This window comes from Pseudomonas sp. S31, from assembly GCF_016648105.1.
Lineage (GTDB): Bacteria > Pseudomonadota > Gammaproteobacteria > Pseudomonadales > Pseudomonadaceae > Aquipseudomonas.
The window spans coordinates 1-162001 of the sequence record NZ_JACVVE010000008.1 but is presented as its reverse complement, the minus strand read 5'-3'; the positions used below and the strand labels follow the sequence as shown (position 1 = coordinate 162001).

Below are 162001 nucleotides of genomic sequence, written 5' to 3'. Positions count from 1 at the left end.
AACGATCACCTGCGGCTCATGGACTGGCCAGCTCGGCAAGGCGCTGGCTCCCCGTGAGCTCGAAGCACTGCTGTGGGTGGCTCAAGGCCTCACCACCAAAGAAATCGCCCGCCAGATGGCGGTCAGCCCGGGCACCGTGGCCAACCGCATCGAGAATGCCCTCTTCAAGCTGGAAGCCGGCCGCCGCATCGAGGCGGTCACCAAGGCCATGCGCCAACAGATCATCAGCCCCCTCTGCATCGTGCTCGCCGGCCTCATCGCCATGCACGCAGCCATCAACGACGGCGACCCAATGCGCCGTGATCGCAGGGCGCCCGAGCGGCGCACCGCCCAGATTCGAATCGTTCGCCGGGCTGAGGCCCTGGAACTTCATGCCTGACCCTACCGAGGATCAACCCATGCAGACAGCAATGCACCCTGCTTTCGAGCAGAAGATTGCCGTGCTCGCGGCTTTGCTCGAGCGCAGCAAGTCAGTGAGGGCCGAGGCGCACGCCAAGGTCGGCCAGCCAGCTCCGCGCTACCAGGCTTCCGGCAAGGGTGGCACGTGGGATGTGGTTGAGATCGCCACGGGCGCGGTTCAGGGCTTCGCCTACAGCTACCGTGCGGCCCTACGCTTTGTGGATGTGATGGAGGCCGGCGCTGCCAGCAAGCGAGGCATGCAGTGAACAGCGTTCCAGATCATCGAGCCGAAGTACTCGCCCAGCTCAATGCGAGCATCGACAGCTTCTTTCGCAGCGGAGGAGTTGCCCAAGTATTGCCCGGATCCGGCTACGTGCCGCCGAGGGCGCGCCGCGAAGTGGTGAAGGTTGAAGTCAGCGAACCTGCCCAAAAGCAATTGTCAGCACGCCAGCAAAGACTGGATGAGATACGCGAGCTGGCAAAGACCATGACCTACAAGGAAGCCATGGCCCACACGGGCCTTAGCCAGTCCGCACTGGTCAGGGCCGCATCGCGAGGCGGCTTCAAGTTCAAGCGCGATCCGAATTACGGCATGAGCAATTACGGCAAGAAGCTCAGCGACCCAGTCGAAGACAGGGAAAAGGCTGAGCGAATCATTGCCTATCGCAATGTGGGCATGACCAGGGCGGACGTTGTTCGGGCCTTGGAGATCTCTTACAAGCAGCTCGGCCGGATTATTCGAGAGTTCGAGATCGATTTCCCCACTACGGCCGACAAGCGAGCGAAACGCAGAGCATGAGGCGCATCTCGGCGCGCGTTCGGCATGGCCGGCGCCAGCAGCACATCACTTTGCCGCCAAGAGGCATCCATCCCAAGGAGTCGAAGCAATGTCCACCCCAACCAATACTGCCGAGTTCCTCGAAGAGCTGAACGGTGGAGCCTTCGCCAGCCAAGTTGGCCACGCGCTGTCCGAGGTCGCCGCGGGTGTAGTCGATCACGGCAAGGCCGGCAAAGTAACCATCACGCTGGACTTCAGCCGTGTTGGTGAATCCAGCCAGGTGAAGATCAAGCACAAGCTTGAGTACAAGGCCCCCACTAAACGCGGCACTCGCAGCGAAAACACCAGCCTCGATACGCCGATGCACGTCGGCTCCGGCGGCAAGCTGTCCCTGTTCCCAGAGAAGCACGACCAGCTCTTCACCCGTGACGAAGCACCCGTACACCCACGCTCGTAACTCACAGCACCTACAAGGAAAAGCGCATGTCCCTCAGCAAAGAAGCTCTCGAACTGATCCAAGAAAACGCCGTCGCCGCAGCTGGGATTCAGCTGCCGGCCCTGGGCCCGGTTGCTGTTGTCCCGCAGAACTTCAACGTGGTTGATCTGGAACGCTACCAGGCTGGCCGCAACCGCTTCCGTGGCACGTACTCCACCCACTCGCTGGCTGACTACAGCGCCTACGTTGTCGAGCGCGCCGCGCCGGCAGCCCGTGGCTTCATCGATCAGGACAACATGAGCTGCACCGTGCTGTTCAACATCGGGACCGCCGACCTGCCGGGCCATGCCGACGACCGCGCAGTGCTGCGCCTGAAGGCTTCCGCTGCTTTCGCAGCCGTTCAGGCGGTGTGCGGCCAGAGCTTGGTGCAGAAGGCCATGAGCGACTGGATCGAAGATTGGAACCAGCACTTGTCGGCCACCGATGAGAATGGCCAGACCATGACCATCGCCAAAGCGATCGCTGCGGTTCGCACCATCACCGTGAAAGCCTCGTCGGAGAGCGATCACGCCGTCGGCGAGACCCGAGCCAGCCGCAGCACCATGGACCAGATCGAGGCCAGCAGCAAAGAAACCCTGCCAGCCTGGCTGGACTTCAAGGTCATCCCGTTCGAAGGCCTGGGCGAGCAAGTGATTCGCCTGCGCGTTTCGGTAATCACCGGCGGCTCTCAACCGGTGCTGAAACTGCGCTGGATCGGAGAAGACGCGCAGCGCGAGGCCATCGCTCAAGAGTTCAAGGCCGTACTCGACGACAAGGTCGGGACTTCCGCGAAGCTGTCCCTGGGTACATTCGACGCCAAGTAACCCATCAGGCGGCCCCGAGGCCTGGGGCCGCCGCAACGGCATGGAGACAGCAATGATCGAAGCCACCGAGAAGCAGCTCGGCCTGCTCTGGCACACCCTGGGCCTGTGCGCTGAGCGATCGGATCGCCGCAGCATCAGCCGCAACCACTTCCTCACCAGTCCAGGCTACGACGATTCGAACAACCTGGATGTGCTGGTGGCCGCCGGCCTGATGACTCGCGGTAAGGCCCCGGCCTTCTGCGCCGAGGACGAGGTGGTGTATCGAGCCACGGACGAGGGAAAGCAGTTCGCCCTGGACAAGCTGCCACCGCCCACTCCTCCGGCCAAGCGCACCAAGTTCGATGCCTACCTCGACGAATGCGAGTGCTACGACGGCTTCGCTCACTTCCTCGGCATCAACATGCCGCAGTACCAGCAGCGCGGCGAGTGGGGAGCACGGGAGTACCGAATGGTTCGCTACCCCCGCGGTAGCGCGTACCGGCAATACCGACGCCACTACGACTTTGCGCGGTGGTCACCCTACGAGACGCTTGAGGTCGTGGGCGAGTGGGCGCCGACCATGAAGGAAGCCAAGGCAAGCTACAAGGCAGCACTCAAGGAGTTCCGCGCAAAACCCAAGATGCCGGCCAACGACTTCGATCGTCTCTACTCCGCCTGACCCTCCGGCGCTGCCCGCCAGCGCCTCTCGTTACTCATAGTGGAGCGAGTTGATCTACTCACCCGACTTAGCTTTCTCCCATTCTTGCTTAAGAATGTGCTGACACCACTCAACCACCGTCTGCGCGAGATCTTTGGCCGGACCACCCGCACGATCACATTGAAGGTGGAGATCGTTAATCGCCTTCATCAGCTCTTTAGAGTCAACTTCTTCTGGATTTAGCAGTAGCTCAATTTTTGCTCTTAGGCTAACAAGGTTCTTCATCGCAAGAACGTGCGAATTAGTCCAGTCAGAGTGCATTTGATACGCGATTTCTGGTTTCGCTTCGAGATATTCGGCGTAACGAACCCGAGCTGACTCCCAGTAAACATTGAGGCGATTTACGTTGAGCGCCTCTGCAATGTAACCGGCGCAAGTGTCGCGAAGGTCATTTATCCAGTTTTGCCTACTTGCCTTGAGGGAATTTTGCTTTGCAATTAGCTCCTGACTAGCAATGTTGTCACGCTGTACCTCTTGCTGATCCTGAGCAACTCTCTCTTGACTTTCTATGGTGCGCTTGAAGTTGCGGATTGTTAAATGCGTACCAAGGAGAAACAGCAGGGCTGTCGCCGAGAAACTCCAAAAAGTCGGCCAGTCAAATCCTGTCTCAAGAACAACCTTGGGTAGTTGTTCCAGATAAACCACAGATGTTTCGAAATTCATAAAGGCCCTGCAACTCCCTGATAGCGGTTCAGCATCATACTTCAAGGAAACCCCATGCCCACAGAAAACCGATCCAGCAACACCGAACTGAGCAAAATCGTCACCGAAGCCTTAGTCGGCATGGTCTCCGGCGTGACAGGCATGAAGCCGCCAGCAGATGAGCCGCTGCCTGGCTTCATTCAGGCTCCAATTGATCGCGCCGTGGAGCGAATCGCCGGCCTTGTTTCCCGGCCAGCCGAGCAACCCCAGGTCGAGCCGATAGGTGAAGTCGTGGCGTTCGGCAAGGGGTTGCATGAGATCGCATGGTCGCAAGGCAAGATGCCGAGCCTTGGGGCCAAGCTCTACACCCACGCTGATCCTGGCGAGGTTGAGCGGCTGCGCGAAGAGCTCGCAGCCCAGCAGCGTATTCATCAGCGCTATAGCGATGCCATGTGCGAGCTGGGCGAGCTGCTGGGCATACCTGAAGATGATCAGTGCACCCCTGAGGTCATTGAGGCCGCCAGGTCTATGCTCGCCCAACTGGCCGAGCGGGATGCGCTGCTGCGCGAAAGCAGCGTGTTCTTCCAGTCCATTGCCCACAAGCTGAAGGGCTTTCACAAAGATAATCCCGGCAAGTGGTGCGGCTACCTGGATGACGCCTTGGGGTCTGCGGCCTGGCAGCAAGACAAGATCGACACCGCCCTATCCGCCAGCGCAGAGCCGCAGGTGAAGCCGTGAAGACCCACTTCGCGCCATTCACCGACTTGGAAGACCTTGAGCAAGCGCCCTGCGGCACCTGGCTCGGGGAATCCTCCGAGCTGTCAGGCGACTGGACAATGGTCGATTGCCGGCTGTGCAAGAAGCGCAAAGAGCGTATCGCCTCAGCTGCAGCCGCCGAGGATCGCGCCATCGTCGAGCAGATGGGCAACATGGCGACCTTCATGCGCGCACAAGGCTAGATCCATCAGGAGCACATTTGTACTCCACCCCACTGTAACCCCTCTCCCCTCTATTCACTGCCGCGATATGGCGGCCAAGGCGAAGCTATGTCTCAAGCAAAGGAACGCCCGATCCTATTCAGTGCGCCGATGGTGCGCGCGATCCTCGAGGGCCGGAAGACGGTCACCCGCCGGGCGGCGAAGGTTCAGCCCCGGTCGAAGGGTGATATCGGCAGCTACGGCCTTGGCCAGCCATTCATCCGTCACCCGGAATCGACCAAGCGCAACCCTGAATGCCCTTATGGCCGGCCAGGCGATCGCCTCTGGGTGCGCGAAACACATAAGATCGCCACGGGCAAGGTAGGAGATATTCAGGCATCCGTGCGCTACGAAGCCGACGGTGATTACCAGGCGAAGGTCATGCCGCAGCCCGAAGCGATCGGAGCTCGCACGTTCGAACGAACTAGGCCGAGCATCCATATGCCTCGCTGGGCCAGCCGCATCCTGCTGGAGATCACCGACGTGCGCGTCGAGCGCCTGCAGGATGGCGAGGGCGAAACCGATTTCGAAAGCCGCTACGTCGCCGAGGGCATACACCGCATTCACCACGGCGACGGTGAGCACTACTACCACCCATTCAAGAGCGAGCCAGGGCCTGGAAACTGGGCCGACCCGTTCGACGCCTGGCGTGAGCTCTGGGTATCCATCAACGGAGCCGACTCCTGGAACGCCAACCCCTGGGTCTGGGTCGTCGAGTTCAAGCAGGTGGCGGCATGACCCGCCTCGCCCTCTGCCTCCTACTGCTGGCCACCGGCGCCAGCGCCACCGAACTACCGTCAGGCGTCACATCCTTCGAGGACAAGCCCCGCGGCGTCGTCTGCTACGTCATGAACTCGCTGGGGAACAACGCCATCAGCTGCGTGAAGGTCTGGCTCCCGAAGTTATCCGGCAACCAGCGCCAGCTCTCCCCGCACGAAACACAACCAGAACCTACACCCGCACTGGCGCCTGGGCGCTGGATTGATGAGAGGTATTCGATGTGAGCGATAAATTTGAGCGCGAAGAGCGCTACATCGTCTTTAAGGTGAAAGACCTGAGCGAGCACAAGCTCGGCTGGGTACGCGACGTGATCCGGCTGAACGACATCCCAACCGTGGACGCTGTGGTCGTTGAAGCCGACTGGCCCGAGTACGAAACCACCTGGGCGGCGATCGAGCGCCGCGTAGCCGGTACGCAGTGGAACGGCGAAGGTCTGCCGCCAGTTGGCCAGAAGATCGAGATGAAGCACAAGCGCTCCACGGAAGAATGGGCCCGGCCTGGATTCAATGAGGTGACCATCACCGCCATGGGCACGCAATTGTTCCTAGTCACGCACAGCGATGGCGGTGATGAGAGCTGCGGACACCTCAGCGAGTACGATTTTCGCCCGCTCAGCTCCCCAGAGCAGAGGGCAGCCGAGGAGCGCCAGCGAGCTGCGCGACAAATGTGCCTGGATGCCGGGCATGAATCACCAACGCCTGGGCAGATAAATATGGGCGTCAAGCTCTACGACGCGGGCTACCGGAAGCAGGTGGCACCATGATCGCCCTCGCCTACATGGCCTACCTGATCTACAGGGGGCCGCGATGAGTGATGCGCCCATCGAGCCGCAAGACTGGGCATTCGGCGTCAAGGTCGTGCAGATCGAAGACATTCGGGTCGCCCGCGGCCTCACCCGCCGACCGAGATCCTCATGCCGGCACCGGAAGATGGTCTACGACGAGAAGGAACGGCGAGTCTGGTGCAGCGATTGCGAGACCGAGGTTGAGGCATTCGATGCATTTACCTTCCTGGTCGAGCATTACGGCGCCGCGGTAAGCAGGCTCAACCGCAGAGCGGAGGAACTGACCCAGGCCGAGAAATTTCAGCTCCGGAGTCGTGCAGCCAAGGCGATGGACGATGCATGGCGAAGTACGACGATGACCCCGCTATGCCCTCACTGCAACAACGCGCTCTTGCCCGAGGACGTGGTTGGCGGGCTAGCCAGCATGTCCAAAGAGATCGCTCGGGCCGAGCGCAAGCGCAAAGCCAGCCTCAAGTCGAAGTAACCCACTCCCCTACTACTCAAGCCCGCCGACATGCGCGGGCGAGGACTCCTCATGCCCGAAATCAAATGCGAGCACGGCCACACCATGCGCGTCGGCACCGACCAATGGGTAGAGACCCTTACCCTGGACCAGTTGCGCTACGCCCGCGACCAGATGGCCCTGAAGATTCAGGCGGCCGAGGCCCAGCCGAAACGCTGCGTGTGGCGGGTCTGCCGCGGCGGCCTTGCCGAAGGCAACTACCGCGAGGAGGAATTCGAGAAGGCAGCCGACCACCTGGTTCGCGTCTTCAAGGAGCACTTCGTCGAAGAGGCCCAGGCATTCGTCAAGCGACATTACGGGACGCTGCGCTTCGAGCGCGAGATCCCCCACATCGCCGTCGAGCTGGTAACCCAGTTCGAATACGACAACGAGTGGTTCCCGGCCAAGGCCTGACCACCAACCTGCCGCCACCGGCGGCGTGGAGAGAAACCATGTTCATGACACCGGATGAGGTAGCCGACATGACTGGCTACCTCCGCCCGAAAGACCAGGTCCGCTGGCTGCAGGCAGAGAAATTTGGGTATGTGATAGGCGCCGACGGAAAACCGAAGGTGTTGAGGCAGGTCGTGCTCGCCCGGCTGGGCGGGCACGCCGAGAAGAAAGGACCGGAACTCCGGCTTTGATAGAAGGGACGACCGATGAGGCCGCGCAAGAAGGACAGGCATCTGCCGCCGTGCATGTATATGAAGCACGGCGCTTATTACCTGGTGAGGAAGGGAAAGTGGGAGCGCCTGGATAGCGATTACCAGGGCGCCCTGCTCGCCTACGCCAAGATGATGGGAGGCAAAGGGCTGGGCGGGATGCCCAAGCTGATCGATGAGGCGCTGGATTCGATGCGCGATCGCCTGGCAGAAAATACCGTCAAGCAATACGAGGCGGCGGCAGAGCGGCTCAAGAAGAACTTGGCCGAGTTCGAGCCGCGCCAGGTGCTGCCCCGGCACGTAGCGGCCCTCAAGCTGCACATGTCGGACACTCCGAACATGGCAAACCGGGTTATCTCGTTCCTGCGGATGGTGTTCGCCTACGCGCTGGAGCAGCAGATCGTCGACTCCAACCCCTGCACTGGCATCAAGCGGCACAGCGAGAAGAAGCGCGACAGGTACATCACCGATGAAGAGTTCGCCGCCATCTGTGCAGCCGCATCCCCCTACATCCGGTCGATCCTCGAAATGTGCTACCTCACGGGGCAGCGGATCGGCGACGTGCTCGCCATCAAGCTGTCGGACATCAGCGACAGGGGCATAGCATTTGACCAGCAGAAGACCGGAGCGAAGCTCATCGTCAGCATGACGCCAGATCTCGAAGCCCTGATTGCACGGACCAAGGCTTTACCTCGGAAAGTTAGAGGCCTGACCCTGTTCTGCACCCGCGGCGGCGGCAAGCCGGTGTCCTATGACACGGTGAAGGATGCGTACCGGAAAGCGTGCGAGAAGGCCGGGGTAACCGGCGCCACCATCCACGACCTGCGCGCCAAGTCCCTGACCGACACCGACAAGCAGGGCAACGACGCGCAGAAGCTTGGCGGTCACACCGACGCGCGCATGACAAAGCGCTATCTGCGCCTGCGGGAAATCGACGTAGCACAGCCTCCAGCAATGCCGAAAAAAAGCCTGTAGTATTAGACACTTTGCGATTGTCTAATAGACGCACAGCTTCAAGGCCTTGAATGTCCAGTCTTTCCGACCACACTCCAATGATGCAACAGTACTGGAAGCTGAAGAACCAGCATCCAGACCAGCTGATGTTCTACCGCATGGGCGATTTCTACGAGATCTTCTACGAAGATGCGAAGAAAGCCGCAAAACTGCTGGACATCACCCTGACCGCCCGTGGGCAGTCCGCGGGCCAGTCCATCCCCATGTGCGGGATTCCTTTCCATTCGGTCGAAGGCTACCTGGCCAAGCTGGTCAAGCTCGGCGAATCGGTGGTCATCTGCGAACAGATCGGCGACCCAGCCACCAGCAAGGGCCCGGTCGAGCGCCAAGTGGTGCGGATCATCACCCCCGGCACCGTCAGCGACGAGGCCTTGCTCGACGAGCGCCGCGACAACCTGATCGCCGCCCTGCTGGGTGACGAGCGCCTGTTCGGCCTGGCCGTGCTGGACATCACCAGCGGCAACTTCAGCGTTCAGGAAATCAAGGGCTGGGAAAACCTCCTCGCCGAGCTCGAGCGCCTCAACCCGGTCGAGCTGCTGATCCCCGACGACTGGCCCCAGGGGCTGCCGGCAGAGAAGCGCCCCGGTGCGCGCCGCCGTGCACCGTGGGACTTCGACCGCGACTCGGCGCGCAAGAGCCTGTGCCAACAGTTCGCCACCCAGGACCTCAAAGGTTTCGGCTGCGACAAGCTGACCCTGGCCATCGGCGCCGCCGGCTGCCTGCTGACCTACGCCAAGGAAACCCAGCGTACCGCCCTGCCGCACCTGCGCAGCCTGCGCCACGAGCGCATGGACGACACGGTCATCCTCGACGGCGCCAGCCGCCGCAACCTGGAACTGGACATCAACCTGGCCGGGGGCCGTGACAACACCCTGCAGTCGGTGATCGACCGCTGCCAGACCGCCATGGCCAGCCGCTTGCTGACCCGTTGGCTGAACCGCCCGCTGCGCGATCTCAAGGTACTGCAGGCGCGCCAGCAGTCGATCCGCTGCCTGCTCGACGGCTACCGCTTCGAGAAACTGCAACCGCAGCTCAAGGAAATCGGCGACATCGAGCGGATTCTCGCCCGAATCGGCCTGCGCAATGCCCGCCCACGTGACTTGGCGCGCCTGCGCGATGCCCTTGGCGCGCTGCCTGAGCTGCAGAACGCCATGGCCGAACTGGAGGCGCCGCACCTGGCACGTCTGGCCGCCATTACCGGCATCTATCCGGAGCTGGCCAGCCTGCTGGAGCGGGCGATCATCGACAACCCTCCGGCGGTGATCCGCGATGGTGGAGTGCTCAAGCAGGGTTACGACAACGAGCTCGACGAGCTGCTGGCCATGAGCGAAAACGCCGGTCAGTTCCTCATCGACCTGGAAGCCCGTGAGAAGGCTCGCACGGGCCTTGCCAACCTGAAGGTCGGCTACAACCGCGTGCATGGCTACTATATCGAGCTGCCGACCAAGCAGGCCGAGCAGGCACCGGGCGACTACATCCGGCGTCAGACCCTCAAGGGTGCCGAGCGCTTCATCACCCCGGAGCTCAAGGCCTTCGAGGACAAGGCGCTGTCGGCCAAGAGCCGCGCCCTGGCGCGCGAGAAGATGCTCTACGACGCGCTGCTGGAAAACCTCATCGGCCACCTGGCGCCGCTGCAGGACAGCGCCGCCGCCCTGGCCGAGCTGGACGTGCTCAGCAACCTGGCCGAACGCGCGCTGAACCTCGACCTGAACTGCCCAAGCTTCGTCGACGAGCCGTGCCTGCGCATCGACCAAGGCCGCCACCCGGTGGTCGAGCAGGTGCTGACCACGCCGTTCGTGGCCAACGACCTGAGCCTGGATGACAGCACCCGCATGCTGATCATCACCGGCCCGAACATGGGCGGTAAGTCGACCTACATGCGCCAGACCGCACTGATCGTGCTGATGGCGCATATCGGCAGCTTCGTGCCAGCGGCGCGCTGCGAGCTGTCGCTGGTCGACCGCATCTTCACCCGTATCGGCTCCAGTGACGACCTGGCCGGTGGCCGCTCGACCTTCATGGTGGAGATGAGCGAAACCGCCAATATCCTGCACAACGCCACCGACCGCAGCCTGGTGCTGATGGACGAGGTCGGCCGTGGCACCAGCACCTTCGATGGCCTTTCGCTGGCCTGGGCCGCCGCCGAGCGCCTGGCCCAGCTGCGCGCCTACACGCTGTTCGCCACCCACTATTTCGAACTGACCGTGTTGCCGGAAAGCGAACCGCTGGTGGCCAACGTGCACCTGAACGCCACCGAGCACAACGAACGTATCGTCTTCCTGCACCATGTGCTGCCTGGCCCCGCCAGCCAGAGCTACGGCCTGGCCGTGGCGCAACTGGCCGGCGTGCCCGCGCCGGTCATCCAGCGCGCCCGCGAGCACCTGGGCCGCCTGGAAACCAGCAGCCTGCCGCACGAGGCCCCCGTGGCCAAGAAAGCACCCGACGCACCGGCCGTGCCGCACCAGAGCGACCTGTTCGCCAGCCTGCCACATCCAGCCATCGAGAAGCTGGGCAAGCTGGCGCTGGACGACATGACCCCGCGTCAAGCTATCGAAACGCTATATCAACTAAAGAACCTGTTATAACGGCGCCCACTACAAGCTGGTAGAATCCGCCGCGGTTTGCTGGTGCTGCAGGTTATTAGCCTGGCCTGCAGCCACTTGCCAGTAAACCGCGCGGCCCTGAGAGGAAGGGCCGCCGCCGTCGCCTGAGGAGAGAACTAGAAATGACCTTCGTCGTCACCGACAACTGCATCAAATGCAAATACACCGACTGCGTGGAAGTCTGTCCGGTGGACTGCTTCTACGAAGGCCCGAACTTCCTGGTCATTCACCCGGACGAGTGCATCGATTGTGCACTGTGCGAGCCTGAGTGCCCGGCCCAGGCGATCTTCTCGGAAGACGAGATCCCGGCAGGCATGGAAAACTTCATCGAGCTCAACGCCGAGCTGGCGGAAGTCTGGCCGAACATCACCGAGAAGAAAGACGCACTGCCCGACGCCGAAGAGTGGGATGGCAAGACCGGCAAGATCGCCGATCTGGAGCGCTGATAGCGCCGGATACGAAAAAGGCCCGCAAGGGCCTTTTTCATTTTCAGCGGACAAAAAAAAGGGGCGGTTTGACCCGCCCACATTTTTTTCCGTAGTCCCTGCTTGTCCTGAACATCATCCTGATGAAATCGCTTCTTGCGATGTCCCTGGCCCTCATCCGTTGAAAGCCTGTGCATGTCCGTGTGCACAGTTCGAATACTAGCGACTTGAGCGGGAGTCGCAAACCGCGAAACCTCACAAGACATTACCGGCGACACACTTCAACACATCCAAAAAATCTTTTAATTTCAATTGGTTATAGATAATCAAGATTTGGAAACGACAATGATTTACTGATCATTGCATAAAAGGCTTACGCAACGAGTAAGCAAAGGCTTACACGCAACGCTACGAGGGTAGCGGGTGACACAGTTTCCAGGTGCCATTTTCAATGGTTGTGCGCAGGCCAGAAGGGGCGCGTGTGAGATCACGCGCCGCCCGCGCGGCGCTCGATATCCGGCGAGCTGTAACCAGCAAGACGAGTCCATAAAAAAACCCCGCCATGGGCGGGGCTTTTAGTCAGGGTTCGTGTTACTGGAACAGCGACTCGCTGGACAGGCCATTCTTCTCGAGGATCTCGCGCAAGCGCTTGAGCCCCTCGACCTGAATCTGCCGCACGCGTTCGCGGGTCAGGCCGATTTCCAGGCCGACGTCTTCCAGGGTACTGCTTTCATGCCCACGCAGACCAAAGCGGCGTACCACCACTTCCCGCTGCTTGTCGGTCAACTCGCCCAGCCACTGATCGATGCTCTGCGACAGGTCATCGTCCTGCAGCAGTTCGCACGGGTCGGTCGGGCGATCGTCAGTGAGGGTGTCGAGCAGGGTCTTGTCGGAGTCCGGCCCCAGCGACACATCCACCGAAGAGACTCGTTCGTTGAGACCGAGCATGCGCTTGACCTCGGCGACCGGTTTCTCCAGCAGGGTGGCGATTTCTTCAGGGGATGGCTCGTGGTCGAGCTTCTGGGTCAGTTCCCTCGCGGCCCGCAGGTAGACGTTGAGTTCCTTGACCACATGGATCGGCAGGCGAATGGTGCGGGTCTGGTTCATGATCGCCCGCTCGATGGTCTGGCGAATCCACCAGGTCGCATAAGTCGAGAAGCGAAAACCACGCTCGGGGTCGAACTTCTCGACCGCGCGGATCAGGCCCAGGTTGCCCTCCTCGATCAAATCGAGCAGCGACAGACCGCGGTTGACGTAGCGACGGGCAATTTTCACCACCAGGCGCAGGTTGCTCTCGATCATGCGCTTGCGCCCGGCAGGGTCGCCTTTTTGCGACAGGCGCGCGAAGTGCACTTCCTCCTCCGGGGAAAGCAGAGGCGAGAAGCCGATCTCGTTGAGATACAACTGGGTGGCATCGAGCGCCCGGCTGTAATCGATATACTTGTGTTGCTTGAGCGAAGGGCCTGACTTGGCCCTGGTCCGAACCGAAGTTACAGCAGGTTCGTCTGACACCACATCCGTTTCCAAAACGATACCCGTCTCCATGAGGAGTACGTCATCGTCGATGTCAAACTCCGGCGCTTCTTTACTGAGAGCCATTGTTATAGTCCTTTGCTGAGTTCGAACTCAGACTCGAGCGGCGCCTGCTTCCCTGGCATCGCTAGAGCCCGTCCCCTCTACATCATCAAAGGAACAGGCCAGGCACAACGGTCAACGACGTGGCAGGAACTGGAGTGGATCGACGGGTTTGCCCTGGCGGCGAATCTCGAAATGCAGCTTCACCCGATCAGTGCCCGTGGACCCCATTTCAGCAATCGACTGCCCTGCCTTGACCTGCTGCCCCTCCCGAACCAAAAGCCTGCGGTTGTGGCCGTAGGCACTGACGTAGGTATCGCTGTGCTTGATGATGATCAGCTCGCCGTAGCCCCTCAAGCCACTCCCGGCGTAGACCACCGAACCATCAGACGCAGCAAAAACAGGCTGTCCCAAATCACCGGCGATATCAATGCCTTTATTCAAACTACCGTTTGAAGCAAATTTTCCAATCAGTACACCGTTGGCCGGCCAGGTCCAGCCGCCTACCGCGCGCTCCGCGGCCGGCACGGTGGGGACCACCGTGGTGCCGCTCGGTGTCGTGGTGGTGGCCGGCTTGCTGGTGCTGACAGTGGTCGTCGTGGTGGTCTCAGCAGGGCGCCGGATGACCGTGGTGCGGCTCGAGGAGGATGGGCTGGACACCACCGTGGTACTGCCGGCAGAACCGCTGCTGAAACGAATCGCTTGGCCCGGGCGGATGGTGTAGGGCGCCGCGATGCCATTGCGCGCGGCCAGTTCCTTGTAGTCCCAGCCGTAGCGGAAGGCGATGGAGAACAGCGTGTCTCCAGGCTTGACCACGTATTGCCCCGAGGTCACGGTCGGCCGCTTGGGTGCCGAGCTCGCCTTGCTGCGGTCGACCACGCGCGCGCCACTGGAGCCGGTGCTCGAACAGCCAACCAACAGGGTGCCCATGGCCAGGGCAATCGCCAGAAGCTTGAAACCCGCTCGATCCCTGCGCTGCCGCATGCCTGTGTGACCCACCCGCGCTCCCCTCATGGTGCCAAAACCGTAAATACGAAATGAAATGCAATATTGTTGCAATTATAACCAAGCCCACTCGCAATGGGAGGGGCGCTGACCTGGTAATGCATGAATACCCAGGAGCCCCGCCAGATAGACAGACGGCTTGCGCAAGAATTCGCGGCGGCTGCGAAAAAGCCGCGCGCTTCAGGCCACCGGGCCGTTGAGCAACGGCACGAAACGCACCGCACCGAGCACGCGCCGCGAGAAGCCGTGCTCCTCGCGCACGATCAGCATTAGTTGCTGCACTTCGCCCGCCGGGCCGACCGGGATCACCATGCGCCCGCCCGGGGCCATCTGGTCGAGCAGCGCCTGCGGCACCTCCGGCGCCACCGCGGTGACGATGATGCCATTGTAGGGTGCCAGAGCCGGCCAGCCCTCGCAGCCATCCCCCCAGCGAAACACCACGTTGCGCAGGTTGAGTTCGACCAGGCGCTCCTTGGCGCGGTCCTGCAGGACCTTGATCCGTTCCACCGAAAACACGCGCTCGACCAGCTGGGCGAGGATCGCGGTCTGGTAGCCCGAGCCGGTGCCGATCTCCAGCACCTTGTCCAGCGGGCCGGCCTCGAGCAACAGCTCGCTCATGTGCGCGACCATGAACGGCTGGGAGATGGTCTGGTTGTGGCCGATCGGCAGCGCGGTATCTTCGTAGGCGCGGTGCGCCAGGGCCTCGTCGACGAACAGGTGGCGCGGGGTACGGCGGATCGCCTCGAGCACCTTGGGGTTCGACACGCCCTCCTCGCACAGGCGTTGGATCAGCCGCTCACGCGTGCGCTGCGAGGTCATGCCGATACCGTGGCGCATATCGTCCTTTTCACGCATCAGAGCACACCCTCCAGCCAGCCATCGAGCTGTTCGAAGGCATCGTTGAAGGTTCGGTCCAACTGCAACGGCGTGATCGACACATAACCTTGCATCACCGCATGGAAGTCGGTGCCCGGGCCGCCATCCTCGGCGTCGCCGGCTACGGCGATCCAGTAGCCTTCCTTGCCGCGTGGGTTGACCACCTTGGTCGGTGCCGCGGCGCGGGCGCGATGGCCCAGGCGGGTCAGCTGGATGCCGCGGATATGCTCCAGCGGCAGGTTGGGTATGTTGATGTTGAGTACGGTACGCGGTGGCAGTTGCAGGCGCGACTGCGCCTCGACCATGCGTCGGGCGATGTAGGCGGCCGTGGGCAGGTTGTCCGGCTGGCGCGAGAGCAACGAGAAGGCCAGCGAGGTCCCCCCCAGGAAGCGCCCCTCCAGCGCCGCGGCGACGGTGCCGGAATACAGCACATCGTCACCGAGGTTGGCCCCCAGGTTGATGCCCGACACCACCATATCCGGCGTCTCGGGCAACAACCCGTTCAAGCCCAGGTGCACGCAGTCGGTCGGCGTTCCGTTGAGGCTGATGAAGCCGTTGGCCAGTGTCTGCGGGTGCAGTGGCCGGTCCAGCGTCAGCGAGCTGCTGGCACCGCTTTTGTCTTGATCCGGGGCAATTACCGCGCACTCGGCGTAGTCCGCCAGCGCAGCGTGAAGCGCGGCGAGGCCGGGTGCGGTAACACCGTCGTCATTCGAAATCAGAATACGCATGGGCTGTCCGTCTGCCCTGCCGGCACCAGATCGACGAGTTCGCGCACCACCACGGTGGCGAAGCATCCGGCCGGAAGGACGAATTCCAGTTGCAGGATATCAGGCTCTGGATAATGCCACGTCAGGCCGCCAATAGGGAGTCGCAGGATGCGTCGTTCGTGATCCATGCCCGCCTGGGCCAGCCAATGGCACAGCTGGGGGTGACTTTCAGCGACCGCCGATTCCAGTGCGCCTGGGGCGCCAGAAGTCGGTACGGCGCCCTCGCCCCACAGTGGACCGGTCGGGTGCAGGTCTAGAATCGCCAGGCGTGGATCGCTGCATTCCTGCTCGCCTGCCGGAAAGAAGCTACGACTGGTGGTGAATGCCAGGAGGTCGCCGACCTGGGCCTGCTGCCAACTGCCATCGGCCACGCGCGCCGCCAGCACCTGGTTGAACAGGTAGCTGCGGGCTGCCGAAAGCAGTCGCGAACGTACGTTTCGTTGCTCAGGCAAGGCCTGGCGCGTGGCCCAGTCGAGCGCGTCATGGACATTACCGCCGCCATGACCGAAGCGCTGGCTGCCGAAGTAGTTCGGCACGCCCTGCGCCTTGAGCGTTTGCAGGCGCGCATCCAATGCCGCGTGATCGGCGGCGAGCGCCGTCAGGCGCAGAGTGAAGCCGTTGGCCGAATGGGCACCGCGCTGCAGCTTGCGCAGGTGGCGCACCTGCTTGAGCACACGCAGGCTGGCATCCTCGGCCCGCGACAGGTCGGGGTCGGCCTTGCCTGGCAGGTGCAGGCTGAACCACTGGCGGGTCAGCGCCTGGCGATCCTTGAGCCCGGCGTAGCTGATGGCCCGTACCGGTACGCCTGCGGCGCGCGCCAGGCGGCGGGCGGCCTCCTCGGTATTGAGGTCGCGCTTCTCGACCCACAGCCACAGGTGCTCGCCCTGGCCCGACAGCGGGATGTCCAGCACCTCGTCGACCTGGAAGTCCTCGGCTACCGCCTTGAGCACGGCAGTGCCCAGGGCCTCGCCCGATGCGCGCGGGCCCAGCAGTTCCAGTTCGGTCATGCTGGCAGCAGCAGGGCGACCGCATGCACGGCGATGCCCTCCTCGCGGCCGGTGAAGCCGAGTTTCTCGGTGGTGGTGGCCTTGACGTTGACCTGGTCGAGTTCGACCTGCAGGTCTTCGGCAATCACCTGGCGCATGGTTTCGATGTGCGGGGCCATCTTCGGTGCCTGGGCGACGATGGTGGCGTCGACGTTGCCGACCTTCCAGCCCTTGGCCGCGACGATACCCACCACATGGCGCAGCAGCACACGGCTGTCGGCGCCCTTGAACTGTGGATCGGTGTCGGGGAAATGCTTGCCGATATCACCCAATGCGGCGGCGCCGAGCAAGGCATCGCTCAGGGCATGCAGCAGCACGTCACCGTCGGAATGGGCCAGCAGGCCGTATTTGTGGGGGATACGCACCCCACCCAGGGTAATGAAATCACCGTCGCAGAAACGGTGCACATCGTAGCCGTGGCCAATACGCATAGAAAAACGCCCTGATTGAGTCAGGGCGTGATTCTACCTGCTTTGGGCGGGGATTGGGCTGCTTGCGCAGCCCTTCGCCTGCAACAGCGGCTGTCGCTATACCCGCCCGAGCGCCACCGCATGGTGCCGCAGGTGCTCATCGATGAAGCTGGCGATGAAGTAATAGCTATGGTCGTAGCCAGGTTGCAGGCGCAGGGTCAGTTCATGCCCCCCTTTGCGTGCAGCCTGCTCCAGCGCCTCGGGCTTGAGCTGCTTCTCGAGGAAGTCGTCGCGGTCGCCCTGGTCCACCAGCAATGGCGGGCACTGCCCCGCCGGCGTCTCGGCCAGCAGCACGCTGGCATCCCACTCGCGCCAGCGTGCCCGGTCTTCGCCCAGGTAGCGGCTGAAGGCCTTCTCGCCCCACGGGCAATCCATCGGGTTGCTGATCGGCGAAAACGCCGACACCGAGCGATAGCGCCCTGGGTTGCGCAGGGCGCAGACCAGCGCGCCATGCCCACCCATGGAATGGCCGCTGATGCTGCGCTGGTCGGAGGCCGGGAAATGCGCCTCGATCAGTGCCGGCAGCTCCTGCACCACGTAGTCGTGCATGCGGTAGTGCTGGGCCCAGGGCTGCTGGGTGGCGTTGAGGTAGAAGCCAGCACCGAGGCCGAAGTCATAAGCGCCGTCCGGGTCGCCGGGCACCTGTTCGCCCCGTGGGCTGGTGTCCGGTGCCACGATGATCAACCCCAGCTCCGCGGCCAGGCGCTGGGCGCCGGCCTTCTGCATGAAGTTCTCGTCGGTGCAGGTGAGGCCGCTGAGCCAGTACAGCACCGGCAGCTTCTCGCCCTGCTCGGCCTGCGGTGGCAGGTAGACCGCGAACACCATGTCGCAGCCCAGCACCTTGGAGTGATGCCGGTAACGCTTGTGCCAGCCGCCGAAGCTCTTCTGGCAGGAGATGTTATCCAGGCTCATGGCACACCTCAGAAGTGGATCACGCTACGGATGCTCTTGCCTTCATGCATCAGGTCGAATGCTTTGTTGATGTCCTCCAGGCCCATGGTGTGGGTGATGAAGGTATCCAGCGGGATTTCGCCCTTCTCGGACATTTCCACGTAGCTTGGCAGCTCGGAACGGCCACGCACGCCGCCGAATGCCGAGCCGCGCCAGACCCGGCCGGTGACCAGTTGGAACGGACGGGTGGCGATCTCCTGGCCGGCACCGGCAACACCGATGATCACCGACTCGCCCCAGCCCTTGTGGCAGCATTCCAACGCCGCACGCATCAGTTGCACGTTGCCGATGCACTCGAAGGAGAAGTCGACGCCGCCATCGGTGAGATCGACGATGACTTCCTGGATCGGACGGTCGTAGTCCTTGGGGTTGATGCAGTCGGTGGCGCCCAGCTGGCGAGCGATCTCGAACTTGGCCGGGTTGATGTCGATGGCGATGATGCGCGAGGCCTTGGCCTTGACCGCACCGATCACCGCCGACAGGCCGATGCCGCCCAGGCCGAAGATGGCCACGGTGTCACCCGGCTTGACCTTGGCAGTGTTGAGTACCGCGCCGATACCGGTGGTGACGCCGCAACCCAGCAGGCAGACCTTCTCCAGCGGTGCTTCCTTCTGGATCTTGGCCACGGAGATTTCCGGCAGCACGGTGTACTCGGAGAAGGTCGAGGTTCCCATGTAGTGGAACAGCTGCTGGCCCTTGTACGAGAAACGGGTGGTGCCGTCTGGCATCAGGCCCTTGCCCTGGGTAGCGCGGATCGCCTGGCACAGGTTGGTCTTGCCCGAACGGCAGAACTTGCACTGGCCGCATTCCGGGGTGTACAGCGGGATGACATGGTCGCCCACGGCCACCGAGGTCACGCCCTCGCCCACCGCCTCGACGATCGCGCCACCTTCATGGCCGAGGATCGACGGGAAGATGCCTTCCGGGTCGGCGCCCGACAGGGTGTAGGCGTCGGTGTGGCAGACACCGCTGGCGACCACGCGCAGCAGCACTTCGCCGGCCTTGGGCATGGCCACGTCGACTTCGACGATTTCCAGGGGTTTCTTGGCCTCGAAGGCTACGGCAGCACGGGACTTGATCATCGACGGTCTCCAGTCGGTTAGGTGAACTCAGGCAAGCAGTGTAATTCAGTGTCTTTTGATGAATAATCCAGGCGAAGACAAAACATTATTGCCATGCAGGGATAATCAATGAGCAGCCGCTGGGAAGGCATCGACGAATTCGTGGCTGTGGCCGAATCGGGCCAGTTCACCGCTGCTGCCGAGCGCCTCGGGGTTTCGTCCTCGCATGTGAGCCGGCAAATCGCCCGCCTGGAAGAGCGCCTGCAAACCCGCCTGCTGTACCGCAGTACCCGGCGAGTGACCTTGAGCGAGGCCGGGCAGACCTTCCTGCAGCATTGCCAGCGCCTGCAGGACGGCCGCGACGAAGCCCTGCGTGCCGTTGGCGATCTGGCCAGCGAACCGAAGGGCCTGCTGCGCATGACCTGTGCGGTGGCCTATGGCGAACGCTTCATCGTGCCGCTGGTGACGCGCTTCATGGCCTTGTACCCGCAACTGCGCGTCGACGTGGAACTGAGCAACCGCACCCTCGACCTGGTGCACGAAGGCATGGACCTGGCCATCCGCCTCGGTCGCCTGCAGGACTCACGCTTGGTCGCCACGCGCCTGGCACCGCGGCGCATGTACCTGTGCGCCTCGCCCGATTACCTGGAACGCTACGGCCGGCCGCACAGCCTGTCGGAACTGGCGCGACACAATTGCCTGGTGGGCAGCACGGACTTGTGGGCCTTGCAGCAGGATGGCCGGGAAATCAGCCAGCGGGTGCAGGGCAACTGGCGCTGCAACAGCGGCCAGGCGGTACTGGACGCGGCGTTGCTGGGGATGGGCTTGTGCCAGTTGCCGGACTACTACGTGCTCGAGCATTTGCACAGCGGGGCGCTGGTGTCGTTGCTCGAGGCCCATCAGCCTCCCAATACCGCGGTGTGGGCGTTGTATCCGCAGCAGCGGCACCTGTCGCCCAAGGTCAGGCGCTTGGTGGATCATTTAAAGGCAGGGTTGGCGGGGTTGCCGGAGTATCGGCAGGGATCGCACAGATTTCAGACTGAGTGAAATCTTGTAGGAGCGGGTTTACCCGCGAAGAGGCCGGTACAGGAATACGACTATCAGCTTCGTCCAGCCCAGCGCTGACGCAACCACTCCAAGTCTTCCGGCCGGGTCACCTTGATGTTGTCGCTACGCCCTTCGACCAATCGCGGCGCTTGCCCTGTCCACTCGATGGCAGACGCCTCGTCGGTCACCGCCACATCGGATACCAGGCACTCGGCCAAGGCCCGATGCAAGGTCCCCAGGCGGAACATCTGCGGGGTGTAGGCCTGCCAGATGGTGCTACGGTCCACCGTGGCGCTGACCCGTCCATCGGTATCGGCGCGCTTGAGGGTATCCCGCGCCGGCACTGCCAGGAGCCCCCCCACCGGGTCGTCCGCCAACTCCGACAACAGCCGGTCGAGATCGCTACGCGCCAGGTTCGGCCGCGCGGCATCGTGCACCAGCACCCAGTCGCTGTCCGCAGCGCCCTGGGCATGCAGCACCAGCAAGGCGTTGAGTACCGAGTCGGCCCGCTCGCGCCCACCCGGCGCGCGCCGGATCCGCGGATCGCGCGCGCATGACAGGTTGGGCCAGTAAGGGTCATCGGTAGCGATGCTGACCACCACACCCTTGAGCGAGGGGTGGCCAAGAAAACAGTCGAGGCTATGCTCGAGAATGGTCTGCCCGGCCAGCTCCAGGTATTGCTTGGGACGGTCGGCAGCCATGCGGGCACCTACGCCCGCAGCAGGAATCACGGCCCAGAAGGCCGGTAGCGTATCAGTCATTTTTGCGGCAGCTGGAAGAGGGTCTCGCCCTCTTTGACCATTCCCAATTCGTGACGAGCCCGTTCTTCGACGGTCTCCATGCCTTTCTTCAGCTCCAGCACCTCGGCATCGAGCACGCGGTTACGCTCCAGCAGCCGCTCGTTCTCGGCGTGCTGTTCGTCGATCTGCTGCTTGAGCTCGGCCACTTGCGCCAGGCTGCCGTTACCGACCCATAGGCGGTATTGCAGGCCACCGAGCAGCAGAAGCAGGACAAGAAACAACCAATAGGGACTGCGCATCAAGGTATCCAGGTTAAAGACCGCCGCACACGGGCGTCATATAGCACGAAGCCTGGCCGAGGCCAGGCTTCGTTGACAGAAACCCGCATGAAGCGTCGGACATTTCATTACGAAACGTCCGCCAGCCTCGGCTGCTGTCTTTTTACCATCTCTTGCTTAGCCGCGAAACTCGGCGCGACCACGGTACACCGCCTTGGCACCCAGTTGCTCTTCGATGCGCAGCAGCTGGTTGTACTTGGAAACGCGGTCGGAACGGCACAGCGAACCGGTCTTGATCTGGCCGGCAGCGGTACCCACGGCCAGGTCGGCGATGGTGGAGTCTTCGGTTTCGCCGGAACGGTGCGAGATGACCGCGGTGTAGCCAGCGGCCTTGGCCATCTGGATGGCTTCCAGGGTCTCGGTCAGCGAGCCGATCTGGTTGAACTTGATCAGGATCGAGTTACCGATGCCCTTCTCGATGCCTTCCTTGAGGATCTTGGTATTGGTCACGAACAGGTCGTCACCGACCAGTTGCACCTTGGCACCGATCTTGTCGGTCAGGATCTTCCAGCCAGCCCAATCGGACTCGTCCAGGCCGTCTTCGATCGAGATGATCGGGAAGCGCTCGGTCAGGCCTTTCAGGTAGTCGGCGAAGCCTTCGGCGTCGAACGACTTGCCTTCACCGGACAGGTTGTACTTGCCGTCTTCGTAGAATTCGGAAGCCGCGCAGTCCAGCGCCAGGGTCACGTCGGTGCCCAGCTTGTAGCCGGCTTTTTCCACGGCTTCGGCGATGGCGGCCAGGGCATCTTCGTTGGACGCCAGGTTCGGCGCGAAGCCACCTTCGTCACCCACGGCGGTGTTCAGGCCACGGGCCTTCAGCACGGCCTTGAGGTGGTGGAAGATCTCGGTGCCCATGCGCAGGCCGTCGGAGAAGGTCTTGGCGCCAACCGGCTGGACCATGAACTCCTGGATGTCGACGTTGTTGTCGGCGTGCTCGCCGCCGTTGATGATGTTCATCATCGGCACCGGCATCGAGTACTGGCCCGGGGTGCCGTTGAGGTTGGCGATGTGCGCGTACAGCGGCAGGTCCTGGTCCTGGGCAGCGGCCTTGGCGGCAGCCAGCGACACGGCGAGGATGGCGTTGGCGCCCAGCTTGGCCTTGTTCTCGGTACCGTCCAGCTCGATCATGGCGCGGTCCAGGGCCTTCTGCTCGGAAGGATCCTTGCCCAGCAGCAGGTCACGGATCGGGCCGTTGATGTTGGCCACGGCCTTCAGCACGCCCTTGCCCAGGTAACGGCTCTTGTCGCCATCACGCAGCTCCAGCGCTTCGCGCGAGCCGGTGGAAGCACCGGACGGCGCGCAGGCGCTGCCGATGATGCCGTTGTCGAGCAGTACATCGGCTTCCACGGTGGGGTTGCCACGCGAATCGAGAACTTCACGACCTTTGATGTCGACGATCTTTGCCATTGTTGTAAGCACTCCAGAATTGACGAAAACAACGCAGCTTGAGGAATTCTTGCGTCACCAGGCGATTTCACACAGCAAGGCAGGCCTGATGAACAGGCCCCCTGACCGGAAGGTCAGGGGGAAACGGGCGGTACTTTACCCGAGAAATGAGCTTTACGCGGTTTCTACCGTCGGAAAACTCTTGACCAGGTCGTCCAGTTGCTTGAGCTGGGCCAGGAATGGCTCCAGTTTGTCCAGGCGCAGGGCGCATGGACCATCGCACTTGGCGTTGTCCGGATCGGGGTGGGCTTCGAGGAACAAGCCAGCCAGGCCCTGGCTCATGCCAGCCTTGGCCAGGTCGGTGACCTGGGCACGGCGGCCACCCGCGGAGTCGGCACGACCACCCGGGGTTTGCAGGGCATGGGTCACGTCGAAGAACACCGGGTACTCGAACTGCTTCATGATGCCGAAGCCGAGCATGTCGACTACCAGGTTGTTGTAGCCGAAGCTGGAACCACGCTCGCAGAGGATCAACTGGTCGTTGCCCGCCTCCACGCACTTGGCCAGGATGTGTTTCATCTCCTGGGGCGCGAGGAACTGGGCCTTCTTGATGTTGATCACCGCGCCGGTCTTGGCCATGGCGACCACCAGGTCGGTCTGGCGCGACAGGAAGGCCGGCAGTTGGATGATGTCGCAAACCTTGGCCACCGGTTCGCACTGGTAGGGCTCGTGGACGTCGGTGATCACCGGCACGTTGAAGGTCTGCTTGATCTCCTCGAAGATCTTCAGGCCCTCTTCCATGCCCGGGCCGCGGTACGAGGTGACCGACGAACGGTTGGCCTTGTCGAAGCTGGCCTTGAACACGTAGGGGATACCGAGCTTCTCGGTCACCCGCACGTACTCCTCGCAGACCTTCATGGCCAGGTCACGGGACTCCAGCACGTTCATGCCGCCGAACAGGACGAACGGCTTGTCGTTGGCGATCTCGATGTTACCGACGCGAATGATCTTCTGGGTCATGGATCAGGCCTTGTTCTTCTGTGCCAGGGCTGCCTTGACGAAGCCGCTGAACAGCGGGTGGCCGTCACGCGGGGTCGAGGTGAACTCGGGGTGGAACTGGCAGGCGACGAACCATGGGTGATCCTTGGACTCGACCACCTCGACCAGCGCGCCATCCTCGGAACGACCGGATACCACCAGGCCAGCCTCGACCAGCTGCGGCAGCAGGTTGTTGTTGACTTCGTAGCGGTGGCGGTGACGCTCGGTGATGACGTCCTTGCCGTAGCAGTCGTGCACCTTGGAACCGGCTGCCAGCTGGCAGTCCTGTGCGCCCAGGCGCATGGTGCCGCCCAGGTCGGAAGCTTCGGTACGGGTCTCGACCGCGCCGGTGGCATCGGCCCACTCGGTGATCAGGCCGACCACTGGGTGGCCGCTGTTGCGGTCGAACTCGGTGGAGTTGGCGTCTTTCCAGCCCATGACGTTACGGGCGAACTCGATCACGGCGACCTGCATGCCCAGGCAGATACCCAGGTACGGCACCTTGTTCTCACGGGCGTATTGCACCGCGGTGATCTTGCCTTCGACGCCGCGCAGGCCGAAACCGCCCGGCACGAGGATGGCATCGGCGCCCTCGAGCAGGCTGGTGCCCTGGTTCTCGATGTCTTCGGAGTCGATGTAGCGCAGGTTGACCTTGGTACGGTTGGTGATGCCGGCGTGGCTCATCGCTTCGATCAGCGACTTGTACGCGTCCAGCAGTTCCATGTACTTGCCGACCATGGCGATGGTCACTTCCTGCTCGGGGTTGAGCTTGGCATCGACGACCTGGTCCCACTCGGACAGGTCGGCGCTGTTGCACTGCAGTCCGAAGCGCTCGACGACGAAGTCGTCCAGGCCCTGGGCGTGCAGTACGCCAGGAATCTTGTAGATGGTGTCGACGTCTTCCAGGGAGATCACCGCACGCTCTTCGACGTTGGTGAACAGCGCGATCTTGCGGCGCGAGGAAGCATCGACCGGGTGGTCGGAACGGCAGATCAGCACGTCAGGCTGCAGGCCGATGGAGCGCAGTTCCTTGACCGAGTGCTGGGTCGGCTTGGTCTTGGTCTCGCCGGCGGTGGCGATGTACGGGACCAGGGTCAGGTGCATCAGCATGGCGCGCTTGGAGCCCACTTCGACGCGCAGCTGGCGGATCGCCTCGAGGAACGGCTGCGACTCGATGTCACCCACGGTACCGCCGATCTCCACCAGGGCCACGTCGGCATCGCCGGCACCCTTGATGATGCGACGCTTGATTTCGTCGGTGATGTGCGGGATGACCTGGATGGTCGCGCCCAGGTAATCACCACGGCGCTCCTTGCGCAGCACGTGCTCGTAGATACGGCCAGTGGTGAAGTTGTTGTTCTGGGTCATGGTCGTGCGGATGAACCGCTCGTAGTGGCCCAGGTCGAGGTCGGTCTCGGCGCCGTCGTGGGTGACGAACACTTCACCATGCTGGAACGGGCTCATGGTGCCCGGGTCGACGTTGATGTACGGATCCAGCTTGAGCATGGTGACCTTCAGGCCCCGCGCTTCCAGGATGGCCGCCAGGGAAGCCGAGGCAATGCCTTTCCCCAATGAAGAAACAACACCGCCCGTGACGAATATGTAGCGCGTCATGAAAAACCCTAGAAGTCTGCGTTAAGGCGGCCAGCGCCGCCGGAGAAAGCGAAGGAAGGCCGAAGCCCCCGATCACCTGCGTCAATCACAGTGCATCTCGAAAAACTGCCGCGTCTGTACAGACCAGGGGTATCCCCGGCATGGAGCTCGCTCGTCATTTCCAGAATCAGCCCAGCAAAAAACTGCTTGGTAATCGGCAACTCCTGTGTTTTCGCGGAACCCACAGAAGCTGTATCAAGAAGGGAGGGTAGTCTACCCGAATGTACCCTTCAGCTCAAACCTTGCGCGTTCGTCGGCAACTGCCAGTGAAGCTGGCAATCCGCCTGCGCCAGGCCCGGCAGGTTGGCCACCGCCAGCAGGCGCTCGCCCTGGTACAGCAGCGGCAGGCGCGCACGCAGGAAATGCGGCACCTGCAGCTCGTTGAGCAAGCGCTTGAGGTCGCGCCGGCCACGCCCAGGCAGCTCGAGCACTTCGCCACCCTGACGGTAGGCGACGTGCAGGTTGGCCAGGGGCTGGCCCGCTTGCAGGCGCACGCTGCCGTTGCCGGGCAAGGCCAGCGCGCTGCCTGGGTCCGCCCAGGCGTGGCGGCCTGCGGGCAGATGCAGCCAGTCGCCGCTCAACCACCAGATCCGGCCATGACTGCGCACCAGCTGGCCATCGGCCAGGCACCACTGTGGGCAGGCATCGACGGCGGCGTCGCGCAGGTCGGCCCAGCCGGCCCAGTGGCGCGTGTCGGGCAACCGGGTGCGACGGCTGAGCCAGTATTGCAGGGCGTTGCGCTGGCGCGCTGGCGACAGCGCGGTGAGCGTGGCGAGATCCAGCGAATCCAGGCGCGTCCAAGGCAACGGGGCGCCCTGCCCGGCAACGGCCAGGTCAGCCTCTGCCACCTCATCGAGCAGGCCCAGCGCCTCGCCCAGGTGCTCGGCCGAGCGCGCCATGTTCTGCGCAGCCTGCGGCCAGCGGCGCTGCAACACCGGCATCACCTCGCCGCGCAGGTAGTTGCGGGCAAAGCGTGTGTCGCTGTTGGAGGGGTCTTCGATCCAGTTCAGGCCGTGGGCCTGGGCAAAGCTCTGCAACTGCTGGCGGCTCTGCGAGAGGAGCGGTCGGGCCAGGCTGCCCTGCCCCAGCGGTCGCCGCTGAGGCACGCCTGCCAAGCCACGCACTCCAGCACCGCGTAACAGACGAAAGAGCAAGGTCTCGGCCTGATCGTCGCGGTGCTGGGCGGTAAACAGCACATCACCTGGGCCCAACAGTTTTTCGAAGGCTGCGTAGCGGGCCTCGCGGGCGGCCTGTTCGAGGCTCGCGCCAGGGGCGACCTGGACGTGGATGACCTGGAGGTCGATACCGAGGGTGTCGCAGATGGACTGGCAGTGGGCGGGCCAGGCGTCAGCGGCGGGTTGCAGGCCGTGGTGGACGTGCAGGGCGCGCAGTGGCGGGGATGCGTGGTTACGGGCGTGGCTGGCCAACAGGTGCAGGAGGACGGTGGAGTCGAGGCCGCCGGAGAAGGCGATGTACCAGGTGGAGGCGCTGAGCCAGGGGGTGAGGTTGATCATCAGGACCTCGAACAGTTCGGTACCGCATTCGCGGGTAAACCCGCTCCTACAGGGACGGCGCCGTCCCTGTAGGAGCGGGTTTACCCGCGAACACCGGCTACGCCGGTGCCAGTCACCGCGTTATCAGAGGCCGTAGCTCATCAGGCGCTCGTAACGACGGGCCAGCAGTGCGTCGTTGTCGAACTTACCGAGCATGTCCAACTGCTCGACCAGGTCGGCGCGGATGCTTTCGGACATCTGCGCCGGATCACGGTGAGCGCCGCCCAGCGGCTCCGAGATGACCTTGTCGACGATGTTCAGGCTTTTCAGCCGCTCGGCAGTGATGCCCATGGCTTCAGCAGCATCGGCAGCCTTGTCGGCGGTCTTCCACAGGATCGAGGCGCAGCCTTCCGGCGAGATCACCGAGTAGGTGGAGTACTGCAGCATGTTCAGCTGGTCGCACACGCCGATGGCCAGTGCACCGCCGGAACCACCCTCGCCGATAACGGTGGCGATGATCGGGGTTTTCAGGCGCGCCATGACCCGCAGGTTCCAGGCGATGGCTTCGCTCTGGTTGCGCTCTTCCGCATCGATGCCCGGATAGGCGCCCGGGGTGTCGATGAAGGTGAGGATCGGCATCTTGAAGCGCTCGGCCATTTCCATCAGGCGGCAAGCCTTGCGGTAGCCTTCAGGGCGCGGCATGCCGAAGTTGCGGCGTACTTTCTCGCGCACTTCACGGCCCTTCTGGTGGCCGATGACCATGACCGGCTTGCCGTCCAGGCGTGCGGTACCACCGACGATGGCGGCGTCGTCGGAGAAGTGACGGTCACCGTGCAGTTCTTCGAACTCGCTGAAGATGTGCTCGAGGTAGTCCAGGGTGTAGGGACGACGCGGGTGACGGGCCAGGCGGGCGATCTGCCAGCTGGTCAGGTTGCCGAAGATGCTTTCGGTCAGGGTATTGCTCTTGTCTTGCAGACGGGCAATCTCATCGCTGATGTTCAGCGAGTTGTCGTTGCCCACCAGGCGCAGCCCTTCGATCTTGGCTTGCAGGTCGGCAATCGGCTGTTCGAAATCGAGGAAATTCGGGTTCATAGGCATCCGTCTTGGGTCTACGGCCAGGCGGCCGGCCGGTTGATCCGTTTGGCGCCCTACCTTAAGGGATCAGGCGCATTCAGGTCGAGATTAAAATTCGTCGGTTCAACGATATTGCAGGAAGACGTTCTCACGCCCGAACTGGTCACGCAGAGCCTGAATCAGGCCATCGGCGGGGTCGATCGACCATTCATCGGAGAACTGCAGCATGGCCTTGGCATCGTTGCCGGTGTATTCGAGCGTGATCGGGCACCCCCCGCGGTGGCGGGTGATCAATTCCCCCAGCCAGTTCAGGCGGTCGCCCTTGAGGGCATCGTGCGCCACCTTCAGGCGCAGGCTCTCGGCGAGCTTGGTGCGGGCATCCTCCATGGTCATCACCTGCTTGACCCGCAGGCGCAGGCCGCCGGAGAAGTCGTCGTTGCTGACCTCGCCTTCGACCACCACCATGGCGTCGGTCTGCAGCAGCGCCTGGGCCGCCATGTAGGCATCGGCGAACAGCGAGGCCTCGATGCGCCCGGAGCGGTCGTCGAGGGTGACGAAGCCCATCTTGTCGCCTTTCTTGTTCTTCATCACCCGCAGGGCAATGATCATGCCGGCCACCGTCTGGGTCTCACGCGATGGCTTGAGGTCGATGATGCGCTGGCGGGCGAAGCGGCGGATCTCGGTCTCGTACTCATCGATCGGGTGCCCGGTCAGGTACAGGCCAAGGGTGTCCTTCTCGCCCTTGAGGCGCTCCTTGAGGGTCAGCTCGCGGACCTTGCGGTGGTTGGCGTAGACGTCGACATCCGCCTCATCGAACATGCCACCGAACAGGTCGACGTGGCCACTGTCAGCGGTATGCGCCGCCTGCTCGGCAGCCTTGATGGCCTCGCCCAGCGCCGAAAGCAAGGTCGCGCGGTTGATATCGATGTGGGCGTGGTAGGCCTTGATCTCGTCATGGAAGTGCGGACCCAGGCGGTCCAGCGCGCCACTGCGGATCAGCGCATCGAGGGTGCGCTTGTTGACCCGCTTGAGGTCGATGCGCTCGCAGAAGTCGAACAGGTCCTTGAACGGCCCGCCCTGGGCGCGCGCCTCGACGATCGCCTCGACCGGACCTTCACCGACGCCCTTGATCGCACCCAGGCCGTAGACGATGCGGCCATCGTCGTTGACGGTGAACTTGAAGTCGGAGAAGTTCACGTCGGGCGAGTCGAGGCGCAGCTTCATGCTGCGCACTTCCTCGACCAGCACCACCACCTTGTCGGTGTTGTGCATATCCGCCGAGAGCACCGCCGCCATGAATGGCGCTGGGTGGTGGGTCTTCAGCCAGGCGGTCTGGTACGACACCAGGCCATAGGCGGCGGAGTGCGACTTGTTGAAGCCGTAGCCGGCGAACTTTTCCACCAGGTCGAAGATGTTACCGGCCAGGTCCGCATCGATATTGTTGGCAACGCAACCCTCGATGAAACCACCGCGCTGCTTGGCCATTTCCTCGGGCTTTTTCTTACCCATCGCCCGGCGCAGCATGTCGGCACCACCGAGGGTGTAGCCGGCCATGACCTGGGCGATCTGCATCACCTGTTCCTGGTACAGGATGATGCCGTAGGTCGGCGCCAGCACCGGCTTGAGGCCTTCGTACTGGTAGTCCGAGTGCGGGTAGGCCAGCTCGGCGCGGCCGTGCTTGCGGTTGATGAAGTCGTCCACCATGCCCGACTGCAGCGGGCCGGGACGGAACAGCGCCACCAGTGCGATAAGGTCTTCCAGGCAGTCGGGCTTGAGCTTCTTGATCAGCTCCTTCATGCCCCGCGATTCGAGCTGGAACACCGCCGTGGTCTCGGCCTTCTGCAGCAGCTCGTAGGTCTTGCGATCATCCAGCGGAATGAAGTCGATGTTGACGTCGGGCAGGTTCTTCTTGGCCTGCTCGCGGTTGATGATCTCCATCGCCCACTTGATGATGGTCAGCGTACGCAGGCCGAGGAAGTCGAACTTCACCAGGCCCGCAGCCTCGACGTCGTCCTTGTCGAACTGGGTCACCAGGCCGCCGCCCTCTTCGTCACAGGCGATCGGCGAGAAATCGGTGAGCTTGGTCGGCGCGATGACCACGCCACCGGCGTGCTTGCCGGTACCCCGGGTCACGCCCTCGAGCTTGAGGGCCATGTCCCAGATCTCGCGGGCGTCTTCGTCACCCTTGAGGAAGTCGCGGAGGATTTCTTCCTGCTCGTAGGCCTTCTCCAGGGTCATGCCCACTTCGAACGGAATCATCTTCGACAGACGGTCGGCCAGGCCGTAGGACTTGCCCTGCACCCGCGCCACGTCACGCACCACCGCCTTGGCGGCCATGGTGCCGAAGGTGATGATCTGGCTCACCGCGTTGCGCCCGTATGCCTCGGCCACGTAGTCGATGACCCGGTCACGGCCGTCCATGCAGAAGTCGACGTCGAAGTCGGGCATGGAAATACGTTCGGGGTTGAGGAAGCGCTCGAACAGCAGGTCGTAGGCCAGCGGGTCGAGGTCGGTGATCTTCAGTACGTAGGCCACCAGCGAGCCCGCACCCGAACCCCGCCCGGGGCCGACCGGCACGTCGTTGTTCTTGGCCCACTTGATGAAGTCCATGACGATCAGGAAGTAACCGGGGAAGCCCATCTGGATGATGATGTCCAGCTCGAACTTCAGGCGGTCCAGGTAGACCTGGCGCTTCTCTTCGTAATTGGGCGTGGTCTCCTTGGGCCAGAGCACCGCCAGGCGCTCTTCCAGGCCTTCGTGGGAAACGTGGCGCAGGTAATCGTCGATGCCCATGCCGTTGGGCGTGGGGAAATCGGGCAGGAAGTACTTGCCCAGCTGGACCTGGATGTTGCAACGCTTGGCGATCTCGACGGTGTTGGCTATCGCGTCGGGCAGGTCGCTGAACAGTTCGGCCATTTCCTCGGCCGACTTGAGGTACTGCTGGTCGCTGTAGTTGCGTGGACGGCGCGGGTCGTCGAGGGTCCAGCCTTCGCCGATGCAGACGCGGGTTTCGTGGGCATCGAAGTCCGACTGCTTGATGAAGCGCACGTCGTTGGTCGCCACCAGTGGCGCGCCGAGCTTGTCGGCCAGGGCCACGGCAGCGTGCACGTACTCTTCGTCACCTGCGCGGTTGGTGCGCTGCACTTCGACGTAGAAACGCTCGGGGAACATGCCCATCCAGTCGCCCAGCAGCGCTTCGGCCTCGTCGGTACGACCGCTCATCAGGGCCATGCCGATATCGCCCTCGCGGGCCGCGGACAGGGCGATCAGCCCCTCGCTGGCCGGCGCGATCCACTCGCGCTGGAGGATCACCAGGCCATTGCGCTGGCCATCGGTCCAGCCGCGGGAAATCAACTCGGTGAGGTTGCGGTAGCCCTTCGGGTCCATGGCCAGGAAGCAGATACGCGACAGTGGCGCTTCCGGGTCGGCCCCGGCCAGCCACAGGTCGGCACCACAGATCGGCTTGATGCCCGCGCCCATGGCGGTCTTGTAGAACTTCACCAGCGAGCACATGTTGCTCTGGTCGGTGATCGCCACCGCCGGCATGTTCATCCCGGCCAGTGCCTTGGCCAGCGGCTTGATCCGCACCAGGCCGTCGACCAGCGAGAATTCGGAGTGTACGCGCAGGTGAACGAAGGGAACCGACATGGGAGATCCTGTAGCAGTGGCGAACGACAAGGGCGGGATTGTAGCGTAAATGGGCGGGGGATTTGCGGGCGGCTTTGCAACCGGATCCCTGTAGGAGCGGCTTTAGCCGCGAAGCAGACACCGCGGTGGCTGGCACCGGCCATGCCGGTGTTCGCGGCTGAAGCCGCTCCTACAAAGGCGCAAAGCCGCGACGCACTAGATCAGGGAATCGCTGATCCCTGCACGCGCTTCCCAAGCCACCCGCACCGGGGCGAAGGAACGCCGATGAATGGGCGTCGGCCCAAGCCGCGCAAGGGCTTCGAGATGCACCGGGGTCGGATAGCCCTTGTGCCCACCGATCCCGTAACCCGGATAGATCAGCTCGAAAGCGCTCATCTCCCGGTCCCGGGTGACCTTGGCCAGGATCGAGGCGGCCGCGATGGCCGGCACCTGGCTGTCGCCCTTGACCACCGGCGCCGCCGGCACCGCCAGTTTCGGGCAGCGGTTGCCGTCGATCAGGGCCAGCTTGGGCGTGATGTGCAGGCCTTCCACCGCACGCTGCATGGCCAGCATGGTGGCATGGAGGATGTTCAGCCGGTCGATTTCCTCGACCTCGGCGCGCGCGATGCAGAAGCTCAGGGCCTTCTCCCGGATCTCGTCGAACAGCGCTTCGCGCTTGGCCTCGGTGAGTTTCTTCGAATCGTTGAGGCCAAGGATCGGCCGCGCCGGATCGAGGATCACCGCGGCGGTGACCACCGCGCCGCACAACGGGCCACGGCCCACTTCGTCGACACCGGCGACCAGCTCCTCGACCAGGTTGAAATCCAGTCCAATCTGCATCTCAGCGCTCCTCGAGCAGGGCGAGCACCGCGTCGGCCGCCTGGTTGGAGGCGTCGCGGCGCAAGGTGCGGTGAATCTCGTCGAAGCGTTCGGTCTGCTGGCTGCCGTCGGCGACCAGCGGCGCCAGGGTCTGGGCCAGGGCTTCGCTGGTGGCGTCGTCCTGCAGCAGTTCCGGCACCAGCTCGCGCTGGGCGAGCAGGTTGGGCAACGACACGTAGGGGCTTTTGACCAGACGCTTGAGAATCCAGTAGGTCAGTGGCGCCAAGCGATAGGCCACGACCATCGGCCGCTTGTACAGCAAGGCTTCAAGCGTGGCCGTGCCCGAAGCGATCAAGACCGCATCGCAGGCCGCCAGGGCCTGGTGCGACTCGCCATCGAGCAAGGTCAGCGGCAGGTCGCGCCCTGCCAGCATCTGTTCGATCTGGGCGCGGCGCGTGGCATTGGCACAGGGCAGCACGAAACGCACACCTGGCACCAGTTGTTGCAGGCGCTGCGCAGCGTCGAGGAACAACGCCCCCAGGCGCCCTACCTCGCCGCCCCGACTGCCGGGCATCAACGCCACCAGCGGCCCCTCGCCCAGGCCCAGCGCCTGGCGCGCAGCCTGGCGATCGGCATCCAGGGGGATGGTGTCGGCCAGTGGATGGCCGACGAAGCGCACCGGCACGCCCTGCTCTTCATAGAAGCGCGCCTCGAACGGCAGCAGCGTCAGCATCAGGTCGCAGCCTTCACGGATCTTCAGCACGCGCTTCTGCCGCCACGCCCACACCGACGGGCTGACGTAGTGCACGGTCTTGATCCCGGCCTGGCGCAGTTTCAGTTCGATGTTGAGGGTGAAGTCGGGAGCATCGATACCGATGAACACATCGGGCTTCTCGGCGATCAAGGTCTGGATCAACGCCTTGCGCCGCTTCAGCAGCTCGCGCAGGCGGCCCAGCACTTCGACCAGGCCCATGACCGCCAAGCGCTCCATGGGAAAGTACGATTGCAGGCCCTCGGCCTCCATCAACGGACCGCCGACCCCGATGAAACGCACATCGGGATGGCGCACCTTGAGGGCGCGCATCAGCCCGGAACCGAGAATATCGCCGCTGGCCTCACCCGCGACCAAGGCTACACAGAGCTGTGCCATGTCAGCGGGTGATGCCGCGCGCGGAGGTCAGGATCGACTGGCGGAACAGCTCGACTTCGGGGAATTGGCCCGCCAGCTCATCCAGTTCCTTGACCGCGTCTTCCACGGTGAGGCCCTGGCGATAGACGGTCTTGTAGGAACGGCGCAAGGCGTGGATCACCTCATCGCTGAAGCCCCGGCGGCGCATGCCCTCGAAGTTCATGCTGCGGGCTTCGGCAGGGCTGCCGAACACCGTGACGAACGCTGGCACGTCCTTGCCGATGGCCGTGCCCATGCCGGAGAACGCATGGGCGCCAATGTGGCAGTACTGATGCACGAGGGTGTAGCCGGACAGGATAGCCCAGTCGCCGACGTGGACGTGCCCGGCCAACGCCGTGTTGTTGACCAGGATGCAATGGTTGCCGATCACGCTGTCATGGCCGATGTGGGCATAGGCCATGACCAGGTTGTGATCGCCCAGGGTGGTCTCGGCGCGGTCCTGGACAGTGCCGCGGTGAATGGTCACGCCTTCGCGGATCACATTGTGATCGCCGATCACCAGGCGAGTCGGCTCACCCTTGTACTTCAGGTCAGGGGTGTCTTCGCCGATCGACGAAAACTGGTAAATGCGGTTGTGCTTGCCGATACGGGTCGGACCCTTGAGCACCACGTGCGGGCCGATGACCGTACCTTCGCCGATCTCGACGTCGGGACCGACGATGGACCAAGGGCCGACTTCGACGCCGTCGGCCAGCTTCGCCGACGGGTCGATGATCGCCCGAGGGTCGATCGAACTCATAGGGAGCGTTCCGCGCAGGTGATCTCAGCCGAGCAGACCGGCTTGCCGTCGACCAGCGCACGGCACTCGAACTTCCAGATCATGCTCTTGCGGCTGAGGAACTTGGCCTCCAGGACCAACTGGTCACCCGGCAGCACCGGCTGGCGGAAACGCAGCTTGTCGGAGCCGACGAAGTAGTACAGGGTGCCATCGGCCGGTTTGGCGTCGAGCATCTTGAAACCGAGGATGCCGGCGGCCTGGGCCATGGCTTCGATGATCAGAACGCCCGGCATGATCGGGTGTGCCGGGAAATGGCCGTTGAAGAACGGCTCGTTGATGCTGACATTCTTGTAGGCACGAATGCTCTGGGCCTCGAAGTCCAGATCCGTCACACGGTCTACCAGCAGGAACGGGTAGCGGTGAGGCAGGTATTCGCGAATCTCGTTGATGTCCATCATTTCGGGGGGAAGCCTGTAATAAGAATAGGGAGCGCAGGGGCTGACCGCACGCTCCTTTTGCAATCCAAAGAGGAGCCAGCTAGCGACTGTTCACTCTTGCTCAGCAAATGGTATCAGCCTTCTGATGCCGGCTGGCCACCTGAGGTCACGGTATCGACGCGTTTTTCCAGCTGCTGCAGACGCTTGGCCATGTCATCCAGCTGGCGAATACGCGCAGCGCTCTTGCGCCAGTCAGCCAGGGGCTGCATGGCAGTACCGGAAGAATAGGAACCCGGCTCGGTGATCGAACGGGTCACCATGGTCATCCCGGAAACGAATACGTTATCGCAGATATCGATATGCCCCACCAGGCCGACGCCGCCGGCCAGCATGCAGTGCTTGCCGATGCGCGCGCTGCCGGAAATACCGACACAGGCGGCCATGGCCGTGTGGTCGCCGATCTGCACGTTGTGCGCGATCTGGATCTGGTTGTCGAGCTTGACGCCGTCGCCAATGCGGGTGTCGGACAACGCACCGCGGTCCACGGCGGTATTGACGCCGATTTCCACGTCATCGCCGATGGTCACGCCACCGATCTGGGCGATCTTCTGCCAGACGCCCTTCTCGTTGGCGAAGCCGAAGCCCTCGCCGCCGATGACGGCGCCGGACTGGATCACCACTCGCTTGCCGATGATCACATCGTGGTACAACGTGACCCGCGGTGCCAACCAGCCACCTTCGCCGATCACGCTGCGGGCACCGACCACGCAGTGCGCGCCGAGGGTGACATTGGCAGCGATGCGCGCACCGCTTTCGATGACCACGAACGGCCCGACGCAGGCACTGGCGTCGACCTGGGCGTCTTCCGCCACCACGGCGCTGGGATGAATACCCGCCACAGCCTTGGGTTTGGGGTCGAACAGGTGCGAAATGCGCGCGTAGGCCAGGTACGGGTCAGGGACGATCAGGGCATTGCCGGCAAAGCCTTCGGCATCCGCCGCCTTCAACAGCACCGCTGCGGCCTGGCTGTGCTCCAGGTACTTGCGGTACTGCGGATTGGCGAGGAAGCTCAATTGACCGGGGCCAGCCTCCTGCAAGGTAGCCAGCCCGGTAATCTGCACGGCCTCGGCGCCCTGGAGGGTGGCGCCGAGGGCCTCGGCCAACTGGCCGAGTGTCATGGTCACGGTCATATCAACGCGCTTGGTTCATGCGCTCGATGACTTGGCGGGTGATGTCGTACTGAGGTTTGACATCGATGACCGCACCGCGCTCGAGAACCAGGTCGAAACCGCCCTTCTTGATGACTTCCTCGACAGCGCCATCGAGCTTAGGCTTGAGCTGCTTGAGCATGTCACGGTCGGCAACGGCCTTGGCTTCGTTCAGTTCCTTGGACTGGAACTGGAAGTCGCGGGCCTTTTGCTTGAATTCCAGCTCCAGGCGCTCACGCTCCTGCTGCTGCATCTTGTCGCCACCTTTGAGCAGGCGGTCCTGGATGCCTTTGGCGCTGCTTTCCAGGGTCTTGAGCTTGGTCAACTGCGGGCCGAACTTCTTCTCGGCATCGACAGCGTACTTCTTCGCCGCGTCCGATTCGAGCAGGGCCATCTGATAGTTCAGCACGGCTACCTTCATTTCAGCGAAAGCCGGGGTGGCGACCAGCGCCGCGGCCACGAAGGCCAGTTTGGTCAACTTACGCACGATGCACTCCTGGATAAACCGTTGTTTGAGCGAGGGCCGACCTTAGAAGGTCTGGCCCAGAGAGAATTGGAACACCTGGGTATCGGCGTCGTCCGGCTTCTTGATCGGCATCGCCAGGCTGAAGCTCAGCGGGCCGAGTGCGGTGATCCAGGTGACGCCCAGGCCGACCGAGCTGGCCATGTCCGAGAAACCGACCTTCGCGCAGTCCGGCTTGCTGCCGCAATTGGTGTCGAAGACGTTACCCACGTCCCAGAACACGGAGGTGCGCAGCGAACGCTGGTCCTTGACGAACGGCAGTGGGAACAGCAGCTCGACACCGCCTTGTACCAGCACGTTGCCACCGAACGGCAATGGATCCTGATCCGGGTCACGAACGGTTCCGTTACGAGTGCCGTCGCTCGGCGTACTGCGCGGACCCAGGCTGCTGTCCTTGAAGCCACGTACGGAGTTGAAGCCACCCGCGTAGTAGTTCTCGTAGAACGGCAGGCCGGAAGTACCACCGAAGCCATCACCATAGCCCAGCTCGGTGTGCAGGCGCAGGGTGTAGTCGTTGTTGATCGGCTGGAACAGCTGACCGCGGTAGTCGAGCTTGTAGAACGACAGGTCGCTGCCTGGAATGGTCGATTCCAGGGTCAAGCTCTGGGAGTGACCACGGGTCGCCAGTACGCCTTTGTTCAAGGTGGATTCGGACCAGCCGATCGATGCCTTGAAGTTCAGGAAGTTGTCACCTTCTTCTTCGAGGAAGTCGAAGATCTCGTCGACGGTGTACTTACCGGTCTTGATCTTGTCCTGCTGCACGCTCAGGCCGTAGGTCAGGCGCGAGGTTTCGCTGATCGGGTAACCCAGGCTGACGCCGGCACCGAGGCTGTCCACCGCATAGCTGGCCACGTCGACGTCGAGGTCGTCGTAGTCGGTGCTGCGGTAGAAGGCGTTGTAGCCCAGGCTCACGCCGTCGGCGGTGAAGTAGGGGTCAACGAAGCCGAAGTTGTAGCGGGTCTGGTATTCCGAACGGGTCAGGCCGATGGATACCTTGTTACCGGTACCGAGGAAGTTGCTCTGGCTGATCGAGCCACCGAGGATCAGGCCGGCGCTCTGGGCGAAACCGACGCTGGCGGTGATCGAACCGGAAGCCTGCTCTTCGACGGCGTAGTTGACGTCGACCTGGTCGTCGGTGCCTGGCACCGGCGGCGTCTCGACGTTGGCTTCCTTGAAGAAGCCCAGGCGCTCGAGGCGGGTCTTGGACTGGTCGATCAGGTAGGTCGAAGCCCAGCCGCCTTCCATCTGGCGCATTTCGCGACGCAGCACTTCGTCTTCGGTCTTGGTGTTGCCGCGGTAGTTGATGCGGTTGACGTAGGCACGCTTGCCCGGATCGACCACGAACATGATGTCCACGGTGTGGTCTTCGTCGTTGGCCTGCGGCACGCCGTTTACGTTGGCGAAGGTATAGCCTTCGTTACCCAGGCGGCGGGTGATCAGGTCGGAAGTCGAGGTCATCACCTTGCGCGAGAATACCTGGCCCGGCTGCACCAGCAGCAGCGACTTGACCTGGTCTTCCGGCACCTTGAGGTCACCGGACAGCTTCACGTCGCGGACGGTGTACTTCTCGCCCTCGTTGATGTTGACGGTGATGTAGACGTGCTTCTTGTCCGGGGTGATGGACACCTGGGTGGAGGTGATGTCCATGTTGATGTAGCCGCGGTCCAGGTAGTAGGAACGCAGGCGCTCCAGGTCACCGGAAAGTTTCTCGCGGGCATACTTGTCGTCGTTCTTGAAGAACGACAGCCAGTTGGTGGTGTGCAGTTCGAACAGCTGGCCCAGGGTATCGTCGTCGAACACGTTGTTGCCGACGATGTTGATGTGCTGGATGGCAGCGACGGTGCCTTCGTTGATCTTGATCTTCAACGCGACGCGGTTGCGCGGCTGCGGCACGACCTCGGCGTCGACCTCGGCCGAGTAGCGGCCCTGGGCCACGTACTGGCGCTGCAGTTCGTTACGCACGCCTTCGAGGGTGGCACGCTGGAAGATCTCGCCTTCGGCCAGGCCCGATTGCTTCAGGCCTTTCATCAGGTCTTCGGTGCTGATCGCCTTGTTGCCTTCGATCTCGATGCTCGACACCGAGGGGCGCTCGACCACGTTGATGATCAGGACGTCGCCGTCACGGTCCAGCTGGATGTCCTGGAAGAACCCGGTCTTGAACAGCGAGCGGGTCGAATCCACCAGGCGCCGATCGTCAGCCTGGTCGCCCACGTTCAGGGGCAAGGCGCCGAACACGCTGCCGGCGGACACCCGCTGCAGGCCGTTGACTCGGATATCGGAGATGGTGAAGGACTCGGCGTGAACTTCAGCGATCATCAGTGCGGACATGACCGCAGTTAGCAGCAGACGTTTCATGAAGTCCTTTTATTCCAACTGGCAATAAACAACCTGCCGCATAAAGGCGGCAGGTTCGCAATTGAGCGAAGCTTTTATAGTCGACCCAGATCGTTGATCAGGGCGAGCAACATCACCCCTACGACCAAACTGATACCGATCTGGACCCCCCAACCTTGCACCCGATCCGACAGCGGACGACCGCGCGCCCACTCGACCAGGTAAAACAGCAAATGCCCCCCATCCAGTACGGGGATGGGCAGCAGGTTAAGAACCCCCAGGCTTATGCTCAGGTAGGCCAGGAAATTCAGGAAATCCCCCACGCCGGACTGGGCTGAAGCGCCCGCCACTTTAGCAATGGTTATCGGTCCGCTCAAGTTTTTTACCGAGAGCTCCCCGAACAGCATTTTCTTCAGCGACTCCAGGGTAAGCACGCTCATGTTCCAGGTTCGCGACAGGCCCTCACCTACCGCATCCAGCGGACCATAGCTGACCTCGCGAAGCATGTTCGCCGGCCATTGCCCGGGTTTCACCCCTGCCCCCAGGTAGCCGCCAGAGGCCTTGCCCTCACCGTGACGCGCCAGGGTGACCGGCACATCCAGCTGCGCACCGTCACGTTCGACACGCAATGTCACTTTTGTTTCCGGACGGGCGCGCACGGCGTCCACCAGTTGCTGCCAGTCACTCATCGCCACGCCGTCGAGGGCCAGCAACTTGTCGCCGGTTTGCAGCCCGGCGGCGGCAGCCGGGCTCTTTGGCGCGATCTCGGCGAGCACCGGGGCGATCGCCGGGCGCCATGGACGCAGGCCCAGGGATTGGATCGGGTCCGGCTCGTCGGCACCCTTGAGCCAGGCGTCGAGTTTGATCTGCAATTTTCGTTCAGCACTGGCGCTGTCATCGCGCACGCCCACTTGCAGAGTGCCACTCTCGCCCAGGCGGCGGACCAGTTGCAGATTCACCGCTGACCAACCGCTGGTCGGTTCGCCATCAATGGAAACGATTTCCTGGCCCGCCGTCAGACCGGCCGAGGCAGCCAGGCTGCCTGGCTCGACCGCGCCGATCACTGGGCGGACCTGCTGGGTGCCGAGCATGGCCAGGATCCAGAAGAACACAATCGCCAGGAGGAAGTTGGCGATCGGGCCGGCCGCCACGATGGCGATGCGCTGGCGTACCGATTTGCGGTTGAACGACTGCTCGACCAGGGCTGGCGGCACTTCACCCTCGCGTTCATCGAGCATTTTCACGTAGCCGCCCAGCGGGATCGCCGCCACGACGAACTCGGTGCCCTGCTTGTCGTGCCAGCGCAGCAGCGGCGTGCCGAAGCCGACCGAGAAGCGCAGCACCTTGACGCCACAGCGACGCGCCACCCAGAAGTGGCCGAATTCGTGGAAAGTGACCAGAACACCCAGGGCCACCAGGGTGCCGATAATCATGTAGAGCGCAGTCATGTCTATCTCCGAATGACGTTCAGCGGAACCTGGAGGCTGGCGGCATCAGCGGCCGTGGCGCCTCAGCCATTCCCGGGACAGCTCCCGGGCACGCTGGTCTGCGGCGAATACCGCATCGAGCGAAGGCAGTGTCACCACCGGTTCCTGGTCGAGCACCTGTTCGATCATACCCGCGATTTCCGGGAAGCGGATACGCCGCTGGAGAAACGCCTCCACGGCGATCTCGTTGGCCGCATTGAGCACGGCCGGGGCACTGTTGCCAGCCTCGGCAGCCTGCCGTGCCAGGCGCAGACAAGGAAAGCGCTGCTCGTCGGGTGCCTGGAAATCCAGGCGGGCAATGGCGAACAGGTCGAGCGGGGCCACCCCCGAGTCGATGCGTTCGGGCCAGGCCAGGGCATTGGCGATCGGCGTGCGCATGTCCGGGTTGCCCAACTGGGCCAGCACGGAACCGTCCACGTAGTCGACCAGCGAGTGGATGACGCTCTGCGGGTGCACCACCACCTCGACCTTGGCCGGCGCGGTATCGAACAACCAGCACGCCTCGATCAGTTCGAGGCCCTTGTTCATCATGCTCGCCGAGTCCACCGAGATCTTCCGGCCCATGGACCAGTTGGGGTGGGCGCAAGCCTGCTCAGGCGTTACATCGGCTAGCGCGGCCTGCGGCGTCTCGCGGAACGGGCCGCCCGAAGCGGTCAGCAGGATACGGCGCACGCCCACCTGCCCCAGGCCACGGGCGTAGTCGCCAGGCAGGCACTGGAAGATCGCGTTGTGCTCGCTGTCGATGGGCAACAGCACGGCGCCGCTGCGCCGCACCGCATCCATGAACAGCGCGCCGGACATCACCAGGGATTCCTTGTTGGCCAGCAATACCTTCTTGCCGGCCTCCACCGCCGCCAGGGTCGGACGCAGGCCAGCGGCGCCGACGATGGCAGCCATCACCGCGTCCACCTCGGCCGCCGCCGACACCTGGCACAGCCCGGCCTCGCCAACCAGCACCTCGGTGGCGCAGTTGGCGGTGGCCAGGCCGTCACGCAGACGCGCGGCCTGTTCGGCGGCCGGCACCACGGCGTAGGCCGGGCGATGGCGCAAGCACAGGGCGAGCAACTCGTCGATGCGCGAGTAGCCGCTCAGGGCGAACACTTCATAGCGATCGGGGTGCCGGGCGATCACGTCCAGCGTGCTGAGACCGATCGAACCGGTGGCACCGAGCACGGTGATGCGCTGAACCGCACTCACATCACACCCCATTCGGCGGCCCACAGCAGCACCGCAAACACCGGAATGGCTGCAGTCAGGCTGTCGATGCGATCGAGGACGCCACCATGCCCAGGCAGCAGGTTGCTGCTGTCCTTGATGCCGGAGCGGCGCTTGAACATGCTTTCGGTGAGATCCCCCACCACCGAGGACGCCACCACGATCGCGGCGCCCAGCAGGCCCAGCAGGATCTGGCCGAAGCCCCAGTCACGGTTCAGGCCGACCACCAGGGTGATCACCATGCTCAGTGCCAGGCCGCCATATACGCCCTCCCAGCTCTTGCCCGGGCTGACCTGCGGCGCCAGCTTGCGCTTGCCGAACTTGCGACCGGAGAAGTAGGCACCGATATCGGCGGACCAGACCAGGACCATGACCGACAGGATCAACCAGTTGCCCAGCGGCCAGTGCTTGAGCAGCACCAGGCCCTGCCAGGCCGGCAGCAGCACCAGCAAGCCGATCAGCAAGCGGCAGGCAGCACTGGCCCAGAGCTCGCTGGTACGCGGGAAGGTCAGCACCAGCCAGGTCGCCAGCGCCCACCAGATCACCGATGCCCCCAGCACCCAGGGCGCCAGTTCCGGAAGGATATACAGCAGCATCAGCGCCCCGGCGACGACGGCGGCGTAGACAATGCGCAGCGGCTGGGCCATCAGCCCGGCCAGACGCGCCCATTCCCAGCCCCCCAGGGTCACCACGAAACCGATGAAGAGGGCAAAATCCCCACCGTTGAGCAGGAAGAAGCCACCTATCGCGATCGGCAGCAGGATCAGCGCGGTAATGATGCGTTGTTTAAGCATTAAGCACGAGCTCCAGCCTCGACCTGCTCGCTGGTCTTACCGAAGCGGCGCTGGCGCGAAGCGAAATCGGCCAGGGCGTTGCGCATGGCCTCGTGTTTGAAGTCCGGCCAGAAGAGGTCGGAGAAATACAGCTCGGCATAGGCCAGTTGCCACAGCAGGAAATTGCTGATGCGATGCTCGCCGCCCGTACGGATGCACAGGTCCGGCAACGGCAGTTCGCCGGTGGCCAGGCAGGTCTGCAACAAATCCGGGGTGATGTCATCCGGGCGCAGGTGCCCCGCCTGGACCTCACGCGCCAGGCGCTGGGCGGCCTGGGCGATATCCCACTGGCCACCGTAGTTGGCGGCGATCTGCAGGATGAAGCGGTTGTTGCCTGCGGTCAGTGCCTCGGCTTCGCGCATGGCGGCCTGCAGCTCAGGGTGGAAGCGCGAACGGTCACCAATGATGCGCAGGCTGATCCTGTTCTCGTTGAGGCGCCTGGCCTCGCGACGCAGGGCCGAGAAGAACAGCTCCATCAAGGCACCGACCTCCTCGGCCGGGCGCTGCCAGTTCTCGCTGGAGAAGGCGAACAGGGTCAGGACCTCGACCCCCGCCTCGGCGCACACCTCGATGACCGCACGCACTGCATCGACGCCGGCCTTGTGCCCGGCAACGCCGGGCAAAAGGCGCTTCTTCGCCCAGCGATTATTGCCATCCATGATGATCGCGACGTGACGCGGCACCGAGGACGGTGCCGCCAACTTGGACTTTTCCATTAAAAAACCTCGGCCTTAGACGGCCATCAGGTCCTTTTCCTTGGCTTTGTAGGCAGCATCGACTTCAGCAATGAACTTGTCGGTCAGCTTCTGGATCTCGTCCGCGGCACGACGCTCTTCGTCTTCGCTGATTTCCTTGTCCTTGGTCAGCTTCTTCAGGTCGCCCAGGGCATCGCGGCGCACGTTGCGCACGGCTACCTTGGCGTCTTCGGCAACACCGCTGGCCTGCTTGGTGTAGCCCTTGCGGGTCTCTTCGGTCAGGGCCGGCATCGGCACGCGAATGGTGGTACCGGCGCTCGATGGGTTAAGGCCCAGGTCGGAGGTCAGGATGGCCTTCTCGATGGCGGCGCTGAGGTTCTTGTCGTGGGCGACGATCTTCAGGGTACGGGCGTCCTCGACGGTGATCGCGGCAACCTGGTTCAGCGGCATTTCGCTGCCCCAGGCAGTAACCTTGACGGTATCCAGGATGCTTGGGTGAGCGCGACCGGTGCGGATCGCCGCCAGGTTGCGGCCCAGGGCTTCGAGGGACTTGGTCATGCGCTCCTGCGCGTCTTTCTTGATGTCGTTGATCATGCTTGGACTTCCTCGATCAAAGTACCTTCACCGCCACCGACCACGATGTTCAGCAGGGCGCCAGGCTTGTTCATGTTGAATACCCGCAATGGCATCTTGTGGTCACGGCACAGGCAGATTGCGGTCAGGTCCATCACACCCAGCTTGCGATCCAGGACCTCGTCATAGGTCAGGTGATCGAACTTCTCGGCATGCGGATCCTTGAATGGATCGGCAGTGTACACACCATCAACCTTGGTCGCCTTCAATACCACGTCGGCATCGATTTCGATGCCGCGCAGGCAGGCCGCGGAGTCGGTAGTGAAGAACGGGTTGCCGGTACCGGCGGAGAAAATTACCACATCCCCGGAGTTGAGGTGGCGAATAGCTTTGCGACGATCATAATGGTCGGTCACGCCCACCATGGAAATGGCCGACATCACCAGAGCCGGGATGTTCGAGCGCTCCAGCGCATCGCGCATGGCCAGGCCGTTCATCACGGTGGCGAGCATGCCCATGTGGTCACCGGTGACGCGATCCATGCCAGCTGCGCTCAGCGCGGCACCGCGGAACAGGTTGCCACCACCGATCACCAGGCCGACCTGGACACCGATACCTACCAGCTGGCCGACTTCAAGGGCCATGCGGTCCAGCACCTTCGGGTCGATCCCGAAGTCTTCCGAGCCCATCAGGGCCTCGCCGCTAAGTTTGAGCAAAATGCGTTTATAGCGAGGTTGGCGACCACTCACCTGCTGAGCCATTGCGAGTCTCTCCTGCGGCGTACTTTTAGAAAATTCGTGCGGGCTGTTTACAGCCTGCTAACTGTAGCGTGGCACCGCTTCGGTGCCAGCGGAGCCGGGCCGGATAAACCCTTCTCCGTTTTGACAAAGAGGCTGCGCGCGTGAGCGGGCAGCCTCTTCGGGGCGACAGACGGGGCTGTCTTACTGCTTGGCAGCAGCTACCTGAGCGGCAACTTCGGCAGCGAAGTCGTCGACTGGCTTCTCGATGCCTTCGCCAACCTTGAAGTAGGTGAAGGAAACGATTTCAGCACCGGCTTTCTTGGCCAGCTCGCCAACTTTGACTTCTGGGTTCATGACGAAGGCTTGCTCTTTCAGCGAGGCTTCGGCCTTGAACTTGGCGATACGACCGTTGACCATGTTTTCAACGATGTTTTCCGGCTTGCCGGCGATCTTGTCAGCGTTCAGCTGCAGGAAGACGCCCTTCTCGCGCTCGATGGCCTCGGCGGAGATTTCCGACGAATCCAGGAACTCTGGGTTCGAAGCTGCAACGTGCATGGCGATGTTCTTGGCCAGCTCGACGTCGCCGCCTTTCAGGACGACAGCGGCACCGATCTTGTTGCCGTGCAGGTAGGCACCGACAACGTCACCCTCGACGCGCACCAGGCGACGGATGTTGACGTTCTCGCCGCACTTGGCGACCAGGGCTTCACGAGCAGCTTCACGCGAGGCGATCAGCGGAGCAGCGTCGGTCAGCTTCTGGGCGAAGGCTTCTTCCAGGCTTTCGGCCACGAAGTTCTTGAAGTCGTCTTGCAGGGCCAGGAAGTCGGTCTGCGAGTTCACTTCCAGCAGAACGGCGACCTTGCCGTCGGTCTTGACGGCGATGGCGCCTTCAGCAGCGACGTTGCCAGCCTTCTTGGCGGCCTTGATGGCGCCCGAGGCACGCATGTCGTCAATGGCTTTCTCGATGTCGCCGCCGGCCTTTTCCAGGGCCTTTTTGCAATCCATCATGCCTTCGCCGGTACGCTCGCGCAGTTCTTTGACCAGCGCTGCAGTAATTGCTGCCATTTCAAAATCCTCTTGGAAAGTTTTTCAACCATTCCACCCGCTCGTCACGGGCGTTAAATTCTGCAAATCGCTGCTGTTATATCAGCTTGCCCATGATGCGGGGCCGTTGCTGACAGCAGGATTTCAAGGTGGCAAAAAGGGGGCAGAGCCCCCTTTTCGCGTGCCAAGCAGACGCTAGCGTCTATTACTCGGCAGCAGGTGCAGCCGCTTCTTCAGCGTAGACTTCGGTGCCGCCGGCAACGTTGTTGCGGCCGCGGATGATGGCGTCGGCCATCGAAGTCATGTACAGCTCGATGGCGCGGATGGCGTCATCGTTACCTGGGATCACGTAGTCAACGCCTTCTGGGCTGCTGTTGGTATCGACAACGCCGATAACCGGGATGCCCAGCTTGTTGGCTTCGGTGATGGCGATGCGCTCGTGATCAACGTCGATCACGAACAGGGCATCAGGCAGGCCGCCCATGTCCTTGATACCACCCAGGCTGCGGTCCAGCTTTTCCAGATCGCGCGAACGCATCAGGGCTTCTTTCTTGGTCAGCTTGGCAAAGGTGCCATCTTCGGCCTGGGTTTCCAGGTCGCGCAGACGCTTGATCGAGGCGCGGATGGTTTTGTAGTTGGTCAGCATGCCGCCCAACCAGCGGTGATCAACGTATGGCGAACCTGCGCGAGCTGCTTGCTCGGCGACGATCTTGCCGGCGGAACGCTTGGTGCCGACGAACAGGATCTTGTTCTTGCCCTGGGCCAGGCGCTCTACGAACGACAGAGCGTCGTTGAACATCGGCAGGGTTTTTTCCAGGTTGATGATGTGGATCTTGTTACGCGCGCCGAAAATGTACTTGCCCATTTTCGGGTTCCAGTAACGGGTCTGGTGGCCGAAGTGCACACCGGCCTTCAGCATATCGCGCATGTTGACTTGGGACATGATAGTTCCTTGAGTAAGTCGGGTTGGGCCTCCACGTATCCCAATGACCAACCCGCGATCCACGAGGAATCGGGGCACCCAGGCCATCGTGTCGACACGTGTGTGGGTTTGAGCTTCCAGGGACGTCCCTGAAAGCGGCGCATGTTATACCACACACCGCAGGCAAACGGAACCCGGCAAAGCGGTGGCAAGCGACAAGCTGTAAAGCATCATAAAAAGCAGATCAGCCGTTGCTTGAAGCTTGAAGCTGCAAGCCCGCTCCCCATGGTAGAATGCGGCCTTTCCCGTTTGTTCGCGCCCCAGATGGCGCCGTAGAGAGCCTGCAATGACCGTTACCATCAAGACCGCAGAAGACATCGAAAAGATGCGCATCGCCGGCCGCCTGGCCGCCGAGGTGCTGGAAATGATCGAGGAACACGTCAAGCCCGGCGTTACCACCGAAGAGCTCGACCGCCTGTGCCACGACTACATCGTCAACGTCCAGCAAGCGATCCCGGCGCCGCTCAACTACAAGGGCTTTCCCAAGTCGATCTGCACCTCGGTCAACCATGTGGTGTGCCACGGCATTCCCGGTGAAAAGCCGCTCAAGGACGGCGACACGCTGAACATCGACGTCACCGTGATCAAGGATGGCTACCACGGCGACACCAGCCGCATGTTCCACGTCGGCACCGTGCCGGCCTGGGCCGAGCGCCTGTCCAAGGTCACCCAGGAATGCATGTACAAGGCCATCGAGCTGGTCAAGCCGGGCTGCCGCCTGGGCGACATCGGCGAAGTGATCCAGAAGCATGCGGAGAAGAACGGTTTCTCCGTGGTCCGCGAATTCTGCGGGCACGGCATCGGCAAGGTGTTCCACGAAGAACCGCAGATCCTCCACTACGGCAAGGCCGGCACCGGCATGGAGCTCAAGGAAGGCATGACCTTCACCATCGAGCCGATGATCAACCAGGGCAAGGCGGACACCAAGGTGCTGGGCGACGGCTGGACCGCCATCACCAAGGACCGCAAGCTCTCGGCCCAGTGGGAACACACCCTGGTGGTGACCGCCAGCGGCTACGAGATCTTCACCCTGCGCAAGGACGATACCATCCCGCGCACTTCGGCCTGACCCTATTCGGCCTCTCTACGACAGGAACGCGACAGCATGCCCCAGGTGGACCCCGAGCTGTTCGACCGCGGCCAGTTCCAGGCGGAACTGGCCCTCAAGGCAAGCCCGATCGCCGCTTTCAAGAAAGCCATCCGCCAGGCTGGCGAAATACTCGACCGGCGCTTTCGCGAGGGTCGCGAGATCCGCGGGCTGATCGAGGATCGCGCCTGGCTCGTCGACAATATCCTGCAGCAAGCCTGGAACCAGTTCGACTGGGGCGACCCCAGCGGCATCGCCCTGGTCGCGGTTGGCGGCTACGGCCGCGGCGAACTGCACCCGCATTCGGACATCGACCTGCTGATCCTGCTCGGCGCCGCGCAACATGAGCAGTACCGCGAGGCCATCGAGCGTTTCCTGACCCTGCTCTGGGACATCGGCCTGGAAGTCGGCCAGAGCGTGCGTACCGTCGACGAATGCGCCGAGCAGGCCCGTGCCGACCTGACGGTGATCACCAACCTGATGGAAAGCCGCACCGTTGCCGGCCCGGAAGCCTTGCGTCAGCGCATGCTGGAGGTGACCAGCACCGCCAGCATGTGGCCCAGCAAGGCGTTCTTCCTGGCCAAGCGTGCCGAGCTCAAGGCCCGCCACCACAAGTACAACGACACCGAGTACAACCTCGAACCCAACGTCAAGGGCTCGCCCGGTGGCCTGCGCGACATCCAGACGGTGCTCTGGGTAGCCCGCCGCCAGTACGGCACCCTGAACCTGCACGCCCTGGCCGGTGAAGGTTTCCTGCTGGAAAGCGAGAACGAGCTGCTGGCCTCCTCCCAGGACTTCCTGTGGAAGGTGCGCTATGCCCTGCACATGCTCGCCGGGCGCGCCGAGGACCGCCTGCTGTTCGACCACCAGCGCAGCATCGCCGCGCTGCTGGGCTACAGCGACGAGAACCCCAAGCGCGCCATCGAGCAGTTCATGCAGCAGTACTACCGGGTGGTGATGAGCATCAGCCAGCTGTGCGACCTGATCATCCAGCACTTCGAGGAAGTCATCCTCGCCGACGACGACAGCGGCAGCACCCAGCCGCTGAACGCCCGCTTCCGCCTCCACGACGGTTACATCGAGGCGGCCAACGCCAACGTGTTCAAGCGCACCCCGTTCGCCATGCTGGAGATCTTCGTGCTGATGGCCCAGCACCCAGAGATCAAGGGCGTGCGCGCCGACACCGTGCGCCTGCTGCGCGAGCACCGGCATCTGATCGACGACACCTTCCGCACCGATATCCGCAACACCAGCCTGTTCATCGAGCTGTTCAAGTGCGAAATCGGTATCCACCGCAACCTGCGGCGGATGAACCGCTACGGCATCCTCGGCCGCTACCTGCCGGAGTTCGGCCTGATCGTCGGACAGATGCAGCACGACCTGTTCCACATCTATACCGTGGACGCGCACACCCTCAACCTCATCAAGCATCTGCGCAAGCTGCAGTACACGCCGGTGTCCGAGAAATTCCCGCTGGCCAGCAAGCTCATGGGGCGCCTGCCCAAGCCTGAGCTGATCTACCTGGCCGGCCTGTACCACGACATCGGCAAGGGCCGCCAGGGCGACCACTCCGAGCTCGGCGCGGTGGATGCGCAGAAGTTCTGCGAACGCCACCAGTTGCCGGCCTGGGACTCGCGCCTGATCGTCTGGCTGGTGCAGAACCACCTGGTGATGTCCACCACCGCCCAGCGCAAGGACCTGTCCGACCCGCAGGTGATCAACGACTTCGCCCTGCACGTCGGTGACGAGACCCGCCTGGACTACCTCTACGTGCTCACCGTGGCCGATATCAATGCCACCAACCCCAGTCTGTGGAACTCCTGGCGGGCCAGCCTGCTGCGCCAGCTCTACACCGAGACCAAGCGCGCCCTGCGCCGAGGCCTGGAAAACCCGCTGGACCGCGAAGAGCAGATCCGCCAGACGCAGAGTGCGGCACTGGACATCCTGATCCGCGAAGGCACCGACCCGGACGACGTCGAGCAGCTCTGGTCGCAGCTGGGCGACGACTATTTCCTCAAGCACACCGCCGCCGACGTGGCCTGGCACAGCGATGCGATCCTCCAGCAGCCAGCCGACGGCGGGCCGCTGGTGCTGATCAAGGAAACCACCCAGCGCGAGTTCGAGGGCGGCACGCAGATCTTCATCTACGCCCCCGACCAGCACGACTTCTTCGCCGTGACCGTGGCCGCGATGTCGCAGCTGAACCTGAACATTCACGATGCCCGGATCATCACCTCGAGCAGCCAGTTCACCCTCGACACCTACATCGTGCTCGACAACGACGGCGGCTCGATCGGCGACAATCCGCAGCGGGTCAAGCAGATCCGCGATGGCCTGACCGAAGCGCTGCGCAACCCCGAGGACTACCCGACCATCATCCAGCGCCGGGTACCGCGTCAGCTCAAGCACTTCAACTTCCCGCCGCAGGTGACCATCCTCAACGATGCCCAGCGCCCGGTGACCATCCTCGAGATCACCGCCCCGGACCGCCCCGGTCTGTTGGCCCGGCTCGGGCGGATCTTCCTGGAGTTCGACCTGTCGCTGCAGAACGCCAAGATCGCCACCCTCGGCGAGCGCGTGGAAGACGTGTTCTTCATCACCGATGCCGACAACCAACCGCTGTCCGACCCGCAATTGTGCAGCCGCCTGCAGGAGGCCATCGTGCAGCAACTGCAGGCGGGCCAGGCCAGCGACGCCAGCCCCGGCCGCGTGAACATTTAACGATTAGACAGACGATTGACGAGACCTTGCGCCGATGAACCATGCCTTGACCCAGCTGCAGCCCTACCCGTTCGAGAAACTCCGCGCCCTGCTGGGTAACGTGAAGCCGGCCGCGGACAAACGTGCCATCGCCCTGTCGATCGGCGAGCCGAAGCACGAATCGCCCGCGTTCGTCGCCCAGGCCATGGCCGACAACCTCGACAAGCTGGCCGTCTACCCCAGCACCATTGGCCTGCCAGCCCTGCGCCAGGCCATCGGCCAATGGTGCGAGCGTCGTTTCGGCGTGCCGGCCGGCTGGCTGGACGCCGACCGCCACGTACTGCCGGTCAACGGCACCCGCGAGGCACTGTTCGCCTTCACCCAGGCCGTGGTCAACCGCGCCGATGATGGGCTGGTGATCAGCCCCAACCCGTTCTACCAGATCTACGAAGGCGCCGCGTTGCTGGCCGGGGCCACCCCGCACTACCTGCCGTGCCTGGAGAACAATGGCTTCAACCCCGACTTCGACGCCGTGCCGGCCGACATCTGGAAACGCTGCCAGATCCTGTTCCTGTGCTCGCCGGGCAACCCGACCGGCGCCCTGGTGCCGATGGACACCCTGAAGAAGCTGATCGCCCTGGCCGACGAGCACGACTTCGTGATCGCCGCCGACGAGTGCTACAGCGAGCTGTACTTCGACGAGGACGCACCGCCACCGGGCCTGCTGAGCGCCTGCGCCGAACTCGGCCGCAGCGACTTCAAGCGCTGCGTGGTGTTCCACAGCCTGTCCAAGCGCTCCAACCTGCCAGGCCTGCGTTCGGGCTTCGTCGCCGGTGACGCCGAGATCATCAAGCCGTTCCTGCTGTACCGCACCTACCACGGCTGCGCCATGCCGGTGCAGACCCAACTGGCCAGCATCGCCGCCTGGCAGGACGAAGCCCATGTACGCGAGAACCGCGACCAGTACCGGGCCAAGTACGATGCCGTGCTGGATATCCTGCAGCCGGTCATGGACGTGCAGCGCCCGGATGGCAGCTTCTACCTGTGGGCCAAGGTGCCGGGCAGCGATGCCGACTTCACCCGCGACCTGTTCGAGGCCGAGCACGTGACCGTGGTGCCCGGCTCGTACCTGTCGCGCGAAGTGGATGGGGTCAACCCGGGCGCAGGCCGGGTGCGCATGGCGCTGGTCGCGCCGCTGGCCGAGTGCATCGAGGCGGCGGAGCGGATTCGCGCCTTCCTGCAGAATCGCTGATAAAGCTGGGGGCGCTTTGCGCCCCATTCGCGGGGCAAGCCCGCTCCCACAGGCCAATGGCCATAAGCAGGCCTATTTGACCGGCCCCAGATTCGCTTCTTTCATATCCAGCTCCCCCAGCACCTGCCGCACCACTTCATCGCCCACCTGATGCTGGCGATGCAGGTTGTACAACTCCAGTCGCTGCGCCCTTAGCGCACGCACCCGCAGACGGCGCTCGAGCAAGTCCATCTGCTCGGCCAAGGCCCGCGCTTCGGCGGTGTCGTTGTAGCTGTCCAGCTCGTCCCGGTACTCGGCCATCAATCGCGCCTTGAGCTCTGTGGCCATGGTCGCCTGCGCGGCATCCTGGGGGGCATGGGTGTCGATCACTTCCTCGGCCTCCAGCGCGTGGATCGCCGCCTCGGCCGTACGCCGCCAGGCCTCTTGCACCTCTTGGTGCAGGCGCTCGTCAGGGCTCTTGACCACACCACGCAACAGCAACGGCAGGGCGATACAGGCACTGATCAGCGACAGCAGGATCACCCCGGCAGCGATGAAAATCAGCAGGTCACGCTCGGGGAATGCCTTGCCCGCGCCCATCAGCAGCGGTACCGACATCACACCAGCGAGAGTCACCGCACCGCGCACGCCACCCAGGGTGATCAACCAGCAGGAACGCGCGGTAGGCACCGACACCAGCGCCGGCTTGCCGCGCCAACGGCGTACCGCACCGACCGCTCGCCAGATGCTCTGCACCCAGATGAAGCGCAGCAGCACCAATGCCGCGAAGATCGCCACCACGTCCAGGCACCGCCAGGCCAGGGTTGGCCACACCGTGGCCTCGTGGCTGACCACGGCCTTGATGATGTCGGGCAACTGCAGGCCCAGCAGCAGGAATATCAGCCCGTTGAAGGCGAACTCCAGCAACGACCAGACACTGCGGTTGAGCAATCGGGTGCTGGTCTGGCGCGGTAGCAGGTCGAGCCAGCTCTGCATCATGCCGGCCGCCACCGCTGAGAGAATGCCCGAGACGCCCAGGCGCTCGGCCAGTACGTAGGCGGCGAACGGCAACAGCAACATGAACACAACATGGGTCGCCGGGTCGTCCCAGCCACGGGCGATCATCCAGGCGCGCAGGCGACCGATCAGCCAACTCAAGGCCACCCCCACTGCCAGGCCACCGAGAGCGACCAGAACGAAACTGAGGCTGGCATCGGTCAGCGAGAACACGCCGGTGATCGCCGCAGCCAGGGCGAACTTGAAGGTCACCAGGCCAGACGCGTCGTTCATCAGCGCCTCGCCTTGCAGGATGCGCATCAGCGGGGTAGGCAGGCGGTCCTGGGCGATGGCTGAAACCGCCACGGCATCGGTAGGCGACAGCACCGCCGCCAGGGCGAACGCGACCGGCAGCGGGATCGACGGCAGCAACCAATGGATGAAATACCCTGCCCCCACCACGGTGAACAGCACCAGCCCTACTGCCAAGGCCACCACCGGGCCACGGATGTGCCACAGCTCGCGTTTGGGGATACGCCAGCCATCGGCGAACAGCAGCGGCGGCAGGAACAGGAACAGGAACAGTTCGGGGTTGAGGGCGACGTGCAAGCCGAGCGTCGGCCAGGCCAGCAGCGCCCCGGCGGCGATCTGCAACAACGGCAACGGCAGCGGGATGACCCGCGCCACCAGTTTCGACACACTTACCAGCGTCAGCAGGATGAGGACGGTATAGGCGGACTGCATCCGTGAAAGCTTCCTTTGTGAACCTAGAACTACAGCGGGGCGAAACATCGCCATTGAAACAACATGTTAGCGGGGTCGGGCGCGACGGATCCGCTGCACGATAGTCGCAAGGGGTGGGCAAATATGTAACATGATAATACTCAACAGGGTGTGGCGACTTCGGGTAAGTGCATGTCACGCAGACTTGCAAAGAGGGCGCATCCTCGTATAATCGACCTTAACGAATAACGTTAAGCGTTCCGAGCATGATTCGAAGCTTCAGCTGTACCGATACCCAGACGCTCTTTACTACTGGAAAGACGCGGCGGTGGTCGGACATCAAGTCAGTCGCGGAACGCAAGCTGGCCATGCTCGATGCTGCCTCAGAATTGCGCGACCTCAGGTCCCCACCGGGCAACCGTCTCGAGGCTTTGCACGGCAACCGAGCAGGCCAGCACAGTATCCGTATAAACGACCAGTGGCGCCTGTGTTTCACTTGGACCGACAACGGTCCAGCCCACGTCGAAATTGTCGATTACCATTGAGGTGCACCATGCTCAAGAACGGTATGCGTCCCATCCACCCCGGAGAGGTCCTGCGTGAGGACTTCCAGAAGGAACTTGGTTTCAGCGCAGCCGCGCTGGCCAGGGCATTGGGTGTCGCCACGCCCACTGTGAACAATATCCTGCGCGAACGAGGCGGTATTTCCGCGGACATGGCGCTGCGCCTGTCCATCTGCCTGGATACCTCCCCCGAATTCTGGCTCAACCTGCAAAGCGCCTTCGACCTGCGCACGGCAGAACAACAACATGGCGCTCAGATCCTCGGTTCGGTACAGCGCCTGGTTGCCTGAAACCCCTCCCAATCAACAAACAGCCACACCATGGACGTGGCGCCGCAAGGATCGTTCCCGCATAATCCCGCGACTGACATTCGGCAACGGAGAGATTGGGGCGGCGCCTCCCCAATGAAGACGATGACCTACACGCTCTACGGCATCAAAGCCTGCGACACCATGAAAAAAGCCCGCACCTGGCTCGAAGACAAGGCCATCGGCTACGAATTCCACGACTACAAGACCCAGGGCATCGACCGCGACAGCCTGAACCGCTGGTGCGACGAACATGGTTGGGAAGTCATCCTCAACCGTGCCGGCACCACCTTCCGCAAGCTCGACGACGCCAGCAAGGCCGACCTCGATCAGGCCAAGGCCGTCGAGCTGATGCTGGCCCAGCCGTCGATGATCAAGCGCCCGGTGCTCGACCTTGGCGAGCGCACCCTGGTCGGCTTCAAGCCCGACCTGTACGCCGCGGCACTGGCCTGAGTCCGTCCACGCTCCACCCCCTATTTCGTACGAGGTAACGCTATGTCCACCACTCTGTTCAGCCTGGCCTTCGGTGTCGGCTCGCAAAACCGCCAGGGCACCTGGCTGGAAGTCTTCTACGCCCAACCGCTGCTCAACCCGAGCGCCGAGCTGGTCGCGGCCATCGCCCCGATCCTCGGCTACGAAGGCGGCAACCAGGCCATCACCTTCAGCACCGCCCAGGCCGCACAGCTGGCCGAAGCCGTCAAAGGCATCGACGCCGCCCAGGCCGCCCTGCTGACCCGCCTGGCCGAAAGCCACAAGCCGCTGGTCGCCACCGTGCTGGCCGAAGACGCCGCGCTGAGCTCGACCCCAGAGGCCTACCTCAAGCTGCACCTGCTTTCGCACCGCCTGGTCAAGCCGCACGGCGTGAGCCTGGCCGGCATCTTCCCGCTGCTGCCGAACGTGGCCTGGACCAACCAGGGCGCCGTCGACCTGAGCGAACTGGCCGAACTGCAACTGGAAGCACGCCTGAAGGGCGAGCTGCTGGAAGTGTTCTCGGTGGACAAGTTCCCGAAGATGACCGACTACGTGGTCCCGGCCGGCGTGCGCATCGCCGACACCGCCCGCGTGCGCCTGGGCGCCTACATCGGCGAAGGCACCACCATCATGCACGAAGGCTTCGTCAACTTTAATGCCGGCACCGAAGGCCCGGGCATGATCGAAGGCCGCGTGTCCGCTGGCGTGTTCGTCGGCAAGGGTTCGGACCTGGGCGGCGGCTGCTCGACCATGGGTACCCTGTCCGGTGGTGGCAACATCGTCATCAAGGTCGGCGAAGGCTGCCTGATCGGTGCCAACGCCGGTATCGGCATTCCGCTGGGCGACCGCAACACCGTAGAAGCAGGCCTGTACATCACCGCCGGCACCAAGGTGAACCTGCTGGACGAGAACAACGTCCTGGTCAAGGTAGTCAAGGCCCGCGACCTGGCCGGCCAGACCGACCTGCTGTTCCGCCGCAACTCGCTGAACGGGGCCGTGGAATGCAAGACCCACAAGTCGGCCATCGAGCTGAACGAGGCGCTGCACGCCCACAACTGAGAACCCTGCGCGGTTTGAAGTGATAAGATCGGGTCTGATGTCGTGTCAGACCCGATTTTTCATTCCAGGCCCCGCTCACATGTTCCAGCCCTCCCCCTGGCGAGCCGATTTCCCCGCCATTGCCGCTCTGCAACGGCAGCACCAGACCTACCTGGACAGCGCCGCCACTACCCAAAAGCCGCAAGCCTTGCTCGACGCCCTCGGCCACTATTACGGCCATGGCGCGGCCAACGTGCACCGTGCCCAGCATTTGCCTGGCGCCCTGGCGACCCAAGCCTTCGAAGCCTGCCGCGACAAGCTGGCGGCTTGGCTCAATGCCGGTGACTCGCGGCAGATCGTCTTCACCCACGGAGCCACCTCGGCGCTGAACCTGCTGGCCTACGGCCTGGAGTATCGTTTCGAGCCTGGCGACGAGATCGCCATCAGCGCCCTCGAGCACCACGCCAACCTGCTGCCTTGGCAGCAGCTGGCGCAGCGGCGCAACCTGCGTCTGGTGGTGTTGCCGCTGGATGCACGCGGCTGCATCGACCTGGACCAGGCCCTGCAATTGATCGGCCCGCGCACGCGGGTACTGGCGGTCAGCCAGCTGTCCAACGTGCTCGGCACCTGGCAACCGTTGCCCGCCCTGCTCGCCCATGCCCGCGCCCAGGGCGCGCTGACCGTGGTGGACGGGGCCCAGGGCGTTGTTCACGGGCGTACCGACGTGAGCGAGCTGGGTTGCGACTTCCATGTGTTTTCCAGCCACAAGCTGTACGGGCCGGAAGGTGTGGGCGTGCTGTATGGCCGGCCCGAAGCGCTGGGGCTGCTGCGCCACTGGCAATTCGGCGGCGAAATGGTGCAACTGGCCGACTACCAGGGCGCCAGCTTCCGCCCTGCGCCGCTGGGCTTCGAGGCCGGCACGCCGCCGATCGCCGGGGTGATCGGCCTGGGCGCGACCCTGGACTACCTGGCCAGCCTCGACCTGCAGGCCGTCCAGGCCCATGAGGCGAGCCTGCACCAGCACCTGCTGCGCGGCCTGAACGACCGCGAGGGTGTGCGAGTGCTCGGCGCCCCCCAGGCGGCACTGGCCAGTTTCGTCATCGACGGCGTGCACAATGCCGACATCGCCCATGTGCTGACCGAGCAAGGTATCGCCGTACGTGCCGGCCACCACTGTGCTATGCCACTGCTCAAGGGGCTGGGGCTGGAAGGCGCGATCCGGGTATCGCTGGGGCTGTACAACGACAGCGACGACCTGCAGCGCTTCTTCGAGGCGCTCGACCAGGGCCTGGAGCTGCTGCGATGAGCCTGCCGGCAGCAGCCCGGGAGGCACTGGAGCACTTCGAGCAGGCCCGAGGCTGGGAGCAGCGCGCGCGACTGTTGATGCAATGGGGTGACCGGCTCGATCCATTGAATGATGCAGACAAGGTCGAAGCCAACCGCGTGCACGGCTGCGAGAGCCTGGTGTGGCTGGTGGCAGAGAAGGTTGAAGATCGATGGCACTTCAAGGCTGCCAGCGATGCGCGGCTGCTACGCGGGTTGCTTGGGTTATTGCTGGTAAGAGTGCAGGGCTTGCCGAGCGATGAGCTGGCCGGGCTGGACCTGCGAGCCTGGTTCAGCCAACTGGGATTGGAGCGGCAGCTGTCGCCTTCGCGCAGCAACGGCCTGCATGCTGTGCTGCTGCGGATGGCCGAGTTGGCGGGCAATCGCTGAATCGGCGGCGCCGACCCAGCCGTTGCACGTACCTGTAGGAGCGGGCTTGCCCCGCGAAGCAGGCAACGCGGTTATTCGGGTTTGACTCGCTCCGAAGGCCGACGCGCCCCTGCCACCAGTTTCTCCACGGCCTTGCTCGCCGCCACCATGCCGAAGGTCGCGGTGACCATCATCACCGCACCAAAGCCCCCGGCGCAGTCCAGGCGTACACCTTCACCGACGAAGCTCTTCTGCAGGCACACGCTGCCATCGCCCTTGGGGTAGCGCAGTTGCTCGCTGGAGAACACGCACGGCACGCCATAGTTGCGACTGACGTTGCGCGAGAAGTTGTAGTCGCGGCGCAGGGTCGAGCGTACCCGCGAAGCCAACGGGTCGTTGAAGGTCTTGTTGAGGTCGCCGATCTGGATCTGCGTAGGATCGATCTGCCCGCCGGCGCCACCGGTGGTGACCACGGCGATCTTGCGCCGCCGACACCAGGCGATCAATGCCGCCTTGGCCATCACGCTGTCGATGCAGTCGATGACGCAATCGAGGTTTTCGGTGATGTACTCGACCATGGTGTCGCGGGTCACGAAGTCGGCCACGGCATGCACCGTGCAAGCCGGGTTGATCGCCCGCAGGCGCTCGGCCATGACCTCGACCTTGGGCCGCCCGACCTGCCCCTCCAGAGCATGGGCCTGGCGGTTGGTATTGCTGACGCAGACGTCATCCAGGTCGAACAGGGTGATCTCGCCCACGCCACTGCGCGCCAGCGCCTCAGCCGCCCACGATCCGACCCCGCCGATCCCCACCACCGCCACATGGGCCTGGTGCAGGCGTTGCAGGCCGTCGTCGCCATACAGGCGGGCAACGCCGGCAAAACGTGGATCTTCTGTGCTCATGTCGATACCCCGTGACTCATACCTCGAAAACCGGCGCGCATTATAGGCCAGCTGCCCCATGACCTCCACGGTTAGGAAAGAGCCTACTAACCCTGCTTTAATGTCCTATCTCTTCGACAGATTTGGACGACGATGTCTTCACGTAAATTGGGCATGAACCTGGTGGTGGTCCTGGCCATTGCCGCGCTGTTCACCGGTTTCTGGGCGCTGGTCAACCGCCCCGTCTCCGCCCCGGCCTGGCCTGAGCAGATCTCCGGTTTCTCGTACTCGCCGTTCCGCCTGGGCGAAAGCCCGCAAAAAGGCCAATACCCCACAGACGACGAGATGCGCCAGGACCTGGAGCAGATGAGCAAGCTCACCGACAGCATCCGCATCTATACCGTTGAGGGCACCCAGGCCGAGATCCCGCGCCTGGCCGAAGAGCTGGGCCTGCGCGTGACCCTGGGCATCTGGATCAGCCCCGACCTCGAGCGCAACGAGCGTGAAATCAGCAAGGCCATCGAGCTGGCCAACACCTCGCGCAGCGTAGTGCGAGTGGTGGTCGGCAACGAAGCGCTGTTCCGCGAAGAGGTGACCCCCGAGGCACTGATCCAGTACCTGGACCGGGTACGTGCCGCGGTCAAGGTGCCGGTCACCACCTCCGAGCAATGGCACATCTGGAAGGAGCACCCGGAGCTGGCTCGCCATGTCGACCTGATCGCCGCGCACATCCTGCCCTACTGGGAATTCGTGCCGATGAAAGACTCGGTGGAATTCGTGCTCGATCGCGCCCGCGATCTCAAGCGCCAGTTCCCGCGCAAGCCATTGCTGCTGTCGGAGGTCGGCTGGCCGAGCAACGGCCGCATGCGCGGTGGTGCCGACGCCACGCAGGCCGACCAGGCGATCTATCTGCGAACCCTGGTCAATACCCTCAACCGCCGTGGCTACAACTACTTCGTGATCGAGGCCTACGACCAGCCCTGGAAAGCCAGCGACGAGGGATCGGTGGGCGCCTACTGGGGCGTGTTCAATGCCGAGCGCCAGCAGAAATTCAACTTCGAGGGCCCGGTGGTGGCGATTCCGCAATGGCGGGCGCTGGCAGTGGCCTCGGTGGTGCTGGCAATGATCGCCCTCACCGTGCTGCTGATCGACGGTTCGGCCCTGCGCCAGCGCGGCAGGACCTTCCTCACCTTCATCACCTTCCTCTGTGGTTCGGTGCTGGTATGGATCGCCTATGACTACAGCCAGCAGTACAGCACCTGGTTCAGCCTGACCGTCGGCGTGTTGCTGGCCCTTGGCGCGCTGGGAGTGTTCATCGTGCTGCTGACCGAGGCCCACGAACTGGCCGAGGCGGTGTGGATCCACAAGCGCCGCCGGGAATTCCTGCCGGTGCAGGCCGACAGCGCCTACCGGCCCAAGGTCTCGGTGCATGTGCCGTGCTACAACGAGCCGCCGGAGATGGTCAAGCAGACCCTGGACGCGCTGGCGGCCCTGGACTACCCCGACTACGAAGTACTGGTGATCGACAACAACACCAAGGACCCGGCCGTGTGGGAACCGCTCAAGGCCCATTGCGAGAAACTCGGCGCGCGCTTCAGGTTTTTCCATGTGGCGCCCCTGGCCGGCTTCAAGGGCGGCGCGCTCAATTACCTGATCCCGCACACCGCCAAGGATGCCGAAGTGATCGCGGTGATCGACTCGGACTACTGTGTCGACCGCAATTGGCTGAAGCACATGGTGCCGCATTTCGCCGACCCGAAGATCGCCGTGGTGCAGTCGCCACAGGACTACCGCGACCAGCACGAAAGCGCTTTCAAGAAGCTGTGCTACAGCGAGTACAAGGGGTTCTTCCATATCGGCATGGTCACCCGTAACGACCGCGACGCGATCATCCAGCATGGCACCATGACCATGACCCGGCGCACCGTGCTCGAGGAACTCGGCTGGGCCGAGTGGTGCATCTGCGAAGACGCCGAGCTCGGCCTGCGCGTATTCGAGAAAGGCCTGTCGGCCGCCTACGCCCACAACAGCTATGGCAAGGGCCTGATGCCCGACACCTTCATCGATTTCAAGAAGCAGCGCTTCCGCTGGGCCTACGGCGCCATCCAGATCATCAAGCATCATGCCGGCGCCCTGCTGCGCGGCAAGGGCAGCGAACTGACCCGCGGCCAGCGCTACCACTTCCTGGCTGGCTGGCTGCCGTGGATCGCCGATGGCATGAACATCTTCTTTACCGTGGGTGCGCTGTTGTGGTCGGCGGCGATGATCATCGTCCCGCACCGGGTCGACCCGCCGCTGATGATCTTCGCCATCCCGCCGCTGGCGCTGTTCTTCTTCAAGGTCGGCAAGATCATCTTCCTCTATCGCCGCGCAGTGGGGGTCAATCTCAAGGACGCCTTCGCCGCCGCGCTGGCCGGGCTGGCGTTGTCGCACACCATCGCCAAGGCAGTGCTGTACGGCTTCTTCACCAGCAGCATGCCGTTCTTCCGCACACCGAAAAACGCCGACAGCCATGGCGTACTGGTGGCAATTTCCGAGGCCCGGGAAGAACTGTTCATCATGTTGCTGCTATGGGGCGCGGCGGGTGGCATCTACCTGGTGCAGGGACTGCCGAGCTCGGACATGCGCTTCTGGGTGGCAATGCTGCTGGTGCAGTCGTTGCCATACCTGGCGGCGCTGATCATGGCCTTGCTCTCGTCGCTGCCCAAGCCGTTGTCGCAGGAAGACCCCGTGCAGGCCTAGCAGGCATGCACCTCACGCTGCCTGGCAGGTGGCAGGCAGCGTTTCGTAGTACAGGTCGTGATCTGCCTGCTCGGCGGGCTGGAACTCCAAGGTACAGGTGCCCCGCTCGGGCAGATCGACGATCAGGCGGCGGCCTTGGCGAAAGTCATGCACGAAGATCAGGCCACCGTTTTGCACCAGGGTCACGAAACCGTCAACCTCATCACTGACCGACGCCCCCGCGGGCAAGGGTTGCCCATCGAACGAGGCATGCAGCAGCAAACGCCGCCGCTCGTAGGCATCGAACACTACCTGCGACACCGCGCCTCGCCGCGCCTGTACCGTGGCGATGGCGTTGTCCAGCTCGACATTGCGCGGCAAGCTGCGTGCCTCTACCTGCACCGGGCTTTCGCCATAGGGCTCGACCCGCGCTGCCAGGGCCCGCCCCTGGCCGTCGGTCCACACCGGCCCGCTTGGGGTGTTGACCCGGACATCGCTCAGCTCGCCGACGTTGAGCAGCGCAAAGGTATCCTGCACCGTGTAGGGCGACAGCGTCAGCCCTGCGTCATGGGCGACGGCACCGCCGCGCACGCTGGCAAACAGGCTGCGCCGGCCTTGACCGTTATCGGCATGATCGAAACGCATGTGGTTGTACCTGGACATCAACGACATGCCGATGCGGCTTTGCAAGGCGTCCTGGTGGCCTTGCCGCTCCAGGCCAAGGTCGTAGGCCATCTGATCGTTGATACGCTCGTTGATGGAGACGCCGGTACGCCTGCTCTCGCCACTGTCAGAAAACGACGCGCGCAGCCGTCGACTGCCGCCCAGCGGTGCACTCGCACTGAGATGGACTGATTTCTGGGACCCTGCGCTGGAACCGCGCCCCCAATCGACATTGCCGTTGATCGTCAGCTGGGCGAAACGCTTCGACCACCCCAGGTTGGTCATCACGAAACGCTTGCCATCGCTTGAGCGCGACTGCGTATTGCCCAGGCTCAAGCTGCCCAACCTCGTATGTTGCCAGGACACCCCGAGGCTCAACCGGTCACGTTCGGCCACGCGTCGTTGGCGGCTGTCACTGCCGGGCAAGGCGTCGTGGAACTCTCGGTAGCCTGAAGTTTGACGCTGATAAACGACGCTCGATTGCCAGTTATCCGCCAGCCGTTGTGTCAGTTGCACCTGGCCTTGCCCGCCATCGCCCGCCTGCGGCAGCCAGGCCTGACGCACGTTGCTCGACAACTCGGCACCGGTCCAGGGTTGTACCCCCAGGCCGAACCCTGCCGATTGGTAATGGGAACTGGAAAGCACGCCCACCTGCGAAGCCAGGCCTGGGCCGAAGGAGCCAGTCCAACCAACACTCAACACGCCCGGAGACTGAGGATGATCGCGTAAAGTGCCCAGGCCGAAGGTAAACCCTGCAGCGGAATCCAATGCAGAGGTCAACACAGCCGGCTGCCTCAGCTCACGCCGCTGCCCGTCGGCCTCGACGATCGTCACCTGCAATGCCCGGTTCGCATCCACCTGCGACGGCGGTTCCACGGCGAATGGCCCGGCGGGCACCAACAGCGTGTCGATCAACCGCCCGCCCTGGCGCAGTTCCAGACGGGCCTGAGTCTGCGCCACGCCCTCGATCGTTCGAGCCGCCCTGAAATGGATCAACGCCTGCTCGGGGAACACCTGCGCACCGTTCACCGCGAGGCCACCGAGCACCGGGTTGGTCAGGTAAATCTGGCCCAGTTGAAGGGTCGTGGCATGGCTGGCGAAGGTACGCTGAGCGTAGGCATCGAGCAGCTCTGAACGCTGCCGATCACCGAGGCGGCTGACGATCTGGTTACTGCGCAGCACCCAGTCATTCGCATTGAGCCCAAGCTCGGTCCTGGCCGTCCAATTGCTCTGGGCACCGCCACTGAGGCGATGTTCGGCCCACGACAGGTCGTAATTGAGGATGCCGGCCACCCCACCGGAAGTGAACTGCGTCAACGACGCGATACGTTCTTTGGCACGCATCGCCTCGGTGGGCACCACCACGTCCACCCTTGCATTCTGCGGGTCCAACTGGACCTCGGTCTGTGGGTAGAGACGCTGAAACCGTTCGCACGCCAAACCCGGCTCCCCGGCCGGTAACGCCTTCAACTGCGCGGCCTCGAGCAAAGGCGGGTCGAAACACAGCTCGCCGGCATCGGTAAAGCGTGCCTCGATGCTGCCCAATGCACGACCGTTGAGCCGGAACGTTACCCTGTGCTCGCCGGGAGTGAAGCGCGGCGACTGGGCAAGATAGTCTGCAAGCGCAGGGTCTATGCCAAGTTCACGTAGGGTCGTGGGGTCGAAGACAATATCCTGCGCCCGCGCAGACATCGCCCCGAGCCATACGCAGAACCCGCACAGCAAAGATGCCAACCACCGCGAACAGAACATTCAAGGCAGCTTGTACAACGGCGCCTCGAAGGCTTCGACCGCATTGCCATAAACCGTCGCCGGCAACAGGCGAACCCGCTCCAGGGTAGGGCCGTTCGGCACGTTACGCGCGACCACCAGCGACTCACCAGGCAGAATGTAGCTGCGCGCCAATGTCGCTGGATGTTTCGATGGCAACAACGACAATTCCTGCGCCAAGCGTACGACGTAAGCGCTGGGGTTGTTCACCCGCAACTCGCCGTCATGCAGGCTCCAACGCAACCAGGTCCAGGGCGTGCGATCGAGCGCTAGGCCTTTGGGGTGAATCAGCACTGGCAGGTTTTGCTGCAAACCTACGCCCACCTCCGAGTCCCCATTACCCTTGCTCTGCGCAACGCTGCGAAAAACCACGCGCTTGAGACGCTGGGTGGTCAGGGTGACATCGGTTCGCAGGATGAACCTCACCACCTGCTCTTTGCCTGCCTCCACCCGCCAGGCCGGCTGGGTCAGAAACAGCAACGTTTCGTTGTCTTCGGGAATGTTTTGGATCTCTACCAGCAGCAACGCGACTCCAGGGTCGTCATTGCGTATGCGAATGGAGGCCTCGCCTTCGGCCTGCTTGACGACGACCACGGAGGTCTCCGGAAGCATGCCATCGGCCAAGGCCTCGGTTCGCACTCCCAAGGCCAGCGTTGCAACGCAGAGCCAGCCCAGCAGTGTCTGTTTCATCCTCGCCGCAGCTCCGAGCTTAGAGGTAATACACTTCGAGCGTCGAAGCGCCGTCCAGCTGGATGCCATCGCCGACATCGAGATCCTTGAGCGGGGCGATGAGGATGCTGACCCGCAGGTCACCACTCATCCGCTGTATCGCCACCGGTTGGGTCTGCCCCGCCGGTACGAAGCTGTGCAGCGTGTTGGTCATTTGGTTGGTGAGCAAGGTGTGGGCCAGACCGTTTTCCAGCCTCCACGATGCGCCGCCATCAACGCTAAAGAGACGATTGACCGACGTGCTGCCATCGACCTCGATGCTCGGCCCGCGCAGTGCCAGCCTGTAGTTTCCGATGGGCTTGCCGCCACTCATGCCCAAGCCAAACGAGTAGATTTCGCCGGGCAGAGCGCTGGAAGCCCGCGCATCCTGCGCACGCAGGCCAAACCGGGTAGGTGCATCGCACACGATCGAGAGCGCTTGGTAATCAGAGTTGAAGCGGGTATTGAGGTCATACCGCAGGTCCCGCGTGCTGATGGTGCCAAAATCGTAAGTGCCGCCACCGCTGAGGGTCGGTAGGCAAGCACCGGGTTTGATCTCACCGGTCACTCGGATTTCCGCGGTGTTGGCCAGTACCAGGGAGCTGGCGGCCAGGGTTGTGACGAAGACGAAGCTTTGTAGCCGTTTCATGTGAGTCTCCTTGTTTCTGGGAAAGGTTGCTGGCAAAAGCGGAAAGGAGCTTATTTCCCCACCCATCCCACAGACAGGGGGCAACGATTCCACTGGAACTCAGAAACAGCCCACCAGGCCGTTTTGCTTTAGACTATCGGCCCCTTGCCCCGCCTTGCCCGCTTCTGGAGTACCACGATGACGGCCCCAGCCGACCTCTCCCCCACCCTGCGACTGGCCTGCGACCTGATCCGTCGCCCGTCGGTCACCCCCGTCGATGCCGACTGCCAGGCGCAGATGATGAACCGCCTGGGCGCCGTGGGCTTCCAGCTCGAGCCGATGCGTATCGAGGACGTCGACAACTTCTGGGCCACGCACGGTACCCAGGACGGCCCGGTGCTGTGCTTCGCTGGCCACACCGACGTGGTCCCCACCGGCCCGGTGCAGCTGTGGCAGCATGAGCCGTTCGAGGCCTTGATCGACGCCCAAGGCATGCTCTGCGGCCGTGGCGCCGCCGACATGAAAGGCAGCCTGGCCTCGATGGTGGTGGCCTGCGAGCGGTTCGTGCACGACTACCCGAACCACCGCGGCAAGGTGGCCTTCTTGATCACCAGCGACGAGGAAGGCCCGGCGCACCACGGCACCAAGGCCGTGGTCGAACGCCTGAAGGCACGCAACGAGCGCCTGGACTGGTGCATCGTCGGCGAACCGTCGAGCACCACCCTGCTCGGCGACGTGGTCAAGAACGGCCGTCGTGGCTCGCTGGGCGCCCAACTCACCGTGCGCGGCAAGCAGGGCCACGTGGCCTACCCGCACCTGGCGCGCAACCCGATCCACCTGGCCGCGCCAGCCCTGGCAGAACTGGCCGCCGAGCACTGGGACGAAGGCAACGCGTTCTTCCCGCCGACCAGCTTCCAGATCTCCAACCTCAACTCCGGTACCGGTGCCACCAACGTCGTGCCCGGAGAGCTGACCGCGCTGTTCAACTTCCGCTTCTCCACCGAGTCGACCGTCGAAGGCCTGCAGGCGCGAGTCTCGGCGATCCTCGACAAGCACCAGCTGGACTGGTCGATCGACTGGGCGCTGTCGGGGCTGCCGTTCCTCACCGAGCCGGGCGAACTGCTCGATGCGGTGTCGGCCAGCATCAAGGGCGTGACCGGCCGCGATACTCAACCCTCCACCAGCGGCGGCACTTCCGATGGTCGCTTCATCGCCACCATGGGTACCCAGGTGGTCGAGCTCGGCCCGGTCAACGCCACCATCCACCAGGTGGATGAGCGCATCCTGGCCAGCGACCTCGACCTGCTGACCGAAATCTACTACCAGACCCTGGTGCGGTTGCTCGCCTGATGCTCACCTGTCCTCTTTGCCAGGCCCCCCTGACACGGCTCGACAACGGCGTGGTGTGCCCCGCCGGGCACCGCTTCGACCGCGCCCGCCAGGGTTATCTGAACCTGCTGCCCGTGCAGCACAAGAACAGCCGTGATCCAGGCGACAACCAAGCCATGGTCGAAGCCCGCCGCGACTTCCTCGAGGCCGGTCACTACGCCCCGGTGGCCCGGCGCCTGGCCGAGCTTGCCGCCGAGCGCAAGCCCGGCGCCTGGCTCGACATCGGCTGTGGCGAAGGCTACTACACCGCGCAGATCGCCCAGGCAGTGCCCGATGCCGACGGCTACGCCCTGGACATCTCCCGCGAAGCGGTCAAACGCGCTTGCCGCCGTGCCCCGGCAGTGACCTGGATGGTGGCAAGCATGGCCCGTGTGCCCCTGGCCAATGCCAGCTGCCAGTTCATCGCCAGCGTGTTCAGCCCGCTGGACTGGACCGAGGCCCTGCGCGTGCTCGGCCCCGGTGGCGGCCTGATGCGCGTCGGCCCGACCAGCGGCCACCTGATGGAACTGCGTGAAGTGCTCTACGATGAAGTACGCCCTTACGCCGACGACAAGCACCTGGCCCTGGTGCCACCCGGCATGGTCCATGGCCACAGCGAAACCCTGGAGTTTCGCCTGAGCCTGGCCGAGCCCAAGGCCCGTGCCGACCTGCTGGCCATGACCCCGCATGGCTGGCGCGCCAGCGCCGAGAAACGCGCCCGGGTGATCGACCAGCCCGAGCCATTCGAGGTCACGGTTTCCATGCGTTATGACTATTTCGTGCGCCAAGACTGAGCACAGCGGAGCCCCTATGCGCCAACCTGATATCGAGATCTATCTGAAAGACGCCGACGTCGACCACAAGCAGATTGCCCAGTGGCTCGCCCAGGCGATCGGCCCGTGCAGCGAATGGCAGCAGAAAGGCCAGACCTTCAAATGCCAGGCCGGTAACATTCCGGTCACCTGGCTACCCAAGGCTGTGGGGAAATGGAACAGTCTTTACCTGGAAAGCGACCAGACTCCATGGGACGACGATGTCGCTTGCGCCCGTGCCGCGTTCGCCGCGCTGAACGTGGAAGTCCGCTGCGCGCCAGGTGGCTGGGTCGAGGAAGACGGTGAAGAAGATGCCGATCGCTGGATCCGCATCAGTGCCGACGGTGAAGAGGAAATCACCTGGCGTACTAGCTGAGCCTGTTTTTCTGTAGGAGCGGCGCCGCACCGCCGCTCCCACACAGCCAGAGGCTCAGAGCCCTACAACGTCCTCGGCCTGCAGGCCTTTCTGGCCCTGCACGCAGGCGTATTCCACCCGCTGCCCTTCGACCAGGGTACGATGCCCCTCACCGCGGATCGCCCGATAGTGGACGAAGACATCCGCACCACCTTCGCGCTGAATGAAGCCATAACCCTTGGCATCGTTGAACCACTTTACATTCCCAGTCTCACGAGACGACATCTGAACTACTCCGGTTTTTTATTGTGAAGATCGCCTTGCAGGCACAAGGTCCCCCCCTGCGCCAACGCCGCTTGCCTGAATATCTTGCAAGTGGCAGGCCGAGTATATGACACAGAACAAAAAATATTGATGAGGCGCGTACTAATTACCGTTTTTTGCTGAACTTGCGCGGATACGGCAGACTAACTGGCTGCATACTCACTGAAAATCATCCCAGGGCACTCACCCCATGACCCGTTCCCCCCTGCGCCGCCTGATCTTCGGCGGCCTGCGTCGCCTGTTGTACCTGTGGGTGCGCTCCGAAACCATCAACCAATCGTCGCTGACCCTGCAGCTCGATCGCAGCCGCCCGGTGTTCTACGCCCTGCCCTCGCCGTCGCTGACCGACCTGGCGGTGATCGACCGCGAATGCACCAAGGCCGGATTGCCACGCCCGGTACTGCCGGTGAACGTCGGCGGCAAGCAGGAGCCGGCGGCCTTCTTCTACCTGACGCCCGAACCCGACTGGCTCGGCCGCCAGGACAAACGCGGCGCCCCGCCCACTCTGCAACGCCTGGTCACGACGGTGAGCGAGCACCCCGAGGAAGATGCGCAGATCATTCCAGTGAGCGTGTTCTGGGGCCAGACGCCAGCCAGCGAGTCGAGCCCGTGGAAGCTGCTGTTCGCCGATAGCTGGGCGGTCACCGGCCGCCTGCGCCGGCTGCTGACCATCCTCATTCTCGGCCGCAAGACCCGCGTGCAGTTCTCGGCCCCCATCCACCTGCGCGAACTGGTGGCGCACAACAAGGGCCACGAGCGCACCGTGCGCATGGCCCAGCGCCTGATGCGCGTGCATTTTCGCAACCTCAAGACCGCCGTCATCGGCCCGGACCTCTCGCACCGTCGCAACCTGGTCAAGGGCCTGGTGCACGCGCCGCTGGTGCGCCAGGCCATCGGCGAGGAAGCCTCCCGCGAGAACATCCCGGTGGCCAAGGCCGAGGCCCAGGCCCTGCGCTATGGCAACGAGATCGCCTCGGATTACACCTACACCGCCATCCGCTTCCTGGAAGTGGTGCTGAGCTGGTTCTGGAACAAGATCTACGATGGCATCAAGGTCAACCACATCGAGCAGGTGCAAGGCATCGCTCCTGGCCACGAAGTGATCTACGTCCCCTGCCACCGCAGCCACATCGACTACCTGCTGCTGTCGTACCTGCTGTTTCGCAACGGCCTGACGCCGCCGCACATCGCCGCCGGGATCAACCTCAACATGCCGGTGATCGGCGGGCTGCTGCGCCGTGGCGGGGCCTTCTTCATGCGCCGCACCTTCAAGGGCAACCCGCTGTACACGGCGGTGTTCAACGAGTACCTGCACACCCTGTTCACCAAGGGCTTCCCGGTGGAGTACTTCGTCGAGGGCGGGCGTTCGCGCACCGGGCGCATGCTGCAGCCACGCACCGGCATGCTGGCGATCACCTTGCGCAGCTTCCTGCGCTCTTCGCGCACGCCTATCGTTTTCGTACCGGTGTACATCGGCTATGAACGGGTGCTTGAAGGCCGGACCTACCTGGGCGAGTTGCGCGGTGCGAGCAAGAAGAAGGAATCGATCTTCGACATCTTCAAGGTGATCGGCGCGCTGAAACAGCGTTTTGGCCAGGTCTACGTCAATTTCGGCGAGCCGATCCGCCTGGCCGGCTTCCTCGACCAGCAGCAACCCGGCTGGCGCGAGCAAGCGCTTGGCCCGCAGTTCCGCCCGGCCTGGCTCAACGAGACCACCACCCGCCTGGGTGAAACGGTGGCGCGCCACCTCAACGAGGCGGCCGCGATCAACCCGGTCAATCTGGTCGCCCTGGCGCTGCTGTCCACCAGCCGCCTGGCCCTCGACGAACGCGCCCTGGTCCGTGTGCTCGACCTGTACCTGACGCTGCTGCGCCAAGTGCCCTACTCCGCGCACACCACCTTGCCCGAGGGCGACGGCCAGGCGCTGATCGAGCATGTCCGCGGCATGGACCTGCTGGCCGAGCAGAAGGACGCCCTGGGTCGCATCCTCTACCTGGATGAAGCCAACGCGGTACTGATGACCTACTACCGCAACAACGTCTTGCATATCCTCGCCCTGCCTGCGCTGCTGGCGAGCTTCTTCCTCAGCAGCTCGCGGATGAGCCGCGAATTGCTTGGCCAGTACGTGCATGCGCTGTATCCCTACCTGCAGGCCGAACTGTTCCTGCGCTGGACGCCGGAGCAACTGGACGAGGTGATCGACCAGTGGCTGGCGGCCCTGGTCGATCAGGGCCTGCTGCGCCGCGACGGCGACGTGTTCATGCGCCCAGCCCCCAGCTCGCGTCAGTTCGTCCTGCTGACCCTGCTGGCCCGGGCCATCACCCAGACCCTGCAGCGCTTCTACATGGCCACCTCGTTGCTGCTCAACAGCGGCCAGCACACCCTCAGCGCCGAAGCACTCGAAGACTTGTGCGTGATGATGGCCCAGCGCCTATCGATCCTGCATGGCCTGAACGCACCCGAGTTCTTCGACAAGACCTTGTTCCGCCACTTCATCCAGACCCTGCTCCAGCAGGGCGTACTGCGCGCCGACGGGAACGGCAAGCTGGGCTACCATGACCAGCTCGGCGAACTCACCGAAGGTGTGGCCAAGCGCGTGCTGTCTGCCGAACTGCGCCTGTCGATCCGTCAGGTCGCGCTGCATCACGATGCCCCTGCTCCCAGCTCACCGGAGGCCCCATGAAAAAACACCTGATGCTGTTCTGCGCCGCCCTGCTCGCGGCCTGCTCAAGCCATGAACCGGCGCGCCAAGCGCAACTCGAAGGCGAAGTCTTCTACCTGCAGCGCATCGCCCTACCACCGGCCGCGACCCTCAGTGTGAGCCTGCAGGACGTGTCGCTGATGGACGCCCCGGCCGTGACCCTGGCCAGCCAGGTCGGCCCGATCAAGGGCAACGTGCCGCTGCCGTTCCGTCTCAGCTACGATCCGGCCCAGGTCAAGCCCGGGCACCGCTATGCGCTGAGTGCGCGCATCAAGCTGGACGGCAAGCTGCTGTTCGTCAACACCGAACACCACGGCGTGCTGCTCGATGGCAGCGACCCGCAACCGATACGGGTCAAGGTCGACCCGGTTCGCTGAACCCCCGTATCCATTCGTCGATAAGGAAGTACACATGATCCGCTCCACCCTGCGCTTCACCTCCCTGTGCGCCGGCCTGATGCTCTCGGCCAGCGCCATGGCCCTGTCGCTGGGCGACCTCTCCCAGTCCGACGCCAGCGCCGGCCTCAAGGATGCCCTGACCCAGGGCGCGCAGCTGGCCGTCAAGCAACTGAGCACCCCCGGTGGCTTCAGCGACAACCCGGATGTGCGCATCGAGCTGCCCGGCAAGCTCGGCAAGGCAGCCAAGGCGATGAAGATGTTCGGCCAGGGCGACAAGGTCGATGCCCTGGAAAACAGCATGAACGCCGCCGCCGAAGCGGCGGTGCCGCAGGCCCAGGCGATCCTCGTCGACGCGGTCAAGAAAATGAGCGTGGCCGACGCCAAGGGCATCCTCGGCGGCGGTGACGACTCGGCCACCCAGTACCTGGACAAGAGCAGCCGCGAGCAGATCCGCGCCAAGTTCCTGCCGATCGTCAAGCAGGCCACCGACAAGGTCGGCGTAGCCCAGCAGTACAACGCCTTCGCCGGCCAGGCCAAGGGCCTGGGCCTGATCAAGGAAGACGCCAACATCGAGAACTACGTGACCGAGAAGGCCCTGGACGGCCTGTTCGAGATGATCGCCAAGGAAGAACAGAGCATTCGCCAGAACCCGGCGCAGGCGGCTACCAGCTTGGCCAAGAAGGTCTTCGGAGCTATCTGAGGCGCCTGAGCCTATGGGGGCCGCTAGGCGCCCCATCCGGCCGGTCCGGCGCCCCGGCAAGGCCGCTCCTACATGCATCGTGTGTAGGAGCGGCCTCGTGCCGCGAAAGGAGGGCAACGCCCTTCCAGCAAACCGTCAACCCTTCCTGACCCTGAACCACGCCGCATACAACGCCGGCAGGAACAGCAGCGTCAGCGCCGTGGCCACGATCAACCCACCCATGATCGCCACCGCCATCGGCCCATAGAACACACTGCGCGACAACGGGATCATCGCCAGCACCGCCGCCAACGCGGTCAGTACGATGGGTCGGAAGCGTCGCACGGTGGCCTCGATGATCGCCTGCCAGCGGTCCAGCCCGGCGGCGATGTCCTGCTCGATCTGGTCCACCAGGATCACCGAGTTGCGCATGATCATGCCCGCCAGGGCAATAGTCCCGAGCATCGCGACGAAGCCGAACGGCTGGCGGAACACCAGCAGGAACAGGGTCACGCCGATCAGCCCCAGGGGCGCGGTGAGGAACACCATCACCGTGCGCGAGAAGCTGCGCAACTGGATCATCAGCAAGCTCAGCACCACCACCACGAACAACGGCATGCCGGCATTCACCGACTTCTGCCCACGCGTCGAATCCTCGACCGTGCCGCCCACCTCCAGCAAGTAGCCATCGGGCAGCTTGGCCTTGATCGTCGCCAGGCTCGGCTCGATCTGCGTGACCAGCGTGGCGGGCTGCTCCTGGCCGTAGATGTCGGCGCGCACGGTCACCGTCGGCAAGCGGTTGCGGTGCCAGATGATGCCTTCTTCGAAGCCGTATTCCAGCGTCGCCACCTGTGACAGCGCCACGCTCCGGCCATTGTCGGTAGGCAGCGCCAGGCTGCCGAGGTTGGCCAGCTCGGTGCGCTCGCGTGGCGTGCCGCGAAGAAGGATCTCGATCAGCTCGTTATCTTCGCGGTACTGGCTCACCGAGCTGCCGGTGAGCGAGCTCTGCAGGAAACTCGACAGGTGCGCGGTGCTCACGCCCAGCGCCCGTGCGCGGTCCTGATCGATGTTCAGGTACACCGCCTTGCTCGGCTCTTCCCAGTCCAGGTGCACGTTGACCACATGGGAGTTCTCGCGCACCTTTTCCGCCACCTGGCGGGCCAGGGCACGCACCTCTTCGATATGTTCCCCCGTGACCCGGAACTGCACCGGGTAGCCTACCGGTGGGCCGTTCTCCAGGCGCGTGACGCGCCCGCGCAGGTCGGGGAAGCGCTGGTCCAGCGTCTCGATCAGCCAACTGCGCAGGTGTTCGCGGTCTTCCATCGACTTGGCCAACACCACGAACTGAGCGAAGCTCGCCGCAGGCAACTGCTGGTCCAGCGGCAAGTAGAAGCGCGGCGAACCGGTGCCGACATAGGCCACATAGTTGTCGATACCCTGCTGTTGCTTGAGCATGGCTTCGAGCTGCTTGACCCGCTCGGTCGTGTTGGCCAGCGAGGCCCCTTCGGCCAACTTCAGGTCGACCATCAGTTCAGGGCGCCCTGAGGCGGGGAAGAACTGTTGGGGGACGAAGCGGAACAGCAGCAAGCTGCCGACGAACGCTGCCAGGGTCAGCAGGATCACCGTCTTGCGCCGGCGCACGCACCACTCCACCAGGCGCCGCACGCGTTGGTAGAACGGCGTTGCATAGGGGTCTGGCGCTTGCCCGTCGCGGCCATGGCGCTGCGCATGCAGCTTGGCCAGGTCCGGCAGCAGCCGCTCGCCCAGGTAAGGCACGAACATCACCGCCGCTACCCAGGATGCCAGCAGGGCAATGGTCACCACCTGGAACAGCGAGCGCGTGTATTCGCCGGTGCTCGACGCCGCCGTGGCGATCGGCAGGAAGCCCGCAGCGGTAATCAACGTACCGGTCAGCATCGGGAAAGCCGTGCTGCTCCAGGCGAAGCTTGCCGCCTTGAGGCGGTCGTAGCCTTGCTCCATCTTGATCGCCATCATCTCCACGGCGATGATCGCATCGTCCACCAGCAGCCCCAGGGCCAGCACCAGCGCGCCAAGCGAGATCTTGTGCAGGCCGATGCCGAAGTAGTGCATGGCAGCGAAGGTCATGGCCAGTACCAGCGGAATGGCCAGGGCCACCACCAGGCCGGTACGCAAGCCCAGCGAGAAGAAGCTCACCAGCAACACGATGACCAGTGCCTCGGCCAACACCTGGACGAACTCGCCGACCCCGGCCTTGACCGCCGCCGGCTGGTCCGACACCTTGCGCAGTTCCATGCCCGCCGGCAGATTGCGCGCCAGGCGTTCGAACTCGACCTCCAGGGCCTTGCCCAGCACCAGGATGTCGCCGCCATCCTTCATCGCCACCGCCAGGCCGATGGCGTCCTCGCCCATGAAGCGCATGCGCGGGGCCGGTGGGTCATTGAAGCCCCGGTGCACCTCGGCTACATCACCGATGCGCAGGGTGCGGTCGCCCACCCGGATGGGGAACTGGCGAATCTGCTCGACGCTGTCGAAACGCCCGCTCACACGCAATTGCAAGCGCTCGCTCGGGGTTTCGAAGAAGCCTGCAGTGCTCACTGCGTTCTGCTCGCGCAATGCCTGCTGCACCGCCTCCAGCGGCACGCCGAGGGTGGCGAGCTTGAGATTGGAGAGTTCGATCCAGACTTTCTCGTCCTGCAGGCCGATCAGTTCGACCTTGCCCACATCCTTGACCCGTTGCAGCTGGATCTGGATACGGTCGGCATAGTCCTTGAGCACCGCGTAATCGAAACCCTCACCGGTCAGCGCATAGATATTGCCGAAAGTAGTGCCGAACTCGTCGTTGAAGAATGGCCCCTGGATCTCCGGCGGCAGGGTGTGGCGGATGTCCGCGACCTTCTTGCGAATCTGGTACCACAGCTCGGGAATGTCCTTGGATGGCATCGAGTCACGCGCCATGAACGTGACCTGGGACTCGCCCGGGCGCGAGAACGAGACGATCTTCTCGTACTCGCCGGTTTCCATCAGTTTTTTCTCGATGCGCTCGGTGACTTGGCGCGACACCTCCTCGGCCGTTGCACCTGGCCACAAGGTCTGGATGACCATGGCCTTGAAGGTGAACGGCGGGTCTTCGCTCTGGCCCAGCTTGGTGTACGACATCACGCCCACGGCGGCCAGCAGGATCATCAGGAACAACACGATCTGGCGATTGCGCAGCGCCCACGCGGAAAGGTTGAAACCCATCGCGACTTACTCCTTGGCCTTCAGGTTCACCACCCGGTTGCTGCGATCCACCGGCCGCACCTCTTGCCCCTCACGCAACACATGGCCGCCCGCTGCGACGATCCAGTCGTCGGCTTGCAGCCCGGCAAGCACCGGCACCCGCTCGCTGCCATACGGCCCCAGGCGCACCGGGGCCCGTTCCAGGCGGTGCTGCGGGTCGACCCGCCAGACGTAGGCCTGGCCGTTCTCCGCGTTGACCGCCGACAACGGCACCGCCAGCGGCACCCCCATGGCATGAGCGATGTACACCCGGGCGCTCTGGCCGATATCGGCCGGCACCTTGGCCGACGTAAAGGCGATACGCGCAGCGAAGGTGCGCGAGCGTGGGTCCGCGGCCGGCGACAGTTCACGAATGCGCCCTTCGAAGCGCTCGTTGGGGTGGGACCACAGCTCTACGCTGACGGCCTGGCCCACGGCAAAGTGGGCGAACTGCTGCTCGGGCAGGCTGATGACCACTTCGCGTTCGCCATCGGCGGCCAGGGTGAACACCGTCTGCCCAGCGGCGACCACCTGGCCGACCTCGACCTGACGCTTGGCGATCACCCCGGCCTGCGGTGCACGCAGCACGGCGTAGCCCGCCTGGTTGCCCGCCACGTCGAATTCGGCCTTGGCCTGCTTCACCCTGGCGAGCCCGGCGCGGTAGAGGTTCTCGGCATTGTCGTACTGCGAATGGCTGACCATCTGCCGTTCCAGCAGCTTCTGGTAGCGATCCCGCTCGGCGCGCGCCAGCGACAGGTTGGCCTCGGCGGCTGCCAGCTGGGCGCGGTTGGCCTCCAGTTGCAGGCGTACATCCTGCGGATCGAGCTCGGCCAGCGGCTGTTCTGCCTTGACCCGTTGCCCTTCCTCGACCAGGCGCCGGCTGACCTTGCCGGCAATGCGGAAGGCCAGCTCCGGCTCGAAGCGCGCCCGCACTTCGCCGGGGTAGCTATCGGCACCGGCCTCCAACGGCTGCGGCTGCACCACCAGGGCCGGGCGTGGCGCCGCCGGTGCCGCAGCTTCCTGGCCGCAGGCGGCGAGCAACAGGCCGGCGAGCGCCGGTACAGTGAAGAACAAGGCTTGACGCAGCATGATGCATCCTTTCGCGAAGAGCACGTCGAATATTTATACTGGCGAGTATATTAAATCAGCCAAACAACGCCGGGAAGCCGGCCAGCACAAGAAAAACCCCATTAACGCCGGGCATCGATTGCAGCCGGATCGCCCCCGAGCCGGTAAGATGGTCGCCTACTTCCCCACACTCGGATTCCAATGTCCCACGACGCACCCAACGGCCCAGGCCGGCCCAAGGACCTGGCCAAGCGCGAAGCCATCCTCGAGGCGGCCAAATCGCTGTTCCTCAGCCTCGGCTACGCCAACACCAGCATGGATGCGGTCGCTGCGGCGGCAGGTGTTTCGAAGCTCACGGTCTATAGCCACTTCACCGACAAACAGACGCTGTTCTGCTCGGCGGTCATGGCGACCTGTCAGATCCAGTTGCCCGACCTGCTGTTCGAGTACCCCGAAGGGGTGCCGGTAGAAGAGGTATTGCTCAATATTGCCCGAGGCTTCCAGGCATTGATCAGCAGTGACGAGGCGGTGAAGCTCAGCCGGCTGATCATGGCCCAGGGCAGCCTCGACCCGAGCTTTGGCGAGTATTTCTACGAGGCTGGGCCCAAGCGTGTGCTGGCGGGGATGGAGGGGCTGTTGCGCCAGATGGACGCGCACGGCTTGCTACGTATCGACAACCCGCTGAGCGCGGCCGAGCACTTCTTCTGCCTGGTCAAAGGCGCGCCGGATTATCGCCTGCTCTTGGGGTGCGCGGGGCCGCTGGAAGGGCCAGAAGCCGAGGCGCATGTACGTGAAGTGGTCGGGGTGTTTCTGAGGGCGTTCAGGCCTTGAGGGCCTTTTTGGGATAGATGTCATACCGGCTCGACTTGCCCTCCAGGCTATGGCTCGGCTTGGGCCCGTCGATGATCGGCGCCTTGCGCGGGCGCTTGACCACCACCCGGTGGCTGGCCAGGGCCAATGCCGCCTCCAGCAACGCCGGGGCGTCGAGGTCATCACCCACCAAGGGCCGGAACACACGCATTTCCTTCTTCACCAGCGCGCTCTTGTCGCGGTGCGGGAACATCGGGTCGAGATAGACCACCTGCGGCGGCTCGCCCTCCCAGGCACGCATGCGCTCGATGGCGTTGCCGGTCAGCAGGCGCATGCGCCCGATAATGGGAGCCACTTCTTCGTCCAGGCGCCCACGTGCCAGGCCATCCTCCAGCAGCGCGGCGATCAGCGGCTGGCGTTCGATCAAGGTCATCTGGCAGCCCAGGCTGGCCAGCACGAACGCATCCTTGCCCAAGCCTGCGGTGGCATCGAGCACCTGTGGCCGCACCCCTTGGGAAATGCCCACGGCCTTGGCGATCATCTGCCCGTTACCCCCACCGAACTGGCGCCGATGCGCCGCCTGGCCTTCGACGAAGTCCACCCGCACCGGCCCCGGTGCCTGCGGGCCGAGCTGCTGGATCTGCAGCCCCTCAGCGCCCACCTGCACGGCGAACCCGGCGGCGTCATCCTGCAGCGGCAACGCGAGACGCCCTGCCCATGCGGCAGCCTGCGCCTCGAATTCAGCCGACAGTGCCTCGACCCGGATACCTGTGCCCTGCTCTTCCATCATTCACACCTGAAAATTGAACCCAGCCATTAATGTATCGGCCACGGCGGCCGATACAGGCAGTATCCCGCTATTCTGCCAGAGCACAACGCGCCCGACTGCCATGTCAGAAACTCTTTCCATCGGCCTGACCTACCTGTCGACTGTCGGCAACTACAGCCAGCAGAATACCCAGGCACTCGGGGGCGTCAGCCACCTGTGGCAGGATTTCTTTGCCCGCGCCATGGCCGAGCAACCGGTGCAGGAGCCCGACACCTTCAGCCAGGCACTGGAGCAGTACGACACGCAAAGTGGCGAACCCATCGGCGGCGCCCGCGCGCTGGCGTTGATCGACGCGCAGCGCGCCTGCAACGTCCAGGACAGCGAAGTCGCCCCACCCGAGCCGTTGTTCCTGCCCAAGGCGGAACTGGAAGCCCACCTACTCGAACCCGCCGCCGAACCCTACAGCACCGCCGAGCTGATCGAGCAGCAACGCCAGCTCGACGTCAACAACAGCTGGTTGCGCCCGGTGGTCATGAGCCAGGGCCAGGATCAGCCGGAACCCGGCCCGGCACCGGCCACGCGTCCGCTGTTCCTGCCGATCGCCGAATTCGAGACGGACCTGCTGCCGCCTGCCGCCGAACCCTTCGATGACGCCACCCTGGCGCGCCAGCAACAGGACCTGGAGTTCGACACCCATTGGGCGCGCCCGGTGGTGCTGAACAATGTCCGCGCCTACGCCTGAAGTCAGCGGCAGACCTGCCAGCGCCCCATGTCCAGGTGAAAGTGATTGTGGTGCGCGGCGTTGTAGTCCGGGCCCAGCACGGTGCCGAACACCTCGCACGCCGCTTGCCGCACCTCGCGCAGGAAGTTCGCCTTGCGCCCCTCGCCCTGCCAGTCCCGCGCCAATACCACGCGCTGGCCATCCTTCAGGCGAAAGCCACTGATATCCAGGGCGTTGGCCGTGGCGTGCTGGCTGAGACGGCCCTGGGCACGGTGGTACACATTGCGACAGGCAAAGCTGCCAAGGTGATCGACCTGCACCACCGACTGGCCAAACGCCCGCTGAGCCGCTGGCTGCAGGCCATGCACCTCGAACAGCGCATAGGCCACCGCCAACGGGCAACTGGCCAGAAAGCTGCTGGACAGGCGCGCTTCGCCACCCTCGATGCGCCACACATTGCGCAGCGGGCAGGTGGCGGAAGCCGGGCTATCAGCCTGGGCCCGGTAGCGCAGGTTGGAACTGTGCAAGGCTTGCTCGCACAGCTGCGGGTCATCGGCAAGGCGTGACAGCTTGTAGGAGGTCAGCAGGTTGGGCGGCTGGCGTACATCCAGTGGCGCCCAGGGGTTCCAGGCCGAAGGCGGCCGCCAGCCCTGCTGCCAGGCAAGGCCCGCGGCCAGTCCCAGGCCGAGCAGCAGCGCCAGCCAGCGCATGGTTCAGCGGCGGAACAGGTCGTTGAGCTGCGCGAACGGCAGCGCCTGTTCGCCGTAGCCGAAGGTGCCCTGGTCGCGAATCTCCAATGCTGCGCGCTGCAAGGCGCCCAGCGCGGCGCGCGCCATCGACGATCCGACGCTGATGCGCCGCACGCCGAGGTCTTGCAGCTGGTTGACGCTCAAGGGTACGCCAGCCAGGCCCATCAGCACGTTGACCGGTTTCGGTGCCACCGCCTGGACCACCGCGCGCACCTCGTCGACGCTGCGCAGGCCCGGGGCATAGAGCACGTCGGCCCCGGCCTCGGCGAAGGCCTGCAAGCGCAGGATGGTGTCATCCAGGTCCATGCGCCCGTGCAGCAGGTTTTCCGCACGGGCGCACAGGGTGAAGGGGAATGGCAGGCTGCGTGCGGCCTGCACGGCAGCGCGCACCCGCGACACGGCCAGCTCGAAGTCGTAGATCGGGGCGTCGCTGCGACCACTGGCGTCTTCGATCGATCCGCCGACCAACCCCGTTTCGGCGGCCCGCAGGATGGTCTGGGCGCAGTCCTCGGGCAGATCGCCAAAGCCATTTTCCAGGTCGGCGGCCACCGGCAACGGCGTGGCATCGACGATCACTGCGGCATTGTCCAGGGTCTCGTCCAGGCTCAGGGCGCCTTCGGCATCCGGGCGCCCCAGGCTGAAGGCCAGGCCTGCACTGGTGCTGGCCAGCGCCTCGAAGCCCAGGCTGGCCAGCAACTTGGCGGAGCCCGCATCCCAGGGGTTGGGGATGACGAAAGCGCCATCACGTTCGTGCAATGCCTTGAAGGCCTCGGCTCGCAGGGTCTGTACATCCATGGTCGCAACCTCCGGGGGGCAGGGAATGGTCAGAGTAGCCCCAGTTGTTCGACCTCGGGCGCGCGCGGCAATTCCGGCAGCGCAGGCAGGCCCGGCAGGCGCGCCATCAACCGCTGGTGAAAACGCTGGGCCAGCGCGGCAGCCAGCCGGTTGTCGGCGGTATGCAGGAATACATAGGGGCTGCGCCCCTCTTCGATCCAGGCCGCGACTTTCTCGACCCAGGGCGTGAGGAAGGTTTCGTTGGACGCAAGCTCCGGGTGGCCGATGAAGCGCACCTGCGGGTGCAGGGTGAATGCTGCCGGGCGGGGCGGCACCTTGGGCTTCTTCGACTGCGCATGCAGCACCGCAGGGTCGCGCGAGGTACAGCTGAACAGCGCGCGCGGGTCGAGGCAGATGCGTTCCACGCCGCGCTCGTGCAACAGCCGGTTGAGCAGGCGCTCTTCCTCGCCCTTGGCGAAGAACGCCTGATTGCGTACCTCCACCGCCACCGGCACGCCGATCTCGTCGAGAAAATGGCACAGCTCGCCCAGCCGTGCGGGGCTGAACTGCGCCGGCAGCTGTAGCCAGTAGGGCGACACACGCTGGCCCAGAGGGGCCATCAGGCGGGTGAAGTCGAAGGCAGGCTCCAGTTGGTCACGCAAGTCACCCTCGTGGCTGATATCGCGGGGAAACTTGGCAGTGAAGCGGAAATGCGCCGGCATGGCCTGCGCCCAACGCGCCAGGATGGTGGGCGCAGGGCGAGCATAGAACGTGGTGTTGCCCTCGACGGCATTGAACACCTGGCTGTACAAACCGAGCATCTCATTGCTGTTGGCGTCGGCGGGATACAGGTAATCACGCCAGGCGTTTTCGCTCCAGGACGGACAACCCAGGAAATAAGGCAGAGGTGATGAATTCATCCATCAAATGTACAGGTCGAGCCCCAGTACTTCCATGTCCCAGTCATTGAAGCCGGCGGTGCTCAGGTAACTGGCCAGCGCACGGGCAGTGCGTCGGTCACATGCGCGCGGGAAGACCATGTCTTGCTGGCGGGCGGGCAGCGCAGCGCCACGTGGCCGTACAGGCGCAGCCTGGGCGACTTCGGCCTCTTCGACCAGCTCGGCGTCATCGATGCTTTCGTCGCGCACCGCTGCCTTGCGCGGTGGGCGCTTGATCGGATAGGACTGCGATGAGAAGCCATCGATACGCATGAAGGAGCACTCAGGACCAATAGTGGCAATTTAGCAGCACCAGGAATCCTTCGCTAATGCCCGCGTGATAACTGGACCACAGTTCGGGAAAAAGGTTTTATCGTGACCGGCAATAACCGACGGGCAACCCTCAACGCGCCTTCGGAGTAGCTACATTATCGCGCAGATACACCGGCTGCGCCTGCTCGGCGGCAATCGCCTCGCCGCGTGCCCAGGCAAAGCTGGCCAGGCTCAGCACATCCTGGGCATGGGGCAAGGCACCGACATTCGTGGCACAGGCCTTGACCGCGAGGCGTTCGCCATACCCCCAACCGGTACCGGCACCGTACCAGTCGCCGCTGCAGCCTTCGGGCAGGGCCACTCGCTCTGGCGGTAGCACCGCCTCGTTGCCGAGCAAACGCATCTCCCCTGCCACCGCCTGGTAGCAACCCCAGTACACCTCGTCCATGCGCGCATCGATGGCCGCTGCCACCTGCTGCACCCCGTGCTCACGCAGCGCGCCCTGGGCCAGCGCCGCCAGGTTGGACACCGGCAGTACCGGGCGTTCCAGGGCAAAGGCCAGACCTTGGACCACGCCAATGGCGATGCGCACGCCAGTGAACGCCCCCGGGCCACGGCCAAAGGCGATGGCGTCCAGGGCAGTGAGCGCCACGCCGGAATCGGCAAGCAGTTGCTTGATCATCGGCAGCAGCTTCTGCGCATGCATGCGCGGGATCACCTCGTAATGGCTGGTTACCTTGCCGTCATGCAGCAATGCGACGGAACAGGCTTCGGTGGCGGTATCCAGGGCCAGCAGGGTGGTCATCGAACGGGTTTCCAGAGGGCGAGGGAAAAGAGCGGCAGTATAAACGACAACGGCCCGCAAGCGGGCCGTCGTGACGCACGGTGCTGGATCAGCTCAGGGCTGCCAGTACCTTGGCGGTGATGGCTTCGACCGAACCGACGCCTTCGATGTGGCTGTACTTCGGCTTGCCGGCATTGGCAGCCGACAGCTTCTGGTAGAAGTCGACCAGCGGTTTGGTCTGGCTGTGGTAGACCGACAGGCGATGACGCACGGTCTCTTCCTTGTCGTCGTCACGCTGGATCAGGTCTTCGCCGGTCTCGTCATCCTTGCCTTCCACTTTCGGCGGGTTGTACTGAATGTGGTAGGTGCGGCCCGAGGCCAGGTGCACACGGCGGCCCGCCATGCGGCCGACGATCTCTTCGTCGTCGACGGCGATCTCGACCACGGCGTCGATATCGACACCTGCGGCGACCATGGCTTCAGCCTGAGGGATGGTACGTGGGAAGCCGTCGAACAGGCAGCCGTTGGCGCAGTCCGGCTGGGCGATGCGCTCCTTGACCAGGCTGATGATCAGCTCGTCCGAGACCAGTTGGCCGGCGTCCATGACCTTCTTCAGTTCCAGGCCCAGCGGGGTGCCGGCCTTGACCGCGGCACGCAGCATGTCACCGGTGGAAATCTGTGGAATACCGAATTTCTCGGTGATGAATTTTGCCTGAGTACCTTTACCGGCCCCGGGAGCTCCCAGCAGAATTACGCGCATCTTGTGCTCCTCAAATTTTTTTATGAAATTCAATGGATTCGGCAACCAGGGCCAAGTCCGGAAAATCGGGTAAGACCATAAATCGGTCGAAAGGCTGCTCAAGATACACAGCGCTCGGCAGCCAGACAAGCGCCACAAAGTTGCAGGAATGTGCCATTCGCGCCCTCGCCGGCAAGTGGTTGCGCCTGGCGCAACCACCCTCCTGCCCTCCTCGTCACCCCCCACTCAGCGCCGCATGAAGCGATGCCTCGGCTGCCTCAACCGGTGTTGCGCAGGCCTGCGGCGATACCGGCCACGGTCACCAGCAAGGCCTGCTCCAATGGGCTGTCCAGAGCGGCTTCACGGCTGCGCGAACGTGCCAGCAGCTCGGCCTGCAGGCGGTGCAGCGGGTCCAGGTAGGTATTGCGCAGGCTGATGAATTCCCGCGTCTCTGGGCTATGCGCCAGTAGCACCGGCTGGCCAGTGAGGCCCAGCACCACCTGGCACGACTGCGACAATAGGTCGCGCAGATGCGCGCCCAGCGCACGCAACCCCGGTTGCACCAGACGTTCGTCGTAGGCTTCGGCAATTTGCGCGTCGGCCTTGGCCAGGACCATCTCGAGCATATCGATGCGGGTGCGGAAGAACGGCCACTGCTCGCGCATCTGTGCCAGCAGATCGCCCTGGCCACGCGCCAGGGCGTTGCTCAAGGCCGTCTCCCAGCCCAGCCAGGCCGGCAGCATCAGGCGCGTCTGGGTCCAGCCGAAGATCCACGGGATGGCCCGCAGGCTCTCGATACCACCTGCGCGACGCTTGGCCGGGCGGCTGCCCAGCGGCAGGCGGCCAAGCTCCTGCTCAGGGGTCGATTGGCGGAAGTACTCGACGAAGTCCGGGTTTTCGCGCACCACGCCGCGATAGGCCTTCAGACCGTCCGCAGCCAGCTCGTCCATCAGTGCACGCCAGGCCGGCTCCGGCGGTGGCGGCGGCAACAGGGTGGCTTCGAGCACCGCCGCCAGGTAGAGGTTGAGATTCTGCTCGGCGATACCGGGCAAGCCGAACTTGAAGCGGATCATCTCGCCCTGCTCGGTGGTCCGGAAACGCCCCGCCACCGAACCCGGTGGCTGCGACAGGATCGCGGCATGGGCCGGGCCGCCGCCGCGACCGACGGTGCCACCTCGGCCATGGAACAGCAGCAGCTCGACCTGCTGCTCGCCACAGATGCGCACCAGGTTCTCCTGGGCACGGTACTGGGCCCAGGCGGCGGCGGTGGTGCCGGCGTCCTTGGCCGAGTCGGAGTAACCGATCATCACTTCCTGCGGGCCGCGCAGCCCGGCCCGGTAGCCCGGCAGGCCGAGCAGGCGCTCCATCACCGGGCCGGCGTTGTCCAGATCGGCCAGGGTTTCGAACAGCGGCACCACGCGCATCGGCCGGGTCAGGCCGGCTTCCTTGAGCAGCAGTTGCACGGCGAGCACATCAGAAGCCGCCCCCGCCATCGAAATCACATAGGACCCCAGCGAGGCCGCCGGGGCCGCAGCGATCTCGCGGCAGGTGGCGAGCACTTCGGCGGTGTCGGCCTGGGGCTTGAAGTGCCCCGGCAGCAGCGGGCGGCGGTTTTTCAGCTCGGCCTGGAGGAAATCGATGCGCTGCTCCTCGTCCCAGTCCGCGTAGCGGCCAAGACCGAGGTAATCGGTGATTTCCGACAGCGCGTCACGGTGCCGGGCGGCATCCTGGCGCACGTCCAGACGCCCGAGGAACAGGCCGAAGGTCACCGCGCGGCGCAGGGTATCGAGCAACGGCCCATCGGCGATCACGCCCATGCCGCATTCATGCAGCGACTGGTAGCACAACTCGAGCGGGGCTATCAGGTCGCGGTTATCGGTCAACACTTCGCTGCTGGCCGCCTGGCGGCCGGCCAACGAGGCGTGGGCCCAGGCGCGGGTCGCCCGCAGACGGTCACGCAACTGCTTGAGCAGTGCACGATAGGGTTCGGCGCTGTCGCCCACACGCTCGCGCACGGCGCTGCTGGCCTGTTGCATGGACAGCTCCGCGGCCAGTGCATCGATGTCACGCAGGAACAGGTCGGCGGCCATCCAGCGCGCCAGCAGCAGGACTTCCCGGGTCACCGCCGCCGTGACGTTGGGGTTGCCGTCCCGGTCGCCGCCCATCCACGAGGCGAAGCGGATGGGCGCGGCCTCCAGCGGCAGGCGCAGGCCGGTGGCCTCGAACAACGCCGCGTCGACCTTGCGCAGGTGGCTAGGTACCGCCTGCCACAGCGAGTGCTCGATGACCGCGAAGCCCCACTTGGCTTCGTCCACCGGGGTCGGTCGGGTACGACGGATCTCTTCGGTATGCCAGGCCTCGGCGATCAGCCGGCGCAGGCGCTCGCGCACCTGCTGGCGCTCGGCCTCGGTCAGGTCGCGGTGGTCCTGGGCAGCCAATTGCCCGGCGATGGCGTCGTACTTCTGGATCAACGTGCGCCGTGCGACTTCGGTGGGATGCGCGGTGAGCACCAGCTGGATGTCCAGCTTGGCCAGTTGCCGGGCCAGCGTGTCATTGCCGTGGCCAGCCTGCTTCAGGCGCGCCAGCAGCTCCGGCAGTACCCGCGCCTCGAACGGCTCCGGCTGGTCGGCATCGCGCCGGCGGATCAACTGGTACTGCTCGGCCATGTTGGCCAGGTTGAGGAACTGGTTGAAGGCCCGGGCCACCGGCAACAGGTCGTCTTCGCCAAGGTTGGCCAAGGTCGAGCTCAACTGCTCGGCGGCGCCGCGTCGGTCGGCCTTGGCGCTGTGGCGGATGTCCTCGATCTTGCCAAGGAACGCGTCGCCGTGCTGCTGGCGAATGGTCTCGCCGAGCAAATCCCCCAACAGATGGACATCTTCACGCAATCGCACATCGATATCGGTCATTGGCCCTCTCTTCGGCGCGGCTTGCCCGCACGCTTGTTGTCATCAGCACTGGCCCAAGAGTGCCCACAGCCGGGGCACCGTGGCAAGCCGCGATCAGCCAAAGCAAACTAAAGTGAATGCAGAGCACTCCCATGCAATGCAGCCTTTCGAGGCGTAGACAGAGGTCATCATGAAAATCCGTGAACTCGCGCAACATTGGGACCAGAACGCCGCCGGGCGCATGAGCCCGACCAGCCACGTGCTGCACCTGGACCTTGAGTCCGAGGCGCGCCTGGCCGCGCTGATCGAGATGTACCCCAAGCGCAAAGCCGAGGAACTGCTCGGCGAGCTGGTCGCCGCCGCGCTCGAGGAGCTGGAAGCCAGCTTCCCCTATGTGCAGGGCACGCACGTGATCGCCACCGACGAGGAAGGCGACCCGATGTATGAGGACGTCGGTTCCACCCCGCGTTTCCTGACGCTCTCCCGGCGCCACCTGCATGCGCTCAGCAACACCCCCGACAACAGCGAAAAATGACTAAAATCCAAGGGTTTGCCTGCCTGGAACGGCTCGCAAACCCGCATCCGGGCCCGCACTCGCTGGGCCTGATCACTGACTGATCAGTCAGAAATAATTGACACTCGATGTGTAATTTTTCGGAACCATTGGAAAAACCACCCAGTCCGAGCCAATAGCCATCACGCTAAAACCCTGCACACTGCCGTTGTGCACCGTTCGGCTGAAGCGCACGGAATGTCAGGGATTGAGCGATGGACTGCTACGGACATCGTCGTTATCAGGAGTGATCCAATGGAGCTGACCACCATGAAGACCCGCACTTTGCAATCCCCATCCACTCACGTGCGCGGGTTCAAGCTGGCCGCGCTGGCCCTGGGCAGTAGCCTGGTCCTGGCCGGCTGTGCCGGTAACCCGCCGACCGAGCAGTACGCCGTGACCCAGTCCGCCGTGAACTCTGCCGTCAGCGCGGGCGGCACCGAGTTCGCCGCCGTCGAGATGAAGTCGGCGCAGGACAAGTTCAAGCAAGCCGAAATCGCCATGCACGACAAGAAGTACGACGAAGCCAAGCGTCTGGCCGAACAGGCCGAGTGGGACGCCCGCGTCGCCGAGCGCAAGGCCCAGGCTGCCAAGGCCCAGAAGGCCGTGCAGGATGCCCGCCAGGGCGTTCAGGACGTACGTGAGGAAGGCCTGCGCAGCGCCGAATGAGGCCTGCCCTGCCAAACCCAGCCTTAGCCAACGATCAAAGGATGAACACTATGCGCAACTACGTCATGATTCCCGCCCTGCTGGCCCTGAGTGTCGGTCTCGCTGCCTGCTCGCACGACCCGAACCCGAACCTGGAGTCGGCCCGCACCAACTTCTCCTCGCTGCAGAGCGACCCGCAGTCGAGCAAGGTCGCCGCGCTGGAAACCAAGGACGCCCAAGACTGGCTGAACAAGGCCGACAAGGCCTTCATGGAGCGCGAGGACACTAAGAAGGTCGACCAACTGGCCTATCTGACCAACCAACGCGTGGAAGTGGCCAAGCAGACCATCGCCCTGCGCACCGCCGAAGGCGAGCTGAAAAACGCCTCGGCCCAGCGCGCCCAGGCCAAGCTCGATGCGCGTGACGCGCAGATCGCCAAGCTGCAGGAAAGCCTCAACGCCAAGCAGACCGACCGCGGCACCCTGGTGACCTTCGGCGATGTGCTGTTCGACTTCAACAAGGCCGAACTCAAGAGCAGTGCCTTCCCCAACATCACCAAGCTCGCCCAGTTCCTCCAGGAAAACCCTGAGCGCAAGGTGATCGTCGAGGGCTATACCGACAGTGTCGGTTCAGCCAACTACAACCAGAGCCTGTCCGAGCGCCGTGCCAACAGCGTACGCATGGCGCTGGTACGTGCCGGTGTAGACCCAGCACGCATCGTCGCCCAGGGCTATGGCAAGGAGTATCCGGTCGCGGACAACTCCAGCAACTCGGGCCGTGCGCAGAACCGCCGGGTGGAGGTGACCATCTCCAACGACAACCAGCCGGTGGCACCGCGTTCGGTTAGCCAGGGTTAAGCGACTCGGCTGGCTGAAAACGAAAACCCCGCCTTCGTGGCGGGGTTTTTCTTTCCTGAAGCCCGATAAAGGCACCTTTAAAAGCACCACTCAAAGCACTAGAATCTGTACACCGACAAACTCCCTCACGGGTTGATACAACTATGACCTACGCAGTCCTCGCCGATCTGGCAGCATCCATCACCGATTTGAAAAAAGACCCCATGGGTACCATCCGTGAAGCTGCCGGTGAAACCGTGGTCATCCTCAATCGCAATGAGCCGGCGTTTTACGCGGTACCGCCGGAACGTTACGAAGCGATGATGGAACTGATCGACGACATGCAACTCGCTGAGCTCGTGCGCCAGCGGCGCGGTGGGCCCACTGTAAAAGTGGACATCGATGAACTCATCGCCGAAGCCAGTAAAAAGCTACGTACTTGAATTCGAGGTCCGGGCACACAAGGAGTTTCGCAAGCTCGATGGCGAGCTACAGCTCCAGTTTGCCCGGAAATTGAAGGAACGCCTGGCCCAACCGAGAGTGGAAAAAGACAGATTGTCCGGCATGCAGGACTGCTACAAGATCAAGCTGCGATCAGCCGGATATCGTCTGGTTTATCAGGTTATAGACACGCGGGTGGTGGTGATCGTCCTCGCCGTCGGCAAGCGAGAACGAGGCGATGTCTATGATGCTGCCCAGGGCAGATTGAATTGAATGCGAAACCGCGCCATCGTTGCGGGCGAGCCCCTGTAGGAGCGGCTTCAGCCGCGAAAGGGCCGGTGCAGCCGATGACGCACTTGGCTCATTGCACCTGCTGCGGCGTGTCCTCGCCCATGCAGCGCACCGCTCGCTTGTGGTTGTCCACCAGCACCCCGGTCAGGCCTTTCTGCTGGGTATCAAACAGCACCAGCACGCCATCGACGCACTGGGCCACCTGCGGTGCCGGGTCCAGCGAAACCTTGTAGTCCTCGCCCGGCACTGTCTTGAGCATGGTGTAGTCCTGCAGCAACAGGGCATCCTCGGGTTTGGCGAAATGCAGGTAGCCGTAGTACCAGAGGGCCCCCACCGTCACGATGATGCTGCCGACGCCGGTCAGGATCAGCGGGATGGCGTTGCGGTCTTCACTCATTGCTTGTTCTTCTCATCAGGGTAGTTGGGCACTTCGGCAAGCCGCCGCAGGCCGTTGAAATGGCTGGGGTCGTCGAGGAAACGCAGCATCACCTGGCGCCACACCGGGTCGGCGAAGGTCTGCACATGGCCGCCCCGGGTCAGTTGCAGCACCCGCGGCGGTGGCGCGTGCTGGTACAGGCGGATGCCGTTGTCCATCGGTACCAGGTTGTCGTCGATGCTGTGGAAGAACAGCTTCGGCGGGCTGGTAAGGCGCTCGATGGAACGGATCGCGCTGTCACCGTCCGGCACCAGCCACGACAGCGGCACCTGCAGCGGCCAGGTCAGCCATGAGGTGTTCAAGGCATAGCGGCCAACCGCACGATAGCTGGCCGGCACGCCATCGAACACCAGGGCCTGGAAGCGCTTGCCTTGCTCGGGGTGCGCCGCCAGGTAGTGGATCGCCATCGCCCCGCCAAGGCTCTGGCCCAGCAGCACCAGCGGCTTGCCCCGGACCTCCGGCGCCTGGTCGAGCCAGGTCATCGCCGCATCGATATCGGCGTACACCTCAGGCAGGCTCGGCTTGCCCTCGGACAGGCCATAGCCACGGTAGTCGATCATCAGCACCTGGTAGCCCTGCTCAGGCAACCAGTAGCTGCCGCCCAGGTGCCCCGCCAGGTTGCCGCCATTGCCGTGCAGGTGCAGCACCGTGCCCTTGACCTCGACGCCAGCCTTGGCCGGCAGCCACCAGCCATGCAGGCGGATGCCGTCGGTGGTGGTCAGGGTGACGTCGCGGTATTCGAGCTTGGCCCGCTCGGGGGTGAACGGCTGGCCGGGCTCGGGGTAGAACAGCAAGCTGCTGCAGCCGGCCAGGCCAAGCAGGGCCACGGCCAGCGCCAGCAGGCGGCAGCGTTCAGAGAATGTTCGCGTAGTCGGCTTCAATGCGATCCAGGCTCAGGTGGTTGAGGAAGTTGGAGAAGCACATCCACGCCGACAGGGCGTTGAGGTCGCGGAACTGCTCCGGCAGGTACTTGGGCGGTTCCACCAGCCCTTCCTCCACCAGTTGGCGCAGGGTACGCATGTCTTCCAGGGTGGTCTTGCCGCAGAACAGCAGCGGGATCTGCTCGAGCTTGCCCTTCTTCACGGCCAACTGAATGTAGTTGTAAACCATGATGAAGCCCTTGAGGTAGGACAAGTCCTTGGTGAATGGCAAGCCATTGGGCACCGAACCGCGGAACACCCGGCTGGCATTGCTGTAGCTCTGCGCCATCTCGAAGCCCTGGGCGCGGAAGAATTCGTAGACCTGCATGAAGTCCGCGCCCTCCTCGACCATGTGGATGGCGCGGGTGCGGTTGGTCAACTTGCGCAGGCGGCTGGGGTAGGAGGCGAAGGCGATCACCTCCATGAGGATCGCCAGGCCCTCCTGGGTCACCGTCGAGGAGGGCGGGCCCTTGGCCAGGAAGGTGCAGATCGGCTGGTTGAGGCCGTTGAGCGTGGTACCGACGTGCACCAGCCCCTCGTGCACCTCCAGCGCGCGCACGTCGCGGCTGTTGAACATGGCATCGGCGCGCACCTTGATGTAGTCGGCGCCCGCCGCGGCGTCGGCGACGATACCGTCGGACTCGAACACGCGGATGGTCTCTTCAGCCTCGCCGAACACCTTGTTCAGGCGCCGCTGGAGAATGTCCACGGCTTCCTTGGCGGTGAGGTTCTTCGGTTCGTCCTTGAGGTCGCCACGGCCGTCGATGTTGTTCAGGTAGTCCGAGAGCATCAGGCCCAGGTCGGCCAGGGTCGGATCACCGGCGTGGAAGGCATCGGAGGCGGCACCGTAGAGTTCCTGGGAGATCAGACCGAAGTCCTCGGTACCGCGTGCCTCGAGCATGCGCACCACCATGCGGTACTCGCGGCACATGCGCTTCATGATCTGCCCGACCGGGTTGAACTGGCCCAGTTGGCGGATGATGTCGCGCTCGATGCCCTGAAACTCGGCCTTCACCGCGCTGGAGTCGAACGAGAGGGGGCGGGCCTGATAGTAGGCTCGATCCACCGCTGGCGGCTCCTTGCCCTTGGCCTTGAGAAAGCCCTGGCGGATGCTGTCATCCCACTTCACCGCGTCGAGGACGCGGATCGGCGTCTGCGCCGCGACGATGCGGTCGGACAGGGCGCGGATGGTTTGCTGGTATTCGTCCACCGGGGACTCCTTATTGGGACAAAGTGCCATGTCTTGCAGCGGCTGATAGGGCCTCTTCGCGGCTGAAGCCGCTCCTACAGGTACAGCGTTACCCTCTGCCTTGACGCTGTACCTGTAGGAGCGGCTTTAGCCGCGAAGAGGCCAACACGGTCATTTGCCGGCCCGCTGGAACCGCGCCACCTCGACGAACAAATCGGAGTTGGCCGGGTCGTCCAGGTACGCGAGCACCCGCTCGGCGGGGCTGTCGATCAGCACGCCTTCCCCGTTGTCGTCCGGCACCTCGGTGCTGCGCCCGCTCAGTTCCTTGTGCTGCACGGCCTGCTGCACCTGCTCGACATCGAGGTTGTAGACCACCAGTTCCTTGCCATCGACGACCTCGAAGCCGCCGATCAGGAAGTTGCCACCCAGGCGCTTGGGCACACCGGCCGAGAGATACCAGCGGTTGCCATGGCGCGACACGGTGAATACGTATTCCTCGGGCGCCTTGCCCTTGGCGGTGGCCACGGCCTTGTAGGCATCGCCGCCACTGCGGCTGATCACCAGCTTCAGTGGCTCGCCCCAGGCGTCCTTGCTGCTCCACTTGCCGAGCAGGGCCTTGGGCGCGGCCTGGTTGCTCGGCAGCGGCTCATGGAAGGTCACCAGACATCCGCCCAGCAGCAGGAATGACAACGTCAACAACACCACACGCCAGGCTTTCATCCGGTTCTCCTTGAAAATACGGTCTCGGCTCAGGCCGATGCCAGCACCAGGTGCAGGTAACGGGTAAGCATAGCGAGCATCTGCCCATCGGCTTGCGCGTCGGCAGCCTTGAGCAGGCCCTGATATTCCATCTGCACGATTATCGCCGTCAACATCTGGGCGTCCTGTTCCGGTTGCCGCGAGCCGACCACCTGGAGCATCTGCCGGGTGCCATGCAGCAGGATCTGCTCGTGGGCGCACACCAGCTCGGCCAGGCGTGGGCACAGCAGCGCCTCCTGGCGGAAGGCCTGCTCGGCCATCAGGAAGTCGCGGCGGCTGCGCAGTTGCCGCGATACATAATCGGCGGTCATCCGCGCGATCTCATCGGCCAACTGGGCACGCGCCTGTGGGCTGCCATCACCCTGGGCGAGCAATTGGCGCAGCACCACTTCGGTGTTGGCCCACAACTTCGCCATGTACGCGGCGCTGCGCTCGACGTACTGGGCGAAGGTATCGGTGAGCAAGTCTTCGATGTCCTTGAAGTAGTAGGTGGTGGCCGACAGCGGCACATCGGCCTCGGCGGCCACGGCGCGGTGACGCACGCCCCGCACGCCATCACGCACGACGATGCGCATGGCCGCGTCGAGAATCGCCTGGCGGCGCTGCTCGCTGCCCTGGCGGGCGGTCTTGCGGCCCTGGTACTGCACGCTTTCAGCGACGGCGGTGGCGATGCCAGCGGCACCTGGGTGGGCGATTGCGGGTGTCACGGGGGAAGTTACCTCATGGACTGTGGTTGTCTGTGCCGGCCCCTTCGCGGGTAAACCCGCTCCTACAGAATCCGAATGCGGTGGCGTCCCTGTAGGAGCGGGTTTACCCGCGAAGGGGCCAGCACAGACAAGATGAAGCTACAGGCAAGAAAAAGCCGCCCCGAAAGGCGGCTTGTTCAGTTCACTCAGGCCTGCGGACGCATGTGCGGGAACAGGATCACGTCGCGGATCGACGGCGAGTTGGTCAGCAGCATCACCAGGCGGTCGATGCCGATGCCTTCACCGGCGGTCGGCGGCATGCCGTATTCCAGTGCACGCACGAAGTCGGCATCGTAGTGCATGGCTTCGTCGTCACCGGCGTCCTTCTCGGCCACCTGGGCCAGGAAGCGTTCGGCCTGGTCTTCGGCGTCGTTGAGCTCGGAATAGGCGTTGGCGATCTCACGGCCACCAATGAACAGCTCGAAGCGGTCGGTCACGGCCGGATTGTCGTCGTTGCGGCGCGCCAGCGGCGACACTTCGAACGGGTACTCGGTGATGAAGTGCGGCTGCTCCAGCTTGTGCTCGACCAGCTCTTCGAAAATCATCACCTGCAGCTTGCCCAGGCCTTCGTGGCCGAGCACCTTGGCACCGGCCTTCTTGGCGATGTCGCGGGCACGGTCGACATCCTGCAGGTCGGCGGCGGTCAGCTCAGGGTTGTACTTGAGGATCGAGTCGAACACCGACAGGCGCACGAACGGCTCGCCGAAGTGGAACACCTTGTCGCCGTACGGCACGTCGGTGCTACCCAGCACCAGCTGCGCCAGCTCGCGGAACAGTTCCTCGGTGAGGTCCATGTTGTCGCGGTAGTCGGCGTAGGCCTGGTAGAACTCGAGCATGGTGAATTCTGGGTTGTGACGCGTCGAAACACCTTCGTTACGGAAGTTGCGGTTGATCTCGAACACTTTTTCGAAGCCACCCACAACCAGACGCTTGAGGTACAGTTCCGGCGCGATGCGCAAGAACATGGCCATGTCCAGGGCGTTGTGGTGGGTTTCGAACGGTTTGGCCGCAGCGCCGCCCGGGATGGTCTGCAGCATCGGCGTCTCGACTTCGAGGAAGTCGCGCTCGATGAGGAACTTGCGAATGTGCGAGATCACCTGCGAACGCACACGGAAGGTGTGGCGGGTTTCCTCGTTGACCATCAGGTCGACGTAGCGCTGGCGGTAGCGCTGCTCGGTGTCGGTCAGGCCGTGGTGCTTGTCCGGCAGTGGGCGCAGCGACTTGGTCAGCAGGCGCACGTGGGTCATCTCGACGTACAGGTCGCCCTTGCCGGAACGGGCCAGGGTGCCTTCGGCGCTGATGATGTCGCCCAGGTCCCAGGTCTTGACCGCGGCCAGGGTTTCTTCCGGCAGGGTCTTGCGGTTGACGTAGACCTGGATACGGCCGGTCATGTCCTGGATGACCATGAACGAGCCACGGTTGAGCATGATGCGGCCGGCAACCTTGACCGGGATCGCGGCTGCTTCCAGCTCTTCCTTGGTCTTGTCCGCGTACTGCTTCTGCAGGTCGTTGCAGTAGCTGTCGCGACGGAAGTCGTTGGGGAAGGCGTTGCCCTTGGCGCGCTCTGCGGCAAGCTTTTCCTTGCGCAGGGCGATCAGGGCGTTTTCTTCCTGTTGCAGGTCTTGCGATTCGGTCTTGAGGTCGCTCATGTCGTCATTCTTTCCATCAGGTATTCGTTGCCCTTTTCGGGCAGGGCACGCGACACCAGCGGGTGGCCGGGTGTCGCGGCAGTGGTGTACGGCTTACAGCCCTTGCTTGAGGCTCGCTTCCAGGTACTGGTCGAGATCGCCGTCCAGGACCTTCTGGCAATCGCTGCGCTCGACGCCGGTACGCAGGTCCTTGATCCGCGAGTCATCCAACACGTAGGAGCGGATCTGGTGGCCCCAGCCGATGTCCGACTTGCTGTCTTCCAGCGCCTGGGAAGCGGCGTTGCGCTTCTGCATTTCCAGCTCGTACAACTTGGCCCGCAGCATTTTCATGGCGGTGTCCTTGTTGGCGTGCTGGGAACGTTCGTTCTGGCAGGCCACCACGGTGTTGGTCGGCACGTGGGTGATACGCACCGCCGAGTCGGTGGTGTTGACGTGCTGGCCACCGGCACCGGAGGAGCGGTAGGTATCGATGCGCAGGTCGGACGGGTTGATCTCGATCTCGACCTTGTCGTCGATCTCGGGCGACACGAACACCGCCGAGAACGAGGTGTGGCGACGGGCACCGGAGTCGAACGGGCTCTTGCGCACCAGGCGGTGCACGCCGATCTCGGTGCGCAGCCAGCCAAAGGCGTACTCGCCCTTGATGTGCACGGTGGCACCCTTGATACCGGCGACTTCACCTTCGGAGAGCTCGATGATGGTGGCGTCGAAACCGCGCTTGTCGGCCCAGCGCAGGTACATGCGCAGCAGGATGTTGGCCCAGTCCTGGGCCTCGGTGCCACCGGAGCCGGCCTGGATGTCCAGGTAGGCGTTGTTCATGTCCATCTCGCCGCTGAACATGCGACGGAACTCAAGCTGGGCCAGGGATTCTTCCAGGGCCTGCAACTCGGTCTCGACATCGCTGACAGCGCCTTCGTCACCTTCCTCGACAGCCATGTCGAGCAGGTCCTTGCAGTCGGCCAGGCCGTTGGCCATCTTGTCCAGGGTCTCGACGACCTGCGCCAGCATGGCACGCTCGCGGCCCAGGGCCTGGGCGTACTCGGGCTTGTTCCAGACGGCAGCGTCTTCCAGCTCGCGATTGACTTCGATCAGGCGGTCATGCTTGTGATCGTAGTCAAAGATACCCCCGAATGGACTGGGAGCGTTCGGTGAGGTCCTTGATGGTGTTCAGGATCGGTTGGATTTCCATGGGTGCGCGGCTCTCGTACGAATTCGGTGAAAAGCCTGCGAGTATAACCGAGTCTGGCGCGGGGCGGCAGACCGAGGATATGGCCTTGTGTCGCCAAAAAGGACCGCCAGGCGCGCCCCCTCTCGACAGCTCAGGCCATGCCCACCTGGTTGCGCCCATTGTGCTTGGCCTGGTAAAGCCCCTTGTCTGCCGCCAGGATCAACTGCCGGCAATGGCTGCCGATCGGTGGTGTCTGGGTGGCCAGGCCGATGCTCACGGTCAGGCGTGAGCCGGCCTCGGGCGCGGTATGCGGGATGTCCAGGGCCAGCACCGTCTGGCGCAGCTTTTCGGCAATCAGCCGCGCCCCGCCCGGCGAGGTGTTGGGCAGCACCAAGGCGAACTCCTCGCCGCCATAGCGTGCCGGTAGATCGGTCGGCCGCGCGCATGAGCCACGCAGGGCCTCGGCGACCTGGCGCAAGGCCTCGTCGCCAGCCAGGTGGCCAAAGCTGTCGTTGTAGACCTTGAAGTAGTCGACATCGACCATCAGCAACGATAACTGCTGCTGTTCGCGCATGGCCCGGCGCCATTCGAGCTCGAGGTATTCATCGAAGTGCCGGCGGTTGGACAACCCGGTGAGGCCGTCGGAGTTCATCAGCCGCTGCAGCATCAGGTTGGTGTCGAGCAACTGCTGCTGGCTGACGCGCAGCGCGCGGTAGGCCTCGTCACGCTGCAACAGCGTCAGGTAGGAGCGCGAGTGGTAGCGAATGCGCGCCACCAGCTCGATGGTGTCCGGCAGCTTCACCAGGTAGTCGTTGGCCCCGGCGGCGAACGCCGCGCTCTTGACCAGCGGGTCTTCCTTGGTCGACAGGACGATGATCGGGATGTCCTGGGTGGCCGGGTTGTTGCGGTACTCGCGCACCAGGCTCAGGCCGTCGAGACCTGGCATGACCAGGTCCTGGAGGATCACCGTGGGCTTGATGCGCATGGCCTGGGCCACGGCCTGATGCGGGTCGGCGCAGAAGTGGAAGTCGATGTTGTCTTCCTGTGCCAGGCCGCGACGCACGGCTTCGGCGATCATTGCCTGGTCGTCGACCAGCAGCACCATCGCGGCGTTGTCGTTGGTGCTCAGCCCGTCGAGCGGTTGGTCATTCATCCTTTTTCACCCGATCAGCACCGGTCAGGCGGCCTGATTCCTTGCAAGTCATCATTTGCCAAAGATCTCCAGCAGTCGCCCGGCGATGCGCTCGAGCGGGCGGATTTCCACCGCCGCGTCAATCGCCGCAGCCGCCTTGGGCATGCCATAGACCGCGCTGCTCTGCTGATCCTGGGCGATGGTCAGGAAGCCCTGCTGGCGCATCAGTTTGAGCCCCTGGGCGCCATCGCGGCCCATGCCGGTCAACAACACCCCTACCGCATCGCCCCGCCAATACTGCGCCACGCTCTCGAAGAAGACATCGATCGAGGGCCGGTAGATCGCATCCACAGGTTCCGCAGTGTAGGCCAGTTGGCCGTTCTGCAGCAGGCGAATGTGGTGATTGGTGCCTGCCAGCAGCACCTGCCCGGGTTGCGGCGGCTCGCCTTCGCGGGCCAGGCGCACCGGCAGCTTGGCGGCACTGCCGAGCCATTCGGCCATGCCACCGGCGAACACCTGGTCGACATGCTGGACCAGCACGATGGCCGCTTGGAAATTGTGCGGCAGCCCCTTGAGCAGCACCTCCAGCGCGGCGGGCCCGCCGGCCGACGAACCGATGGCCACCAGGCCGTGACGCTGCACCGCGTCACGCACCGGTGCCGCCACCGCCGGGGTGGAGCGAGGCCGCTGGTGGCCGATCAGCCAACTGATGTTGAGGATCTTGCGCAGCAGTGGCGCCGCGGCCTCGCGCGGGTCGCCGCCGCCCACCGCCGGCGTGTCGACCACGTCCAGGGCGCCATGGCCCATGGCCTGGAACACCCGGTCCATGTTGCGCTTGCGGTCGACGGTGACGATGACGATGGCACAGGGCGTTTCGGCCATGATCCGTCGCGTGGCCTCGACGCCATCCATCACCGGCATCAGCAGGTCCATGAGGATCAGGTCAGGCGGGTTCTGCGCGCACTGGCGCACCGCCTCGGCACCGTCATGCGCCACCCATACCACCTGGTGGGCAGGCTCGAAGGCCAGGGCGCGGCGCAGGGCCTCGATGGCCAGGGGCATATCGTTGACGATGGCGATCTTCATCCCTGAGCACCTCCAATCAATTCACCGACGGCGTCCAGCAATGCGTCGTCATGAAAGCTGGCCTTGGCCAAATAGTAGTCGGCGCCAGCGTCCAGGCCACGCCGTCGGTCTTCCTCACGATCCTTGTACGACACCACCATCACTGGCAGGCCCTGCAGGCGCTGGTCACGGCGCACCAGGGTGACCAGCTCGATGCCGTCCATGCGCGGCATGTCGATGTCGGTGATCAGCAGGTCGAAACTGTCTGCGCGCAGGGCATTCCAGCCATCCATGCCGTCGACCGCCACCGCCACGTCGTAGCCTCGGTTGCTCAGCAGCTTGCGCTGCAACTCGCGCACCGTCAGCGAGTCGTCGACCACCAGCACGCGTTTGCGCGCCTGCCCCCGGCCACCCTGGCCGCCGTGCTCGACGCGCTCCAGGCGGCCGCTGCTGAGCAGTTTCTCCAATGAACGGAGCAGGTCTTCGACGTCGACGATCAACACTACCGAGCCGTCATCGAGCAGCGCCCCCGAGGAGATGTCCTGGACCTTGCCCAGCCGTGCGTCCAGTGGCATCACTACCAGCACCCGCTCGCCGACCAGGCGCTCCACGGCCACGCCGTACAATCGTTCACGCTCGCGGATCACCACCACCGGCAGGCGCGCCTGCTCGTCCTGCCCCGCAGGGCGGTTGAGCAACTGGCTGGCCGCCACCAGGCCGATATGTCGGCCTTCGTGCCAGAAATGCTGGCGCCCCTCGATCTGCACGATCTGCTCGGCATCGACCTCCAGGGTGCGTTCGATGTGCGCCAGGGGGAAGGCATAGGCCTCGCCACCCACCGTCACCACCAGGCTGCGTACCACCGACAGGGTCAGCGGTACTTCGAGGTGGAAGCGGCAGCCCTGGCCTGCCTGCTGGGTCAGCTCGATCGAGCCACGCAGGCCGCGCACCATATGCTGCACTGCATCGAGGCCGACCCCTCGGCCAGACACCTCGGTGACCTGGTCACGCAGGCTGAAGCCGGGCAGGAACAGGAACGCCAGCAGTTCTGCCTCGCTCATCCGCGCAACGGTCTCGGCCGGCGACAGACCGCGCTCGGCAATGCTCCGGCGCAGGCGCTCCAGGTCGATCCCGGCGCCATCGTCGATCAGTTCGAGCACCAGCAGGCCAGCCTGATGCGAGGCACGCAGGCGGATCACGCCCTCCTCCGGCTTGCCCGACAACAGCCGCTGCCCCGGGAGCTCGATGCCATGGTCGACGGCATTGCGCAGCAGGTGCGTCAGCGGCGCCTCGAGCTTTTCCAGCACGTCACGATCGACCTGGGTCTTCTCGCCTTCGATGTGCAGGCGCACCTGTTTCCCCAGCGAACGGCCAAGGTCGCGAACCATTCGGCTCTGCCCGCTGAGCACATCGGCGAACGGGCGCATGCGGCAGGCCAAGGCCGTATCGTACAAAGCCTGGGCGCGCTGGCTGGCCTGCCAGCCGAACTCATCCAGGTCAGCGGCCTGCTGTTGCAGGATCTGCTGGGTTTCCACCAGCAAGCGCTGAGTCTGGGCCAACGCCTCGAGCACCTCCGGCCCCTGCCCGCTGCCTTCAAGCTGCACCTTCAGGCCATCCAAGGCACGCATGCCCTGGCCATGCATGCGCTTGAGGCGCTGCAAGGTCGCCAGGTAGGGTTTCAGGCGCTGGGTTTCGACCAGCGCCTTGCTCGACAGATCGAGCAGGCCGTTGAGGCGCTCGGCGGTGACCCGCAACACCCGTTCGGCGCCTTCGGCGTTACGCTTGGTGGCCTTACGCGGTAGTGCCGGCTGCGCCTCGACTGCGGGCAAGGCTTGATAGGCCATGCTGTCGACAGGCAGCATTTCGGTCGCGGGCGCTGGGCCAGGAACTGGGCTGGGCGCAACCGGCAGCGGCAGCGGAGGCTGCGCGGTCGAGCCATCGAGCAGGCCGGCCAGGTGCGTCAGGAAACCCGCGACCGCAATCTCGCCCTGTGGATGACCGGGGGCGGCGATGTGCAACAGGATGTCGGTGCCGCGCAGCAACGCATCGATATGCTCCGGTCCCAGGCGCAAGCGGCCTTCTTGCGCCGCCACCAGGCAATCTTCCATGGCGTGGGCCACGCTGACCCCAGCGTCGATACCGACGATCCGCGCCGCCCCCTTGAGCGAATGGGCCGCGCGCATGCAGGCTTCGAGCTGGTCGGCCAGGGTCGGGTCGCGCTCCAGCGCCAGCAGCCCGGCGTTGAGCACCTGGGTCTGCGCCTCGGCCTCCAGGCCGAACAGTTCGAGCAACGATGCATCGCGCATTTGCTCTGGGGTCATGACAGGCTCCGCTGCACGGCAGACAGTAGGTGGTGTTCGTCCAGCACGCGCACGCTGCGCCCGCGCCATTGCAGTACGACAGCGGTGAACGGCATGGCGTCGGGGTCCTTGCCCGGCAGGGCCGGGTCGAGGCGATGGATGCCATCGATTTCATCGACGGCGATCACCACCGGCCCGCCCTCGGCGGCCAGGATGAGCATGCGGGGCAGCGCCCGCCCGACACGCTCGCTGGCCGGCGCCGCCGGCACCTCGAGCAGATCGGCCAGCGACACGCAGGGCACCAGCGCGCCACGCACATTGGCCACTCCCTGCAGCACCCGCGAACGCTGGTGGGGCAGCGAATGCACCGGCTGCATCGGCGCGACCTCGGCCAGGCAAGCGGTGGCCAAGGCCAGCCACTCCTCGCCCAGGCGGAACAGCAACAACGAGCGCCCGCTAGCGCGCTCGGGCGCTGGCGGGGGCACCGGCTCGTCCTCTTCGAGCAGCGCATAGCGGTCGAGCAGACGCGTGGCAGCCGCGGCATGGACTTCGCAGTTGCGGCAGTGGATGTGCCGTGCCAGCAGCGGGCACTGCTTGTCGCCATGCACGCCGATGCGGTTCCAGCAATCGTCGATGCGCAGGTCTTGCTGGGCGAGCGCTTGCAACAACTGTTCGCCATTCATCGTTCAGACTCCCGGCCAATCCGTGCGACTCGCTCGTGCAGGCGGCGGGCGCCTGCTTCATCGCCCTGGGCCGCCAGGAGCGTGGCCAGGTGCACCAGCGCCTCGGTGTGCTGCGGCTCCAGATACAACGCCTTGCGGTATAGGCCGAGCGCCTGGGCGGCGTCGCCTTCGGTGTCGCTGAGCAGCCCGAGCCAGTAGTACACCTGGGCGTTGGGCGGGAACGTCTGCAGGTAGCGCTGGCAACTGGCGCGGGCCTGGGCATTGTCGCCAGCGTTGGCCTGGCGGGTGATGCTGGCCAGCAACTGCTCGGCGCTTTCGGCCGGCTGCGGTGACGATGCCGGCGGCGCAATCGGCCTGGCCAGGCCCGGCGCGCTGCGCATGGGGCGGACGGCAGGCGGCATGGGCGCCGGGCGCTGCGGTACAGCCGTCGGGACAGGTGTGCCCGTGGCGCGCTCGTCCACCTGGCGGGTGTAGGCGAACGCCTGGGCAATACCCAGCGGCCGCATGCCCAGGCGCGCCAGCAGGCTGCCCTCGGCCGGGCCGATGAACAACACGCCCTGGGCGTGGGCCAGGCGCTTGAGCACCTCGAATACCCGCTGCTGGGTGGACGTATCGAAATAGATCAGCAGGTTGCGGCAGAACACGAAGTCATACAGCCCATCGCGGCTGGCCAGGGCCGGATCAAGCACATTGCCCACCTGCAGGCAGACCTGCTGACGCACCCTGTCGTGCAACCGGTGGCCGTTCTCGACCGGGTCGAAATGGCGGTCACGGAATGCCAGTTCACTGCCGCGAAACGCATTGCGACCATAGATCGCCTGCTCGGCCTTGGCCACCGAGCTGGGGCTGACGTCCATGCCATCGATGCGAAACGCCTGCGCCGGCATCCCGCTGTCGAGCAACGCCATGGCCAGCGAATAGGGTTCTTCCCCGGTCGAGCAAGGCAGGCTGAGCAGGCGCAGCGGGCGCGCCCCGGCCAGTTCGGCCAGGCGCTTGTGGGCCAGGCCGACCAGGGCGCTGAAGGACTCGGGATAGCGGAAGAACCAGGTCTCGGGGACGATCACCGCCTCGATCAGCGCCTGCTGCTCGTCCGCCGATTGCTGCAGGTACAGCCAATAGTCGTCGAGGTCCACCGCGCCGGTCGCCACGCAGCGTTGGCGCAAAGCCCGCTGCACCATCGGCACGCCGACCGAGTCGACATCCAGGCCGATCCGCGCCTGCAGAAAACGGAAGAAGCGTTGTTCGCTCATGCCACCCCCTCGCCATCAGTGGCGGGAAACAGCACCTGGCGCACCGCGTCGGTGAGCAACTGGTCCACCTCGATGCGCTGCAACAGGCCCTGGGCATCCTCGAGCACCGGCCCCAGGTAGCGGGCGTCGCCGTTTTCCAGGCCATAGGGCTGGAACGCGTCGGGCTGGCAGCGCAGGGTCTCGGTGGCCTGCTCCAGCACCAGGCCCAGCGCATGCTCGCCCTGGTAGCGCACCAGCACCAGGCGGGTGCTGGTGCGCTGTGCGGCGGGCTGAGCGAAGCTCAAGGCGGCCAGGTCGATCACCGGCACCAACAGGCCACGATGGGCGAGAATGCCCGCTACCCAGGACGGCGCCTGGGCAATCGGCTTGAGCGGGCGGCGAGGCAGCACTTCGATCACCTCGCGCACATCCAGGGCAAAGCGTTGCCCGCCAAGGTGAAACTGCAGGTACAGCGCGCCCTTGGCAGGGCCTGCCGTGGTCTTGGGGTGCAGGTCGTTCATCGTCGTCAGACTTTGAACCGCGACACACCACCGCGCAGGCCCGCGGCAACCTGGCTCAATTCGTCGATGGCGAAACTGGCCTGGCGCAGCGACTCGACGGTCTGGGTGCTGGCATCGCTGAGCTGGGCCAGCGCCTGGTTGATCTGCTCGGCGCCGGTGGCCTGGGCCTGCATGCCCTCGTTGACCATCAGCACCCGCGGCGCCAACGCCTGCACCTGGTGGATGATCTGGCTGAGCTGCTCGCCCACCTGGGTCACCTCGGCCATGCCGCGGCGCACTTCTTCGGAGAACTTGTCCATGCCCATGACCCCGGCCGACACCGCCGACTGGATCTCACGCACCATCTGCTCGATATCGTAGGTGGCCACGGCAGTCTGGTCGGCCAGGCGGCGCACCTCGGTGGCTACCACGGCGAAGCCGCGCCCGTATTCGCCGGCCTTTTCCGCTTCGATGGCGGCGTTGAGCGACAGCAGGTTGGTCTGGTCGGCGACCTTGACGATGGTCACCACCACCTGGGTGATGTTGCTGGCCTTCTCGTTGAGGATCGCCAGCTTGGCATTGACCAGGTCGGCGGCGCCCATCACCTGGTGCATGGTGTCTTCCATGCGCGCCAGGCCCTGCTGGCCGGACCCAGCCAGGCTCGACGCCTGGTCGGCGGCGCTGGTGACCTCGGTCATGGTGCGCACCAGGTCACGCGAGGTGGCGGCGATTTCCCGCGAGGTCGCGCCGATCTCGGTGGTGGTGGCCGCGGTTTCGGTGGCGGTGGCTTGCTGCTGCTTGGAGGTGGCGGCGATCTCGGTCACCGAGGTGGTCACCTGCACCGACGAACGCTGGGCCTGGGCCACCAGGTTGGCCAGGGCCTCGGCCATTTCGTTGAAGCCGTTTTCGATGACGCCGAACTCGTCCTTGCGATCCAGGCTCAGGCGCATGCTCAGGTCGCCCGAGCGCAGTTTGTCGAGCGCATCCACCACACGCTGGACGGGCCCGGTGATAGCGCGCAGCAGCAACAAGCCACACACGCCGGCGGCGATGATGGCCAGCAATAGCGATACCACCATGCTGCCCTTGGCGGTGGTCACCGCGCTGACGATCTGGCCGGAAGCGGCGTCGGTGGATTCGCGATTGTGCTCGATGACGATGTTCAGGTGGCTACGCCCTTCGAGCCAGGCCGGGGCCAGCACATCGTTGACCAGCCGCTGGGCTTCGGCGAAGTCGCGCTGGCGGTAGGCCTCCAGCACCTGGTCGACGATCTTCAGGTAGCTGTCCTTGAGCTTGACGAACTCATCGAAGCGCGTCTGGTCGTCGGCACTGTGGATGGTGGCCTGGTAGCTGGCCATGGTTTCCTTCAAGCGGTCATCGAAGCGCTTGAACAGCTCCATGTCGGTGTTGGTGATCTCGCGATGGTTGGACAACCCCACCAGTTGCTGGCTGGTGACGTACATGTCGACCCAGGCACCGCGGATCATCGAGCTGTAGTAAAGGCCTGGAATACTGTCGGTACCGACCGCTTGCTCGGCCTTCTCGATCGCCACCAAGCGCGAGTAGGCGGCAACGATCATCAGCAGCATGACGGCGATGATCACGGCGAAACTTGCCAGAATCCGTTGGCGCAAGGTCCAGTTCTTCACATTCAACCCTCAGGAATTCACTACGAGCGGGAAAAATCGCCGAAGTATAGCCCAGGGTTCCTACGCTTTTGCGGCTGGAGTGAGGGTTAAAGCGGCATCCCTGCCGGAAAAAGGCCAATTGCCTGCATCCGCGACCGATCAAGCCGCGCCGGTTTGGCGTACCTGCTCTTCGAGGGCTTGGCGCAAGGCAGGGTCCAGGCCAAGCTGGCGGGCCAGTTCGTCGAGATAGGCGCGCTCCATGAAATGCTCCTCGTCGACCATCATCACGCTGGCCAGGTACATCTCGGCGGCCATTTCCGGAGTCTGGGCGGCGCGGGCCACTTCGGCGGGGTCGAGCGGCTTGTTCAATTCGGCATGCAGCCAGCGCTGCAGTTGCTGGTCATTGTCCAGGCGGGTGAACTCGCCTTCGATCAGTTCGCGTTCGCGGGCGTCGATATGGCCGTCGGCCTTGGCTGCCGCCACCAGCGCCCGCAACACCGCCTGGCTGTGCTGCTCGGCCTGGGCCGGGGGCACCCGGTCGAGGGTCTGCGGCTCGCTGGCCTGGGTATGGCCCTGGCGTGCCTGCCAGTTGCCGTAGGCCTTGTAGGCGAGTACCCCGAGCGCCGCCAGACCACCGTAGGTCAAGGCCTTGCCGCCATACTTGCGGGCCTTCTTGTTGCCCAGCAACAGGCCCATGGCTCCTGCAGCCAGGGCCCCGCCACCCGCGCCGGAGAGCAGGCTGCCAAGGCCGCCGGCGGCGGGCTTGCCGGCACCAGCGCTTTGCTTGTCGAGCAGCGCCTGGCCAGATTTGAGCAGTTGGTCGAGCAGTCCACGGGTGTTCATTACACGCATCTCCAGGGTGCACAGATGAAGCGCCAGGGTAAGCGTTGCCCGCGCCCAGGCCACCGATGGATTTGCTTCGGGATGTTGCATGGGCGGGCAAAAAGCCAACTAGACTCGTCTTCGCCAACACCCTGCATAGACACACTACGCTTATAACGATCGATTCACTGCTTTCTTGACGACTGCCCCGACCAAAATCTCCAAGAAGAGGGAACACCATGTCAGTGCACAAGACCGCATTGCTCGGCGCCGTGACCGGCGCACTGCTGGCCAGCGCCAGCCTGCAGGCCGCCGAGCTGCCCAAGGCCCTGGGCGAAGGCGAAGGGCGCCTGGATATCGTCGCCTGGCCCGGCTATATCGAACGCGGTGAAAGCGACAAGGCCTACGACTGGGTCAGTGGTTTCGAAAAGGAGACCGGCTGCAAGGTCAGCGTCAAGACTGCCGCCACCTCCGACGAGATGGTCAGCCTGATGACCAAGGGCGGCTACGACCTGGTCACCGCCTCGGGCGATGCCTCGCTGCGGCTGATCGTCGGCAAGCGCGTGCAGCCGATCAACACCGCGCTGATTCCCAACTGGAAGAACATCGACCCACGCCTGCAGAACGGTGATTGGTACGTGGTCGACAAGCAGGTCTATGGCACGCCGTACCAGTGGGGCCCCAACGTCCTGCTGTACAACACCTCGGTGTTCAAGCAGCCGCCGACCAGCTGGAGCGTGGTGTTCGTCCGGCAGGACCTGCCGGACGGCAAGCCCAACAAGGGCCGCGTGCAGGCCTACGACGGGCCGATCTACATCGCCGACGCGGCGCTGTACCTGAAGTCGGCCAAGCCTGAGCTGGGCATCAAGGACCCGTACGAGCTGAACGAAGACCAGTACAAGGCGGTACTGGAACTGCTGCGCCAGCAACAGCCGCTGGTGCACCGCTACTGGCATGACGCCACGGTGCAGATGAGCGACGTCAAGAACGAAGGCGTGGTCGCCTCGAGTTCGTGGGGCTACATGGTCAATGGCCTGAAGGCCGAGAACCAGCCGGTGGCCTCGACCATTCCCAAGGAAGGCGCCACGGGCTGGGCCGACACCACCATGCTGCACAGCGAGGCCAAGCACCCCAACTGCGCCTACAAGTGGATGGACTGGTCGCTGCAGCCGAAGGTACAGGGCGATGTGGCGGCCTGGTTCGGCTCGCTGCCAGCGGTGCCGGCCGCCTGCACCAGCAGCGAGCTGCTCGGGGCCGAAGGCTGCAAGACCAATGGCTTCGACAACTTCGACAAGATTGCCTTCTGGAAGACCCCGCAGGCCCAGGGTGGCAAGTTCGTGCCTTATAGCCGCTGGACCCAGGATTACATTGCGATCATGGGCGGGCGTTGAGGCCCGGGGTTATCTGCACCGGCCTCTTCGCGGGTAAACCCGCTCCTACAGGGAACGCGCCGCTCTTGTAGGAGCGGGTTTACCCGCGAATAGGCAGTAACAGGCAATACACAGTCAGCCGAGTACCGCCCATGCCCCTAGCCGTCCAATTCACCCAGGTCTCCCGCACCTTCGGCGAGATCAAGGCCGTCGACCAGGTCAGCATCGACATCGACGACGGCGAGTTCTTCTCCATGCTCGGCCCCTCCGGCTCGGGCAAGACCACTTGCCTGCGCCTGATCGCGGGCTTCGAGCACCCCAGCAGCGGCTCCATCCGCATCCATGGCGTGGAGGCCGCAGGCGTGCCGCCCTACGAGCGCGACGTCAACACCGTGTTCCAGGACTACGCGCTGTTCCCGCACATGAACGTGCTCGACAACATCGCCTACGGCCTCAAGGTCAAGGGCGTGGCCAAGGCCGAGCGCCAAGGCCGCGCCGAGGAGGCGCTGGCCATGGTCGCCCTGGCCGGCTATGGCCAGCGCAAGCCGGCGCAGTTGTCCGGCGGCCAGCGCCAGCGCGTCGCCCTGGCCCGCGCCCTGGTCAACCGGCCGCGGGTGCTGCTGCTCGACGAACCGCTCGGGGCCCTCGACCTCAAGCTGCGCGAGCAGATGCAGGGCGAGTTGAAGAAACTCCAGCGCCAGTTGGGCATCACCTTCATCTTCGTCACCCACGACCAGACCGAGGCACTGTCGATGTCCGATCGGGTGGCGGTGTTCAACCGCGGGCGTATCGAGCAGGTCGACACCCCGCGCAACTTGTACATGCAGCCGGCCACTACCTTCGTCGCCGAGTTCGTCGGCACCTCCAACGTGGTGCGCGGGGCGCTGGCCGAACAATTGAGCGGCAAGGCCCTGCCCTTCTCCATTCGCCCCGAGCACATCCGCCTGGGCGAGCCCATGGCAGGCGGCGATCTCGTGCAGGTCAGCGGCGTGCTGCGTGACGTGCAGTACCAGGGCAGCTCGACCCGTTACGAGCTGCAACTGGACAGTGGCCAGTCGCTGGCGGTCAGCCAAGCCAACGACCGTTGGCAGGCACGTGGCCCGTCCTGGCAGACCGACCAGCGCGTGCTTGCCTACTGGCCCCGGGAAGCGATGACGGCGCTGCGCGACAGCACCGCAGCCGAGGGCCATTGAGATGAGCAGCCTGGCCAAGCTACGACCGGGCTCGCTGCGCGGCGCCAGCAATTTGCTGTACCGGCGCCCGAACCTCTACCTGGCGCTGCTGCTGGTACCGCCGTTGATCTGGTTCGGCGCCATCTACCTGGGTTCGCTGCTGAACCTGCTGTGGCAGGGCTTCTACACCTTCGACGACTTCACCATGGCGGTGACGCCGGACCTCACCCTGGGCAACTTCGCCGCCCTGTTCAACCCGGCCAATTTCGACATCATCCTGCGCACCCTGAGCATGGCCGTGGCGGTGTCACTGGCAAGCGCCGTGCTGGCGTTCCCCATCGCCTACTACATGGCGCGCTACACCAGCGGCAAAACCAAGGCATTTTTCTACATCGCGGTGATGATGCCGATGTGGGCCAGCTACATCGTCAAGACCTATGCCTGGACCCTGCTGCTGGCCAAGGGCGGCGTCGCCCAGTGGTTCGTCCAAGTGCTGCACCTGGAGGGTTTGCTGCAGGCGCTGCTGGCGATACCCGGAGTCGGTGGCAGCACCCTCTCGACCTCGCACCTGGGGCGTTTCATGGTGTTCGTGTACATCTGGCTGCCGTTCATGATCCTGCCGATCCAGGCGGCGCTCGAACGCTTGCCGCCGTCGCTGCTGCAGGCCTCGGCCGACCTGGGTGCCAGGCCTGGGCAGACGTTCGTGCAGGTGATCCTGCCGCTGTCGATTCCAGGCATCGCCGCTGGCTCGATCTTCACCTTCTCGCTGACCCTGGGCGACTTCATCGTGCCGCAGTTGATCGGGCCACCGGGGTATTTCATCGGCAGCATGGTCTATGCCCAACAGGGGGCGATCGGCAACATGCCCATGGCCGCAGCCTTCACCTTGGTGCCGATCGTGCTGATCGCCGTGTACCTGTCCATCGTCAAGCGCCTGGGGGCCTTCGATGCACTCTGAAAAACCCTCTGTGGGCCTGCGCCTCGCGGCCTGGGGCGGGCTGGTGTTCCTGCACTTCCCGATCCTGATCATCTTCCTCTATGCCTTCAACACCGAGGATGCGGCGTTCAGCTTCCCGCCCAAGGGCTTCACCCTGCACTGGTTCGCCGTGGCCTTCGCCCGCGCCGATGTGCTGGAGGCGATCAAGCTGTCGTTGCAAGTGGCCTGCCTGGCCACGCTGATCGCCCTGGTGCTCGGCACCCTGGCCTCGGCGGCGCTCTACCGGCGCGACTTTTTCGGCAAGGAGAGTATCTCGCTGATACTGATCCTGCCCATTGCCTTGCCCGGCATCATCACCGGCATCGCCCTGCTCTCGGCGTTCAAGAGCCTGGGCATCGAACCCGGCGTGTTCACCATCGTGGTCGGCCACGCCACCTTCTGCGTGGTGATCGTCTACAACAACGTCATCGCCCGCCTGCGCCGCACCTCGCAGAGCCTGATCGAAGCCTCGATGGACCTCGGCGCCGACGGTTGGCAGACGTTCCGCTACATCATCCTGCCCAACCTCGGCTCGGCGCTGCTGGCCGGCGGCATGCTGGCCTTCGCCCTGTCGTTCGACGAGATCATCGTCACCACCTTCACCGCCGGCCATGAGCGCACCCTGCCGATCTGGCTGCTCAACCAGCTGAGCCGCCCGCGCGACGTGCCAGTGACCAACGTGGTCGCCATGCTGGTGATGCTGGTGACCATGCTGCCGATCCTCGGCGCCTACTACCTGACCCGCGGCGGCGAAAGCGTCGCGGGCAGCGGCAAATGACCTTGGAGGAGTCCCCCATGCAAACCCGAATGCTGATCAACGGCCACTTGGTAGCGGGCCAAGGCCCGGCCTGGACCGTGCTAGACCCAGCCCGGGGCACGGCCCTGGCGCAGATCAACGAAGCCACCGAGGCCCAGGTCGATGCCGCCGTGCGCGCTGCCGACCAGGCCTTCGACAGCTGGTCGCAGACCTCCCCCCGCGAGCGCTCCCTGGCGCTGCTGGCCCTGGCCGATGCGGTGGACACGCATGCCGAGGAGCTCGCCGGGCTGGAATCACGCAACTGCGGCAAGCCACTGGGCGCCGCGCTGGGCGACGAATTGCCGGCGATTGCCGACGTATTCCGCTACTTCGCCGGCGCCGCCCGCTGCCTGGGCGGCTCGGCGGCCGGTGAATACCTGCCGGGGCACACTTCGATGATCCGCCGCGACCCGTTGGGCGTGGTGGCCTCGATCGCGCCCTGGAACTACCCGCTGATGATGCTCGCCTGGAAGATCGCCCCGGCCCTGGCGGCGGGCAACACCGTGGTGATCAAGCCCTCGGAGCTGACCCCGCTGACCGCCCTGCGCCTGGGCGAGCTGGCCAAGGACCTGCTGCCTGCCGGCGTGCTCAACATCCTCTTCGGCCGCGGCCAGACCGTGGGCAACCCATTGGTCACACATCCCAAGGTGCGCATGGTGTCGCTGACCGGCTCCATCCCGACCGGCGCACACATCATCGGCGCCACTGCCGACAGCGTGAAGCGCATGCACATGGAACTGGGTGGCAAGGCGCCGGTGCTGGTGTTCGACGATGCCGACGTGGACGCCGCCATCGAGGGCATACGCACCTTCGGTTTCTACAATGCCGGCCAGGACTGCACGGCGGCCTGCCGCCTGTATGTGCAGGACGGCATCTATGAAGATTTCGTCCAGCGCCTGGGCGAAGCGGTGGTCAGCCTCAAGCCGGGCGTGCAGGAGGCCGAGGGCACCGAACTCGGCCCGCTGATCAGCGCCCAGCACCGTGACAAGGTCAGTGGCCTGGTGCAGCGCGCCATCGCCCAGCCGCACATTCGCCTGGTCACGGGTGGCAAGGCATTGCCGGGCGAGGGGTTCTTCTTCGAGCCGACGGTGCTGGCCGACGCCCTGCAGGACGACGAGATCGTGCGCAACGAAGTGTTTGGCCCGGTGGTCTCGGTGACCCGCTTCACGGATGAAGCCCAGGCGCTGGAATGGGCCAACGATTCCGAGTACGGCCTGGCCTCATCGGTGTGGACCCGCGACACCGGGCGCGCCCATCGGCTGGCGGCACGCTTGCAGTATGGGTGTACCTGGGTGAATACCCACTTCATGCTGGTCAGTGAAATGCCCCATGGGGGGCAAAAGCATTCGGGGTATGGCAAGGACATGTCGATGTATGGGTTGGAGGACTATACCTGCGTGCGGCATGTGATGATCAAGCATTGATTGAAGTGCCTGGGTTGAGGCTCAGACCTCAATCCAGGACAGTTCCTACATCGCGTTTAGCTCATTCCTGATCTCGCTTCCTTTACGATGCATTCATCCAAAAGAGATGTTAATAAGGCCAGGGTCCATGGAACATCGGGGGCATACCGCAAATGTGAGATACAGCAAAGAGGACGGTTTATGGGTGGGCCACCTTTGCTCCACCCGCGATATCGTCGGGTTTCACGCCCGATCACGTAGAACGCTTTATTCGGCCTTCAAAGAAGCGGTTGATGACTATCTGGAAGTAAAACACCAACTGCAGATTCCATGTGACCTCTGTAGGAGTGGGTTTACCCGCGAACACCGGCGAAGCCGGTGCCATTCACCGCGTTGCCTTCTTCGCGGGTAAACCCGCTCCCACAAGGGATGCGGGTCCCTGGCTGCCAATTATCAATCCCGCAAATCCGACTCATGAATCGGATTCGCCCGGCTGGTAGCCCGCTGATACTGCGCTGGCCAAGTGGCCTTGTTGCCACCCAGGTCATCGTCGGCATGCAGCGGCCAGTACGGGTCGCGCAGCAGTTCCCGGGCAAGGAAGATCAGATCGGCCTGGCCCGTGCGCAGAATGTGCTCGGCCTGGGCGGGTTCGGTGATCATGCCGACGGTGCCGGTGGCGATTTCCGCTTCCTTGCGCACGCGCTCGGCGAAGCGGGTCTGGTAGCCCGGCCCGGTGGGGATCTCGGCGTTGACCGAGGTGCCGCCCGAAGACACATCGATCAGGTCGACCCCCAGCACCCGCAAGCGACGCGCCAGCTCGACGGTTTCATCCGGGTTCCAGCCGTCTTCGACCCAGTCAGTGGCAGACACACGCACCAGCAACGGCAGCTCCTGGGGCCAGACCTTGCGCACCGCCTCGGTCACCTGCAGGGTCAGGCGAATACGATTTTCGAAGCAGCTGCCGTACTCGTCGCGGCGCTGGTTGCTCAGCGGCGACAGGAACTGGTGCAGCAGGTAGCCGTGCGCGGCGTGGATCTCCACCACCTTGAAACCGGCCTCGAGGGCTCGCTTGGTGGCAGCCACGAACGACTCGACGATGTCCTGGATCTCATCCTTGCTCAGCTCGCGCGGCGGGGTGTGCTGCGGGTCGAAAGCGATCTTCGAAGGCCCGACCGGCTGCCAGCCGCCCTCCTCGACCTTGACGCTGCCATGCTTGCCCAACCAGGGCCGATGAGTGCTGGCCTTGCGCCCGGCGTGAGCCAGCTGGATGCCGGGTATGGCGCCCTGGGCGGTGATGAAGCGGGTGATGCGTTGCAGCGGGGCGATCTGTTCGTCGCTCCACAGGCCGAGGTCTTCGGCGGTGATCCGGCCGTCATCGGTGACTGCGACGGCCTCGGTGATGACCAGGCCGGCGCCACCGACGGCGCGGCTTCCCAGGTGAACGAGATGCCAGTCGTTGGCCAGGCCATCGACGGCGGAATACTGGCACATCGGCGAGACGGCGATGCGGTTGGGCAGGGTCAGCTGACGCAGGGTGTAAGGCTCGAGCAGCAGGCTCATGAGGGCACCTCCCAGGAACTCCAATGGTGATCCGCCCCGGGCTCGAGTGTGTCGCCGGCCCGGTTTCGGTCATTAATCAGACTAGACCAGATTGGGTGGGGGGAGGTTTCGTAGGATTTGCTATCGGCCTGCCGGAGCGACCGTCCTGCTCAATTTCCAGGCCTGGTGCGATATCTGTAGGAGCGGCCTTGTGCCGCGATGGGGCGCGAAGCGGCCCCTTTGGATCAGCTGCGCCGTATAAACCCCGGGGCCGCTTCGCGGCCCATCGCGGCACAAGGCCGCTCCTACAGGGGGTAACCGCATGAATCATTCACCGCAGTTGAAGCCAATCTCCATATCGTTGATCAACGCCTTGGCCATCGCACTGAGCATGCGCGCTGCACTACCGGCGATCAGGTTGTTCTCCATCTCGGCTTCCTCGGTCAGGTGCTCGATGCAGCCAAGCAGGGCGGAGAGTTCGGCGAAGGCGTGATCGAGCGGGATGCCCGGGCGGATGGCGTACAGTTCGGAGAATTTCGTTTGCCCAGCTGTGGTGCGGGAGCCGAGCGCCGTTTTCATGGCGTACTCTCCAGGCCCTTGATATGGACGATCAATCCGCCCAGGACGTCGTTGAGGATTTCCAGGGTGTCGAGGGCGTAAATGCGCTCATCCTCGGTTTCGGCTTCCAGGTATTCATCACCGGCTTTGATCAGGCGCTGCATGAGGCCAGTGGCGCGGGCTATGGCTTCTTCGCGGCTGAGTGTGGGGGTAGTCAGGAGGTAGGAAGAGGGTTGGTCGATTGGTGGATCAGGTACGATTTTTTTCATGGTCATCTCGAATGTTGAGGAGCGACCACTCATATCCTTCTCACAGATTGGGTGGCAGCCGTACGCGAGGTGAGAAGACCGTGTTCGAGATCACCACGGCCAGACCGAAGTCTGCACGCGCACAGCTGCCATTACTGGCAAGCGATCTCAAAACACCGGGCTTCTCACACCCGGTCGCCAGTTGCGGCGACTCCGAGACGGTACAGTTGAAGTACCTGACTGCCTATCAGACGGCATTCGACACGGGTCGTAGGATAATTCCCTAAACCACCTAACCTGAAGCATTTGGTTTCAGGTTCAGAATCTTCTTACAGCTGATGGCCTCTTCGCGGCGGTTCGGCGCCCCGGGGCCCAGGCATCACGGCCTGTCCTCCATCTGTGCAGAAATCCTTGCCAACAATCCTTGCACCAAACCAGCCGCATACCGTTGCGCGCTCACCAACTCGTCGTCATCACCGCCATGAAACCGGGCATACCTGACCGCCCCGACCTTCTCGTAGCCGTCACTGAATTCATCATCACAAAAGCGCCGAGCCAATGCATCCAGCCCATCGCGCAATGCCTCTGGATGCCGCCCGGTACGGGCTCGATCAACAAACACCTTGGCCACCTCGTCCAAGGAGCCCGCATAGCGAAGGACATGGATGAGGTCGGCAGCATCCTTGTTCTCTTGTCGCTGGTCCAACGCAATCGCCTTCAAGATGACAAACGCTGGAACATCAGCAAAGCGCACCACGTCGACCGACACAGCCTCATCATCGAGCAGCGCAGCACCGATGACTTTCTCCTGATACCAGTCGTGGACGATCCTCGCGTGCTTGATGGTCAGCGCTGAAACCTGCTCACCGCTGACGTTCACCGCTTTACCCGGCTGCTCATCACCGGCATCCCGAAGCAGTTCGACCACGACTTCGATGTGCTCATCAACCTGGCGACGCCAACGCCATGACGTCGCTCTCCCCTCTTCAATCCATCGCCGGAAGCCACGCGTTTTCAATTGCTCTGCAAGACTGGCGTATTCATCACCCGTGGCCAGCACTTCGAGATTCAATATGACATCCACGTCTGAGGTGCCGGCATGCGGAGGCACCTCTGGCGGTGCTTCGGGAGTGAGGTAACGTGGAACCAGACCTCCCACCAAACGCAGGGTATCTTTGAGATTTCCGAATGCGCTGAGCAGCGTCAGCAACGTTCTTTCGCATGCCAACGTAACATCGGGCGTGTATCCACCTGCAGTACGTGGCTTCACTTCCTTGCCCATAAAGTCTCCAGATAGCTCCTCAGGTGGTCGGCCAATTCCGGATTTCGTCCACGGCCATCCAGTAGATCGAGGTACAGCACGTACGCACTGGCAATCCAGGCGGTGCTACCTGATTGCTTGTGGCGATAGAGCAGGCTGGCAGCCTCTCGCTCGATCAGGATAACGTTCGCTCCCTTGCTTGCCGGCTTGAGACCGAGCGCTTGCGCCAAACTGTCGGTGTACCCCTTGGGCACGATGATCTCTGCGCCTTGAGTGTCTGTCAGTAGGGGCGCGACCAAATTCGCAGCAGAATTGCCTGTAAACGCCCATGGAAAATCGACTTGGGAACGCTCTATTCGCTCAGCGAGTTGATCCAACTGCTGCTTGGGACTTTCGATGAATGTGTACCACTTCGTCCGGCTCTCTCTGCGCGCCTGCCAGTGTTCCGCCCAGGCGTCCAACAGCTTGCCAGGTTCCACGAGCCTTCTTCGCTTACCTGGACCACTTCCTACCGACTCAACCCATTCTCGCAGTGTTAGTTCTTGCAAGACCACAGAGCAGGTGTACGGCGAAGTGGCGGCCAATTCGGAGAGATCGGCACCGCTGAGCCACTCATGACTGCGCGTGATCAGGGCATGGATCACGCTTGCGCGCGCATCCGTGAATAATTCCACTGCCTGCTGTTGCTTTTTCTTTCCGCGCTTGACGGCCTTATCTACGTTGATTAGCCAGCAGTCATGTCTCAGATAGAGACTTGCATCAGGCTCGAAAAAGGCAATGTCTTGAGATGTCAGTTCCTGCTTAGCCCCTGGGCTGAGCGCTTCAGCGGCGATAAGCCCTACGGATTCGCATGAATGGTCGAGGCTGCGCTGGTACTGGCCAAGCTTCCACACTGCATTGCGGATATCTCTTGGGTAGACGCTTTTTTTTATCTCTACGCACACCATCAGTGTCTTGCTGGGCGTTTCGATTGCGATCAGCGCGTCTGGTGCTGATCCTGCCTCGGAGGCGCTGGCGGAGACGGGTATCTGGCGAACCTTGGCATTACCAGCGAATGCATCGTTGAATGCTGAGCACAACGCATCCACTACCTCGCGTTCGTAATCTTTCCGCGCAAATTGTTGCAGCACCATAGCTTAGCCCCTACTTCCTTCTTAGCTGCTCAGCAAATAACAACTCTAAAGCTAACATTAGCTCAATCGTCCATATTTGTTGAACAGCTAATAAGAAGCAGTGTGCTAACGTTCCTTACCGGTCGTGACCTCGGGGACTGGGCCGCTGCCTCACCGCGCCTCGATATGCGCAATCATCAACTGCACACTCTCATTCCCACGAAACTCGTTCACATCCAACTTGTACGCCAGCTCCACCCAGCGCACCGTCGGGTTCGGCCATACCTCGCGGTCGATGCCGAAGGCAATGCCATCCAGCCGTACCGAGCCACATTCGCTCTTGAGCACCACCTTCAGGTGCCGCTCGCCGACCACTCGCTGCTCGACCAGCTGGAACACGCCATGGAACAGCGGCTCGGGGAAGTGCTGGCCCCACGGCCCGGCATGGCGCAGGGCCTTGGCCAGGTCGAGGTGGAATTCTTCCACCGCCAGTACGCCGTCCGACAACAGGCGGCCGGTCAGGTCTTCTTCGCGCAGCTGGCGACGGACTTCCTCATCGAACGCTTCGGCAAACGCAGGGAAGTTGCCCTCGGGCAACGACAGGCCGGCGGCCATGGCGTGCCCGCCGAACTTGCTGATCAGCTGCGGATGACGCGCGGCCACCGCATCCAGGGCATCACGAATATGGAAGCCCGGTACCGAGCGTGCCGAGCCTTTGAGCATGCCGTCGCCGGCATCGGCGAAGGCGATGGTCGGGCGGTGATAGCGCTCTTTCAGGCGCGAGGCGAGGATGCCGATCACACCCTGGTGCCAGTCGGCGTCGAACAGGCACAAGCCGTAGGGCATCGACTCCACCGGCAGGTCCTTGAGCTGGGCCAGCGCCTCACGCTGCATGCCCTGCTCGATCGACTTGCGGTCCTGGTTCAGGTCATCCAACTGCTGGGCCATGTCCTGGGCCAGGGCCGCGTCTTCGCACAGCAGGCACTCGATCCCCAGGCTCATGTCGTCCAGGCGCCCGGCCGCGTTCAGGCGCGGGCCGAGGATGAACCCCAGGTCGGTGGACGTGATGCGGCGGTGGTCGCGGCGGGCCACTTCGAGAATCGCCTTCAGTCCTGGTCGCGCACGGCCGGCACGAATGCGTTCGAGGCCCTGGTGCACCAGGATGCGGTTGTTGGCATCCAGCGGTACCACGTCGGCCACGCTGCCCAGGGCCACCAGGTCGAGCAGCTCGCCGATGTTCGGCTGCGGCTGGTTCTCATAGCGGCCCAGGCTGCGCAGGCGCGCGCGCAGGGCCATGAGCACGTAGAAGATCACCCCGACCCCGGCCAGCGACTTGCTCGGGAAGTCGCAGCCTGGCTGGTTCGGGTTGACGATGGCATCGGCGTCCGGCAGTTGCGGGCCCGGCAGGTGGTGGTCGGTGACCAGCACCTTGAGCCCGGCGGCCTTGGCCGCCGCCACGCCCTCGACGCTGGAGATGCCGTTGTCCACGGTCACCAGCAACTGCGGCTGGCGCTGCAGCGCCACCTCGACGATTTCCGGGGTCAGGCCGTAGCCGTATTCGAAGCGGTTGGGCACCAGGTAATCGACATGGGCCGCGCCCAGCAGGCGCAGGCCGAGCAGGCCGACCGTACTGGCGGTGGCGCCATCGGCATCGAAGTCGCCGACGATGAGGATGCGCTGGCGCTGGTCGAGGGCATCGACCAGCAGGTCGACGGCCGCCTCGATGCCCTTGAGCTGCTGGTACGGCAGCAGCCGCGCCAGGCTCTTGTCCAGTTCGGCTTCGGACTGCACGCCGCGGGCGGCGTACAGGCGGGTCAGCAAAGGTGGCAGGTTACCCAGCAATGGCAGGGTCGGGGGCAGCGGGCGAGGTTCGATACGCATGGGATCTTCGGCAGTCGGCTATCGGTCGGTTCAGCCACGCTCGCCGAGCAGCCACTGAAGCTGCACTTCGTGCTGGCCACGGTCGTCGGTGACGAACAGCGTGCCTTCGCTGATCATCACATCCCACTTGATGGTGCGCGGCATGTCGGTGGCCAGCACTTCCAGCACCTCCTGTGGCACGGCAGCGATGCTGAGGTTCTTCAGGCCCTTGACCGCGCTCACCACCTTGCCTTCCCAGACCCGCAGGCTGCCGTAGGCCAGCAGGCTGGTGCGTTCGGTGCGGCGCGAGCACCAGGTCAGGCGCTCGGCGTCCGGCTGGCCGACTTCGATCCAGTGCAGGATGCGGTCATCCAGGCTCTTCTCCCACAAGGCAGCCTCGTCGACATCCGACAGGCCGCGACCGAACGCCAGGTTCTCGTTGTACCAAAGGGCATAGGCCAGCAGTCGCACAGCCATGCGTTCCTCGGTTTCCGAGGGGTGACGGGCGATGGTCTGCCGGACGTTTTCGTACACGCCGCGGTCGAGATCGGTCAGGTTCAGTTCGAATTTGTAGGTGGTGGACGGCTGGGCCATGGTCGACGGGCTTCTTGCGCAAAGAAAAGTCCCACAGTCTAACCGATCCTGCCGTTCGTTGCGCCGAGGGAGTACCTGCCGCCTCGGACCTATGATAAAACCTTGGGTCTGCCCAGTTGCCACGGATGCCTCATGTCTACCCCCAGCAAACCCCTCGCCGGCCTCAAGGTCGTCGAACTCGGCACTCTGATCGCCGGCCCGTTCGCCTCGCGCATCTGCGCCGAATTCGGCGCCGAGGTGATCAAGGTCGAGTCGCCCGACGGCGGCGACCCGCTGCGCAAATGGCGCAAGCTGTACGAGGGCACGTCGCTGTGGTGGTTCGTGCAGGCGCGCAACAAGCAATCGCTCACTCTCAACCTCAAGCACCCCGAAGGCCGCGAGATCCTCAAACGCCTGCTGGCCGAGGCCGACATCCTGATCGAGAACTTCCGCCCAGGCGTGCTCGAGAAACTCGGCCTGGGCTGGGACGTGCTGCATGCGCTCAACCCGCGCCTGGTCATGGTGCGCCTGTCCGGCTTCGGCCAGACCGGCCCGATGAAGGACCAACCGGGCTTCGGCGCGGTCGGCGAATCGATGGGCGGCTTGCGCTACATCACCGGCTTCGAGGACCGCCCGCCGGTGCGCACGGGCATTTCCATCGGCGACTCGATCGCCGCGCTGTGGGGCGTGATCGGCGCCCTGATGGCGCTGCGCCATCGTGAAGTCAACGGCGGCCAAGGCCAGGTGGTGGACGTGGCCCTGTACGAGGCGATCTTCGCCATGATGGAAAGCATGGTCCCCGAATTCGATGTGTTCGGCTTCATTCGTGAACGTACCGGCAACATCATGCCCGGCATCACGCCCTCCTCCATCCATACCAGCGCCGACGGCAAGCACGTGCAGATCGGCGCCAATGGCGATGCGATCTTCAAGCGCTTCATGCATGCCATTGGCCGCGCCGACCTGGCCGAAGACCCGGCCCTTGCCAGCAACGACGGGCGCGATGCACGACGCGACGAGCTGTATGGCGTGATCGACCGCTGGGCCAACAGCCTGCCGCTGCAGCAGGTGATGCAGGTGCTCACCGACGCCGAGGTGCCGGCCAGCCGCATCTACTCGGCCGAGGACATGTTCAGCGACCCGCAATTCCTGGCGCGTGAGATGTTTCTCCAGGCCAGGCTGCCAGACGGCAAGCCGTTCAAGATGCCGGGTATCGTCCCCAAGCTGTCCGAAACACCGGGTTCTGCGCAGTGGGTCGGCCCGACGCTGGGCGAACATACCGACCGCCTGCTGACCGGCCTGGGCTACGACGCCAGCGCCATCAGCAACCTGCGCGCAGCAGGCACCGTCTGATCACGCCCATGCCTGGCACACGCCTGGGGCGGGCGCTACTGGTGCTGTGCGGGCTGTTGCTCGCCCTGGTGCTGCAACCTGCAGCGGCCAAGGAGCGGTTGATCTGGCTGGTTCGCGACCTGCCGCCATTCACCGTCTTCGACGGCGCCGAAAAAGGCCAGGGCGTGATCGACCAGATGCTGCCCCTGCTGATCGCACAGATGCCCGAGTATGACCACAGCATCGTCCGGGTCAACCGTGCCCGGGGTACCCAGATGCTCCAGGCCGGCCATTTCGTCTGCGATCCGACCCTGATCTGGACCGCCGAGCGCGCGCGTTTCGTGCGTTACTCCATGCCTGCCCTGGGCGCGCTGAGCAGCGGGCTGGTGGTGCACAAGCAGAACGAACTGAAGCTGGCGGCCTTCAGCAACGGTGCCGATATCGACCTCAAGGGGTTGTTGACGCAAACACCGCTGAAGCTCGGCATCGTTGCCGAACGCAGTTATGGCACGCAAATCGACGAGATGCTGCGCAGCCTGCCCGACTCGGCGTTCAACCGCCATTATGGCAACGATGCCACCGCCAGCCTGTTGCAGATGCAGCAACTAGGGCGCCTGCAGTTGGTGCTGGGCTACTGGCCGGAAATGCGCTACCTGATCCAGCAGCATGGCGGCTCGCCCGCCGACTACCGCTTCCACCCGATCCAGGGCGTGAATCGCTACCAGTTCCTTCACGTGGGTTGTGCCGATACGCCACTGGGGCGCGCCGCCATCGCGCATATCGACCAGTTGCTACCGGCCCTGCGCCGCGACACCTTGCCGGCGCTCTATGCGCACTGGCTGGACCCGGCGCTGCGCGACGACTACCTGGAACAGAGCCGGCAGTTCTTCACTACGCCCTGATCGGCGGTCGGCGAAAAAAGAAACCCCGGGCGCTGGGGGAGAGACGCCCGGGGTCAACCGAAAGCCTTCGAGGCCTTCCAAAGCCACCTGCCGGCGCCGGAGCTGTGCGCTGGCAGATGACTTCTACAGTTTCTGAGGATGTACTCAGGCAAAGGTTCCCTGAGGCTGCTGGCATTGTCTCGATGCCGCTATCACGCAGGGCTGCAAACGACCCTCGGCGATTTGCAGGTCGCGGTGCAAACCGTCGACCAGGTCGACCAGCAGGCGCTGCTCCTGCAACTGACGCAGGCTCACCGTACGCCGCAAGGTGGTGCCACCGAGGTTGTCGGACACGGTCAACTGGCGGTTGCCGCCAGCATCCACGGGGCCGAGCTGGGTCTGATAAGGGCTCAGGGCTTCGTTGAGCAGTCTGCAGATTCTTTCCATCCGGATCACTCGCTGCGTGGGGGGACATGTGGGAATTGACCAGCAGGCGCAGCGGAAAGTTCGTCAACTTACGCCTGTTTCAGTGAGCATGCGGGGCCGAGATGACAGTTTGAATACGCTCCAGCGCCCGCTGCCAGCGCGGCATAGGCAGGGGCCAGGCCAGCTCGGCCAGCACCCTGAAACCTCGCTCGCGGGCCTCTCCCGCCAGGCCAGGGCCGCTTTCTTCGGCGAGGCTGCCAACGAACAGCAAGGACGGCACCTGCCCTCTGCCGGCGAGCCGTTCGAACAATGCCATGGCGTTGGCCGAAGCCATGCCGGGGTCGAGAATCAGCAGGTCGGCGACCCGCTCACGTGCCAGGCAAGCGTGAAGATCGTCAAGATCGCGGGTGACGCGCACGTCGAAGATGCCCAAGGCATTGCACGCCTGGTGCAGGAGGATCTGGTGCGAAGGGCGCGCTTGATGAAGCAACACGTAGGGTAGAAGCATGAGCCGCTCCAGTGGCAAGGATCGGCGTCACACTAAGCGAGCCGCTTACGGCCCGATATAGGATAAATCTGAAAATACTGCTGAATCGACGAAAGAGGTCGGCGCATTGCGCACCGCCCCTATCGACACCGCGGTATTACAACGGCTTGCCGCGGTTGCCATGCTGGCTGACGAAGGCCTGGACCGCCTTGAGGTCGTTGGCCAGGACCGTGCAGCGCTCTTCGCGGCTGAACAGGTCGCTCAGGTGCGCGGGCAGTTCCAGCGCCTTGCCGACACCGGCCTTCTCCACCGCCTCGGGGAACTTGACCGGGTGCGCGGTGCCCAGCACCACCATCGGCGTGTCGAGGCTGCGACGGCACTCACGGGCGGCCTTGACGCCGATCGCGGTGTGCGGGTCGAGCACTTCACCGGTGCTGGCGAAGACTTCGGCGATGGTCTCGCAAGTCTGCTCGTCGCTGACCGCCAGCGAATCGAACAGCTTGCGGGCTTCGGTCCAGCGATCCTGTTCGACGCTGAAGCCGCCACCTTGCTTGAAGGTCGCCATCAGCTCGGACAGTGCCGCGCCGTTGCGGCCGTGCAGGTCGAACAGCAGGCGCTCGAAGTTGGACGAGACCATGATGTCCATCGACGGCGACAGGGTCGCGTGCAGGGTTTCCTTGACGTACTGGTTGCCGCTCATGAAGCGGTGCAGGATGTCGTTGCGGTTGGTGGCGACGATCAGTTGGCTGATCGGCAGGCCCATGTTGCGCGCCAGGTAACCGGCGAAGATGTCGCCGAAGTTGCCGGTCGGCACCGAGAACGCCACCGAACGGGCCGGGCCGCCCAACTGAAGGGCTGCGTGGAAGTAGTAGACGATCTGGGCCATGATCCGCGCCCAGTTGATCGAGTTGACGGCGACCAGGCGGGTGCCCTTGAGGAACGACTGGTCGGCGAAGCTGGCCTTGACCATCTCCTGGCAGTCGTCGAAGTTGCCTTCGATGGCGATGTTGTGGACGTTGTCACCGAACAGGGTAGTCATCTGCCGACGCTGGACTTCCGACACACGCTGATGCGGGTGCAGGATGAAGATGTCGACATTTTCACAGCTGCGGCAGCCTTCGATGGCGGCCGAGCCGGTGTCACCGCTGGTGGCGCCGATGATCACCACGCGCTCGTTGCGCTTGGCCAGTACGTGGTCGAGCAGGCGGCCGAGCAGCTGCAGGGCGAAATCCTTGAACGCCAGGGTCGGGCCGTGGAACAGCTCCATGACCCACTCGTTGCTGTTCAACTGGCGCAGCGGCGCTACGGCAGCGTGGGCGAACTCGCCATAGGTTTCTTCGAGGATCTTCTTGAAATCGGCGTCGGCGATGCTGCCTTCGACGAACGGGCGCATCACCCGGAAGGCCAGTTCGTGGTAAGGCAGGCCGGCCCAGGAGGCGATTTCTTCCTGGGTGAAGCGTGGCAGGTTCTCAGGCACGTAGAGGCCGCCATCGCTGGCGAGGCCGGCCAGCAGGACGTCTTCGAAATTCAGGGCCGGTGCCTGGCCGCGGGTACTGATATAGCGCATGGGTGCAAACCTTCGAGGCTGGGGCCGGGGCCGCGCGGGCGGCCCGACGGCACGATTCGTTAATTGAGCTGTTCGACGCGGATACGCACGACCTTGCCGACCACGTCCTGCAGGGCTTCCAGGGCGACGATGGCATCATCGATACGCTGCTCGACCACACCGTGGGTCAGCAGGATCATCGGCACCAGGCCGTCCTGTTCCTCGGCTTCCTTCTGCATGATCGACTCGATGTTGATGCCACGCTCGGACAGGATGCTTGCCACCTGGGCCAGCACGCCCGGATGGTCCTTGGCCTGGATGCGCAGATAGTAGGCGCTTTCGCAGGCTTCGATCGGCAGGATCGGGTGCGACGACAGCGAGTCTGGCTGGAAGGCCAGGTGCGGCACGCGGTTTTCCGGGTCGGAGGTCATGGCACGGACCACGTCGACCAGGTCGGCCACCACCGACGAAGCGGTCGGCTCCATGCCGGCACCGGCGCCGTAGTACAGCGTCGAGCCTGCGGCATCGCCATTGACCATCACGGCGTTCATCACGCCATTGACGTTGGCGATCAGGCGATCGGCCGGGATCAGCGTCGGGTGCACGCGCAGCTCGATGCCTTCGGCGGTGCGGCGGGCCACACCGAGGTGCTTGATGCGGTAGCCCAGGGCCTCGGCGTAGTTCACGTCAGCGGTGGTCAGCTGGGTAATCCCCTCGGTGTAGGCTTTTTCGAACTGCAGCGGAATACCGAAGGCGATCGAGGCGAGGATGGTCAGCTTGTGCGCGGCATCGATGCCCTCGACGTCGAAGGTCGGGTCGGCTTCGGCATAACCCAACGCCTGGGCCTCGGCCAGCACGTCGGGGAAGGCACGGCCTTTCTCGCGCATCTCGGTGAGAATGAAGTTGCCAGTGCCGTTGATGATACCGGCCAGCCAGTTGATGCGGTTGGCCGAGAGGCCTTCACGGATCGCCTTGATGACCGGAATGCCGCCGGCCACAGCGGCCTCGAAGGCGACGATCACGCCCTTCTCCCGGGCCTTGGCGAAGATCTCGTTGCCGTGCACGGCGATCAGCGCCTTGTTGGCGGTGACCACGTGCTTGCCGTTGTCGATGGCCTTGAGCACCAGGTCGCGGGCGATGGTGTAGCCACCGATCAGCTCGATGACGATGTCGATTTCCGGGTTGCTCGCGACTTCGAACACATCAGCGGTAATGGGGGTACCGGTAATCTGGCAGTTCGGGTTCTGCGAGCGCATGGCAATCTGTGCCACTTCAATACCGCGCCCGGCACGGCGGGCAATCTCCTCGGCGTTGCGCTGAAGTACATTGAAGGTTCCGCCACCGACGGTCCCCAACCCACAGATGCCTACTTTGACCGGTTTCACTGTGAACTCCCCATTGAACGGCCGGCGCCTTCGCCGACCGTGAAACATGCCGTCACCCCATGACGACGGCGTACTGAATTGATTACTTGGCGGCTTGCGCCTGGCCGGCGAGGGCCAGCTTGGCCACTTGCGGTGCCGGCTGGTAGCCCGGGATCACCTGGCCGCTTTCGAGGACGATCGCCGGCGTGCCGTTGACACCGATCGACTGGCCCAGCTGGAACTGCTTGTCGACCGGGTTGGCGCACTTGGCGGCCTTGATTTCCTTGCCATCGATCATCTTGTCCAGCGCCGCTCGGCGGTCGCTGGAGCACCATACCGCCTGCAATTGCTCGTCACCCGGCGAGCCGAGGCCCTGGCGCGGGAAGGCGACATAACGCACTTCGATACCGCGGCGGTTGAGCTCCGGCACTTCGGCGTGCAGCTTGTGGCAGTACGGGCAGGTGGTATCGGTGAAGACGGTGATGTGCGACTTGGTTTCGCCCTTGGCAGGATAAACCACCATCTCGGCCGCTGGAATGCCATTGATGAGTTTGGCGACACCCTGGCGCTCGGTTTTTTCGGTGAGGTTGACCGGCTTGCCGTCCTGGATCTGGAACAGGTAGCCCTGCATCACGAACTGGCCATCGGGGCTGGCGTACAGCACGCGGCCGCCCTGCAGCTTGACTTCGTAAAGGCCGTTGAGCGGGCTGCTGGACACGCTTTCTACCGGTACTTCGAGCTCGAGGTTCTGCAACGACTTGCGAATCGCCTGCTCGGCACCGCTGTTGGCGTCGGTGGCCGCGGCAACGGCAAAGGTACTGGCCAGCGCCATCGCGGCGGCGGCGAAAAACTGGGTCACGCGCATGGGGAACTCCTGAGGGCGGACAGGGGCCGGAGGGTGTCGCCGGCAAACAGACCGTGGCGACCGTGCGGCCCTTGGTGCAAACCGCCCAAGCCTACCACATCGGGCCAGGGTTGAAGGGGCTTGCAGGTACCGGTCGGCGGAACATGAAAATGATTCATCCACGCGGATGGTGCTGGGCATGCAGTTGTTGCAAGCGCGCCTTGGCCACATGGGTGTAGATCTGCGTGGTCGACAGGTCGCTGTGGCCGAGCAGCATCTGCACGACGCGCAGGTCGGCGCCATGGTTCAGCAGGTGGGTGGCGAAGGCGTGGCGCAGGGTGTGCGGCGACAGCGGCTTGTCGATGCCGGCGACCCGGGCCTGGTGCTTGATGCGGTGCCAGAAGGTCTGCCGGGTCATCTGCTCGCCGCGCTGGCTGGGGAACAGGACGTCGCTGGGGCGACCATTGAGCAACTCTGCGCGGCCGTCGCGCAGGTAGCGCTCCAGCCAGGTCACCGCTTCTTCGCCCATGGGCACCAGCCGCTCCTTGCTGCCCTTGCCCATCACCCGCAGCACGCCCTGGCGCAGGTTGACCTGGTCGAGGGTCAGGCTGACCAGCTCGGTCACGCGCAGGCCGCAGGCATACAGCACCTCGAGCATGGCGCGGTCGCGCTGGCCGATGGCTTCGCCGAGGTCCGGGGCTTGCAACAGTGCTTCTACATCCGCCTCGGACAACGACTTGGGCAAGGGCCGCCCGAGCTGCGGCATGTCCACCAGCAGGGTCGGATCGACGCCGATCAGCTTTTCACGCAACAGGTAGCGGAAGAACCCACGCAGGCCGGAGATGAACCGAGCGGTGGAGCGCGGCTTGTAGCCTTGGTCCACACGCCAGGCGAGGTGGTCGAGGATCAGCTCGCGGCCGGCATCGGGCAGAGCCACCGCGTGCTCCTGCAACCAGCCGTTGAACAGCGCCAGGTCGCTGCGGTAGGACGCGCGGGTGTTGTCGGAGAGGCCTTTTTCAAGCCACAGGGCGTCGAGAAACTGGTCGATCAGGGGGTGGTCTAGGGCGGGCATGCGCGGCTGCTGGATGATGGAGACGGGGTTAGTGTTTCACACGGGTCGTGGGTTGTCTGTACCGGCCCTTTCGCGGCTAAAGCCGCTCCTACAGGGATCGCGCAGGCCGGTACAGGTTGCTCAGGCCTCGGGCAGCACCGGCACCGGGCGCTTGTCCTCGTCGATGGCGACGAAGCTGAACACACCATGGATCGCCCGCTCGCAGCCATCGAGGTACATGTTCTCGACGAACACGTCGACCTGGACCTGCAGGCTGGTATTGCCGACCTTGATCACCGTGCCGACCAGCTCGACGATCGAGCCCGCCGGGATCGGGTGCTTGAAGTCGATCCGGTCGGTAGACACGGTCACCAGCGGTAGGCGGCAGAAGCGCGTGGCGGCGATGAACGAGACTTCGTCCATCCAGGCCAGGGCGGTGCCGCCGAACAGGGTGTTGTGGTGGTTGGTGGTGTTGGGGAACACCGCCTTGGTCACGCGGGTCACCGACAATTCGGTGCGGCGCTGGATTTCCTGATCTCGAGTCGTCATCACGTCTACTACGCTTGGGTTTCAGAAAGCAAAAAAGCAGCCCGAAGGCTGCTTTTGTCTCGCACGGCGGCCTCGGCCACCCAGTCAAACTGCACTCAGGACAGTTTTTCCTTGATGCGAGCGGCTTTGCCGGACAGGTCGCGCAGGTAGTACAGCTTGGCTTTACGCACGTCACCACGACGTTTCACGGCCAGGCTGTCGATCTGCGGGCTGTAGGTCTGGAAGGTACGCTCTACGCCAACGCCGCTGGAGATCTTGCGCACGGTGAAGGCGCTGTTCAGACCGCGGTTACGCTTGGCGATAACGACGCCTTCGAACGCCTGCAGACGGGAACGCTCACCTTCCTTCACTTTAACCTGGACGACGATGGTGTCGCCTGGTGCGAAGGTCGGGATTTCCTTGCTCATCTGCTCGGCTTCGAGCTGCTGGATGATCTTGTTGGTCATGCTGTGCTCCTAAGATGGATACGTGATCCACCATCGATACGTTTAACTATCGTCCCGCTCGCGGAGATATTCCTCGAGCAGCTTCTTCTCTTCTCCAGAAAGCGAGCGACTTTCCAGAAGATCGGCGCGTCGTTCGAAGGTCCTACCAAGGGACTGCTTCATTCTCCAACGCCGGATGTGTGCATGGTTGCCACTTAGCAACACGTCGGGAACACGCTGATCCGCATACACCTCAGGTCGGGTGTAGTGCGGGCAATCGAGCAGACCGTCGGTGAAGGAGTCTTCCTCCGCCGAGTCCACATGCCCTAAAGCTCCGGGCAGCAGCCGTGTAACCGCATCGATCAGTACCATGGCCGGCAGCTCGCCACCGGAAAGCACATAGTCGCCAATCGACCACTCCTCATCGACATGAGCCTCGATAAAGCGCTCGTCGATGCCTTCATAACGACCGGCGATCAGGATCAACGATTCCTGTTCGGCCAGGCCTTTGACCGCTTGCTGAGTCAGCTTGCGGCCTTGCGGCGAGAGATAGATCACCTTCGCCGATGCTCCAGTCGCTTGCCTGGCGCTAACCAGGGCGTCTTCCAGAGGCTTGATTTTCATCACCATGCCCGGACCACCGCCAAACGGCCGATCATCCACGGTATGGTGGCGATCTGTGGTGTAGTCCCGCGGGTTCCAGCAAGTCACCTGAAGCAACCCCTGTTTCACCGCGCGGCTGGTAATGCCGTACTCCGTGATGGCCGAGAACATCTCGGGGAACAACGTGATGACGTCTACGCGAAGGTTACCCATCGTCTAGAAGTCCGCGTCCCACTCGACCCGCATCACGCCTGCTTCCAGGTCGACTGCCAGCACACATTGCGCCGTATAGGGCAACAGACGCTCGCGATCATCCAGGCTGCCTGCGCAGGGCTTGACCACCATTACATCGTTCGCACCGGTCTCCAACAGGTGATCGACCTTGCCGAACAGCTGTTCGTCCTGGTTGATGACCTTCAGACCTACCAACTGGTACCAGTAGTACTCGTCAGCGGCCAGGTTGGGCAAAAGGCTCCGCGGGATGCAGATTTCGTAACCGCTCAGAAGACGGGCTTCATCGCGATCGTCGAGGCCTTTCAATTTCACGACCAGGCCCTTTTGGGAACCCCGACCGTTGACCAGCTCGACCTGCTTTACCGTGCCTTCGTGCCGAAGCGTCCAGCGTGGATAATCCAACAGGTTTTCAATCGGATCGGTAAAGGAGTACACCTTCACCTCGCCGCGAACGCCGTGAACCGAAAAAATCTTGCCAACGACGATGAGGTCGTCAGCCTTTTCTGGCGTCGCGTTCATATTTCTTAGGCAGCAGCCTTGGCAGCTTCCTTCAGCAGCTGAGCAACGCGCTCAGACGGCTGTGCACCCTGGCTCAGCCAGTAGGTGACGCGCTCTTGGTTGACCGACAGCTTAACTTCGGCGCCAGCAGCGATTGGGTTGAAGAAACCTACGCGCTCAACGAAACGGCCGTCACGGGCGTTACGCGAGTTGGTCACGGTCAGGTGGTAGAATGGGCGCTTTTTCGAGCCGCCACGGGCCAGACGAATGGTTACCATGTGAACATCGTTCCTATAGTCGGTGCTGCAGTTGATACAGCAGCTGGTACTGCAAATCTGAATGCCAAATAGGCACACGGGTGCCCAAAAGGCCGCATATTCTCGGGGAATACACGGACATTTGCAAATGCCTTTTTCGGCAAGGCATCGCCCTACCGCCCAGATCTGCCGGTTGAGCCACGAATTTCGTGGCCATTATCCCGCCGAAGCGGGGTTCCGGGCGCCCTCCTTATTAAAAGGCAGGCGCCCAAAATAGGGGATTACAGCTTGGGCATGCCGCCGCCTGGCAGCATCCCGCCAAGGCCGCGCATCATCTTGGCCATGCCGCCCTTGGCGGAGAATTTCTTCATCATCTTCTGCATCTGCTTGTGCTGCTTGATCAGGCGACCGATGTCCTGCACCTGGGTGCCGGAGCCAAGGGCGATCCGGCGCTTGCGCGAACCGCTGATCAGGTCAGGGTCGCGGCGCTCGGCCGGAGTCATGGAGTTGATGATCGCTTCCATCTGCTTGAACTGCTTCTCGGCAGCGCCCTGAGCGTTGCCCATCTGCGACAGATTGACCCCGCCGATGCTCGGCAGTTTGTCCATCAGGCCGCCCAGGCCGCCCATGTTCTTCATCTGCTGCAACTGGTCGCGAAAGTCTTCGAGGTCGAAGCCCTTGCCCTTCTTGAGCTTCTTGGCCAGCTTGTCGGCCTTGGCCTTGTCGATGGTCTGCTCGGCCTGCTCGATCAGGCTGAGCACGTCGCCCATGCCGAGGATGCGCGAGGCGACGCGATCGGGGTGGAACGGCTCGAGGGCCTCGGTCTTCTCACCCATACCGATGAACTTGATCGGCTTGCCGGTGATGGCGCGCACCGACAGCGCGGCACCGCCACGGGCATCACCGTCGACCTTGGTCAGCACCACGCCGGTCAGCGGCAGGGCTTCGCCGAAAGCCTTGGCGGTGTTGGCAGCGTCCTGGCCGGTCATGGCGTCGACCACGAACAGGGTCTCGATCGGCTTGACCGCGGCATGCAGCGCCTTGATCTCGTCCATCATGTCGGCGTCGATGTGCAGGCGGCCAGCGGTGTCGACGATGACCACGTCGATGAACTTGAGCTTGGCTTCGCGGATCGCCGCCTCGGCGATGGCCACCGGCTTCTGGCTGATGTCGGACGGGAAGAAGGTCACGCCGATGTCGTTGGCCAGGGTTTCCAGCTGCTTGATCGCCGCCGGGCGGTAGACGTCGGCCGACACCACCATCACGCTCTTCTTCTTGCGCTCTTTCAGGAAGCGCGCCAGCTTGCCGGCGGTGGTGGTCTTACCGGCACCTTGCAGGCCGGCCATCAGTACCACTGCAGGCGGCGCGGCATTCAGGGCCAGATCCTCGTTGGCCGCGCCCATCAGGCTTTCCAGTTCGGCCTGGACGATCTTCACGAAGGCCTGGCCCGGGGTCAGGCTGCGCGACACCTCGGTGCCGACCGCGCGCTCCTTGACGCTGTTGACGAAATCCTTGACCACCGGCAGGGCGACGTCAGCCTCGAGCAGGGCCATGCGCACTTCGCGCAGCGTGTCCTTGATGTTGTCTTCGGTCAGCTTGGCCTTGCCGGTGACATGGCGCAGCGTCTGTGACAGGCGGTCGGTCAGGTTTTCGAACATGGTGATCCTTTCAGGCCCAGGAAAGCCGGGAGTTGTCAGGTGCCCTGTTAGGTACGCGCAGGCGCGGGGCACAGCAAGGCGGCGATTATAGCGAAGTGCGGCGGCGGCGGACACCTTGGTGGACATTCGGTGCTCGTGCTCGCGCCTTCGCGGGTAAACCCGCTCCTACACGGGTCCCGGCGCCTGTGGGAGCGGGTTTACCCGCGAATGCCGCGACACGGTCCTGCAGTCTTCCTAGACTGCCGCGATCTATGCCAAACTCCGTCCCTTTAAGGCTCGCCTTCCAGGACTTATGGTCTCCTCACCCAGCCTCATCCCCAACCTGATCGCCGCCGGCTTATATATAGCCGCAGCCATCTACCAGGGCACCCACCTGGCCCAGGGCCGCAAGGCCGACAAACGGCTGCTCGGCCTGCTCGGCGCTCTCGCTGTGGTCGCCCAGGGTGGCGCGCTGTTCTTCCAGCTGATCACCCCGCTGGGCCTGAGCCTGGACTTCTTCAGCGCCGCCAGCCTGATCGCCGTGGCGGTCATTACCCTGACCCTGCTGGCCTGCCTGCGCATACCGGTGGAAAACCTCCTGGTGCTACTGTTCCCGCTAGGCGCCGTCACCGCGTTGCTGGCCCAGTTCGCCCCTCCAGGCACGGTGCCACTGATCGACGAAGAGCCTGGCATCCTCGCCCACATCCTGCTGTCGATCCTGGCCTATGGGCTGTTCACCATCGCTGTGTTCCAGTCGCTGCTCCTGCTGCTGCAGGATCGCCAGTTGAAGAACAAGCACCCGTCGGGCCTGATTCGCAACTTCCCACCGCTGCAAACCATGGAAAGCCTGCTGTTCGGCTTCCTCTGGGCCGGCTGGTGCCTGCTCTCGCTGTCGCTGATTTCCGGATGGCTGTTCCTCGAGAACCTGTTCGCCCAGCACCTGGCACACAAGACCCTGCTGGCCTGCGTCGCCTGGGTGGTGTTCAGCGTGCTGCTGTGGGGCCGCACCCGCCTCGGCTGGCGTGGTCACAAGGCGATCCGCTGGACCCTCGCCGGTTTCTGCCTGCTGATGCTGGCCTACTTCGGCAGCAAGCTGGTTCGCGAATTCATCCTGCATATCTGACAGCCCATGGACACGCTGCCATACGCGCCCCTTCTCGGCATCCTCGCACTGGCCCTGCTCTGGTCGGCCCTGTTCACCGCCGTGGACGCCGCCCGCCAACAGCTCAATGGTGGCCAGCGCAATGGCGACAGCCCCCCGACCAAGCTGCCGGCCCAGGCCCTGGTGCTGTGCGCCAGCCTCGGCAAGCTGCTGGTGCTGGGCCTGGCCTGCCTGGTCGGCCAGTACCACCACGGCGAACAGGGCTTCTGGGTCGCGGGCCTGGGTGCCAGCCTGGTGCTGCTGGTGTTCGCCGAGTTCCTGCCACGGCGCCTGGCCCGGCGTAGCCCCCAGGCCCTCGTCAGCCTGGGTGCCAGCCTGAAATGGCCACTGGCGCTGCTGCAACCGCTGGCCTGCGTGCTCGACGGCCTGGCCAAGCTGATCCTGCGCCCGTTCCGCACTCAACCCACCGCCGTGGCGCTGCACCCACAGCAGGAAGAGCCTTTCGATGACGAGGACGGCGAGCCAGCGCTTCATCACGGCCTGCTCGACGGCCTGCAGTCGCTGGACAAGATCACCGTCAACGACATCCTGGTGCCGCGCAACGAAGTGGACGGCATCAACCTGGACGACCCGATCGAGCAGATCATCGATCAGTTGATCGTCAGCCGCCACACTCGCCTGCCGGTCTATCACAGCGATATCAACCAGGTCGAGGCGATCCTCAACACCAAGTTGATCAGCCACCTGCTGCCCAGGGCCGAGCTGACCTTCGAAGCCCTGCAAGGCGCGTGCTACGAACCTTACTTCGTTCCCGAAAGCACCCCGCTGCGGCTGCAGTTGCTGAACTTTCACAAGCAGCAACGCCGGCTCGGCGTGGTGGTCGACGAGTACGGCGAGGTGCTGGGCATCGTCACCCTGGAGGACATCCTCGAAGAAATCGTCGGCGAGTTCGAGGACGAACACAGCCTGGACAACCCCCACGTCCACCCCCAACCCGATGGCACCTTCGTCATCGAGGGCACCGCCTCGCTGCGCGAGATCAACCGCAGCCTCGGCTGGCACCTGCCCTGCGACGGCGGCCCGAAGACCCTCAACGGCCTGGTCACCGAAGCACTGGAAAGCATCCCGGAAAGCGCCGTCTGCCTGAAAATCGGCCGCTATCGCCTGGAAATCCTCGAAACCGAGGACAATTGCGCCAGCAAGGTACTGGTGTGGACCGTGACCCGATAGCTATACTCCGGTCACGCTTACCCAGCCCCGCCGTCCCGCCTGCTACCCGCACCCGGCGTCACACGGCCAGTCCGCTCCACTGACACGCCCCGCGGCCCTGCTTCAACACCCCGAACAGTCCCGCTCCCGCCCCTATCCCTCCAGGGCTTTGGTCAGTCGAGCGCGCACAAGAACAATACGCTCCGGCGTCCGCCAACCCGTGCCTGCCTGGCCGGCCCGGACCACGTCGAGAAGCGGAACCAGACTGTTAGGGACCTATTAGATGACAACCAGCAGCACCTACGCCCAAGCGCCTGCCGCGCCGGCCAACTCTCCTGCCCGGGTGGCCACCGCCAGCTTCATCGGCACCGCCATCGAATTCTATGACTTCTACGTGTATGCCACGGCGGCAGCGCTGGTAATCGGCCCGGTGTTCTTCCCTTCGGGGTCGGGCACCGCACAGATGCTGGCGGCCTTCATCACCTTCGGCATCGCCTTCCTCGCTCGCCCGCTGGGCTCGGCCCTGTTCGGCCACTTCGGCGACCGCATCGGGCGTAAGTCGACCCTGGTGGCCTCGCTGCTGCTGATGGGCGTATCGACCACGCTGATCGGCGTGCTACCGGGCTATGACAGCATCGGCATGTGGGCGCCTGCGCTGCTCTGCCTGCTGCGCTTCGGCCAAGGCTTGGGCCTGGGCGGCGAATGGGGTGGCGCGGCATTGCTGGCTACCGAGAACGCACCGGAAGGCAAGCGCGCCTGGTTCGGCATGTTCCCGCAACTGGGCCCCTCGATCGGTTTCCTGGCGGCCAACGGCCTGTTCCTGACCCTGGCCCTGGTCCTCAGCGACGAGCAGTTCCGTGACTGGGGCTGGCGCATTCCTTTCCTGCTCAGCGCCGCGCTGGTGATGGTGGGCCTGTACGTACGCCTGAAGCTGGAGGAAAGCCCGGTATTCGCCAAGGCGGTGGCCCGCCACGAGCGCGTGAAGATGCCAGTGGTCGACCTGTTCGCCAAATACTGGTTGCCGACCCTGCTGGGCGCTGCGGCCATGGTGGTGTGCTACGCGCTGTTCTATATCTCAACGGTGTTCTCGCTGAGCTATGGCGTGTCGGCCCTGGGCTACAGCCGCGAATCGTTCCTCGGCATGCTGTGCTTCGCCGTGGTCTTCATGGCCCTGGCCACGCCGCTGTCGGCCTGGCTCAGCGACCGCTACGGGCGCAAGCCGGTACTGATCGTCGGCGGCCTGCTGGCGGTGGCTTCGGGCTTTACCATGGAACCGCTGCTGACCTCCGGCTCGACCGCAGGCGTGACGCTGTTCCTGAGCATCGAGCTGTTCCTGATGGGCGTGACCTTCGCACCGATGGGCGCCTTGCTGCCTGAGCTGTTCCCGACCCACGTGCGCTACACCGGCGCCTCGGCGGCGTACAACCTGGGCGGCATCGTTGGCGCCTCGGCGGCACCGTTCTTCGCCCAGAAGCTGGTGAGCATGGGGGGATTGAGCTGGGTGGGTGGCTATGTGTCGGCGGCGGCGGTGATCAGCCTGATTGCCGTGCTGTGCTTGAAGGAAACCCGCAATACCGAGCTGTGAAACACTAGGGGCCGCTATGCGGCCCCTAGGATTGCAGCAGCTTAGAACTCGACCTTGACCGCCTGCGAAGCACGGGTCGCCTTGGCCCGCGCCGCTTCGATCGACTCGTCGCGCGCCAGGCACACGCCCATCCGACGGGTGCCGTTGATTTCCGGCTTGCCGAACAGGCGAATGGCGGTGTCCGGCTCGCTCAGCGCCGCCCCCAGGTTGGCGAAGCTGGTCTGCTGCGACTGCCCCTCGGGCAGGATCACCGCCGAGGCCGACGGCCCGAACTGACGCACCACCGGGATCGGCAGGCCGAGAATAGCCCGGGCGTGCAGGGCGAACTGCGAGAGGTCCTGGGAAATCAAGGTCACCAGGCCGGTGTCATGCGGGCGCGGCGAAACCTCGCTGAACCACACCTGGTCGCCCTTGACGAACAACTCCACGCCGAACAGGCCACGGCCGCCCAGCGCATCAGTGACCGCCTTGGCCACATGCTGCGATTCGGCCAGTGCCTTCGCGCTCATGGCCTGGGGCTGCCAGGACTCCTGGTAGTCACCCTTCTCCTGACGGTGGCCGACCGGCTCGAGGAAGGTGGTGCCGCCCACGTGACGCACGGTCAGCAAGGTGATCTCGTAGTCGAAATCGATGAAGCCTTCGATGATCACCCGGCCCTTGCCAGCACGGCCGCCTTCCTGGGCATAGTCCCACGACGGCTGGAGGTCGGCGTCGCTGCGCAGCAGGCTCTGGCCCTTGCCCGACGAGCTCATCACCGGCTTGACCACGCAGGGGTAGCCCAGGTCGGCAACGGCCTTGGCGTAGTCTTCATAGGTGTCGGCGAAGTGGTACGGCGACGTCGGCAGGTCCAGCTCTTCGGCGGCCAGGCGACGAATGCCTTCGCGGTTCATGGTCAGCTGGGTGGCACGGGCAGTCGGTACCACGGTGAAACCTTCGCTCTCCAGTTCGACCAGGGTGGCGGTGGCGATGGCTTCGATTTCGGGCACGATGTAATGCGGCTTCTCGGCCTCGATGATGGCCCGCAGGGCAACACCATCGAGCATGTTGACCACGTGGCTGCGATGCGCGACCTGCATCGCCGGAGCATTGGCGTAGCGGTCCACGGCGATCACTTCGACGCCCAGGCGCTGCAGCTCGATCACCACTTCCTTGCCCAGCTCGCCGCAGCCGCAGAGCAGTACACGGGTCGCGGTGGGCGACAATGGGGTTCCGATACGGGTCATTTCAGGTCCTCGAAGGCGTCCGGGGCCGCGCCAGGCAAAGGCGCGAGCCACTGAAAAAGGACCGGTATTCTACACCATCAACCTGCCACGGCGGCGCGCCGGGCACGAAATGCCATGGCTAGCCAGACGGCAGTGACGCCGGCGAATTTCGAGGCCAGCGCGGTGCCGATCACCACCGGGGTCATGGCGCCGATCATGCCGAAGAAAATCAGCGTATCGACCGGGATGCTCAGCGCCGAGCTCAGCCACAGGCGGTCGCGCAGCGGCCGCCGGGTGATACTGAACACCAGCCAGTCGATCAACTCGGAAATGAAGAACGCTGTGGCGCTGGCCAGGGCGATGGCTGGCTCCGACGTGACGTAGGACAGCACCAGGGCCAGCAGCATGGCGACCAGAGCGCCATGCCCGAAGCGGGTCTGGACCATGTCGCGCAGGATGAACACCAGGCCACCCCAGGCAGACCAGATGACATCCAGGTGCGGGGCGCTGGAAAAGGCGTAGTTGATCAGCACTACGCTGCTGATGTAGGCGATGAGATAGAACATGGCGCGAGGTCTGTGGGCAAGCCGCACAGAGTAGCGGTGGCCTCTTCGCGGGGCAAGTCGCAGCGGCGAAGAGGCGAGCGCTGATTAGACGCCGAAGATCACCCCGGCCGCCAGCGCCCGCTCATGGCAGAGCTTGAGCACCGCCCGGCGCTCGGCGTTGTCCATTTTCGACCAGCGGCTGATTTCGGCCACCGTGCGCTGGCACCCGGTGCAGATGTCCTGCTCGTCCAGCCCGCAGATACTCACACAAGGTGAAGGCACCGGGCGTTCTACCGCCGCCGCATCACTCATCGTCGACCACCAGCTCGCGGGCATAGCGTTCGGCGTTGTGCACATAGTGCGCGGCGCTGGCCTCGAGCAGGCGCTTCTGCTGCTCGGTCAGCTCACGCACCACCTTGCCTGGCGATCCCATCACCAGCGAGCCGTCGGGGATTTCCTTGCCTTCGGCAATCAGCGCATTGGCGCCGATGATGCAGTGCTTGCCGATGCGCGCACCATTGAGGATCACCGCATTGATGCCGATGAGGCTGTAGTCGCCGACGCTGCAACCATGCAGCATGGCGTTGTGGCCGACAGTCACGCCCTTGCCCAGGGTCAGCGGCGAACCCATGTCGGTGTGCATCACGGTGCCGTCCTGCACATTGCTGCCCTCGCCGATGTCGATCAGTTCGTTGTCACCACGCAACACCGCGCCGAACCAGACGTTGGCATGCGCCTGCAGGCGCACCTTGCCGATCAGCGTGGCGTTGGGCGCGGCCCAACTGGTGGGGTGGGTTTCGACCCGCAGGTCGCCCAGGCGGTATTTCATGTGCGTTCCTTGACTCATCGGCGGCTAATGACAGGCGGCAGGGTGGGCCCCGCTCAGGTTTCGATGTATTGCACGGGCGGCTCGTGCAGGCTGATGCCAGCGTCGAACAGCAGGTTGACCAATTCGACGATCATGATTGCCGACAGGCCCCATATCTTGTACTCGCCAAAGCGATAGCTGGGCACGTACCAACTGCGGCCCTGGTAGTCGATGCGATGGGTATGGTCGCGCGGGTCTTGGCGGAAGAACTCCAGCGGGACGGTGAATACTGCCGCGATTTCGGCATCGTTGGCACGGTATTCGACGTAATCGGGAATCAACCCGACGAAAGGCGTCACCTTCAGGCCGTGCAGCGAAATCAGCGGACTGAGCGGGCCGACCACCTCCACCAGGCCAGGCGGCAGGCCGATTTCCTCCTCCGCCTCGCGCAGCGCGGTGAATACCAGGTCGGGGTCCTCGGGGTCGCGCCGGCCACCGGGGAAGGCAACCTCGCCTCCATGGGTGGACAAGCCCTTGGCGCGCAATGTGAGGACCAGCTCGGGCGCTTCGCTGCGGGTGATGGGCAAAAGTACCGCCGCTTCAGGGAACCGTCGATCGGTTTCCAGCGACGTGGGTACATGGTTGCTCATTCGGCGAAGTAGCTCGTCCAGCATTGCGCACTCTCGTTTCCAAGGCCTGCCTTGCATGATGCACCAAAGCCGCGACGCACCCAAGCCCCGCACGCTTGCCCTGGCCCCTGCAGGCGCGCCAAGATAAGGCCAAGTACAAGGAAACCCAGCATGAAATTCTGCAGCGCGTGCGGCCAGCCGGTCATTCAGCGGATCCCCGAAGGCGACAGCCGCCTGCGGTATGTCTGCGAGTCCTGCCACACCATTCACTACCAGAACCCCAACATCGTCGCTGGCGTGCTGCCCACCTGGGGCACCCAGGTGCTGCTGTGCCGCCGCGCCATCGAGCCACGGCGTGGTTTCTGGACCCTGCCCGCCGGGTTCATGGAGAACGGCGAGACCCTCGACCAGGCCGCCCGTCGCGAAACCGTCGAGGAGGCCTGTGCCCGAGTCGGCGACATGGCCTTGTACCAGCTGTTCGACCTGCCGCACATCAGCCAGGTGCATGTGTTCTTCCGCGCCGAACTGACCGACCTGGACTTCGACGTGGGCGTCGAGAGCCTGGAAGTGCGACTTTTCGACGAACACCAGATTCCATGGGGCGAGCTGGCTTTCCGCACCGTCGCCCGCACACTAGAATGCTACTATCGCGACCGCATCGAGCAGCATTACCCCATTGGTCATGAGTACCTGCCGCCGATGAACGTCTCGCCCTCTTCCTAGCATTCCAGGGATACCGTTTCATGCGCTGGTTGTTCGCTCTCCTCTGCCTTTGCGTTACCTCGGTGTCCCAGGCGGCCTTCACCGAGACCATCATTCGCAAGCCACAACCGCTGGTGGTTCCGCAATCGCAGTCGCAGAGCGCCATGCAGCCGCTGATCGACAAGGTGCTGGTGATCAAGTCCGAACGCCGCCTGCAACTGATCAGCCGTGGCGAACCGCTCAAGACCTACCGCATTTCCCTGGGCAAGCAGCCCAAGGGCGCCAAGCAGCGCGAAGGTGACAAAAAGACGCCCGAAGGCCTTTACTGGCTCGACTGGCGCAAGCAAAGCGACCGTTTCAACCTGGCCATGCACATCACCTACCCGAACATCCGCGACGCCGCCCAGGCCACCCGCGAAGGTGTCAGCGCCGGCAGCATGATCATGATCCACGGCACGCCGATCAACGACGAGTACCCCGAGTGGTACTTCCATACCCTGGACTGGACCGACGGCTGCATCGCCATGCGCAACGCCGACATGCGCGAGGTCTGGGACCTGGTGCGCGACGGCACGCTGATCGAGATTCGCCCGTGATAGTCCCGTGGTCGAACTGAGATTGTAGGAGCTTTCTGTCCTGCCAAGCCCACTCCCCCTACATCATCCATAGCCCAGGTACTGCATCCACTTGGGTGCAACAAACAATAGGATCAACGCAAACGAGTACGTGAAACGTACGCCATTCGCGGGGGTCCTCGATGCACTGTCTCTTCTGCCCGGCCTTCTCCAGCCGGCTCGCTGGATGCCTGTCCGCGCTGCTGATGCTCCCGACGGCGCAGGCCAGCGACCCCGCCACTCAACACCTGCGCGACCAACAGCATTCATTGCAACGCCAGGAGCAGGATCAACGACTCAAGCGCTGGCAAAGCCGCCCTGCGCCGCAAGGCCCGGCCTCGACACCCGAGGCGCCTGGCGATAGCCGCCAATGGGCTGTATCGGGCCTGCGCATCGTCGGTAATCAACAGATATCCGACCCGGCACTTGAGCGGGCCCTGCGCGGGCTGGTCCGCCCAAGGATGGGCATCGGCGATATAAACGAACTGCTCAAGGCCATCACAGCCCTCTACGTTCGCGAAGGCTTTCCCACCACCCGCCCCTACCTGGTACAGCCGCCTAAGGATGACGCCCCGCTGGATATCGTCATCGTCGAGGGGTTCGTCGAGTCCATCGAGTTCGCCGACACGACGTTGCCGCTGTCGCTCAAAGGCGCGTTCCCCGCCACCGTGGGCCGGCCTCTTCATCTCCCCGCTCTGGAGCAGGGGCTGGACCAACTCAACCGGCTGCGCGCCTACGACCTGAGCCTTGACCTGTTGCCAGGCGACCTGCAAGGCGGCACCCGGGTCGTTCTACAATCGCAGCAGCTCGGCTCGCGCTGGCACCTGGACAGCCGGTTGGACAACCGCGGCTCCGAACTGACCGGCCGCCATCGTTTCTATGTGGGGCTTGGCGTGGACAGCCCGTTGGGGGTGAACGACGACCTACGGGTCTCGCTGATTTCCACGGCGCTGGATGCCCCCGGCCGGAGCCAAGGCCTTACCTTGTACTACAGCATCCCTTATGGCCCGTGGACATTCGCCTTGAATGCCAGCCAACTGACCTACCAAGCGCCGCTGCCCCACAGTCGGAGCACCAGCGACGGCACCACTCAGTATCAAGGCGCAAGCATCGAACGGGTACTGTGGCGTAACCAACAAGGACTGCTCAGTGCCAGCGCAAGGCTGGACCGCAAGCAGCTGATCAACCGCAGCGCGGGCGCCGTCATCATTCAACAAAGCCCGACCCTGACCAGCTTCGAGGCTGGCATCAACCTGCTCTGGCTGCAAGACGGCCTGTGGAACACCTACCTGGGCGCCGCCCAAGGCATGAATTGGTTCGGTGCCGACCGCTCGCCCCTGGGCGCTGAACGCCTGCGCCCGGACTTTCGCAAATACCGCTTCAACCTGCTGCACCTGCGCCAAGGCCCGGTTGACAGGCCCTGGCGCTGGCAAAGCGAACTGGCCCTGCAGCACAGCGAACACGCCTTGCCAGCGGTCGAGCAGTTGCTGGTCAGTGACGATTCGACCGTGCGCGGGTTTCGCCTGCGCACGTACTCCGGTGCCAGCGGCGGCGCTTGGCGCAACACCTTCAGCCAGCCGCTCCCGGCCCCGTGGTTCCAGCCCCTGCAAGTGCGCCCTTACGCAGGCCTGGACGTTGGCTGGGTAAAGTCTGCCACTGGCAAACCCTCGCAGCACCTCGCCGGTGCGGCGGTTGGCGTGGAGCTGACCCTGCCCTCTGTGCGCCTGCGCCTCGATTACCAGCGCCCGCTCCATGCCAGTGACCTACCCCGCTCACACCTGGAGTCCGGCTACTGGGTCATGGAGTGCAGCCTGCACATCTGATTCACCCACAACAAAGAGAACGAGAACATGCCGATAGTCTCGCAACCAACGTCTATCCACCCTGACACCTTGCGTTGGGCCATTTTCCTCGCCTTGCTCGGCCCTAGTGCCGCCTTGGCACAAGGCCGGCTGGAGGCCGCGACGGGGCCGTCAGGCACGCCCATCATCAACAGCGGCCATCGTGTACCGGTCATCGACATCGTCGCCCCCAATAGCAAAGGTCTGTCACACAACCAATTCATCGACTACAACGTCGCCAGTGCCGGTGTGGTACTCAACAACGGCCTGCAGGCCGGCGAGTCGAAGCTGGCCGGTGCATTGACCGCCAACCCGCAGTTCCACGGCCAGGCAGCATCGACCATCCTCAACGAAGTGATCAGCCGCAACGCCTCGCTGATCGAAGGCCCCCAGGAGATCTTCGGCCGCTCCGCCGACTACATACTGGCCAACCCGAATGGCATCACCCTCAACGGCGGCAGCTTCATAAATACCACTCGCGCAGGGTTCGTGGTGGGCACGCCAGAACTGCAGGACGAGCAGTTACGCAGCCTCAATACCTTGAACGCCCACGGCACCCTGCAGGTGCTCGAGGGGGGGCAAAGCAATAGCGACGGTGCGCTCGAACTGATCGCGCCGCGAATCGACAGCAAAGGCTTGCTCGAGGCCCGGGGCGATCTCGACCTGACCCTCGGGCGCAATCGTATCGCTGCAGAAGATCGACGGATCGTCGAACACCAGCCCGGCACCCCATCGCGCATCGATGCCAGCCTGTTCGGCGCCATGCGCGCGGGGCGGATCCGCGTGGTGAGTACCGCCGAGGGTGCCGGCGTGCGCATGGGGCCGGCCTTCATGAAAGCCGATTCCGGCATCGAGATTCACTCCGCGGGCTCGCTGCAAATCGAGGGCCAAGCCGACCAGCCGAGCGAGCTTCACAGCGGCACAGGCGCCTTGCGCCTGAGCGCCGCCGACGACCTGACCCTGAGTGCGGTCGATGGCAAGGCTGATCAGATCGAAGCCAAAGCCGGCAAGAAGCTCACCCTGGATGCCCAGGCCCGCAAGCGCATTACCCACGACCGCGAAAACTGGAAAAAGAAATTCTTGTTCATCACCCGTGAAACCTATAGCCGTGAAACCACCAGCACCGAGCAGCAGTCGCTCGGCGTGAGCTTGCAAAGCCGCGGCGACACGGCGTTGCGCTCGGGCGCCGACATGAAGATGGTTGCCGCGCAGGTGGACGCAGGAGGCGAACTGAACCTCGAAAGCGGTGCCGGCCTGGATATTCTCGCCGGTATCGACAGCAAGCAAACCCAGAACCAGGTCCGCCATCGCAAGGACCTGTGGCGCGGCGACAGCGACACCGACAGCTACAGCGAGACGGCCCGGTCAAGCAAGCTCAATGCCGAGCGCATGACGGTCACGGCCAAGGACGCTCTGCGCGTTCAGGGCAGCACCCTGCACAGCCAGGGCAACCAGGACATCAAGGCCGCCAAGATCGAAATTGGCACCCTTGCCCTCGAGCAGCGCGGCAACACCGATCACTACCAGGGCGACCTGGTCTCGGGTACGTTCTTCGGTGCTCGCAAGGGCAACGACATCCAAGGCCACTCCCTGGCCGGCAGCCAGGTCACTGCCGATGGCAAACTGGCAATGACCGCCGACCAAGTCAGCATCAAAGGCAGCACCGCGCATGGCGCCCAGGATGCGGTGCTGTTCAGCGAGAAAGGCGTGCTGGCGGTCGAGGCGGACCATGGCAAGTCTCGCACCGTCGAACGCGAGCACGACAGCAAGCTATTCGGCCTCATCGCCAACGAACGCGAGAGCACCACGCGCACGCAACACGTGTTGACGAGCGACGTCAGTTCCAGCAGCAACCTGCGCCTGGCCAGCCGCGACGAGCTGCGTATCCAGGGTGCCAAAGTCACAGCGGGGGCGCATCTGCAAGTCGATGCCAAGGGCAAGGTGCTGATCGGCAGTGCGCAATCGGTGGACGAACGCGACACCCACGACCAACGGCGCGGCCTCACCGCCAGCGCCCGACAAACCCAGCAAGCCGAAGATGGCAAGCCAGGCTCGCGCCAATACGCAGCGAGCTTGGGCTACGCGGTGAACACAGGTACCGAACAGATGCGCAACAGTACACAGATTGCCAGCGAGCTGACCGGCAGCTCGATTGCCCTGACCAGCGACTCTCATGTGCAGATCGACGGCTCGAAGGTGCAGGCGAACGCCGGTGACCTCGATGTCCACGCCCGGCAAGTGACCCTGGGCGTCAGCCACCAGGAACGCGACACGACCTCCAGCAACACCCAGAGCGGTGGCGCGCTGACGCTCACCGGGGGTATCGACCGGCTGGGCAGCCTGGTCGAAGGGCACCACAACAGTACGCAAGTGTCCGAGCACGACCGCAAGGTGCTGCGCAGTGAACTGCGGGCCAGCGGCAACCTGACGCTCACCGCCGACACGATGGTCAACCAGGCAGCCAAGGTCGACGCAGGCCAAACCCTCGAGGTGACTGCCCGGCACATCGACAATCGCGCCGTCGAAGACAGCCATGAGCGTACCGAGGTGCGCAACGACTGGTCGGGCAGTTTAGGCGCGAGCCTCGAGTACCGCGATCTGACCCGGCCGATCGAACGGCTGGTACAGGGCGAAGAGGCAGCACGCTTCCAGCAGGCATCGCCCGAGGATGCGATGGCGGCCCCTAGCATCGGTGGCGACATGACCGTCGAGCACCTCAAGCGCCTGGAAAACCAACGCCGTGGCTTCGCCCAGGTGAACGAGATGTCCGGTGCCAGGGTCAAGGTCAAAGCCGACACGCTGGACGACCAGGCAACGGCCTGGCGGGCCAACGCAGGGACACTGCAAATCGAGGCCCAGCAACACAACCTGCTGGCTGCCAGCAACACCCGCCTGGAGAGCGTGCAGCGCCTGGCCTACGGTGGCGACCTGCGCATCGACACCAGCACAGGCAGCGACCTGAACGTGCGCGGTGCCGGCCGCGGCGGATCGCAGCACCGGCAAACCGTGACCAACACGGCAGTCCCAGGCAGCCTCTACGGGCAACAGGGCATTCATGTGCAACTGGGCAGCAGCGGCCGTTATGAAGGCACGCGTTTCGACGGCGGCAAAGGCGACGTGCTGCTGCAAAGCGGCGGCTCGCTGTCGTTGCCCCAGGCCACCGATCGCACCGAGCAACTGGCCCGCCAACTCGACGGCAACGCCTGGGCCAAGGTCGGCAACCGCCCGGGCAGCACCGGCGTGGACACCCGCGGCTATCTCGACCAAGATCAGCGGCAAACGACGCAGACCACCGCCCAGGTGGGCCAGATCGACGCCCAGGGCCGGGTGCTGCTGAACGCCGGGGGCGACCTGTCGCTCGAAGGCACACGCATCGGCGCCCGCCAAGCCAAACCTGCCGAGATCGCCCTGCACAGCGAAGGCCTGCTGCAAGTCCAGGCCGCTGGCAATACGCAGTCGGCCACCGGCGGCAAACTCGGCGGCGGCCTGGAACTGGCCGTAAAGATGGGCAACACCAAGGGCGGCGGTATAGGTGGCCACTTCGAGCACGGCAAGCAAACCGAGGATGCGCGCCAAAGCCTCGATGCCGAGTTCACCAGCGCCGGCAAGCTCACACTCACCAGCACCGCACGTGAAGATGTCGCCCTGCACCTGCAAGGCCTGCAGGCCTCCGCTGGGCAGATCGCGCTCAACGCGGCAGGCGGCGGCATGCACATAGAAGGCTCCTCCAACCATGAACGACGCGATAACCTCGCCATCAGCGCCGGGGCCGGCTTCAACATGAGCAAGGGGGCGACCGATACCCACGGCCTTCACGCCCGCGCCAAGGTCGATCTCGACCAACGCGACAATCAGACCTGGAACACCAGCGACCTGCGTGCCGATCGCATCGATCTGCAAAGCCGTGGGAATACCCGTATCGAAGGCGCAAGCCTGGAAGCAGGGCGTATCAGCGCAGCTGTCGAGGGCGACCTGCACATCGCCAGCCGCAAGGACCGCATCGATACCTTGCGGGTAAGCGGCGACGCACGGCTGAGCCAGGAAAAGAACCCGCAAGGCTACATCAACGCTGCCACCTCTTTAGCAGGGCCGCTGGGTGACAAAGTGAACGACAAAGCCGGCCCGGCACTGGGCAAGGCGGACCCCAATCTTTCGCCTACCCTCAAACTCGAGGTATCGCAGGTTCAACGTGACACCGTGGCTCGGCAAACCGCCGTCAAGGGCAGCGATGGAGTGAACCTGCAGGTTGGCGGCGACGCACGCCTGGTCGGCGCCCGTTTGCAGTCGGCCAACGGCGAGGTGGCACTCGCGGCCAAGGCCGTCACACGCGAATCGCTCAACGGCAACGATTATCGCCGTGATGTGTCGATAGATGCCTCCAACTCACTCTCCGACCTGGGCACGGCCATTGCCGACATCGCCAAGAGCAAGGGCGCGGCACAAGGCGAAAACGCGCTCGATCTGGGGCTGCTCAGGACCAGCGGACACGACCGTAACGAGCAATGGGCATCGAGCGTGCAGGGCAAACGCGGCCACTCTGAAACATCAGGCAACCAATAGCGTCGGCTTTACCGCCCTGCTTCACATTACTGCCAAACAATCATCATATGGGTGCCTTAAAGTCGCGCTTTCTCCCCACTCAGCCACTAAAAGGACAGCCTGATGAGTCGAGAAAGCGGCGACAACCTGGATCGCAACCGCAGCGGCAACCTGCCGATGGCCAGTGTCATGGACCTGTACCTGAGCCGCCGCAGTGTCATGCGCGGTGGCCTGGGCGCCGCCATCGCCATGGTTGCCGGTGGCGGCCTGGCAGGCTGCTTCGACAACACCAGCGCCAAGCAGGAAGCCACCTCGGCTGCCGGAGGCAAGCCAACGCTCGCGCTGGGTTTTCAATCCATTCCCGGCTCGCGTACCGATGGCTGCACCATCGCCGCCGGCTACAGCGCCTACGTCTTGGCCCCTTGGGGCACGCCGCTGAACAGTGCCGGGGCGGCCTGGAAGGCCGATGGCAGCAACAGTGCCGCCGACCAGGCCAACGCCATGGGCATGCACCACGACGGCATGCACTTCTTCCCCATCGATGGCAGCTCGGAAGACGGCCTGCTCGCCATCAACTTCGAATACATCGACCAGCAGGCCCTGCACCCGCATGGCCCGACGGTAGACGCCAGCGGCAAACGCCCCGCCGAAGAAGTACGCAAGGAGATCAACGCCCATGGCGCGGGTGTGGTCCGCCTGAAAAAACGCGATGGCCGTTGGCAGGTGGTCGACAACGACCCGCTCAACCGCCGCTTCACCACCGCTTCGCAGATGGACATCGCCGGCCCTCTGCGCGGCTCCGAGCACGTCAAGACCCGCTTCTCGCCAGACGGCACCCGCTGCCGGGGCACCAACAACAACTGCGGCAACGGCTACACGCCGTGGGGCACCTACCTGACCTGCGAGGAGAACTGGCCGGGGATCTTCGTCAACAAGGGTACTCTGCCCGCCGACCAGGCACGCATCGGCGTGGTCACTTCCACAGGCCTGTACCAGTGGGAAAGCGCCGCTGGCGACAGTAGCGAGGTGGCCGACGAATTCACCCGCTTCAACGTGACCGCGCGCGGCGCAAGTGCCACCGACGACTACCGCAACGAGGCGAGTACCTTTGGATACATCGTCGAGATCGACCCCTACGACGCCAGCACTCGCGCCACCAAGCGTACCGCCCTCGGGCGCGTGCGCCACGAAGGCTGCTGCCCAGGTCTGGCGATAGCCGGCAAACCGCTGGTCTGGTACATGGGCGACGACTCCAACAACGAGTACCTGTACAAGTTCGTCTCCACGGCGCCATGGGACCCCGCCGATGCCAATCCCACCGACCGCCTGGCCACCGGCGCCAAATACCTGGACCATGGCACGCTCTACGTGGCCCGCTTCGATGCCGACGGCAAGGGCGTGTGGCTACCGCTGCAGACCGCTACCCCCACACTCGCGGGCAGCACCCTCGGCGCACTATACAGCGACCTTCCGGGGATCATCCTGCACACCCGTGGCGCCGCCGATGCCGTGGGCGCCACGCCCATGGACCGCCCGGAATGGACCGCCGTCAACCCGCTCAACGGTGATGCCTACCTGACCCTGACCAACAACCTGGTGCGCAGCGCCGACAGGGCGGACCACGCCAACCCGCGCGGCCCCAACCTGCACGGCCACATCATCCGCTGGCACGACAGCGACGATCAGCTGAGCTTCACTTGGGACATCTTCGTCTATGGCGCCAATGCCAGCGGCAGTAGCGAAATCAACCGCTCGGGCCTGAGCGAGTTGAACCAGTTCGCCAGCCCGGATGGCATGAGCTTCGATAGCCGAGGGGTACTGTGGTTCGAGACCGACAACAGCGAGAAGAGCGTGGCCGGCTACACCAACGACCAGTTGCTGGCGGTGATTCCCACCCAGCTACTGGGTACCGACGGCAAGCAGGTCGCGGTCAATGGGCAGAATCAGATAGACCTGCGGCGCTTCTTCGTCGGCCCGAACGGGTGCGAGATGACCGGCATCACGTTCACGCCGGATAACAAGACGCTGTTCATCAACGTGCAGCATCCGGGGAATTGGCCGTTCAGCGACAAGGCCACCGATGCGACGCCAGCGGGCACGCGGGTGCGGCCACGGGCGGCGACAGTGGTGATCCAGCGGGTCGATGGCGGGGAAATCGGGACAGCCTGATAGGGCGACAGGCCGTCAGCATTGCGCTAAAGGTGCTGGCCTCTTCGCGGGTAAACCCGCTCCTACAGGTTCTCCACATCTTTGCTGAACCTGTAGGAGCGGGTTTACCCGCGAAGAGGCCTACGCGGTCTAGAACTCGACGAGACGCCAGACCTCATAGGCCGGCGTCTCGTACGGGTGGCTCTGCTTGAGAGCAGCGACGACCTGGGCAATCAGCTCGTCAGCCACCACCAGCTCTACCTTCCACTCCTCCACCACCTCGACCTGGCCCGCCTGCCCGAGGAACGGCTGGCTGCCGTCCAACGGGCGGAACTGGCCCTGGCCCAAGGTCTGCCAGGCGCAGTGGTCATAGTCACCGATACGTCCGCCGCCAGCGGCGAACACGGCATCCTTGACCACCTCGACATGGCTGGCCGGGACGAAGAAGGCGAGCTTGTACACGCCTCAGTTCACCCACACCCGCGCATTGCGGAACATGCGCATCAGGGCAGCGTCTTCCTGCCACTCGTCCGGGCGCCAGGAGTTCTGCACGGCGCGGAACATACGCTCAGGGTGCGGCATCATGATGGTGACGCGACCGTCGCGACTGGTCAGGCCGGTGATACCGCGCGGCGAGCCGTTCGGGTTGGCCGGATAGGCTTCGGTGACCTTGCCGTGGTTGTCGACGTAGCGCAGGGCCACACAACCGGACACATCGGCCGCCAGCAGTGCTTCTTCGCTGGCGAACTCGGCGTGGCCTTCGCCGTGGGCGATGGCGATCGGCATGCGCGAACCGGCCATGCCCTGCAGGAAGATCGAGTTGGACTTCTGTACCTCGACCATGGCCACGCGCGCCTCGAACTGCTCGGAGCGGTTGCGCACGAAGTGCGGCCAGTGCTCGGTGCCCGGGATCAGCTCGTGCAGGTTGGACATCATCTGGCAACCGTTGCACACGCCGAGGGCGAAGCTGTCGCTGCGCTCGAAGAAGCCCTGGAAGGCATCGCGGGCACGGCTGTTGAACAGCGCCGACTTGGCCCAGCCTTCACCGGCGCCCAGCACGTCACCGTAGGAGAAGCCACCGCAGGCCACCAGGCCCTTGAAGTCGGCGAAGTCGACGCGGCCAGCGAGGATGTCGCTCATGTGCACGTCGACGGCAGCGAAGCCGGCGCGGTCGAAGGCAGCTGCCATCTCGACCTGGCCGTTGACACCCTGCTCGCGCAGGATCGCCACTTGCGGGCGCACACCCTTCTTGATGTACGGCGCGGCGATGTCGTCGTTGACGTCATAGCCCAGTTTCACCGACAGGCCCGGGTTGTCTTCCTCGAGCAGCGCGTCGAACTCCTGGTCGGCGCAATCGGCGTTGTCGCGCAGGCGCTGGACCTGGTAGCTGGTCTCGGCCCACTGGCGCTGCAGCATGCGGCGGTCGTCATCGAACAACACTTCGCCATTGAGGCTGATGGACACTTCGCCGTTGTTGATCGGCTTGCCGATCACCGCGACGCAGTCGTCCAGGCCTGCGACGCTGAACTGCGCCAGTACGTCCGGGGTGGCATCCTGACGCACCTGAATGACCGCGCCCAGTTCTTCGTTGAAGAGGATGGCCGGCACATCGAGCTTGCTGTCGGTCAGCGGGTCGAGTTGCAGGTCGAGGCCACAGTGGCCGGCGAAGGCCATTTCCAGCACGGTGGTCAGCAGACCGCCATCGGAACGGTCGTGGTAGGCCAGCAGGTGGCCGTCGGCGTTCAGGCCCTGGATCACGGCGAAGAATGCCTTGAGATCTTCGGCGTCGTCGACATCCGGTGCCTGGGCGGCGATCTTGCCGTAGGTCTGGGCCAGGATCGAGGCGCCCATGCGGTTCTTGCCGCGGCCCAGGTCGATCAGGATCAGGTCGGTCTCGCCCTTGTCCATGCGCAGCTGTGGGGTCAGGGTCTTGCGGATGTCGGTGACCGGGGCGAAGCCGGTGATGATCAGCGACATCGGCGAGGTGACGCTTTTCTCGACGCCCTCTTCGCTCCACTGGGTCTTCATCGACATCGAGTCCTTGCCGACCGGAATGGTGATACCCAGTTCAGGGCACAGTTCCATGCCGACGGCCTTGACGGTGTCGTACAGCCGAGCGTCTTCGCCCGGGTGGCCGGCGGCGGACATCCAGTTGGCCGACAGCTTGATGTCGGACAGCTTTTCGATGCGCGAGGCAGCCAGGTTGGTGATGGTCTCGCCGATCGCCATGCGCCCGGACGCCGGGGCATCCAGCAGGGCCAGGGGGGTACGTTCGCCCATGGCCATGGCTTCACCGGTGTAGACGTCGAAGCTGGTGGCGGTGACGGCGCAGTCGGCCACCGGAACCTGCCACGGGCCGACCATCTGGTCGCGGGCGACCAGGCCGGTGATGGTGCGGTCACCGATGGTGATCAGGAAGCTCTTGCTGGCTACGGCCGGGTGATTCAGCACGCGCTGGACGGCGTTGTCCAGGTCCAGCTGGCTCGGGTCGAAATCATCGCCCAGCTCGGCTTCGCGGGTCACCGAACGGTGCATGCGTGGCGGCTTGCCCAGCAGCACGTCGAGCGGCATGTCCACCGGGGTGTTGTTGAAGTGGCTGTCGGTCACGGTCAGGTGCGGCTCTTCGGTCGCCTCACCGACCACGGCGAACGGGCAGCGCTCGCGTTCGCAGATGGCCTGGAAGCGCTCGAAGTCCTTGGCGCTGACGGCCAGCACGTAACGTTCCTGCGACTCGTTGCTCCAGATTTCGTGCGGGGCCATGCCCGGCTCGTCGTTGGGCACGTTGCGCAGCTCGAAGCGGCCGCCCCGGCCACCGTCGTTGACCAGTTCGGGGAAGGCGTTGGAGATACCACCGGCACCGACGTCGTGGATGAAGGCGATCGGGTTGGCATCGCCCAGTTGCCAGCAGCGGTCGATGACCTCCTGGCAGCGACGCTCCATTTCCGGGTTCTCGCGCTGTACCGAGGCGAAGTCCAGATCAGCCGAGCTGGCACCGGTGGCCACCGACGAAGCGGCGCCGCCGCCCAGGCCGATCAGCATGGCCGGGCCGCCGAGCACGATCAGCTTGGCGCCGACGGTGATCTCGCCCTTCTGCACGTGGTCTTCGCGGATGTTGCCCATGCCGCCGGCGAGCATGATCGGCTTGTGGTAGCCGCGCACTTCTTCACCGTGCGGGGTGTCGATGGCCTGCTCGAAAGTACGGAAGTAGCCGGTCAGCGCCGGGCGACCGAATTCGTTGTTGAACGCGGCGCCGCCCAGAGGGCCTTCGATCATGATGTCGAGGGCGTCGACGATGCGCTCGGGCTTGCCGTAGGCCTGCTCCCAGGGCTGCTCGAAGCCCGGGATACGCAGGTTGGACACGGTGAAGCCGGTCAGGCCGGCCTTGGGCTTGGCGCCACGACCGGTCGCGCCTTCGTCACGGATTTCGCCGCCGGAGCCGGTGGAGGCGCCGGAGAACGGGGCGATGGCGGTCGGGTGGTTGTGCGTCTCGACCTTCATCAGGATGTGCACCGGCTCCTGCACCGCACCGTACTGGCGGGTTTCAGGGTTCGGGAAGAAGCGGCCGGCGACGCTGCCGACGATCACCGACGCGTTGTCCTTGTAGGCCGACAGCACGCCTTCGTTGTGCATCTGGTAGGTGTTCTTGATCATGCCGAACAGGCTCTTTTCCTGAGCCTGGCCGTCGATGTCCCAACTGGCGTTGAAGATCTTGTGGCGGCAGTGCTCGGAGTTGGCCTGGGCGAACATCATCAGCTCGATGTCGTTCGGATTGCGCTGAAGGCCCTGGAACGCGTTGACCAGGTAGTCGATCTCGTCTTCGGCCAGGGCCAGGCCCAGGTCGATGTTGGCCTGGGCCAGGGCGGCGCGACCGCCGGCGAGGATATCGACTGAGGTCATCGGCTTGGGCTGGGCGTGGCTGAACAGGTCGGCGGCCTGCTCCAGCTTGGCCAGCACGCGCTGGGTCATGCGGTCGTGCAGCTCGGCGGCCACGGCCTCGGCGTCGGCGTCGCTCAGCTCACCTGCCACGTAGTAGGCAATGCCACGCTCCAGGCGCTGGATCGCCTGCAGGCCGCAGTTGTGGGCGATGTCGCTGGCCTTGCTGGCCCAGGGCGAGATGGTGCCCAGGCGCGGCACGACCAGGAACAGGCGGCCACTTGGCTCCTGCACCGGCACGCTCGGGCCGTATTTGAGCAGACGGCCCAGCACCTGCTGCTGGTCGGCGGTCAGCTCGCCGGCAACGTCGGCGAAGTGGGCAAATTCGGCATACAAACCAGTAACAGCGGGGACTTTCTGGCTCAGTTGCTCGAGTAATTTACCGTGGCGAAAGGCAGAAAGGGCAGGAGCGCCGCGCAGGATCAACATCGTCGGGACAGCCTCAGGAAGGGGTGTGCTTAGAGGCCGTGCATTCTAGCCTAAATCGATGGCTTTCGGCACCCGCTCTAAGCCACGGCTGCCGGGCGGCGGAACCGGACTTCGGGGTCAGAAAAAATCTGCAGGCCTCAAGCCGCAAGCGCCAAGAGAAAGCAGTCCGTGCAAGCTACGCGTTCTCTTGCAGCTTGCCGCTCAGACACCGCTATCAGACAACCCGCCCATTGTCGAGATATGGCGCCGCCGGTCCTTTGCGTATACTGCATGCTATGTTCGCCCGTACTGCTTTGCGCCAGCGCTGCGCCAGATGGCTCTTCGCAACCGGTCTCTTTCTGCTGCTCGGTGCCTGTGTTGAAAAACCCAGCACCCTGGAGCGTGTGAAGGAGGACGGCGTGCTGCGCGTGATCACCCGCAACAGCCCGGCCACCTACTTCCAGGACCGCAACGGCGAAACCGGCTTCGAGTACGAACTTGTCAAGCGTTTCGCCGATGATCTCGGTGTAAAGCTGGAGATCGAGACCGCCGACAACCTCGACGACCTGTTCGGCCAGCTCGGCAAGCCGTCCGGCCCGGTGCTGGCGGCGGCGGGCCTGGTCAGCAACGAGCGGCGCCTGGCCCAAGTCAAGTTTTCCCATCCCTACCTCGAAGTGACGCCACAGGTCATCTACCGCAACGGTCGCTCCCGCCCCACCGAGCCCAAGGACCTGGTCGGCAAGAAGATCATGGTGCTCAAGGGCAGCAGCCATGCCGACCAGCTGGCCGAGCTGAAAAAACAGTACCCGGCCCTGCAATACGAAGAATCCGACGCTGTCGAGGTGGTCGACCTGCTGCGCATGGTCGATGAAGGTCAGATCGACCTGACCCTGGTCGACTCCAACGAGCTGGCGATGAACCAGGTCTACTTCCCCAACGTGCGTGTCGCCTTCGACTTCGGCGATAGCCGCCAGCAGCGCTGGGCCCTGGCCGCCGGTGACGACAACAGCCTGCTCAACGAGGTCAACGAGTTCCTCGACAAGGCTCAGAAGAACGGCACCCTGCAGCGCCTGAAAGAGCGCTACTACGGCCATGTCGACGTGCTCGGCTACGTCGGCGCCTACACCTTCGCCCAGCACCTGCAGCAACGCCTGCCCAAGTACGAGAAGCACTTCAAGAGCTACGCCAAGGTCGAACAGGTGGACTGGCGCCTGCTGGCGGCGATCGGCTACCAGGAGTCGATGTGGCAGCCGGAGGTCACTTCCAAGACCGGCGTGCGCGGCCTGATGATGCTGACCCAGCGAACCGCGCAAGCCATGGGCGTTTCCAACCGCCTGGACCCGAAACAGAGCATTCAGGGTGGCGCCAAGTACTTCATGAAGATCAAGGATGAGCTCGACGACAGCATCAAGGAGCCGGACCGAACCTGGTTCGCCCTGGCCGCCTACAACGTCGGCAGCGGTCACCTGGAAGACGCTCGCACCCTGGCCAAGCGCGAGAAGCTCGACCCCAACAAGTGGCTGGACGTGAAGAAGATGCTGCCGCGCCTGTCGCAGAAGCAGTGGTATCGCCAGACCAAGTACGGCTACGCCCGTGGCGGCGAACCGGTGCACTTCGTGGCCAACATCCGCCGCTACTACGACATCCTCACCTGGGTGACCCAGCCGCAGCTCGAAGGCCAGGTGGCCGAAGGCAACCTGCACGTGCCTGGAGTCAACAAAGACAAGCCAGCGGAGCAATCACCGCCGATGTGATTCAGCCCAGCCCTACTCCCGGCGCCTGTAGGAGCGGGTTTACCCGCGAAGAGGCCGGCGCAGGCTAACCCTTGCCCCGCCGCGCCCTGAAGAAGTCACTGAGAATCTGCCCACACTCCTCCGCCAGCACCCCACCCTCGACCATCACCCGATGATTGAGGAAACCCTGGCCGAAGAACTGCCCCTGACTCTGCACGATCCCCGCCTTGGGCTCCAACGCCCCATACACCACCCGCATCACCCGCGAATGCACGATCAGCCCCGCGCACATGCTGCACGGCTCCAGGGTCACGTACAGGGTGCTGCCGGGCAACCGGTAGTTGCTGGCGGCCTGCGCGGCTGCACGAATGGCCACCATCTCGGCGTGGGCGCTGGGGTCGCTGTCGGTGATCGGCCGGTTGAAGCCCTGGCCGATGACCTGGCCATGCTGCACCAGCACCGCCCCCACCGGCACCTCGCCCATGGCCGCGCCTTCGGCGGCCAGGGCCAGGGCCAGGCGCATGAATTCCTGGTCGCGGCTGCGATCGACGATCTGCGGGCGCATCAGACCACCGCGATCGCGGCCATCAGGCCGGTTTCCATGTGGTCGATGACATGGCAGTGGAACATCCAGGTGCCTGGGTTATCCGCTACCAGTGCCACCTGGGCGCGTTCGTTCTTGCCCAGCAGGTAGGTGTCGGTGAACCACGGTTCCTTGATGTCGTGACGATTCGAGGCGATCACCTTGAAGCTCATGCCGTGCAGGTGGATCGGGTGCTGGTACTGGGTCATGTTCTTCAATTCGAAGATGTAGCTCTTGCCCTTCTGCAAGGTGGCGATGGGCCGGTCGGCACAGGTCTTGTCAGTGATGTCCCAGGCTTGCCCGTTGATCTGCCACAGGCTTGGCGGCTTGCCGTTGTCGGTGTTCACCGAGACCTTGCCGACCCACTCGAAATTGAAGTTGAGCTTCTCGGCATTCTCAAGATCGGGCTCGGCGACGGGGTTGGCCGGCAAGGCTGGCGGCCACTCGCCAGGCGCCTCGTCGTGCGCCACCGAACGCAAGGTGCCCAGGCGCACGAAGCCGTCACGCAGGGAAATTTCCTCACCGGCCTGGGGAATGCGGATGGCCAGGCAGATGCGCATGCCCGGGCCGAGCCAGTAGTCATCGTCGAGCTTGCGCGGTGTTACCGGGTTGCCGTCGAGGGCATAGATCATCGCCTCGCAGTTGCCCTTGAGGTTGATGCGGTAGGTCCAGGTGTTGTCCAGGTTCAGCAGGCGTACCCGCACCACCTGGCCTGCCGGCAGCTCGGTGACCGACCCGGCCTGGCCGTTGATGGTGATCAAGCGGCCGGCAGTGCCGTTGCGCGCCGCTTCACGGGGGATGCTGAACGGCAGCCAGGCGCCCTGCTCGTCGACATGCCAGTTCTTCAGGCTGAGCGTGCGCTCGTGCTTGAACCCGGTGGGCTCGCGCTCCTCGACGATCAGCGGCCCCACCAGGCCGCGGCCGAGTTCCTCGGAGCTGCTGACATGCGGGTGGTACCAGTAGCTGCCGGCATCCGGCACGCGGAACTTGTAGTCGAAGTACTCACCGGGCTTGACCGGCAACTGCGAGACATAGGGCACCCCGTCCATCTCCAGCGGCAAGCGGATGCCGTGCCAGTGGATAGTGGTCTCGACCGGCAGGTGGTTGATGAAGCGCACCCGCAGCCAGGTACCCTGGCGCACGCGCAGTTCGGTACCCGGTGCCGAGGGGCCGAAGGCCCAGGCTTCGGTCTTGTGGCCGGGAACCAGCTCGACCTCCAGGGGCGCGGCGATCAGCTGGTAGTCATGCCCGGCATTCTCGTCCTCGACCTTGCCCAGCCAGTATCGCGTCGCGCCTCCGGCGCCCAGGCCTACCACCACCAGGCCGGTCAGGCCTTGGAGCATTTGTCGACGGGTAAAGGACATCGCTGCGGGTACCTCGTTTCTGCGCAATCAAGCTGCCAGCATGGCCGGCAATGAAGGGCGAATACGATACACCTGCATTTACGAAAGATTAAGTGAAGGATTGCGACTGGACCCTTGCCGCAGCGGGTTGATGCATCGCCGTCGACGTACCCCCCAGGACATGAAGCGCCAGGGGCTTCGCTACCAATCCTCCTGACTGCCCTGCACTCAGGCAAAACCACCGTTGGCGCGCAACACCTGCGCATTGACCCAGCCACCGTCGGGGCCGGCCAAAAATGCCACCGCCCCGGCAATGTCCTCGGGGGTACCGAGGCGCTGCAGCGGGGCAAGGCCGGCGAGGCGTGCAATCTGTTCAGGGGTCTTGCCCTCGAGGAACAGCTCGGTGCCCACCGGGCCGGGTGCCACCGCATTGACCGTGATGCCGCGCCCACTCAGTTCGTTGGCGAGCACCCGCACCAGCCCCTCGACACCCGCCTTGGACGCGATGTACGGCCCATAGCCAGGAAACGACTTGGCGATCACGCTGGTGGTCAGGGCGATGATCCGCCCACCCTCCTGCAGATGCTCAGCCGCCTGCCCCAGCACCAGGAAGGCACCACGCAAGTTGGTGGCGATGATTTTGTCGAAGTCGGCCAGGCTGCTTGCGCCGATAGGGACGAGCGACATGATCCCGGCACTGTTGACCACCACATCGATGCGCCCAAAGACCTGGAGGGTGCCCTGGAACAGCGCGTCCACGCTGGACGGGTCGCCAATGTCACTCTGCAGGGCGATGGCCCGGCCGCCTCGGGACTCGATGTCGGCCACTGCCTGCCGGGCCTTGGCGGTGTTCCCGGCATAGTTGATGACCACGGCGAAGCCATCTCTGGCCAGGCGCTGGGCAATCGCCAAGCCGATACCGCGAGAGCCGCCCGTGACGATGGCTACTTTGGATGCTGTAGGTGCAGTCATGCTGGTCTCCGATTGCGAGCAGGGCCATGCCCCGGTTGCCAGCAGTCTCCTCGTTTAGCCAAACGAAACAAAGGCTGCTAGATTGGAAACAGATTTCAACCAAAGCCAACAATCGCCCCCATGGACCGCCTCGACTCCCTGCAACTGTTCACCCGCATCGTCGAACTGGGCAGCTTCAGCCGCGCCGCCGCCGCCCTGGACATTCCCCGCGCCACCGCCACACACGCCATCAAGCAGCTGGAGGCCAGGCTGCAGACCCGCTTGCTGGAACGCACCACCCGCCAGGTCCGGCCGACGCTCGACGGCCGAGCGTTCTACGATCGCTGCGTCCATGTGCTCAGCGAACTGGAAGACGCCGAAGGTGCGCTGCGCCACGTGGCCGCCAACCCCCGAGGAATACTGCGCGTCGACATGGCCAGCGTGCACGCTGCGCATATCGTGCTGCCGCGCATCGACACGTTCCGTGCGCGCTACCCCGGTATCGACCTGGTCGTCAGCAGCGGCGATTCGCTGATCGACCTGGTCAGCGAAGGCGTCGACTGCGTGGTGCGCGCAGGGATACCCGAGGATTCGTCACTGGTGGCGCGACGCTTGGCGCTGATGCCCCAGGTCATCTGCGCCAGCCCCCGGTACCTGGCCGAACACGGTACACCGCAGCACCCCGATGCGCTGGTCGCCCATCAGGCGGTGGGGTTCTTTTCCAAGGGCAAGGCCGTGGACTACAGCCTGGAACTGGTGATCGAGGGCAAACGCCAGGCGTTCACCCTCGGCGGCTGGATGGCCACCAACGATGCCGAGAGCTACGGCGCCTGCGCATTGCGAGGGTGCGGACTGGTACAGCTCCCTCGCTATCATGTCCAGAAGCACCTGGACGACGGCAGCCTGGTCGAGGTGCTGGGCGAATGGGCCAGCCCCGACATGCCGTTGTCGGCGCTGTATCCCCAGCACCGCCAATTGTCGCCACGAGTCCGGGTGTTCATCGACTGGCTGGCCCAGCTCTACGAGGAAAGGTTCCCCGCTTCAGCCTTGGCCAGCGCGCGGCGGTAGCGCATCCCTCCCATCAGCCCGGCACTCAACGACTCGCGCAGGCGGATATTCTGCTCGTCGTCAGGCTCCAGGCGGCACGCCTGCTCGCACCAATAGACGGCTTGCGGATAGTCGTGGCCCTGCGGGCAATCTTCGGCGCGATAGTGGCGGGCGACGATCCGCATCGCCTCCGGCCAGCCCCGCTGGGCATAGGCCTCGATGACCGCCACATTACGGCGCACCCGCTCGGAGTCGACCTTGTGCTCGAGCAGGTAGTTGCTCAAGCCGATGAAGCAGTTAGGCACCCGGTCCAGTTCACGCTCGGTCAACTGCTGCTGATCGAGCAGCAGCGCCAGGCAGGTGACCTCGCACTCGTTGCCCAGCTCGCGCAGCGCCTGCACATCGTATCCATCCAGGCCACCCTGCTCGACGCCCTGGTCACACACCACGCTGAGGTTGTACAAAGCGCGCCCGAACCCATGCGCGCCCGCCTGCCGGTACCAATGCACGGCGACCGCCGGCGCGCTGTCTTCATGCAGGTAGGCCAGGGCGAATTGCATTTCCGGGACGCCCAGGGCGGCTGCGCATTCGACCATGTGCCGCAGCGCCGTGGCCTGCAGGCCTTCGTCGAAGGCGTAGTACACGTCGTTGAACGGGCATTCGCCCTCCGGCTGCGGCATGGGGCCGTAGCTGAGCGCATGCCGGTACCAGCCCTCGGCAATCGCCGGGTCGCGCTGCACAGCGCACCATCCGGTGTCGCACAACAACCCGTACAGCACCGAACCGAACGCCGACTGCAGGCGCGAGTTGCAGGCGAAATGGCCGAGCCACTCGCCCATGCCGGTCGCCACGCCGACACTGAGCATCCGGTACAGCACGTCGGCCGAGACTTTCAGCGTGGGCACCTCCGACAGTGCCTGGCTGTAGCAGGCCTGGGCCTGCGCATGACGGCCGGAGAGACCAGCCAGCTCCGCCAGCTTGACCAGCACCTGTGCCCGGGCCAACACGCCCAGGGGTCGGCCGAATATGTCCTGGCCGCGTAGCCATGCCGCCTCCAGCTGATCATCGTCCTCAGCATCGACATTATCGGCATCGATAGTGTCGAGCCAAGCCACCAGGCGCAACGCGTTACGCTGGGCCTCATCGAGCCGTGCGGCCATCGGCGAGTCGGCCAGCCAGAGGATTTCCTCGTGGCTCCCACCCCAACGCGGCGTACGAAGCTGGGCATAGATCTGCAAGGGGTAGGCGCCATTGGGAGCAGCCTGCAAAGCCTGCAACAACCAGAAGAAACCCTCCGGCTCCTCCTCGCTGCGCGCATGCCCACGCAAGGCTTCGGCCAGCGTGACTGCAGGTGCCGCCGGCAACGCCGGCAGACGGCCCAGACGCGGCCAGGCCTGCGCTGCGGCCTGTTGAACCAGTGCCAGCTCGTCGAACGGCACTTGCCCGTCCAGCCAACCGAGCAGCCAGTCCGGCTCGTTGAACACCATCACGTTGCGCATCAGCACCATTGCCAGCACCCAAGGCATGGAATGGCGATGCAGCAGGTCCATGGCCTGGATGAACAAGGCATGCTGGGCCAGGAAGGCACGCTGCCAGCGTTCGTCGGCCACCTCGTCGGCCAGTTGCTCGCCGCGCGCCTGATTGGCGGCACGCTCCCACAACAGGCAGGCGACCAGATCTGGCCAGAGGCTCTGGGGGTATTGCAGCCGCCAGCGTGGCAGCAACGTCGCGTAGTCATCGAACTGCCCGGCAAACGCCTGCAACGTGGCGCAATGGTTGCCGAGCGTCTCTTCGCTGTCGGCATCGCTGGCATCGAGCAGGGCTTGCAGGCTCGCCTCGACAGCGGCGAAACGCCCCTCGGTCAGGTCACGGAGCCATTGCGGCAACAGTTCGGGGCGGGATTGCTCAACGGATTGACTTGAAATCATGCGGATCCTTCGTATGCGTTCAGCCTGAACCGTACCAGACAAGCGAAGGCCAAGCCTAACGCCGCAGCCACACGGGTTGACTTCTTTCACATAACGTCAGCGTGCAAAGCCGGATGGAAATTCCAGCCCTGAAATGCAATCGGGCCTGCAATGCAGGCCCGATTGGGTGAAACCTAAAGCGGGATCATTCCCACTCGATGGTCGCTGGCGGCTTGCTCGACACGTCGTAGGTGACGCGCGAGATACCGTCGATTTCGTTGATGATACGGCCGCTGACGGTTTCCAGCAGCTCGTACGGCAGGTGCGCCCAACGTGCGGTCATGAAGTCCACGGTCTCGACGGCGCGCAGGGCGACGACCCAGGCGTAGCGACGGCCATCGCCGACGACGCCGACCGACTTGACCGGCTGGAACACCACGAATGCCTGGCTGGTCTTGTGGTACCAGTCGGCCTTGCGCAGTTCTTCGATGAAGATGTGGTCGGCACGGCGCAGGATGTCGGCGTATTCCTTCTTCACTTCACCGAGGATGCGCACGCCCAGACCCGGGCCTGGGAACGGGTGGCGGTAGACCATGTCGTACGGCAGGCCCAGCTCCAGGCCGATCTTGCGCACTTCGTCCTTGAACAGTTCACGCAGCGGCTCGACCAGCTTGAGGTTCATCTCCTCCGGCAGGCCACCGACGTTGTGGTGCGACTTGATCACGTGGGCCTTGCCGCTCTTGGCGCCGGCCGACTCGATCACGTCCGGGTAGATGGTGCCCTGGGCGAGGAACTGGATGTTCTCCAGCTTGCTGGCCTCGGCATCGAAGATGTCGATGAAGGTGCGGCCGATGATCTTGCGCTTCTTCTCCGGGTCGGCTTCGCCTTCCAGATTGTCGAGGAACTGCTTCTCGGCGTCGGCGCGGATCACCTTGACGCCCATGTTCTCCTTGAACATGGCCATCACCTGGTCGCCTTCGTGCAGGCGCAGCAGGCCGTTGTCAACGAATACGCAGGTCAGCTGGTCGCCGATGGCGCGGTGCAGCAGCGCGGCAACCACCGAGCTGTCAACGCCGCCGGACAGGCCCAGCAGGACGTTGGCCGAACCGACTTGCTCACGCACCTGGGCGATGGCGTCTTCGACGATGTTGGATGGGGTCCACAGGGCTTCGCAACCGCAGATGTCCTGGACGAAGCGCGACAGGATGCGACCGCCCTGCTTGGTGTGGGTCACTTCCGGGTGGAACTGCACGCCGTAGTAGCCACGGCTATCGTCGAACATGCCAGCGATCGGGCAGCTCGGGGTGCTGGCCAGTACGTGGAAGTCGGCTGGCATCTGGGTGACCTTGTCACCGTGGCTCATCCACACGTCCAGGCCCAGCACGCCATCGTCGTCGACGTGGTCTTCGATACCGTCGAGCAGGCGGCTCTTGCCGACCACGTCGACACGGGCGTAGCCGAATTCACGCAGGTCGGAACCTTCGACCTTGCCACCCAACTGCTCGGACATGGTCTGCATGCCGTAGCAGATGCCCAGCAACGGGACGTTCAGGTCGAACACCGCTTGCGGGGCGCGTGGGCTGTTGGCTTCGTGGACCGACTCGGGGCCACCGGCCAGGATGATGCCGCGCGGGTTGAATTCGCGGATCGCTTCATCGTCCATGTCGAACGGATGCAGTTCGCAGTACACGCCGATCTCGCGCACGCGGCGGGCGATCAGCTGGGTGTACTGGGAACCGAAATCGAGGATCAGGATGCGGTGAGCGTGAATGTCGAGGGCCATGACTCAATCTCGTCAGTGGAAATCGGAAACGACGCGGGGCTGTAATCACAGCCCCGCTTGCTTGTATTGCTGGAAGCCTCAGCCTACGCGGTAGTTCGGGGCTTCTTTGGTGATCTGCACGTCATGCACGTGGGACTCGGCCATGCCGGCACCGGTGATGCGCACGAACTCCGGCTTGGTACGCATCTCTTCGATGGTCGCGCTGCCGGTGTAGCCCATGGACGAACGCAGGCCGCCCATCAGCTGGTGGATGATCGCCGCCAGGGCGCCCTTGTACGGCACACGGCCTTCGATGCCTTCCGGAACCAGCTTCTCGGCGCCAGCCGAGGAGTCCTGGAAGTAACGGTCGGACGAGCCTTGCGCCTGCGCCATGGCACCCAGCGAACCCATGCCACGGTAGGCCTTGTAGGAACGGCCCTGGAACAGCTCGACCTCGCCCGGCGCCTCTTCGGTACCGGCGAACATCGAACCCATCATCACGCACGAGGCACCGGCGACGATGGCCTTGGACAGGTCGCCCGAGAAGCGGATACCGCCGTCGGCGATCAGTGGCACGCCTGTACCTTCCAGTGCGGCGGCGACGTTGGCGATGGCGCTGATCTGTGGCACGCCGACACCGGCGACGATACGGGTGGTGCAGATCGAGCCTGGGCCGATACCGACCTTGACCGCATCGGCGCCGGCTTCGGCCAAGGCCTTGGCGGCTGCGCCGGTGGCGATGTTGCCGCCGATCACCTGCACTTGCGGGTAGGTTTCCTTGACCCAGCGAACGCGGTCGATCACACCCTTGGAGTGACCGTGGGCGGTGTCGACCACCACCACGTCGACGCCAGCGGCGACCAGGGCGGCAACGCGCTCACCGGTGTCCTTGCCGGTACCGACGGCGGCGCCGACGCGCAGGCGACCCTGGTCGTCCTTGCTGGCCAGCGGGTAGGCCTTGGCTTTTTCGATGTCCTTGACGGTCATCATGCCCTTGAGCGCGAACTTGTCGTCGACGATCAGGACCTTTTCCAGGCGGTGCTTGTGCAGCAGCTCGCGGACTTCGTTCTTGTTGGCGCCTTCGCGCACGGTGACCAGACGCTCTTTGGGCGTCATCACATCGCGTACCTTGGCTTCCAGGCGGGTTTCGAAGCGCACGTCACGGGAAGTGACGATGCCGACCAGGTCGCCGTTCTCCAGCACTGGAACACCCGAGATGTTGTTCAGGCGAGTCAGGTCGAACAGGTCGCGCACGGTGGCGTCGGCGTCGATGGTGATCGGGTCCTTGACCACGCCGGCCTCGAACTTCTTGACCTTGCGTACTTCGCCGGCCTGCTGTTCGATGGTCATGTTCTTGTGGATGATGCCGATGCCGCCTTCCTGGGCCATGGCGATGGCCAGGCGCGCTTCGGTCACGGTATCCATGGCGGCGGAAACCAGCGGAATGTTCAGCTCGATGCCGCGGGTCAAACGGGTCTTGAGACTGACTTCATTGGGCAGTACCTCGGAATAGCCAGGTACAAGGAGGATATCGTCGAAGGTCAGGGCTTCTTGGCTGATACGCAGCATCGCGGGGGCTCCCGGGCGGGAAAAATGGAAGCGCGCCATTATACTCATCCACGGCGCGCCGCTCAATGCAAAATAAGGGCCTTCGGTCAGCCTCGTGGCAGTTTTACCTGCACCACCGCCACCGGCTGGTCGAGCCAGTCGGCGAAGCTGTCGACAAAGGCCTGGGTGAACCCGGCCTCGCCCCAGTTGTTGAAGATGAACCCGAGGTTGGAAAAGGCACATGGCTGCAGGAAAAGAAAGCCATTGATGTCGTCCTCGAAGCCGCACAGCGGGCAGGTGAAGTTGTCGCTCACCGCCGGCATCCATTCTTCCAGGCTTTCGAACAGCGGCTCACCGACCTCGCGGCGGCACTCCGGGCAACCGGCCTCTTCGAGAAAGCCGTCGGTCGGGGTGTAGATACAGCGCTTGAGCATCACCTCCAGGCCGTTGACCGGCTCGCCGAACGGCAGCTTGTCGGGGTGCAGCGCGAATTTGCGGGCACCCTCGGCCAGGGCATGGCCCATGCGGTTGCCGGTGCGGCCACAGGTGGTCAATTGCTCCTCCACCACTTTTTCCCGCACCAGCCAGCGCAGGATGGCCCGGGCTCGGGCTTCGTGAACCGGCACGGTGGAGAGTTTGGGGACGATGATGCTCTGGGTGTTCATGGGCGGGACAAGCCTGGAAAACTGCGGGGATGACGCAATTCTAGCGTTTGCTCAGGTGCTGAGATAGCGAGGTGCATGCCTTGGAAGTTATAGCGCCTGTGAGATCGAGCGCCGCCCACGCGGCGCT

General features: G+C 64.1%; 154 protein-coding genes. 58 read left to right on the top strand and 96 right to left on the bottom strand.

Translation table 11 applies throughout. The annotated features are described in order from the left end of the window. From IAE37_RS09000 to IAE37_RS08975, 6 genes are all read left to right on the top strand, one after another. The coding region (locus IAE37_RS09000; protein ID WP_236409860.1) for a response regulator transcription factor at positions 1-379 on the top strand (379 nt) is incomplete at its 5' end. A 19-nt stretch (positions 380-398) separates the two neighbouring features. Next, a complete protein-coding gene (locus IAE37_RS08995; RefSeq protein ID WP_201172433.1) occupies positions 399-665 on the top strand; it encodes a hypothetical protein in 267 nt (88 codons plus the stop codon). Beyond that, positions 662-1198: a hypothetical protein gene (locus IAE37_RS08990; RefSeq protein WP_201172430.1), complete on the top strand. Its 537-nt coding sequence runs from the start codon at positions 662-664 to the stop codon at positions 1196-1198. Before IAE37_RS08995 ends, IAE37_RS08990 begins: the two co-directional genes overlap by 4 nt. Positions 1199-1286: 88 nt before the next feature. Then, a complete protein-coding gene (locus tag IAE37_RS08985; protein ID WP_201172427.1) occupies positions 1287-1634 on the top strand; it encodes a hypothetical protein in 348 nt (115 codons plus the stop codon). Positions 1635-1660: 26 nt separating this feature from the next. Then, a complete protein-coding gene (locus IAE37_RS08980) occupies positions 1661-2476 on the top strand; it encodes a DUF2303 family protein (protein ID WP_201172424.1) in 816 nt (271 codons plus the stop codon). Positions 2477-2528: 52 nt separating this feature from the next. Then, positions 2529-3134: a hypothetical protein gene (locus tag IAE37_RS08975; protein WP_201172421.1), complete on the top strand. Its 606-nt coding sequence runs from the start codon at positions 2529-2531 to the stop codon at positions 3132-3134. 54 nt (positions 3135-3188) lie between these two features. On the opposite strand, the gene IAE37_RS08970 is transcribed toward IAE37_RS08975, so the two are convergent. After that, positions 3189-3836: a hypothetical protein gene (locus IAE37_RS08970; RefSeq protein WP_201172418.1), complete on the bottom strand. Its 648-nt coding sequence runs from the start codon at positions 3834-3836 to the stop codon at positions 3189-3191. Between the two features lie 54 nt (positions 3837-3890). Between IAE37_RS08970 and IAE37_RS08965 the strand changes: the two genes are divergently transcribed. The 11 genes from IAE37_RS08965 to fdxA all read left to right on the top strand — a co-directional run bounded on the left by IAE37_RS08965 (position 3891) and on the right by fdxA (position 11583). Then, positions 3891-4553 (top strand): hypothetical protein, encoded by a 663-nt coding sequence (locus IAE37_RS08965; protein ID WP_201172415.1) that lies wholly within the window; start codon positions 3891-3893, stop codon positions 4551-4553. Continuing rightward, complete coding sequence (locus tag IAE37_RS08960; protein WP_201172412.1) at positions 4550-4774, top strand: hypothetical protein; 225 nt, start codon at positions 4550-4552, stop codon at positions 4772-4774. The genes IAE37_RS08965 and IAE37_RS08960 overlap by 4 nt, the downstream gene beginning before the upstream one ends. Positions 4775-4861: 87 nt before the next feature. Continuing rightward, positions 4862-5530: a hypothetical protein gene (locus IAE37_RS08955; RefSeq protein WP_201172410.1), complete on the top strand. Its 669-nt coding sequence runs from the start codon at positions 4862-4864 to the stop codon at positions 5528-5530. Then, on the top strand, positions 5527-5796 hold the full coding sequence (locus tag IAE37_RS08950; protein ID WP_201172408.1) for a hypothetical protein: 270 nt from the start codon (positions 5527-5529) through the stop codon (positions 5794-5796). Before IAE37_RS08955 ends, IAE37_RS08950 begins: the two co-directional genes overlap by 4 nt. After that, a complete protein-coding gene (locus IAE37_RS08945) occupies positions 5793-6335 on the top strand; it encodes a hypothetical protein (protein WP_201172406.1) in 543 nt (180 codons plus the stop codon). The genes IAE37_RS08950 and IAE37_RS08945 overlap by 4 nt, the downstream gene beginning before the upstream one ends. 43 nt (positions 6336-6378) lie before the next feature. Continuing rightward, a complete protein-coding gene (locus IAE37_RS08940; RefSeq protein WP_201172405.1) occupies positions 6379-6840 on the top strand; it encodes a hypothetical protein in 462 nt (153 codons plus the stop codon). Between the two features lie 51 nt (positions 6841-6891). Beyond that, on the top strand, positions 6892-7272 hold the full coding sequence (locus IAE37_RS08935; protein ID WP_236409859.1) for a hypothetical protein: 381 nt from the start codon (positions 6892-6894) through the stop codon (positions 7270-7272). A gap of 38 nt (positions 7273-7310) precedes the next feature. Then, positions 7311-7502 carry a DUF4224 domain-containing protein gene (locus IAE37_RS08930; RefSeq protein ID WP_201172404.1) on the top strand — a complete coding sequence of 64 codons (192 nt, stop codon included), beginning with the start codon at positions 7311-7313 and terminating at the stop codon, positions 7500-7502. A 15-nt stretch (positions 7503-7517) separates the two neighbouring features. Further along, positions 7518-8495 carry a tyrosine-type recombinase/integrase gene (locus IAE37_RS08925; RefSeq protein WP_201172403.1) on the top strand — a complete coding sequence of 326 codons (978 nt, stop codon included), beginning with the start codon at positions 7518-7520 and terminating at the stop codon, positions 8493-8495. 50 nt (positions 8496-8545) lie between these two features. Then, positions 8546-11119 carry a DNA mismatch repair protein MutS gene (gene mutS, locus IAE37_RS08920; protein ID WP_201172402.1) on the top strand — a complete coding sequence of 858 codons (2574 nt, stop codon included), beginning with the start codon at positions 8546-8548 and terminating at the stop codon, positions 11117-11119. A 140-nt stretch (positions 11120-11259) separates the two neighbouring features. Continuing rightward, the gene (fdxA, locus tag IAE37_RS08915) at positions 11260-11583 is read left to right on the top strand and encodes a ferredoxin FdxA (protein ID WP_083185553.1); all 324 of its coding nucleotides are present in this window, start codon (positions 11260-11262) and stop codon (positions 11581-11583) included. A 570-nt stretch (positions 11584-12153) separates the two neighbouring features. Here fdxA and rpoS read toward each other — a convergent pair. The 8 genes from rpoS to IAE37_RS08875 form a co-directional block, all read right to left on the bottom strand. After that, positions 12154-13161 carry an RNA polymerase sigma factor RpoS gene (gene rpoS, locus IAE37_RS08910; RefSeq protein ID WP_201172400.1) on the bottom strand — a complete coding sequence of 336 codons (1008 nt, stop codon included), beginning with the start codon at positions 13159-13161 and terminating at the stop codon, positions 12154-12156. A gap of 111 nt (positions 13162-13272) precedes the next feature. After that, on the bottom strand, positions 13273-14136 hold the full coding sequence (locus IAE37_RS08905; RefSeq protein ID WP_201172398.1) for a peptidoglycan DD-metalloendopeptidase family protein: 864 nt from the start codon (positions 14134-14136) through the stop codon (positions 13273-13275). 186 nt (positions 14137-14322) lie between these two features. Continuing rightward, positions 14323-14961, bottom strand: coding sequence for a protein-L-isoaspartate(D-aspartate) O-methyltransferase (locus IAE37_RS08900; protein WP_192938702.1), 639 nt, complete (start codon positions 14959-14961; stop codon positions 14323-14325). 35 nt (positions 14962-14996) lie between these two features. Beyond that, positions 14997-15746: a 5'/3'-nucleotidase SurE gene (gene surE, locus IAE37_RS08895; protein ID WP_201172395.1), complete on the bottom strand. Its 750-nt coding sequence runs from the start codon at positions 15744-15746 to the stop codon at positions 14997-14999. After that, the gene (truD, locus tag IAE37_RS08890; protein ID WP_201172392.1) at positions 15734-16792 is read right to left on the bottom strand and encodes a tRNA pseudouridine(13) synthase TruD; all 1059 of its coding nucleotides are present in this window, start codon (positions 16790-16792) and stop codon (positions 15734-15736) included. The genes surE and truD overlap by 13 nt, the downstream gene beginning before the upstream one ends. Continuing rightward, a complete protein-coding gene (gene ispF / locus IAE37_RS08885; protein ID WP_201172389.1) occupies positions 16789-17262 on the bottom strand; it encodes a 2-C-methyl-D-erythritol 2,4-cyclodiphosphate synthase in 474 nt (157 codons plus the stop codon). The genes truD and ispF overlap by 4 nt, the downstream gene beginning before the upstream one ends. Positions 17263-17358: 96 nt before the next feature. Beyond that, complete coding sequence (gene fghA, locus IAE37_RS08880; protein WP_201172387.1) at positions 17359-18213, bottom strand: S-formylglutathione hydrolase; 855 nt, start codon at positions 18211-18213, stop codon at positions 17359-17361. A gap of 8 nt (positions 18214-18221) precedes the next feature. Then, positions 18222-19334: an S-(hydroxymethyl)glutathione dehydrogenase/class III alcohol dehydrogenase gene (locus tag IAE37_RS08875; RefSeq protein WP_016392290.1), complete on the bottom strand. Its 1113-nt coding sequence runs from the start codon at positions 19332-19334 to the stop codon at positions 18222-18224. A gap of 108 nt (positions 19335-19442) precedes the next feature. On the opposite strand from IAE37_RS08875, the gene IAE37_RS08870 reads away from it, so the two are divergent. Next, a complete protein-coding gene (locus tag IAE37_RS08870; RefSeq protein ID WP_201172384.1) occupies positions 19443-20360 on the top strand; it encodes a LysR substrate-binding domain-containing protein in 918 nt (305 codons plus the stop codon). 53 nt (positions 20361-20413) lie between these two features. Here the strand turns inward: IAE37_RS08870 and ispD are convergent, their stop codons facing one another. The 23 genes from ispD to rpsB all read right to left on the bottom strand — a co-directional run bounded on the left by ispD (position 20414) and on the right by rpsB (position 46467). Continuing rightward, complete coding sequence (gene ispD / locus IAE37_RS08865) at positions 20414-21121, bottom strand: 2-C-methyl-D-erythritol 4-phosphate cytidylyltransferase (RefSeq protein WP_201172383.1); 708 nt, start codon at positions 21119-21121, stop codon at positions 20414-20416. Continuing rightward, the gene (gene ftsB / locus IAE37_RS08860; protein WP_023534037.1) at positions 21118-21399 is read right to left on the bottom strand and encodes a cell division protein FtsB; all 282 of its coding nucleotides are present in this window, start codon (positions 21397-21399) and stop codon (positions 21118-21120) included. The genes ispD and ftsB overlap by 4 nt, the downstream gene beginning before the upstream one ends. 156 nt (positions 21400-21555) lie before the next feature. Next, positions 21556-22845 (bottom strand): phosphopyruvate hydratase, encoded by a 1290-nt coding sequence (gene eno, locus IAE37_RS08855; protein ID WP_201172382.1) that lies wholly within the window; start codon positions 22843-22845, stop codon positions 21556-21558. Positions 22846-22998: 153 nt separating this feature from the next. Further along, positions 22999-23844: a 3-deoxy-8-phosphooctulonate synthase gene (kdsA, locus tag IAE37_RS08850; RefSeq protein ID WP_201172381.1), complete on the bottom strand. Its 846-nt coding sequence runs from the start codon at positions 23842-23844 to the stop codon at positions 22999-23001. Between the two features lie 3 nt (positions 23845-23847). Then, positions 23848-25476, bottom strand: a complete 1629-nt coding sequence (locus IAE37_RS08845) for a CTP synthase (protein WP_201172380.1) — start codon at positions 25474-25476, stop codon at positions 23848-23850. Between the two features lie 269 nt (positions 25477-25745). Then, the gene (gene tilS / locus IAE37_RS08840) at positions 25746-27029 is read right to left on the bottom strand and encodes a tRNA lysidine(34) synthetase TilS (protein ID WP_201172379.1); all 1284 of its coding nucleotides are present in this window, start codon (positions 27027-27029) and stop codon (positions 25746-25748) included. Between the two features lie 123 nt (positions 27030-27152). Continuing rightward, positions 27153-28100 (bottom strand): acetyl-CoA carboxylase carboxyltransferase subunit alpha, encoded by a 948-nt coding sequence (locus tag IAE37_RS08835; protein ID WP_201172377.1) that lies wholly within the window; start codon positions 28098-28100, stop codon positions 27153-27155. Between the two features lie 105 nt (positions 28101-28205). After that, positions 28206-31730: a DNA polymerase III subunit alpha gene (dnaE, locus tag IAE37_RS08830; RefSeq protein ID WP_201172374.1), complete on the bottom strand. Its 3525-nt coding sequence runs from the start codon at positions 31728-31730 to the stop codon at positions 28206-28208. Positions 31731-31925: 195 nt separating this feature from the next. Then, a complete protein-coding gene (rnhB, locus tag IAE37_RS08825) occupies positions 31926-32549 on the bottom strand; it encodes a ribonuclease HII (protein WP_201172372.1) in 624 nt (207 codons plus the stop codon). A 1-nt stretch (position 32550) separates the two neighbouring features. Then, positions 32551-33678 (bottom strand): lipid-A-disaccharide synthase, encoded by a 1128-nt coding sequence (lpxB, locus tag IAE37_RS08820; RefSeq protein WP_201172369.1) that lies wholly within the window; start codon positions 33676-33678, stop codon positions 32551-32553. Position 33679: 1 nt separating this feature from the next. Continuing rightward, on the bottom strand, positions 33680-34456 hold the full coding sequence (gene lpxA, locus IAE37_RS08815; protein WP_201172366.1) for an acyl-ACP--UDP-N-acetylglucosamine O-acyltransferase: 777 nt from the start codon (positions 34454-34456) through the stop codon (positions 33680-33682). Further along, positions 34453-34893, bottom strand: a complete 441-nt coding sequence (fabZ, locus tag IAE37_RS08810) for a 3-hydroxyacyl-ACP dehydratase FabZ (protein ID WP_003252314.1) — start codon at positions 34891-34893, stop codon at positions 34453-34455. Before fabZ ends, lpxA begins: the two co-directional genes overlap by 4 nt. Positions 34894-35006: 113 nt before the next feature. Continuing rightward, positions 35007-36062 carry a UDP-3-O-(3-hydroxymyristoyl)glucosamine N-acyltransferase gene (lpxD, locus tag IAE37_RS08805; RefSeq protein ID WP_201172365.1) on the bottom strand — a complete coding sequence of 352 codons (1056 nt, stop codon included), beginning with the start codon at positions 36060-36062 and terminating at the stop codon, positions 35007-35009. A 1-nt stretch (position 36063) separates the two neighbouring features. Then, a complete protein-coding gene (locus IAE37_RS08800; protein WP_201172363.1) occupies positions 36064-36567 on the bottom strand; it encodes an OmpH family outer membrane protein in 504 nt (167 codons plus the stop codon). A gap of 42 nt (positions 36568-36609) precedes the next feature. Continuing rightward, entirely contained in the window at positions 36610-38958 is a 2349-nt protein-coding gene (bamA, locus tag IAE37_RS08795) for an outer membrane protein assembly factor BamA (RefSeq protein ID WP_201172361.1), read from the bottom strand. Positions 38959-39032: 74 nt separating this feature from the next. After that, positions 39033-40385, bottom strand: a complete 1353-nt coding sequence (rseP, locus tag IAE37_RS08790) for an RIP metalloprotease RseP (protein ID WP_201172359.1) — start codon at positions 40383-40385, stop codon at positions 39033-39035. A 45-nt stretch (positions 40386-40430) separates the two neighbouring features. Next, a complete protein-coding gene (ispC, locus tag IAE37_RS08785; RefSeq protein ID WP_201172357.1) occupies positions 40431-41621 on the bottom strand; it encodes a 1-deoxy-D-xylulose-5-phosphate reductoisomerase in 1191 nt (396 codons plus the stop codon). Beyond that, positions 41618-42433: a phosphatidate cytidylyltransferase gene (locus IAE37_RS08780; RefSeq protein ID WP_201172355.1), complete on the bottom strand. Its 816-nt coding sequence runs from the start codon at positions 42431-42433 to the stop codon at positions 41618-41620. Before IAE37_RS08780 ends, ispC begins: the two co-directional genes overlap by 4 nt. Then, on the bottom strand, positions 42433-43188 hold the full coding sequence (gene uppS / locus IAE37_RS08775) for a polyprenyl diphosphate synthase (RefSeq protein ID WP_201172353.1): 756 nt from the start codon (positions 43186-43188) through the stop codon (positions 42433-42435). Before uppS ends, IAE37_RS08780 begins: the two co-directional genes overlap by 1 nt. Before the next feature lie 15 nt (positions 43189-43203). Next, positions 43204-43761, bottom strand: coding sequence for a ribosome recycling factor (gene frr, locus IAE37_RS08770; protein ID WP_060512640.1), 558 nt, complete (start codon positions 43759-43761; stop codon positions 43204-43206). Continuing rightward, the gene (pyrH, locus tag IAE37_RS08765) at positions 43758-44501 is read right to left on the bottom strand and encodes a UMP kinase (RefSeq protein WP_060512639.1); all 744 of its coding nucleotides are present in this window, start codon (positions 44499-44501) and stop codon (positions 43758-43760) included. Before pyrH ends, frr begins: the two co-directional genes overlap by 4 nt. 180 nt (positions 44502-44681) lie before the next feature. Continuing rightward, entirely contained in the window at positions 44682-45545 is an 864-nt protein-coding gene (gene tsf, locus IAE37_RS08760; RefSeq protein ID WP_201172351.1) for a translation elongation factor Ts, read from the bottom strand. 184 nt (positions 45546-45729) lie between these two features. After that, a complete protein-coding gene (gene rpsB, locus IAE37_RS08755; RefSeq protein WP_110639359.1) occupies positions 45730-46467 on the bottom strand; it encodes a 30S ribosomal protein S2 in 738 nt (245 codons plus the stop codon). 325 nt (positions 46468-46792) lie between these two features. Between rpsB and map the strand changes: the two genes are divergently transcribed. Genes map through dapC form a run of 3 tightly spaced genes read left to right on the top strand, consistent with a single transcriptional unit; the run spans position 46793 to position 51545 of the window. Continuing rightward, positions 46793-47575, top strand: a complete 783-nt coding sequence (gene map, locus IAE37_RS08750; protein WP_201172349.1) for a type I methionyl aminopeptidase — start codon at positions 46793-46795, stop codon at positions 47573-47575. A 36-nt stretch (positions 47576-47611) separates the two neighbouring features. Further along, complete coding sequence (locus IAE37_RS08745; RefSeq protein ID WP_201172347.1) at positions 47612-50314, top strand: [protein-PII] uridylyltransferase; 2703 nt, start codon at positions 47612-47614, stop codon at positions 50312-50314. A gap of 34 nt (positions 50315-50348) precedes the next feature. Then, positions 50349-51545, top strand: a complete 1197-nt coding sequence (dapC, locus tag IAE37_RS08740; RefSeq protein WP_201172344.1) for a succinyldiaminopimelate transaminase — start codon at positions 50349-50351, stop codon at positions 51543-51545. Positions 51546-51617: 72 nt separating this feature from the next. Here the strand turns inward: dapC and IAE37_RS08735 are convergent, their stop codons facing one another. Next, complete coding sequence (locus IAE37_RS08735; RefSeq protein ID WP_201172341.1) at positions 51618-53264, bottom strand: Na+/H+ antiporter; 1647 nt, start codon at positions 53262-53264, stop codon at positions 51618-51620. Positions 53265-53509: 245 nt separating this feature from the next. Here IAE37_RS08735 and IAE37_RS08730 point away from each other — a divergent pair, with 245 nt between their 5' ends. From IAE37_RS08730 to IAE37_RS08705, 6 genes are all read left to right on the top strand, one after another. Then, positions 53510-53788: a type II toxin-antitoxin system RelE/ParE family toxin gene (locus IAE37_RS08730; RefSeq protein ID WP_201172338.1), complete on the top strand. Its 279-nt coding sequence runs from the start codon at positions 53510-53512 to the stop codon at positions 53786-53788. Between the two features lie 8 nt (positions 53789-53796). Further along, positions 53797-54096 (top strand): HigA family addiction module antitoxin, encoded by a 300-nt coding sequence (locus IAE37_RS08725; protein WP_201172335.1) that lies wholly within the window; start codon positions 53797-53799, stop codon positions 54094-54096. A gap of 123 nt (positions 54097-54219) precedes the next feature. Next, on the top strand, positions 54220-54567 hold the full coding sequence (locus tag IAE37_RS08720) for an ArsC family reductase (protein ID WP_201172441.1): 348 nt from the start codon (positions 54220-54222) through the stop codon (positions 54565-54567). Between the two features lie 42 nt (positions 54568-54609). Continuing rightward, complete coding sequence (dapD, locus tag IAE37_RS08715) at positions 54610-55644, top strand: 2,3,4,5-tetrahydropyridine-2,6-dicarboxylate N-succinyltransferase (RefSeq protein WP_201172333.1); 1035 nt, start codon at positions 54610-54612, stop codon at positions 55642-55644. 79 nt (positions 55645-55723) lie between these two features. Continuing rightward, positions 55724-56929, top strand: a complete 1206-nt coding sequence (locus IAE37_RS08710; RefSeq protein WP_201172331.1) for a cysteine desulfurase — start codon at positions 55724-55726, stop codon at positions 56927-56929. Beyond that, positions 56926-57336 carry a SufE family protein gene (locus tag IAE37_RS08705; RefSeq protein WP_201172329.1) on the top strand — a complete coding sequence of 137 codons (411 nt, stop codon included), beginning with the start codon at positions 56926-56928 and terminating at the stop codon, positions 57334-57336. The genes IAE37_RS08710 and IAE37_RS08705 overlap by 4 nt, the downstream gene beginning before the upstream one ends. Before the next feature lie 71 nt (positions 57337-57407). On the opposite strand, the gene tcdA is transcribed toward IAE37_RS08705, so the two are convergent. Continuing rightward, on the bottom strand, positions 57408-58217 hold the full coding sequence (gene tcdA, locus IAE37_RS08700; RefSeq protein ID WP_201172327.1) for a tRNA cyclic N6-threonylcarbamoyladenosine(37) synthase TcdA: 810 nt from the start codon (positions 58215-58217) through the stop codon (positions 57408-57410). Between the two features lie 132 nt (positions 58218-58349). Between tcdA and IAE37_RS08695 the strand changes: the two genes are divergently transcribed. Further along, entirely contained in the window at positions 58350-60938 is a 2589-nt protein-coding gene (locus IAE37_RS08695) for a glycosyltransferase (RefSeq protein ID WP_201172325.1), read from the top strand. Positions 60939-60950: 12 nt separating this feature from the next. Here IAE37_RS08695 and IAE37_RS08690 read toward each other — a convergent pair whose 3' ends face one another. The 3 genes from IAE37_RS08690 to IAE37_RS08680 are packed head-to-tail and all read right to left on the bottom strand — an operon-like array spanning position 60951 to position 64707. After that, positions 60951-63305 (bottom strand): fimbria/pilus outer membrane usher protein, encoded by a 2355-nt coding sequence (locus tag IAE37_RS08690; RefSeq protein WP_201172323.1) that lies wholly within the window; start codon positions 63303-63305, stop codon positions 60951-60953. Positions 63306-63332: 27 nt separating this feature from the next. Continuing rightward, entirely contained in the window at positions 63333-64040 is a 708-nt protein-coding gene (locus IAE37_RS08685) for a fimbria/pilus chaperone family protein (RefSeq protein WP_201172321.1), read from the bottom strand. Between the two features lie 19 nt (positions 64041-64059). After that, a complete protein-coding gene (locus IAE37_RS08680; RefSeq protein ID WP_201172320.1) occupies positions 64060-64707 on the bottom strand; it encodes a DUF1120 domain-containing protein in 648 nt (215 codons plus the stop codon). 177 nt (positions 64708-64884) lie between these two features. Here IAE37_RS08680 and dapE point away from each other — a divergent pair, with 177 nt between their 5' ends. The 3 genes from dapE to IAE37_RS08665 are packed head-to-tail and all read left to right on the top strand — an operon-like array spanning position 64885 to position 67242. Further along, a complete protein-coding gene (gene dapE / locus IAE37_RS08675) occupies positions 64885-66036 on the top strand; it encodes a succinyl-diaminopimelate desuccinylase (protein WP_201172319.1) in 1152 nt (383 codons plus the stop codon). Further along, positions 66036-66848, top strand: coding sequence for a putative RNA methyltransferase (locus tag IAE37_RS08670; protein ID WP_201172318.1), 813 nt, complete (start codon positions 66036-66038; stop codon positions 66846-66848). Before dapE ends, IAE37_RS08670 begins: the two co-directional genes overlap by 1 nt. A gap of 16 nt (positions 66849-66864) precedes the next feature. Then, the gene (locus IAE37_RS08665; protein ID WP_201172317.1) at positions 66865-67242 is read left to right on the top strand and encodes a hypothetical protein; all 378 of its coding nucleotides are present in this window, start codon (positions 66865-66867) and stop codon (positions 67240-67242) included. A 54-nt stretch (positions 67243-67296) separates the two neighbouring features. On the opposite strand, the gene IAE37_RS08660 is transcribed toward IAE37_RS08665, so the two are convergent. Next, a complete protein-coding gene (locus tag IAE37_RS08660) occupies positions 67297-67506 on the bottom strand; it encodes a cold-shock protein (RefSeq protein WP_003252255.1) in 210 nt (69 codons plus the stop codon). Positions 67507-67735: 229 nt separating this feature from the next. Between IAE37_RS08660 and plsB the strand changes: the two genes are divergently transcribed. Genes plsB through IAE37_RS08645 form a run of 3 tightly spaced genes read left to right on the top strand, consistent with a single transcriptional unit; the run spans position 67736 to position 71344 of the window. Then, positions 67736-70228 (top strand): glycerol-3-phosphate 1-O-acyltransferase PlsB, encoded by a 2493-nt coding sequence (gene plsB / locus IAE37_RS08655; RefSeq protein WP_201172316.1) that lies wholly within the window; start codon positions 67736-67738, stop codon positions 70226-70228. Next, positions 70225-70623 (top strand): YbaY family lipoprotein, encoded by a 399-nt coding sequence (locus IAE37_RS08650; protein WP_201172309.1) that lies wholly within the window; start codon positions 70225-70227, stop codon positions 70621-70623. The genes plsB and IAE37_RS08650 overlap by 4 nt, the downstream gene beginning before the upstream one ends. Before the next feature lie 34 nt (positions 70624-70657). Then, positions 70658-71344: a DUF4197 domain-containing protein gene (locus IAE37_RS08645; RefSeq protein ID WP_201172307.1), complete on the top strand. Its 687-nt coding sequence runs from the start codon at positions 70658-70660 to the stop codon at positions 71342-71344. A gap of 135 nt (positions 71345-71479) precedes the next feature. Here IAE37_RS08645 and IAE37_RS08640 read toward each other — a convergent pair whose 3' ends face one another. Then, a complete protein-coding gene (locus IAE37_RS08640; protein WP_201172305.1) occupies positions 71480-74545 on the bottom strand; it encodes an efflux RND transporter permease subunit in 3066 nt (1021 codons plus the stop codon). Positions 74546-74551: 6 nt separating this feature from the next. Next, on the bottom strand, positions 74552-75652 hold the full coding sequence (locus tag IAE37_RS08635; protein ID WP_201172303.1) for an efflux RND transporter periplasmic adaptor subunit: 1101 nt from the start codon (positions 75650-75652) through the stop codon (positions 74552-74554). Positions 75653-75832: 180 nt separating this feature from the next. On the opposite strand from IAE37_RS08635, the gene IAE37_RS08630 reads away from it, so the two are divergent. Beyond that, a complete protein-coding gene (locus IAE37_RS08630) occupies positions 75833-76462 on the top strand; it encodes a TetR/AcrR family transcriptional regulator (protein ID WP_201172302.1) in 630 nt (209 codons plus the stop codon). Here IAE37_RS08630 and IAE37_RS08625 read toward each other — a convergent pair. After that, on the bottom strand, positions 76452-77228 hold the full coding sequence (locus IAE37_RS08625) for a class I SAM-dependent methyltransferase (protein ID WP_201172297.1): 777 nt from the start codon (positions 77226-77228) through the stop codon (positions 76452-76454). The two genes, IAE37_RS08630 and IAE37_RS08625, sit on opposite strands and share 11 nt — an antisense overlap. A 103-nt stretch (positions 77229-77331) precedes the next feature. Between IAE37_RS08625 and IAE37_RS08620 the strand changes: the two genes are divergently transcribed. Further along, positions 77332-77952 carry an energy transducer TonB gene (locus tag IAE37_RS08620; RefSeq protein WP_201172294.1) on the top strand — a complete coding sequence of 207 codons (621 nt, stop codon included), beginning with the start codon at positions 77332-77334 and terminating at the stop codon, positions 77950-77952. A 2-nt stretch (positions 77953-77954) separates the two neighbouring features. On the opposite strand, the gene IAE37_RS08615 is transcribed toward IAE37_RS08620, so the two are convergent. The 7 genes from IAE37_RS08615 to ppc all read right to left on the bottom strand — a co-directional run bounded on the left by IAE37_RS08615 (position 77955) and on the right by ppc (position 85094). Further along, positions 77955-78641, bottom strand: coding sequence for an extensin-like domain-containing protein (locus IAE37_RS08615; protein WP_201172290.1), 687 nt, complete (start codon positions 78639-78641; stop codon positions 77955-77957). A 3-nt stretch (positions 78642-78644) separates the two neighbouring features. Further along, on the bottom strand, positions 78645-79475 hold the full coding sequence (locus IAE37_RS08610) for an isocitrate lyase/PEP mutase family protein (RefSeq protein WP_201172285.1): 831 nt from the start codon (positions 79473-79475) through the stop codon (positions 78645-78647). A gap of 29 nt (positions 79476-79504) precedes the next feature. Then, complete coding sequence (locus IAE37_RS08605; RefSeq protein ID WP_201172283.1) at positions 79505-80374, bottom strand: DUF72 domain-containing protein; 870 nt, start codon at positions 80372-80374, stop codon at positions 79505-79507. Between the two features lie 3 nt (positions 80375-80377). Beyond that, a complete protein-coding gene (locus IAE37_RS08600) occupies positions 80378-80665 on the bottom strand; it encodes a hypothetical protein (RefSeq protein WP_201172281.1) in 288 nt (95 codons plus the stop codon). Positions 80666-80795: 130 nt separating this feature from the next. After that, entirely contained in the window at positions 80796-81470 is a 675-nt protein-coding gene (tsaB, locus tag IAE37_RS08595) for a tRNA (adenosine(37)-N6)-threonylcarbamoyltransferase complex dimerization subunit type 1 TsaB (protein ID WP_201172278.1), read from the bottom strand. Between the two features lie 88 nt (positions 81471-81558). Then, positions 81559-82209 carry an adenylate kinase gene (gene adk, locus IAE37_RS08590; RefSeq protein WP_016712963.1) on the bottom strand — a complete coding sequence of 217 codons (651 nt, stop codon included), beginning with the start codon at positions 82207-82209 and terminating at the stop codon, positions 81559-81561. 257 nt (positions 82210-82466) lie between these two features. After that, positions 82467-85094: a phosphoenolpyruvate carboxylase gene (gene ppc / locus IAE37_RS08585; protein WP_201172276.1), complete on the bottom strand. Its 2628-nt coding sequence runs from the start codon at positions 85092-85094 to the stop codon at positions 82467-82469. 169 nt (positions 85095-85263) lie between these two features. On the opposite strand from ppc, the gene IAE37_RS08580 reads away from it, so the two are divergent. From IAE37_RS08580 to IAE37_RS08560, 5 genes are all read left to right on the top strand, one after another. Next, complete coding sequence (locus IAE37_RS08580) at positions 85264-85608, top strand: pilin assembly protein (protein WP_201172274.1); 345 nt, start codon at positions 85264-85266, stop codon at positions 85606-85608. A 273-nt stretch (positions 85609-85881) separates the two neighbouring features. Next, the gene (locus tag IAE37_RS08575; RefSeq protein ID WP_201172272.1) at positions 85882-86295 is read left to right on the top strand and encodes a DUF4398 domain-containing protein; all 414 of its coding nucleotides are present in this window, start codon (positions 85882-85884) and stop codon (positions 86293-86295) included. A gap of 50 nt (positions 86296-86345) precedes the next feature. After that, positions 86346-87131 carry an OmpA family protein gene (locus IAE37_RS08570; protein WP_201172270.1) on the top strand — a complete coding sequence of 262 codons (786 nt, stop codon included), beginning with the start codon at positions 86346-86348 and terminating at the stop codon, positions 87129-87131. Positions 87132-87274: 143 nt separating this feature from the next. Next, positions 87275-87553 carry a type II toxin-antitoxin system Phd/YefM family antitoxin gene (locus IAE37_RS08565; RefSeq protein WP_201172268.1) on the top strand — a complete coding sequence of 93 codons (279 nt, stop codon included), beginning with the start codon at positions 87275-87277 and terminating at the stop codon, positions 87551-87553. Next, positions 87513-87824, top strand: coding sequence for a type II toxin-antitoxin system RelE family toxin (locus tag IAE37_RS08560; protein ID WP_201172266.1), 312 nt, complete (start codon positions 87513-87515; stop codon positions 87822-87824). The genes IAE37_RS08565 and IAE37_RS08560 overlap by 41 nt, the downstream gene beginning before the upstream one ends. A gap of 88 nt (positions 87825-87912) precedes the next feature. Here IAE37_RS08560 and IAE37_RS08555 read toward each other — a convergent pair whose 3' ends face one another. The 15 genes from IAE37_RS08555 to IAE37_RS08485 all read right to left on the bottom strand — a co-directional run bounded on the left by IAE37_RS08555 (position 87913) and on the right by IAE37_RS08485 (position 104089). Beyond that, complete coding sequence (locus tag IAE37_RS08555) at positions 87913-88239, bottom strand: hypothetical protein (protein ID WP_201172262.1); 327 nt, start codon at positions 88237-88239, stop codon at positions 87913-87915. Beyond that, positions 88236-89159, bottom strand: coding sequence for an alpha/beta hydrolase (locus IAE37_RS08550; protein ID WP_201172260.1), 924 nt, complete (start codon positions 89157-89159; stop codon positions 88236-88238). The genes IAE37_RS08555 and IAE37_RS08550 overlap by 4 nt, the downstream gene beginning before the upstream one ends. After that, positions 89131-90438: a flavohemoglobin expression-modulating QEGLA motif protein gene (locus IAE37_RS08545; protein ID WP_201172258.1), complete on the bottom strand. Its 1308-nt coding sequence runs from the start codon at positions 90436-90438 to the stop codon at positions 89131-89133. Before IAE37_RS08545 ends, IAE37_RS08550 begins: the two co-directional genes overlap by 29 nt. Positions 90439-90558: 120 nt before the next feature. Further along, the gene (locus tag IAE37_RS08540) at positions 90559-91107 is read right to left on the bottom strand and encodes a hypothetical protein (RefSeq protein WP_201172257.1); all 549 of its coding nucleotides are present in this window, start codon (positions 91105-91107) and stop codon (positions 90559-90561) included. 29 nt (positions 91108-91136) lie between these two features. After that, positions 91137-91841, bottom strand: coding sequence for a TetR/AcrR family transcriptional regulator (locus IAE37_RS08535; protein WP_201172439.1), 705 nt, complete (start codon positions 91839-91841; stop codon positions 91137-91139). Positions 91842-92038: 197 nt separating this feature from the next. Continuing rightward, positions 92039-93541 carry a lysine--tRNA ligase gene (gene lysS / locus IAE37_RS08530; protein WP_201172255.1) on the bottom strand — a complete coding sequence of 501 codons (1503 nt, stop codon included), beginning with the start codon at positions 93539-93541 and terminating at the stop codon, positions 92039-92041. A gap of 93 nt (positions 93542-93634) precedes the next feature. Further along, a protein-coding gene (gene prfB, locus IAE37_RS08525) for a peptide chain release factor 2 (RefSeq protein ID WP_201172253.1) occupies positions 93635-94730 on the bottom strand; the annotation gives its coding sequence in 2 pieces (ribosomal slippage) (positions 93635-94657 and positions 94659-94730; 1095 coding nt in all). 130 nt (positions 94731-94860) lie between these two features. Then, positions 94861-95862 (bottom strand): response regulator, encoded by a 1002-nt coding sequence (locus IAE37_RS08520; RefSeq protein WP_201172251.1) that lies wholly within the window; start codon positions 95860-95862, stop codon positions 94861-94863. A 51-nt stretch (positions 95863-95913) separates the two neighbouring features. After that, positions 95914-96927 (bottom strand): chemotaxis response regulator protein-glutamate methylesterase, encoded by a 1014-nt coding sequence (locus IAE37_RS08515; RefSeq protein ID WP_201172249.1) that lies wholly within the window; start codon positions 96925-96927, stop codon positions 95914-95916. Continuing rightward, on the bottom strand, positions 96924-99227 hold the full coding sequence (locus IAE37_RS08510) for a hybrid sensor histidine kinase/response regulator (protein WP_201172246.1): 2304 nt from the start codon (positions 99225-99227) through the stop codon (positions 96924-96926). The genes IAE37_RS08515 and IAE37_RS08510 overlap by 4 nt, the downstream gene beginning before the upstream one ends. Then, on the bottom strand, positions 99224-99889 hold the full coding sequence (locus IAE37_RS08505) for a chemotaxis protein CheW (RefSeq protein ID WP_201172244.1): 666 nt from the start codon (positions 99887-99889) through the stop codon (positions 99224-99226). Before IAE37_RS08505 ends, IAE37_RS08510 begins: the two co-directional genes overlap by 4 nt. Further along, the gene (locus IAE37_RS08500) at positions 99886-101139 is read right to left on the bottom strand and encodes a CheR family methyltransferase (RefSeq protein ID WP_201172241.1); all 1254 of its coding nucleotides are present in this window, start codon (positions 101137-101139) and stop codon (positions 99886-99888) included. The genes IAE37_RS08505 and IAE37_RS08500 overlap by 4 nt, the downstream gene beginning before the upstream one ends. Continuing rightward, positions 101136-101639: a chemotaxis protein CheW gene (locus IAE37_RS08495; protein WP_201172238.1), complete on the bottom strand. Its 504-nt coding sequence runs from the start codon at positions 101637-101639 to the stop codon at positions 101136-101138. Before IAE37_RS08495 ends, IAE37_RS08500 begins: the two co-directional genes overlap by 4 nt. A gap of 5 nt (positions 101640-101644) precedes the next feature. Next, the gene (locus tag IAE37_RS08490; RefSeq protein WP_201172236.1) at positions 101645-103267 is read right to left on the bottom strand and encodes a methyl-accepting chemotaxis protein; all 1623 of its coding nucleotides are present in this window, start codon (positions 103265-103267) and stop codon (positions 101645-101647) included. Between the two features lie 138 nt (positions 103268-103405). Continuing rightward, entirely contained in the window at positions 103406-104089 is a 684-nt protein-coding gene (locus IAE37_RS08485; RefSeq protein WP_201172234.1) for a tellurite resistance TerB family protein, read from the bottom strand. Between the two features lie 218 nt (positions 104090-104307). Here IAE37_RS08485 and ydcS point away from each other — a divergent pair, with 218 nt between their 5' ends. The 5 genes from ydcS to IAE37_RS08460 all read left to right on the top strand — a co-directional run bounded on the left by ydcS (position 104308) and on the right by IAE37_RS08460 (position 109806). Beyond that, positions 104308-105459: a putative ABC transporter substrate-binding protein YdcS gene (gene ydcS / locus IAE37_RS08480; protein ID WP_201172232.1), complete on the top strand. Its 1152-nt coding sequence runs from the start codon at positions 104308-104310 to the stop codon at positions 105457-105459. Between the two features lie 131 nt (positions 105460-105590). Next, positions 105591-106631 carry an ABC transporter ATP-binding protein gene (locus IAE37_RS08475; protein ID WP_201172230.1) on the top strand — a complete coding sequence of 347 codons (1041 nt, stop codon included), beginning with the start codon at positions 105591-105593 and terminating at the stop codon, positions 106629-106631. Between the two features lies 1 nt (position 106632). Then, positions 106633-107568 carry an ABC transporter permease gene (locus IAE37_RS08470; protein WP_201172228.1) on the top strand — a complete coding sequence of 312 codons (936 nt, stop codon included), beginning with the start codon at positions 106633-106635 and terminating at the stop codon, positions 107566-107568. Then, positions 107558-108364, top strand: a complete 807-nt coding sequence (locus tag IAE37_RS08465; RefSeq protein WP_201172226.1) for an ABC transporter permease — start codon at positions 107558-107560, stop codon at positions 108362-108364. The genes IAE37_RS08470 and IAE37_RS08465 overlap by 11 nt, the downstream gene beginning before the upstream one ends. 17 nt (positions 108365-108381) lie before the next feature. Then, the gene (locus tag IAE37_RS08460) at positions 108382-109806 is read left to right on the top strand and encodes a gamma-aminobutyraldehyde dehydrogenase (RefSeq protein WP_201172225.1); all 1425 of its coding nucleotides are present in this window, start codon (positions 108382-108384) and stop codon (positions 109804-109806) included. Positions 109807-110238: 432 nt separating this feature from the next. Here the strand turns inward: IAE37_RS08460 and IAE37_RS08455 are convergent, their stop codons facing one another. The 7 genes from IAE37_RS08455 to IAE37_RS08425 all read right to left on the bottom strand — a co-directional run bounded on the left by IAE37_RS08455 (position 110239) and on the right by IAE37_RS08425 (position 116957). After that, positions 110239-111345, bottom strand: a complete 1107-nt coding sequence (locus IAE37_RS08455) for an NADH:flavin oxidoreductase/NADH oxidase (protein ID WP_201172224.1) — start codon at positions 111343-111345, stop codon at positions 110239-110241. A 306-nt stretch (positions 111346-111651) separates the two neighbouring features. After that, positions 111652-111903: a DUF3077 domain-containing protein gene (locus IAE37_RS08450; protein WP_201172223.1), complete on the bottom strand. Its 252-nt coding sequence runs from the start codon at positions 111901-111903 to the stop codon at positions 111652-111654. Next, positions 111900-112151, bottom strand: coding sequence for a hypothetical protein (locus tag IAE37_RS08445; RefSeq protein WP_201172222.1), 252 nt, complete (start codon positions 112149-112151; stop codon positions 111900-111902). Before IAE37_RS08445 ends, IAE37_RS08450 begins: the two co-directional genes overlap by 4 nt. Positions 112152-112509: 358 nt before the next feature. Continuing rightward, positions 112510-113412, bottom strand: coding sequence for a hypothetical protein (locus IAE37_RS08440; protein WP_236409856.1), 903 nt, complete (start codon positions 113410-113412; stop codon positions 112510-112512). Further along, positions 113397-114524 carry a type IV toxin-antitoxin system AbiEi family antitoxin gene (locus tag IAE37_RS08435; RefSeq protein ID WP_201172221.1) on the bottom strand — a complete coding sequence of 376 codons (1128 nt, stop codon included), beginning with the start codon at positions 114522-114524 and terminating at the stop codon, positions 113397-113399. The genes IAE37_RS08440 and IAE37_RS08435 overlap by 16 nt, the downstream gene beginning before the upstream one ends. Positions 114525-114674: 150 nt before the next feature. Further along, a complete protein-coding gene (gene recJ / locus IAE37_RS08430; RefSeq protein WP_201172220.1) occupies positions 114675-116384 on the bottom strand; it encodes a single-stranded-DNA-specific exonuclease RecJ in 1710 nt (569 codons plus the stop codon). A gap of 30 nt (positions 116385-116414) precedes the next feature. Next, the gene (locus IAE37_RS08425; RefSeq protein WP_201172217.1) at positions 116415-116957 is read right to left on the bottom strand and encodes a YaeQ family protein; all 543 of its coding nucleotides are present in this window, start codon (positions 116955-116957) and stop codon (positions 116415-116417) included. Between the two features lie 132 nt (positions 116958-117089). On the opposite strand from IAE37_RS08425, the gene IAE37_RS08420 reads away from it, so the two are divergent. Next, a complete protein-coding gene (locus IAE37_RS08420) occupies positions 117090-118289 on the top strand; it encodes a CaiB/BaiF CoA transferase family protein (protein WP_201172216.1) in 1200 nt (399 codons plus the stop codon). Positions 118290-118297: 8 nt separating this feature from the next. Continuing rightward, the gene (locus IAE37_RS08415; RefSeq protein WP_201172214.1) at positions 118298-119170 is read left to right on the top strand and encodes a TIGR02285 family protein; all 873 of its coding nucleotides are present in this window, start codon (positions 118298-118300) and stop codon (positions 119168-119170) included. A gap of 144 nt (positions 119171-119314) precedes the next feature. Here the strand turns inward: IAE37_RS08415 and IAE37_RS08410 are convergent, their stop codons facing one another. From IAE37_RS08410 to ffh, 12 genes are all read right to left on the bottom strand, one after another. Then, positions 119315-119596 carry a DUF3509 domain-containing protein gene (locus tag IAE37_RS08410; protein WP_201172212.1) on the bottom strand — a complete coding sequence of 94 codons (282 nt, stop codon included), beginning with the start codon at positions 119594-119596 and terminating at the stop codon, positions 119315-119317. A 79-nt stretch (positions 119597-119675) separates the two neighbouring features. Continuing rightward, positions 119676-120083: a histidine kinase gene (locus IAE37_RS08405; protein ID WP_201172211.1), complete on the bottom strand. Its 408-nt coding sequence runs from the start codon at positions 120081-120083 to the stop codon at positions 119676-119678. A 136-nt stretch (positions 120084-120219) separates the two neighbouring features. Continuing rightward, positions 120220-121629 carry a threonine synthase gene (thrC, locus tag IAE37_RS08400; RefSeq protein WP_201172207.1) on the bottom strand — a complete coding sequence of 470 codons (1410 nt, stop codon included), beginning with the start codon at positions 121627-121629 and terminating at the stop codon, positions 120220-120222. 59 nt (positions 121630-121688) lie between these two features. Continuing rightward, positions 121689-122993 (bottom strand): homoserine dehydrogenase, encoded by a 1305-nt coding sequence (locus IAE37_RS08395; RefSeq protein WP_201172205.1) that lies wholly within the window; start codon positions 122991-122993, stop codon positions 121689-121691. Positions 122994-123075: 82 nt separating this feature from the next. Next, on the bottom strand, positions 123076-123837 hold the full coding sequence (locus IAE37_RS08390; protein WP_201172203.1) for a DsbC family protein: 762 nt from the start codon (positions 123835-123837) through the stop codon (positions 123076-123078). A 154-nt stretch (positions 123838-123991) separates the two neighbouring features. Next, positions 123992-124888 carry a site-specific tyrosine recombinase XerD gene (gene xerD / locus IAE37_RS08385; protein ID WP_201172201.1) on the bottom strand — a complete coding sequence of 299 codons (897 nt, stop codon included), beginning with the start codon at positions 124886-124888 and terminating at the stop codon, positions 123992-123994. 120 nt (positions 124889-125008) lie between these two features. Then, positions 125009-125416: an acyl-CoA thioesterase gene (locus tag IAE37_RS08380; protein WP_136916368.1), complete on the bottom strand. Its 408-nt coding sequence runs from the start codon at positions 125414-125416 to the stop codon at positions 125009-125011. Between the two features lie 95 nt (positions 125417-125511). Then, positions 125512-125862: a 50S ribosomal protein L19 gene (rplS, locus tag IAE37_RS08375; RefSeq protein ID WP_008094487.1), complete on the bottom strand. Its 351-nt coding sequence runs from the start codon at positions 125860-125862 to the stop codon at positions 125512-125514. A gap of 42 nt (positions 125863-125904) precedes the next feature. Continuing rightward, a complete protein-coding gene (gene trmD, locus IAE37_RS08370; protein WP_008094486.1) occupies positions 125905-126657 on the bottom strand; it encodes a tRNA (guanosine(37)-N1)-methyltransferase TrmD in 753 nt (250 codons plus the stop codon). A 3-nt stretch (positions 126658-126660) separates the two neighbouring features. Next, complete coding sequence (rimM, locus tag IAE37_RS08365) at positions 126661-127197, bottom strand: ribosome maturation factor RimM (protein WP_201172199.1); 537 nt, start codon at positions 127195-127197, stop codon at positions 126661-126663. Between the two features lie 5 nt (positions 127198-127202). Beyond that, complete coding sequence (rpsP, locus tag IAE37_RS08360) at positions 127203-127454, bottom strand: 30S ribosomal protein S16 (RefSeq protein WP_003252142.1); 252 nt, start codon at positions 127452-127454, stop codon at positions 127203-127205. Between the two features lie 260 nt (positions 127455-127714). Continuing rightward, complete coding sequence (gene ffh / locus IAE37_RS08355; RefSeq protein WP_012270758.1) at positions 127715-129091, bottom strand: signal recognition particle protein; 1377 nt, start codon at positions 129089-129091, stop codon at positions 127715-127717. A gap of 292 nt (positions 129092-129383) precedes the next feature. Between ffh and IAE37_RS08350 the strand changes: the two genes are divergently transcribed. From IAE37_RS08350 to IAE37_RS08340, 3 genes are all read left to right on the top strand, one after another. Beyond that, the gene (locus IAE37_RS08350) at positions 129384-130193 is read left to right on the top strand and encodes a cytochrome C assembly family protein (RefSeq protein ID WP_201172197.1); all 810 of its coding nucleotides are present in this window, start codon (positions 129384-129386) and stop codon (positions 130191-130193) included. Between the two features lie 6 nt (positions 130194-130199). Further along, positions 130200-131402: a transporter associated domain-containing protein gene (locus IAE37_RS08345; RefSeq protein WP_201172195.1), complete on the top strand. Its 1203-nt coding sequence runs from the start codon at positions 130200-130202 to the stop codon at positions 131400-131402. A gap of 262 nt (positions 131403-131664) precedes the next feature. Beyond that, positions 131665-132966 (top strand): MFS transporter, encoded by a 1302-nt coding sequence (locus IAE37_RS08340; RefSeq protein ID WP_201172193.1) that lies wholly within the window; start codon positions 131665-131667, stop codon positions 132964-132966. Between the two features lie 41 nt (positions 132967-133007). Here IAE37_RS08340 and purT read toward each other — a convergent pair whose 3' ends face one another. The 5 genes from purT to IAE37_RS08315 all read right to left on the bottom strand — a co-directional run bounded on the left by purT (position 133008) and on the right by IAE37_RS08315 (position 136195). Further along, positions 133008-134189, bottom strand: coding sequence for a formate-dependent phosphoribosylglycinamide formyltransferase (purT, locus tag IAE37_RS08335; protein WP_201172190.1), 1182 nt, complete (start codon positions 134187-134189; stop codon positions 133008-133010). Between the two features lie 77 nt (positions 134190-134266). After that, positions 134267-134734 carry a VUT family protein gene (locus tag IAE37_RS08330; RefSeq protein ID WP_201172188.1) on the bottom strand — a complete coding sequence of 156 codons (468 nt, stop codon included), beginning with the start codon at positions 134732-134734 and terminating at the stop codon, positions 134267-134269. A gap of 84 nt (positions 134735-134818) precedes the next feature. Continuing rightward, positions 134819-135025, bottom strand: coding sequence for a DUF1289 domain-containing protein (locus IAE37_RS08325; protein ID WP_201172186.1), 207 nt, complete (start codon positions 135023-135025; stop codon positions 134819-134821). After that, on the bottom strand, positions 135018-135542 hold the full coding sequence (locus IAE37_RS08320; protein WP_201172185.1) for a gamma carbonic anhydrase family protein: 525 nt from the start codon (positions 135540-135542) through the stop codon (positions 135018-135020). The genes IAE37_RS08325 and IAE37_RS08320 overlap by 8 nt, the downstream gene beginning before the upstream one ends. Positions 135543-135595: 53 nt before the next feature. Continuing rightward, entirely contained in the window at positions 135596-136195 is a 600-nt protein-coding gene (locus tag IAE37_RS08315) for a CoA pyrophosphatase (RefSeq protein ID WP_201172182.1), read from the bottom strand. A 126-nt stretch (positions 136196-136321) separates the two neighbouring features. On the opposite strand from IAE37_RS08315, the gene IAE37_RS08310 reads away from it, so the two are divergent. From IAE37_RS08310 to IAE37_RS08290, 5 genes are all read left to right on the top strand, one after another. Beyond that, complete coding sequence (locus tag IAE37_RS08310; protein ID WP_201172181.1) at positions 136322-136873, top strand: NUDIX hydrolase; 552 nt, start codon at positions 136322-136324, stop codon at positions 136871-136873. 20 nt (positions 136874-136893) lie between these two features. Continuing rightward, a complete protein-coding gene (locus tag IAE37_RS08305) occupies positions 136894-137448 on the top strand; it encodes a L,D-transpeptidase family protein (RefSeq protein WP_201172179.1) in 555 nt (184 codons plus the stop codon). 161 nt (positions 137449-137609) lie between these two features. After that, complete coding sequence (locus IAE37_RS08300; protein WP_201172177.1) at positions 137610-139289, top strand: ShlB/FhaC/HecB family hemolysin secretion/activation protein; 1680 nt, start codon at positions 137610-137612, stop codon at positions 139287-139289. A gap of 27 nt (positions 139290-139316) precedes the next feature. Further along, positions 139317-143867: a hemagglutinin repeat-containing protein gene (locus IAE37_RS08295; protein WP_201172175.1), complete on the top strand. Its 4551-nt coding sequence runs from the start codon at positions 139317-139319 to the stop codon at positions 143865-143867. A gap of 102 nt (positions 143868-143969) precedes the next feature. Beyond that, complete coding sequence (locus IAE37_RS08290) at positions 143970-146015, top strand: PhoX family protein (RefSeq protein WP_201172173.1); 2046 nt, start codon at positions 143970-143972, stop codon at positions 146013-146015. A 129-nt stretch (positions 146016-146144) separates the two neighbouring features. On the opposite strand, the gene IAE37_RS08285 is transcribed toward IAE37_RS08290, so the two are convergent. Beyond that, positions 146145-146456 carry an NGG1p interacting factor NIF3 gene (locus tag IAE37_RS08285; protein WP_201172171.1) on the bottom strand — a complete coding sequence of 104 codons (312 nt, stop codon included), beginning with the start codon at positions 146454-146456 and terminating at the stop codon, positions 146145-146147. A gap of 3 nt (positions 146457-146459) precedes the next feature. Further along, on the bottom strand, positions 146460-150356 hold the full coding sequence (gene purL / locus IAE37_RS08280; protein WP_201172168.1) for a phosphoribosylformylglycinamidine synthase: 3897 nt from the start codon (positions 150354-150356) through the stop codon (positions 146460-146462). A gap of 275 nt (positions 150357-150631) precedes the next feature. Here purL and mltF point away from each other — a divergent pair, with 275 nt between their 5' ends. Next, positions 150632-152089, top strand: coding sequence for a membrane-bound lytic murein transglycosylase MltF (gene mltF / locus IAE37_RS08275; protein WP_201172166.1), 1458 nt, complete (start codon positions 150632-150634; stop codon positions 152087-152089). A gap of 64 nt (positions 152090-152153) precedes the next feature. Here the strand turns inward: mltF and tadA are convergent, their stop codons facing one another. The 3 genes from tadA to IAE37_RS08260 form a co-directional block, all read right to left on the bottom strand. Further along, positions 152154-152633: a tRNA adenosine(34) deaminase TadA gene (gene tadA / locus IAE37_RS08270; RefSeq protein ID WP_201172165.1), complete on the bottom strand. Its 480-nt coding sequence runs from the start codon at positions 152631-152633 to the stop codon at positions 152154-152156. Continuing rightward, positions 152633-154015, bottom strand: a complete 1383-nt coding sequence (locus IAE37_RS08265; protein WP_201172161.1) for a multicopper oxidase family protein — start codon at positions 154013-154015, stop codon at positions 152633-152635. Before IAE37_RS08265 ends, tadA begins: the two co-directional genes overlap by 1 nt. Positions 154016-154222: 207 nt before the next feature. After that, positions 154223-154966 carry an SDR family oxidoreductase gene (locus IAE37_RS08260; protein WP_201172150.1) on the bottom strand — a complete coding sequence of 248 codons (744 nt, stop codon included), beginning with the start codon at positions 154964-154966 and terminating at the stop codon, positions 154223-154225. 120 nt (positions 154967-155086) lie between these two features. Here IAE37_RS08260 and IAE37_RS08255 point away from each other — a divergent pair, with 120 nt between their 5' ends. After that, positions 155087-156013, top strand: coding sequence for a LysR family transcriptional regulator (locus IAE37_RS08255; protein ID WP_201172148.1), 927 nt, complete (start codon positions 155087-155089; stop codon positions 156011-156013). Here IAE37_RS08255 and IAE37_RS08250 read toward each other — a convergent pair. From IAE37_RS08250 to IAE37_RS08235, 4 genes are all read right to left on the bottom strand, one after another. Beyond that, a complete protein-coding gene (locus IAE37_RS08250; protein ID WP_201172146.1) occupies positions 155965-157920 on the bottom strand; it encodes a DUF4034 domain-containing protein in 1956 nt (651 codons plus the stop codon). The two genes, IAE37_RS08255 and IAE37_RS08250, sit on opposite strands and share 49 nt — an antisense overlap. A gap of 184 nt (positions 157921-158104) precedes the next feature. Next, complete coding sequence (gene guaA / locus IAE37_RS08245; protein ID WP_201172134.1) at positions 158105-159682, bottom strand: glutamine-hydrolyzing GMP synthase; 1578 nt, start codon at positions 159680-159682, stop codon at positions 158105-158107. 78 nt (positions 159683-159760) lie between these two features. Beyond that, complete coding sequence (gene guaB, locus IAE37_RS08240; RefSeq protein WP_201172125.1) at positions 159761-161230, bottom strand: IMP dehydrogenase; 1470 nt, start codon at positions 161228-161230, stop codon at positions 159761-159763. A gap of 86 nt (positions 161231-161316) precedes the next feature. Next, on the bottom strand, positions 161317-161874 hold the full coding sequence (locus IAE37_RS08235; RefSeq protein ID WP_201172115.1) for a sugar ABC transporter ATPase: 558 nt from the start codon (positions 161872-161874) through the stop codon (positions 161317-161319). Between the last annotated feature and the right edge of the window lie 127 nt (positions 161875-162001).

What these genes read in the sequence shown, in the direction of transcription:
- uppS (WP_201172353.1), bottom strand. Translation starts at nt 43,188, where the DNA reads ATGGAAAAGTCCAAGTTGGCGGCACCGTCCTCGGTGCCGCGTCACGTC.
- tilS (WP_201172379.1), bottom strand. Translation starts at nt 27,029, where the DNA reads ATGATCAACCTCACCCCCTGGCTCAGCGCCTCCACCTGGTACATCGCC.
- mutS (WP_201172402.1), top strand. Translation starts at nt 8,546, where the DNA reads ATGTCCAGTCTTTCCGACCACACTCCAATGATGCAACAGTACTGGAAG.
- IAE37_RS08950 (WP_201172408.1), top strand. Translation starts at nt 5,527, where the DNA reads ATGACCCGCCTCGCCCTCTGCCTCCTACTGCTGGCCACCGGCGCCAGC.
- IAE37_RS08900 (WP_192938702.1), bottom strand. Translation starts at nt 14,961, where the DNA reads ATGACCTCGCAGCGCACGCGTGAGCGGCTGATCCAACGCCTGTGCGAG.
- IAE37_RS08295 (WP_201172175.1), top strand. Translation starts at nt 139,317, where the DNA reads ATGCCGATAGTCTCGCAACCAACGTCTATCCACCCTGACACCTTGCGT.
- IAE37_RS08695 (WP_201172325.1), top strand. Translation starts at nt 58,350, where the DNA reads ATGTCTTCACGTAAATTGGGCATGAACCTGGTGGTGGTCCTGGCCATT.
- IAE37_RS08445 (WP_201172222.1), bottom strand. Translation starts at nt 112,151, where the DNA reads ATGAAAAAAATCGTACCTGATCCACCAATCGACCAACCCTCTTCCTAC.
- IAE37_RS08705 (WP_201172329.1), top strand. Translation starts at nt 56,926, where the DNA reads ATGAGCCTGCCGGCAGCAGCCCGGGAGGCACTGGAGCACTTCGAGCAG.
- IAE37_RS08505 (WP_201172244.1), bottom strand. Translation starts at nt 99,889, where the DNA reads ATGAATGGCGAACAGTTGTTGCAAGCGCTCGCCCAGCAAGACCTGCGC.
- lpxD (WP_201172365.1), bottom strand. Translation starts at nt 36,062, where the DNA reads ATGACCGTGACCATGACACTCGGCCAGTTGGCCGAGGCCCTCGGCGCC.
- IAE37_RS08450 (WP_201172223.1), bottom strand. Translation starts at nt 111,903, where the DNA reads ATGAAAACGGCGCTCGGCTCCCGCACCACAGCTGGGCAAACGAAATTC.
- dapE (WP_201172319.1), top strand. Translation starts at nt 64,885, where the DNA reads ATGACGGCCCCAGCCGACCTCTCCCCCACCCTGCGACTGGCCTGCGAC.
- IAE37_RS08575 (WP_201172272.1), top strand. Translation starts at nt 85,882, where the DNA reads ATGGAGCTGACCACCATGAAGACCCGCACTTTGCAATCCCCATCCACT.
- rimM (WP_201172199.1), bottom strand. Translation starts at nt 127,197, where the DNA reads ATGAACGCGACGCCAGAAAAGGCTGACGACCTCATCGTCGTTGGCAAG.
- ispD (WP_201172383.1), bottom strand. Translation starts at nt 21,121, where the DNA reads ATGACTGATACGCTACCGGCCTTCTGGGCCGTGATTCCTGCTGCGGGC.
- IAE37_RS08300 (WP_201172177.1), top strand. Translation starts at nt 137,610, where the DNA reads ATGCACTGTCTCTTCTGCCCGGCCTTCTCCAGCCGGCTCGCTGGATGC.
- eno (WP_201172382.1), bottom strand. Translation starts at nt 22,845, where the DNA reads ATGGCAAAGATCGTCGACATCAAAGGTCGTGAAGTTCTCGATTCGCGT.
- IAE37_RS08545 (WP_201172258.1), bottom strand. Translation starts at nt 90,438, where the DNA reads ATGGCACTTTGTCCCAATAAGGAGTCCCCGGTGGACGAATACCAGCAA.
- IAE37_RS08390 (WP_201172203.1), bottom strand. Translation starts at nt 123,837, where the DNA reads ATGCGCGTGACCCAGTTTTTCGCCGCCGCCGCGATGGCGCTGGCCAGT.
- dapD (WP_201172333.1), top strand. Translation starts at nt 54,610, where the DNA reads ATGTCCACCACTCTGTTCAGCCTGGCCTTCGGTGTCGGCTCGCAAAAC.
- IAE37_RS08435 (WP_201172221.1), bottom strand. Translation starts at nt 114,524, where the DNA reads ATGGTGCTGCAACAATTTGCGCGGAAAGATTACGAACGCGAGGTAGTG.
- frr (WP_060512640.1), bottom strand. Translation starts at nt 43,761, where the DNA reads ATGATCAACGACATCAAGAAAGACGCGCAGGAGCGCATGACCAAGTCC.
- trmD (WP_008094486.1), bottom strand. Translation starts at nt 126,657, where the DNA reads ATGGGTAACCTTCGCGTAGACGTCATCACGTTGTTCCCCGAGATGTTC.
- IAE37_RS08350 (WP_201172197.1), top strand. Translation starts at nt 129,384, where the DNA reads ATGGTCTCCTCACCCAGCCTCATCCCCAACCTGATCGCCGCCGGCTTA.
- IAE37_RS08570 (WP_201172270.1), top strand. Translation starts at nt 86,346, where the DNA reads ATGCGCAACTACGTCATGATTCCCGCCCTGCTGGCCCTGAGTGTCGGT.
- adk (WP_016712963.1), bottom strand. Translation starts at nt 82,209, where the DNA reads ATGCGCGTAATTCTGCTGGGAGCTCCCGGGGCCGGTAAAGGTACTCAG.
- IAE37_RS08315 (WP_201172182.1), bottom strand. Translation starts at nt 136,195, where the DNA reads ATGCTGGACGAGCTACTTCGCCGAATGAGCAACCATGTACCCACGTCG.
- IAE37_RS08720 (WP_201172441.1), top strand. Translation starts at nt 54,220, where the DNA reads ATGACCTACACGCTCTACGGCATCAAAGCCTGCGACACCATGAAAAAA.
- IAE37_RS08440 (WP_236409856.1), bottom strand. Translation starts at nt 113,412, where the DNA reads ATGGGCAAGGAAGTGAAGCCACGTACTGCAGGTGGATACACGCCCGAT.
- lpxA (WP_201172366.1), bottom strand. Translation starts at nt 34,456, where the DNA reads ATGAGTTCGATCGACCCTCGGGCGATCATCGACCCGTCGGCGAAGCTG.
- tsf (WP_201172351.1), bottom strand. Translation starts at nt 45,545, where the DNA reads ATGGCAGCAATTACTGCAGCGCTGGTCAAAGAACTGCGCGAGCGTACC.
- lysS (WP_201172255.1), bottom strand. Translation starts at nt 93,541, where the DNA reads ATGAGCGACCTCAAGACCGAATCGCAAGACCTGCAACAGGAAGAAAAC.
- IAE37_RS08255 (WP_201172148.1), top strand. Translation starts at nt 155,087, where the DNA reads ATGGACCGCCTCGACTCCCTGCAACTGTTCACCCGCATCGTCGAACTG.
- IAE37_RS08405 (WP_201172211.1), bottom strand. Translation starts at nt 120,083, where the DNA reads ATGCTTCTACCCTACGTGTTGCTTCATCAAGCGCGCCCTTCGCACCAG.
- IAE37_RS08320 (WP_201172185.1), bottom strand. Translation starts at nt 135,542, where the DNA reads ATGAAATACCGCCTGGGCGACCTGCGGGTCGAAACCCACCCCACCAGT.
- IAE37_RS08425 (WP_201172217.1), bottom strand. Translation starts at nt 116,957, where the DNA reads ATGGCCCAGCCGTCCACCACCTACAAATTCGAACTGAACCTGACCGAT.
- ydcS (WP_201172232.1), top strand. Translation starts at nt 104,308, where the DNA reads ATGTCAGTGCACAAGACCGCATTGCTCGGCGCCGTGACCGGCGCACTG.
- IAE37_RS08555 (WP_201172262.1), bottom strand. Translation starts at nt 88,239, where the DNA reads ATGAGTGAAGACCGCAACGCCATCCCGCTGATCCTGACCGGCGTCGGC.
- ppc (WP_201172276.1), bottom strand. Translation starts at nt 85,094, where the DNA reads ATGACCGATATCGATGTGCGATTGCGTGAAGATGTCCATCTGTTGGGG.
- IAE37_RS08780 (WP_201172355.1), bottom strand. Translation starts at nt 42,433, where the DNA reads ATGCTTAAACAACGCATCATTACCGCGCTGATCCTGCTGCCGATCGCG.
- IAE37_RS08680 (WP_201172320.1), bottom strand. Translation starts at nt 64,707, where the DNA reads ATGAAACGGCTACAAAGCTTCGTCTTCGTCACAACCCTGGCCGCCAGC.
- IAE37_RS08410 (WP_201172212.1), bottom strand. Translation starts at nt 119,596, where the DNA reads ATGGAAAGAATCTGCAGACTGCTCAACGAAGCCCTGAGCCCTTATCAG.
- ispF (WP_201172389.1), bottom strand. Translation starts at nt 17,262, where the DNA reads ATGCGTATTGGCCACGGCTACGATGTGCACCGTTTCTGCGACGGTGAT.
- IAE37_RS08510 (WP_201172246.1), bottom strand. Translation starts at nt 99,227, where the DNA reads ATGACCCCAGAGCAAATGCGCGATGCATCGTTGCTCGAACTGTTCGGC.
- IAE37_RS08685 (WP_201172321.1), bottom strand. Translation starts at nt 64,040, where the DNA reads ATGAAACAGACACTGCTGGGCTGGCTCTGCGTTGCAACGCTGGCCTTG.
- plsB (WP_201172316.1), top strand. Translation starts at nt 67,736, where the DNA reads ATGACCCGTTCCCCCCTGCGCCGCCTGATCTTCGGCGGCCTGCGTCGC.
- IAE37_RS08625 (WP_201172297.1), bottom strand. Translation starts at nt 77,228, where the DNA reads ATGGAAGAGCAGGGCACAGGTATCCGGGTCGAGGCACTGTCGGCTGAA.
- IAE37_RS08455 (WP_201172224.1), bottom strand. Translation starts at nt 111,345, where the DNA reads ATGAGCCTGCTGCTCGAGCCTTACACCCTGCGTCAGCTGACCCTGCCC.
- IAE37_RS08515 (WP_201172249.1), bottom strand. Translation starts at nt 96,927, where the DNA reads ATGAAGATCGCCATCGTCAACGATATGCCCCTGGCCATCGAGGCCCTG.
- IAE37_RS08265 (WP_201172161.1), bottom strand. Translation starts at nt 154,015, where the DNA reads ATGTCCTTTACCCGTCGACAAATGCTCCAAGGCCTGACCGGCCTGGTG.
- rpoS (WP_201172400.1), bottom strand. Translation starts at nt 13,161, where the DNA reads ATGGCTCTCAGTAAAGAAGCGCCGGAGTTTGACATCGACGATGACGTA.
- tcdA (WP_201172327.1), bottom strand. Translation starts at nt 58,217, where the DNA reads ATGAGCACAGAAGATCCACGTTTTGCCGGCGTTGCCCGCCTGTATGGC.
- IAE37_RS08665 (WP_201172317.1), top strand. Translation starts at nt 66,865, where the DNA reads ATGCGCCAACCTGATATCGAGATCTATCTGAAAGACGCCGACGTCGAC.
- IAE37_RS08965 (WP_201172415.1), top strand. Translation starts at nt 3,891, where the DNA reads ATGCCCACAGAAAACCGATCCAGCAACACCGAACTGAGCAAAATCGTC.
- IAE37_RS08610 (WP_201172285.1), bottom strand. Translation starts at nt 79,475, where the DNA reads ATGGATGTACAGACCCTGCGAGCCGAGGCCTTCAAGGCATTGCACGAA.
- IAE37_RS08540 (WP_201172257.1), bottom strand. Translation starts at nt 91,107, where the DNA reads ATGAAAGCCTGGCGTGTGGTGTTGTTGACGTTGTCATTCCTGCTGCTG.
- IAE37_RS08615 (WP_201172290.1), bottom strand. Translation starts at nt 78,641, where the DNA reads ATGCGCTGGCTGGCGCTGCTGCTCGGCCTGGGACTGGCCGCGGGCCTT.
- IAE37_RS08745 (WP_201172347.1), top strand. Translation starts at nt 47,612, where the DNA reads ATGCCCCAGGTGGACCCCGAGCTGTTCGACCGCGGCCAGTTCCAGGCG.
- ffh (WP_012270758.1), bottom strand. Translation starts at nt 129,091, where the DNA reads ATGTTCGAAAACCTGACCGACCGCCTGTCACAGACGCTGCGCCATGTC.
- purL (WP_201172168.1), bottom strand. Translation starts at nt 150,356, where the DNA reads ATGTTGATCCTGCGCGGCGCTCCTGCCCTTTCTGCCTTTCGCCACGGT.
- IAE37_RS08930 (WP_201172404.1), top strand. Translation starts at nt 7,311, where the DNA reads ATGTTCATGACACCGGATGAGGTAGCCGACATGACTGGCTACCTCCGC.
- dnaE (WP_201172374.1), bottom strand. Translation starts at nt 31,730, where the DNA reads ATGTCGGTTCCCTTCGTTCACCTGCGCGTACACTCCGAATTCTCGCTG.
- IAE37_RS08635 (WP_201172303.1), bottom strand. Translation starts at nt 75,652, where the DNA reads ATGCTGCGTCAAGCCTTGTTCTTCACTGTACCGGCGCTCGCCGGCCTG.
- IAE37_RS08580 (WP_201172274.1), top strand. Translation starts at nt 85,264, where the DNA reads ATGAAAATCCGTGAACTCGCGCAACATTGGGACCAGAACGCCGCCGGG.
- IAE37_RS08955 (WP_201172410.1), top strand. Translation starts at nt 4,862, where the DNA reads ATGTCTCAAGCAAAGGAACGCCCGATCCTATTCAGTGCGCCGATGGTG.
- IAE37_RS08305 (WP_201172179.1), top strand. Translation starts at nt 136,894, where the DNA reads ATGCGCTGGTTGTTCGCTCTCCTCTGCCTTTGCGTTACCTCGGTGTCC.
- IAE37_RS08670 (WP_201172318.1), top strand. Translation starts at nt 66,036, where the DNA reads ATGCTCACCTGTCCTCTTTGCCAGGCCCCCCTGACACGGCTCGACAAC.
- IAE37_RS08640 (WP_201172305.1), bottom strand. Translation starts at nt 74,545, where the DNA reads ATGGGTTTCAACCTTTCCGCGTGGGCGCTGCGCAATCGCCAGATCGTG.
- IAE37_RS08465 (WP_201172226.1), top strand. Translation starts at nt 107,558, where the DNA reads ATGCACTCTGAAAAACCCTCTGTGGGCCTGCGCCTCGCGGCCTGGGGC.
- rseP (WP_201172359.1), bottom strand. Translation starts at nt 40,385, where the DNA reads ATGACTGCGCTCTACATGATTATCGGCACCCTGGTGGCCCTGGGTGTT.
- IAE37_RS08710 (WP_201172331.1), top strand. Translation starts at nt 55,724, where the DNA reads ATGTTCCAGCCCTCCCCCTGGCGAGCCGATTTCCCCGCCATTGCCGCT.
- IAE37_RS08500 (WP_201172241.1), bottom strand. Translation starts at nt 101,139, where the DNA reads ATGAGCGAACAACGCTTCTTCCGTTTTCTGCAGGCGCGGATCGGCCTG.
- IAE37_RS08560 (WP_201172266.1), top strand. Translation starts at nt 87,513, where the DNA reads ATGAACTCATCGCCGAAGCCAGTAAAAAGCTACGTACTTGAATTCGAG.
- IAE37_RS08845 (WP_201172380.1), bottom strand. Translation starts at nt 25,476, where the DNA reads ATGACGCGCTACATATTCGTCACGGGCGGTGTTGTTTCTTCATTGGGG.
- IAE37_RS08980 (WP_201172424.1), top strand. Translation starts at nt 1,661, where the DNA reads ATGTCCCTCAGCAAAGAAGCTCTCGAACTGATCCAAGAAAACGCCGTC.
- IAE37_RS08340 (WP_201172193.1), top strand. Translation starts at nt 131,665, where the DNA reads ATGACAACCAGCAGCACCTACGCCCAAGCGCCTGCCGCGCCGGCCAAC.
- IAE37_RS08310 (WP_201172181.1), top strand. Translation starts at nt 136,322, where the DNA reads ATGAAATTCTGCAGCGCGTGCGGCCAGCCGGTCATTCAGCGGATCCCC.
- rplS (WP_008094487.1), bottom strand. Translation starts at nt 125,862, where the DNA reads ATGACCAACAAGATCATCCAGCAGCTCGAAGCCGAGCAGATGAGCAAG.
- recJ (WP_201172220.1), bottom strand. Translation starts at nt 116,384, where the DNA reads ATGCGTATCGAACCTCGCCCGCTGCCCCCGACCCTGCCATTGCTGGGT.
- rpsB (WP_110639359.1), bottom strand. Translation starts at nt 46,467, where the DNA reads ATGTCCCAAGTCAACATGCGCGATATGCTGAAGGCCGGTGTGCACTTC.
- fdxA (WP_083185553.1), top strand. Translation starts at nt 11,260, where the DNA reads ATGACCTTCGTCGTCACCGACAACTGCATCAAATGCAAATACACCGAC.
- IAE37_RS08835 (WP_201172377.1), bottom strand. Translation starts at nt 28,100, where the DNA reads ATGAACCCGAATTTCCTCGATTTCGAACAGCCGATTGCCGACCTGCAA.
- IAE37_RS08565 (WP_201172268.1), top strand. Translation starts at nt 87,275, where the DNA reads ATGACCTACGCAGTCCTCGCCGATCTGGCAGCATCCATCACCGATTTG.
- IAE37_RS08725 (WP_201172335.1), top strand. Translation starts at nt 53,797, where the DNA reads ATGCTCAAGAACGGTATGCGTCCCATCCACCCCGGAGAGGTCCTGCGT.
- IAE37_RS08475 (WP_201172230.1), top strand. Translation starts at nt 105,591, where the DNA reads ATGCCCCTAGCCGTCCAATTCACCCAGGTCTCCCGCACCTTCGGCGAG.
- IAE37_RS08870 (WP_201172384.1), top strand. Translation starts at nt 19,443, where the DNA reads ATGAGCAGCCGCTGGGAAGGCATCGACGAATTCGTGGCTGTGGCCGAA.
- IAE37_RS08290 (WP_201172173.1), top strand. Translation starts at nt 143,970, where the DNA reads ATGAGTCGAGAAAGCGGCGACAACCTGGATCGCAACCGCAGCGGCAAC.
- fghA (WP_201172387.1), bottom strand. Translation starts at nt 18,213, where the DNA reads ATGAGCCTGGATAACATCTCCTGCCAGAAGAGCTTCGGCGGCTGGCAC.
- purT (WP_201172190.1), bottom strand. Translation starts at nt 134,189, where the DNA reads ATGACCCGTATCGGAACCCCATTGTCGCCCACCGCGACCCGTGTACTG.
- IAE37_RS08325 (WP_201172186.1), bottom strand. Translation starts at nt 135,025, where the DNA reads ATGAGTGATGCGGCGGCGGTAGAACGCCCGGTGCCTTCACCTTGTGTG.
- IAE37_RS08460 (WP_201172225.1), top strand. Translation starts at nt 108,382, where the DNA reads ATGCAAACCCGAATGCTGATCAACGGCCACTTGGTAGCGGGCCAAGGC.
- IAE37_RS08380 (WP_136916368.1), bottom strand. Translation starts at nt 125,416, where the DNA reads ATGACGACTCGAGATCAGGAAATCCAGCGCCGCACCGAATTGTCGGTG.
- IAE37_RS08600 (WP_201172281.1), bottom strand. Translation starts at nt 80,665, where the DNA reads ATGCGTATCGATGGCTTCTCATCGCAGTCCTATCCGATCAAGCGCCCA.
- IAE37_RS08925 (WP_201172403.1), top strand. Translation starts at nt 7,518, where the DNA reads ATGAGGCCGCGCAAGAAGGACAGGCATCTGCCGCCGTGCATGTATATG.
- IAE37_RS08260 (WP_201172150.1), bottom strand. Translation starts at nt 154,966, where the DNA reads ATGACTGCACCTACAGCATCCAAAGTAGCCATCGTCACGGGCGGCTCT.
- thrC (WP_201172207.1), bottom strand. Translation starts at nt 121,629, where the DNA reads ATGCGCTATATCAGTACCCGCGGCCAGGCACCGGCCCTGAATTTCGAA.
- tadA (WP_201172165.1), bottom strand. Translation starts at nt 152,633, where the DNA reads ATGCGCCCGCAGATCGTCGATCGCAGCCGCGACCAGGAATTCATGCGC.
- IAE37_RS08495 (WP_201172238.1), bottom strand. Translation starts at nt 101,639, where the DNA reads ATGAACGACCTGCACCCCAAGACCACGGCAGGCCCTGCCAAGGGCGCG.
- dapC (WP_201172344.1), top strand. Translation starts at nt 50,349, where the DNA reads ATGAACCATGCCTTGACCCAGCTGCAGCCCTACCCGTTCGAGAAACTC.
- IAE37_RS08730 (WP_201172338.1), top strand. Translation starts at nt 53,510, where the DNA reads ATGATTCGAAGCTTCAGCTGTACCGATACCCAGACGCTCTTTACTACT.
- IAE37_RS08620 (WP_201172294.1), top strand. Translation starts at nt 77,332, where the DNA reads ATGTCAGAAACTCTTTCCATCGGCCTGACCTACCTGTCGACTGTCGGC.
- fabZ (WP_003252314.1), bottom strand. Translation starts at nt 34,893, where the DNA reads ATGATGGACATCAACGAGATTCGCGAATACCTGCCTCACCGCTACCCG.
- ftsB (WP_023534037.1), bottom strand. Translation starts at nt 21,399, where the DNA reads ATGCGCAGTCCCTATTGGTTGTTTCTTGTCCTGCTTCTGCTGCTCGGT.
- IAE37_RS08995 (WP_201172433.1), top strand. Translation starts at nt 399, where the DNA reads ATGCAGACAGCAATGCACCCTGCTTTCGAGCAGAAGATTGCCGTGCTC.
- pyrH (WP_060512639.1), bottom strand. Translation starts at nt 44,501, where the DNA reads ATGGCTCAGCAGGTGAGTGGTCGCCAACCTCGCTATAAACGCATTTTG.
- IAE37_RS08985 (WP_201172427.1), top strand. Translation starts at nt 1,287, where the DNA reads ATGTCCACCCCAACCAATACTGCCGAGTTCCTCGAAGAGCTGAACGGT.
- IAE37_RS08735 (WP_201172341.1), bottom strand. Translation starts at nt 53,264, where the DNA reads ATGCAGTCCGCCTATACCGTCCTCATCCTGCTGACGCTGGTAAGTGTG.
- IAE37_RS08330 (WP_201172188.1), bottom strand. Translation starts at nt 134,734, where the DNA reads ATGTTCTATCTCATCGCCTACATCAGCAGCGTAGTGCTGATCAACTAC.
- lpxB (WP_201172369.1), bottom strand. Translation starts at nt 33,678, where the DNA reads ATGGCACAGCTCTGTGTAGCCTTGGTCGCGGGTGAGGCCAGCGGCGAT.
- guaA (WP_201172134.1), bottom strand. Translation starts at nt 159,682, where the DNA reads ATGGCCCTCGACATTCACGCTCACCGCATCCTGATCCTCGATTTCGGT.
- IAE37_RS08975 (WP_201172421.1), top strand. Translation starts at nt 2,529, where the DNA reads ATGATCGAAGCCACCGAGAAGCAGCTCGGCCTGCTCTGGCACACCCTG.
- guaB (WP_201172125.1), bottom strand. Translation starts at nt 161,230, where the DNA reads ATGCTGCGTATCAGCCAAGAAGCCCTGACCTTCGACGATATCCTCCTT.
- IAE37_RS08250 (WP_201172146.1), bottom strand. Translation starts at nt 157,920, where the DNA reads ATGATTTCAAGTCAATCCGTTGAGCAATCCCGCCCCGAACTGTTGCCG.
- IAE37_RS08650 (WP_201172309.1), top strand. Translation starts at nt 70,225, where the DNA reads ATGAAAAAACACCTGATGCTGTTCTGCGCCGCCCTGCTCGCGGCCTGC.
- tsaB (WP_201172278.1), bottom strand. Translation starts at nt 81,470, where the DNA reads ATGACCACCCTGCTGGCCCTGGATACCGCCACCGAAGCCTGTTCCGTC.
- IAE37_RS08660 (WP_003252255.1), bottom strand. Translation starts at nt 67,506, where the DNA reads ATGTCGTCTCGTGAGACTGGGAATGTAAAGTGGTTCAACGATGCCAAG.
- surE (WP_201172395.1), bottom strand. Translation starts at nt 15,746, where the DNA reads ATGCGTATTCTGATTTCGAATGACGACGGTGTTACCGCACCCGGCCTC.
- bamA (WP_201172361.1), bottom strand. Translation starts at nt 38,958, where the DNA reads ATGAAACGTCTGCTGCTAACTGCGGTCATGTCCGCACTGATGATCGCT.
- IAE37_RS08875 (WP_016392290.1), bottom strand. Translation starts at nt 19,334, where the DNA reads ATGATCAAGTCCCGTGCTGCCGTAGCCTTCGAGGCCAAGAAACCCCTG.
- IAE37_RS08935 (WP_236409859.1), top strand. Translation starts at nt 6,892, where the DNA reads ATGCCCGAAATCAAATGCGAGCACGGCCACACCATGCGCGTCGGCACC.
- IAE37_RS08420 (WP_201172216.1), top strand. Translation starts at nt 117,090, where the DNA reads ATGTCTACCCCCAGCAAACCCCTCGCCGGCCTCAAGGTCGTCGAACTC.
- IAE37_RS08940 (WP_201172405.1), top strand. Translation starts at nt 6,379, where the DNA reads ATGAGTGATGCGCCCATCGAGCCGCAAGACTGGGCATTCGGCGTCAAG.
- IAE37_RS08605 (WP_201172283.1), bottom strand. Translation starts at nt 80,374, where the DNA reads ATGAATTCATCACCTCTGCCTTATTTCCTGGGTTGTCCGTCCTGGAGC.
- rnhB (WP_201172372.1), bottom strand. Translation starts at nt 32,549, where the DNA reads ATGCAGATTGGACTGGATTTCAACCTGGTCGAGGAGCTGGTCGCCGGT.
- IAE37_RS08415 (WP_201172214.1), top strand. Translation starts at nt 118,298, where the DNA reads ATGCCTGGCACACGCCTGGGGCGGGCGCTACTGGTGCTGTGCGGGCTG.
- IAE37_RS08235 (WP_201172115.1), bottom strand. Translation starts at nt 161,874, where the DNA reads ATGAACACCCAGAGCATCATCGTCCCCAAACTCTCCACCGTGCCGGTT.
- IAE37_RS08470 (WP_201172228.1), top strand. Translation starts at nt 106,633, where the DNA reads ATGAGCAGCCTGGCCAAGCTACGACCGGGCTCGCTGCGCGGCGCCAGC.
- mltF (WP_201172166.1), top strand. Translation starts at nt 150,632, where the DNA reads ATGTTCGCCCGTACTGCTTTGCGCCAGCGCTGCGCCAGATGGCTCTTC.
- truD (WP_201172392.1), bottom strand. Translation starts at nt 16,792, where the DNA reads ATGACCGAACTGGAACTGCTGGGCCCGCGCGCATCGGGCGAGGCCCTG.
- rpsP (WP_003252142.1), bottom strand. Translation starts at nt 127,454, where the DNA reads ATGGTAACCATTCGTCTGGCCCGTGGCGGCTCGAAAAAGCGCCCATTC.
- IAE37_RS08970 (WP_201172418.1), bottom strand. Translation starts at nt 3,836, where the DNA reads ATGAATTTCGAAACATCTGTGGTTTATCTGGAACAACTACCCAAGGTT.
- IAE37_RS08645 (WP_201172307.1), top strand. Translation starts at nt 70,658, where the DNA reads ATGATCCGCTCCACCCTGCGCTTCACCTCCCTGTGCGCCGGCCTGATG.
- IAE37_RS08630 (WP_201172302.1), top strand. Translation starts at nt 75,833, where the DNA reads ATGTCCCACGACGCACCCAACGGCCCAGGCCGGCCCAAGGACCTGGCC.
- IAE37_RS08520 (WP_201172251.1), bottom strand. Translation starts at nt 95,862, where the DNA reads ATGAATGACCAACCGCTCGACGGGCTGAGCACCAACGACAACGCCGCG.
- IAE37_RS08485 (WP_201172234.1), bottom strand. Translation starts at nt 104,089, where the DNA reads ATGAACACCCGTGGACTGCTCGACCAACTGCTCAAATCTGGCCAGGCG.
- kdsA (WP_201172381.1), bottom strand. Translation starts at nt 23,844, where the DNA reads ATGACCCAGAAGATCATTCGCGTCGGTAACATCGAGATCGCCAACGAC.
- map (WP_201172349.1), top strand. Translation starts at nt 46,793, where the DNA reads ATGACCGTTACCATCAAGACCGCAGAAGACATCGAAAAGATGCGCATC.
- xerD (WP_201172201.1), bottom strand. Translation starts at nt 124,888, where the DNA reads ATGCCCGCCCTAGACCACCCCCTGATCGACCAGTTTCTCGACGCCCTG.
- IAE37_RS08345 (WP_201172195.1), top strand. Translation starts at nt 130,200, where the DNA reads ATGGACACGCTGCCATACGCGCCCCTTCTCGGCATCCTCGCACTGGCC.